Source organism: Streptomyces sp. NPDC003034 (assembly GCF_053591375.1).
Map to the genome: position 1 here is coordinate 169,622 of NZ_JBSFTS010000002.1, position 230,686 is coordinate 400,307.

184 protein-coding genes, 6 tRNA genes and 3 pseudogenes (2 of these 193 cut by a window edge) are annotated in these 230,686 nt (G+C 71.8%); 112 read left to right on the plus strand and 81 right to left on the minus strand.

Going from position 1 to position 230,686, the window contains the following annotated elements; translation table 11 throughout:
• A protein-coding gene (locus ACWDX7_RS03190) for an SDR family oxidoreductase (protein ID WP_451488509.1) crosses the window boundary here: on the plus strand, positions 1-413 show its 3' portion. It extends 148 nt beyond the left edge of the window; only the last 413 of its 561 coding nucleotides appear in the window; its start codon lies beyond the left edge, outside the window; the stop codon is at positions 411-413.
• A 22-nt stretch (positions 414-435) separates the two neighbouring features.
• Here the strand turns inward: ACWDX7_RS03190 and ACWDX7_RS03195 are convergent, their stop codons facing one another.
• The 4 genes and pseudogenes from ACWDX7_RS03195 to ACWDX7_RS03210 all read right to left on the minus strand — a co-directional run bounded on the left by ACWDX7_RS03195 (position 436) and on the right by ACWDX7_RS03210 (position 5,255).
• On the minus strand, positions 436-1,806 hold the full coding sequence (locus ACWDX7_RS03195) for a GH1 family beta-glucosidase (protein ID WP_451488508.1): 1,371 nt from the start codon (positions 1,804-1,806) through the stop codon (positions 436-438).
• Positions 1,803-2,627, minus strand: coding sequence for a carbohydrate ABC transporter permease (locus ACWDX7_RS03200; RefSeq protein ID WP_451488507.1), 825 nt, complete (start codon positions 2,625-2,627; stop codon positions 1,803-1,805). The genes ACWDX7_RS03195 and ACWDX7_RS03200 overlap by 4 nt, the downstream gene beginning before the upstream one ends.
• A gap of 269 nt (positions 2,628-2,896) precedes the next feature.
• Positions 2,897-3,910, minus strand: a pseudogene (locus ACWDX7_RS03205) (carbohydrate ABC transporter permease); the annotation flags it as partial.
• Between the two features lie 4 nt (positions 3,911-3,914).
• Positions 3,915-5,255, minus strand: coding sequence for an ABC transporter substrate-binding protein (locus ACWDX7_RS03210; protein ID WP_451488506.1), 1,341 nt, complete (start codon positions 5,253-5,255; stop codon positions 3,915-3,917).
• Between the two features lie 103 nt (positions 5,256-5,358).
• On the opposite strand from ACWDX7_RS03210, the gene ACWDX7_RS03215 reads away from it, so the two are divergent.
• Positions 5,359-6,384 (plus strand): LacI family DNA-binding transcriptional regulator, encoded by a 1,026-nt coding sequence (locus ACWDX7_RS03215; protein ID WP_451488505.1) that lies wholly within the window; start codon positions 5,359-5,361, stop codon positions 6,382-6,384.
• 109 nt (positions 6,385-6,493) lie between these two features.
• On the opposite strand, the gene ACWDX7_RS03220 is transcribed toward ACWDX7_RS03215, so the two are convergent.
• From ACWDX7_RS03220 to ACWDX7_RS03235, 4 genes are all read right to left on the minus strand, one after another.
• A tRNA-His gene (locus tag ACWDX7_RS03220) sits at positions 6,494-6,566 on the minus strand.
• Between the two features lie 118 nt (positions 6,567-6,684).
• On the minus strand, positions 6,685-7,287 hold the full coding sequence (gene orn / locus ACWDX7_RS03225; RefSeq protein ID WP_451488504.1) for an oligoribonuclease: 603 nt from the start codon (positions 7,285-7,287) through the stop codon (positions 6,685-6,687).
• A 116-nt stretch (positions 7,288-7,403) separates the two neighbouring features.
• A complete protein-coding gene (locus ACWDX7_RS03230) occupies positions 7,404-8,576 on the minus strand; it encodes a helix-turn-helix domain-containing protein (protein ID WP_451488503.1) in 1,173 nt (390 codons plus the stop codon).
• A 376-nt stretch (positions 8,577-8,952) separates the two neighbouring features.
• Positions 8,953-9,378 (minus strand): hypothetical protein, encoded by a 426-nt coding sequence (locus ACWDX7_RS03235; protein ID WP_451488502.1) that lies wholly within the window; start codon positions 9,376-9,378, stop codon positions 8,953-8,955.
• Positions 9,379-9,698: 320 nt separating this feature from the next.
• Here ACWDX7_RS03235 and ACWDX7_RS03240 point away from each other — a divergent pair, with 320 nt between their 5' ends.
• Together ACWDX7_RS03240 and ACWDX7_RS03245 are read left to right on the plus strand one after the other, a co-directional pair.
• Complete coding sequence (locus ACWDX7_RS03240) at positions 9,699-10,232, plus strand: universal stress protein (RefSeq protein WP_451488501.1); 534 nt, start codon at positions 9,699-9,701, stop codon at positions 10,230-10,232.
• Positions 10,233-10,328: 96 nt separating this feature from the next.
• The gene (locus ACWDX7_RS03245) at positions 10,329-10,898 is read left to right on the plus strand and encodes a GPR1/FUN34/YaaH family transporter (RefSeq protein WP_451488500.1); all 570 of its coding nucleotides are present in this window, start codon (positions 10,329-10,331) and stop codon (positions 10,896-10,898) included.
• A 667-nt stretch (positions 10,899-11,565) separates the two neighbouring features.
• Here ACWDX7_RS03245 and ACWDX7_RS03250 read toward each other — a convergent pair.
• Complete coding sequence (locus ACWDX7_RS03250; protein WP_451488498.1) at positions 11,566-13,770, minus strand: trypsin-like serine protease; 2,205 nt, start codon at positions 13,768-13,770, stop codon at positions 11,566-11,568.
• Positions 13,771-13,797: 27 nt separating this feature from the next.
• Positions 13,798-14,304 (minus strand): hypothetical protein, encoded by a 507-nt coding sequence (locus ACWDX7_RS03255; RefSeq protein ID WP_451488497.1) that lies wholly within the window; start codon positions 14,302-14,304, stop codon positions 13,798-13,800.
• A 429-nt stretch (positions 14,305-14,733) separates the two neighbouring features.
• Here ACWDX7_RS03255 and ACWDX7_RS03260 point away from each other — a divergent pair, with 429 nt between their 5' ends.
• Together ACWDX7_RS03260 and ACWDX7_RS03265 are read left to right on the plus strand one after the other, a co-directional pair.
• The gene (locus ACWDX7_RS03260) at positions 14,734-18,531 is read left to right on the plus strand and encodes a polymorphic toxin-type HINT domain-containing protein (protein ID WP_451749500.1); all 3,798 of its coding nucleotides are present in this window, start codon (positions 14,734-14,736) and stop codon (positions 18,529-18,531) included.
• On the plus strand, positions 18,528-19,043 hold the full coding sequence (locus tag ACWDX7_RS03265; RefSeq protein ID WP_451488495.1) for a hypothetical protein: 516 nt from the start codon (positions 18,528-18,530) through the stop codon (positions 19,041-19,043). The genes ACWDX7_RS03260 and ACWDX7_RS03265 overlap by 4 nt, the downstream gene beginning before the upstream one ends.
• 153 nt (positions 19,044-19,196) lie before the next feature.
• Here the strand turns inward: ACWDX7_RS03265 and ACWDX7_RS03270 are convergent, their stop codons facing one another.
• Positions 19,197-19,676: an ATP-binding protein gene (locus ACWDX7_RS03270; protein ID WP_451488494.1), complete on the minus strand. Its 480-nt coding sequence runs from the start codon at positions 19,674-19,676 to the stop codon at positions 19,197-19,199.
• A gap of 218 nt (positions 19,677-19,894) precedes the next feature.
• Between ACWDX7_RS03270 and ACWDX7_RS03275 the strand changes: the two genes are divergently transcribed.
• On the plus strand, positions 19,895-20,746 hold the full coding sequence (locus ACWDX7_RS03275) for a helix-turn-helix domain-containing protein (RefSeq protein WP_451488493.1): 852 nt from the start codon (positions 19,895-19,897) through the stop codon (positions 20,744-20,746).
• Between the two features lie 8 nt (positions 20,747-20,754).
• Complete coding sequence (locus ACWDX7_RS03280; RefSeq protein WP_451488492.1) at positions 20,755-20,946, plus strand: hypothetical protein; 192 nt, start codon at positions 20,755-20,757, stop codon at positions 20,944-20,946.
• Positions 20,947-21,012: 66 nt separating this feature from the next.
• Here the strand turns inward: ACWDX7_RS03280 and glmS are convergent, their stop codons facing one another.
• The 3 genes from glmS to ACWDX7_RS03295 all read right to left on the minus strand — a co-directional run bounded on the left by glmS (position 21,013) and on the right by ACWDX7_RS03295 (position 24,187).
• Positions 21,013-22,830 (minus strand): glutamine--fructose-6-phosphate transaminase (isomerizing), encoded by a 1,818-nt coding sequence (gene glmS / locus ACWDX7_RS03285; RefSeq protein ID WP_451488491.1) that lies wholly within the window; start codon positions 22,828-22,830, stop codon positions 21,013-21,015.
• 63 nt (positions 22,831-22,893) lie between these two features.
• Positions 22,894-23,169: a hypothetical protein gene (locus ACWDX7_RS03290; RefSeq protein ID WP_451488490.1), complete on the minus strand. Its 276-nt coding sequence runs from the start codon at positions 23,167-23,169 to the stop codon at positions 22,894-22,896.
• A gap of 97 nt (positions 23,170-23,266) precedes the next feature.
• Entirely contained in the window at positions 23,267-24,187 is a 921-nt protein-coding gene (locus tag ACWDX7_RS03295; protein WP_451488489.1) for a DUF4429 domain-containing protein, read from the minus strand.
• A 52-nt stretch (positions 24,188-24,239) separates the two neighbouring features.
• Between ACWDX7_RS03295 and ACWDX7_RS03300 the strand changes: the two genes are divergently transcribed.
• Both ACWDX7_RS03300 and ACWDX7_RS03305 read left to right on the plus strand, forming a co-directional pair.
• Positions 24,240-25,871, plus strand: coding sequence for a beta-N-acetylhexosaminidase (locus tag ACWDX7_RS03300; protein ID WP_451488488.1), 1,632 nt, complete (start codon positions 24,240-24,242; stop codon positions 25,869-25,871).
• Between the two features lie 105 nt (positions 25,872-25,976).
• Positions 25,977-26,228, plus strand: coding sequence for a hypothetical protein (locus tag ACWDX7_RS03305; protein ID WP_451488487.1), 252 nt, complete (start codon positions 25,977-25,979; stop codon positions 26,226-26,228).
• Between the two features lie 159 nt (positions 26,229-26,387).
• Here ACWDX7_RS03305 and ACWDX7_RS03310 read toward each other — a convergent pair whose 3' ends face one another.
• The 6 genes from ACWDX7_RS03310 to ACWDX7_RS03335 all read right to left on the minus strand — a co-directional run bounded on the left by ACWDX7_RS03310 (position 26,388) and on the right by ACWDX7_RS03335 (position 33,690).
• A complete protein-coding gene (locus ACWDX7_RS03310; protein ID WP_451488486.1) occupies positions 26,388-28,169 on the minus strand; it encodes an IucA/IucC family protein in 1,782 nt (593 codons plus the stop codon).
• Positions 28,166-28,753, minus strand: coding sequence for a GNAT family N-acetyltransferase (locus ACWDX7_RS03315; protein WP_451488485.1), 588 nt, complete (start codon positions 28,751-28,753; stop codon positions 28,166-28,168). The genes ACWDX7_RS03310 and ACWDX7_RS03315 overlap by 4 nt, the downstream gene beginning before the upstream one ends.
• A complete protein-coding gene (locus tag ACWDX7_RS03320; RefSeq protein ID WP_451488484.1) occupies positions 28,750-30,060 on the minus strand; it encodes a lysine N(6)-hydroxylase/L-ornithine N(5)-oxygenase family protein in 1,311 nt (436 codons plus the stop codon). The genes ACWDX7_RS03315 and ACWDX7_RS03320 overlap by 4 nt, the downstream gene beginning before the upstream one ends.
• Positions 30,044-31,525: a pyridoxal phosphate-dependent decarboxylase family protein gene (locus ACWDX7_RS03325; protein WP_451488483.1), complete on the minus strand. Its 1,482-nt coding sequence runs from the start codon at positions 31,523-31,525 to the stop codon at positions 30,044-30,046. The genes ACWDX7_RS03320 and ACWDX7_RS03325 overlap by 17 nt, the downstream gene beginning before the upstream one ends.
• A 178-nt stretch (positions 31,526-31,703) precedes the next feature.
• Entirely contained in the window at positions 31,704-32,603 is a 900-nt protein-coding gene (locus tag ACWDX7_RS03330) for a siderophore-interacting protein (protein ID WP_451488482.1), read from the minus strand.
• Between the two features lie 49 nt (positions 32,604-32,652).
• Positions 32,653-33,690, minus strand: coding sequence for an ABC transporter substrate-binding protein (locus tag ACWDX7_RS03335; RefSeq protein WP_451488481.1), 1,038 nt, complete (start codon positions 33,688-33,690; stop codon positions 32,653-32,655).
• Between the two features lie 151 nt (positions 33,691-33,841).
• Between ACWDX7_RS03335 and ACWDX7_RS03340 the strand changes: the two genes are divergently transcribed.
• Positions 33,842-34,045, plus strand: coding sequence for a hypothetical protein (locus ACWDX7_RS03340; protein ID WP_451488480.1), 204 nt, complete (start codon positions 33,842-33,844; stop codon positions 34,043-34,045).
• Positions 34,046-34,054: 9 nt separating this feature from the next.
• On the opposite strand, the gene ACWDX7_RS03345 is transcribed toward ACWDX7_RS03340, so the two are convergent.
• Entirely contained in the window at positions 34,055-34,192 is a 138-nt protein-coding gene (locus ACWDX7_RS03345; protein WP_451488479.1) for a hypothetical protein, read from the minus strand.
• 515 nt (positions 34,193-34,707) lie between these two features.
• Positions 34,708-34,911, minus strand: a complete 204-nt coding sequence (locus ACWDX7_RS03350) for a hypothetical protein (RefSeq protein ID WP_451488478.1) — start codon at positions 34,909-34,911, stop codon at positions 34,708-34,710.
• Between the two features lie 403 nt (positions 34,912-35,314).
• On the opposite strand from ACWDX7_RS03350, the gene ACWDX7_RS03355 reads away from it, so the two are divergent.
• The 3 genes and pseudogenes from ACWDX7_RS03355 to ACWDX7_RS03365 all read left to right on the plus strand — a co-directional run bounded on the left by ACWDX7_RS03355 (position 35,315) and on the right by ACWDX7_RS03365 (position 37,538).
• The gene (locus ACWDX7_RS03355; protein ID WP_451488477.1) at positions 35,315-35,602 is read left to right on the plus strand and encodes a chaplin; all 288 of its coding nucleotides are present in this window, start codon (positions 35,315-35,317) and stop codon (positions 35,600-35,602) included.
• Between the two features lie 178 nt (positions 35,603-35,780).
• Positions 35,781-36,398, plus strand: a pseudogene (locus ACWDX7_RS03360) (helix-turn-helix domain-containing protein); the annotation flags it as partial.
• A gap of 528 nt (positions 36,399-36,926) precedes the next feature.
• On the plus strand, positions 36,927-37,538 hold the full coding sequence (locus ACWDX7_RS03365) for a hypothetical protein (RefSeq protein ID WP_451488476.1): 612 nt from the start codon (positions 36,927-36,929) through the stop codon (positions 37,536-37,538).
• 292 nt (positions 37,539-37,830) lie between these two features.
• Here the strand turns inward: ACWDX7_RS03365 and ACWDX7_RS03370 are convergent, their stop codons facing one another.
• Genes ACWDX7_RS03370 through ACWDX7_RS03385 form a run of 4 tightly spaced genes read right to left on the minus strand, consistent with a single transcriptional unit; the run spans position 37,831 to position 43,768 of the window.
• A complete protein-coding gene (locus ACWDX7_RS03370; RefSeq protein WP_451488475.1) occupies positions 37,831-38,991 on the minus strand; it encodes an acyl-CoA dehydrogenase family protein in 1,161 nt (386 codons plus the stop codon).
• A 7-nt stretch (positions 38,992-38,998) separates the two neighbouring features.
• Positions 38,999-39,934, minus strand: coding sequence for a hydroxymethylglutaryl-CoA lyase (locus ACWDX7_RS03375; protein WP_451488474.1), 936 nt, complete (start codon positions 39,932-39,934; stop codon positions 38,999-39,001).
• Entirely contained in the window at positions 39,931-42,135 is a 2,205-nt protein-coding gene (locus tag ACWDX7_RS03380; protein WP_451488473.1) for an ATP-binding protein, read from the minus strand. The genes ACWDX7_RS03375 and ACWDX7_RS03380 overlap by 4 nt, the downstream gene beginning before the upstream one ends.
• Positions 42,136-42,151: 16 nt before the next feature.
• A complete protein-coding gene (locus tag ACWDX7_RS03385; protein ID WP_451488472.1) occupies positions 42,152-43,768 on the minus strand; it encodes a carboxyl transferase domain-containing protein in 1,617 nt (538 codons plus the stop codon).
• Positions 43,769-43,880: 112 nt separating this feature from the next.
• Here ACWDX7_RS03385 and ACWDX7_RS03390 point away from each other — a divergent pair, with 112 nt between their 5' ends.
• The gene (locus tag ACWDX7_RS03390; RefSeq protein ID WP_451488471.1) at positions 43,881-44,459 is read left to right on the plus strand and encodes an SACE_7040 family transcriptional regulator; all 579 of its coding nucleotides are present in this window, start codon (positions 43,881-43,883) and stop codon (positions 44,457-44,459) included.
• 77 nt (positions 44,460-44,536) lie between these two features.
• Positions 44,537-45,343: a phosphatase gene (locus tag ACWDX7_RS03395; RefSeq protein ID WP_451488470.1), complete on the plus strand. Its 807-nt coding sequence runs from the start codon at positions 44,537-44,539 to the stop codon at positions 45,341-45,343.
• A gap of 43 nt (positions 45,344-45,386) precedes the next feature.
• Here the strand turns inward: ACWDX7_RS03395 and tesB are convergent, their stop codons facing one another.
• From tesB to ACWDX7_RS03410, 3 genes are all read right to left on the minus strand, one after another.
• Positions 45,387-46,265 (minus strand): acyl-CoA thioesterase II, encoded by an 879-nt coding sequence (tesB, locus tag ACWDX7_RS03400; RefSeq protein ID WP_451488469.1) that lies wholly within the window; start codon positions 46,263-46,265, stop codon positions 45,387-45,389.
• A gap of 36 nt (positions 46,266-46,301) precedes the next feature.
• On the minus strand, positions 46,302-47,459 hold the full coding sequence (locus tag ACWDX7_RS03405) for an acyl-CoA dehydrogenase family protein (RefSeq protein WP_451488468.1): 1,158 nt from the start codon (positions 47,457-47,459) through the stop codon (positions 46,302-46,304).
• 100 nt (positions 47,460-47,559) lie between these two features.
• Complete coding sequence (locus tag ACWDX7_RS03410) at positions 47,560-49,047, minus strand: PucR family transcriptional regulator (protein WP_451488467.1); 1,488 nt, start codon at positions 49,045-49,047, stop codon at positions 47,560-47,562.
• Positions 49,048-49,173: 126 nt separating this feature from the next.
• On the opposite strand from ACWDX7_RS03410, the gene speB reads away from it, so the two are divergent.
• Together speB and ACWDX7_RS03420 are read left to right on the plus strand one after the other, a co-directional pair.
• Positions 49,174-50,139, plus strand: coding sequence for an agmatinase (speB, locus tag ACWDX7_RS03415; protein WP_451488466.1), 966 nt, complete (start codon positions 49,174-49,176; stop codon positions 50,137-50,139).
• A 46-nt stretch (positions 50,140-50,185) separates the two neighbouring features.
• Complete coding sequence (locus ACWDX7_RS03420) at positions 50,186-51,868, plus strand: thiamine pyrophosphate-binding protein (RefSeq protein WP_451488465.1); 1,683 nt, start codon at positions 50,186-50,188, stop codon at positions 51,866-51,868.
• Positions 51,869-51,916: 48 nt separating this feature from the next.
• Here the strand turns inward: ACWDX7_RS03420 and ACWDX7_RS03425 are convergent, their stop codons facing one another.
• Complete coding sequence (locus tag ACWDX7_RS03425; protein WP_451488464.1) at positions 51,917-52,261, minus strand: helix-turn-helix domain-containing protein; 345 nt, start codon at positions 52,259-52,261, stop codon at positions 51,917-51,919.
• Entirely contained in the window at positions 52,261-52,644 is a 384-nt protein-coding gene (locus ACWDX7_RS03430; protein ID WP_451488463.1) for a type II toxin-antitoxin system RelE/ParE family toxin, read from the minus strand. The genes ACWDX7_RS03425 and ACWDX7_RS03430 overlap by 1 nt, the downstream gene beginning before the upstream one ends.
• Before the next feature lie 76 nt (positions 52,645-52,720).
• On the opposite strand from ACWDX7_RS03430, the gene ACWDX7_RS03435 reads away from it, so the two are divergent.
• Both ACWDX7_RS03435 and ACWDX7_RS03440 read left to right on the plus strand, forming a co-directional pair.
• On the plus strand, positions 52,721-53,485 hold the full coding sequence (locus ACWDX7_RS03435) for a GntR family transcriptional regulator (protein WP_451488650.1): 765 nt from the start codon (positions 52,721-52,723) through the stop codon (positions 53,483-53,485).
• A gap of 145 nt (positions 53,486-53,630) precedes the next feature.
• A complete protein-coding gene (locus tag ACWDX7_RS03440) occupies positions 53,631-57,530 on the plus strand; it encodes an ABC transporter ATP-binding protein (protein WP_451488462.1) in 3,900 nt (1,299 codons plus the stop codon).
• A gap of 111 nt (positions 57,531-57,641) precedes the next feature.
• On the opposite strand, the gene ACWDX7_RS03445 is transcribed toward ACWDX7_RS03440, so the two are convergent.
• Complete coding sequence (locus ACWDX7_RS03445; RefSeq protein ID WP_451488461.1) at positions 57,642-58,196, minus strand: EF-hand domain-containing protein; 555 nt, start codon at positions 58,194-58,196, stop codon at positions 57,642-57,644.
• 275 nt (positions 58,197-58,471) lie between these two features.
• On the opposite strand from ACWDX7_RS03445, the gene ACWDX7_RS03450 reads away from it, so the two are divergent.
• Both ACWDX7_RS03450 and ACWDX7_RS03455 read left to right on the plus strand, forming a co-directional pair.
• A complete protein-coding gene (locus ACWDX7_RS03450) occupies positions 58,472-58,816 on the plus strand; it encodes a hypothetical protein (RefSeq protein WP_451488460.1) in 345 nt (114 codons plus the stop codon).
• An 82-nt stretch (positions 58,817-58,898) separates the two neighbouring features.
• On the plus strand, positions 58,899-60,332 hold the full coding sequence (locus ACWDX7_RS03455; protein WP_451488459.1) for an aminopeptidase: 1,434 nt from the start codon (positions 58,899-58,901) through the stop codon (positions 60,330-60,332).
• 42 nt (positions 60,333-60,374) lie between these two features.
• Here the strand turns inward: ACWDX7_RS03455 and ACWDX7_RS03460 are convergent, their stop codons facing one another.
• Complete coding sequence (locus ACWDX7_RS03460) at positions 60,375-62,213, minus strand: glycoside hydrolase family 3 protein (protein WP_451488458.1); 1,839 nt, start codon at positions 62,211-62,213, stop codon at positions 60,375-60,377.
• A gap of 418 nt (positions 62,214-62,631) precedes the next feature.
• Between ACWDX7_RS03460 and recD2 the strand changes: the two genes are divergently transcribed.
• Positions 62,632-64,881, plus strand: a complete 2,250-nt coding sequence (recD2, locus tag ACWDX7_RS03465; protein ID WP_451488457.1) for an SF1B family DNA helicase RecD2 — start codon at positions 62,632-62,634, stop codon at positions 64,879-64,881.
• A gap of 167 nt (positions 64,882-65,048) precedes the next feature.
• Positions 65,049-66,338: a citrate synthase gene (locus ACWDX7_RS03470; RefSeq protein ID WP_451488456.1), complete on the plus strand. Its 1,290-nt coding sequence runs from the start codon at positions 65,049-65,051 to the stop codon at positions 66,336-66,338.
• A gap of 325 nt (positions 66,339-66,663) precedes the next feature.
• On the opposite strand, the gene ACWDX7_RS03475 is transcribed toward ACWDX7_RS03470, so the two are convergent.
• The 5 genes from ACWDX7_RS03475 to ACWDX7_RS03495 form a co-directional block, all read right to left on the minus strand.
• Entirely contained in the window at positions 66,664-68,970 is a 2,307-nt protein-coding gene (locus ACWDX7_RS03475; protein WP_451488649.1) for a heavy metal translocating P-type ATPase, read from the minus strand.
• 160 nt (positions 68,971-69,130) lie between these two features.
• Positions 69,131-69,364 carry a heavy-metal-associated domain-containing protein gene (locus ACWDX7_RS03480; RefSeq protein WP_451488455.1) on the minus strand — a complete coding sequence of 78 codons (234 nt, stop codon included), beginning with the start codon at positions 69,362-69,364 and terminating at the stop codon, positions 69,131-69,133.
• A 204-nt stretch (positions 69,365-69,568) separates the two neighbouring features.
• Positions 69,569-69,769 carry a helix-turn-helix transcriptional regulator gene (locus tag ACWDX7_RS03485; protein ID WP_451488454.1) on the minus strand — a complete coding sequence of 67 codons (201 nt, stop codon included), beginning with the start codon at positions 69,767-69,769 and terminating at the stop codon, positions 69,569-69,571.
• Positions 69,770-70,121: 352 nt separating this feature from the next.
• Positions 70,122-71,135, minus strand: coding sequence for a Gfo/Idh/MocA family protein (locus ACWDX7_RS03490; RefSeq protein WP_451488453.1), 1,014 nt, complete (start codon positions 71,133-71,135; stop codon positions 70,122-70,124).
• Positions 71,136-71,224: 89 nt separating this feature from the next.
• A complete protein-coding gene (locus ACWDX7_RS03495) occupies positions 71,225-72,136 on the minus strand; it encodes a sugar phosphate isomerase/epimerase family protein (RefSeq protein WP_451488452.1) in 912 nt (303 codons plus the stop codon).
• Between the two features lie 128 nt (positions 72,137-72,264).
• Here ACWDX7_RS03495 and iolC point away from each other — a divergent pair, with 128 nt between their 5' ends.
• From iolC to ACWDX7_RS03515, 4 genes are read left to right on the plus strand one after another with little or no spacing between them, the layout of a single operon-like run.
• The gene (iolC, locus tag ACWDX7_RS03500) at positions 72,265-73,260 is read left to right on the plus strand and encodes a 5-dehydro-2-deoxygluconokinase (RefSeq protein ID WP_451488451.1); all 996 of its coding nucleotides are present in this window, start codon (positions 72,265-72,267) and stop codon (positions 73,258-73,260) included.
• A 7-nt stretch (positions 73,261-73,267) separates the two neighbouring features.
• A complete protein-coding gene (iolB, locus tag ACWDX7_RS03505) occupies positions 73,268-74,146 on the plus strand; it encodes a 5-deoxy-glucuronate isomerase (protein ID WP_451488648.1) in 879 nt (292 codons plus the stop codon).
• Between the two features lie 23 nt (positions 74,147-74,169).
• Positions 74,170-76,092 (plus strand): 3D-(3,5/4)-trihydroxycyclohexane-1,2-dione acylhydrolase (decyclizing), encoded by a 1,923-nt coding sequence (gene iolD, locus ACWDX7_RS03510; RefSeq protein ID WP_451488647.1) that lies wholly within the window; start codon positions 74,170-74,172, stop codon positions 76,090-76,092.
• An 11-nt stretch (positions 76,093-76,103) separates the two neighbouring features.
• Positions 76,104-77,603: a CoA-acylating methylmalonate-semialdehyde dehydrogenase gene (locus ACWDX7_RS03515; RefSeq protein WP_451488450.1), complete on the plus strand. Its 1,500-nt coding sequence runs from the start codon at positions 76,104-76,106 to the stop codon at positions 77,601-77,603.
• Positions 77,604-77,677: 74 nt separating this feature from the next.
• Here the strand turns inward: ACWDX7_RS03515 and ACWDX7_RS03520 are convergent, their stop codons facing one another.
• From ACWDX7_RS03520 to ACWDX7_RS03530, 3 genes are all read right to left on the minus strand, one after another.
• Positions 77,678-78,841: a S8 family peptidase gene (locus ACWDX7_RS03520; protein WP_451488449.1), complete on the minus strand. Its 1,164-nt coding sequence runs from the start codon at positions 78,839-78,841 to the stop codon at positions 77,678-77,680.
• Between the two features lie 146 nt (positions 78,842-78,987).
• On the minus strand, positions 78,988-79,401 hold the full coding sequence (locus ACWDX7_RS03525) for an N-acetyltransferase family protein (RefSeq protein ID WP_451488448.1): 414 nt from the start codon (positions 79,399-79,401) through the stop codon (positions 78,988-78,990).
• A 452-nt stretch (positions 79,402-79,853) separates the two neighbouring features.
• Positions 79,854-80,552: a 4'-phosphopantetheinyl transferase family protein gene (locus ACWDX7_RS03530; RefSeq protein WP_451488447.1), complete on the minus strand. Its 699-nt coding sequence runs from the start codon at positions 80,550-80,552 to the stop codon at positions 79,854-79,856.
• A gap of 72 nt (positions 80,553-80,624) precedes the next feature.
• Between ACWDX7_RS03530 and ACWDX7_RS03535 the strand changes: the two genes are divergently transcribed.
• The gene (locus ACWDX7_RS03535) at positions 80,625-81,518 is read left to right on the plus strand and encodes an alpha/beta fold hydrolase (protein WP_451488446.1); all 894 of its coding nucleotides are present in this window, start codon (positions 80,625-80,627) and stop codon (positions 81,516-81,518) included.
• Here the strand turns inward: ACWDX7_RS03535 and ACWDX7_RS03540 are convergent.
• Positions 81,437-81,952 carry a hypothetical protein gene (locus ACWDX7_RS03540; protein ID WP_451488445.1) on the minus strand — a complete coding sequence of 172 codons (516 nt, stop codon included), beginning with the start codon at positions 81,950-81,952 and terminating at the stop codon, positions 81,437-81,439. The two genes, ACWDX7_RS03535 and ACWDX7_RS03540, sit on opposite strands and share 82 nt — an antisense overlap.
• Before the next feature lie 1,001 nt (positions 81,953-82,953).
• Positions 82,954-83,029, minus strand: a tRNA-Arg gene (locus ACWDX7_RS03545).
• A gap of 332 nt (positions 83,030-83,361) precedes the next feature.
• Between ACWDX7_RS03545 and ACWDX7_RS03550 the strand changes: the two genes are divergently transcribed.
• The 9 genes from ACWDX7_RS03550 to ACWDX7_RS03590 all read left to right on the plus strand — a co-directional run bounded on the left by ACWDX7_RS03550 (position 83,362) and on the right by ACWDX7_RS03590 (position 95,217).
• Entirely contained in the window at positions 83,362-85,032 is a 1,671-nt protein-coding gene (locus tag ACWDX7_RS03550) for a dynamin family protein (RefSeq protein ID WP_451488646.1), read from the plus strand.
• A gap of 4 nt (positions 85,033-85,036) precedes the next feature.
• Complete coding sequence (locus tag ACWDX7_RS03555) at positions 85,037-86,878, plus strand: GTPase (protein WP_451488444.1); 1,842 nt, start codon at positions 85,037-85,039, stop codon at positions 86,876-86,878.
• A 98-nt stretch (positions 86,879-86,976) separates the two neighbouring features.
• Positions 86,977-87,384 (plus strand): single-stranded DNA-binding protein, encoded by a 408-nt coding sequence (locus ACWDX7_RS03560; protein WP_451488443.1) that lies wholly within the window; start codon positions 86,977-86,979, stop codon positions 87,382-87,384.
• Between the two features lie 386 nt (positions 87,385-87,770).
• Positions 87,771-88,937, plus strand: a complete 1,167-nt coding sequence (locus ACWDX7_RS03565) for a thioester domain-containing protein (protein WP_451488442.1) — start codon at positions 87,771-87,773, stop codon at positions 88,935-88,937.
• 342 nt (positions 88,938-89,279) lie between these two features.
• On the plus strand, positions 89,280-90,767 hold the full coding sequence (locus ACWDX7_RS03570; protein ID WP_451488441.1) for a phosphatase PAP2 family protein: 1,488 nt from the start codon (positions 89,280-89,282) through the stop codon (positions 90,765-90,767).
• A gap of 127 nt (positions 90,768-90,894) precedes the next feature.
• On the plus strand, positions 90,895-92,133 hold the full coding sequence (locus ACWDX7_RS03575; RefSeq protein WP_451749399.1) for an ALF repeat-containing protein: 1,239 nt from the start codon (positions 90,895-90,897) through the stop codon (positions 92,131-92,133).
• Positions 92,134-92,324: 191 nt separating this feature from the next.
• Positions 92,325-93,989 (plus strand): energy-dependent translational throttle protein EttA, encoded by a 1,665-nt coding sequence (gene ettA / locus ACWDX7_RS03580; RefSeq protein ID WP_451488439.1) that lies wholly within the window; start codon positions 92,325-92,327, stop codon positions 93,987-93,989.
• 5 nt (positions 93,990-93,994) lie between these two features.
• Entirely contained in the window at positions 93,995-94,456 is a 462-nt protein-coding gene (locus ACWDX7_RS03585) for an acyl-CoA thioesterase (RefSeq protein WP_451488438.1), read from the plus strand.
• Positions 94,453-95,217, plus strand: a complete 765-nt coding sequence (locus ACWDX7_RS03590) for a hypothetical protein (RefSeq protein WP_451488437.1) — start codon at positions 94,453-94,455, stop codon at positions 95,215-95,217. Before ACWDX7_RS03585 ends, ACWDX7_RS03590 begins: the two co-directional genes overlap by 4 nt.
• Before the next feature lie 110 nt (positions 95,218-95,327).
• On the opposite strand, the gene ACWDX7_RS03595 is transcribed toward ACWDX7_RS03590, so the two are convergent.
• Entirely contained in the window at positions 95,328-95,732 is a 405-nt protein-coding gene (locus tag ACWDX7_RS03595) for a globin (protein ID WP_451488436.1), read from the minus strand.
• Positions 95,733-95,823: 91 nt separating this feature from the next.
• Between ACWDX7_RS03595 and ACWDX7_RS03600 the strand changes: the two genes are divergently transcribed.
• Positions 95,824-96,834 carry a methyltransferase domain-containing protein gene (locus tag ACWDX7_RS03600; RefSeq protein WP_451488435.1) on the plus strand — a complete coding sequence of 337 codons (1,011 nt, stop codon included), beginning with the start codon at positions 95,824-95,826 and terminating at the stop codon, positions 96,832-96,834.
• 18 nt (positions 96,835-96,852) lie between these two features.
• Here the strand turns inward: ACWDX7_RS03600 and ACWDX7_RS03605 are convergent, their stop codons facing one another.
• From ACWDX7_RS03605 to ACWDX7_RS03620, 4 genes are all read right to left on the minus strand, one after another.
• Positions 96,853-97,887 (minus strand): FHA domain-containing protein, encoded by a 1,035-nt coding sequence (locus ACWDX7_RS03605; RefSeq protein ID WP_451488434.1) that lies wholly within the window; start codon positions 97,885-97,887, stop codon positions 96,853-96,855.
• Positions 97,888-97,940: 53 nt separating this feature from the next.
• Positions 97,941-99,302 carry a vWA domain-containing protein gene (locus ACWDX7_RS03610; RefSeq protein ID WP_451488433.1) on the minus strand — a complete coding sequence of 454 codons (1,362 nt, stop codon included), beginning with the start codon at positions 99,300-99,302 and terminating at the stop codon, positions 97,941-97,943.
• 104 nt (positions 99,303-99,406) lie between these two features.
• Positions 99,407-101,125: a protein phosphatase 2C domain-containing protein gene (locus tag ACWDX7_RS03615; RefSeq protein ID WP_451488432.1), complete on the minus strand. Its 1,719-nt coding sequence runs from the start codon at positions 101,123-101,125 to the stop codon at positions 99,407-99,409.
• Between the two features lie 3 nt (positions 101,126-101,128).
• Positions 101,129-103,894 (minus strand): tetratricopeptide repeat protein, encoded by a 2,766-nt coding sequence (locus ACWDX7_RS03620; RefSeq protein WP_451749405.1) that lies wholly within the window; start codon positions 103,892-103,894, stop codon positions 101,129-101,131.
• On the opposite strand from ACWDX7_RS03620, the gene ACWDX7_RS03625 reads away from it, so the two are divergent.
• Positions 103,830-104,030: a hypothetical protein gene (locus ACWDX7_RS03625; protein WP_451749509.1), complete on the plus strand. Its 201-nt coding sequence runs from the start codon at positions 103,830-103,832 to the stop codon at positions 104,028-104,030. The two genes, ACWDX7_RS03620 and ACWDX7_RS03625, sit on opposite strands and share 65 nt — an antisense overlap.
• Positions 104,031-104,280: 250 nt before the next feature.
• Here the strand turns inward: ACWDX7_RS03625 and ACWDX7_RS03630 are convergent, their stop codons facing one another.
• The 7 genes from ACWDX7_RS03630 to ACWDX7_RS03660 all read right to left on the minus strand — a co-directional run bounded on the left by ACWDX7_RS03630 (position 104,281) and on the right by ACWDX7_RS03660 (position 113,292).
• Positions 104,281-105,540: a hypothetical protein gene (locus tag ACWDX7_RS03630; protein WP_451488431.1), complete on the minus strand. Its 1,260-nt coding sequence runs from the start codon at positions 105,538-105,540 to the stop codon at positions 104,281-104,283.
• 188 nt (positions 105,541-105,728) lie between these two features.
• Positions 105,729-106,661, minus strand: a complete 933-nt coding sequence (locus ACWDX7_RS03635; RefSeq protein ID WP_451488644.1) for a glutamate ABC transporter substrate-binding protein — start codon at positions 106,659-106,661, stop codon at positions 105,729-105,731.
• A 164-nt stretch (positions 106,662-106,825) separates the two neighbouring features.
• On the minus strand, positions 106,826-108,223 hold the full coding sequence (locus tag ACWDX7_RS03640) for a hypothetical protein (protein ID WP_451488430.1): 1,398 nt from the start codon (positions 108,221-108,223) through the stop codon (positions 106,826-106,828).
• Positions 108,224-108,417: 194 nt separating this feature from the next.
• Positions 108,418-109,467, minus strand: a complete 1,050-nt coding sequence (locus ACWDX7_RS03645; protein WP_451488429.1) for an N-acetylglucosamine kinase — start codon at positions 109,465-109,467, stop codon at positions 108,418-108,420.
• The gene (locus ACWDX7_RS03650; protein ID WP_451488428.1) at positions 109,458-110,732 is read right to left on the minus strand and encodes a 6-phospho-beta-glucosidase; all 1,275 of its coding nucleotides are present in this window, start codon (positions 110,730-110,732) and stop codon (positions 109,458-109,460) included. The genes ACWDX7_RS03645 and ACWDX7_RS03650 overlap by 10 nt, the downstream gene beginning before the upstream one ends.
• 125 nt (positions 110,733-110,857) lie before the next feature.
• A complete protein-coding gene (locus ACWDX7_RS03655; RefSeq protein WP_451488427.1) occupies positions 110,858-112,087 on the minus strand; it encodes an ROK family transcriptional regulator in 1,230 nt (409 codons plus the stop codon).
• A gap of 116 nt (positions 112,088-112,203) precedes the next feature.
• The gene (locus tag ACWDX7_RS03660; RefSeq protein ID WP_451488426.1) at positions 112,204-113,292 is read right to left on the minus strand and encodes a mechanosensitive ion channel family protein; all 1,089 of its coding nucleotides are present in this window, start codon (positions 113,290-113,292) and stop codon (positions 112,204-112,206) included.
• 296 nt (positions 113,293-113,588) lie between these two features.
• Between ACWDX7_RS03660 and ACWDX7_RS03665 the strand changes: the two genes are divergently transcribed.
• Positions 113,589-114,125, plus strand: a complete 537-nt coding sequence (locus ACWDX7_RS03665) for an HNH endonuclease (protein WP_451488425.1) — start codon at positions 113,589-113,591, stop codon at positions 114,123-114,125.
• A 134-nt stretch (positions 114,126-114,259) separates the two neighbouring features.
• Here the strand turns inward: ACWDX7_RS03665 and ACWDX7_RS03670 are convergent, their stop codons facing one another.
• A complete protein-coding gene (locus tag ACWDX7_RS03670; protein ID WP_451488424.1) occupies positions 114,260-117,241 on the minus strand; it encodes a beta-N-acetylglucosaminidase domain-containing protein in 2,982 nt (993 codons plus the stop codon).
• A 387-nt stretch (positions 117,242-117,628) separates the two neighbouring features.
• Between ACWDX7_RS03670 and malQ the strand changes: the two genes are divergently transcribed.
• The 4 genes from malQ (at position 117,629) to ACWDX7_RS03690 (ending at position 122,156) form a co-directional block, all read left to right on the plus strand.
• The gene (malQ, locus tag ACWDX7_RS03675; protein ID WP_451488423.1) at positions 117,629-119,791 is read left to right on the plus strand and encodes a 4-alpha-glucanotransferase; all 2,163 of its coding nucleotides are present in this window, start codon (positions 117,629-117,631) and stop codon (positions 119,789-119,791) included.
• Between the two features lie 20 nt (positions 119,792-119,811).
• Positions 119,812-120,051, plus strand: a complete 240-nt coding sequence (locus ACWDX7_RS03680; protein WP_355406848.1) for a hypothetical protein — start codon at positions 119,812-119,814, stop codon at positions 120,049-120,051.
• Positions 120,052-120,320: 269 nt separating this feature from the next.
• Positions 120,321-121,250 carry a DMT family transporter gene (locus ACWDX7_RS03685; protein WP_451488422.1) on the plus strand — a complete coding sequence of 310 codons (930 nt, stop codon included), beginning with the start codon at positions 120,321-120,323 and terminating at the stop codon, positions 121,248-121,250.
• Between the two features lie 9 nt (positions 121,251-121,259).
• Entirely contained in the window at positions 121,260-122,156 is an 897-nt protein-coding gene (locus tag ACWDX7_RS03690; protein ID WP_451488421.1) for a LysR family transcriptional regulator, read from the plus strand.
• A 201-nt stretch (positions 122,157-122,357) separates the two neighbouring features.
• Here ACWDX7_RS03690 and pepN (ACWDX7_RS03695) read toward each other — a convergent pair whose 3' ends face one another.
• From pepN (ACWDX7_RS03695) to pepN (ACWDX7_RS03720), 6 genes are all read right to left on the minus strand, one after another.
• Positions 122,358-124,955, minus strand: coding sequence for an aminopeptidase N (gene pepN, locus ACWDX7_RS03695; protein WP_451488420.1), 2,598 nt, complete (start codon positions 124,953-124,955; stop codon positions 122,358-122,360).
• Positions 124,956-125,130: 175 nt separating this feature from the next.
• Entirely contained in the window at positions 125,131-126,159 is a 1,029-nt protein-coding gene (locus ACWDX7_RS03700) for an aspartate-semialdehyde dehydrogenase (protein WP_451488419.1), read from the minus strand.
• A gap of 158 nt (positions 126,160-126,317) precedes the next feature.
• Positions 126,318-129,641, minus strand: coding sequence for a S8 family serine peptidase (locus ACWDX7_RS03705; protein ID WP_451488418.1), 3,324 nt, complete (start codon positions 129,639-129,641; stop codon positions 126,318-126,320).
• Positions 129,642-129,914: 273 nt separating this feature from the next.
• Positions 129,915-130,478, minus strand: coding sequence for a CGNR zinc finger domain-containing protein (locus ACWDX7_RS03710; protein WP_451488417.1), 564 nt, complete (start codon positions 130,476-130,478; stop codon positions 129,915-129,917).
• 154 nt (positions 130,479-130,632) lie between these two features.
• Positions 130,633-131,592 (minus strand): hypothetical protein, encoded by a 960-nt coding sequence (locus ACWDX7_RS03715; RefSeq protein ID WP_451488416.1) that lies wholly within the window; start codon positions 131,590-131,592, stop codon positions 130,633-130,635.
• A gap of 257 nt (positions 131,593-131,849) precedes the next feature.
• Entirely contained in the window at positions 131,850-134,405 is a 2,556-nt protein-coding gene (gene pepN / locus ACWDX7_RS03720; protein ID WP_451488415.1) for an aminopeptidase N, read from the minus strand.
• Positions 134,406-134,532: 127 nt separating this feature from the next.
• Here pepN (ACWDX7_RS03720) and ACWDX7_RS03725 point away from each other — a divergent pair, with 127 nt between their 5' ends.
• Positions 134,533-135,180 carry a mycothiol-dependent nitroreductase Rv2466c family protein gene (locus ACWDX7_RS03725; protein WP_451488414.1) on the plus strand — a complete coding sequence of 216 codons (648 nt, stop codon included), beginning with the start codon at positions 134,533-134,535 and terminating at the stop codon, positions 135,178-135,180.
• 121 nt (positions 135,181-135,301) lie between these two features.
• Here the strand turns inward: ACWDX7_RS03725 and ACWDX7_RS03730 are convergent, their stop codons facing one another.
• The 3 genes from ACWDX7_RS03730 to ACWDX7_RS03740 all read right to left on the minus strand — a co-directional run bounded on the left by ACWDX7_RS03730 (position 135,302) and on the right by ACWDX7_RS03740 (position 139,173).
• Complete coding sequence (locus ACWDX7_RS03730; RefSeq protein ID WP_451488413.1) at positions 135,302-135,961, minus strand: superoxide dismutase; 660 nt, start codon at positions 135,959-135,961, stop codon at positions 135,302-135,304.
• A 181-nt stretch (positions 135,962-136,142) separates the two neighbouring features.
• Complete coding sequence (locus ACWDX7_RS03735) at positions 136,143-137,543, minus strand: amino acid permease (RefSeq protein ID WP_451488412.1); 1,401 nt, start codon at positions 137,541-137,543, stop codon at positions 136,143-136,145.
• Positions 137,544-137,748: 205 nt separating this feature from the next.
• Complete coding sequence (locus tag ACWDX7_RS03740) at positions 137,749-139,173, minus strand: amino acid permease (RefSeq protein WP_451488411.1); 1,425 nt, start codon at positions 139,171-139,173, stop codon at positions 137,749-137,751.
• A 306-nt stretch (positions 139,174-139,479) separates the two neighbouring features.
• Here ACWDX7_RS03740 and ACWDX7_RS03745 point away from each other — a divergent pair, with 306 nt between their 5' ends.
• Entirely contained in the window at positions 139,480-140,064 is a 585-nt protein-coding gene (locus ACWDX7_RS03745; RefSeq protein WP_451488410.1) for a biotin transporter BioY, read from the plus strand.
• Positions 140,065-140,147: 83 nt separating this feature from the next.
• Here the strand turns inward: ACWDX7_RS03745 and ACWDX7_RS03750 are convergent, their stop codons facing one another.
• Positions 140,148-141,581: an amino acid permease gene (locus ACWDX7_RS03750; protein WP_451488409.1), complete on the minus strand. Its 1,434-nt coding sequence runs from the start codon at positions 141,579-141,581 to the stop codon at positions 140,148-140,150.
• Positions 141,582-141,800: 219 nt separating this feature from the next.
• Between ACWDX7_RS03750 and ACWDX7_RS03755 the strand changes: the two genes are divergently transcribed.
• Both ACWDX7_RS03755 and ACWDX7_RS03760 read left to right on the plus strand, forming a co-directional pair.
• Positions 141,801-142,286 (plus strand): ribose-5-phosphate isomerase, encoded by a 486-nt coding sequence (locus ACWDX7_RS03755; RefSeq protein WP_451488408.1) that lies wholly within the window; start codon positions 141,801-141,803, stop codon positions 142,284-142,286.
• Between the two features lie 74 nt (positions 142,287-142,360).
• On the plus strand, positions 142,361-143,167 hold the full coding sequence (locus ACWDX7_RS03760) for an Fpg/Nei family DNA glycosylase (RefSeq protein ID WP_451489340.1): 807 nt from the start codon (positions 142,361-142,363) through the stop codon (positions 143,165-143,167).
• Positions 143,168-143,192: 25 nt separating this feature from the next.
• Here ACWDX7_RS03760 and ACWDX7_RS03765 read toward each other — a convergent pair whose 3' ends face one another.
• Positions 143,193-144,428, minus strand: a complete 1,236-nt coding sequence (locus ACWDX7_RS03765; RefSeq protein WP_451489339.1) for a GNAT family N-acetyltransferase — start codon at positions 144,426-144,428, stop codon at positions 143,193-143,195.
• Positions 144,429-144,547: 119 nt separating this feature from the next.
• Here ACWDX7_RS03765 and ACWDX7_RS03770 point away from each other — a divergent pair, with 119 nt between their 5' ends.
• Both ACWDX7_RS03770 and ACWDX7_RS03775 read left to right on the plus strand, forming a co-directional pair.
• The gene (locus ACWDX7_RS03770; RefSeq protein ID WP_451489338.1) at positions 144,548-145,690 is read left to right on the plus strand and encodes a PP2C family protein-serine/threonine phosphatase; all 1,143 of its coding nucleotides are present in this window, start codon (positions 144,548-144,550) and stop codon (positions 145,688-145,690) included.
• 153 nt (positions 145,691-145,843) lie between these two features.
• Complete coding sequence (locus tag ACWDX7_RS03775; protein WP_451489337.1) at positions 145,844-146,791, plus strand: NAD-dependent epimerase/dehydratase family protein; 948 nt, start codon at positions 145,844-145,846, stop codon at positions 146,789-146,791.
• A gap of 220 nt (positions 146,792-147,011) precedes the next feature.
• Here ACWDX7_RS03775 and ACWDX7_RS03780 read toward each other — a convergent pair whose 3' ends face one another.
• The gene (locus ACWDX7_RS03780; RefSeq protein WP_451489336.1) at positions 147,012-147,659 is read right to left on the minus strand and encodes a DUF4232 domain-containing protein; all 648 of its coding nucleotides are present in this window, start codon (positions 147,657-147,659) and stop codon (positions 147,012-147,014) included.
• Positions 147,660-147,772: 113 nt separating this feature from the next.
• Here ACWDX7_RS03780 and ACWDX7_RS03785 point away from each other — a divergent pair, with 113 nt between their 5' ends.
• The 3 genes from ACWDX7_RS03785 (at position 147,773) to ACWDX7_RS03795 (ending at position 150,009) form a co-directional block, all read left to right on the plus strand.
• Positions 147,773-149,164 (plus strand): pyridoxal phosphate-dependent decarboxylase family protein, encoded by a 1,392-nt coding sequence (locus ACWDX7_RS03785; protein ID WP_451489335.1) that lies wholly within the window; start codon positions 147,773-147,775, stop codon positions 149,162-149,164.
• Positions 149,161-149,616 carry an HD domain-containing protein gene (locus ACWDX7_RS03790; protein ID WP_451489334.1) on the plus strand — a complete coding sequence of 152 codons (456 nt, stop codon included), beginning with the start codon at positions 149,161-149,163 and terminating at the stop codon, positions 149,614-149,616. The genes ACWDX7_RS03785 and ACWDX7_RS03790 overlap by 4 nt, the downstream gene beginning before the upstream one ends.
• A gap of 198 nt (positions 149,617-149,814) precedes the next feature.
• A complete protein-coding gene (locus ACWDX7_RS03795; protein ID WP_355406793.1) occupies positions 149,815-150,009 on the plus strand; it encodes a hypothetical protein in 195 nt (64 codons plus the stop codon).
• Positions 150,010-150,124: 115 nt separating this feature from the next.
• Here the strand turns inward: ACWDX7_RS03795 and ACWDX7_RS03800 are convergent.
• Positions 150,125-150,195: transfer RNA gene (locus ACWDX7_RS03800), tRNA-Gly, on the minus strand.
• A gap of 166 nt (positions 150,196-150,361) precedes the next feature.
• Between ACWDX7_RS03800 and ACWDX7_RS03805 the strand changes: the two genes are divergently transcribed.
• From ACWDX7_RS03805 to clpX, 5 genes are all read left to right on the plus strand, one after another.
• Positions 150,362-150,438, plus strand: a tRNA-Pro gene (locus tag ACWDX7_RS03805).
• A 220-nt stretch (positions 150,439-150,658) separates the two neighbouring features.
• The gene (tig, locus tag ACWDX7_RS03810) at positions 150,659-152,074 is read left to right on the plus strand and encodes a trigger factor (protein ID WP_451489333.1); all 1,416 of its coding nucleotides are present in this window, start codon (positions 150,659-150,661) and stop codon (positions 152,072-152,074) included.
• Between the two features lie 307 nt (positions 152,075-152,381).
• On the plus strand, positions 152,382-152,999 hold the full coding sequence (locus ACWDX7_RS03815; protein ID WP_451489332.1) for an ATP-dependent Clp protease proteolytic subunit: 618 nt from the start codon (positions 152,382-152,384) through the stop codon (positions 152,997-152,999).
• 68 nt (positions 153,000-153,067) lie between these two features.
• Positions 153,068-153,739, plus strand: coding sequence for an ATP-dependent Clp protease proteolytic subunit (locus ACWDX7_RS03820; RefSeq protein ID WP_328925722.1), 672 nt, complete (start codon positions 153,068-153,070; stop codon positions 153,737-153,739).
• Positions 153,740-153,892: 153 nt separating this feature from the next.
• Positions 153,893-155,179, plus strand: coding sequence for an ATP-dependent Clp protease ATP-binding subunit ClpX (gene clpX, locus ACWDX7_RS03825; RefSeq protein WP_361310959.1), 1,287 nt, complete (start codon positions 153,893-153,895; stop codon positions 155,177-155,179).
• A gap of 84 nt (positions 155,180-155,263) precedes the next feature.
• Here clpX and ACWDX7_RS03830 read toward each other — a convergent pair whose 3' ends face one another.
• The gene (locus ACWDX7_RS03830; RefSeq protein WP_451489331.1) at positions 155,264-156,211 is read right to left on the minus strand and encodes a hypothetical protein; all 948 of its coding nucleotides are present in this window, start codon (positions 156,209-156,211) and stop codon (positions 155,264-155,266) included.
• A gap of 128 nt (positions 156,212-156,339) precedes the next feature.
• On the opposite strand from ACWDX7_RS03830, the gene ACWDX7_RS03835 reads away from it, so the two are divergent.
• The 19 genes from ACWDX7_RS03835 to galE all read left to right on the plus strand — a co-directional run bounded on the left by ACWDX7_RS03835 (position 156,340) and on the right by galE (position 183,599).
• Positions 156,340-158,961 carry a valine--tRNA ligase gene (locus ACWDX7_RS03835; protein ID WP_451489330.1) on the plus strand — a complete coding sequence of 874 codons (2,622 nt, stop codon included), beginning with the start codon at positions 156,340-156,342 and terminating at the stop codon, positions 158,959-158,961.
• Positions 158,962-159,176: 215 nt separating this feature from the next.
• Positions 159,177-160,688: a bifunctional tetrahydrofolate synthase/dihydrofolate synthase gene (gene folC, locus ACWDX7_RS03840; protein WP_451489329.1), complete on the plus strand. Its 1,512-nt coding sequence runs from the start codon at positions 159,177-159,179 to the stop codon at positions 160,686-160,688.
• A gap of 3 nt (positions 160,689-160,691) precedes the next feature.
• Positions 160,692-161,039, plus strand: coding sequence for a DUF4233 domain-containing protein (locus tag ACWDX7_RS03845; protein ID WP_451489328.1), 348 nt, complete (start codon positions 160,692-160,694; stop codon positions 161,037-161,039).
• Between the two features lie 156 nt (positions 161,040-161,195).
• The gene (ndk, locus tag ACWDX7_RS03850) at positions 161,196-161,606 is read left to right on the plus strand and encodes a nucleoside-diphosphate kinase (protein WP_451489327.1); all 411 of its coding nucleotides are present in this window, start codon (positions 161,196-161,198) and stop codon (positions 161,604-161,606) included.
• Positions 161,607-161,903: 297 nt separating this feature from the next.
• Positions 161,904-162,923, plus strand: coding sequence for a rod shape-determining protein (locus tag ACWDX7_RS03855; RefSeq protein WP_069923827.1), 1,020 nt, complete (start codon positions 161,904-161,906; stop codon positions 162,921-162,923).
• 184 nt (positions 162,924-163,107) lie between these two features.
• A complete protein-coding gene (gene mreC, locus ACWDX7_RS03860) occupies positions 163,108-164,049 on the plus strand; it encodes a rod shape-determining protein MreC (RefSeq protein ID WP_451489326.1) in 942 nt (313 codons plus the stop codon).
• 12 nt (positions 164,050-164,061) lie between these two features.
• A complete protein-coding gene (mreD, locus tag ACWDX7_RS03865) occupies positions 164,062-164,757 on the plus strand; it encodes a rod shape-determining protein MreD (RefSeq protein ID WP_451489325.1) in 696 nt (231 codons plus the stop codon).
• A 13-nt stretch (positions 164,758-164,770) separates the two neighbouring features.
• The gene (mrdA, locus tag ACWDX7_RS03870; RefSeq protein WP_451489324.1) at positions 164,771-166,942 is read left to right on the plus strand and encodes a penicillin-binding protein 2; all 2,172 of its coding nucleotides are present in this window, start codon (positions 164,771-164,773) and stop codon (positions 166,940-166,942) included.
• Positions 166,943-166,957: 15 nt separating this feature from the next.
• Complete coding sequence (gene rodA / locus ACWDX7_RS03875; protein ID WP_451489323.1) at positions 166,958-168,157, plus strand: rod shape-determining protein RodA; 1,200 nt, start codon at positions 166,958-166,960, stop codon at positions 168,155-168,157.
• Between the two features lie 49 nt (positions 168,158-168,206).
• The gene (locus ACWDX7_RS03880) at positions 168,207-169,961 is read left to right on the plus strand and encodes a CYTH and CHAD domain-containing protein (RefSeq protein ID WP_451489322.1); all 1,755 of its coding nucleotides are present in this window, start codon (positions 168,207-168,209) and stop codon (positions 169,959-169,961) included.
• Positions 169,962-170,034: 73 nt separating this feature from the next.
• Entirely contained in the window at positions 170,035-171,960 is a 1,926-nt protein-coding gene (locus ACWDX7_RS03885) for a TIGR03960 family B12-binding radical SAM protein (protein WP_451489321.1), read from the plus strand.
• 91 nt (positions 171,961-172,051) lie between these two features.
• Complete coding sequence (locus ACWDX7_RS03890) at positions 172,052-173,035, plus strand: hypothetical protein (protein WP_451489320.1); 984 nt, start codon at positions 172,052-172,054, stop codon at positions 173,033-173,035.
• Between the two features lie 110 nt (positions 173,036-173,145).
• Positions 173,146-173,925, plus strand: a complete 780-nt coding sequence (locus ACWDX7_RS03895) for a TIGR03936 family radical SAM-associated protein (protein ID WP_451489319.1) — start codon at positions 173,146-173,148, stop codon at positions 173,923-173,925.
• 237 nt (positions 173,926-174,162) lie between these two features.
• Complete coding sequence (locus tag ACWDX7_RS03900; RefSeq protein ID WP_451489318.1) at positions 174,163-178,314, plus strand: Rne/Rng family ribonuclease; 4,152 nt, start codon at positions 174,163-174,165, stop codon at positions 178,312-178,314.
• A 288-nt stretch (positions 178,315-178,602) separates the two neighbouring features.
• A complete protein-coding gene (gene rplU, locus ACWDX7_RS03905) occupies positions 178,603-178,923 on the plus strand; it encodes a 50S ribosomal protein L21 (RefSeq protein ID WP_030159347.1) in 321 nt (106 codons plus the stop codon).
• A 13-nt stretch (positions 178,924-178,936) separates the two neighbouring features.
• The gene (gene rpmA, locus ACWDX7_RS03910) at positions 178,937-179,191 is read left to right on the plus strand and encodes a 50S ribosomal protein L27 (RefSeq protein WP_069920265.1); all 255 of its coding nucleotides are present in this window, start codon (positions 178,937-178,939) and stop codon (positions 179,189-179,191) included.
• A gap of 161 nt (positions 179,192-179,352) precedes the next feature.
• A complete protein-coding gene (gene obgE / locus ACWDX7_RS03915) occupies positions 179,353-180,798 on the plus strand; it encodes a GTPase ObgE (protein ID WP_451489317.1) in 1,446 nt (481 codons plus the stop codon).
• Between the two features lie 113 nt (positions 180,799-180,911).
• Positions 180,912-182,528 carry a glycosyltransferase family 2 protein gene (locus ACWDX7_RS03920; protein ID WP_451489316.1) on the plus strand — a complete coding sequence of 539 codons (1,617 nt, stop codon included), beginning with the start codon at positions 180,912-180,914 and terminating at the stop codon, positions 182,526-182,528.
• Positions 182,529-182,618: 90 nt separating this feature from the next.
• Positions 182,619-183,599 (plus strand): UDP-glucose 4-epimerase GalE, encoded by a 981-nt coding sequence (gene galE / locus ACWDX7_RS03925; RefSeq protein WP_451489315.1) that lies wholly within the window; start codon positions 182,619-182,621, stop codon positions 183,597-183,599.
• Positions 183,600-183,711: 112 nt separating this feature from the next.
• On the opposite strand, the gene ACWDX7_RS03930 is transcribed toward galE, so the two are convergent.
• Positions 183,712-184,884 carry a glycosyltransferase gene (locus ACWDX7_RS03930; protein ID WP_451489314.1) on the minus strand — a complete coding sequence of 391 codons (1,173 nt, stop codon included), beginning with the start codon at positions 184,882-184,884 and terminating at the stop codon, positions 183,712-183,714.
• Complete coding sequence (locus ACWDX7_RS03935) at positions 184,881-187,751, minus strand: bifunctional glycosyltransferase/CDP-glycerol:glycerophosphate glycerophosphotransferase (RefSeq protein ID WP_451489313.1); 2,871 nt, start codon at positions 187,749-187,751, stop codon at positions 184,881-184,883. Before ACWDX7_RS03935 ends, ACWDX7_RS03930 begins: the two co-directional genes overlap by 4 nt.
• A 161-nt stretch (positions 187,752-187,912) precedes the next feature.
• On the opposite strand from ACWDX7_RS03935, the gene ACWDX7_RS03940 reads away from it, so the two are divergent.
• The 7 genes from ACWDX7_RS03940 (at position 187,913) to ACWDX7_RS03970 (ending at position 194,558) form a co-directional block, all read left to right on the plus strand.
• Positions 187,913-188,974: a glycosyltransferase family 2 protein gene (locus ACWDX7_RS03940; protein WP_451489312.1), complete on the plus strand. Its 1,062-nt coding sequence runs from the start codon at positions 187,913-187,915 to the stop codon at positions 188,972-188,974.
• Complete coding sequence (locus ACWDX7_RS03945) at positions 188,971-189,396, plus strand: GtrA family protein (protein WP_451489311.1); 426 nt, start codon at positions 188,971-188,973, stop codon at positions 189,394-189,396. The genes ACWDX7_RS03940 and ACWDX7_RS03945 overlap by 4 nt, the downstream gene beginning before the upstream one ends.
• 108 nt (positions 189,397-189,504) lie before the next feature.
• Positions 189,505-190,632: a glutamate 5-kinase gene (gene proB, locus ACWDX7_RS03950; RefSeq protein WP_451489310.1), complete on the plus strand. Its 1,128-nt coding sequence runs from the start codon at positions 189,505-189,507 to the stop codon at positions 190,630-190,632.
• Complete coding sequence (locus tag ACWDX7_RS03955; protein ID WP_451489346.1) at positions 190,629-191,198, plus strand: hypothetical protein; 570 nt, start codon at positions 190,629-190,631, stop codon at positions 191,196-191,198. The genes proB and ACWDX7_RS03955 overlap by 4 nt, the downstream gene beginning before the upstream one ends.
• A 190-nt stretch (positions 191,199-191,388) precedes the next feature.
• A complete protein-coding gene (locus tag ACWDX7_RS03960; RefSeq protein WP_451489309.1) occupies positions 191,389-192,678 on the plus strand; it encodes a glutamate-5-semialdehyde dehydrogenase in 1,290 nt (429 codons plus the stop codon).
• A 78-nt stretch (positions 192,679-192,756) separates the two neighbouring features.
• Positions 192,757-193,299, plus strand: coding sequence for an SCO2584 family spore wall biosynthesis protein (locus ACWDX7_RS03965; RefSeq protein WP_451489308.1), 543 nt, complete (start codon positions 192,757-192,759; stop codon positions 193,297-193,299).
• 68 nt (positions 193,300-193,367) lie between these two features.
• Positions 193,368-194,558, plus strand: a complete 1,191-nt coding sequence (locus tag ACWDX7_RS03970; RefSeq protein ID WP_451489307.1) for an SCO2583 family membrane protein — start codon at positions 193,368-193,370, stop codon at positions 194,556-194,558.
• On the opposite strand, the gene ACWDX7_RS03975 is transcribed toward ACWDX7_RS03970, so the two are convergent.
• On the minus strand, positions 194,542-195,663 hold the full coding sequence (locus ACWDX7_RS03975; protein WP_451489306.1) for a M48 family metallopeptidase: 1,122 nt from the start codon (positions 195,661-195,663) through the stop codon (positions 194,542-194,544). The two genes, ACWDX7_RS03970 and ACWDX7_RS03975, sit on opposite strands and share 17 nt — an antisense overlap.
• Before the next feature lie 140 nt (positions 195,664-195,803).
• On the opposite strand from ACWDX7_RS03975, the gene ACWDX7_RS03980 reads away from it, so the two are divergent.
• The 14 genes and pseudogenes from ACWDX7_RS03980 (at position 195,804) to ACWDX7_RS04045 (ending at position 210,483) form a co-directional block, all read left to right on the plus strand.
• Positions 195,804-195,971 (plus strand): hypothetical protein, encoded by a 168-nt coding sequence (locus ACWDX7_RS03980; protein WP_451489305.1) that lies wholly within the window; start codon positions 195,804-195,806, stop codon positions 195,969-195,971.
• Positions 195,972-196,057: 86 nt separating this feature from the next.
• Positions 196,058-196,675, plus strand: coding sequence for a nicotinate-nucleotide adenylyltransferase (gene nadD, locus ACWDX7_RS03985; RefSeq protein WP_451489304.1), 618 nt, complete (start codon positions 196,058-196,060; stop codon positions 196,673-196,675).
• Positions 196,676-196,699: 24 nt separating this feature from the next.
• Entirely contained in the window at positions 196,700-198,472 is a 1,773-nt protein-coding gene (locus ACWDX7_RS03990; protein WP_451489303.1) for a LytR C-terminal domain-containing protein, read from the plus strand.
• 217 nt (positions 198,473-198,689) lie between these two features.
• Positions 198,690-199,136, plus strand: coding sequence for a ribosome silencing factor (gene rsfS, locus ACWDX7_RS03995; RefSeq protein WP_451489302.1), 447 nt, complete (start codon positions 198,690-198,692; stop codon positions 199,134-199,136).
• The gene (locus tag ACWDX7_RS04000) at positions 199,133-199,795 is read left to right on the plus strand and encodes a histidine phosphatase family protein (RefSeq protein WP_451489345.1); all 663 of its coding nucleotides are present in this window, start codon (positions 199,133-199,135) and stop codon (positions 199,793-199,795) included. Before rsfS ends, ACWDX7_RS04000 begins: the two co-directional genes overlap by 4 nt.
• Before the next feature lie 135 nt (positions 199,796-199,930).
• Positions 199,931-200,003, plus strand: a tRNA-Ala gene (locus ACWDX7_RS04005).
• Between the two features lie 145 nt (positions 200,004-200,148).
• The gene (locus tag ACWDX7_RS04010; RefSeq protein ID WP_007264019.1) at positions 200,149-200,382 is read left to right on the plus strand and encodes a hypothetical protein; all 234 of its coding nucleotides are present in this window, start codon (positions 200,149-200,151) and stop codon (positions 200,380-200,382) included.
• A 204-nt stretch (positions 200,383-200,586) separates the two neighbouring features.
• Positions 200,587-200,659: transfer RNA gene (locus ACWDX7_RS04015), tRNA-Ala, on the plus strand.
• Positions 200,660-200,935: 276 nt separating this feature from the next.
• Complete coding sequence (gene leuS / locus ACWDX7_RS04020; protein WP_451489301.1) at positions 200,936-203,809, plus strand: leucine--tRNA ligase; 2,874 nt, start codon at positions 200,936-200,938, stop codon at positions 203,807-203,809.
• A gap of 168 nt (positions 203,810-203,977) precedes the next feature.
• Complete coding sequence (locus ACWDX7_RS04025) at positions 203,978-204,796, plus strand: hypothetical protein (RefSeq protein WP_451489300.1); 819 nt, start codon at positions 203,978-203,980, stop codon at positions 204,794-204,796.
• 204 nt (positions 204,797-205,000) lie between these two features.
• Complete coding sequence (locus tag ACWDX7_RS04030; RefSeq protein ID WP_451489299.1) at positions 205,001-205,846, plus strand: DegV family protein; 846 nt, start codon at positions 205,001-205,003, stop codon at positions 205,844-205,846.
• A gap of 581 nt (positions 205,847-206,427) precedes the next feature.
• Positions 206,428-207,093: a helix-hairpin-helix domain-containing protein gene (locus tag ACWDX7_RS04035; RefSeq protein WP_451489298.1), complete on the plus strand. Its 666-nt coding sequence runs from the start codon at positions 206,428-206,430 to the stop codon at positions 207,091-207,093.
• A 50-nt stretch (positions 207,094-207,143) separates the two neighbouring features.
• A pseudogene (locus tag ACWDX7_RS04040) lies at positions 207,144-209,465 on the plus strand (ComEC/Rec2 family competence protein); the annotation flags it as partial.
• A gap of 136 nt (positions 209,466-209,601) precedes the next feature.
• Entirely contained in the window at positions 209,602-210,483 is an 882-nt protein-coding gene (locus ACWDX7_RS04045) for a YceI family protein (RefSeq protein ID WP_451489297.1), read from the plus strand.
• An 87-nt stretch (positions 210,484-210,570) separates the two neighbouring features.
• Here ACWDX7_RS04045 and ACWDX7_RS04050 read toward each other — a convergent pair whose 3' ends face one another.
• Positions 210,571-210,813: a ubiquitin family protein gene (locus ACWDX7_RS04050; RefSeq protein ID WP_355406715.1), complete on the minus strand. Its 243-nt coding sequence runs from the start codon at positions 210,811-210,813 to the stop codon at positions 210,571-210,573.
• Between the two features lie 61 nt (positions 210,814-210,874).
• Between ACWDX7_RS04050 and holA the strand changes: the two genes are divergently transcribed.
• Positions 210,875-211,867 carry a DNA polymerase III subunit delta gene (gene holA, locus ACWDX7_RS04055; protein WP_451489296.1) on the plus strand — a complete coding sequence of 331 codons (993 nt, stop codon included), beginning with the start codon at positions 210,875-210,877 and terminating at the stop codon, positions 211,865-211,867.
• A 104-nt stretch (positions 211,868-211,971) separates the two neighbouring features.
• Here holA and ACWDX7_RS04060 read toward each other — a convergent pair whose 3' ends face one another.
• From ACWDX7_RS04060 to ACWDX7_RS04075, 4 genes are all read right to left on the minus strand, one after another.
• A complete protein-coding gene (locus tag ACWDX7_RS04060; protein ID WP_451489295.1) occupies positions 211,972-212,670 on the minus strand; it encodes a class I SAM-dependent methyltransferase in 699 nt (232 codons plus the stop codon).
• 45 nt (positions 212,671-212,715) lie between these two features.
• On the minus strand, positions 212,716-213,177 hold the full coding sequence (locus ACWDX7_RS04065) for a hypothetical protein (RefSeq protein WP_451489294.1): 462 nt from the start codon (positions 213,175-213,177) through the stop codon (positions 212,716-212,718).
• 107 nt (positions 213,178-213,284) lie between these two features.
• Complete coding sequence (locus tag ACWDX7_RS04070) at positions 213,285-213,512, minus strand: DUF7848 domain-containing protein (protein WP_451489293.1); 228 nt, start codon at positions 213,510-213,512, stop codon at positions 213,285-213,287.
• A complete protein-coding gene (locus ACWDX7_RS04075) occupies positions 213,509-213,718 on the minus strand; it encodes a hypothetical protein (protein WP_451489292.1) in 210 nt (69 codons plus the stop codon). The genes ACWDX7_RS04070 and ACWDX7_RS04075 overlap by 4 nt, the downstream gene beginning before the upstream one ends.
• A 180-nt stretch (positions 213,719-213,898) precedes the next feature.
• On the opposite strand from ACWDX7_RS04075, the gene ACWDX7_RS04080 reads away from it, so the two are divergent.
• Entirely contained in the window at positions 213,899-214,678 is a 780-nt protein-coding gene (locus ACWDX7_RS04080) for a helix-turn-helix domain-containing protein (RefSeq protein WP_451489291.1), read from the plus strand.
• Positions 214,679-214,974: 296 nt separating this feature from the next.
• Here ACWDX7_RS04080 and rpsT read toward each other — a convergent pair whose 3' ends face one another.
• Complete coding sequence (rpsT, locus tag ACWDX7_RS04085) at positions 214,975-215,241, minus strand: 30S ribosomal protein S20 (RefSeq protein ID WP_451489290.1); 267 nt, start codon at positions 215,239-215,241, stop codon at positions 214,975-214,977.
• 281 nt (positions 215,242-215,522) lie between these two features.
• Here rpsT and lepA point away from each other — a divergent pair, with 281 nt between their 5' ends.
• From lepA to hemW, 3 genes are all read left to right on the plus strand, one after another.
• On the plus strand, positions 215,523-217,388 hold the full coding sequence (gene lepA / locus ACWDX7_RS04090) for a translation elongation factor 4 (RefSeq protein ID WP_451489289.1): 1,866 nt from the start codon (positions 215,523-215,525) through the stop codon (positions 217,386-217,388).
• Positions 217,389-217,636: 248 nt separating this feature from the next.
• On the plus strand, positions 217,637-219,529 hold the full coding sequence (locus ACWDX7_RS04095) for an AMP-dependent synthetase/ligase (RefSeq protein WP_451489288.1): 1,893 nt from the start codon (positions 217,637-217,639) through the stop codon (positions 219,527-219,529).
• Positions 219,530-219,650: 121 nt separating this feature from the next.
• On the plus strand, positions 219,651-220,883 hold the full coding sequence (hemW, locus tag ACWDX7_RS04100; RefSeq protein WP_451489287.1) for a radical SAM family heme chaperone HemW: 1,233 nt from the start codon (positions 219,651-219,653) through the stop codon (positions 220,881-220,883).
• 140 nt (positions 220,884-221,023) lie between these two features.
• On the opposite strand, the gene ACWDX7_RS04105 is transcribed toward hemW, so the two are convergent.
• Entirely contained in the window at positions 221,024-221,827 is an 804-nt protein-coding gene (locus ACWDX7_RS04105; protein ID WP_451489286.1) for a DUF3097 domain-containing protein, read from the minus strand.
• A gap of 28 nt (positions 221,828-221,855) precedes the next feature.
• Complete coding sequence (locus ACWDX7_RS04110) at positions 221,856-222,581, minus strand: MBL fold metallo-hydrolase (RefSeq protein ID WP_451489285.1); 726 nt, start codon at positions 222,579-222,581, stop codon at positions 221,856-221,858.
• 159 nt (positions 222,582-222,740) lie between these two features.
• On the opposite strand from ACWDX7_RS04110, the gene hrcA reads away from it, so the two are divergent.
• From hrcA to ACWDX7_RS04150, 8 genes are all read left to right on the plus strand, one after another.
• Positions 222,741-223,757, plus strand: coding sequence for a heat-inducible transcriptional repressor HrcA (gene hrcA, locus ACWDX7_RS04115; RefSeq protein ID WP_189736873.1), 1,017 nt, complete (start codon positions 222,741-222,743; stop codon positions 223,755-223,757).
• Positions 223,758-224,900: a molecular chaperone DnaJ gene (gene dnaJ / locus ACWDX7_RS04120; protein WP_451489284.1), complete on the plus strand. Its 1,143-nt coding sequence runs from the start codon at positions 223,758-223,760 to the stop codon at positions 224,898-224,900. It begins immediately after the preceding gene.
• Between the two features lie 145 nt (positions 224,901-225,045).
• Positions 225,046-226,137, plus strand: coding sequence for a nitronate monooxygenase (locus ACWDX7_RS04125; protein WP_451489283.1), 1,092 nt, complete (start codon positions 225,046-225,048; stop codon positions 226,135-226,137).
• Positions 226,134-226,877 (plus strand): 16S rRNA (uracil(1498)-N(3))-methyltransferase, encoded by a 744-nt coding sequence (locus ACWDX7_RS04130; protein ID WP_451489282.1) that lies wholly within the window; start codon positions 226,134-226,136, stop codon positions 226,875-226,877. Before ACWDX7_RS04125 ends, ACWDX7_RS04130 begins: the two co-directional genes overlap by 4 nt.
• A 226-nt stretch (positions 226,878-227,103) precedes the next feature.
• Positions 227,104-227,463, plus strand: a complete 360-nt coding sequence (locus tag ACWDX7_RS04135; RefSeq protein ID WP_451489281.1) for a histidine triad nucleotide-binding protein — start codon at positions 227,104-227,106, stop codon at positions 227,461-227,463.
• A gap of 2 nt (positions 227,464-227,465) precedes the next feature.
• Positions 227,466-228,380 (plus strand): ribonuclease Z, encoded by a 915-nt coding sequence (locus ACWDX7_RS04140; RefSeq protein ID WP_451489280.1) that lies wholly within the window; start codon positions 227,466-227,468, stop codon positions 228,378-228,380.
• A 173-nt stretch (positions 228,381-228,553) separates the two neighbouring features.
• Positions 228,554-229,654, plus strand: a complete 1,101-nt coding sequence (locus ACWDX7_RS04145) for a PfkB family carbohydrate kinase (RefSeq protein ID WP_451489279.1) — start codon at positions 228,554-228,556, stop codon at positions 229,652-229,654.
• Positions 229,655-229,858: 204 nt separating this feature from the next.
• Positions 229,859-230,686: the 5' portion of a PhoH family protein gene (locus ACWDX7_RS04150; protein WP_451489278.1), read on the plus strand. It continues 219 nt past the right edge of the window; 828 of the gene's 1,047 nt are visible here — the first part of the coding sequence; it begins with the start codon at positions 229,859-229,861; its stop codon lies off the right edge, out of view.

The following is a 230,686-nucleotide window of genomic DNA, read 5'->3' on the forward strand; positions in this document are numbered from 1 at the left end:
TCCCGGGCGCCCTCGCCGGTGTCCGCTCCGTCTTCCTCTACGCCGGGGCCTCCGCCGTCGAAACCTTTGTCAGGGAGGCCGTCACCGCCGGCGTCGAGCACGTCGTCCTCCTGCCCTCCTCATCGGTGCTCCATCCCGACGCCGCCGGCAGTCCGCGGTCCGCTGCCCATCTCGCGGTACTCGGCGCGGCGATCGGCCGGCCCATACCCTGGGAGCCCGTCTCCCCGGAGCAGTGGAAGTCCGAGGTCGAGGGCTTCATACCCGGCCCCGAGGCCGATGCGCTGCTGCGCTACTGGGCGTCCACGGACGGGCTCCCGGTCGAGATCACGGACGCGGTGGAGCGCCTCACCGGTCACCCGGCCCGCACCTTCGAGACCTGGGCCGAGGACCACACCGACGCCTTCTGCGCCTAGGGGCCGCGCGGAGGCAGACGGGTCACAGGACTCCCGTGCGGGCCAGCCGCGCGTACCAGTGGGCACTGGAGCGCGGGGTGCGGCTCTGGGTCTCGTAGTCCACGTGGACGATGCCGAAGCGCTTGCTGTAGCCGTAGGACCACTCGAAGTTGTCCATCAGGGACCACAGGAAGTAACCCTCGACGGGTGCCCCGTCCCGTACCGCCCGGTGGACCGCGGTCAGGTGGGACTCCAAGTAGGCGATGCGCAAGGGGTCGTGCACGTCCGGGGCGTAGGCAGCACCGTTTTCGGTGATCAACAGGGGCAGACCGGGTGCCTCGCGGGTGAAGCGCATCAGGAGGTCGTAGAGGCCGGTCGGGTCGATCGACCAGTTCATGTCGGTCCGCTCGCCCGGAGGCTGGTGGAAGGCCACCGCGTCCGCCGCCGGCCAGGGGGAGTGCCCCGTGGCCCCATGACCGTCGGCGCGGGGACCGTCCCCCTCGGGAGCGGCCGAGACCACCGCCGGGGTGTAGTAGTTCACGCCCAGGAAGTCGAGCGGCTGGTGGATCAGGGTCTCGTCGCCGGGGCGTACGAAGGACCAGTCGGTCAGGGCGGCGGTGTCCGCCACCAGATCCTGCGGGTAGGCCCCGTGCAGCAGCGGCCCGGTGAAGATCCGGTTGGCCAGGGCGTCGATACGGCGCCGCGCGTCCAGGTCGGCGGGGGAGTCGGTCAGCGGGCGTACCGCGCTGGGGTTGAGGGCGATGCCGACGCGGGCCGAGAGGGGCAGGACGGAGGCGGCCAGGCCGTGGGCCAGGTTGAGGTGGTGGGCGGCGCGCAGGGAGTCGGCGGGGGAGGTGCGGCCGGGGGCGTGGACCCCGGAGGCGTAGCCGAGGAAGGCACTGCACCAGGGTTCGTTGAGGGTGGTCCAGAGCTCGACCCGGTCGGCGAGGGCTCCGGACACGGTCGCCGCGTACTCGGCGAAGGCATAGGCGGTCTCCCGCTGGGGCCAGCCTCCCGCGCCCTCCAGCGCTTGCGGCAGGTCCCAGTGGTAAAGGGTCACGCAGGGCTTGATCCCGTGCGAGAGGAGCTCGTCCACGAGCGCGTCGTAGAAGCCGATCCCGCCGGAGAGCACGCGCGGCCACGACACGGAGAACCGGTACGCCCCGAGCCCCAGCTCGGCCATCAGCCGGACGTCCTGCCGCCAGAGCCGGTGGTGGTCCACCGCCACGTCCCCCGTGTCACCGCCGTGCACCTTGCCCGGGATCCGGCAGAAGGTGTCCCAGATGGAGGGCCCGCGCTGATCGGCGGCGCCCTCGATCTGGAAGGCCGCCGTGGCCGTACCCCACAGGAAGCCCTGCGGGAACCGCAGGCCCGTACCCGTACCGGAGCCCGGGCGCATGTGCGTATCCGTCATCCTTTGACCGCTCCCTGCATAATGCCGCCCACGATCTGGCGGCCGAAGACGAGGAACACAACAAACAGCGGGAGCGTGCCGAGCAGCGCACCCGCCATGATCACGGACTGGTCGGGGATGTAGCCCCGGCCCAGGCCCGTCAGGGCCACCTGCACCGTCGGGCTGCCGTTCTGGGTCAGCGCGACGATCGGCCAGAAGAAGTCGTTCCATGCCATGACGAAGGTCAGCATGGCCAGCACCGCCATCGCCGGCCTGGCCGCCGGGAACACCACGTGCCACACGATCCGCAGCGAGCTCGCCCCGTCCGTGCGGGCGGCCTCCACCAGCTCCATCGGCAGTGCCTGCGCCAGGTACTGCCGCATGAAGAACACTCCGAAGGCGGAGACCAGGGTCGGCAGGATCACCGCCTGGAGCCGGTCGGTCCACGACAGCTGGGCGATCAGCATGTACAGCGGGACGACGCTCAGCTGCGGCGGGATCAGCATCGTCCCGACCACCAGTGCGAGCAGCAGCCGGCGTCCGCGGAAGCGGAGTTTGGCGAAGGCGAAGCCCGCCAGGGTGGAGAAGACCACCGTGCCGGCGGCGACCGTACCGGCCACGACCACGGTGTTGAGCAGGGCCGTGCCCATGTTGGCGTCGGTCCAGGCGATCTGGAGGTTGCGGCCGAGGTTCCCGCCGAACCAGAAGGGCGGCGGGGTCTGGGCCAGGCGGGTATTGGTGCGGGAGGCCGCGATCGCCGTCCACACCAGGGGGAAGAGCGATCCGGCCGTGAAGAGGGCGAGGATGACGTACGTCAGCCTGCCCGCGCGCAGTGATCTCATCGTGAAGCCTTCCCTCCCTGTGCCGTGCTCTGTTCCCGAGCTTCTCCACGGCCCCGACCCCGGCCCCCGGCCTGGCCCCGGCCCCCGGCCCGACCCCGGCCCCCGGCCTGGCCCCGGCCCCCGGCCTGGCCCCGGCCCCCGGCCCGACCCAGGCCCCCGGCCTGGCCCCGGCCCCCGGCCCGACCCAGGCCCCCGGCCTGGCCCCGGCCCCCGGCCCGACCCAGGCCCCCGGCCCGGCCCGGGCCCGCACCGCGTTCCCGGCTCTGCTCCCGGGCCCGGGCCCATGCCTGGAGGAGCCGGGCCGCGCCGGCGATCAGGAGCAGGATCAGGAACATCGCCCACGCGATGGCCGAAGCCCGCCCCAGGTGCAGATTCACCCAGCCCTGCTCGTACAGGTACAGCCCGAGCGTCTGGAACTGGTGGTCCGAACCGCCCGTCGCGCCCGCCCCGCCGTTGAAGAGCAGCGGCTCGCCGAACAGCTGCGTCGCCCCGATCGTCGACACCACACAGGTGAAGAAGATCGTCGGCCGCAGCGAGGGCACCGTCACGTGGACGAACTGCTGCAGACGCGAGGCTCCGTCCAGCTCGGCCGACTCGTACAACTCGTTCGGCACGGCCTGCATGGCCGCCAGGTAGATCAGCGCGTTGTAGCCGGTCCACCGCCAGATCACGATGGTGGAGACCGCCAACTGGGAGGCGAAGGTGTCGTTCTGCCAGTCCACGGCATCGAACCCGACAACCGAGAGGACCCAGTTGACCATCCCGTAGTCCCGGCCGAAGAGCAGTACGAAGACGAGCGTGGCGGCCGCCACGGAGGTCGCGTACGGGGTGAGCACCGCGACCCGGAAGAACGCCGAGCCACGCAGCTTGTAGTTCAGCAGGTGGGCCAGACCCAGTGCGATCGCCAGCTGCGGCACCGTGGACAGCAGCCCGATGGTGACCGTGTTGCGCAGCGCGTTCCAGAAGAACTCGTCGGCCCACAGCCGTGTGAAGTTCTTCAGCCCCACCCACGTCATGCTGTCCGGGTCGGTCAGCTCGACCTGGTGCAGCGCCGCCCACCCCGTGTACAGGAGCGGGAACAGCCCGAAGGCGGCGAAGAAGAGGAAGAAGGGCGCCACGAAGGCGTACGGGCTCCCGCGCAGGTCCCACCGGTAGCGGCGCGAGCGCCACACCTGGCGCCGGCCGGGGCCCTCGGCGCCGCCCCCGGCCCCCCTCTCCTCCTCCCCCCGCACCGGGCGGGGGGAGGAGGGGGAGAGGACGGCGGCGGTGTCGTCGGTCGTCATCGCCTCACTGGTCCAGCGCGTTGTCGATGGCCTTCACCGCGGCCTCCCAGCCCTCCTGCGGCGTCCGCCCCTTCTGGTCCACCTGGAGCATCCCGATGTCCGCCAGGTTCTGCGCGATCACCAGGTCCTTGGGGCCGAGCACCGTCACCGGCACGCCCTGCGCCGCCCGCGAGAAGATCTCGCCGATCGGTGCGCCGCCGAAGTACGGGTGCCGCGCCTGCGACACCGCCGGCAGCTCGTAGGTGGCACTGGCGCTCGGGAAGCTGCCCCGCTTCTCGAAGAGCCGGGCCTGCTGCGCCGGAGCCGTCAGCCAGGCGGCCAGCTTCGCGGCCTCCTCGGTGTGCTTGCCCGCCTTCGGCACGATCAGGAAGGAGCCGCCCCAGTTGCTCGGCTTCGGCGCCTGGGCCACGTCCCACTGGTCCTTGCCGGCCGGGCCCGCCTTGTCCTGGATGTACCCGAGCATCCACGCCGGGCAGGAGATGGTCGCGAAGGCGCCGTTGGCGAAGCCCTGGTCCCAGCCCGGGGTGAACTGCTGGAGCTTCGCGCTCAGCCCTTCGGTGGCGAAGCGCGCCGCCATGTCGAAGGCGCCGCGCACGGCGGGGTTGGTCTTGTAGACGATCTTGCCTTCGTCGTCGTAGAAGCGCTGGCCGCTGCTTCCGGTCACCGCCGCCATCACGCCCGACGCCGAGTCGACGAAGGCCTTTCCGGCGCCTGCCTTGGCCTGGTAGGCCTTGCCCGCTTCCAGGTACTTGTTCCAGTCGCCCGCCCACAGCGCGCCGACCGACCCCCGGTCGGTGGGCAGCCCGGCGGCCTGGAAGAGGTCCTTGCGGTAGCAGATGCCCTGCGGCCCGATGTCGGTGCCGAGGCCGACCGTGGCACCGCCCTTCGCCGCGCTCGCCGTGCCCTGCGCCCACTTCCAGGGCAGGTACGCCGCCTTGTCCACGCCGGGGGCCTTGGCCAGGTCCACCAGCTTGTCCGCCTGGGTGGCGGTGATCTCCGCGATGTTGTTGACCTCGACGGCCTGGATGTCGGCGAGCCCGCTGCCGGTGCCCAGGTGGGTGAGGAGTTGGGGGTAGTAGTTCTCGTTGCGTTCTATGGAGGTCTGGACGATCTTGATCCCGGGGTTCTGCGCCATGTACTCGTCGTAGAGGCCGGCCTCCTGGAGGCCGAAGGCCCCGAACACCCCCACGGTGAGGGTGGTCTTCGCCCCTCCGCCGCCTGCGGAGCCGCTCGCCCCGGGCCCGGGCGCCGCGTCCTGCGCGCATCCGGTGAGCAGCAGGGCCGCCGCGGTGACCGCGGTGCCCAGGGTGAGGAGGGTTCTTCGGGTTCGGGCCTGAGCGCGCATGTGGAGCCTCCCTGAAAGGCGAAACCTGCGGGGGTGTCGTGTGCCACAGTGTGGGAGCGCTCCCACAGTCGTCAAGAGGTAGATTCACAACCGGGAGGAAACCATGAACGGGCATGGGCGTAGCGGGGGACGGCCGACACTGGAGGAGGTCGCCGCGCGCGCGGGTGTCGGCCGCGGCACGGTCTCCCGGGTGATCAACGGTTCCGCCAAGGTCAGCGAGCACACCAGGACCGCCGTCGAGGCAGCCGTCGCCGAGCTGGGGTACGTACCCAACCGCGCCGCCCGAGCCCTCGCCGCCAACCGCACCGACGCCATCGCCCTCGTGATCCCCGAGCCCGAGGCCCGGTTCTTCGCCGAGCCGTACTTCTCGGACGTGGTGCGCGGGGTCGGCGCCACCTTGGCCGACACCGACATCCAGCTCGTCCTCACCCTCGCCGGCAGCGACCGCGAGCGCCGGCGCCTGGCCCAGTACCTCTCGGGGCACCGCGTCGACGGGGTGCTGCTGGTCTCCGTCCACGCCGGTGACCCGCTGCCGGAGCTGCTCGCCGAGCTCGGCATCCCGGCGGTGATCAGCGGCCGCCGCTCGGCCGCGGAGACGCTGCCGTACGTGGACTCGGGGAACCTGGCCGGCGCGGCCGAGGCCGTGGGCCACCTCCTGGAGCGGGGCCGCCGCTCGATCGCGACGATCACCGGCCCGCTGGACGTGTACGGGGCCCAGTGCCGGCTGGACGGCTACCGGAAGGCCCTCGCCGATGCCGGACACCGCGTGGACGAGTTGCTGATCTCGGTCGGCGACTTCACCGAGGACGGCGGCCGCCGGGCCATGCGGGAGCTGCTGGAGCGGCGTCCCGCGCTCGACGCGGTCTTCGCCGCCTCGGACGTCATGGCGGCGGGCGCCCGGCGGGAGCTGCGAGCGGCCGGGCGCCGGATTCCCCACGATGTGGCGCTGGTCGGTTTCGACGATTCGGTGCTGGCCCAGCACATGGACCCGCCGCTGACCAGCGTGCGGCAGCCGGTCGAGGAGATGGGCCGCACGATGGCGCGCATGCTGCTGGAGCGCATCTCGGGGGAGGCGGGGGAGGTCGCCGTCGTCCTGCCGAACCGGCTGGTCGTCCGGGAATCGACCTGACCGCTGCCCCGGCGGTCCCGGGCACGCCCGCGCGGGGCGCCCAGGCAAGGCCCCCGGTGCACATGCAGAAGGCCCCGTTCCGCTTTCGCGTACCGGGGCCCTCTCGCAGGGTGAGTGACGGGACTTGAACCCGCGGCCACCTGGACCACAACCAGGTGCTCTACCAACTGAGCTACACCCACCATGTCCGGTCGCAGAAACCGACCGGCCGAAGAAAAGGGTACAGGGTCCGGGAGGGTGCTCGCTCCCCCCTTTCCCCGTGCCCCCTCCGGAAAGCGAAGCCCGGACCGAGGCCCTGTCCTACGCGCCGGGCAGGACGTACTTGGCGGCGATGGTCCGGGCCGTGTCCGAGTCGGGCCCGGGCTGCGGCACGAAGACCGCCTCCCGGTAGTAGCGCAGCTCGGCGATGGACTCCTTGATGTCCGCGAGCGCCCGGTGGTTGCCGTTCTTCGTGGGGCTGTTGAAGTACGCCCTCGGGTACCAGCGCCGCGCCAGCTCCTTGATCGAGGACACGTCCACGATCCGGTAGTGCATGTACGCCTCCAGCGCGGCCATGTCACGCAGCAGGAATCCGCGGTCGGTGCCGACCGAGTTCCCGCAGAGCGGGGCCTTGCCCGCTTCCTTGACGTGTTCGCGTACGTACGCCAGGACCTGGGCCTCGGCGTCCGCGAGGGTGGTTCCGCCGGGCAGCTCGTCGAGCAGTCCGGAGGCGGTGTGCATCGCGCGCACCACGTCGGGCATGGTCTCCAGGGCGGCGTCCGGCGGGTGGATCACGATGTCCACGCCTTCGCCGAGCACGTTGAGCTCCGAGTCGGTGACCAGTGCGGCCACCTCGATAAGTGCGTCGTCCGTCAACGAGAGCCCGGTCATCTCGCAGTCGATCCACACCATGCGATCGTTCATGTGTCCCACCTTATGCGGTCCCCCGGGGAGCGGACCGCATGAGCGGAAGGTCCCCCACCGGGGATGACCGATGGGGGACCTTCTCGTTCCGTACCCGTTGTGCGGGTCAGGCGTGACTACGCGTGCTCGCGCAGGACCCGGCCCGGGGCGTAGAGCTCCGTCACGGTCGGACCCGCCGCGGCCAGGGCCGCGGCCGCCCGCTGCGGCTGCGGCGTGCGCTGGTGCGGAACGGGGCCGTCCGAGAGCTGGGCCACCTGCGCCACGTCGGCCTGCGGCCGGCGTGCCCGGTAGGCCGAGCGGTAGGCGGCCGGGGAGGACCCCAGCTGCCGCCGGAAGTGCCCGCGCAGGGCGACCGGCGAACGGAACCCGCAGCGCCCGGCGACCTCGTCCACCGAGTAGTCGGAGGTCTCCAGCAGCCGCTGCGCCTGGAGCACCCGCTGGGTGATCAGCCACTGCAGCGGCGCGCTGCCCGTCAGGGACCGGAAGCGCCGGTCGAAGGTGCGCCTGCTCATGTAAGCGCGGGCGGCCAGCGTCTCCACGTCGAACTGCTCGTGGAGGTGTTCCAGCGCCCAGGCGACGACCTCGGCCAGCGGGTCGGCGCCGATCTCCTCCGGCAGCGACCGGTCGAGATAGCGCTCCTGGCCGCCCGTGCGCCGCGGCGGCACGACGAGCCGGCGGGCCAGAGCACCGGCCGCCTCGCTGCCGTGGTCCGTGCGCACGATGTGCAGGCACAGGTCGATTCCGGCCGCCGTGCCGGCGGAGGTGAGTACGTCGCCGTCGTCGACGAACAGCTCGCGCGGATCGACATGGACGGACGGATACCGTTTGGCCAGCGTCGGCGCGTACATCCAGTGCGTCGTCGCGGGCCGGCCGTCCAGCAGACCGGCGGCGGCGAGCACGAAGGCTCCCGTGCACAGTCCGACGATCCGGGCCCCCTCCTCGTGCGCCAGACGCAGCGCGTCGAGTGCCTCGGGCGGCGGCGGTGAGGTGATGGAGCGCCAGGCGGGCACGACGACCGTCCCGGCCCGGGCGATCGCCTCCAGCCCGTAAGGCGCGGTCAGTTCGAGTCCGCCGGTGGTCCTGAGCGGACCGTCCTCACCGGCGCATACGAGTAGTCGATAGCGTGGAACTCCCGCGTCCTGCCGGTCGATGCCGAACACGGAAAGTGGAATAGAGCTCTCGAAGATCGGTCCGCCGCTGAAGAGCAGCACCGCGACGATCTCCCTGCGGCGACGCCCCGCGAGCTTCCGGCCGGCGTCCGCGACGACGGCGGTGGAATCCTGGCTCATGGCGCTAAGCCCCCCTTGGGTGTCGCGACTCCTTGGTCTGGTCGCACCTGCACGTTTCCCCTCGGCCTTGCACGTGGATCCCCCGCCGTAAATACATGATCGAATCTACTGCGTCCCGTGGTGTCGGCGTGACAAGTTCAGCACGCAGCGCTATGTCGACTTGGCAACTTGGCGAAAAGCATTCGATCAGTAAGGGTTCCGCTCCGCTACCGGAGGGGGAAGCGCGCCGTCCGGCCGTGGCCAGTACCCGTGGGGTCTGGGGGCACCCCGGGCTCGGTCGTCGCCGGTGGTGGGGGCGTTGGCCGGACATTCCGGCAAGGGGGGCATCCTGCCGGGAAGTTGGCTGAAAACGTGCGGGTGTGGGTGTGCGAACCGGTCAGTCGTGCGGGGTCGGGGCTGCCGAGCCGTGGCAGCCGCGGTGGGCTCCGCTCCCGCCCCGCGAGTGCCGGCCGCGATGGGCGGACGGAAGCCGCTCCTCCGCCAGGACGCGGGCCGCGGCGCGTTCCGTCTTCTCCGCATAGCGCAGCATCGCCCGGCAGACGGCCGTGACGGCGACCAGGCCGAGGGTCGCGACGGCGGCTCCGCCGAAGGAGGTCCCGTAGACGACGAGGACCACGGGGACGAGCAGGCAGCTGAAGGCCGCCCAGCGGACCACGTCACCCGCGGGGTCGTCATGGGGGCGTCTGCCGGGGTGCACGGACGAGTGAAGAGGGGAGGGGGTGAAATGCGGCGTGGTGTCGGTGTACCGGACGGGCTGCGTCGGCTGAGCGGGCTGGACGGGGTGAACCGGATGACCGGGCACGGCGTGCTCCCTGCGGGCTCTTCCTGGACGGTCGGACTCCTGTCCAACGCCCCACGACGCGGCTCGGTCACTGTGCGCACGGGTGGCTCGGACCTGACTCGTCACTGGCTGTAGGGGGCAGCGGCCATTGCCAAGGCGCGCTCGCTCCGGCATGCTCCCTGGGACGCTCTCCAAGGGCGGCAAGCCCTGTGCAGCAAAGGGGTGTCGCCGTACCCTGGGGGATACGGGCCGGGAAGAAGCTTCCCGGACAGAGCTCCGTCACCCAGCGTCGCCGCTTTCGCCCTGTTGCTTCCTCCAAGGACCTCCTCGCCGAGACACCCATGGCCGGTCACGAATACTCCGAACCCGCGGACCGCAAGCGCAAACGGCTCGCCGACCCCGCGTCCGCCGCCGATGTGCGCGCGGTGGAACAGGCGCGCCTTCCCTGCGATCCGGCCTTCCGGCACGGGGTCGTTGTGGGATTCGACGGCTCCACCTCCAGCGAGCGCGCCCTCGCGTACGCGATCGGTATGGCACGTCGCTCCGGCTCCGGTCTGATCATCGTCCATGTGGCCAACCGGCTGCCCACCACGGTGTGGGCCGGATGTGAGCCCCCCGTGTTCGTGGACGTGCCCGACCACCGCACCGAGGTGCTCGGTCTGGAACTGGCCTGCGCGGACTACCTGGCCGAAGTGCCGTGGATCCTGGTCGAGCGGGGCGGTGACATCTGCCACGAGCTGGAGGAGGTCGGCCGCGAGTATTCGGCCGACGCCATCGTCGTCGGTTCCACGCACGGGATGGTCGGCCGGATCTTCGGATCGGTGGCCGGCCGACTGGCCAAGCGCGCACAGCGACCGGTTGTTGTCATTCCGTAACCGGCTGTACGTCGATTGTGCGGTTGTGCACCCTGTAAAGGGTAAATAAGTGCTGCTGGGAGACAGCAAACAACTGCAGATCGAAGGGAGCCCGCCGTGGACAATGGTGGCTCTGCGGGAAGCGCAGCCTCGACTTCGACCCTCGGCAACATCGCCCTGGGTCTCACCCTTCTCGCGTTCGGTATCGGCCACACCGGCATCGTCGGCGGTGTGAGCGCGGCCGACTCCGTGGCACTCGCGATGTACGTCGGCGGTATCGCCCTGTTCGTCCTGGGAATGCTGGAATTCCGCGGCGGCAACGGCTTCAACGGCACGGCCTTCGCGGGCCTCGGCGCCTTCTGGTTCACCTGGGCTTCGGGGGCCGGGGAGAAGGTTTCGCCAGACGCGGCCGGAATGTTCCTCGTCCTCTTCGCCCTGCTCGCGCTGACCCTCACCCTGGGCGCGCCGAGCGGACTCTTCGGCCAGGGCGTCCATGCCCTGTTCACCCTCTCCCTGCTGCTCCTCGCGACCGGGGCCTTCGCCGACAGCGCCGGGCTGGGCAAGGCCGCCGGGTGGGTCGCCGCGCTCTCCGGGCTGCTGGCCTGGTACGGGGCCACCGCGGCTCTGGCGCACTGGCCCGTGGCGCTCGGCAAGGCCTCCCGCCACGACGCGGTCCCCGCGAGCTGAGCGACGGCTTTGCCGCAGCTCTGCTGATCGATACATCCAGGGGCGTCACCGAAGCCTTCGGTGACGCCCCTGGACGTTTTCATTCCGATCACTCCGCGCGGCGATCCACCGCGGTCCCCGAGCCCACCGGCCCTCTTGTGCCGCCGTGGAGCAAGCGACTGACCTGATCGCCTCTTCACGCTCCGCCGACCGATGTACGTCGAGTGGCGACGAACGCAGCGCACCGGCCTGCGCAGGCTCCAACAGGCGAACGTCCCGCTGTACCAGCGCACGCGCCTCTTCCGCGTGTACTGTCCCCGGGTCATGCCCGGCGTTCTCCAGAGCCAGGGCTACGTCCATGCGCTGCTGCCGCTCATCGCCGATCCCCGCTCGGCGCCCTTGGGCCACCGTCCGCGCCGTGCGGATCTCGAACTCCATCGCACCCTTTGAGCTGGGGGTTGCGACGACTCCTAGCTAGAACCCGAGGCTCGCTGCGGGGGCCATCGACGGTAGTGGCTGACAGCAGTCGCTCACTCGGGCCGGCGCCGCCGCGGCAGCCGTCCATGTGACCCATCGCCCTTGATCCAGGCCCTGCCCGGCCTGCCGCGACAAAGAGGAGTCCCCGACGGTCTCGTCGGACCGTCGGGGACTCCTGGATGGCGGCGGCTGTATCCGCCGTCCGGTGTGGCTACCGCGCCGCGTATCCGAAGCGGGCGCCGGCGGCCGGGAGGCCGTTTGTGCCGGGCTGGTACGTGGTCACCGCGGCGACGGTGCCGCCGTTGGTGTTGGACATGGGCAGGGCGTGCACGGCGCCGAGTCCGGGGCCGTAGGGCATGCCGACGTAGAGCTTGGTGCCGGTGTAGTGCATGTTGCGGCCCAGGTACTGGTTGGCGCCCGGGGGGCCGGGGACGCCGTCACCGTCGCCGGCCTCGATCCAGCGGTCGTTGTCTCCGGCCGCGCCGAAGAGCGAGAACGTCGAGATCGCGCCCGCCTTGGTGGCGGTACCGATGGCCTCGCCGGGCGCGCCGACCGCGAGGCGCAGCGTCGCTGTGGATCCCGTCGCACGGGGGGCGGTGTTCACGACGGTCACGGTCTCGCCGAAGCGGTCGTCGGCCTCGGAGGTGCCGCTCACGGTGTCATCAGCGGTGCCGGGCATGTACTCGCGGACGTAGGTCCAGTTGCCAGCGGCGTCGATGCGGATGAGGACGACGCGGCCCGAGTTGGCCTTGTTGACTTCGTTCACGCTCACGCCCTCGCCGGGCGAACCGATCGCGAGGAACGACTCGTTGGCGCTCATGGCACCCGAGGTGCGGAACGCGACCATGGCCAGCGCCGAGCCGAACTCGTCACCGGCCTCGGCGGAGCCGGAAACGGCGGCGTTGTCCTGGTCGATGCCCGTGATCACGGTGGGCCGGCCCTCGGCGTCCAGCTTGTGGCTGAAGACGGCCACGGTGCCGGACTTGGCGAGGGAGCCGATGGCCTCGTCGGGGGCGCCGATGGCTATGTAGTTGGCGTCGCCCGTGACGCTGTCACCGAAGGCGTCGTTCGCCTCCGCCTCTCCCGGGACGTTCGGCTTGTCCTGGTGGAGCGTGGCGCTGGTGTTGCCGTGCACGTAGAAGGCCATGCCCGCCTTCGCGAGGGAGCCGACTGCCTCACCGGGCACGCCGATCAGGATCCACGGCTTGCCCTCGGCGGTGGTGCCGGCGGCGAGGGAGTGGCCCATGCGGTCGCCCGCTTCGGAGGCCGACGCGGCGATGGAGCCGGTGCCCTGGCCCTGCTCGAGGTGCGTGTTCTTCGTGGCCCCGGTGCCAAGGCCGCCGCTCGCGCCGTAGAGCACGTCGACGAAGCCCGCGGCGGCGGTGGAGCCCAGGTCTTCGGCGGGGGTGCCGACGACCAGGTCGGTGTAGCCGTCCTCGTTGTAGTCGACGGTCGCGAGGCTCTCGCCGAACCAGTCGCCCGCCTCGGCGGCGCCGGGTATCCAGTCGAGGTCCTGGTTGATCTCGGCGGTGCCCTTGCCGCCGCCGTACACGACCCGGACCAGACCGGCACCGCCGTTACTGCCCACGGTCGCGTTCGGGTCGGCAATGGCGATGTCCTCGATCCCGTCACCGTTGAAGTCGGTGATGGGGGTGGCGCCGACCTTCGAGTTGACCCAGTCACGCAGGTCGTCGACGCGGACGGTGACACCGGCGGTGCGGGTCTCGGCCGGGTCGGTGCCGAAGCAACCGGCGCCGTAGGACTGGAGGTTGATGGCGGCGAGGGCGGGCGTGGTGCCCGTGCCGCGGACCACCGGACCACCGGCGTCACCCGCGCACGCGGCCGTGCCGCCCGTGCCGGTGACCGCGGCCGTGGTGGCGTCCGCGGAGTCCACGGTGTAGGCGCCGGAGTGCAGCTTCATCGGAGCCCACTCGGTCTTGGTGCGCCCGTACCCGGCGAACTTCAGTGCCTCGCCCGCGACGGGCGCGCTGGTCGCGAGGGCGACCGGGGTGACGTTGGTGACCGGGCGGTTCAGGCGGGCCAGGACCAGATTACGGTCGGCCCGCGGGACCAGCTCCACCACGCGGCGCTCGGCGCCCGCGGTGCCGGTCAGGTCGGCACGGCCGATCACGGCGGTGGTCTTCAGCTTCGGCGCACCGGCCGGCACGGCAGTGCCCGCCGCGGGGTCGTCGGCGAAGCAACTTGCGGCAGTGAGCAGCCACTCGGCGTCGACGAGCGTGCCTGCGCAGCTGCGGTCGTAGTCGCCGACGGCCAGGCGGGCCGTGTATGCGAAGTCCCCGCTGCTGCCGGGGGTGCCGGAGACGGCCTGGGCGGAGGGAGCGGTGAGCGCACCGGTGACGACGGCGGCCGCGAGGGCGGTCGTGGTGAGCGCTCTGCGTGAGCGTGGGTTGGACACGTTGAGGTTCCTTGTTCTTGAGGTACGTCAGCCGGTGACGCGGAGCTCGACGAGGACCGAGCGCACGCCGGTGTCGCCGGCCTCGCCGACCGCGATGTTGTCGTTGGCGGGTGCCTTGACGACGGTCTGCTTGCCGTCGGCGGTCAGCGTCGCCTGCACCGGGTGGTCCTGGGTCCAGATGCCGAAGGTGTCGGGCAGCTCAAGGGTCAGGAAGCCGGACTTGGCGTTGGTCTTGAAGCAGAAGATGCCCTTGCGGGAGTCGATCGCGATATTCGACGGATCGTCGCATTCGGCAAGGGTGGTGCCCTCGGTGAGGACGATGTGCCCGTCGCCGCGCTTGAGGGTGATCCCGCGGTCGGCGAGGAGCTTGGCGGCGCCCGGGTAGTTGAAGTCCTCGACCGCGACCGGTATGTCACCCGCGGCGAGCGGAGCGGCGGGAGCGACCTGCGGTATGGCCAGCGCGGTGGCTCCGAGGCCCACCACGAGCGCGGCCGTCAAGCCCGCTAGAAACGTCTTGCGGGCAGGGGTTATCACCACGGATTCCTCTCAAGGGGAAGGCATGTGAATCAGACGAATTCTGGAGCTGATCACGCTGATTGGCGAAAGTAAAGCACATGTAAGATCCACGCGGATGGGGCAACAACCCCCAATGTCAGTGGGTTTGGAGACTTCGCGGTCGCGACCGCTCCCCTGCAATTCATTAAAAAACGGACATAACTGTGCATGTCTGTTCCTATGGGTTGCTTTCTGTGGAATTTGACTTACTCAAAGAAGGACCGTCAGGTGAAACATTCATCGCGCTCCATACGACCGGGGCGAACGCGCAGACTTCAACGAACCAGCTCAGCGGGGAGGCTCCCCTTCAGCGCGGCGTGTGCGGCTGTGGTGTCCGCAACACTCACGGCCGGGCTGCTGGGAGTCTCACCAGCCATTGCCGAAGAGGTCGTACCACCTGACCGCGGGATGGTCGTCGGCTTCTGGCTGAGCGGCGGCAGAGGCGTCCAGGAGGCAGCCGAGCAGGCGCTCCTGGGCACCGACGAGGACGTCCGGAAGTTCCTCACCGACCGGCCCGCGCTCCAGCAGATCGACGACCGGGTCGACGTGTCCCGTGTGCTGAACTCCGGTGGTCCGGGTGTGCGGGCGGCAGCGAAGCAGGCTCTCCTGGGCACCCCGGAAGACGTAGCGGCTTTCCTGGATGGTGGCTGGAAGGCTCCGCACGAGCAGGACCAGCGGGTGGACGCCACCCGGGTCGTCAACTTCGGCGGCCCCGGGGTGCAGGACGCGGGCAATGCCGCGCTGCGGGGCACCCCGGCGGATGTCAAGCAGTTCCTCGAGGTCGGCCAGTACAAGGAGCAGGAGACCGACGAGCGGGTCGAGGCCAGCAAGCTCTACAACAGTGGTGGCCCCAACGTGAAGGCGGCCGCCCAGCTTGCGCTGCGGGGCACGTCGGCCGACATCAGCGAGTTCCTGGATGTCGGCCAGTTCGTCGCGCGCAACCGTGACCAGGAACATGCCACGATCGCGCAGCTGACCGCGCAGGCGGAGAGGGCCGGCAAGCAGGCCGAGGCCGCCACCGATGCCGCGGAGGAGGCCTCGGCCAAGGCGATCGCCTCCTCGGCGCTGGCCCAGGAGGCCGCGGAGAAGGCGGCCAGGGAGACCGAGGCCGCCAAGGACGACGCCAAGCTCGCGTCGGTGAAGTCCAAGCAGGCCGCTTCCGCGGCCCGTGCGGCGGCCCAGGCCGCGCAGACCGCGATCGGTGCTGCCAACGCTGCCAGCCGCTCGGCACGGCGGGCATCGCTGGCCGCGGCCCAGACCGCGAACGCGGCCGCGGCAGCAGCCGAGGCCGCCACCCGCGCCTCGGACGCGGCGATCGCCGCGAGCAAGGACAAGGACAAGGCCCAGGGCGCCCGCGACCGGGCGGCGGATGCCCTCGCGGCGGCGGCGCTCGCAGAGAAGTCCGCCAAGGCCGCCGAGCAGGCCGGGAAGGCCTCGCTGGCCGCCGCCGATGCGGCCGTCGCCTCCCGCAGTGCGAAGGGCAATGCCGACAGGGCGGCCGATGCCGCCGACCAGGCCGCCGCATACGCGGAGGCGGCCGGCGGATCCGCGGCCGAGGCCCGAGCTGCCGCCGCGGAGACCCGCCGCCACGCGAACGAGGCGAACCGGGCCGCCACCGCGGCCGAGTCGCTGGCCCGTAAGGCTGCGACCGCCGCCAACGAGGCACGGGATGCGGCCAATTCGGCTGCCACGCATGCCAGGAACGCCGCCAAGGCCGCCCAGGAAGCGGCCGACCACGCCGGCGAAGCGGCCAGCCAGGCGGCTGAGGCCACCAAACAGGCCAACATAGCCAAGGGCGCCGCCGATGCCGCCACGAAGGCGTCGGACACCGCGCAGAAGACCTTCAGCCTGGCCCGCGAGACCGAGGCCGAAGAGCTGGCCACCCGCACCAATGCGGCTGTCGAGGCGGCCAAGTCTCAGAAGGCCACGGCGGATACCTTCACCGTCGACCTCTCCGAGACGGTGATCGACGGCCAGGCGATCGTGGACGACACCAAAGCCCTGGCCGCCGAGGCCAACCAGGCCGGCGCCGACCAGGCCGCGATCGCTGCCAAGGGACGCCCGGTTGCCCTGCGGGCGATGAAGTACTTCGGCTCCTGGCGCAAGGACGCCGCAGTCGTGGCCCTGTCCGGCACCGACGCCGACGTCATCGCGTACCTGAGGACCGGCTGGGACCAGGCCGTCAAGGACGAGATGCGCCAGCAGGTCGCCGACATCGCGACGGCCAGCCCCTATGAGGCTGTGCGCACCGCCGCCACCCAGGCGCTGGCGGGTACGGACGAGCAGATCCGTGACTTCTACCTGACCGGTCAGCATCAGGCAGCCAACGCCGACTACCGCGTTGCGGTCACCAAGATTTCCAACGACGGCGGCCCCGGCGTCAAGGAGGCAGCCACGAAGGCCCTGGAGGACGGCAGCGCCTCGGCTCTGCTCGCGTTCCTCAACAGCGGTCAGTACGAGGCCCGGCAGAGTGATGACCGGGTGATCTCGACCCAGTTGTTCAACGACGGCGGACCCGAAGTCAAGGCCGCCGCCAAGATCGCCTTGAACGCCCCGGCCGACGAGGTGCACGGCTTCGTCCAGGTCGGCCAGTTCATGGCCGACCGCAAGGACCGGCTGGCCTACACCCACATCGCCCAGGTCGAACGTCTTCTCGCCGAGGGCCGGAAGATCGCGGCCACCGCCCGGTTCAACGCCTGGAACGCCGCCAAGGCCGCCGCCGACGCCAACGACGCGGCCGAGGACGCCGCCTTGGCCGCCGCCGAGGCCCAGAAGAGCGCCGACCAGGCCCAGGGCTACGCAGCCGACGCCGACAAGGCCGCCGACAGCGCCGAGACGAGCGCCGCACAGGCCAAGGCGTCCGCCACCACCGCACGCAGCGCTTCCAACCGCGCCCAGCAAGACGCCGACAACGCGCAAGAATCAGCCGCGGAGGCGGAATTCTCCGCGGAGTACGCACGCACCTCGGCGTATCACGCGCAGGAATCGGCAGATGCCGCGAGGACGGATGCGCTGAAGGCCGGGAAGAGCGCCGCGGAGGCCGACGGGCTCGCCAAGGCGGCTTGGACGGAGGTCGTCAAGAAGCGCGAGGCCGAGCTGGCCGAAGCGCGCCGCCTTGCCGCGGAGCAGCGGAAGAAGCAGCGGGAGGCGGAGAACCAGAAGCCGAAGTGCTACATCCCCATGAACCGGGACCACCTCCCGCCCTGCGCCTACGCCGCCATGGCCGGCGACGCTGAACTCGTATTCCCCGGTGTCGACCCCGTCATGAAGGAGGTCGTCTGGGAGGTCATGGGTCTCAATGACGCCAAGGAATGCGCCAAGAATCCCGCGCTCGGAAAATGCGCCGTCGCGGCCCTGTCGATCCTTCCTGTCGGCAAGCTCAAGCTCCTCAAGAAGGGGCTTGAAGGGGTCGAGGGCGCTATAGACAGCAGCCGGGCCGCGAGGATGGCCCAGAAGTGCACGCAGTGCTTCCTGGCGGGCACCAAGGTACTGATGGCCGACAACTCGGTGAAGAACATCGAGTCTGTCGAGGTCGGCGAATCGGTCATTGCCACTGATCCCGTAAGCGGGAAGACGGAAGCACGCGCCGTCACAGACCTCATCGTCACCGACGACGACAGGATCTTCAACGAACTCACCGTCGCCACTGCGCAGGGCACCGCGAAGCTGACCGCCACACACGAGCACCCTTTCTGGTCACCTTCCCAGGCGGCATGGGTGGAAGCTTCGGACCTGCGCGTCGGAATGACCCTCAGGGCCATCGATGGAAGCACCGTCACCGTTGCGGCTAACCGGTCCTTCGGAAAGATCGCACGAACGTACAACCTCACGGTTGCCGACCTGCACACGTACTATGTACTGGCGGGCAGCACCCCGGTGCTGGTCCACAACAGTCGGTGTCTCATCGCCGACATCGTCGGGCCCCAGGGCGAAAAGCTCTGGCTCCCCAAGGGCCGCAAGGCCGTTTCGACGGCCAACAGCCTGAAGGGCTGGGTCTATGACATCAAGGCAACCGAAGCTGCGGCTAACGGATTCCACAAGTCCGTCAGGTACGTGCGCGTCATGGACCCGGTGACCAGCGGGCCGCATCCGTATCCCAACGGCTATATCAATTATCTCAACGAGCTCGGTCAGGTCGTCCATCCGTTCACGGGGGCGGCGAACATGGCCAAGGCCGACCCCTACTGGCACATTCGGATCCCATGACCATCGTAGAGAATCTCTTCACATCCCAGGATTACCATCAGGCTCCCGAACCCATCGGCTGGGACCCGCTGAAGGAACAAGACGCCCTAGACGAAGCACAACTCTTGGATTGCCGGGTGTGTCCGACGGCGAATCGTGCGGCGCTGCTCTTCGAGATGCGCTCCGCGCTGCAGTATCGAACAGGAAATGCCGCCCTCCTTGTGGTCCGCGGACTGCAGTCGTTCCACTGGAGCGGGGCGCCGCAGCAGCATAAACTGATGGCATTCACCGTGTCGTCCAGTCGGCCTTCCCGGACCACCGATGGCGGATTCCGGATGGAGCTGGAATTCTTCCCTGACGGAAAGCAATCCGTCAGTGGAGACCGTGCGGACTTCTATCTACTGGAAGCCCACGGGATTCCTGAAGGGCCACCGAACTACCTGGGCCGCGATCTCGATCAGGTCCGGCATGAGCTGCCGTGGTGGAACTCCGACTGCACGGTGCTGCAGTCGTCCACTTCCAGCGGCACCTGAGTAGTCGGGTGACGCCGTGGGGGTGAGTGCCCGAATGCCGGGCACTCACCCCCCTTTTTTTGGGAAGAGGGGTCGTGGCTGTTACGTGCCAGGGCCCTTCGGCGGTTCCCGTTGACGCGGCGGTCCGGCCGGGCGCCGTCGGGGCTTTCGTGTCTACGCGTCCACGCGGTACGGGAGCGTGGCCCAGCTCCGGGTACCGCCGCCGGGTTCGCGGGCCTGACCGAACCCCCACTCGCCCCGCGAGTCCCGGACGACTGCGGCGAGGACCCGCAGGTTCGAGCGGCGGCGCGCCTCGCACAGCGCGGCGAGGCGGGGATGGGCGTGCGCGCCGTGGGCGTCGTACACGATCAGGCGGAGCGAGTCGTCCCGGTAACGGACGGAGAGGTAGAGGTCCGTACCCGGGCTGCTGTGCCAGCCGGCGGCCATGAGTTCGGCGGTGGCCTGGGCGGCGGCCGGTACGAGGGGGTCGAGGTGGTGCGTCCGCAGTACCGACGCGACCGTCCTTCGCGCGACCGCCGCGCTGTACGGCTCCCCGGGGAGGGTGAGGCTGTAGCTGAGGGCGTACGGAGAGGGCGGGGCGTACGAGGCGGGGGCGGGCTCCGCCGCCTGGCAGGTCGTGACGGTCAGGGACATCGCTGACTCCTTGCGGTGGGGGAGCCGTGGCCTGTCGGTCCGGCCCTGCGAATGGGCAGGGCATACCGGTGCGCTTCAACTCCCTTGGGTGAGCCTTGCGTTACACAACGTAGGGCACCGAGTGGCTGGCGCGCCACCTGTAGAGTGGTAATTGCATCACCGTGGACCGCTGGGGCTATGCACGGCAGACTGCGGGCAGCCGGAGCGGAAGGGACTTCATGCCACCGAGGACGACACCGACGTACCGCCAGACCAGACTGGGGGCCGAGCTGCGGAGGATGCGCACGGCGGCGGGCATGACGCCGGAGGAGGCTGCCGGGCTCCTGGGTGTGGACCGGGGCAAGATCTCCAACATCGAGGCCGGAGTGCGCACGATCAGCGCCGAAAGACTTCGGACCCTCGCCAGCAACTGTGGCTGCACGGACGATGTGTACGTAGAGGCACTTGTCGGGATGGCGCAGCCGAGAGAACGCGGTTGGTGGGACGAGTACCGAGGGAAACTGCCCGCAGGGCTCCTCGACATCGCGGAACTGGAGTGGCACGCGACTCGGCTGCTCACCGCCCAGACCGTGCATATCCCCGGCCTGCTGCAGACCGAGGACTACGCACGCGCGATTTTCGGCGCGGTTCTTCCCGAACTGCCCCGGCTGGAGATAGAGCTGCGCGTGGCGCACCGCAGCGGGCGCCAGCGGGTCCTTCAGGGCGAACGCCCGACTGAGTACGTCGGTTACATCCACGAGGCGGCGCTGCGCATGCAGTTCGGGGGACGCGCGGCGGCGAAGCGGCAGCTCGAGCATCTCAACGAGCAAGGCGAGCAGGAACACATCACACTCCGGGTGATCCCTGTCGAGCATGGGATCTTTCCTGGTGCGGGGCATGCCCTCCTCTACGCCGAGGGCCCCGTCAGGCTCCTCGACACGGTCCAGCTCGACTCCGCGCACGGGCCCGGCTTCATGCACGCCGAGGCTCAGTTGGCCAAGTATTGGAGCCACTTGGAGTGGATGCGCAAGGCGGCCCTGTCCCCGGAGGACACACGTGAGTTCATCCACGCGATTCGTGTCAGTCTCTGAGGAGGACCATGCGCACCATTGACTGGGAAGACGCCTTCTGCGGCGAAGGCAACAACTGCTACCGCTTCGGCATGGACGCGGACGGGAACAGTTACATCGCCGTCGCGGGGCGGGAGGGCGAGTACCTCACCGACAGCGCCGATGCCCTCCGCAATCTCATCCGGGACATCAAGGCGGGCAAGGCCGACCACCTGCTCTGAGGCCGCATACGCAACGGCCCTCGGGGGATGATCCCGAGGGCCGTTGCGTATGTGCGGGGGCGGCGACTACTCGACCGTGACGGACTTCGCCAGGTTGCGCGGCTTGTCGATGTCCCGGCCCAGCGCCAGGGCGGTGTGGTAGGCCAGCAGCTGGAGCGGGATGCCCATCAGGATCGGGTCCAGCTCGTCCTCGTTCTTGGGTACGAGGATGGTGTGGTCGGCCTTCTCCTGCGCACGGTGGGCGACGGCGAGGATCCGGCCGCTGCGGGCCTTGATCTCCTCCAGCGCCGCCCGGTTCTTCTCCAGCAGGTCGTCGTCCGGGACGATCGCGATGGTCGGCATCGCCGGCTCGATGAGCGCGAGCGGGCCGTGCTTGAGCTCGGAAGCCGGGTAGGCCTCGGCGTGGATGTAGGAGATCTCCTTCAGCTTGAGGGAGGCCTCCAGCGCCACCGGGTAGCCGCGCACACGGCCGATGAACATCATCGACTTGGCCTCGGCGTACTCGGCCGCCAGCCGCTTGATGTCCTCCTCGCCTTCGAGGATCTCCGCGATCTGCGCGGGCAGCTTGCGCAGGCCCTCGATGATCCGCTTGCCGTCGGTGACCGACAGGTCGCGGATCCGGCCCAGGTGCACGGCCAGCAGCGCGAAGGCCACGACCGTGTTGGTGAAGCACTTGGTGGAGACGACGCAGACCTCGGGACCGGCGTGCACGTAGACGCCGCCGTCCGCCTCACGGGCGATCGCGGAGCCGACCACGTTGACCACGCCGAGCACGCGGGCGCCCTTGCGCTTGAGCTCCTGCACCGCCGCCAGCACGTCGTACGTCTCACCGGACTGCGAGACCGCGATGTAGAGGGTGTCGGGGTCCACGACCGGGTTGCGGTAGCGGAACTCGGAGGCCGGTTCGGCGTCCGCGGGGATACGGGCCAGACCCTCGATGAGGCCGGCGCCGATGAGACCCGCGTGGTACGAGGTGCCGCAGCCCAGGATCTTGACCCGGCGGATGGAGCGGGCCTCGCGCGGGTCCAGGTTCAGGCCGCCCAGGTGCACGGTGGAGAAGCGGTCGTCGATCCGGCCGCGCAGCACGCGGTCGACCGCGTCGGGCTGCTCGGAGATCTCCTTGTGCATGTAGGTGTCGTGGCCGCCCATGTCGTACGAGGCGGCCTCCCACTCCACGGTCTCCGGGGTGGCGTTGGTCGTCGTACCGCTCGTCGTGTAGGTCCGGAAGTCGTCGGCCTTCAGGGTGGCCATCTCGCCGTCCCCGAGGGTGACGACCTGGCGGGTGTGGGCGACCAGCGCGGCGACGTCCGAGGCGACGAACATCTCCTTCTCGCCGATGCCCAGTACGACCGGGGAGCCGTTGCGGGCGACGACGATGCGGTCGGCGAAGTCGGCGTGCATGACGGCGATGCCGTAGGTTCCGTCGACGACCTTGAGCGCCTCGCGGACCTTCTCCTCCAGGGTGTCGGCCTGGGCGCGGGCGATCAGGTGGACGAGGACCTCGGTGTCGGTCTCGGACACGAAGACGGCGCCGTCCGCCTCCAGCTTGGCGCGCAGCTCGGAGGCGTTGTCCACGATCCCGTTGTGGACGACGGCGACCTTGTTCTCCGCGTCGAGGTGCGGGTGCGAGTTGATGTCGCTCGGGGCGCCGTGCGTGGCCCAGCGGGTGTGGGCGATGCCGGTGGTGCCGGCGAAGCGCTTGGGGACGCGGGATTCCAGCTCGCGGACCCGGCCCTTGGCCTTGACGACCTTCAGGGCGGTGGACTTGGGACTGTTGACCACGATGCCCGCGGAGTCGTATCCGCGGTATTCCAGTCGCTGCAGGCCTTCGAGCAGCAGCGGTGCCACGTCACGCTTGCCGATGTAACCGACGATTCCACACATACGGTTTTGCCCCTCCTGAAGTTCGTTTCACATGCCCGGTCGCGGCGGCGGCCGCGGCCGCTCTCAGCCGTAGACGATGCGGCGCAGCTGCCGGAGCGACAGCTCCGGAGCCGCCACGGCACGGTGCGGCAGTTCGGCCGCGATCCGCTCGAAGATCTCCGCGTTCACCGCGCCGCCGGACTGCAGCTCGCGGTGGCGGCGGCGGACGAACTCCTCCGTGGTCTCGTCGAAGTACGCGAGTACGTCCAGGACCACCCGGGCCGCCTCACCGCGCTGGAGCGCGGTGCTGCGCACCAGATGGTCGATGAGGTCGTCATGCGACGGGCGGCGGTCGAGCACCCGTAGATACTGGCGGCTCCGACCTGGGAAAGCAAAGATCCTGCCCGGAACCGGGCAGAATCTCTCAGGTCTGGACCAGCGGAATGCATCGATCCGGTCAGAATTGCCGCAAAACGGCCTGCTTGGCCGCCGCGAACTCCTCAGCCGTGAGGATGCCCGACTGGTGCAGGTCCCCGAGCTCGCGCAGGCGGCGCAGCAGGGCGTCGTGATCGGCGGCGGGGTCCCGCGGGTCCGGAGCGGTGAGCGCACCGGGTATCCCGGGTCCCGGTTCCCCGGCCAGGGCGGGGACGGCGTCGGCGGGGCCGGCCGGGCCGGCCGCCGGGTGCGGCAACCGCAGTGCCACGGCCGCCGCGACCAGCGCCATCAGCGGATCCTTCTTGAAGCCGAACAGTTCCACCGTGTGGGGGTCGTACTTGGGCGCCGGAGGCGAGGCCGTCGCGCCGGCCAGGATGAACCGGAGCCAGCCGTTCTCCAGCCCCATCGCCGGGAACCACTCCACGGAGCGCACCTCCGCGACCCGGAAGCCGCGCGGCCCGCCGGAGCTCTTGGCCTCCTCGGTCTTCCAGTTCCACTCAAGGGAGATCCGGTCCCCGTCGAAGGAGACCGTCCCGTCCCCCGCCCCGACCGTGAGGGGCACGGCGGGGCCCGGCAGCAGGTACGTATCGGACGGCCCGGTCTCCACCTGCTCCAGCAGCAGCGCGTTGCGGACCTCGTCGACGAAGTACTCCGCGACCCCGCCCCGGTCCGCCTCCACGGTGAGCCGGTACGGGTCCGAGGACTCCGGCAGCCGCCCGCCCGTCACCTGGAGCAGCGGGTCGCTGCCGTCACGCAGCCTCAGCCGCAGCCGGCCCGCCTTGCGCCCCGGTTCGAAGCTGATCCCGGCCACCGCCCGCAGGGGCACGGCCACTTCCCCGAGGGTCTGGCGCAGCAGGCCCACCCCCTTGTCCCGGCCCGGCACGATGCGCACCGTGTCGCCGTCGAACGTCCAAGTACCGTCCTTCTGGATGATTTCCGCCATCCAGGGATTCTCGCACCCCCCTCGGCGGGCGCCGGGGCCTATACCTGTGCGCATGAGAGTCCTGCGACGCACGCTCTGCACCCTCCTGGTCCTCAGCGCGGCCCCCGCCTTCCTGACCGGCTGCGCCACCGCCCGCGGCGACGACGCCAGATCCGGCGACGCCAGGCCCGGCGACGCGCGGCCCGCCGCTCTGGCGCCCTACGAACGGCTCCTGCCGGCGCCGGTCTCCGCCCGGGCCGAAGGCCCCGGCTACCTCTTCGGGGCCGGCACGGTCATCCGTACCGGCCCGGGATCGGGCGAGGAGGTCCGCCAGGTCGGCGAGCTCCTCGCGGAGCAGCTGCGCGGCCCGAGCGGGCTGCCGCTGCCCGTGGTCGACGGGGAGCAGGGGGACGGGATCCGGCTCCGGATCGACGAGGCGGCCGAGGGGGTGGGGAAGGAGGGCTACCGGCTGGAGTCCCGTCCGGACGGGATCACCCTGACCGCGCGGACACCGGCCGGGCTGTTCCACGCGGGGCAGACCCTGCGGCAGCTGGTGCCCGCCGCCGGGGCGGGGACGGTGCCGGGCGGGACCGTCACCGACGCGCCCCGATTCGCCTACCGGGGAGCGATGCTGGACATCGCGCGGCACTTCTTCACGGTGGAGCAGGTGAAGAGGTACGTCGACCAGCTAGCCCAGTACAAGATCAACACGCTGCACCTGCACCTGACCGACGACCAGGGCTGGCGCCTCGCGATCGACTCCTGGCCGCGGCTCGCGGAGTACGGGGGCGTCGGCGAGGTCGGCGGCGGACCGGGCGGGTACTGGACGAAGGACGACTACCGGGAACTCGTGGCGTACGCGGGCGAGCGGTACATGGACGTGGTCCCGGAGATCGACATGCCGGGGCACGTCAACGCCGCGCTCGCCTCGTACGCGGAGCTGAACTGCGACGGGAAGGCGCCCGAGCGCTACACCGGCACCAAGGTGGGCTTCAGCTCCCTGTGCGTCGGCAAGGAGCGGACCTACGAGTTCGTCGAGGACGTGCTCCGCGAAGTCGCGGAGCTGACACCGGGCCGCTACCTGCACATCGGCGGCGACGAGGCGCACGCGACGCCCGCGGCCGACTACGCGGCCTTCATGGACCGGGCGCAGGAGGTGGTGGGCCGGTACGGGAAGACGGTCGTGGCCTGGCACCAGCTGGCGGCGGCGCGCCCGGCGCCGGGGGCGGTGCTCCAGTACTGGGGACACGACCGGACGGCGGCCGCGGAGAAGGCGGCGGTGGCCGCCGCGGCGAAGGCGGGGCACCCGGTGATCCTGTCGCCGGCGGACCGGCTCTACCTGGACATGAAGTACGACGCCAAGACGGGGCCGGGCCTGTCGTGGGCCGGCTTCGTCCCGGTGCGCAAGGCCTACGACTGGAACCCCGGTTCCTATCTGGCCGACGTCCCCGAGTCCTCGGTCCTGGGCGTGGAGGCGCCGCTGTGGACGGAGACGATCGCGACGCGCGGCGACCTGGAGTACATGGCCTTCCCGAGGGTGCTGGGGCTGGCCGAGCTGGGCTGGTCCCCGGCGGGCGCGCTGGGCTGGGCGTCGTACCGGGAGCGGCTGGCGGCGCAGGGGCCGCGGCTGGACGCACAGGACGTCAACTTCCACCGGGCGGCGGACGTTCCCTGGGAGCAGGGGGCGCGCACGCGGAGCGGGTGAAGGCGCGGTTCACCAGAGGTGCTCGTAGAAACGCCTCCACAACGAGGGCCGGTCCCGGCAGACTTGGAGCGTCACCGGCGCAGACCGATGGATGTGGAGGCCCCCATGGCCGCGTTCGCAGCGCACATATGCGGAGAATGCGATCATCCGCGCGGTGTCCACGCCCGGTCCCTGGGGACCTGCCTCGGTGCGCCCGGCGGACTCGGAGTCTGCGGCTGCACGCGGTTCTGGTGGAAGGAAGAGCCGAAGGCGGCGCCAGGCGAGCGGTCGGGCGCGGACCCGGAGCCGGCGGACAGCGGGCGGTCCTGGTGGGAGAAGCAGCAGTCCGGGGGCGGCTGCGGCGGCTGCGGGGAGTGACCCGGGGCCTGCCATGACCGCCCCGAAGCGGCGCGGACGGGGGATGCCGGATGGCGCGGCGTGTCTGTGAAGAGGGCCGGACATGGCTTCACGGACACGCCGCCGGGGGGACGGGCGGGCCGCCGAGGGACCGTATCGACGGCCCCGCCCGCCCCCGGGTCACCGCCGGGCGAAGGGCGCGACGGGGTTCTTGAGGGTGCCGATCAGCTGGAGCGCGGCGGACGGGTCGGCGAGGTCGACCATCTGCTTGTTGTTCCGCAGCTGGAGGCGGTTGAGGCAGGAGAGCTGGAACTCCGGCGCGAACAGGTCGTACCGCTCGAAGCGGTCCGCGAGGGCCGGGACGGAGTCCTGGTAGTCGTGGGCGCAGTCCGCCACCGCCCGCCAGAAGGTCTGCTCCTCGCAGATGCCCTCCGAGACGAGGATCGAGCCCAGGAAGCGGAAGAAGCAGTCGAACACGTCCGTGAAGACGGACAGCAGCTTCATGTCCTCCGGGATGTCCGCCCGGACCCGCTCGACCGCGGGCGGCAGGACCGCGTCCGGGTCCATGACCACGATCTCCTCGGCGATGTCCTTGAAGATCGCCCGCTTCACCACGCCGCCCTCGATGACGAGGATCGTGTTCTCGCCGTGCGGCATGTACGCGAGGTCGTACTGGTAGAAGCAGTGCAGGAGGGGGACCAGGTAGGCCCGCAGGTAGTGGCGGAGCCACTCGGCGGGCGTCAGGCCCGATTCCTCGATCAGCGCGCCCACGAAGGACTTGCCGTCGGCGTCCACGTGGAGCAGCGAGGCCATGGTGGCGAGGCGCTCGTCCCCGCCCACGAAGTTCACCGGCGACTCGCGCCACAGCGCGGCGAGCATCTTGCGGTACGGGGAGTACCGGTCGGTGGCCCGCTCGTACTGGCGGTGGTGGTAGCCGATCGCCGCGCGTTCGCGGATGATCGAGAAGTCCACCGACTTCAGGACGGAGTCCGACTCGATCAGCTGGTGGAGCCAGTCGTTGATGGCCGGGGTGGCCTCCATGTACGCGGCCGACAGGCCGCGCATGAAGCCCATGTTCAGCACCGAGATCGCCGTCTTGACGTAGTGCTTCGTCGGCGTGGTGGTGTTGAAGAAGGTGCGGATCGACTGCTGCGCCAGGTACGCGTCCTCGCCCTCGCCCAGGAGCACCAGGCGACGGTTGGCGATCTCGGCGGCGAAGGTGACCGAGGTCTTGTTCCACCACTGCCAGGGGTGCACCGGCAGCAGGTGGTAGTCGGCCAGGTCCAGGCCGAGGGCGGCCAGCTTGGCGGCGAAGCCGGCCACGGCCACCTCGCCGAGCTCCTCGCGGACGAAGGAGTCGTGGTCCAGGCCCGCGCCCGCCGTGAAGGTGGAGACGTCCTTGCGCGCCGCCACCCACACCAGGTGGACCGGGCTCGCCGTCTCCGGGGCGTACGACAGGTACTCGTGCACGCCGAAGCCGAGGCGGCCGTTGTTCGCCACGAAGCAGGGGTGGCCCTCGGTCATGCCCGTCTCGATGTCCTGGAAGGAGGACTTCGCGAGGACGGCGGAGGAGACCTGCGGCTTGGTGTACTTGTAGCCCGCGCCGGCCAGGGTGGAGGAGATCTCCTCCAGGTAGACCGGCAGGACCTCCGGGCTCAGGCCCAGGGTCTCGCGCAGCTCGATGTGGAAGTCCAGGGCGTCCAGCTCCAGCTGCTCGCCGCCCCGGTGGCGGGTGACGGAGGCCTCGTCCACCGCCCAGTGGTCCAGGGCGTGCAGGGCGGCCGTGAAGCGGTACTCCACCGTGCCGTCGTCGCTGAGGACCGCGTACCGGTCATCGCCGAGCGGCTTCGGGGTGAGCAGGCGCTCGTGGGAGAACTCCGCGAGGGCCTTGCGGACCAGCGCGCGGTTGGCGCGGGCCCACAGCTGGGGGGAGAGGTGGGAGACGGCGTCGGCGAGGCTCATATGGAGACCCCCTGCGCGGCCGTGGCGGCCTCGAACTGCGCGCGGGTGCAGAAACTCAGCAGCGCTTCCTTCTCCGGCTTGCGGACCGGCCCGTCGGGCACGAAGCCGACCGCCGCGTTCAGGGCGTGCACCGCCGTGTTGCGTACGTCCGGCTCGACCACGACGCGCTCGGTCGCCGGGTCGGCGAACACGGCCGCCATGACGGTGGTGATGACCGCGCGGGTGAAGCCGTGCAGCGGCCGGTCGCTCGGCGCGACGAGGAAGTGCATCCCGACGTCCCCGGGCCGGGCGTCGTACAGACCGACCAGTTCCAGCTCGCTCGGGTCGTAGGTCTCCATGAGGAAGGCCGGGCGGCCCTCGTGGAGGCCGATGAAGGCGTCGTGGTGCTCGGCCGCGGCGATCTTCATGTACTCGCGCTCCACGTCCGGGAGCGAGGCGTCCTGCATCATCCAGAACGAGGCCTTGGGGTGGGTGACCCAGCCGTGGAGCAACCGCGCGTCGGCGAAGGGGTCCATGCGGCGGATGGAGAAGGTCCCGAGGGCCGCGTCGGTGCGCGTGTAGAGGGTCTCGGTGGTGGTGCTCATGCGTGCGTGCCTTCCGGGGCTGCGAACTGCTGGAACGCGATGGACTTCTCGACCTTGTAGTACTCGCGGCCGAGGAGCTCACCGATGATGTACGCGTTGCGGTACGCGGCCATGCCCAGGTCGGGCGAGGTGAGGGAGTGGTTGTGCGTCGTGCCGTTCTGGAGGAAGACCCCCCGGCCGGTGGTGTCGACGCTGTAGTTGCGCGCGGCGTCCAGCCGGCCGTGGCCGTCGAAGTTCAGCCGGTCGCGCACGGGGCTGAGGAACTCCGGGAAGCGGTACTTGTAGCCGGTGGCCAGGATCAGGCCCTCGGAGGTGAGGGAGAAGTCCCGCTCCTGCTCCTCCTGGCGCAGCCCCAGCGTGTAGGTGCCGGTGGTGGTGTCGTACGCCGTGCTGTTCAGCGAGGTGTTGGTCAGCAGGGTGGTGGTGACCGGGCCCGGCATGGTGATCTTCTTCTGGTAGAGCAGGTCGAAGATGGCGTTGATGAGATCGCCGTCGATGCCCTTGAAGAGGTTCTTCTGCTGGGTTTCCAGCCGGTAGCGGGTGTCCTCGGGCAGGGCGTGGAAGTAGTCCACGTACTCGGGGGAGGTCATCTCCAGCGTCAGCTTGGTGTACTCCAGCGGGAAGAACCGCGGTGAGCGGGTGACCCAGTTGAGCTGGTAGCCGTACACGTCGATCTCGGTGAGGAGGTCGTAGTAGATCTCGGCGGCGCTCTGCCCGGAGCCGACCAGGGTGATCGACTTCTTCTGCTGGAGCTCGGCCTTGTTCTGCACGTACGAGGAGTTGTGCAGGAAGTCGCCGCCCAGGTTGGCGCAGGCCTCGGGTACGAAGGGCGGGGTTCCGGTGCCCAGGACCAGGTGGCGGGCCCGGAAGGTCTCGCCCCCGGCGGTGTGGACCTCGTACAGCCCGGCCTGCTCGTCGTAGGTGACCTCGCTGACGGAGGTGGACCAGCGGACGTTGTCGAGGCGGTCGGCCGCCCAGCGGCAGTAGTCGTTGTACTCGGCCCGCAGCGGGTAGAAGTTCTCCCGGATGTAGAAGGAGTACAGCCGGCCCTGGTCCTTCAGGTAGTTCAGGAAGGAGAAGGGCGAGGTCGGGTCGGCGAGCGTGACGAGGTCCGACATGAACGGCGTCTGCAGGTGGGCGCCGTCCAGGAACATCCCGGCGTGCCACTCGAAGTGCGGCTTCGACTCGATGAAGAGGCCGTCGAGCTCGTCGATCGGCGCGGTCAGGCAGGCGAGTCCCAGGTTGAAGGGACCGAGACCGATACCGATGAAATCGAGGGGCCGGCGGGGTTCACGAGGCGTGGACAAGGGATTCTCCCAGGAACTGCTCGGCGTGAGCGGCGAGAAGGTCGAGGACGGCCGCGATGTCGGACGTCGTGGTCTGCGGGTTGAGGAGGGTGAACTTCAGGTACTGGTCGCCGTCCACCTTGGTGCCGGCGACGACGGCCTCACCGGAGGCGAACAGCGCCTTGCGGGCGTGCAGGTTGGCCTCGTCCACGAGGTCGCCCCGTACGTCGCCCTCCGGGACGTAGCGGAAGACGAGGGTGGAGATCTGCGGCTTGACGACGACCTCGAAGCGCGGATCGGCGTCGATGATCTCCCAGCCGGCGGCGGCCAGGTCCACGACCTCGTCGAAGAGGGAGCCGATGCCCTCGGCGCCCATGACGCGCAGGGTCATCCAGAGCTTGAGCGCGTCGAAGCGGCGCGTGGTCTGGATGGACTTGTCGACCTGGTTCGGGATCCGCTCCTGCGCCATGCGGCGCGGGTTGAGGTAGTCCGCGTGGTAGGTCGCGTGCTTGAGGGTGTCGCGGTCGCGGACCAGCATCGCGCTGGAACTGACCGGCTGGAAGAAGGACTTGTGGTAGTCGACCGTAACCGAGTCGGCCAGTTCGATGCCGTCGAGCAGGTGCCGGCGGGTGGGGGAGACCAGCAGTCCGCAGCCGTACGCGGCGTCAACGTGCATCCAGGCGCTGTACGCGGCGGCCAGGCCGGCGATCTCGGGGAGCGGGTCGATGGACCCGAAGTCGGTGGTGCCGGCGGTGGCCACGACGGCCATCGGGAAGAGGCCCTCGCGCTCGCAGTTCTCCAGTTCCAGGGCCAGTACGGAGGTGTCCATCCGGCGGTTGCGGTCGACGGGGACGGCGATGACGGCCTCGTAGCCCAGTCCGAGCATGGCGGCCGACTTCTTCACGCTGAAGTGGCTGGCCTCGGAGGTGAAGATGCGGAGCTTGGGGAGGACCTCGGACTTCGGCAGGGCGCGGTCGCTGTTCTTCATGACGATCCGGCAGGCCTCGTCACGCGCGAGCAGCAGCGCGTGGAAGTTGGACTGGCTGCCGCCGGAGGTGAAGATGCCGTCCGCGCCGGGGCCCAGGCCGATGCGCTGCGCGGTCCAGTCGATGAGGCGGCGCTCGATGAGCGTGCCGCCGATGGACTGGTCCCAGGTGTCCAGGGAGGAGTTGACGGCCGAGAGGATCGCCTCGCCGAGCACCGCCGGGATGACGACCGGGCAGTTGAGGTGCCCGAGGTAGCGCGGGTGGTGGAAGTACACCGCGTCGCGCAGGTAGACCTCTTCCAGCTCGTCGAGGACGGCGGCCGGGTCCTCCAGCGGCTTGTCCAGGTCGATCCCGGCGATGACCGGGGCGAGTTCGTCGACGGATATGCCGGTGTGCGGCCGTTCCGTGGTGGCGATCTTGGCGGCCACGCGTTCGACGCCCTCGGTGACGGAACGCCGGTAGAGGTCAGCGGTCGTCTCATTGAGCAGATGCGAACGCATCAACTTTCCTCCGGGCAGGGAAGAGCAGGGTGGGGAAGGGGGTGGGGAAGCAAGGTGGGCAAGCAGTGATTAGGTTAGCCTAACCTTACTAGTTGTCCAAATGCGGATGGGCCCCGGCGTGAAACCGGGGCCCATCCGTCAAAAACAGCGCTGAACAGCGCAGTTGGTGCTCCTCGGACTACAGCTCGGATGCGGGATCCTCGCTGGCGGCCTTGCCCGCGTACGCCTCGGCGAGCAGTTCCTCCTCGGTCGCACCCAGCCGCCAGTAGCCGGTGAAGCGCACCGCGCGGCGGTCGACGGAGCGCTCCTGTACGAAGTGGCGGCGCACCGCCCGGATCGTACCGGCCTCACCGGCGAGCCAGACGTACGGGGCTTCGGCGTCGACCGGCCCGGCCGTGCGCAGCGCGGTCAGCACCTGCTCCGTCCGCTCGCGGCCCGCGGTCTCGCGCACGATCCAGGTGATGTCCGCGTCGGCGGACGTCGACAGCGCGAGACGGTCGTCGGCGTGCGGGACCTCGAACCAGGCCCGGACCGGGGTGCCGGCGGGCAGCCGGTCCAGGATGGCGGCCGCGGCGGGCAGGGCGGTCTCGTCCGCGTACATCCAGATCGCGTCGGTGGCGGCCGGCGGCTGGAAGCGTACGGACTTGTTCTCCGCGACGGCCGGCCCGATCGCCAGGATCCGCCGGCCGGTGACGGCCTGCCCGGCCCAGCGCGATGCGGGGGACGCATCCCCGTGGAGGACGAAGTCGATGTCGAGCTCGTCCACGCCGCCGGCCGTACGGCGCTGCTCGCGCACGGTGTAGGAGCGCATCACCGGACGGTCCTCGTCCGGCATGGCCCGCCAGGCGCCGAACCAGGTGTCCTCGTTGGTGGAGGGGAGGAGGGTGTGCTCCTGGTGGGCGGGCGGCAGGAAGAGCGAGAGGCTCTGGTCGTAGCCGCCCGAGCGGAAGTCCGCGAGGGACTCACCGCCGAACGTGACGCGCAGGAACGAGTGCCCGAGACGGCGGGTGCGGAGCACTTCGAGCGCGAAAAAGCGGAAGTGGGCCACGGCCGGGGCGTCGGATGCGGTGACGGTCATGCGGAGAGTCCCCCCTGGGAATCGTTACGGCGCGTGCGGGCGCCGGAGTTCAGCTGACCTTCTTGGCGTTCTGGATGGCCTTCGCGAGGTCTTCCAGGATCAGCGCGCACTTGTCGTACGAGTAGATCGGCTCGGTAACGCGCGGGGTGATCTGGCCGGCCTTGACGGCGGGCAGCTCGGCCCAGGTCGGCTTCGCCTTCAGCTCCTGCGGCTGCAGGGTGCCGGTGCGGTTGTCGAGCAGGACCACATCGGCCTTGTACTTGCCGGCGTTCTCCCAGCTGAGGCTTTCGAAGAAGCCGCCCTCGTCCAGCTTCTCCGGGGTGACGAACTCGACGCCCAGGGACTCGAAGTACTTCAGGTCGGCCGAGGTCTTCGCGGTGGAGACGTAGAACAGCTCGGCGGAACCGGAGCCGACGAGCACCTTGATGCCCGGGTTGGCCTTGGTGGCCTCGCGCAGCTTCGCGGAGGCGGCCTCGAAGCGCGCCTTGGCGTCGACGGTGGTCTTGGCGTTCATGTCGGCGCCCAGGGACTTTGCGAGGTCCGCGGTGCGCGCCAGCGCCTTGTCGAGGGTGGCATCGCCGCCCACGGAGATGGCGGCGGCCGGGGCCAGCTTCAGGATCTTGTCCTTGGAGGCCTCCGGGACGTACCAGTACGTGCCGTCCCAGGTGTTGGTGACGAGCAGTTCGGGCTGGAGGGCCGCGTACTCCTCGACGTTGAACTCGTCGTAGACGTTGCCGAGGATCTTCACCTTGGAGACGTCCATCGAGCCGGCCTGGACGTCGGGCTTGCCGTCGGCGGTCGTGGTCGGGCCGAAAACGCCCTTGACCGGGATGCCGTAGTCGTACAGGGCGGCGGCCGTGCCCGTGAAGGCGACGATGTTCTTCGGGGTGGACTTGGCGGTGACGTCCTTGCCGAGGTCGTCCTTGAACGACCAGGGACCTGAGGCGGAAGCGCCCTTGTCCTTGCCCCCGTCGCCCTTCGCCGAGTCGGCGCCGCCGCAGGCGGTGAGCGCCGCCACGAGGCCGAGGGCGCCGCCGGCGGCTATCAGACCGCGGCGGGAGAGGAGGGTGGTTCGGGACTGGGGCATGGCGATGTCCGCTTTCGTGCGTGGGTGCAGGGCGGCCACGAGGCCGTTCGGAGGGAAGGTTAGCCTAACCTTGCCGAAAACGATAAGGGGCCCTAATGACGGAACGGTCACGCGCCGCCACATCGGATACCCCGGTTCGTTGGACCCGGGCATGGAGCAGCAAACCGCTTCGCCGCCCGAGCGAGCCGGATTCGCCCGGATGGCCGAGGAGTTCCGGCAGGTGTCCGACGCGCCGATCTACGACGCCGTCGAGCGCCAGTGGCTCGCCGAGGGGCGGGAGGTGCCTCGCCGTGCGGGCCTGGGGTGGGGTGGCCGGGGTCCGGTGAACACCGGGGACCTGTTCCACCGTGCCTGAACCACATCCTCACTCCTGCGCGTACAGCCGCTCGCGCAGGTACAGCAGGGCGGCGGTCTCCGCGACGGCGGCCAGCGTGGCCAGCAGCGTACGGATGCGGGCGTCGTCGCCCAGGGGGTGCGCGCAACGGATGCGGTCGACCCGCACCAATCACTCTCCGTGTGCGCATCCCGGCGCGCGCGGCAGTGCGCACTGGTGCGGCAGCGGGAGTGCACGACATCGCAGGCTCAGCCACACCTCACGCCTGGCCTTGATGCTGGCCTTGTCCACACGCACGGGGTGGCCGGGGCGTGAAAGAAAGGCCTCTTGACAGCTCGGGCGTGCGACTCGCCCGAGTGTCAGGAGGCCCTGCTGCCGCACTTTTACGGGGTTACGCCGCGGAGTTCAACTCGGGCGGCTGCTTCACCGTGTGGCTGCATCCGATCGGGTCCGCAGGGATCGGTCGGAGCAGGCCGTCGGCGCCGAGTGCAACGGACGCGGCTTCCTGTCCCGGCTCGCTCCTGGCCTGTGCGTTCCGGTCCGTGAGGGCCCTGGACCGGCTCCCGCATCGGCCGTTGGAGCCTCTTTCCACGTTGCGGCACACGGCCGCTCCCGGCGATCCCCTTGCGCGTCCTGTGGGGCGAGAGGCGGGTAGGGCCACCGGGAGCGGTCATCGCGTGCGGTCAGTGCTTGAAGTTGCCTACGGTGGTGTTGTCGTGTCCCGCGTTGAACAGGTCGTCGCCGGCGAACTGGAGCCAGTCGCCGAAGACGAAGGTGTACGAGGGGTCGCCGGTCGTGACGACCACGTCGGCGCTGGCCGCCGACGCACCGCCGAGGACGATCGCACCGGCGGCGAGGACGCAGAGCACAGAGCGCACAGAGCGCATGGTTTCACCTTTCGAGAGAACAAAGGGCACCTTGAAGCTAGAGGGAAGGCGTCCCGCTCTCACTGCGCCAAGCCGACGCCGACACAAGATCAAGCCGATTGGCGGAACCGGCCCTCATGGGCGGGGACGCGGCGCGGTACTTCCACCGTGGGCTTTCGCGGACCGGGTCACGCAACACCGCCCAGCGCGGGAGCCCATCTCGTTGCTGTGATCGCCGCATGGTCCATTCCGGGAGGCTCTGGGGGTGATCTGGTGGGAGATGCCGACCCGGGGGCTGTTCCGGCGGCAAGGGAGGCCGGGTCACCATTCGGCCTAACTTCTGTGACCGGCGGGAGGGTCGTGCTGTTGGAAGGGTGTCCATGCCGCATTCCCTGCGGCGGGTCCGGTTTTCAAGGAGATCTCGATGTCGCGTTTCGCAAAGTCGGTAGCCGTAACCCTCGCCGCTGGCGCTGTCATGGCCGGTAGCGCCGGCATGGCCGCCGCTGACGCCGTCGCCGAGGGCGCTGCCGTGGGCTCTCCCGGCGTGCTCTCCGGCAACGTCGTCCAGGTGCCCATTCACATTCCGGTCAACATCTGCGGCAACACCGTCAACATCGTCGGCGCTCTCAACCCGGCCTTCGGCAACACCTGCATCAACAACGGCGGCTTCAAGGACGGCCACCACAAGGCCGACCACAACGGCAAGTACTGACAGCAACACCGGTCGTGACGTCCTGCTGAGAGCAGGGTACCGACCGCAGATCCGCAAGCTTCAAAAACCAGCCGCAGGGCAACCGCCCTGAACAAAACGGCCTCCCCTCACCCTCCAGGGGAGGCCGTACCCATATCCGCCCGATGCCGGCACTGCACCACCGGCATCGGGCCGCAGACTGACCGATCAGGAGGGACAGCGGCTGCAGCAGATCGTGCGCCGGGGCAGCACGAGTTCGGTGCGTTATCGGCGCGCGATGATGCTGCTGACCTCGGCCGGCGGAAACCGCGTCCCGGTGATCGCCCAACTGGTCCAGGCGGACGAGGACACCGTCCGCGACGTGATCCACCGGTTCAACGAGATCGGCCTGGACTGCCTGGACCCTCAGTGGGCGGAGGCCGTCCCCGCCTGCTCAGCACTGACGACGAGGACTTCGTCATCCAGACGGCCACCACCCGCCCGGTCAAGCTCGGCCAGTCTTTCACCCGCTGGTCACTGCGCAAACTCGCCGCCTGCCTGCGCAAAGTCCACGGCCGGACCATACGCGTCGGCCGCGAGGCATTACGCCGCCTCCTCGCCCGCCGCGGTTTCACCTTCCAGCGGACCAAGACGTGGAAGGATGCTCCCGTTCCCGGCCGCGAGGCGAAAACTGGACCGGATCGAGGAGGTCCTGGACCGCTTCCCTGACCGGGCCTTCGCGTTCGACGAGTTCGGCCCCCTCGGAATCCGGCCCACCGCAGGCTCGGGCTGGGCCGGCCAGGGACACCCCAACTGGCTGCCGGCTACCTATCACAAGGAACGCGCCCGCATCCGCGGCGAGAAAGGCATCCGCTGGGGCGGACACCCTCTCAAAACCACAGCCTGACAAGCCCGGCGAACCAATGCGGTCACAGCACTAGCTCTCTCGGCCGGACGCCGAATGCATCGCAACCTTCTCCTGGCATCATCAGTTCAAGCGCCTCCGCAGGGAAGAAGCCGACGTGGCCGACTCTGCCGCGGCGCGCACCCGCCCGGGTGTCGACGCCGTCCACGGGCCCCGCTGACGCCGGCCGCCCGCCTCACATCGTTGTGACCCCCATTCAGTTGCACTGACCGGTGCAGCGGCAGCCGATTCATTCCTCGGTGCCCCGAGTGGTGAGGTGACGGAAGGCGGAGCGTCGTCGATGACGATCCCAAAATTCGACCTTACGGCCAAAGTTCGATGGTTCAGTCTATTTAAAGACATTTGATCATCTTTCAGAGTGTGCAGTGCGTCGCGCTTCCCTATGTTGAGGGTTGTCAGGCGGAGAACCTCTCCACCTGCACAAACCAAAGGACGTACATCATGCGCGCCATGCGCACCGCGCCCACTGCCCGGACCTTCCTGATCGCGGCGATCGCCGTAGTCGGCCTCACCGCCACTCCCGCCCTCGCCTCCACCCAGCCCGGCACGGGCAGCTTCCGGACTCACAACGCCGTCGGGGCCCCCGGCAGTAACGGCGCCAGCGGGGTGGGGATCCTCGGCGGTATCGGCGGCCTCGGTGGCACCGGTGGCGCCGCGGGTGCCAACGGCAACGGTGGCACCGGAGGCGGTGGTGGCAACGCCACCGGCATCGCAAGCGTCGGCGGTTCCGGGGGCGCCGGGGGCGCCGGCGGCGCCAACGGCAACGGCGGCAACGGCGGCTACGGTGGAGAGGCCAAGCTCGGCGGCACCGGCGGCAAGGGCGGCGTAGGCGGCGTCGGCGATGCCGGCGCCGGTATCGCCGGTGGCAAGGGCGGCAACGGCGGCGCCTCCATCGTGGGTGGCGGCCACACGGGCGGCAAGGGCGGCGCCGGTGGCGCGGCCAGCCCGGTATGCCCTGGCAAGCCCGGAGGCAACGGCACCGCCGCCACGATGTTCGCGGACGGTGCCACTGGCGCCACCGGCGCTGCCGGGAAGACCACGCTTCCCTGCTGAACACCTCCGGTGAGCGCGTCGCCGTGCCAGCCAGAAGCACCGACCCGGGACATCACACCATCGAGTGCGGGACCCGGGGGCAAGCGCCCGGCTGAGATATCTCCTCAGCCGGGCGCGCTCCGTCGTACGCGGCGGGACCATGACACTCACCGGCCACCAAGAGCCAGTGCCCCTGAGCTTCTCCGGCACCCTGACCCTCCCGCCTGCGGGCCACCCCCGGCCGCGCGGTGCGCCGGACCTCCCCCGGCCTCGCACACGGACCGGGGCAGGGGCGCGCCCCGCTGGAGGTGCGTCAGGCGGAGAAGCCCAGCTCGCGGGCGATGAGCATGCGCTGCACCTCGCTGGTGCCCTCGCCGATCTCCAGGATCTTGGAGTCCCGCCACATGCGCGCCACCGGGTACTCGTTCATGAATCCGTAGCCGCCGTGGATCTGGGTGGCCTCGCGGGCGTTGTCGACCGCCACCGTCGAGGAGTAGAGCTTCGCGATGGCCGCCTCCTTCTTGAACGGCTCCCCCTTCACGAGGCGGGAAGCCGCGTCACGCCAGCCGATGCGGGCCATGTGGGCGCGCATCTCCATGTCGGCCAGCTTGAACTGGATGGCCTGGTTGTCGCCGATCGGGCGGCCGAAGGCCTTGCGTTCCTTGGCGTACCTCACCGACTCGTCCACACAGCCCTGCGCCAGGCCGGTCGCCAGCGCGGAGATGGCGATGCGCCCCTCGTCCAGGATGCGCAGGAACTGCGCGTAGCCGCGGCCCTCTTCGCCGACGAGGTTCGCGAGGGGCACCCGTACGTCCTGGAAGGACAGCTCACGCGTGTCCGACGCATTCCAGCCAACCTTGGAGTACGGGGCGGCGACCGTGAAACCGGGAGTGCCGGACGGCACGATGATCGAGGAGATCTCGGGGCGTCCGTCCGCCTTGCGACCCGTCACCGCGGTCACCGTGACCAGCGCCGTGATGTCCGTACCGGAGTTGGTGATGAAGCACTTCGAGCCGTTGATCACCCACTCGTCGCCGTCCCGCACGGCGGTGGTGCGGGTGCCGCCCGCGTCACTGCCGCCGTCCGGCTCCGTCAGGCCGAAGGCGCCGAGGATCTCGCCGGAGCACATCTTCGGCAGCCACCGCCGCTTCTGCTCCTCGGTGCCGAACAGGTAGAGGGGCATGGCGCCGAGGGAGACCCCCGCCTCCAGGGTGATGGCCACCGAGGAGTCGACGCGGGCCAGCTCCTCCAGGGCGATGCCGAGGGCGAGGTAGTCGCCGCCCATGCCGCCGTACTCCTCCGGGAAGGGCAGGCCGAACAGGCCCATGCGGCCCATCTCGCGGACGATCTCGTACGGGAACTCGTGCCGCTCGTACAGGTCGCCGATCTTGGGCGCGATGACGTCGTGCGCGAACTCCTCGACGGTGCGGCGGAGTTCCTCGTGCTCGGGGGTGAGCCGGTGGTCGAGGGACATGTCTTCGTTACTCCTTGTGGGAGAGGGCGCGGACGGTACGGGAAGGGCTGGGGCGGCCCAGCTGTCCGGCCATCCACACGCTCGTGGCGGTGAGGGCGGCCAGATCGACCCCGGTCTCGATGCCGAGGCCCTGGAGCATCCACACCAGGTCCTCGGTGGCGAGATTGCCGGTGGCGCTCTTGGCGTACGGGCATCCGCCGAGGCCGCCCGCGGAGGCGTCGACCGTGCTCACGCCGTGCTGGAGCGCGGCGAGGGTGTTGGAGAGCGCCTGGCCGTAGGTGTCGTGGAAGTGCACGCCGATCCGGTCGGTCGCGACGCCCGCCCCGTTCAGGGCGGCGAGGAGGGACTGGACATGGCCGGGCGTGGCCACGCCGATGGTGTCGCCGAGGCTGAGCTCGTCGCAGCCGAGGTCCAGCAGGGCCTTCGCGACGGAGACCACCCGGTCGACGGGGACCGCGCCCTCCCAGGGGTCGCCGAAGCACATGGAGAGATAGCCGCGGACGTGAGCCCCTTGCTGCTTGGCCCGGGCCACGACGGGCTCGAACATGGCGAGGGACTCGGCGACGGTGCGGTTGAGGTTGCGGGCGGCGAAGGTCTCGGTGGCCGAGCCGAAGACGGCGATGCGGGTGGCCCCGAGGGCGAGGGCGCGCTCCAGCCCCCGCTCATTGGGCACGAGGACGGGCAGGCTGACCCCCGGCAGGTCCCGGACCTGCGGGAACAGCTGCTCGGCGTCCGCCAGTTGGGGAACCCACCGGGGGTGGACGAAGCTCGTGGCCTCGATCGTGGTCAGCCCGGCGGCGGCGAGGCGGCGGATGAACTCCGCCTTGACCTCGGTCGGGACGGCCGACTTCTCGTTCTGCAGCCCGTCGCGGGCGCCGACCTCGTGGATCCGGACGCGCGCGGGGAGCTCGGCGGCCGGTACGGTCATGGGCAGCCCGTTCATGCGCCTTCCTCCTTGGCGGGGGTGACCACGGCCAGGACCTGGTCCATGGCGACGGTGGCTCCGGGGAAGACGTCCAGCTCGGTGACGGTCCCGGCGTGGGGGGCGGAGATGACGTGCTCCATCTTCATCGCCTCCACCACGAGCAGGCTCTGACCCGCCGTCACTTCGTCCCCGACGGCCACCTTGACGACGGTGACGGTGCCCGGCATGGGGGCGGCCAGGGTGTCGGCCCCGGCGTGCGTCGAGCCCTCGGCGGCGACGGGGTCGTGGTGCTGGACGTGCCAGCTGTCGGCGTCCCGGCCGAGCCAGGCCCCCTCGGGAGAGGTGGCGTGACTGAACCGGTGGGTGACGCCGTCGAGTTCGATGGTGACGGTGTCGGTGGTGCGGGCCACGATCCGGGCTCGCGCCGGTGCGCCGGGGCTCTGCCCCAGACCCCGCGCCTCAAACGCCGGCGAGGCTGGATGTGCCGGTGCGCCGGGGCGCTGCTCCAGGCCCTGCGCCTCGGACGCCGGCGAGGCTGGATGTGCCTCGGCGGGATCGGAGACGAGCAGCTCGCAGTCCGTGCCCAGGGGGCGAGTGTGAACCTGTACCGGATCCCGGCCCGGGAGGCGGAAGTGGTGGACCGTCCAGGCCGGGGTCCCGCCGAGGCGCCAGCCGGTGGGTACACCGAAGGGGTCGACCCACCCGGCGCCGCTGGTGGAAGCACCCTCCGGGCGGCGCCCACCCGGCCCGTCCGGCGGAACCTCCGAGCCCGTCCGGCGGTTGAGGACCGGTGTCCCGGGCAGAACCCCGGGTCCCCGCGCCAGCAGGGCTGCCGCCGCGTAGACCTCGGCCGGCACCCCGTCCGGGAGCAGCGAGGGCAGGTCCCGCTCGACCAAGCCCGTGTCCAGGTCGCCGGAGACCACGTCCGGGTGGGCCAGCAAGCGACGCAGGAAACCGGCGTTGGTCTGGACACCGAGGATCACCGTGTCGGCCAGCGCACCGCGCAGCACCCGCAGGGCGGTGGCCCGGTCGGGTCCGTACGCGATCACCTTCGACAGCATCGGGTCGTACGAGGAACCCACCGGCACGCCCGCCAGCAGCCCCGAATCCGTACGCACCGCGCCGCCCGAGGGCTCCGACAGCGCGAGGACGGTCCCGCCGGACGGCAGGAACCCGCGCGCAGGGTCCTCCGCGCAGACGCGGGCCTCGATCGCGTGCCCGGTGAGCCGGACGCCGGACTGGTCGAAGCCGAGCGGTTCCCCGGCCGCCACCCGGAGCTGCTGCTCCACCAGGTCCAGGCCGGTGATGAGCTCCGTCACCGGGTGCTCCACCTGGAGCCGGGTGTTCATCTCCATGAAGTAGTAGGAGGACGGATCGCCGCCCGGGACGATGAACTCCACCGTGCCCGCGCCGACGTACCCGCACGAGCGGGCGGCCTCCACCGCAGCCGCGCCCATCGACGCCCGCAGCTCCGGCGTCAGCAGGACGCTCGGCGCCTCCTCGATCACCTTCTGGTGCCGGCGCTGGAGCGAGCACTCGCGCTCGCCGAGGTGCACCACGTTCCCGTGCGCGTCCGCCAGCACCTGGATCTCGATGTGCCGCGGCCGATCCACCCACCGCTCCACGAGCAGCGTGTCGTCCCCGAAGGAGGAGCGGGCCTCGCGCCGCGCCGCCGCGATCTCCTCGGCCAGCACGGCCGCGTCCCGCACGAGGCGCATGCCCTTGCCGCCGCCGCCCGCCGAGGGCTTCAGCAGGACCGGCATGCCGATCTTCTCGGCCGCCGAGGCCAGTTCGGCGTCCGTCAGGCCGCTGCCCGAGGAACCGGGAACGACCGGGACCCCGGCCGCCTTCACCGTCTCCTTGGCCCGGATCTTGTCGCCCATCAGGGAGATCGCGGAGGCGGGCGGCCCGATGAAGGCCAGGCCCGCCTCCGCGCACGCCGCGGCGAAGGCGGCGTTCTCCGCGAGGAACCCGTAGCCCGGGTGGACGGCCTCGGCCCCGGTGCGGCGGGCCGCGTCCAGGAGCCGTTCGACCGACAGGTAGCTCTCGGCGGCCGCCGCCGGGCCGATCCGGACGGCCGTGTCGGCCTCCCGTACATGGCGGGCGTCCGCGTCCGCGTCGCTGAAGACGGCCACGGGGCGGATGCCGAGCTGCCGCAGCGTGCGGATGACCCGTACCGCGATCTCGCCGCGGTTGGCGACCAGAACAGTGCTGAACATGGAAGAGGTCCTCACGTCACATACGGAAGATGCCGAAGCCCGAGTCGCCCAGCGGGGCGTTCGCGCACGCGGTCAGGGCCAGCCCCAGCACCTGCCGGGTCTCCAGCGGGTCGATGACCCCGTCGTCCCACAGCCGCGCCGTGGCGTAGTAGGCGTTGCCCTGTTCCTCGTACTGCGCGCGGACCGGGGCCTTGAAGGCCTCCTCGTCCTCGGCGGGCCACTCCTGGCCCGCGCCCTCGATCTGGTCCCGCTTGACCGTGGCGAGCACGGAGGCCGCCTGCTCCCCGCCCATGACGGAGATCTTGGCGTTAGGCCACATCCACAGGAACCGAGGCGAGTACGCCCGCCCGCACATCGAGTAGTTGCCCGCGCCGTACGAGCCGCCGACCACCACCGTCAGCTTGGGGACCCGGGTGCAGGCCACCGCCGTCACCATCTTGGCGCCGTGCTTGGCGATGCCGCCGGCCTCGTAGTCGCGGCCGACCATGAAGCCCGAGATGTTCTGGAGGAACAGCAGGGGGATGCCGCGCTGGTCGCACAACTCGATGAAGTGGGCGCCCTTCTGGGCGGATTCGGAGAAGAGGATGCCGTTGTTGGCGATGATCCCGACCGGGTGGCCGTGGATCCGGGCGAAGCCGGTGACCAGCGTCTGGCCGTACTCCGCCTTGAACTCCTGGAAGCGCGAGCCGTCCACCACCCGCGCGATGATCTCGCGGGAGTCGTAGGGGGTGCGGGAGTCGACGGGGACCGCGCCGTACAGCCCGTACGGGTCCACCTTGGGCTCTTCGGCGGCCTCGACCGACCAGGGCAGCGGCCCGCGTGCGGGCAGGGTCGCCACGATGTTCCGTACGATCCGCAGCGCGTGCGCGTCGTCCTCCGCGAGGTGGTCGGTCACCCCGGAGATCCGGGAGTGGACCTCGCCGCCGCCGAGCTCCTCGGCCGTGACGACCTCGCCGGTGGCCGCCTTCACCAGCGGCGGACCGCCCAGGAAGATGGTGCCCTGGCCCCGGACGATGACGGCCTCGTCGCTCATGGCCGGCACGTACGCCCCGCCCGCCGTGCAGGAGCCGAGGACCGCGGCGATCTGCGGGATGCCCGCCCCCGACATGCGCGCCTGGTTGTAGAAGATGCGGCCGAAGTGCTCGCGGTCGGGGAAGACCTCGTCCTGCATGGGCAGGAAGGCGCCGCCCGAGTCGACCAGGTAGAGGCAGGGGAGACGGTTCTCCAGGGCCACCTCCTGGGCGCGCAGGTGCTTCTTGACGGTCATCGGGTAGTACGTGCCGCCCTTGACCGTGGCGTCGTTCGCGACGATGACGCATTCGCGGCCGCTGACCCGGCCGATGCCCGCGATCACCCCGGCGGCCGGGGCCGCGCCCCCGTACATGCCCTCGGCGGCCAGCGGGGCCAGCTCCAGGAAGGGGGATCCGGGGTCGAGGAGGGTGTCCACGCGGTCGCGGGGCAGGAGCTTGCCGCGGGCGGTGTGGCGGGCGCGGGCCTTCTCGCCGCCGCCGAGCCGGGCCGCGGCGAGCCGGGCGCGCAGTCCCTCGGTCAGCTCGTGGTGGGCGGCCTCGTTGGTCCGCCAGGCCTCGGACGCCGGGTCCGCGGCGCTCGTCAGCACTGGTGCCTGCTGCATCGGTCGAGCTCCCTTGCTCGGTCCACTTGCTCGGTCCACGGTGTTAGTGGTCGTTAACGCGTGTGGGGCTTAGGTTAACGACCGCTAACGGCCCTGTCTAGAATGTATTCCCATGAGCACCAGAGCGGCCGCCCCCACCCGTCGCGAGCAGATCCTCAACGAGGCCGCTCGTCTCTTCGCCGCGCGCGGATTCCACGGCGTCGGCGTCGATGAGATAGGGGCCGCGGTGGGCATCAGCGGCCCCGGCCTGTACCGGCACTTCGCGGGCAAGGACGCCATGCTCGCCGAGCTCCTGGTCGGTATCAGTGAACGGCTGCTGAGCGGCGGCCGCCACCGGGTGGCGGAAGCGGTCGGCGACCCGGCCCGGGTCCTGTCCTCCCTCATCGACGGCCACATCGACTTCGCGCTCGACGACCGCGCGCTGATCACCCTGCACGACCGGGAGCTCGACCGCCTGCGGGACGCCGACCGCAAGCTCGTACGGCAGCTCCAGCGCCAGTACGTCGAGCTGTGGGTGGACGTCGTACGGGAACTGCACCCGGAGGTGGACGAGGCGGAGGTACGGGTGTCCGTGCACGCGGTCTTCGGGCTGCTGAACTCCACCCCCCACCTGGCGGCGCTGGGGCGGGAGGCGACGGAGTCGCTGCTGCGCAGGCTCGCGCACGGGGCGTTCGGGGCGCTGTCGGGGTGAGGTGGCCGCGGGGCAGGGGCGACCGCGAGCCGGGACGGAGCCGACGGCTCCGGCCGGGCGGCGGCACAATGGCCCCCATGCCGAAGCCGATAGAGACGCCCGTACCCTCCCGCGCCGAACTCATCGACCACCTGGTCCGCACGCGGATCGCGGGGCAGGTCGCCACACCGCGCGAGAACAACCTCGCCCACTACCGGAAGCTCGCCAACGGCGACCGCCACTACTGGCTCGGCCTGGAGCTGGGCGGCCGCTGGGCGGACGAGCAGGACGTGCTCGCCGTGATGGCGGAGCGGTGCGGGGTCGTGGACGACCCGGAGGTCCGGTACGGGCAGGACACCATCGACCCCGAACTGACCGTGGCCGGGCTGGACCGGATGGCGGCGCGGCTGCGGAAGGCGGCGCTGGACCGGCAGAGCGTGCTGCTGGCCACCGGGCATCCGGGCGGCCTGCTGGACGTCCACCGGGCCACGGCGCAGGCGCTGCGCGCGGCGGGCTGCGAGATCGTGGTGATCCCGCAGGGCCTGACGGCCGACGAGGGCTCGGTATGGCAGTTCGCGGACGTCGCCGTCCTGGAACGCGGCGCGACGCTGTGGCACACCCACTCGCCGGAGCCGATGGCCGCGATCCTGGACGGGCTCACGGCGGCCGGCCGCCCCCAGCCCGGCCTGGTCGTCGCCGACCACGGCTGGGCGGGCTGCGCGGCCCAGCGGGGACTGGACGCGGTGGGCTACGCGGACTGCAACGACCCGGCGCTCTTCCTGGGCGAGGCCGAAGGCACCCTCCAGGTGGCGGTCCCGCTCGACGACCACGTCCGCGACCCCCGGTACTACGACCCGCTGGTGGCCTACCTCCTGGACACGGCGGGCCTGCTGGACGCCGCCTAGCCCCGCGGGCGTTTGAGGTGCGGGTCCGGGCGGAGCCGCCGGGCTACGGACGCGGTACGCGGATGACGCCCTCCTGGATGACCGTCACGGCGAGGCGGCCGTCCTGGGTCCAGATGCGGGCCTGGCCCAGGCCCCGGCCGCCCGCCGCCGAGGGCGACTCCTGGTCGTACAGCAGCCACTCGTCCGCGCGGAACGGCCGGTGGAACCACATCGCGTGGTCCAGCGAGGCCCCCACCACGTCGCCCACCGCCCATCCGCCCCGCCCGTGCGCCAGCAGCACCGAGTCCAGCAGGGTCATGTCGGAGACGTAGGTGGCCAGGCAGGTGTGCAGCAGCGGATCGGCGCTGTCCAGCTTGCCCGCCGTACGGAACCACACCTGCGAGCGCGGCTCCACCGGCTCGCCGACGCTGCCCCAGGGCGGGGTCGTCGCGTACCGCAGGTCCACTGCGCCGCGCGCCTCGACCAGCCGCTCCACCGTGTCGGGGTCGCGGAAGACCTGCCGGTAGGCGGGCAGGGACTCGGCCGCGGTGGGCAGCGTCTCCGGGTCCGGGGCGGCGGGCATGGCGGCCTGGTGGTCCAGGCCCTCCTCGTACGTCTGGAACGACGCGGAGAGGTGGAAGACCGGCTGGCCGTGCTGGACGGCGACGACCCGCCGCGTGGTGAAGGAGCGTCCGTCGCGGATCCGGTCGACGCAGTACACGATGGGCGCGCCGGGGTCCCCGGCGCGCAGGAAGTACGAGTGCAGCGAGTGGGCGGTGCGGTCCTCGGGGACCGTACGCCCGGCCGCGACCAGCGCCTGCGCCGCGACCTGGCCGCCGAAGACGCGCGGTACCAGCGCCGAGCGGCTGGTACCGCGAAAGATGTTCTCCTCGATCCGCTCCAGGTCGAGCAGATCGAGGAGCGTCGTCAGTGCCTCGTTCATGGGGGAGGGAGAAGGCTTGGAGGCGCCTTGAATCCCTTACAGGCCCATGGACTTGGCGATGATGGACTTCATGACCTCGCTGGTGCCGCCGTAGATGCGGTTCACGCGGTTGTCGGCGTACAGGCGGGCGATCGGGTACTCGTTCATGTAGCCGTAGCCGCCGTGCAGCTGGAGGCACCGGTCGATGACGCGGTGGGCGACCTCGGTGCAGAACAGCTTCGCGGAGGCGGCCTCGGCGGCCGTCAGCTCCCCGGCGTCCAGGGCCTCCAGGGCGCGGTCGGCCACGGCCTCGGCGGCGTCCACCTCGGCCTGGCAGGCGGCCAGCTCGAACTTGGTGTTCTGGAAGTGGGCGACCGGCTTGCCGAAGACGGTGCGGTCCGTCACGTACTCCTGGGCGAACCGTATGGCGGCCTTGGCCTGCGCGTACGCGCCGAAGGCGATGCCCCAGCGCTCCGAGGGCAGGTTGGCGCCGAGGTAGTAGAAGCCCTTGTTCTCCTCGCCGAGCAGGTCCTCGACCGGAACCTTCACGTCGACGAACGCCAGCTCGGCGGTGTCCGAGGTGCGCAGGCCCAGCTTGTCCAGCTTGCGGCCGATGGAGTAGCCCTCGGACTTGGTGTCCACCGCGAACAGCGAGATGCCGAAGCGGCGGTCGTCCTCGCGCGGGGCGGAGGTACGGGCGCAGACGATCACCCGGTCGGCGTGCACACCGCCGGTGATGAAGGTCTTGGAGCCGTTGAGGACGTAGTGGGTGCCGTCCTCGGAGAGCTTCGCGGTGGTCTTCATGCCCGCGACGTCGGAGCCGGTGCCCGGCTCGGTCATCGCCAGGGCCCACATCTCCTCGCCGGAGACGAACTTCGGCAGGTACCGCTTCTTCTGCTCGTCGCTGCCGAGCATCTTCAGGTAGGGCAGGGCGAGCAGCACGTGCACGCCGGAGCCGCCGAAGTTCACGCCCGCGCGCGAGGTCTCCTCGTAGAGCACGGCCTCGAACTTGTGGGTGTCCAGGCCGGCGCCGCCGAACTCCTCGGGCACGTTGATGCCGAAGACGCCCAGCTCTCCGAGCTCGTGGTAGAAGTCACGGGGCGCCTGGCCGGCCTGGAACCACTCGTCGTAGACGGGGACGACCTCCGCCTCGATGAAGGCGCGAATGGTCTCGCGGAACGCCTCGTGGTCCTCGTTGAAAACGGTACGGCGCACGGCCGGTCCCCTCTGCGGCTAAACCGCGGCCCGCTCTCGCGGTCGTGGTTGCGCGCCGACGTGGTCGAAATGATGGCTGAGCTCTAAGCGCTTGCTCAGATTAAGTTACTGGCGGGTTGTCGCTCCTGTCCAGACTCCGCAGTGCGAACCACATCTCCATCCGCGTGTCCGGATCGTCCAGGTCCGCGCCCAGCAGGGCGGCCGTACGGGCGATGCGCTGGCGGACGGTGTTGCGGTGGACACTCAGGGTGGCGGCCGTGCGGTCCCAGCTGCCGTGGTGAGCCAGCCAGGCGCGCAGGGTGCTCCGCTGGACCGGGCTCAGCGGGGCGAGCACGGCTTCGGCGTGGGCGCGTGCCTCCGCCGGGTCGACGAGGGTGTCCAGGCCGCCGTCGGTGTGCCGGACCAGGGGGGTGCGGGCCGCCTCGGCGCGGTGCAGGGCCCGGGCGGCCTGCGCCGCGGCGGTCGCCAGCTCCACGGGCACCACCGGGGCGCTCACCCCGAGGCGCCATCCGGGCTGCGGGGCGGGCTCCCGGTCGGTGAGCAGGCGTACGCCGGGCCCGCGCGGGTCCATCAGTACGGTCCCCAGCGCGGCCGCGAGACTCTGCGGATCCCCGGAGCCGCGGGCGTGGACCACATGCCAGGGGCCGGATGCCAGTGCCGCCGCGGGGTCGCCGTCCAGGAGGAGCCGGGTCAGCGCGGCGGCCTCCGCCCCGGCCGGGCGGTGGGCGGTGAGCAGGCTCAGCAGCACGGCGGCCACGGAGGCGATCGTGTGGTCGCCGGGGGTCCGGGCCGGGGTGGCGAGGGCCAGTACGTGCCGGCCGCCGGCGGCGAAGGCGGCGAGGTGAGTGCCGGCCAGGGTGTCGGTGGCCGTCGCGGCGCCCCCGTGGGAGACGCGCCGCGCCAGCGCAGTGACGGCGGCCCGGACCTCCTCGGCCGGGCCGGCGGCGGGTACGGCCGAGGATTCGGCGGCGGGGGTGATGGGCGCGGCGCCGGCGGGAGTGGCCGCGGCGGCTGTGGCGGCAGGCGCCCCGGCGGCAGGTGTCCCCGCGGGCGGTGCCTCCGGGCCGCCGGGGGTCAGCAGCGCCGCCCAGCCGCCCAGGCTCGCCGCGAGGCGGGACAGCACGGCGGGGACCGGGTCGGGCCGGGCGGCCGCCGAGGCGAGGGCCTGCTGGGCCTCGGTGACCCGGCGCAGTTCGCGCGTCCGGGCCTCCGCCATCAGCCGCCAGACGGTACGGGCCACCGCGGTGAAGGGAGTGCCGGGCGGGACCTCCAGCAGCGGCAGCCCGTACCGGTCGCAGGCCTCGGCCAGGCCCGGCGGCGCCGCCTCGTGCACGGGGGCCACGCCGAAACCGAGCGCCGCCACCCCGGCCCGGGACAACCGCGCGACGTACGCCTCGGCATCGCTCAGCGCCGCCCCCGCCGTGAGCAGCAGCTCGCCGCCCAGCAGGTACGGGGACGGGTCCGCCATCTCGGAGGCGTGCACCCCGTGTACGTCGGCCTCGGCGGGCCCGGCCAGGTGGCGCAGGGCCAGCTCCCGGTCCGGGAGCAGCGCGCCGAGGGGGACCGGCGGGGTGGGCGGGGCCTCCATGGATACTCCGTACACATCAGAAGTGCTCGATGGATGAAACGTACACTTCGCGGCGCGCGGGCGCCGCCTTACGCTCGAAGGACCGCACCCGCAGGAACCAGCATGACCTTCAGAAGGGCACCCCTCATGAGCACGCAGCCGCGCGGCCCCGTCGACTCCTCCCGCATCCCGCGGTACGCGGGCCCCGCCACCTTCGCCCGGCTGCCGCGCCTCGACGAGGTCGGCTCCGCGGACGTCGCCGTCGTGGGCGTGCCCTTCGACTCCGGTGTCTCCTACCGCCCCGGCGCCCGCTTCGGCGGCAACGCCATCCGCGAGGCCTCCCGCCTGCTGCGCCCGTACAACCCGGCCCAGGACGCCTCCCCCTTCGCCCTCGCGCAGGTCGCGGACGCCGGTGACATCGCCGTCAACCCCTTCAACATCAACGAGGCCGTCGAGACGGTCGAGGCGGCCGCCGACGAGCTGCTCGGCGCCGGCTCCCGCCTGATGACCCTCGGCGGCGACCACACCATCGCCCTGCCGCTGCTGCGTTCGGTGGCGAAGAAGCACGGCCCGGTCGCCCTGCTGCACTTCGACGCGCACCTGGACACCTGGGACACCTACTTCGGCGCCGAGTACACGCACGGCACCCCCTTCCGGCGGGCGGTGGAGGAGGGCATCCTCGACACCGAGGCGCTGTCGCACGTCGGTACGCGCGGCCCGCTGTACGGCAAGCAGGACCTGGACGACGACGCCAAGATGGGCTTCGGCATCGTCACCTCCGCGGACGTCTACCGCCGCGGCGCCGACGAGGTCGCCGACCAGCTGCGCCAGCGCATCGGCGACCGGCCGCTCTACATCTCCATCGACATCGACGTCCTGGACCCCGCCCACGCCCCCGGCACCGGCACCCCGGAGGCGGGCGGCATGACCTCCCGCGAGCTGCTGGAGATCATCCGCGGGCTGTCGTCCTGCAACCTGGTTTCCGCCGACGTGGTCGAGGTCGCCCCGGCGTACGATCACGCGGAGATCACCTCGGTCGCGGCCTCGCACACCGCTTACGAGCTCACCACGATCATGAGCCGCCAGATCGCTGCCGGACGGCAGGGCCGCTAGGCACGGTACGGCGGCGCAGGCGCACCCGAAGGGCGAGTAAGCACACGTGACGCACGACCACGACCTGGTACTCCGTCCCACCGAGGCCCAGACGGCCGCCGCCCTGGCGCCGCCGCCGGGCCGCACGGGCGGGGACCTGGTCGTGGAGACGCTGCGCTCGCTCGGCGCGACCACCGCCTTCGGGCTGCCGGGGCAGCACGCGCTCGGCATCTTCGACGCGGTGGGCCGCTCGGACCTGCGGCTGATCACCCTCCGCACGGAGAGCAACGCGGGCTTCGCGGCGGACGCGTACGGCCGGATCACCGGCGAGGCGGTCCCGCTCCTCCTCTCCACGGGCCCCGGCGCCCTGATGGCCCTGCCCGCGCTCGCGGAGGCCGCGGCGGCGTCCGCTCCGGTCCTCGCCATCTCCTCCCAGGTGCCCGTCGCGGGCCTGGGCGGCGGCCGGCGAGGACACCTGCACGAACTGCGGGACCAGGCCGCCTCCTTCCGGGACGTGGTGAAGTCGGTGCACGTGGCCCGCGCCCCCTCGCAGATCCCCTCGGTGATCGCGGAGGCATGGGAGTCGGCGCTCACCGCTCCCCACGGGCCGGTCTGGGTGGAGATCCCGGAGGACGTGATCCGGGCCGAGACGCTCATCCCCCAGGTCACGGGCATGGACGCCACCCCGCACGAACTGGCCCCGCGGCCCGAACTGACCGCCGTGGCCGCGCACTGGCTGGAGAACGCCTCCCGCCCGGTGATCATCGCGGGCGGCGGAGTGGTCCGCTCCGACGCGGCGGGCAAGCTGAAGCAGCTCGCGGAGCGCTTGAACGCCCCGGTGGTCACCACCTTCGGCGGCAAGGGCGCCTTCCCGTGGACCCATCCGCTCTCGCTCCAGTCCTGGCTGGAGGACCGCCACATGACGGACTTCCTGGAGGACGCGGACGTCCTGCTGGTCGTCGGATCGGGCCTCGGCGAACTCTCCTCGAACTACCACACGTTCTTCCCCACCGGCCGGGTCGTGCAGATCGAGGCGGACCTCGGGAAGCTGGAGTCCAACCACGCCGCCCTGGGGATCCACGCGGACGCCCGCCTGGCGCTCCAGGCCCTCCTGGAAACCGTGGCCGAACGCGAGGACCCGTACGCCGCCGAGCGCGTCCGCATGGTCCTGGCGGACATCGCGGCCCGCCTCGCCGGCCAGGACCTCGGCCTGGAGCAGCAACTCCTCACCTCCATCCGCCAGGCCCTGCCGCCCCGCTCGCCCTCCTTCTGGGACATGACGATCCTCGGCTACTGGGCCTGGTCGGGCTTCGATCCGAAGCACCCCAACACCATGCACTCGGCGCAGGGCGCGGGCGGCCTCGGCTACGCCTTCCCGGCGGCCCTGGGCGCCTGCGTCGCCGAACCGGGCACCCCCGTCCTGGCGGTCTCCGGCGACGGCGGCGCGATGTACTCGATCGCGGAACTGGCCACGGCCCGCCAGCACGACCTGGACGTCACCTGGCTGATCGTGGACGACGGCGGCTACGGGATCCTGCGCGAGTACATGACCTCCTCGTTCGGAAACCCGACGGGCACGGAGCTCACCCGCCCCGACTTCGTCGCCCTGGCCGAATCCTTCGCGATCCCGGCGACCCGCACCACCCCGGCCACCCTCGCGGCGGACCTCAAGAAGGCCCTCGCCACCCCGGGGCCCTCGGTGCTCCTGCTTCCGGCCACGCTCAGGATGTTCGCGCCGACCCACGTTTAGGGGGCCCGCCCGCGGCTCGCCTGGGCCCGCCTCCGGCTTCAGGCTTGGTCAGGCGGCTTCGTGCTCGTGGGCGGTGAAGACGACGACGGAGGTCTCGCCGACGAGCTTGAGGTTGAGCTCGGACTCCATGGCCCGCGCGAGGCGCGCCAGCAACGGCACAGTTGGCACGGTCCCGCCGAGCTCCAGCTTGGACACCTGCGGCTGCGTCATCCCCGCCCGCCGCGCGAGCTCGGACTGCGAGATCCCGAGTTCGGTCCGCCGGTCGTATACGGCCTGCCCGAGTTCGAATGCGAGCCGGATCTCCTCTCGGCGCCTGGTGATCTCCGGGCTCTCGGAGAACCCCTCGGCGATCGACCTATCCCGGCTGAGCTTCCAGCGTGCGTGGCTAACCATTACGACACTCCGTCCTTCGTGTCACGGATGTAGATATCGGTTGCAGGCCCGTGCTCGGCCTTGCAGTGTTCCTTAGCGAGTGCGGCTCGGGCCACTTCGCGATCCTCACGCTGTTTCGTCTTCCGGAAGACCGTCAGCAACACGATCCGTCGGTAGGGGGCGAGCCAGTATGAGATACGTACGGCAGTGCGATCGTGGCCGACGTCGAACCGGAGCTCCCGCACCCCGTCGCCAAGGTGTCGTGAGTACGGCTCGCCAAGCGTCGTGGGGCTGTTCAGCAGCAGCCCGACCGCATGCTCTGCGACCAAGTAGTCCGCGTCGGAGAGGTTCATCAGCCAAAGCCGGACCTCCGGCTCGATCTCGATATCGAATAGCTTGTCCATGCATCGGAACGTATAGATGCTTCAGTGTATGACGGACGGGAACGGGTAAGGAATCCTTCGTGTGGGTGAGGACTGCATGCCGAGTGACGGCGCCGTATGGCAGCCCAAGTACCAGCGCATCGCTGCCGCGCTGAAGGCCGCCATAGAGTCCGGCCAGTACGGGGCGGGAAAGCGGCTCCCTGGGGAGAACGACCTGATGAGCACCTACGGGGTGGCGCGGATGACCGCGCGACAGGCGCTCGGTGTGCTTCAGTCCGAGGGGCTGGCCGAGGCGCGCAAGGGCGCCGGGGTCTTCGTACGCGAATTCCGTGTAGGCATCCGGCGGCGCGGGATCCAGCGGTTGTCCGTTGAGGTGTGGGGCGCCGGCGGGTCCATCTGGGGTGCGGACGGCAAGGGGCACGACCCCGAGGTCGATTTCCTCGGCGTCACCGAGGGGGCCGCGCCGCAGGCCGTCGCCGGCGTGCTGGGTCTCACTGACGGCGCGCCCGCCTGCGTCCGCCGTCGCAGGTTCCTGCTCGACGGGAAGCCCGTCATGCTCGCGACCTCGTACCTCGACGCCGCCCTGGTCGCAGGCACTCCCATCGTGCAGCCCGACACCGGTCCCGGCGGGATCTACGCCCGCCTCGCCGACCTCGGCCAGAGGCCCGTCCGCTTCCGCGAGGAGATCCGCTCGCGGATGCCCGGCTCAGAGGAGGCCGGCCAGCTCGGCCTGACGGCCGGGACGCCCGTCGTGCTGGTCTCCCGTACCGCCTTCACGGCGCAGGGGAAGGCCGTCGAGGTCAACCAGATGGTGCTGGACGCCTCCGCTTACGTCCTGGAGTACGAGTTCGACGCCCCCTAGAGCCCCTCGGGGCGGCCGACCCCCGGACAGGTCAGGCCGCCGCGCGCAGGACCGCGTAAGGCTGTTCGATGGTGGCGGCGGGATGAAATCCGCCGGTCGGCGCGTTGGGGGAGGCGGCAGGGCAGGACCGACGGGGAGGCATCACGTGAGCGTGGAAGAGACGGCGGCTGGGGAGAAACAGGGCTGGGCCAGGAGGCTGGCGGCCTATACCTGGCGGTACAAGCTCAATGTGCTGCTGGCGCTGGGATCCTCACTGGCCGGGATGGCCGTCATGGCGCTCGTACCGCTGGTCACCAAGGTGATCATCGACGACGTCATCGGGGACAAGTCCAAGGACATGGCTCCCTGGGCCGGCGCGCTCATAGGCGCGGCCCTCCTCGTCTACGTACTCACCTACATCCGCAGGTACTACGGCGGGCGTCTCGCCCTCGACGTGCAGCACGACCTGCGCACCGACATGTTCGACTCCATCGCCCGCCTCGACGGGCGCCGGCAGGACGAGTTGTCCACCGGGCAGGTCGTCGGCCGCGCGACCAGTGACCTCCAGCTCATCCAGGGCCTGCTCTTCATGCTCCCGATGACGATCGGGAACTTCCTCCTCTTCGGGATATCCCTCGGGATCATGCTGTGGCTGTCGCCGCTGCTGACCCTCGTCGCACTGCTGATGGCCCCCGCCCTCTGGTTCATCGCCAAGCGCAGCCGCAAGAAGCTCTTCCCGGCCACCTGGCACGCGCAGGCGCAGGCCGCCCGCGTCGCCGGCGTGGTCGACGGCGCCGTGACCGGGGTCCGCGTCGTCAAGGGGTTCGGCCAGGAGGAGCAGGAGACCGACAAGCTCCGCGAGGCCGGGCGCGGGCTGTTCGCCGCCCGGCTGCGGGCCACCCGCCTCAACTCCCGCTACACCCCCGCCCTCCAGGCCGTCCCGGCCCTCGGCCAGGTCGCCATGCTGGCCCTCGGCGGCTGGATGGCCACGCGCGGCCAGGTGACCCTCGGTACCTTCGTCGCCTTCTCCACCTACCTCGCCCAGCTCGTCGGCCCCGTGCGGATGCTGGCCATGGTGCTGACCGTCGGTCAGCAGGCCCGCGCCGGTGTGGAGCGGGTGTTCGAGCTCATCGACACCGAGCCCGTCATCCGGGAGGGCGCCCGCGAGCTGCCCGCCGACGCGCCCGCCACCGTGGAATTCGACGAGGTCGTCTTCGGCTACGACCCCGAGCGGCCCGTGCTCGACGGGTTCTCCCTCTCCATCGCGCAGGGCGAGACCGTCGCCGTCGTCGGATCCTCGGGCAGCGGCAAGTCCACCGTCTCGCTGCTCCTGCCGCGCTTCTACGACGTCGACCGCGGCGCCGTCCGCGTCGGCGGTCACGACGTCCGCGAGCTGACGTACGAGTCGCTGCGCGCGGCCATCGGGATCGTGCCCGAGGACTCGTTCCTCTTCTCCGACACCATCCGCTCCAACATCGCCTTCGGGCAGCCGGACGCCACCGACGAGCAGATCCAGGCCGCGGCCCGCGCCGCCCAGGCCGACGGGTTCATCGCGGCCCTGCCCCACGGGTACGACACCAAGGTCGGCGAGCAGGGGCTCACCCTCTCCGGCGGGCAGCGCCAGCGCATCGCCCTCGCCCGGGCCATCCTCAGCGACCCCCGGCTGCTGCTCCTGGACGACGCCACCTCTGCCGTGGACGCCCGCGTCGAGCACGAGATCCACGAGGCGCTGCGGACGGTCATGGCGGGCCGGACCACCCTGCTGATCGCCCACCGCCGGTCCACGCTCGGGCTGGCCGACCGGATCGCCGTACTCGACCGCGGGCGCCTCTCGGACATCGGGACGCACGAAGAGCTTGAGCGCCGCTCTCCCCTCTACCGCAGGCTGCTGACGGACCCCGACGCCCTCGGCGCCGGTTCGCCGCGGACCGCCGAGGCACCGGCGATGACCGAGTTCGAGCGCGATATGGAGCGTGACATCGAGGGGAACCTCGAACGCGACATCGAGCTCGAAGCCGAGATCGACTGCGAGCCGGTCAACGCCAAGCGGCGGGTGTCCGGCGGGGTCACTCCCGAACTGTGGCGGCGGCAGGAGAAGGCCGACAGTGCCTCCTCCACCTCCACCTCCACCTCCGTCTCCGGCCCGCTCCCCGTCGCCGCCGCCGCGGGCGGTGCGCCGTTGGCCGGGCCGCCCTCGGCGGCCGGCGCGGGCGCCGGTCTGCCCGCCACCCCCGAACTGCTCGCGCAGGTGGCCGCGCTGCCGCCCGCCGACGACCGGCCGGACGTGGACGAGACGCGCGCCGCGTCCGCCGAGGAGAGCTACGGCCTGCGCCGCCTGCTGCGCGGCTTCTGGGCCCCGCTCGCCGTCAGCCTCGGCCTCGTCGCCCTCGATGCCGGTTCGGGACTGCTGCTGCCCATCCTGATCCGGCACGGCATCGACCAGGGCGTCGAACAGACCGCCCTCGGCGCCGTCTGGGTGGCGGCCGCCCTCGCCCTGCTCGTCGTCGTGGCGCAGTGGGCCGCGCAGTTCGCCGAGATCCGGATGACCGGCCGGACCGGCGAGCGCGTGCTGTACGCCCTCCGCGTCAAGATCTTCGCCCAGCTCCAGCGCCTCGGCCTCGACTACTACGAGCGCGAGCTGACCGGCAAGATCATGACCCGCATGACCACCGACGTCGACTCCCTGTCCAGCTTCCTGCAGACCGGGCTCGTCACCGCCGTCGTCTCCCTCTTCACCTTCCTCGGGATCCTGATCGCCCTGCTCGTCCTCGACGTCGAGCTGGCGCTGATCGTCTTCGCCACGCTCCCCGTCCTGGTCGTCGGCACGATCGTGTTCCGCCGCAAGTCGGTCGCCGCCTACGAGCTGGCCCGTGACCGGGTCGGCCTGGTCAACGCCGACCTCCAGGAGTCGGTGTCCGGGCTGCGGATCGTCCAGGCCTTCCGCCGCGAGCGTTCCGGCGCGGCCCGCTTCGCGGAGCGCAGCGACGCGTACCGGGAGGCCCGCGTGCGCGGGCAGTGGCTGATATCCGTCTACTTCCCCTTCGTCCAGCTGCTGTCCTCGGGCGCCGCCGCCGCCGTGCTGATCGTCGGCGCCGGCCGGGTCGAGGCAGGCACGCTCACCACGGGCGCGCTGGTGGCGTACCTGCTCTACATCGACCTGTTCTTCGCCCCCGTCCAGCAGCTCTCCCAGGTCTTCGACGGCTACCAGCAGGCCACCGTCGCCCTCGGCCGCATCCAGGGGCTGCTGCGCGAGCCCACCAGCACCCCCCGGCCCCCCGCGCCCCGCGAGGTGCCGCAGCTGCGCGGCGAGATCGCCTTCGAGGACGTCCGCTTCCAGTACGGGACCGCCGAGGAGCGGGGCGAGAAGGGTGAGGCGCTGGCCGGAATCAGCCTGCGCATCCCCGCCGGGCAGACCGTCGCCTTCGTCGGTGAGACGGGAGCCGGCAAGTCCACGCTGGTCAAGATGGTGGCCCGGTTCTACGATCCGACCTCCGGCCGGATCACCGCCGACGGCGCCGATCTGCGGGAGCTCGACCTGACGGCGTACCGCCACCGGCTGGGCGTCGTCCCCCAGGAGCCCTACCTCTTCCCGGGGACCGTCCGCGACGCCATCGCCTACGGGCGCCCCGAGGCGAGCGATGCCGAGGTGGAAGCCGCCGCCCGCGCGGTCGGCGCCCACGAGATGATCGCCACCCTCGACGGCGGCTACCTGCACACCGTCGCCGAGCGCGGCCGCAACCTCTCCGCCGGCCAGCGCCAGTTGATCGCGCTGGCCCGCGCCGAGCTCGTGGACCCGGACGTGCTGCTGCTGGACGAGGCCACGGCCGCCCTCGACCTGGCCACCGAAGCCCAGGTCAACCAGGCCACCGACCGGCTCGCCGGCAAGCGCACCACGCTGGTCGTGGCGCACCGGCTGACCACGGCCGCCCGCGCGGACCGGGTCGTGGTCATGGACCGGGGCCGGGTCGTGGAGGACGGCACCCACGCCGAACTCCTCGGACGCGACGGCCGGTACGCAGAGCTGTGGCGCACCTTCGTCGGAGAGGACGAGCGGGCCGCCGCCTAAGCCCAGCCGGGCGCGGCCCGCCCGGGGCCGCGCCCGGCGCGGCCGTCTGCCTCGCGCGGGCCGCCCCCGCGAAGGGGCGGCCCGCGTTGAAGGGGCGGCCCGCGCGAGGGCTCAGAGCTCGCCGAAGAGCAGGTTGCCGGGGGCGTCCTCGTCGGTTCCCGTGTAGTACTCGCGGACGGCGACGAGGAGTTCCGCGACCGACAGGGTGCCGTCCGAGTCCTTGTCGATCCGTGTGAACAGCGCCTCGGCGTCCGCTCGGTTCAGCTCCGGGTTGAAGACCTCCTGGAACCGGTGGAACTCCTCCGGGCTGATGCGCCCGTCGCCGTCCGTGTCGACCACCGTCAGGAGGGCCTTCACCATCGGCCGGAAGGACCGGTCGTAGGCGGGCCCGCCCTGCGCGTACAGCCGCGTCATGCCGAGCTTGTACTCCTCGGGCGTGACCTTCCCGTCCCGGTCGATGTCCAGCTCGGTGAAGAGGTCCTGCCAGAAGTCGGCGACCCCCGCCATCACCAGGTCCGCCTTCGGCGAGGTGGCAGGCTCCCCGAGGGCCGACAGCAGCCGCGATCCCAGGGAGAAGATGTCGTCGGCGTCGATCACGCCGCTCCCGTCGGCGTCCAGGTGCGTGAAGGCGCGCTCCAGCTTGCGGTCGAGCAGGTCGTTCGTCATGTCTTGCCTTTCACGGCTATGGCGGGCGGTATCGGCGATCACCTAACGTAACGTCCCTGGGATCGGCGAACTCCCGCTCCGCCGCTGGGAAGTTGCGGATGCACTCGTACGAGGTAGGGGCGGCCGGTGGTGAGCACCGCCACCGCAACCTTCGGGTGGGCCCGGGCGTCGTACGTGCGTACGCGCGGGGTGCGTACGACTGATCGGGGGGCAGGGTGTCGCAGGGGTGGCGGGGGTTTGGCGGAAGAAGGGCCGGGGGCCTGGGGGTACTCGCGGTGGTGCTGTGGCTGTGCGCCGGCGGATTGTTCGCGGCGCCGCCCGTGCAGGCCGCGGGCGGGGGCTGTGCGGGCCGACTGGTCAAGACGGTGGCCTTCACGACGGGCGAGATCCGGGTGTTCAAGAGCCGCACGCGGGCCTGCGCGATGACCGTGGCGCGCGTGCCCGGCGAGCGGCGGCGGATGGAGGTGAGCATTCAGCCGCGCGGCGGCCTGCCCGTCCGCGACGCGGGGCGGTTCACCCGTTATGCGGGCCCCGTCACCGTCGGTGCGATCAGCCGCTGTGTGTATGTAAGGGGCAGCGTTGGCTCCGGGTATGCCGCCACCGGCTGGGTCCTCTGCTGAAGCCGCGCCCAACGCGGTCTGGTCAGCGGCGTGTTGACCCGGCTAGGTTCACGGCGACCAAGTGAACTCAAGGGGAGGGTGAATGCGCAAGACGCTCGGATGGCTGCTGTCACTCGTGGTGCTGATCGGCACCATGGGTGCGGCCGGCTCCACGGCTCAGGCGGCCACCGCCGCGGGGCCCGCGGCCGCGACGGACATCAAGGACCGGATCCTCGGCATCCCGGGGATGAGTCTGATCGAGGAGAAGCCGTACCCCGGCTACCGCTTCTTCGTACTGAACTACGAGCAGCCGGTCGACCACCGGCAGCCGTGGAAAGGCACCTTCAAGCAGCGCCTGACCCTTCTGCACAAGGACGTCTCCCGGCCGACGGTCTTCTTCACCTCCGGCTACAACGTCAACACCAACCCGCGCCGCAGTGAGCCGACGACCATCGTCGACGGCAACCAGGTGTCCATGGAGTATCGATTCTTCACGCCCTCCCGGCCCGACCCGGCCAACTGGGCGAACCTGGACATCTGGCAGGCCGCCAGCGACCAGCACCGCATCTTCACCGCGCTGAAGAAGACCTACACCAAGAACTGGCTGTCCACCGGCGGCAGCAAGGGCGGTATGACGGCGACGTACTACGAGCGCTTCTACCCGCAGGACATGGACGGCGTCGTCGCGTACGTCGCGCCCAACGACGTGGTCAACAAGGAGGACTCGGCCTACGACCGGTTCTTCGCCAAGGTCGGCACCAAGGAGTGCCGCGACAAGCTGAACGCGGTCCAGCGCGAGGCGCTCGTGCGCCGCGAGCCGCTGGAGGCCAAGTACGCCGCCGCCGCGGCCGAGAACGGCTGGACCTTCACCACCGTCGGCAACCTCGACAAGGCCTATGAGGCCGTCGTGCTCGACTACGTGTGGGCCTTCTGGCAGTACAGCCTGCTCGCCGACTGCGCCTCGATCCCGACGGCCGCGACCGCGAGCGACCAGGAGATCTGGGACACGATCGACGCGATCTCCGGCTTCTCGGCCTACGCCGACCAGGGCCTGCAGACGTACACGCCGTACTACTACCAGGCCGGTACGCAGCTCGGCTCGCCCGACATCAAGCAGCCGCACCTGGGCAACCTGAGCCGCTACGGCTACCAGGCGCCGCGCGAGTTCGTGCCGCGCGACATCCCCATGACCTTCCAGCCGGGAGCCATGGCGGACGTGGACAACTGGGTGCGCAACAACGCCCACCAGATGCTGTTCGTGAACGGCCAGAACGACCCGTGGGGCGCCGAGCCGTTCCGCCTCGGGTACGGGGTGAGCGACAGCTACGTCATGACCGCGCCGGGCGCCAACCACGGGGCCAACGTCTCCAAGCTCCTGGACGGCGAGAAGGCGCTGGCCACCGCGAAGATCCTGCAGTGGGCCGGGGTGGCCCCGGCCGCCGCGCTCGCCGACGCGGGCCGGGCGACGCCGCTGGCCTCGCCGGACGCGCAGCTCGACCAGCACGACCTGGAGCGCGAGGCGCAGCTGCGGCCGTAGCTCCCGGGTAGGGCCCGAGGGGCCACGGACCGGCGTGCGCGGTTATGCGTACGTCAGCCCGTGGCCCAGCGGGTAGCGGCCCGGCACCGGGACCGGGAGGCGGCCGGCCGGGCGCACGGCGCCGGTCATCACGCGGGCCGCGGCCCGCAGTTCCACATCCGTCCAGGAGTACGTCGCCACCTCCGCCGCGCAGGCGGGCAGCCGCGCCGGGTCGTACGGGTTGCGGATCGCCACCACGACCACCGGCACCCCGGTGGCCAGCAGCCGCGTGACCAGCGCGCGCTGCTCGCCGTCCCCCTCGGGGACGTTGTACGTGCACACCAGGACCGCGGCGTGACCGGGCGCCGCGGCCACCGCGCGGGCGGGCGGCAGGGCCGTCGCCGCGCAGCCCAGGGCGGCCAGCTCCCGCGCCAGTACGGCCGTAGGGGGCCCTGTGGTACCCGTGGGGGACACCGGGTCCGTCCCGGTCACCAGCAGCCGGGGACGGGCCGCCGGGTCGAAGGGCAGCAGGTTCACGGGATTGGCCAGCAGGGTCGTCGTGGTGGCGGCGATCTCGTCGGCGGCCTTCAGGTGCCCGGGACTGCCGACCGTCTCCTCCACCCGCCGCGCGGCCGGGTGGGCTGCCTCGAACAGGCCCCGGCGGGACTTGAGTTCCAGGATGCGCAGCACCGACTCCTCGATCCGCTCCTCCGTCAGCTCGCCCGCCTCCACGGCCGCCAGCACGCTGCGGTACGCGAGCCCCAGGTCCGGCGGGTTCAGCAGCTGGTCGCAGCCCGCCTTCAGGGCCAGCACCGGCACCCGGCCATCCCCGTACTTCTGGCGGACCCCGGCCATGTCCAGCGCGTCCGTGACCACCACGCCCCGGAAGCCGAGGCGTTCACGCAGCAGGCCCGTGACGATGGGCCGGGAGAGGGTCGCCGGGTCCCCCGAGGGATCGAGCGCGGGGAAGACGATGTGCGCCGTCATGACGGCGTCCGCGCCCGCCTCCACCGCGGCCCGGAAGGGCGGTTCGTCCACCTGCTCCCACTGCGCGCGGGTGTGCCGCATCACGGGGAGCCCGACGTGGCTGTCGGTCTCGGTGTCCCCGTGGCCGGGGAAGTGCTTGGCGGTGGCGGCGACCCCGGCGGCGCGGTAGCCGCAGACCTGGGCGGCGACCAGGTCCGCCACCGCGCGGGGGTCGGAGCCGAAGGACCGTACGCCGATGACCGGGTTGGCCGGATTGACGTTGACGTCGGCGACCGGCGCGTAGTTCTGCCGGATGCCCATGGCGGCCAGCTCCTCGCCCGCGATGCGCGCGGCCCGTTCGGCGCCGTCGGCGGAACCGGCCGCGCCGAGCGCCATGGCCCCGGGCATGAGGGTCGCGGGCTTGCCGATGCGGGCGACCGCGCCGTGCTCCTGGTCGGTGGAGAGCAGGAGCGGGACGCGGGCGCCGGTGGTCAGGGCTGCCCGCTGGAGGCCGTCCGACAGCTCGGCGATCTGGCGCGGGGTGCGGGTGTTGTGGGCCCAGGCGAAGTAGATGATCCCACCGAGGTGGTAGCAGGAGACCAGCTCGGCGGCGGTGCGCACTCCGAAGAGCGCCAGGTTCTTCTCGGCGTCCGCCGGGTCGGGGGCGGTCGCCGAGTGGCCGTAGGCCCGCGAGACGAAGAGCTGCCCGACCTTCTCGGCCAGGCTCATCCCCGCCACCAGGCCGCGCAGCCTGGTCCGGTCGGGGTGGCGGTCCGGCGGGCCGCCCCGCCCCGGGTCCGCGGCGGGGGAGCGCGGTCCGTCGGAGGAGCGGCGGAGGCGGTGGGCGCCCGCGGCGGAGGAGGTGGGGCAGGCAGCCGTGACGGCGGCCATGGCGGCCGCGGCGAGCAGGGTCCGGCGGGAGGCTTGATACGGCACGCGCCGGACCCTACTGCGGGGCTGCGGCCCGGGAGCCACGGACACTCGGGAGGTCCCCCGGAAGGGGGGCCACCCGGGCCCAGTGCTCCTTGAGCGTCCGGACGGCCTCGGTGATCGCCGGGCGGCGGCCCGCCCGTACGGCAGCGGCCCCTCCCCTTCCGGCCGTGCGCGTCTGATAACGGAAAGGTAAATCCCGGCCCGCGGTGCAACCGTCCGGGGCCCGACCGGAGTCGTACGGTGCGTCGGCGCTTCCGGGAGGGGATCTGGGGGGATCGGGAAGTCCGGCACGGGAGGGGTAACCGTGAGGGGGTCCGGCCGCGAGGCCGGGCCCCCTTTGGTGTCGTCGGCGGTCCGGGGGCCACCGGGCACTTCTCCACAGGGCTGCCGGGCTGTCGGCGCGGGCGGGTAGCTTCGTGCCATGGCAGCGAACGGGACGCGGGCGGTGGAACCGGCAGTGGTCGAGGGGGTGCTGGAGCGCATCACCTACGCCAACGAGGAGAGCGGGTACACGGTCGCCCGCGTCGACACCGGCCGCGGGAGCGGCGACCTGCTCACCGTCGTCGGCTCCCTGCTCGGCGCGCAGCCCGGCGAGTCGCTGCGCATGGAGGGCCGTTGGGGCTCCCACCCCCAGTACGGCAAGCAGTTCACGGTGGAGAACTACCGCACGGTGCTTCCGGCCACCATCCAGGGCATCCGGCGCTACCTCGGCTCCGGCCTGATCAAGGGCATCGGCCCGAAGATCGCGGAGCGGATCGTGGAGCACTTCGGCACCGACACCCTCGACGTCATCGAGGGCGAGCCGAAGCGGCTGATCGAGGTGCCCGGGCTCGGCCCCAAGCGGACCAAGCTGATCGGCGCCGCCTGGGAGGAGCAGAAGGCCATCAAAGAGGTCATGGTCTTCCTGCAAGGCGTCGGCGTCTCCACCTCCATCGCGGTGCGCATCTACAAGAAGTACGCCGACGCCTCCATCTCGGTGGTCAGGAACCAGCCGTACCGGCTCGCCGCCGACGTGTGGGGCATCGGCTTCCTCACCGCCGACCGGATCGCCCAGGCCGTCGGCATCCCGCACGACAGCCCCGAACGGGTCAAGGCCGGCCTGCAGTACGCCTTGTCCCAGTCCACTGACCAGGGCCACTGCTTCCTGCCCGAGGACCGCCTCATCGCCGACGGCGTCAAGCTGCTCCAGGTGGACACCGGGCTGGTGATCGACTGCCTGGCCGAGCTCGCCGCCGACCCGGAAGGCGTCGTACGGGAACCGGTGCCCGATCCGCAGGGCGGCCCCGCGCTCACCGCCGTGTACCTGGTGCCCTTCCACCGGGCCGAACTGTCGCTGGTGGGGCAGGTGCGCCGGCTGCTGCACGCGGAGAACGACCGGATGCCCGGCTTCCAGGACGTGGACTGGGACAAGGCCCTCGGCTGGCTCGCCGGGCGGACGGGTGCCGAGCTCGCCCCCGAGCAGCGCGACGCGGTGAAACTGGCGCTCACCCGCCGCGTCGCCGTCCTCACCGGCGGGCCCGGCTGCGGAAAGTCCTTCACCGTCCGCTCGATCGTGGAGCTGGCCCGCGCCAAGAAGGCCAAGGTGGTGCTGGCCGCGCCCACCGGCCGGGCGGCGAAGCGCCTGGCCGAGCTCACCGGGGCGGAGGCCTCCACGGTGCACCGGCTGCTGGAGCTGAAACCGGGCGGGGACGCGGCGTACGACCGCGAGCGGCCGCTCGACGCGGACCTGGTCGTCGTGGACGAGGCCTCGATGCTGGACCTGCTGCTGGCCAACAAGCTGGTCAAGGCCGTGGCGCCGGGAGCGCACCTGCTGTTGGTGGGCGATGTGGACCAGCTGCCGTCGGTGGGCGCCGGGGAGGTGCTGCGGGACCTGCTCGCCGAGGGCGGTCCGGTGCCCGCCGTCCGACTCACCCGGATCTTCCGGCAGGCACAGCAGTCGGGCGTGGTCACCAACGCGCACCGCATCAACACCGGCCTGCCGCCGGTCACCGACGGTCTGCCGGACTTCTTCCTCTTCGCCGAGGAGGACACCGAGGAGGCCGGGCGGCTCGCCGTCGATGTGGCCGCCCGCAGGATTCCGGCCAGATTCGGGCTGGACCCGCGCCGTGACATCCAGGTGCTCGCGCCCATGCACCGGGGCCCGGCGGGCGCCGGGAACCTCAACGGCCTGCTCCAGCAGGCCATTACGCCGGCCCGGCCCGATCTGCCCGAGAAGCGGTTCGGCGGCCGGGTCTTCCGGGTGGGCGACAAGGTGACCCAGATCCGGAACAACTACGAGAAGGGCGCCAACGGCGTCTTCAACGGCACGGTGGGGGTGGTCACCGCTCTGGACCCGGACGAACAGCGCCTGACGGTGCGGACCGAGGAGGACGAGGAGATCGGTTACGAGTTCGGGGAGCTGGACGAGCTGGCCCACGCCTACGCCGTGACCATCCACCGTTCCCAGGGGAGCGAATATCCGGCGGTGGTGATCCCGGTCACCACCGGGGCTTGGATGATGCTCCAGCGCAATCTGCTCTACACGGCGGTGACGCGGGCGAAGAAATTGGTGGTCCTCGTCGGGTCCCGCAAGGCCCTTGCCCAGGCGGTGCGTACGGTTTCCGCAGGCAGGAGGTACACGGCTGTCGCCCCTAGGCTGTCCGGCCGCATACCGACGGGAAACATCACCTAGGGTTTCCGCAATCGGCGCGGAAGAGGCAGGATGTGCAGGTTGGCGGCACTCAGTGCCGTCAAAAGGACCAAAGGCCGACCCCGAGTGCACTCTCCTGCGCCAAATGGGGGAAGGTAGAGGCAGTCAGGGCACCTCGAAGAAGAGGCACTACGTCGGTGAGGGATGACGTGAGCGACAACTCTGTAGTACTGCGGTACGCGGACGGTGAATACACCTACCCGGTGGTCGAGAGCACCGTTGGTGACCAGGGCTTCGATATCGCGAAGCTGCGCAACCAGACCGGGCTGGTCACCCTGGACAGTGGCTACGGAAACACCGCTGCCTATAAGTCCGCCATTACCTACCTCGACGGCGAGCAGGGCATCCTGCGCTACCGCGGTTACCCGATCGAGCAGCTGGCCGAACGTTCGACCTTCATCGAGGTCGCCTACCTGCTGATCAACGGTGAGCTGCCGACCGTCGACCAGCTCGCGTCGTTCCGCAACGAGATCACCCAGCACACGCTGCTGCACGAGGACGTGAAGCGCTTCTACGACGGCTTCCCGCGTGACGCGCACCCGATGGCGATGCTGTCCTCCGTGGTCAGCGCGCTGTCGACGTTCTACCAGGACAGCCACAACCCGTTCGACGAGAAGCAGCGCCACCTCTCGACGATCCGGCTGCTGGCCAAGCTGCCGACCATCGCGGCCTACGCGTACAAGAAGTCGGTCGGCCACCCGGTGGTCTACCCGCGCAACGACCTCGGCTACGTCGAGAACTTCCTGCGCATGACCTTCTCGGTGCCGGCCCAGGAGTACGACCTGGACCCGGTCGTGGTCTCGGCGCTGGACAAGCTGCTGATCCTGCACGCGGACCACGAGCAGAACTGCTCGACCTCCACCGTGCGCCTGGTCGGCTCCTCGCAGGCGAACATGTTCGCCTCGATCTCGGCCGGCATCTCCGCGCTGTGGGGTCCGCTGCACGGCGGCGCCAACCAGTCGGTGCTGGAGATGCTGGAAGGCATCAAGAACGACGGCGGCGACGTCGACGCCTTCATCCGCAAGGTGAAGAACAAGGAAGACGGTGTCCGCCTCATGGGCTTCGGGCACCGCGTCTACAAGAGCTTCGACCCCCGGGCGAAGATCATCAAGGCGGCGGCGCACGATGTCCTCTCGGCGCTCGGCAAGAGCGACGAGCTGCTCGACATCGCGCTCAAGCTGGAAGAGCACGCGCTGGCCGACGAGTACTTCGTCGAGCGCAACCTCTACCCGAACGTGGACTTCTACACCGGTCTCATCTACCGGGCCATGGGCTTCCCGACCGAGATGTTCACCGTGCTCTTCGCGATCGGCCGGCTGCCCGGCTGGATCGCCCAGTGGCACGAGATGATCAAGGAGCCGGGTTCCCGCATCGGCCGCCCGCGCCAGATCTACACCGGCGAGGTCCTGCGCGACTTCGTCCCGGTCGAGGCCCGCTGACCCGAGGCCCGCACGGCGTACGAAAAGCGCCCCGCCACCGATCCCCCCACGGGTCGACGGTCGGGGCGCTTTCCTTTTCCCCGGTACGGATTCCCCCCACGGGACCCGCGCCGGGGCGTCGGTGTGTGCCGGAACCCGCTCGGACCGGGAGCGCCGCGCACGGCTTCCCGCGGCACGCTGCCGGGCCGGCCGATGCCACGGACGTCTCCCCAGACGTTCCGGCATCGACCCATTAGACCCACGGCGACCCCGGATGGTTACGTAGCCGTCACTGTGATCTGCGTCTCCCGTGAAGGAAGTGTGTACGGATCGAGGAGATGATCCACTACCGGAAGGAGCGCAGCCGCAGGCTGTTGGTCACCACGAAGACCGAGGAGAAGGCCATCGCGGCCCCCGCGATCATCGGATTGAGCAGGCCGGCGGCCGCCAGCGGCAGGGCCGCCACGTTGTAGCCGAAGGCCCAGAACAGGTTCCCCTTGATGGTGGCCAGGGTCCGGCGCGAGAGCCGGATCGCGTCCGCGGCCACCCGCAGGTCTCCCCGTACCAGCGTCAGATCGCCTGCCTCGATGGCGGCGTCGGTGCCGGTGCCCATGGCCAGGCCCAGGTCGGCCTGGGCCAGCGCGGCCGCGTCGTTGACCCCGTCGCCGACCATGGCGACCGTACGGCCCTCGGCCTGGAGGCGGCGTACGACGCCCGCCTTGTCCTCGGGGAGGACCTCGGCGATCACCTCGTCGATGCCCACCTCGCGGGCCACCGTCTCGGCCACGGCCTTGTTGTCCCCGGTCAGCAGTACCGGGGTGAGCCCCAGGGCGCGCAGCCGGGCCACGGCCTCGGCGCTGGTCTCCTTGACCGCGTCGGCCACGGTCAGCACCCCGCGGGCCTCGCCGTCCCAGGCCACCAGGACGGCCGTGCTTCCCGCGGCCTCGGCGGCGGCCTTGGCCTGCGCCAGAGGGGCCGGCAGGGCGATCGACCAGTCGGCCAGCAGCCGCTCCCGGCCCACGAGCACCGCGTGCCCCTCGACCACTCCCTGTACGCCGAGCCCGGCCAGGTTCACGAAGCCCTCGGGGACGGGCAGGGCGCCGGCCCTTTCCGCCGCGCCGGTGGCGATGGCCCGGGCGATGGGGTGCTCGGAGGCGTGCTCCAGGGCTCCGGCGAGGCGCAGCAGCTCCAGCTCGTCGGTGCCCGCGGCGGGGAAGACGCTTGAGAGGGTCATCCGGCCGGTGGTGACGGTTCCGGTCTTGTCCAGGACGACGGTGTCCACGCGGCGGGTGGACTCCAGCACCTCCGGGCCCTTGATCAGGATCCCGAGCTGCGCGCCCCGGCCGGTGCCGACCATCAGCGCGGTCGGCGTGGCCAGACCGAGGGCGCAGGGGCAGGCGATGATCAGGACGGCCACGGCGGCCGTGAAGGCGGCGGCCGGGTTGTCGCTGATCAGCAGCCAGGTGACCCAGGTCCCGAGGGCGAGCACCAGGACGATCGGCACGAAGACCGCGGAGATCCGGTCGGCGAGCCGCTGCACCTCGGCCTTGCCGTTCTGGGCGTCCTCCACGAGCCGGGCCATCCGGGCGAGCTGCGTGTCGGCGCCGATCCGGGTGGCGCGGACGACCAGGCGGCCGGAGGCGTTCACGGTTGCGCCGGTGACGGAGTCGCCGACGGACACCTCGACCGGGACGGACTCGCCGGTCAGCATGGAGGCGTCCACGGCGGAGCTGCCCTCGACGACCGTGCCGTCGGTGGCGATCTTCTCGCCGGGGCGTACGACGAACCGGTCGCCGACCACCAGCGCGCCGACCGGGACGCGGACCTCCCGGCCGCCGCGCAGGACGGTGACGTCCTTGGCCCCCAGTTCCAGCAGCGCCTTGAGGGCGGCGCCGGCCTTCCGCTTGGAGCGGGCCTCCAGATAGCGGCCCAGCAGGATGAAGGTCACGACGCCCGCGGCCACCTCCAGGTAGATGGCGGAGGAGCCGTCCGTACGGGAGAGGCCGCCCCCCTGAACCGTGAAGAGGGTGAAGCCGTGGCGCATGCCGGGCATGCCCGCGTGGCCGAAGAACAGCGCCCACAGGGACCAGGCGAAGGCCGCCAGGGTGCCCACCGAGACCAGGGTGTCCATGGTGGCGGCGCCGTGCCGCGCGTTGGTCCAGGCGGCCCGGTGGAAGGGGAGGGCGCCCCAGACGACGACGGGCGCGGCGAGCGTCAGCGAGAGCCACTGCCAGTTGTCGAACTGGAGGACGGGGACCATCGCGAGCAGTACGACGGGCAGGGCGAGGACGGCGGAGACGAGCAGCCGGCCGCGCAGCGCGGCCAGTTCCGGGTCGGGCCCGTCCCGCTCGGCCTCGGCGGCCCCGGCCGGTGCCTGGGCCTCGGGCGCCGGTGGGGCGGGCTCCTCGGCGGTGTAGCCGGTCTTCACGACGGTGGCGATCAGGTCGGCGACGCGCACACCGCCCGCGTACGAGATCCGGGCCTTCTCGGTGGCGTAGTTCACCGTGGCGCTGACGCCGTCCATCCGGTTCAGCTTCTTCTCGATGCGGGCCGCGCAGGAGGCGCAGGTCATCCCACCGATGGCCAGCTCGACCTCGGTGGCGGGTCCGGCCACCGGGTCGGCCGCGTCCGCCGGGTCCGCCGTGTGCGCCATGTCCGCTACCGGTCCGTCGTGCGCTGCTCCGTCGTGGACCGTTCCGTCGTGCACTGTGCTGCTGCTGCTCATGTCCGGCTCCAGGGGGAGGGCCGGGCCGTACGGAACCAGTATGAGCTGGCCGGTACGGCCCGGCGGGGTACTGCCGAAAGGATGAGGTTCAGAGCTGGCCGGCGTAGGTGTAGCCGGCCTCGTCCACCGCCGCGCGGACGTCCTCGTCGGCGAGCGGAGCGGCGGAGACCACGGTGACCTCGCCGGTCGCGGCGACGGCCTTGACCGAGCTGACGCCCGGCAGGGCGGACAGCTCGGTGGTCACCGCGCCCTCGCAGTGCCCGCAGGTCATGCCGGTCACCCGGTAGACGGTGGTGGTGCCGGTGTCCGTCTCGGCGCTCATGTCGTTCTCCTCTTTCAGGGGTGCGTCCAGTCGCCGGAAGGTGCGGCGGATCGCTCCACCGTCCTCCCGACAGAAGAAGACTATACCCCCTAGGGGTACCAAGCGAGCCGGTGCAGAGTGAGTTTCCGCCAGCGGTTCCTCGGCCACCGGATGGGCACGGGGTGCCCCCGGCCGGGCGCGACGGACCACACGGCCGGCGGGCGCTCACTCCTCGCGGCGACCTCTGTTACGCGGGCGGCGGGCGACCCAGGTGCGGATGGTGTCCGCGTACCAGTAGGGCTTGCCGCCTTCCACGTGATCTGGGGCGGGAAGAAGCCCGTGCTTGCGATAGGAGCGCACGGTGTCCGGCTGCACCCGGATGTGGGCGGCGATCTCCTTGTACGACCACAGCTGTCGGTCGCTCATGCACGACACCTCCTCGTCCACGTCGCGGGGCCGGCCGGGAGGCCGGTCGGAGGAGCCGGCGCGTGGACACTGACGATCACTCGCGTTGTTCCAGGGGAACGACGCGGGACGAGGGCAGGGGAGGGGCTGTCGAACGCCTGTGACGAAAAACCCGCGTGATGCGGACATGTGTGACACAAGTGGGACGCCCGTGACAGCCGTGACACACGGGTAGCCAGGAGTACACGGGGGTGGTGGCGGCGCTGGCGGTGGAGACCCTGCGGCGGCGCTGGCGGTGGAGACCCTGCGGCGGCGCCGGTCGCCGTACGGAACCCCGCCGCCGCCCCGCCGTCCGGCGGGGGTGCGCTCCGGCTCAGCGGTACAGCGGCGGCCGCTCCACCAGCTCCACCACGGTCCGTACGCCGCTGCGCGCGGCCGCCACGCCCGCCTCCGAGACCGCGGCCGCCGCGTAGCCGTCCCACGCGTCCGGCCCCGTCACCCCGCCCCGCGCGGCCGCGGCCACCCAGCTCCGCAGCTGCCGGTCGTAGGCGTCGGCGAAACGCACCGTGAAGTCCTGCTCGATCTCGCCGCCCCACCGGCCCCCCGACTGGACCACCATCGCCTGGCGGTCGCCGATCCGGGCGCTGCCCGACTCGCCGACCGCCTCGCACTGCACCTGGTAGCCGAAACCGCAGTTGACGAAGATCTCCACGTCGACGACCGCCCCGCCGGAGGTCTCCAGCAGCACCAGCCGGGGATCGCGCAGCCCCTCCGGCGCCGCCGAGGAGGGCGTGGGCGAGAGCACGGACACGGCTGTGATCTCCTGCCCCAGCAGCCACCGGGCCGCGTCGACCTCGTGCACCACGGAGTCGCTGATCAGCATGGGACTGGTGAAGAAGGGCGGCGAGGCGGCGTTGCGGTGGCGGCAGTGCAGGAAGAGCGGCCGGCCGATGCCCCCCGCGTCCAGCAGCTCCTTGAGCCGCTCGTACTCGGCGTCGTAACGCCGCATGAACCCCACCTGTACCAGCCGCCGGCCCACCCGCTGCTCCGCCTCCATGATCCGCAGCGCCCCGGCCGGATCCGGGGTCAGCGGCTTCTCGCAGAGGACGGGCAACTCCCGCTCCAGGGCGTACCGGATCGCCTCCTCGTGGGCGGGCCCGGGGGAGGCGATCAGTACGGCCCCCACCCCCGGCGCGGCTAGCGCGGACGCCGGGTCGGTGTGCGCGCTCGCCCCGTCCAGGGCGCCCACGACCTCCTTGAGCCGGTCGGCGTCCGGATCGGCCACGGCCACGACCCGGGCCCCGCCGACGGTCCGTCCGATCCGGCGGACGTGGTCGGCGCCCATCTTCCCGGTGCCGATCACGGCGATGCCGAGCGTGCTGGACATGTCAGCTCCTCCTTCAGGCTTCAGGCTGCGGACTTCGGGCTTCGGGCTTCGGGCTGCGGACATCGGGCTTCTGGCGGCTCCTGAGGGCTTCAGGCGCCGCAGGACCGCAGGTAGGCGCGGGTGCGGCGGGCGATCGGCAGCGGCCGCTCCGGCGGGCAGGGGTACATGTCCTGCTCCACGATGGCGAAGAGGTCCACGCCGAGCCGCTGGGCCGCCGCCAGTACGGGCTCCAGCGCGGGCACGCCCGCCGGCGGCTCGCACATCACCCCCCGGCCCACGGCCGGCCCGAAGGGCACCTGCTCCGCGATGACTTCGGCGAGGATCCGCGGATCCACCTGCTTGAGGTGGAGGTAACCGATCCGCTCGGCGAAGGTCTCGATGGCCTGGACGCTGTCGCCGCCGCAGTACGCGTAGTGCCCGGTGTCCAGGCAGAGGGAGACCAGCTCCGGATCGGTGGCGTCCAGGAAGCGGGCCACGTTCTCGGGGGTGTCGATGTGGGTGTCGGCATGCGGGTGGACGACGATCCGCAGCCCGTACCGCTCCCGTACCTCCCGCCCCAAACGCTCCGTCTGCGACGTCAGTTCGCGCCATTGTCCGGCGGTGAGCTCGCGGTCCTCCCGTACCTCCCCGGTCTTGTCGTCACGCCAGAAGGAGGGGATGACGACGAGGTGGTCGGCGCCCATCGCCTGGGTGAGGGCCGCGATCCGCGACACGTGCTCCCAGGTGTCCTCCCACACGGCGGGCCCGTGATGGAGTCCGGTGAAGACGGTGCCAGCGGACACGCGCAGCCCTCGCCGGGCGGTTTCCTCGCGGAGGCGGGCGGGATCGGTGGGCAGGTAGCCGTACGGGCCCAGTTCGATCCATTCGTACCCGGCGTCGGCGACCTCGTCGAGGAAGCGCTCCCACGGGGTCTGGAGGGGGTCGTCCGGGAACCAGACACCCCAGGAGTCCGGAGCCGAACCGATGCGGATACGGGTCAACGCGGGTGGGGAGGACGTCATGACGGCCACCTTAGGGTGCGAGGCTCGACCGGAGAGGGCAGACGAGTGGGAAGACCAGTTGGAGACGGGTCGGAAGACAGGTCGGAAGATGAGCGGGGAGGCCAGTGGGAAGGCCGGCGGGAGGGCTGATGGTGACCGGTGATCCGTTCGCGTTCGACCTCATCACGATGGGGCGGATCGGGGTGGACCTCTACCCGCTGACGACCGGCGTGCCCCTGGCCGAGGCGGAGACCTTCGGCAAGTTCCTGGGCGGCTCCCCGGCCAACGTGGCCGTCGCGGCGGCCCGGCTGGGGCGGCGGTCGGCGCTGATCACCCGTACCGGGGCGGATCCCTTCGGCGCGTACCTGCGGACCGAACTGCGGAAGTTCGGGGTGGACGACCGGTGGGCGGGCGAGGTCGCCGGTCTGCCGACGCCGCTGACCTTCTGCGAGATCTTCCCGCCCGACCACTTCCCGCTGTACTTCTACCGATGGCCCAAGGCCCCCGACCTGGAGATCCACCCGGGCGAGCTGGACCTGGAGGCAATCCGCTCCGCGCGGGTGTTCTGGATGACGGGGACGGGCCTGAGCGAGGAGCCGAGCCGGGCCGCCACGCTGGCCGCGCTGGAGGCCCGTACGGAATCCGGCGGACCGCCGCAGTCCGGACCCCGGCCGTCCACGGCCACGGTCTTCGACCTGGACTGGCGGCCGATGCTGTGGCGGGAGGAACCGGGGCCGTACTACGAACGGGCGCTGGCGCACGCGACGGTGGCCGTCGGCAACGCCGAGGAGTGCGCGATCGCCACGGGCGAGTCCGAGCCGTACGCGGCGGCGCGGGCCCTGCTCGCGGCGGGGCCCGAGCTGGCGGTGGTCAAGCGGGGCCCGGCCGGAGTCCTGGCCGTCCACCGCGACGGCGCCACCGCTGAAGTGCCGCCGGTCCCGGTGGAGGTGGTCAACGGCCTGGGCGCGGGAGACGCCTTCGGGGGCGCCCTGTGCCACGGACTGCTCGCCGGATGGGAGCTGCCGAAGATGATGCGGTACGCGAACGCGGCCGGGGCGATCGTGGCCTCCCGGCTGGCGTGCTCGGCGGCGATGCCGCATCCGGACGAGGTGGAGGAGGTGCTCGGGCGTGCCGGTGGTGTCTGAGTGGCGGATGGAGTGGACGAGGCTGACCGTGCTCGACCTCGCTCAGGGTGAGACGTACGCGCACCCGTGCGGGGATTCGGAGTGGATCGTCCTGCCCTTGTCGGGCGGGTGCACGGTCCACTGCCGGGACGCCGCACCGGATCCCGGACCTCGTGCGGCCACCGCTGGGATCCTCGCCCCGCCAGCGGACCGGCCCGGCGGCGGACCGCAGGACTTCGAACTGCGCGGGAGGGCCGGGGTGTTCGCCGGGACCACCGACTTCGCCTACCTGCCCCGCGACGCGCACGCGGAGATCACCGCCGCCGCCGGCGGCCGCTTCGCGCTCGCCGGCGCGCGCTGCGAGCGGGTGCTGCCCGCACGCTACGGTCCCGCCGCGGGCGTTCCCGTCGAGCTGCGCGGCGCCGGGGCGTGCTCCCGCCAGGTCAACAACTTCGCCGCCGCCGAAGCCTTCGGCTGCGACCGGCTCATCGCCGTCGAGGTGCTCACACCCGGCGGCAACTGGTCCTCGTACCCGCCCCACAAGCACGACGAGCACCACCCCGGCGAGGAATCCCGGCTGGCGGAGATCTACTACTTCGAGATCGCCCCGCACGCGGACACGCCCGGTTTCGGCTACCAGCGCGTGAGCCCCTCCCCGGCGGGGAAGACCGACATCCTCACCGAGGTGCGGACCGGGGACGCCGTGCTCATCCCGGACGGCTGGCACGGGCCGTCCATCGCCGCGCCGGGGCACGACATGTACTACCTGAACGTGATGGCCGGGCCGGACCGGACGCGGGAGTGGCTGATCCGGGACCATCCCGACCACGGCTGGATCCGGTCCGCCTGGGCCGGTCAGGACATCGACCCGCGACTGCCCTTCCCCCGGCCGGAGGACCCCCGATGAGCCCGGAGACCCCGACCAGTCCGATGAGCCCCACGAGCCCGCCGATGCCGGGGAGCCCGACCAGCCCGCCGGGTACGCGCAGGCTCACCGTCGCGCAGGCGCTCGTACGCTTCCTCGCCCGCCAGTACACCGAGCGCGACGGCCGGCGCCGGCGGCTGATCGCCGCCACCTGGGGGATCTTCGGGCACGGGAACGTCGCCGGGATCGGGCAGGCACTGCTGGAGAGCGGCCGGGAGGAGATGCCCTTCCTCCAGGGCCGCAACGAGCAGGCGATGGTGCACGCCGCGGTCGGGTACGCCCGGCAGAGCGGGCGGCTGTCCGCGCACGCCGTCACCACCTCCATCGGACCCGGCGCCACGAACCTCGTCACCGGCGCGGCCCTGGCCACGATCAACCGGATCCCGGTCCTCCTCCTGCCCGGGGACACCTTCGCCACCCGGCCCGCCGACCCCGTGCTCCAGCAGCTCGAAGTCCCCTACGCGGGCGATGTCTCCGTCAACGACACCCTGCGGCCCGTCTCCCGCTTCTTCGACCGGATCACCCGCCCCGAGGCCCTGATCCCGGCCGCGCTCCAGGCGGTGCGGGTGCTCACCGACCCCGTGCAGACCGGTGCGGTGACCCTCGCCCTGCCGCAGGACGTGCAGGCGCAGGCCCATGACTGGCCCGAGGAGTTCTTCGCCGAGCGGGTCTGGGGCGTACGCAGGCCACGGCCCGACCGCGGTGAGCTCGCGGCGGCCGCCGAAGCCGTACGGGGCTCCGTACGCCCCCTGATCGTCGCGGGCGGCGGGATCCGGCACAGCGGGGCCCAGGCGGCTCTGGCGGCCTTCGCCGAGGCCACCGGCATCCCGGTGGCCGTCACGCAGGCGGGCAAGGGCGTCCTCCCGTACGACCACCGCGCCGACGTGGGCGGGATCGGCCACACGGGGACGGCCGCCGCCGACGGCCTGGCCCGGGAGGCCGACCTGGTCATCGCCGCCGGGACGCGGCTGACGGACTTCACCACCGCCTCCGCGACGCTGTTCCAGAACCCTTCCGTCCGGTTCATCGGCCTCAACCTCGACCCGTACGACGCCCACAAGCTCGCCGCCCTGCCGCTGGTCGCCGATGCGCGGGAGGCGCTCGACGCACTGCGGCAGGCCGTCTCCGGCCACCGCGTCGAAGCCGCCTACGAGACGGCGTACCAGGAGGCCCGCGACCGCTGGGAGGCCTGCGTCGACCGGGCCTACGCCGCCTGCGACGAGGAGGCCCAGCCCACCCAGGCCCAGGTCCTCGGACTGCTCGACGGCCTGGTGGACGGCGAGGACATCCTGATCAACGCCGCCGGTTCCCTCCCCGGCGACCTGCACAGACTGTGGCGCACGCGCTCGGCGGACCAGTACCACGTGGAGTACGGGTACTCCTGCATGGGCTACGAGATCCCGGCCGCCATCGGCGTCGCGCTCGCCGCCCCCGGCCGGCCGGTGTGGGCGCTGGTCGGGGACGGGACGTACCTGATGAACCCGACGGAGATCGTCACCGCCGTCCAGGAGCACATCCCGCTCAAGGTGGTGATCCTCGACAACCACGGCTACGCCTCCATCGGCGGCCTGTCGGGGGCGGTGGGCGGCGAGGGCTTCGGCACCGCGTACCGCTTCCGAGCGCCCGACGGCTCGTACACCGGTGACCCCCTGCCCGTGGACCTCGCGGCCAACGCGGCCTCCCTCGGGATGGCCGTCATCCGTACCCGCACCATCGGTGACCTGCGCAAAGCCCTGGAGCAGGCGCGGGCGGCGGACCGGCCCACATGTGTCTACGCACAGACCCGAACACCCGACACTCTGTCGGGCCCACCTCCGGCACAGGCGTGGTGGGATGTTCCTGTGGCCGAGACCGCGACCCGCGAGGCGGCGGCCAAGGCCCGCGAAGAGTACGACCGGCAAGCCGCGCAGCGACGTCGCCATCTGTGAAGGAGCAAGGCATGAAGACCGTCAACCACTGGATCGGTGGCAAGACCGTCGAGGGCGCGTCGGGCAACTACGGCCCGGTCACCGACCCCGCGACCGGCGAGGTCACCACGCGGGTGGCGCTCGCCTCGGCCGCCGAGGTCGACGCGGCCGTACGCGTCGCCAAGGAGGCGTTCCTCTCCTGGGGCCAGTCCTCGCTGGCCGCCCGCACCAAGGTGCTGTTCGCCTACCGCGCCCTGCTGGACGCCAACCGCGACGCCATCGCCGAGCTGATCACCGCCGAGCACGGCAAGGTCCACTCGGACGCGCTGGGCGAGGTCGCCCGCGGCCTGGAGATCGTCGAGCTGGCCTGCGGGATCACCACGCAGCTCAAGGGCGAGCTGTCGACCTCGGTGTCCAACCGCGTGGACGTCGCCTCGATCCGCCAGCCGATCGGCGTGGTCGCGGGCATCACGCCGTTCAACTTCCCGGCGATGGTCCCGATGTGGATGTTCCCGCTGGCGGTGGCCTGCGGAAACACCTTCATCCTCAAGCCGAGCGAGAAGGACCCGTCGGCCTCCAACAAGCTCGCCGAGCTGGCGAGCGAGGCCGGGCTGCCGGCGGGCGTGCTCAATGTCGTCCACGGCGACAAGGTGGCGGTCGACGCGCTCCTGGCCCACCCCGACATCGCGGCCGTCTCCTTCGTCGGCTCCACCCCCATCGCCCGTCACATCCACACCACCGCCTCCGCCAACGGCAAGCGCGTCCAGGCGCTGGGCGGCGCCAAGAACCACATGCTGGTGCTCCCGGACGCCGACCTGGACGCGGCCGCCGACGCGGCGGTCTCGGCCGCCTACGGCTCGGCCGGCGAGCGCTGCATGGCGATCTCCGCCGTCGTCGCCGTGGGCTCCATCGGCGACGACCTCGTCGAGAAGATCCGCGAGCGCGCCGAGAAGATCAAGATCGGTCCCGGCGACGACCCGGCCTCCGAGATGGGCCCGCTGATCACGGCCGCCCACCGCGACAAGGTCGCCTCGTACGTGACGGGCGCGGCCGCCCAGGGCGCCGACGTGGTCCTGGACGGCACCGGATACACGGTCGAGGGGAGGGAGAACGGCCACTGGATCGGGCTGTCCCTGCTCGACAACGTCAAGACCGACTCCGACGCGTACCGCGACGAGATCTTCGGCCCGGTGCTGTGCGTGCTGCGCGCCGAGACCTACGAGGAGGGCGTGGCGCTCATCAACGCCTCGCCGTTCGGCAACGGCACCGCGATCTTCACCCGCGACGGCGGCGCCGCGCGCCGCTTCCAACTGGAGATCGAGGCGGGCATGGTCGGCGTCAACGTGCCGATCCCGGTGCCGGTGGGTTACCACTCCTTCGGTGGCTGGAAGGACTCGCTCTTCGGCGACCACCACATCTACGGCAACGACGGCATCCACTTCTACACGCGGGGCAAGGTCGTCACGACGCGCTGGCCCGACCCGGCGGAGGCCCCGGTCGGCGTGGACCTGGGCTTCCCGCGCAACCACTGATCGCGCTGGCCGCGGCCGCTTCGGGGGCGGGGCGGGGCGGGGGCGGTGGCGCGGCCGGGGCCGCCGCCGGGTGGTCACCGCGCGGTCGGGGTGTGCAGGAGCAGATTCGGCGTGCCGACCGGCAGGTCGGTGATCCGGTCCGGCACGGCGCCGCGTACCAGTGCCTGCGAAACCTGCGCCGGGGTCGTCGCCGTACCGCCCGCCAGGATCAGCGCCGCGACGCCCGCCGCGTACGGGGCGGCCATGGAGGTGCCGGTCGCCCTGGCCGCGGCGGTTGTGGAGCCCTTCCAGGCCGAGACCACACCCACGCCGGGCGCCGCGAGGTCCACGCAGGGACCGTGGTTGGAGAACCCGGCATGACGGTCGGCGGCGTCGGTGGCGCCGACCGTGATGGCCTCGGGCACACGGGAGGGGGATCCGGCGCATGCGTCCCTGCCGTCGTTCCCGGCGGCGACCGTGAAGGTGATGCCGGAGGCGACGGCGCGTGCCACCGCCGCGTCGAGGGCGTAGCTGCGGCGACCGCTCATGCTCATGTTGGCGACGGCCCGGGTGGAGGGCGACGCGGTGGCGTCCTTCACCATCCAGTCGAGGCCCCTGATCATGGCCGACAGACGACCGCGCCCGCGGCAGTCCGCCACCTTCACGGAGACGAGCGAGGCGCCCTTCGCGACCCCGTACGTCGTCCCGCCGACGGTCGCCGCGACGTGCGTGCCGTGGCCGTTGCAGTCGCCGGAGGACTCCAGGAACACACCGTTGTAGCCGGCGCGTGCCCGGCCGCCGAAGTCCTGGTGGCCCGTGTTGATCCCGCTGTCCACGATGTAGACGGTGACGCCCTCGGCCTTGGCGGCGTACGAGTACGAGCCGTCGAGCGGGAGTTCGCGCTGGTCGATCCGGTCCAGCCCCCAGGGGGCCTGCGGCTGTGTGTCGGCGGTGCGGAACTGGGTGTCCGGCTCCACCGAGGCTACCCGGGGGTCGGCGGCCAGGACGGCGGCGCGGGCGGGGGTGGTGCGGACGGCGAAGCCGTTGAGGACGGTCTCGTAGACGGTCCCGACCCGGTCGCCGTGGTCCGCGGCCTCGGCGGCGAGGGCGCGTGCCGGGGCTCGGGAGGTGCTGTCCTTGAGGACCACGACGTAAGGGGCGGTGGAGGTGGCGGGGGCAGAGGCGGGGGCGTGCGCGGGGAGGGTGCCGGCTACCGCCAGCAGTGCGGCGGCCGGGAGGAGCGTCGTCAGTGCGGTCATGCGGCCGATGCTCGGCGAGCGCCGGGCGGGGCGCGCGGAGGGTGCGCCGAGTGGCCGCACGACACGCCGCCGCAGGGACCACGGCGGGTGTGCGCGGGCCGGTGTGGCGGGCGGGTCTCGGAAGCTGTGCGCCGTGCCAGGAGGGGTTACGGCGTGAAGCCCCAGCCGCGCATCGCGAAGACGCCCTCGTCGCGGGCGCCGGCCGAGTCGTAGGTGGCGAGGGCGGCGCCGTTGCCGGTGTCGACCCCCACCCACATGCCGTAACAGCCGCGGGCCTTCGCCTCGTCGGCGAGGGCCAGAGTCAGGGCGCGGCCGATGCCGCGGCGGCGGTACCCCTCGTCCACGGAGAGCTCGTACAGGCACATCTCCGTGCCCTTGTCCGGGTGGCTCATCTCGATGCCGGAGACCATGCCGACGGGCACGCCGTCGACGTAGGCGAGGAGCATCACGTGGCCCGGGGCGGCGAGGAAACGCTCGGACCAGTCCTCACGGGCCGGACCGTCGAAGAGGCACTCGGCGGCTACGAGTTCGGCGGTGGTCCGGGCCTGGCGGATGTCCATGTCGGCCACGATATGCGGGCCTGACGGATAGGAAGCTCCGCGAGGGCGCCACGACACGAAGGAGGCTGGTCCGGGGGGAGAGCGGCGCGGCACTGGCGGCGGACCGGCGGGCCCGGCGAACGCTCCGCGCCCGCGCCGGGGGGCCCTTCCTCCACAGCGTGGTGGCGGCGGCAACGGGCTGCCCGAGCGAGCCGAAGACCCTCACCCGCCACCCCGGTTGAACGGCAGATGGTAGCCCCACGACGGCACCCCGCCGGGTCTGCCCACGGCCGGGCGCCTGAAGAAACGGCCGCCCGGGACATGACCTGGCCTGAAGACGGCCGGGATGTGGCCGGGCGTCAGGCCATGGCGAGGGCGGGCAGACGGCGGCGGGCCGCGTCGGCGGCGATGCACAGTGCGCCGGGCCGGAGGCGCGGCGGCCGGCAAGCCCGGATCCCGGGCCCCGGGCCCGGTCAGGCTCGCAGGGCGAGGGCCGCCGCATAGCCAGCCGGAGCGGGGAGATCCGTCAGAGTCCAGCCCGGGACGCGGGCCGGGGTCGGGGCGGAGCCGACGTACGGCTCGGCCAGGCCCAGTGCCAACCCGGCGCCGGTGGCCTTGAGGCAGGCCTCCTTACGGGCCCAGACGCGGGCCAGCGCGGTCCGGCGGTCCGCCTCGGCGAGAACGGTCAGCTCGGCGCTCTCCACCGGGTGCAGCGCGGTCAGTACGTCGGCCACTGCGGCGGCGCTCGGAATCCCCTCCACGTCGACCCCGACGGGCACTCCCGCGAAGGCCAAGTAGGCCACGTCCTCGCTGTGCGAAAGCGAGAAGTGCGGCCTGGCCCCGGCCACGGCGGGACGGCCGTGCGGCTCACCGCAGCACGGGCAGTCCTCACGGAGCAGGGTGACCTTCTCCGGGGCCAGCCCCAGATAGCCGCCGAGCAGCACCCGCAGCCCGATGTGGGAGGCCAGGTACCGCTGCCGGTCGGCGGGGCGCAACAACCGACCGGCCTTTTCGCGCTCGGCCGCGTCCAGGATGGCCTCCGCCCCCTCGACCGGGTGGCCGCCGACCACGTCCAGCGTGGTGTCCAGAGTCCACACGGCCGCGACCGCGCCCTGCGGGAGGGCACCGGTCCGCGGTACGTCGCTGCCGAGTTGGTTCACGGACTCGATCACCCGACGAGCGTAGACGACGCGCCGTCCGAGGCACTGGGTACCCTCGTCCGTCGAGGACAGGGGTAATGCATCGTGCGAAGTGCCGTTGTGACGCCGGAAGGTGACCGGATCCGCTGGGTCGAGCTGCCGGGCGCCGAGCAGCAGGGGAGGGAAGGGGGAGAGGGCGCCGGACCGCCCCGGGTGTACGTGCACGGACTCGGAGCCACCTCCCCCGCCTACTTCGCCGCGACCGCCACGCACCCGTTGCTCGCGGGGCGGCGCTCCCTGCTGGTCGACCTGCTGGGCCACGGCCACAGCGACCGGCCGGAGACCTTCAGCTACACCCTCGAAGCCCATGCGGATGCGCTGGCGGCCGCCCTCACCGAGGCGGGGGCGCAAGGCGCCGAGCTGATCGCGCACAGCATGGGCGGCGCCGTGGCCATCGTGCTCGCCGACCGGCATCCCCAGCTGGTGTCCCGCCTGGTCCTGGTCGACGCCAACCTGGACCCGATCCAGCCCACCGCCGCCGCGAGCGGGAGCAGCGGGATCGCCTCCTATACCGAGGAGGAGTTCCTCGCCCACGGCTGGGCCGAGGTGCGTGACCGGGCCGGCGCGCACTGGTGGGCCACGATGCGGCTGGCCGGCCGGACCGCGCTGTACCGCAGCGCCGTTCATCTCACCGCGGGCACGACCCCCACCATGAGGCAACTGCTGCTTCGTTTGCAGATCCCGCGCAGCTACCTCCTCCCCGAGGCGGACGGGCCCCGCCCGGGAACCGCGGCGCTCCAGGCGGCCGGAGTCGCCGTGGTGGCCGTACCGCACTGCGGGCACAACATCATGCTGGACAACCCGGACGGCTTCGCCCGCACCGCGGCGGCCGCACTCGCCCGCGACCAGCCCACCGGCTACCCGTGCACGGCCAGGGCGCCCTGGCCGCCGTCCCGCACCTTCGCGCCCGGTGACGGGGTGCCGTCGGTCCAGGCGTAGACCTGCTTGCCGCGCACCGCGACCTGGTACTGGTGGGCACCCCGGCACTCGGGCAGCTCCTCGGCCCGCGTGTCGCCCGGCCACCATTTGGCGCGCACCTTCGGCCTGCTCAGCTGCTTCGGCGTACCGGCGCACTGCGGCCCGTCCAGCGGGGTCGCGCCCAGGGTGAAGCGGATCAGGCGGGCCTCGCCGGTGTCGCGCACCCGTATTCGCACGTCTGTGGCGTCCTTGGGTATCCAGGACGGCAGAACGAACGCCCGCTCACCTCGGGTGGGCGCATGGGCGGCACTGGCAAAACGCTTGCTCTTCTCCTTGAACACACGGTCGTTGACGGTCTGGGTCACGGGGTTGGGCGGGAGGTTGGGCAGCGCGAAGGCAGCGGTGGCGAGCACTCCCACAGTGGCGGCGGCGATGACGAACGGACGGCGATTCATGCCTCCAAGTCTCCCTAGGATCCCCCGCCCGCGCGTCCCTCCCCAGGACGAATCCCATGCCTACCGCAAGTCGCACATGCCTCATACCTGAGGTTCGGCGCATCCCTCCAGAGACGGAGGTGCGCTCTGGTGACGGTGGTGCGGCGACGATCCGCACGGCCCGCCGCTGTGCCCGGTGCCACTTGACCGATGTCCCGATCTCATCAACGCGCAGTAACCCGGCGGCGTCCGCAGGAGTTCGCCCGGGGCGACCTGCCCGCCCCCGCCCCGGAGGAACGCGATGCGCCGCCGTCGTCCCCTGCCCCCGCCCCCGCCCCTGCCCCTGCCCCCGTTCTCGCCTCAGCCGTCGCGGCCGCGACGGCGCTGTTCATCCTCGCGCCCCCCGCATCGGCGGCCCCGACGGACAAACCGCAGCTGCTGAGCCGGGCCGGGCGCGGGCCTGGCCTTCACACGCCTTCAAGGGGCGTGACGAGCTCAGCCCGGCGATCTATTTTTCCCGGAGATGAAGGGTGGACTGCTCGCAGGATCGGTTTTCCGGCGCGTCTGGAGCAAGGCACGCGCGGCGGTATTGGATGAGCGCGAATACGGCTTGGCTGCCGGCAAGCGCGTGTGCGACCTGCGGTACACCTGCTGGACGACCTGGCGGAACAATGCGGTCCCGTCCGCCCAGGTGGTCGCGTGGGGCGGGCAATTAGTGTCCCTGTCTTGCTCGCTACCTATGCCCGATGTGTGAGTGGTCAGCCAGCCCATCTCCGGAAGCTTTCCAAGGGCTCCAGGAGCTGCCAACCGTGGCCCCCGAGGCGGGGGTGGCCGGTGCAGAATTTCGGGAAGTGTTTTGGGAGAAACCGTCGACAAGAGTCGTCCGAAGCCGGGTCCAGCCGGACTGCCATCTCTGCCGTCGGCGTGGTCAAGGGCTTACGCCAAAGCTGTGACGTCCTGGGTGAAGTGCCGCTGACCTGCAAGAAATCCCTCCCGGAGGGAGGGCTTCGAGGGTGGAGAGATGGTGCCCCCGGCAGGACTCGAACCTGCGGCCAAGTGCTTAGAAGGCACCTGCTCTATCCACTGAGCTACGGGGGCCGGAAGGTGGCCGTGGTGGCCTGGAGCCCCGGGGTGGGGGTGGGGCTGGGGTCCGTGCCGGGTCAAGGATAGGGCTCCGGTCGCCTTGTCCCGGTTGCTTCACTCGCGTGCCACGATGTGGAGGTTCGGTGAAGCGGTCCCGATAATCGCAGGCAGGTGCGATTCTCGCACCGCTTTTGCGCCGCGGCGCCCTGGGTGTTGTGTACTCGTTATGCCTGCGTCCCACTCGTCCGCTCTGCCTGGAATGTCCCGCCGAAGTAGCGATCGGCGCGCAGAGGACGTATAAGCTTCAAAAATGGCCCTAAATTGGGCATTCTTCGCATGTGGTGACCTTGGATGTACGGCCTCAGCTGCTCGATGCCCTGTCCGCCCTGCGCGACCGGGTCGCGTCCGTGCGTCTGCCGCTGCCTCTGCCCGGCGCTCCGCGCGCCCGTCAGACCAGAGCCGAGCTGCTCGCGCAGCTCGACGACTACCTCGTACCCCGCCTGAAGGCGCCCGAGGCGCCGATGCTCGCCGTCGTCGGCGGGTCCACCGGGGCCGGTAAGTCCACCCTCGTCAATTCCCTCGTAGGCCGCCAGGTCAGCGAAGCCGGGGTGCTGCGTCCGACCACGCGCACCCCCGTGCTCGTCTGCCATCCGGATGATCATCACTGGTTCGCCGGGATGCGGGTCCTGCCCGACCTGATGCGCGTCTGGGTGCCCCACGGCGAGGACGACGCGGCGTCCGGAGCCAAGAACCGGGCCCGTGACCGGGGCAACCCAAGAGCGGGCGGGACCGGGACCGGGACCGGGAGCGGAGCCGCGAACGGGCGCGGGCACACCCACGCGACCCGGGAGATGCGGATCGAGACCGTCTCCGGCCTGCCCCGCGGCCTCGCCATCCTCGACGCCCCCGACATCGACTCGCTCGTCGTGGAGAACCGCACCCTCGCCGCCGAGCTCATCTGTGCCGCCGACGTCTGGGTCATGGTCACCACGGCCTCGCGCTACGCCGACGCCGTGCCCTGGCACCTGCTGCGCACCGCGAAGCAGTACAACGCCACCCTCGTCACCGTCCTCGACCGCGTCCCGCACCAGGTGCTGGCCGAGGTCTCCCGGCAGTACGGGGCGCTGCTCACCCGGGCCGGCCTGGGTGACGTGCCGCGCTTCACGGTGCCGGAATTGCCCGAGTCGGCCGGCGGGGGCGGGCTGCTGCCGGCCAGTGCCGTCGCGCCGCTGTACGCCTGGCTCGCCCACCACGCGCAGGATCCGGCCGCGCGGCAGTACGCCGTCGGGCGTACCGCGCTCGGCGCGCTGGATTCCCTGCGGCGCCGGATGCCCGAGCTCGCCTCGGCGGTCGCCGCCCAGTACGCCGCCGCCGTACGGCTGGCCTCGGCCGTGGAGGACGCGTACCGGCGGGAGGGCAAGCGGGTCCGCAACCGGCTCGACCAGGGCGCGGTCCTGGCTGGCGACGCGCTCACCCGGTGGCGCGGCTACCCGCTCGACACCACCGCCGACGAACTGCTGGATTCCCTCGCCGAATCCCTCACCGCCCTCCTGCAGTGCGCCGTCGCCGCCGCCGACGAGCGGATCGCCGCGGCCTGGCGGCGCGAGCCGGCCGCCGGTGCGGTTCCCCTGCCGGCGCCCGACAGGGAAGCGGGGGAACGTATCGGCATGGCCGTACGGCGCTGGCGGCGCGTGCTGGAGGAACTCGCCGAGGAGGAGGTCGAGCGGCTCGACAAGCAGCCCGCGCCCGACCCCGACGGCGTCGCGGCGCTCCTCGTCGCCGCCCTCCTCGGGGGCAAGCGGGCCCGGCCCGCGGGAGAGAAGCTCGCCGAGCGGGTCGGCGTACAGGCCGCCCTGCGGCTGCGGGACCGGGGCGGGGAGCTGGTCGGCGAGCACCTGGACCAGGTGCTGCGCGCCGAACGGGACCGCCGCCTCGCCCCACTGGAGGCCCTCGAAGTGACCCCGGAACCGCAGGCCGAACTGATCGCCGCCTTGTCCGTACTGCAGAAGGAGAGGTGACGCGGTGACTGCCCCGACCGACCGCGCCGAAGACCGCTGGGACGACGGATTCATCGCGCGTTCCCGCCACCCGGCCGCCCACCAGGGCACGGAGAACGGCGCCGACGAGGGTGACGAGGGCGACGACGCGCTCGTACGGGCCGTCTCCGGCGCCGGCGAGGACGGCGGTAAGTCCTCCGCGCCCCCGCTCAGCCCCGAGGGGCGGGCGCTGCGGGCGCGCCTCGACGCGCTGCGCCAGCTGGTCGGGCTCTCCCGGACCAGGCTCGACGGCAAGACTCTCGCCGAGGCCGGGCGGGTGCTGGACGAGGCGGCGGCGCGCCGCGGACTGTCGCCGCAGCACACGGTCGTCGCGATCGCCGGAGCCACCGGAAGCGGCAAGTCCACACTCTTCAATTCACTCGCAGGAGTGCAGATTTCCGAGACCGGTCTGCGTCGCCCGACGACGGCCGCGCCGATCGCGTGCAGCTGGTCTGACGGGGCGGCCGGACTGCTGGACCGGCTGGAGATCCCCGGGAGGCTGAGGCGCCGGCCCCGCGAGACCTCGGAGGCGGAGGCGCTGCGCGGCCTGGTCCTCGTGGACCTGCCGGACCTCGACTCGGCGGTCGGCGCGCACCGGGACCACGTGGACCGGGTGCTGGCGCTGGTCGACGCGGTGGTGTGGGTGGTGGATCCGGAGAAGTACGCGGACGCCGTGCTGCACGAGCGGTACCTGCGGCCGCTGGCCGGACACGCGGAGGTGACCTTCGTCGTGCTGAACCAGGTGGACCGGCTGCCCGGCGAGGCCGCCGACCTCGTACTGGACGACCTGCGCCGCCTCCTCGACGAGGACGGCATCGCACTCGGCGAACACGGCGAGCCCGGCGCGACCGTGCTCGGGCTCTCCGCGCTGACCGGGGAGGGCGTCGCGGAGCTGCGCGAGCTCCTCGGGCAGTTCACCCAGGAGAAGGGCGCCGCGACGCGCCGCATCTCCGCCGACGTCGACCAGGCGGCCACCCGCCTGCGGCCGCTCTACGTGGCCGACGGACACTCCGGGCCGGAGATCGGGGAGGCGGCGCGCGCCGAGTTCGAGGACCGGCTCGCCGAGGCGGTCGGGGCGTACGCGGCGGGGCTCGCCGCCGAGCGGGCCTGGCGGCGCAATGCCGGCAAGGCCTGCGGGACGCCCTGGCTGCGGCTGTGGCGGTGGTACGAGAGCCGCCGCGCCCCGCGCACACTGGCGGGGCTGGCCGCGCTGGCGGCCATCGGCGGCAGCCGGGGATCCGTCCCCGCGCAGGCGCCGGTGGAGGAGGAGGTGACCGCACGTCAGCGGGTGGAGCAGGCCGTACGGGCGGTCGCCGACGGGGCGGTCACCGGGCTGCCCGAACCCTGGGCCCAAGCGGTACGGGAGACCGCGGTGCGCGGCGCCGAGCAGCTTCCGGAGGCGCTGGACGAGCTGGCGGTGACCCTCGGGGCGGCGGTGGCGGTGCCCAAACCCCCGAGGCCCACGTGGTGGCCGGCGGCGGTGCTGGCTCAGGCGGCCATGACGCTGCTCCAGATCTACGGCGGACTGTGGCTGGCCGGGCAGATCGTCGGGGTGCTGGAGCCGAAGCTGATGCCGCCGGTGCTCCTGATGGTGGCGGGCATCGTCGGCGGGCCGCTGGTGGAGTGGGCCTGCTCGATCGCGGCCCGGGGGCCGGCCCGGCGGTACGGGCAGGACGCGGAGCAACGGCTCCGGCAGGCGGCGGCCGGATGCGGCCGGGCCCGGGTGCTGGAGCCGGTCGCGGCGGAGCTGCTGCGCTACCGGGAGGTGCGCGAGCAGTACGCGGCGGTAGCCGCAGGGGGGACGAGGTTGTCCACAACCCGCCAGTAATCCACAGGCCGAAGCGGGAATCGGGGGTCGGCCCCAGCATGGTTCGTGGCGCGTGCGGAGGGTCCGTACGGGTACGAACGTGGGGGAGGGTGGCCGGGATGAACGACACCCTGGTGACGCTGGTGGGCCATGTGGCGACGCAGATCGACTACAAGGAGACGGTCAACGGTCCGTCGGCGAGGTTCCGTTTCGCGGTGACGCCACGCTATTTCGATCGGCGCAAAGACGCCTGGACCGATGGTGTCACCAGCTTCTACACCGTGTGGGCGCGGCGGGCGCTCGCGCTGAATCTGGCCGGTTCCGTATCGGTCGGGGAGCCGCTGGTGGTGCACGGGCGGCTGCGGGTCCGGGAGGACCCGCCCGAAGGGGAGGGGAACCGCTGGTTCTCGGCGGAGATCGACGCCACCGCCATCGGGCACGACCTGAACCGCGGGACGGCCGCCTTCCGGCGGGCGGCCAAGACGGACACGCCACTGATGGCCAATCAGAAGGTGCCGGTGGTCTGAGTGTTCAGGACAGTTAGGATTCCCCGGTACTCACGGGCACCAGGGTCTTTGGCCCAAAGGGGAAGACTGTGTCGATTGCCGTTCCCGCATCCTCCGCTCCTCAATCCGCTCCACAACCCGCAGGTTCATCAGTACCCGGTGTCCCATCGGATGCCACATCGGATATCCCATCGGATGTCACGTCCGAACTCAGCCCCGGTGTCCGGTCCGTTCCCGCGGCGGGGTCTGATTCCGCTCCTCCTTTTTCCGTTCGCTCTCCTGCGGCGGCTTCCGCGCCGGTTCTCGCGGCGGCTCCTGCGTTCCCCCCGGCTGTACGGGCTTCCCCTGTACGGGCTTCCCCTGTACGGGCTTGCGCCGTACGGGCCACCGCACGGCGGCCGCTGGCGGTGGCCCTGCTGGCCGCGGCGCTCACCGCCGCGCCCGGCGCCCAGGCGGCCGCCGACTCGGGGCCGGTGGCGTCCCGGTCCCCGGAGGGCGCGAGCGCCGTGCTGGACGGACTGAAGACGTACGGGCAGGCGGTACTGCACTCCGGCGACGGGTCGATCCGGCACATCCCGGCCGGGCTCTACGAGATGCGGGTCGACGGCGGCGGCATGCTCCAGACGTACGGGGTGGGCGTCGCGGGCAACGCGCAGCCCCAGGCCCGGTATACGGAGAGCGGCTGGAACGGCAGCGCGCTCGCCCGCAACGGGGAGGCGGGCCGGATCCGCTGGGTCCTGGAGCACTCCTATCCGCAGCTGAACGACCTGGCGGGGCTCGCCGAGGCGGCCGGGGCCGGAGCACTCACAGCGGAGAGCGCGGCAGCCGGCACCCAAGTGGCGATCTGGCGGCTGGCGGACGGGGCGCGGGTGGAGGCCGCGGACCCGTCGGCGGAGAAACTGGCCGACTATCTCCAGCGGGAGGCCAAACGGCTGCCGGAGCCGCCGGCCTCCTTGGCGCTCGATCCCGGGGACGTGTCGGGGCCGGTGGGCACCCGGCTCGGCCCGGTGACCGTGCGGACCGGAGCGCAGAGCGTGTCGGTCATCCCGGACGCGGCGGCCGTGGCCATGGGGGTGCGGGTGGTGGATGCCGAGGGGCGGCCGCTGGACACCGTCGGGGACGGCAGCCGGCTGTACTTCGAGGTGCCCGCCGGCACGCCCGACGGGGTCGCATCGGTCACCGTCCACGGGGCGACCAGGGTGCCGGTCGGACGGGTCTTCACCAGCGGGGTGCCGGACCAGGCGCAGATCGTGGCCGGCTCCAGCGTGTCGGCGGCCGCCGCCACCGCGACGGCGCTCTGGCCGCAGCCACCGGCGGTTCCGGCGGGTTCGGGCGCGGGTTCGGACGCGGCGGGCAGGGTGTCGGGTACGACAGCCGGCTCGGCGGCCGTGACGCTGGGCACGCGATCCGCCTCCGCCTCGGAGGACACCCCGGAGGAGGAGCGCCTGGCATCCAGCGGCAGCTCGGCGGCCACGCCCGTCATCGCCTCGCTGGCGGTGGGGCTGGTGGTACTGGGAGGCCTGGTGGTCCTGCTGCTCCGCAAGCGCCCGCTGGACGGGGAGGGCGAGCTCTAGGCAGCCACGCCGTCACCATGCGGGCCGGGCACACGGGAATCCCGCCCCACCGGGCGGCCGGGACGCGCCGGACTCTGCCGGGTGCCGCCGAGGCTGGCTCCGCCGGGTGGTGTGGGCCGGCCGGGCTGCCGCGGGCTGGGTTCGCCGGGGCGCGCCGGGCTCCGCCGGGTGCCGCCGAGGCTGGCTCCGCCGGGTGGTGTGGGCCGGCCGGGCTGCGCTTCGCCGGGGCACGCTGGGGCCCACCCGTCCCGCCCGTCCCGCCCGCCCCGCCGGGCGGTCCGGGGCCGGGGCCGGGTGAGCGTCGGGTCGATTCTGTTTCGTTGGTTCGGGTAGGGGCAGGAAATGGCTGATCAAGAACTGACCTGGCGAGGTGCGGTCGTGCGGTGGGACCGTCAGTTGTTCGACATGGTGGCCCGCCGGCACTGGCCCGGAGCCGACCGGGTGCTGCCGCGGCTCGGGCGGGCCGCGAACCACGGGGTGCTGTGGGGCGCGACCGCCGTGACGCTGGGCGTCTTCGGATCGGCCGCGACCCGCAAGGCCGCCCTGCGCGGCATGGCCTCGCTGGCCCTGGCCTCGGCGACCATCAACACCGTGGGCAAGTGGTCCGTACGCCGGCCGCGGCCGGTACTGGAGGGCGTACCGTCGGTGCGGCAGCTGGCCACGCAGCCGCAGACGACCTCCTTCCCCTCCGGGCACTCGGCGTCGGCCTTCGCCTTCACCGCCGGGCTGGCGCTGGAGTCCCCCTTCTGGGGCGCCGTGGTGGCTCCGGTCGCCGCGTCCGTGGCCTTCTCCCGGGTGTACACCGGGGTGCACTACCCCTCCGACGTGGTGGCGGGCGCGGCGCTGGGCGTGGCCGCGGGGTTCGCCGTACGACGGCTCGCGCACGGGGCGCGGCAGGCCCGGGTCGTGCCCGGTGACGAGCGGGCCGCCGCCGGGGCGCCCGCGCTGCCCGACGGAGCCGGGCTCGTGGTGGTCGTCAACACCGGCTCGGGCAGCGCCGCGGGCGCGCAGCTCGACATGTTGCGCGAGACACTGAGCGAGCGGCTCCCCAAGGCCGAGGTGATCACGTGTGAGGGGAGCGAGCTGCCCGCCGAGCTGGCGGCGGCCGCTTCCCGGGCCACCGTGCTCGGCATCTGCGGAGGCGACGGCACCGTCAACGCGGCGGCCACGGAGGCGCTGCGGGCCGGGGTACCGCTCGCGGTGTTCCCCGGCGGCACCCTGAACCACTTCGCGCTGGACCTGGGGCTCGCCGGAGTCGAGGACACCTGTGACGCCCTGGCCAGCGGCCAGGCCGTCCACGTCGGCGTGGGCCGCTTCACCCCCGGCCCGAAGGGCGAGCCGCACTACTTCCTGAACAACTTCAGCATCGGTGCCTACCCGGAACTGCTGCGCCACCGCCTGCGGTACGGCCCGCGCATCGGCGGCGGTCCCGCGGCTCTGCTGGCGGCCTGGCGGGTGCTGCGGTCCGAGCGGCCGGTGCGGCTGCGGCTGGCCGGGCGCCCCCGGAGCGTGTGGCTGCTCTTCGCGGGCAACGGCACCTACCACGGCACCGGCCCCACTCCCCGCCGGCGCGACAACCTGGGCGAGGGACTGCTGGACGTCCGGATCGTCTACGGAGGCGGCCGCCCCGGTCCGCGCCTGCTCGCCGCCGCGCTGGCGGGGCCCCTGACGCGTTCCCCCGTCCACGCCGCGACCCGTCTGCGCAGCCTTCGGGTCGCGGACATCCCGGCGGGTACCCCGCTCGCCTACGACGGCGAGTACGCCGAGGCTCCGGCCAGTCTCGTGCTGGACGAACTCCCCGACGCGCTCACCGTCTACCGTCCGCGCTGAAAAACACCAGCGATAAACGGATGCTTTGGGTCCGCCTCAATCAAATGGATCGTGCGGCGCCCCTGCTCTAGATTGAGCCGGTCATTGTGATCATCGGCTTTAAAGAACATGGGTGCCATCTGTGAAGTTGTCCCGGATTGCTGCGGCCGTCACGGCTGCCGCCATCGCTCCGGCGGTTCTGCTCGCCTCGCCGGCCTTCGCCGCCAACGGCGACGCTGCCGCGCAGGCCACGCCGCCCGCGCCGACGGCGCCGGACCAGGCCCCGGCCGACCCGTCGGCGGACAAGCCGGCCGACAAGCCCGCCGGCCAGGATGAGCAGGCGACGGAGGACCGCATCGCGGTCCTGCGGATCATGCACGCGGCCATGCCGGGCTCCGCCGTGCGGCGCGAGGGGAGCAAGGCGCTCGACGCCGGCCCGGCGGCGATCCGGGTCTTCCTGGAGATCGGCCAGCACGTGGCGCGCGCCGAGGACGACGCGGTGGAGATCTCCCGGATCATCAACGACCCGAAGTCGGGCCGCGCGGTGCGCGAGGCGGCGAAGAAGGCCCTGAAGGGCACGCCCGCCGAACTCCGCGCGTTCCTGGAGACCGGCCAGCACACGGCCCGCGCCTCCGACGACCGGGTGGAGATCGTCCGGATCATCTCCGCTCCGGACGCCGGCCCCGAGGTCCGCGAGCAGGGGGAGAAGGCCCTCAACGGAACCCCCGCGGAGCTCCGGGCCTTCGTGGAGACGGGCCAGTACACGGCCCGCGCCTCCGACGACCGCGTGCTCCTCGCCCGCCTCGACCAGGCCGACGACGGCCCCATCCTGTCGGCGGCGATCAGCAAGCTGCTGAACGGCTACCCGACCCCGGCCGAGCTGCGCCACTTCCTTGAGGTCACCCAGCACGAGCTGCGCGACCAGGACAACCGCGTCCGTATCGCCCAGATGCTCAGCGGCGGTGGTCCCGAGCTGGTGAAGGCGGGCCTCGCCGCCCTGCACGGCACCCCGGCGGAGCGCGCCGAGTTCCTCAAGACGGGGCAGCACGAGGCACGCGCCAAGGACAAGAAGGCCGCTGAGGAAGCCGCCAAGCCCACCCCGGGTACCCCCGGAACCGCCGGCACCGGCACGGGTACCGGCACCGGCGTCCAGCAGGTCGCGCAGACCGGCACCGGCACCGGCAGCGGCACCGGCAGCGGCAGCGGCACTGGCACCACGGGCACGACCGGCAACGGCGGCGTGACCGCGAACGGCACCAGCGGCTCGCTGGCGTCCACGGGCGCCGACGCTACGGCCTGGACCGCCGCCGGCGCGGGCACCGCCATCGCCGCGGGCGCGGGCCTGGTGCTCGCCGCCCGCCGTCGCCGCCAGGGCCTCGGCGCCTGACCGACGGCACCCCACGCACCGTGCACCGGCGGGCGAGGGGGCGCGGCCCGAGAGGCGTGCCCCCTCGCCCGCCCCCGTACCCGGCCCCAGGTCAGGCCGCCGGGATGATACGGGTTTCCCCCGGGGGATGGACGTCAGGCAAGATGGGGTGTATCTGCCTGCCCACCCATCGATCTGCCGGACGGTTTCTCTTGGCTGAGTTCATCTACACCATGCGCAAGACGCGCAAGGCGCACGGCGACAAGGTGATTCTTGATGACGTCACCCTGAATTTCCTGCCCGGCGCGAAGATCGGTGTGGTCGGCCCCAACGGCGCCGGTAAGTCCACCGTTCTGAAGATCATGGCGGGCCTGGAGCAGCCGTCCAACGGCGAGGCCTACCTCTCGCCCGGCTACAGCGTCGGCATCCTCATGCAGGAGCCCAAGCTCGACGAGTCGAAGACCGTCCTGGAGAACGTCCAGGACGGCGCCGCCGAGACCATGAAGAAGCTGCACCGCTTCAACGAGGTCGCCGAGCTGATGGCGACCGAGTACTCGGACGCGCTCCTCGACGAGATGGGCAAGCTCCAGGAGGACCTGGACCACGCCAACGCCTGGGACCTCGACGCCCAGCTGGAGCAGGCCATGGACGCCCTGGGCTGCCCGCCCGGCGACTGGCCGGTCACCAACCTCTCCGGTGGCGAGAAGCGCCGCGTGGCGCTCTGCAAGCTGCTGATCGAGGCCCCGGACCTGCTCCTCCTCGACGAGCCCACCAACCACCTCGACGCCGAGTCGGTGAACTGGCTGGAGCAGCACCTCTCGAAGTACGCGGGCTGCGTCATCGCCGTGACCCACGACCGGTACTTCCTCAACAACGTCGCCGAGTGGATCCTGGAACTCGACCGCGGCCGGGCGATCGCGTACGAGGGCAACTACTCCACGTACCTGGAGAAGAAGGCCACCCGCCTCAAGGTCGAGGGCCGCAAGGACGAGAAGCGCCAGAAGCGGCTCAAGGAAGAGCTGGAGTGGGTGCGGTCCAACGCCAAGGGGCGCCAGACCAAGTCCAAGGCCCGTCTGGCCCGCTACGAGGAGATGGCGGCCGAGGCGGACAAGATGCGGAAGCTGGACTTCGAGGAGATCCAGATCCCGCCGGGCCCGCGCCTCGGTTCCATCGTCGTCGAGGTCAACAACCTCTCCAAGGCCTTCGGCGACAAGGTGCTGATCGACGACCTGTCCTTCACCCTCCCGCGCAACGGCATCGTGGGCATCATCGGCCCCAACGGCGCCGGCAAGACCACGCTCTTCAAGATGATCCAGGGCCTGGAGACGCCGGACTCCGGTGCCATCAAGGTCGGCGACACCGTCAAGATCAGCTACGTCGACCAGAGCCGCGCCAACATCGACCCCAAGAAGACCCTCTGGGCGGTCGTGTCGGACGAGCTGGACTACATCAACGTCGGCCAGGTCGAGATGCCGTCCCGCGCGTACGTCAGCGCCTTCGGCTTCAAGGGCCCGGACCAGCAGAAGCCGGCCGGCGTCCTCTCCGGTGGTGAGCGCAACCGCCTCAACCTGGCGCTGACGCTCAAGGAGGGCGGCAACCTGCTGCTCCTCGACGAGCCCACCAACGACCTCGACGTCGAGACGCTCTCCTCCCTGGAGAACGCCCTGCTCGAATTCCCCGGTGCGGCCGTGGTCATCTCCCACGACCGCTGGTTCCTCGACCGGGTCGCCACGCACATCCTCGCGTATGAGGGTGACTCCAAGTGGTACTGGTTCGAGGGCAACTTCGAGTCCTACGAGAAGAACAAGATCGAGCGTCTCGGCCCGGACGCGGCCCGTCCGCACCGCGCCACCTACAAGAAGCTCACCCGAGGCTGAGAGGTATGGCCAGACATCACTACCAGTGCCCCCTGCGCTGGTCGGACATGGATTCCTTCGGCCACGTCAACAACGTGGTGTTCCTCCGCTACCTGGAGGAAGCGAGGATCGACTTCATGTTCCGGCTCGCGCCGGGGGAGGGCAGCGAGTCCTTCACGGGCGGGTCCGTCGTGGCCCGGCACGAGATCGACTACAAGCTGCCCCTCGTGCACCGGCACGAGCCGGTGCTCATCGAGTCCTGGGTGACCCGGATCGGCGCCGCGTCCCTGACCATCGGCTACGAGGTCAAGGACGAGGCGACCGACGACGCGCCCGAGAAGATCTACGTGCGCGCCTCGACCGTCGTCGTGCCGTACAACCTCGCCGAGGGGCGGCCCCGCCGCATCACGGACGAGGAGAAGCACTTCCTGGAGAAGTACCTGGACGAGCCCGCCCTCTCGGGCTCCGGAAGGCGCCTCGCCGCATGAACGAGTGGCTGCGCTTCGCCGACTCCGGGGAGGCGGCGGACCTCGCCGCCTTCCTGGGCCGGCTGGTGCACTACGACCGCGCCGCCGCAGTCCGCCTCCAGGCGGCACCCGCCACGCCGCGGGGCGCCGGGGCGGGCGGCGGCGCGCTCGCCGTTTTCGGACGGCCGCCGTCCTTCGAGGTCCTGGCCATCCGGACGGTACGGCTCGCCGTACCCGTCGGCATGCCGCTGGACCTGACCGTCTCCGCCGGTGAGCTGCTGGAGTCCGTGGACGAGGCGGCGGCCGCGGCCGCCGTGCCCGCGGCCGTCACCGGCCCGCCGTGGGCCGGGGTGCTGCCGCCGCGGGGCGGCTGGCAGCAGGTGCCCGGGTTGCCCGGCTCCGAGCAGATGCGGGCGGCCGTCTCCGCTGCCGTCGCCGAGTTCCGGGAGCGCGACGAGGCGCTGCCCGCGCAGCACCGCACCCGGTCCGAGCGCGACCGCATCGGCCGCGAGATCTGGTCCCGCACGCTGGGCGACACCGAGCTCCCGCTGCGCGCCGTGCACGCCGCCCAGTCCCTCGGCTTCCTGCGCCCGGTACGGTCCGCCGTGCCCGCCACCGCCACCGCCCCGGCCCGCGGCATTCCGGCACCGGCCGCGCCCGACCCGGTGGCGCTGCTCGCCGCCGGGAGCTGGCTGAGGCTGCGCACCCCGTACGGGTCCATCGCCACGCGCCGCCCGGGGAACACCGGCGGCTTGGGCGTGCTGCAGGTCCGGCCCGTCTAGTCCGGCTCCCGTTCCGGTGCCGGCTTCCGGTTCCGGCGCCCGTATCGGTTCCCGTTCTGGTTCCGGCTGCCGCTACCGGTTGCGGCCGCCCGCGGACGTGCCCGTACGCCTCAGCCCGTGGTGTTGATCATCGAAGCGGCCGCGTACGTCAGGTACCGCCACAGCTGCGCCTCGTGCTCCGGCGCCAGGCCGAGCTCGTCCACCGCCACCCGCATGTGCTTCAGCCACGCGTCGTGCGCCGCCGCGTCCACCTGGAACGGGGCGTGCCGCATCCGCAGGCGCGGGTGGCCGCGGTTGTCGCTGTAGGTGGTCGGACCGCCCCAGTACTGCATCAGGAACAGCGCGAACCGCTCCTCGGCGGGTCCGAGGTCCCCCTCCGGGTACATCGGCCGCAGCAGCGGGTCCTCGGCGACGCCCTGGTAGAAGCGCCGGACGAGGCGGCGGAAGGTGTCCTCGCCGCCCACCTGCTCGTAGAAGGTCTGCTCCTGAAGCGTGCCCCGCGGAATCTCATTCACCACACCATCGTCTCAGACGCCCGGACGGAGGACCGGGGACGTAGGACCAAGCCCGTTCGCACGCCCGGGCCGCCCGCAGCACAGTGGAGGCATGGGTGCACACTCCTCACACCCCTCACACGCCGGGGCCCGCGATCTGCTGGAGACAGCGCACGCCGCCCAGGTACGGGAGCTGACCGCCGCGGGAGTACTGGAGGACCCCGCCTGGCGGGCGGCCTTCGCGGCCGTGCCCCGGCACGTCTTCGTTCCCTACTTCTGGACCGGCCGCGGCGCCGGCCACGAACGGCTCTGGGCCGAGGACCCCGATCCGGAGCGGCGGGCCCGCTGGCTGCGCGGGGTCTACGCCGACACACCGCTCGCGACCCGGCTGCGCGACGGTGAGCTGGTCTCCTCCAGCAGCCAGCCGTCGCTGATGGCGAAGATGCTGCACGCCCTGGAGGTGCGCGACGGCGACAACGTACTGGAGATCGGCGCGGGCACCGGATACAACGCCGCCCTGCTCTGCCACCGGCTCGGCGATGAGCTGGTCACCACCGTGGATCTGGACGAGGAGATCACCGAGTCCGCGCGGGCGCACCTGGCCCAGCTCGGCTACCGGCCGACCGTGGTCACCGGGGACGGGGCCCGCGGCTGCCCCTCCCGGGCGCCCTTCGACCGGATCCTGGTGACCTGCGCACTGCCGTTGATCCCGCACGCCTGGCTCGGGCAGTGCCGGCCCGGGGCGAGGATCCTGGCCCCCCTGTCGACCGGGCTGATCGCGCTCACGGTCCGGGACCCCGACTTCGCCGAGGGCCGCTTCCTGCACACCGCGGCGTACTTCGTCCCCTTGCGCGGGGCGACGGGGACGCTCCCGTCCGCCCCGGCCGAGGGCGAGCAGGGGATCCCGTACGAGCTGGTGGAGAACGAGCGCTTCCAGTTCATGCTGATGCTGACGGCGGGTGTCCTGCACCCGCGCGAGGCCCTGGATCTGTGGCGGCGCGAGGGACGGCCGGCGCGCGAGCGCTTCGGGGTCACGGTCACCGCCGAGGGCCAGTGGGCGTGGCTCGACGATCCCCAGGGACCGTACGCATGGCCCCTGGGGCAGACGCGGACCGGCGGCTAGTGCCGCGGGACCGCGGTATCAGCCGCGGCGGACGGTGATCGTGGTCCAGGCGCCGACGTGGACGCGGTCGCCGTCGCCGAGCGGGACCGGGACGTAGGGCTGGATAGGGTCCTCGCCGCCGTTGATGGTGGTGCCGTTGGTGGAGTTCTGGTCCACCACGGCCCAGCTGCGGTCGGGCTGCTGGACCAGCACCGCGTGCTGGTGGGAGACACCCGGGTCCTCCGGGGGCACCGACAGGTCGATGTCCGGCGACTCGCCCGTGGACGCGCGGCGGCGGCCGATGGTGATCTGGCTGCCGGAGAGCGGAAGGTGCTTCTCCGGGGAGTACGCGGGCAGGTTGAGGCCGGCCGCCTCGGGGCCGCTGCGCTGCATCATCGCCATGAAGTACGAGCGGTCCGGGCCGATCGTCGCGGTCCAGGAGCCGCTGCCCTGGGGCGGGAAGGAGTGCTGCTGCGGGGGCTGGTACTGCTGGTACTCCTGCGGAGGCGGCTGCTGCTGGTACTGGGGCTGCGGGGACTGCTGGTACTCGTGTTGCTGTTGCTGTTGCTGTTGCTGTTGGGGCTGGTGCGAGGGCTGGGGCTGGGGCTGGGGCTGCTCGTGCGAGGGAGGCGGCAGCAGCCAGTCGTCCTCGCGCTGAAGGGGCTCGGCCGGGCGGTTCACCCGGGACGGCCGGGAACCCTGGTACTCGAAGTGGTCCTGGGAGTAGGAGCCCGAAGGCTGCACAGGCGGCCGCGGCGGCGGGGGAGGCGTGGCGCCGGCGTCCGGGCCGGCCGCGTGGCCCACCGCTTCCGGCGCGAGCGGGGCGTACGAGGTCGCCGTACGGGTCAGGAAGTTGTACCGGCACTCCTCGCAGAACGGGGCCATGGCCTCGCGCGGGGTCCGGCACTGCGGGCAGAGCTCGGCCTGGGTCGTGGGCTCGCCGGCGCTCGGGGGGAAGCCGTAGCCGTAGGAAGGCGGCGTCGCAGGGGTGCTCTCCGGGGCGGTCATGCGGTGGCCGCAGACCTCGCACCAGTCGTCGGACGCGGACTGGTGCCCGTTCGGGCAGGTCGGCATGGCGGCGCTTCCCCCTTCTTCTCCCTGCGGCATCGCGTCAGGTCTCAGGTGTCTCAGGTCTTCTTCACTCGGACGGTCTGCGTCGAACGCGTTTCAAGAGTCATCTCGTCGGCATCGGCGACCTTCGCTTTCAGCCGCACAGTACCCGCAGCCGCGTCGACGACATCGACCACCTTCGCCAGCAGTTTGGCAGTGTCCGCGTTCCCGGAGGCACTGGCCAGCTGCACGGCGCGGCCGAGTTTCGCGGTGGCGTCGTCGATATCACCCACTTTGCGGGCTTCCAGGCCCAGCTGGATGGCTTGTGCGAGTTCCGCCTGCCCGGTGTAGTGGGCGACCTGCGGGTTGATGGCGGTGGAGGCGGCGAGGTCGTCCGTCCACACCGCGCGCACCAGGCCCTGGGCGAGAACGGTCGGCGGTTCGGCCGTCGCCTGTCCCGTGGCTGCCGGAGATCCCGCCGGACCGGTCGCCCCGGGCAGCACGAGCGAGACCCGGGCGGCGAGCATCTCCTGGCCGATGTGCGCGCTCGGGACGCGCAGGCACACGTGGTACTCGCGGGACTCGTCGCCCCACGCGCCGGTCGGGTAATCGCCGGCGCGCGGGCCCGCCTCGGTGCGGCGGGCGGTCAGGTCCTGGACCGCGGGCGAGACCTGCTTGACGTACTGGATCTCCACCCCGACCGGGGTCCACAGGCGCAGCGCCACGTCCGCGACCTCCTTGCCCATGACGTTCTCCATCATGCGCGTGAAGTCCTCGGTGAGGTGGGCGGGATCGGCCACGATGTCGGCGGAGCCGAGCAGGGCGCTCGCGATGCCGGTCACCTCCTTGACCTCCCAGTCGGTCCCCACGCCGCGGGCGTCGCAGGTGAAGCGGCCCGCGCAGGCGTCGAGGGTGGCGCGCAGGACCGCCGGGTCCTCGTGCTCGTTGCGGCCGTCGGTCAGCAGGATGCCGTGCCGCAGGGCGGCGGGAGACCGGCGCAGCAGTCCGTCGGCGAGGCGCAGCCAGGTGCCGATGGCGGTGCCGCCTCCGGCGTGGAGGCCGCGCAGGGCCGCCTTGGCCTGGGCGCGGGTGGCCGGGTCGGCGACGGCGAGGCGGCCCTGGCCCGGATAAATCTCCTTGGCCACGTGCGTACCGGCGATCACGGCGAAGGAGGTGCCGTCGCGCAGGGTGTCCACGGCCGCGGCCGTGGCCTCGCGGGCGCCGCGCATCTTGTCGGGCGGGTACTCCATGGAGCCGGAGCAGTCAACCATGATCACGACGGCTGCCGCGCCGTGGGCGGCCACGCGGGTGGCGGCGGCGCCGCCGGTGGCGGTGACCGTGACGATGGCGTGGACGTCCCGCCCGCCCTCGGGGAGGAACTCGTTCTGGTACACCTCCACGCTGAAGCGCGGGGCGCGCGGCTTGGCGAAGTTCGCCATCGGGTGACTCCTCGGGGCTCGGGCGGGCGGCTCGGGCGGGCAAGGCGGGCGGGCGGCGCGCACGCGGCTGCGGGCAGGCGGCTCCGGGCGGGCGCGCAGGCGGGTCACACCTGGGGGCGTACTTCCGCCGCGGCCGCCGGTTCCGACCGGTGTTCCGGTTCCGGTTCCGCCGGTGGCTCCGCTCGCGCCGCCGGCTCCCGGCCCGGACCGGGCCCCGGCGGTGCGGCGAACGGCACGATCGCCACCGTCACGTTGTCATGGCCGCCGCCGTCGAGGGCGTGGCCCACCAGGACCTGCGCGCTGTGCAGCGGCCGGGCGGCGGCGTCGACGGGCAGTACCCGGGCCATCTCCCGCGCGGATTCGGCGTAGTTCCACAGGCCGTCGGTGCAGACCACGACCACACCGGCGTGGTCCGGCTTGAAAGTGGCGGTGTGCGGTTCGAGGTCGTAGGCGTCGGCGCCGAGCCAGCCGGTGATGGCGTGCGCGCGGGCATCGGCGTACGCCTCGGCCTCGCCCATCAGGCCGGCGGCGACCATCTGGGCGGCCCAGGAATCGTCCTCGGTGAGGCGGCGGGGCAGGGCGGCGCGGTCGTCGGGCACCCAGTAGGCGCGGCTGTCGCCCACCCAGCCGATGGTCAGCAGGCCGCCGCTGACGACGGCTCCGACCAGGGTGCAGGCGGGGGCGTTCTGGGCGCCGGGGCTCGGCGGGGCCAGGGCGTTCACGGCGGTGGCCGCCGCCAGGATCGCCTCGTGCATCGCCTCCTGCGGGTGGGCGCCACGGGGGAGCGCTTCGAGCAGGGCCTCGTTGGCGGCGCCGGCCGCGGCGGCCGATGCCTCGTCGGGACGGCTCGCGGAGGAGACGCCGTCGCAGACGATGGCCACGGTGGCGGCGGAGCCGTCGGGCAGGGCGGTGGCCGCCACGGCGAAGGAGTCCTCGTTGCGGTGGTGGCGCAGCCCCCGGTCGCTGACGGCGGCGACGCTGCCGAGCTCCTCTTCGAGGTGGTCGCGCTCCCGGGGCTGGGCGTGCCCGCAGTGTTCGCAGTACCCGTCCGTGTCGACCCGCCCGGACCGGCAGGCGACGCAGGTCTTCGCACCCTCCGCGGGGCCCTGCGGGGCGTCGGCGTGCGGGGCTTCCTGCGCGGGTGCGTACGAGGGTTCCTGCGGAGCTTCGTACGGGGCGTCGTGCGGCGGTTCCTGTGGGGCTCCCGGTGCCGACCCCGCGCCGCCCTCCGGGGGCGCGGCCGCGCCCCACGCGGGTCCCTCGGGCGGTGTCGCGCCACCAGCCGGGCCCTGCGGGACGGCGCCGTAGGGGGCTTCGGCCGCTCCGAACGGGGCTTCGCCGGGGCCCCACCGGGTTCCCTCGGAGGGTGTCCCGGCGCCGGCGCGGAGGTCGTACCGGGCTGCGGGCTCGTCCGCCCGGCCCGGGGGGACCGTGCCGTACGGGGCTTCGCCCGGGCGCGGCTCCGCTTCCGCCGGGGCCGTCGCGGCCCAGCCGCCGGGGTCGTCGACCAGCGTGGGCGCGGCGGCGGCCACGCTGCCCCAGCCGGGGGCGGCCTCGCCGACGCCGTGGGCCATGCCGGGCGCGGGGCTTCCGTACCCGCCCCCGGAGGGGCCCGGGCCGGAACCAGGCGCGCCGCCCGCTCCGCCGCCCGCGGCCGGGGTCCCCGTGGCGGGGGGGTCCGGGGCCGGGGTGATCGGAAGGGTGGGCCGGGGGTCGGACGGCGCCGGGCCGCTGACCGCGTAACCGCAGACCCCGCAGAAACGGTCACCCTCCTCGAAGGGTTCCGCGCAGCTGGGGCAGCCCGACGGCCGATGCATCGACATCACTCACACCCACGTCCGGGGACGGAAACGGTTTGCCCGCTCCACCAGTTCGATCCTCTCATCGCCCCGCTGCGCCAGCCGTGCGAGAACGCGGTACGAGCGCTCCAGGCCGAAGCGCAGGCTCCGCTCGTCCAGTTGACTGCCGAGCAGCGAGGTCCGGCCGAGGTCGGAACCCCGGCTACCCGACAGTACCCAGTCCAGCGCCGAGCCCAGAACCTCGGTGGTGAGCCGTTCGAGCCGCTGCGGGTCCAGTCCGAGCCGCCGCAGCGCCTCCACCTGGTCGGAGGCGGCGATCAGATCGGGCAGCAGCGGCTCGTCGGGGGAGCGGTCGCGCAGACGTGCGCGCACGGCCGCCACCCGCGCGGCCGTGTAGTGGATGGAGGCTTCCGGTACGGATTCCAGCGTACGCACGGCTCCCGACCGGTCACCGGCGGTCAACTGGACCCGGGCCAGCCCGAAGGCGGCGCTCACGAATCCCGGATCGGTGGTCCACACCAGCCGGTAGTACTCGGCCGCGTTGTCCAACTGGCCCAGGACTTCCGCGCACACCCCGAGAGCCAGCTTCGGCGCGGGCTCGCCCGGGAAGGCGTCGTAGATCGCGTCGAAGGACAGGGCCGCGATCTCGTCTTCACCGGTGGCCAGCGAGGCGATCCCGCGGGCCCACACCACGCGCCAGTCGTCCGGATGCCGGGCCTCCAGCTCGGTCAGCGCGGCTCCAGCGGCGGCCAGTTCGCCCAGTTCCAGCCGGGCCCGAAGTTCCCGCAGCCGCAGCTCGGCGGAATCGGCCGGAGCCGAGCCCAGCGCGGCCAGCAGGTCGGCCGGAGCGGAGGTCAGCAGCCCGGCGAGGAAACCGGCATTGGGATCGCCCGCGTCCACCAGCGGTACGGGCAGGGCCAGGGCGGTCTCGCGGGCGTCGGGCGTGACGGCCGTCGTGGAGGGTGGCGGCGATACGGGCGCCGGTTCGGCCTCCGCACCCCGGACCGGAACCGCCGGCGCACCCGCGGACCTGAGGGAGACGGGGGACACGGGAGAAACCGGGGGCGCGGGGGAAACCGGAGGCACCGGCAGCACCGGAGGCACATGGGACACCGGCGCCGGCCGGGGCCCGGGCACCGGCGCCGGCGCACCAGCCACGTGCGTGGCCGATGTGCCGAGCCCGGGCAGCGGCGCCCCACCGGCCCCACCGGCCGCAGGGGAACTCCCCGGCCGGTTCGGTACCACCGGCACGGCCGCGCCGCCCGGCGGGGTGCCGTCCGCGGAGGTACGCGCCCATAGCCCCGGCGCGCCAGCCGAAAGCGGCGCCCCACCCCCAACCTGCGCGCCGCCGCCCGGAACCTGCGCCCCACCCCAGACCTGCGCCCCACCCCAAACTGGCGCGCCACCCGGAACTTGCGCCCCACCCGAAAGCGGCGCGCTCGCCCCTGGTGCGGTCCCGGGTGTGCCCGGGGGCCCGGCCGCGCCCCCCTGCGGGCTCGGGCCCGCCCCTCCGTCCGGGCCGGACGGTACGGCCTCGGCCCGGCCGGAGCGGCCGCGGCCGCGCGGCCCCCACCACCCGACCCGCCGGGGGGCGGCGGTCCGCACGCCGAGCCGGGACACCTCCGCATCGGCCTCGTCGGCGAACAGCCGGGTGTCCGGAACCCGCAGCTCCGGCCCGAAGAGCGTCGACGGCTGCGGTCGCGGGGTGCCCGTCTGGAGGGCCACCACCTCGCGCAGCACACCCGTCAGCTGGTCCGCCATCTCCTGCGCGGAGGCGAACCGCCGACCCGGATCCGGGTCGGTCGCCCGTACGAGCAGCCGGTAGAAGGACTCGTACCTCCCGAACACCTCGATGTGGCGCGGGTCGGGCAGCGAATCCACGAACACATTGGTGTAGCCCTGGAAGTCGAAGGTCAGGACCGCCAGGGTCCGCGCCACCGTATAGAGGTCGGAGGCGACCGAGGGACCGAGCTCCGCGACCTCCGGCGCCTGGTAGCCGACCGTGCCGTAGATGGCCGACTCTTCGTCGTCCATCCGCCGCACCGCGCCCAGGTCGATCAGCTTCAACTGGTCCTGCTGCTGGATCGCGTTGTCGACTTTGAAGTCGCAGTACAGAAGGTTCCTGCTGTGCAGGTGGCCGAGCGCCTCCAGCGCCTCGATCCCGTAGGCGCACGCCTGCTCCACCGGCAGCGGATCGCGTCTGCGGTCCGGCCGGCGGCGCTCGTTCGCGATCTCCTTCAGTGATTTGCCGCCCACGTACTCCATGACGATGTAACCGTCCAGCGAACCGGTCCGCTGGTCCAGGTGCTCCACGAAGTTGTAGATCCGCACGATGTTGGAGTGTTCGATCTCCGCGAGGAAGCGCCGCTCCGAGATCGCGGCCTCCATCGCGTCCTGGTCCCCGGTGTCCAGCAGGCCCTTGAGGACCACCCACCGGTCCGAGACCGCCCGGTCCACGGCGAGGTACACCCAGCCCAGACCGCCGTGCGCCAGGCAGCCGGCCACCTCGTACTGGCCGCGCACCACGTCACCGGCGCGCAGCTTGGGCACGAAGGAGTACGGGTGCCCGCACTTGGTGCAGAACCCCTCAGTCCGGCCCGGCCGATCACCGCGTGCCCGGCCCACCGGAGCCCCGCAGTCCGAGCGGGAGCAGTACCGCTTGTTCTCGGGAACCTCCGGGTTCCGCAGCACGGCCGCCGAAGGATCCGGACGTGGGACTTCCGGTACGTTGACCAGCCCGGCGCCCAGCCTGCTGCGCCCCGAGGGCGGCGCCGCCGAGCCCGAACTGCGCACCGAAACCGAACGGGTGGACGCGGCCGTTCCCGACTGGGAGCGCGACAGCCGTCCCGACACCGAGCGCCGGGAGGAGGACGAACGCGACGAACGCGACGAACGCGCGGAGCGCGCCGAGGCCGAGGACCGCCCGTAGCCCTGAGATCCCTGAGAGCCATGTGACCCCTGGGAGTTACGAGAGCCCTGGGAGCCGTGTGAGCCACGGGCCCCGAGGGACCGCCGGGCCGCGCTGGTCATGCCCGTCGGCGGAGACACCAGCTCCTCGGCACCCGCCGCGACGGAGCCGGCCGGCGCCAGCCCGCAGGTGCCGCAGTACAGCTCCCCACCGCCCATGTCCTCATACGCGCCCGGGCATCCCGGGCGCCCGCACGTGGTACCGGTGAGGCTCACGCGTCCCCCTCCCCCGGCCCGTCAGGCCGGGCCTGCTGCGGCACCAGAGACTCGGCCGCCGCCTGCTGGTACCGCAGCACGGCCTGTTCGGCGGCCCGCAGGTCGCAGGGCGCGCTCCACAGCATCCGCCGGGCCGTGTCGTACCGCTCGATCAGCAGCGGATCCTCCGCCATTCCGAGTCGGGCCATCTTCGCCTTGTACGCGTCGAGTCGCCCGCGCAGCTCGGCCCGTACTGCCAGGGGCGCCGTCACCGCCGTCAACGACTCACGGGCCCGCCGCAGTTCCTCCTCCGCCCGCTCCTCCAAGGACTCCAGGAGCGGAGAGAGCCGGTGCCACCGCGCGTGCCGACGGTGCTCGGCCGCCGCCGCCAGCTGTTCCTGGAGCACCGTCGGGGGACCGCTCACCGCCGGCACCTCGGACGCCGCGATCTTCGCCAGCACCTCGCCGCGCGCCGTACGCGCCTCCGCCAGGGTCCGGTCGGCCCGGGAGAGCACGTCGCGCAGACTGATCAGCCGCTGCTCGGCATCCTGGCGTACGTCGAGGACCGCCTCCACCTCCCGGCGTACGTCCTCCAGCGCGAGCGCGGCCCGGTCGTAACGCGCCGTGTCCGGACGGCCGCCACCGGGCGCCGAACTCCCCGAACCCGGCAGCCAGAACGCCAGCGGGTCCGTGATTACCTGCGCCCGCAGCTCCGCCAGCTCGGCGGTGATGGCCTCCAGGTCGTCACCCGAGGGGTGCTCGCCCGGGCGCACGCCCACCGAGTGGGCCAGCGAGCGGGTGCGGTGCAGCTCGGCGGCGAGCAGGTCGATCCGGGCGGGCAACGCCGACCACACCGCGTCGGCGGCCACCACCACGTCCAGCGAGCTCGCGTACAGCTCATTCATCCGGGCCACCAGCGCGGCGAGCGACAAGCGTTCCGCCAGCGCCGCGCCTTCCACCCCGGCCCCGGCGATCAGCACGCCGGGCCCGCGCAGCCGCTCCGTCAGCTCGGCCAGGTCCTCGCGGCTCGGCCAGCGACGCCGCGCCCGGACCTCCCGGGCGGCGGTCAGTGCCCCGCTGTAGGCGTCGAAGTACGTCCAGAGCCGGGTGATGGCCGCGTCGGCGGCCGCCCACCGCTCCTTGGTGACGCCGGTCAGCCCGGCTCCTTCCAGCAGCCGGCGCCCGGCGTGGTCCTGGAGCGCGAGCAGCGAGGTCTCGACGGCCTCGTGCTCCGCGCCGAGCCGCGCCAGCGCACGGTCGACATCGTCCCGGTCCATCACTGCCGATCCCGCTTCCACTGACTGCGCCTCCGCCTCGGCCCCCGCTTCTGCCGCCGCTTCCGTCCCCGTTCCTGCCTCCGCCCCCGATTCTGCCTCCGTCGCCGTTGCCGTTGCCGTCTCCGGCTTCTGCTCCGGCTTCCCTTCCGCCCGTGCGTTCCCGCGCGCGTGCGACTGCGCCACCGGCCTCACCCGTCCCGGTACTTGGGTGCGGGAGGCCCGGCCACACCGGGGAGCACGAGCTGGAGGTGTTCGCCGTAGGAAGCCATCCACGGGCTGGTCCCACCACCCGCCCGGTAGTCCTCAAGCACCTTGTTGACCCGGCGGACCAGGTCGGAGGCGTCCTTGTTCATCGCCACCCCGTAGAACTCCCGGGTGAACGGCTTGCCCACCAGCTCGATCGAGGGGTCCTGTGCCGCCTGGCCGGCGGCGAGCGCGTTGTCGGTGACGATGGCGTCCACCTCGCCGAGCTGCAGACGGACCAGGCAGTCCAGCTGGTTCGGCACGGTGACCGGACGCGAGCCGTACGACTGGGACCTGAGGGCCGCCTCCGCCGTGGAACTGGCCGCCGTGCAGACCCGTTTGTCCTTCAGGGAGGTGTCGTATCCGGTGATCCCCGACTGCTTCGGGGCCAGGACCTGCTGGCCCGCCTCGAAGTACGCCGTCGAGAAGGCGACGTCCTGCAGCCGTTGGCAGTTGATCGTCATGGTGCGGACGACAATGTCGACGCGCCCCTGCTGGAGCGCCGGGATGCGCTGATTGGTGGGGATGGCCCGGTAGATGACCGCCTTCTCGTCTCCCAGGATGTCCTTCGCTATGGCTTTGACCAGGTCGATGTCGAAGCCGTCGAGACTGCCGCCGGCGGCCTGGCTGCGGTAGCCCCAGCGGAAGCTGTTCTGGTCCACGCCGGCGACGAGCTTGCCCGCGGCGCGGATCCGCTCGATGGTCGGCCCGTCCAGCCCGGAGGGGCGCAGGCTGGCCTCCGGGTCCTGGCAGGTGTCGGCCGGCGCCGCCGCGATGGTGGCGGGCCCGCGCAGGGCCGCCGGAGGGCTGGTGTCCGGCGCGGCCTGGGCCAGGGGCAGCAGGACCGCCGCGGCCGTCACCGCGCAGGCGACGGCCATCGCGCTCACCCCGCCCCAGCCGCGCAGCCGGCCCGCGGGCCGGCGCGCCCGGCCCGACGGGGGCCCGTCGCCGACGTGTCCGCCGGGGGCCTGCCCGCCCGGGCCGCCCGGGCCGCCCGGGCCGGAGTCCGGGGAGATCCGCCTCGGTCGTATCCGCATCGCTCTCACCTGTACTCCGAAAGCCTGCGACCGATGCCGAGCACCGCCGCCGCCGCGCCGACGACCGCCAAGGCCGCCGCGCCCGTCATCAAACCGTCCAGCGCGCCCAACCCGCCCCGCGCCGCCCGGGTGAACTCCCGCTGCTCATGGGCCACAGCCAACCCCAGGGAGGCGTCGACCGTGTCGAACGCCGCCCCGCTGCTCTCCTTCTCCCCGATGACCTGGGGCAGTGCGAGTTCGTAGTCGCCCTTCAAATCCGTCTCCCGGGCAGCCGCGTGCCGCTGTTTCCATTCCTTGACGCCCTCCACGGCACGCGCCACGTGCTCGCGGCCGGCGGCGTCGTCGGCGAGCCTCAGGGCGGTGGCCAGCCCCGCGTCCAGCTGCTTCATGTTGGTGGTGAAGTCGACGTCGTACTTGTCGGACTTGTTGTCCTCGGTCAGTACGGCGCCCCGGGCGATCAGCGTCAGATTCTCACCGGCCCGCGCCTGGAGGGAGGCGATCCGGGCGTCGCCCAGCACCTTCAGCGACTCCTGGCCGTCCGCCCGGGCTTCGCTCAGTCCAGACCGGGCGACCGTGTGCCCCACGGCCAGCCACAGCAGTACCACCACCGAGGCGGCCGTCGCGGCCAGCAGCCCACGGTTGAAGACCCGGTGCGTGCGCCGGTAGTCGCGCCGCTGCGCCCAGCCCAGGCCGACGAGCGCGAGGACACCCGTACCGATCGCGGCGAGCGGCCAGGACCGGGCGTCGTCGTAGTCCGCGTAGAGCCGGCCGGTCTCGGCCTCGTAGAGCCGCTGGGCGGCGGGCAGCAGCTGGGTGCTCACCTGCTCGTTGGCGTACCGGAGGTAGGCGCCGCCCAGGGGCAGGCCCTGCCGGTTGGCGGCGCGGGCCTGCTCGATCAGACCGGTGTAGCGGGGCAGTTGCTCGCTCAGCAGGGTTATCTGCTCGCGGGACTCCTCGTCCGCACCGGTGTTGGCGGCCGCGCTCACCAGCAGCCGGGAGGCGTTGGCGATGTCCCTCTCGTACCGCTCGCGGACCTCCCGCGGCTCGTGGGCGCCCGCGAGGAATCCGCTGGAGGAGGCCGTGTCGGCGTCCGCGAGGGAGCGGTAGATGCTCGCGGCGTCCGCGCTGAGCGGCTGGCTGCGGCCCACCACGTCATCGGCGGCGGTGACCCGGGCGGAGATCTCCCACACGCTCGCCGAGCCGAACAGCACGATGAGACCCGCCAGTACGGCGCCGATGATCCGGAGCCGGCCGGGCTCGGTCGTCGCCGCCTCGCGCAGCCGCTCCGCACCCTCGGCCCAGGCGGTCCTGCGCCGGGGCGGCGGCGCCGACGGCGCCGGCGACCCCGCGGGCGGCACGCGGACACCGCCCCCAGGTGCGGGCGCGCGTGATGTGATCGCCACCGTGACCTCCCCCTCGGTCCTGCCTGCTCCGCAGCAGTATGGCCGTAGTGACGGTGGACCACACCACCCGATCCCCGAACGGGGCACCGCCCGTTGGCGATCGGCCCGGCGGGCGCCCTCCCCCGTCACCCCTTCACCGTCAATACGTTTCGACGACCGCCACGGTTCCAGACCCACCGCCGCCCGGGGCAGGTTCACCCGAAATGGGCACGGAGCCTTTCGTGGGGCCCGGGCGGCGACCCGAGCGCGTCCAGCCCCAGCAGTCCGGCGCCCAGCACCGGTGGCGCGGTGACCACCGACACCCGGGCGCGGGGGGCCCGTTCCGCCAGCCGTTCCCCGATCCGCCCGTTGAGCTGCGGGTGCCGGGCGGTGAGCACACCTCCGCCCAGCAGCACGGGCACTTCCTGGTCCAGCAGGCCGAGGCGGCCCAGGGCCACCACCGCCAGGGCCACCACCTCGTCGGCCTGCCGCTCCACGATCGCCGAGGCGACCGGATCGCCCGCCCCGGCCACCGCGAACAGCACCGGTACCAGCTCATGGACCCGCCGCTGTGGCAGGGCGCCCAGGTGCAGCGCCCCGATCAGTTCGTACATGGAGCCGAGCCCGAAGTGCCCCGGCAGCGCCGCCGCGAGTTCCGTCGGGCCGCCCCGGCCGTCCTCGGCCCGCGCCGCCCACCACAGCGCCTCCCCGGCCAGGCCGCTCCCACCGCCCCAGTCGCCGGAGATCCGCCCGAGCGCCGGGAAGCGGGCCGTACGCCCGTCGGGGAGCATGCCCACGCAGTTGATGCCGGCCCCGCACACCACCGCGACCCCCCGGGGCCCGGCCGGCCCGGGCAGTCCCGCGCGCAGGACCGCGAAGGTGTCGTTGCGCACCTCGGTGGCCGCGCTCCAGCCGCGGGCGCCGATGGCGTCCGCGAGCCGGCGTTCCTCCACCGGGAGGTCGGCATTGGCCAGGCAGGCCGACACCTGGTGGGCGTACGGCGATCCGGGCCGCGGCGCCGGCAGCCCGGCGGCCTCCGCCGCCTCCGCGACGGCCTGCCCGAGGACGTCCACGGCCGCCTCGACACCGGTCCGCGGCGGCTGGAAGCCCCCCGAGCGCCCGGTGCCCAGGACGGTGCCGTCCGCCGCGATCAGCGCCACGTCCGTCTTGCTGTTGCCCGCGTCGATGGCGAGTACGGCCGCACGGTGCGGCGAGGAGGACGATGAGGAAGAGGAGGAGGGGCGGGCGGGACGGCTCACGCCCATGCCAGGTGCTCCTTGTTGTGCGCGAGGAGCCGGTCCGTCAACCCCTCGGCGAGGTCGAACTGGCCGACCAGAGGATGCGCCAGCAGCGCCTTGAAGACCCGGTCGCGACCGCCGCGCACCGCCGCCTCCAGCGCGAGGTCCTCGTACGCGCTCACGTGCGAGACCAGCCCGGCGTACAGCGGGTCCAGGCGCGGCGCCGCCAGGGGGACGGGGCCGGAACCGCCGGCGCCGTGGACGCGGGCCTGCACCTCGATGACGGCGTCGTCGGGGAGGAACGGCAGCGCGCCGTTGTTGTACGTGTTGACCACCTGCACGGCGGAGCCGCCACCGCCCAGCAGCGCCGCCGCCAGGTCCACCGCCGCCTCCGAGTAGAAGGCCCCTCCCCGCTTGGCCAGCAGCGCCGGCTTCTCGTCGAGCGCGGGATCCCCGTACAGGGCGAGCAGTTCCTTCTCCATGGCGGCGACCTCGGCGGCCCGCGAGGGCTTCGTCCCCAGCTCCCGTACGACCTCGTCGTGTGCGTAGAAGTAGCGCAGGTAGTAGGACGGTACGACGCCCAGCCGGTCCAGCACCGCCGGCGGCAGGCGCAGCTCCCGGGCGATGGCGTCCCGGTGCGCGGCGAGCAGGCGGGGCAGCAGGTCCTCGCCGTCCGGTCCGCCCCTGCGGACCCCGAGCTCCCAGGTGAGGTGGTTGAGGCCCACGTGTTCCAGGTGGATGTCAGCGGGCTTGAGGTCCAGCAGCGCCGCGAACCTCCGCTGGAATCCGATGGCCACGTTGCACAGGCCGACCGCCTTGTGGCCCGCCCGCAGGAGCGCCCGGGTGACGATCCCGACCGGGTTGGTGAAGTCGATGATCCAGGCGTCCGGGGTGGCCCGGCGGATCCGGTCGGCGATGTCGAGGACGACCGGGACGGTGCGCAGGGCCTTGGCGAGCCCGCCGGCGCCGGTGGTCTCCTGCCCGACGCAACCGCACTCCAGCGGCCAGGTCTCGTCCTGGAGCCGGGCGGCCTGTCCGCCGACGCGCAGCTGGATCAGGACCGCGTCGGCGTCGGCGACGCCCGTGTCGAGGTCGGTGGTGGTGGTGATCCGGCCCGGGTGTCCCTGCCGGGCGAAGATCCGCCGGGCCAGGCCGCCGACGAGCTCCAGCCGCTCGGTGGCCGGGTCGATCAGCACGAGTTCGCCGATGGGCAGGGTCTCGCTCAGCCGTGCGAAGCCGTCGATCAGCTCGGGGGTGTAGGTGGAACCGCCGCCCACCACTGCGAGTTTCATGCTCACTAGCCTTTCACTCCGGGTGAGGGTGGCTCCCTCGACGAACGCCTTCGGGGCGAAGAAGAGGACGGTCCAGTGTTCGCCTCCTGGGAACGACTCCATGCCGGGGCCGAGGCCGGGGCCGGTCAGCGGGAGGTGTCGAACACCTCCTCGCGGGTGGTGATCAGCGCGCTCTCCAGCGCACCCCGCAGGACGGGCCGTTCCCGCACGCCGCCGATGAGCAGGCGGGGACGCGACGGCGCCAGCTCGGCGAGCTCGGCCTCCAGCAGGGCGCGCAGCGGATCGCCGCCCGCGGTGATCACGTCGCCGGACAGGACCACGAGTTCGGGGTCGAGGACGGCGACGAGCGAGGCGAGACCGGTGGCGAGCACGGTGGCGTACGAGCGGAGGAAGTCCAGGTACGGCCCCTCGGGCGTGGCGGCGGCCCGTCCGAGCAGCGCGACGGCGGCGGCGACCTCCGGGCTGTGCCAACCGTCGGCCACCGCGCCCCCTTCGGCGTCCGGTCCGGCCGGGACACCTGCCTCGGCGGCGAGCCGGGGCAGTACCTGGACCCCGGCCAGCTCCTGGTAGCCACCGGTGTTGGCCCGGGTGACCTGCCGGACCAGCGGATGGCCGGGTACGGGCAGGAAGCCGACCTCGCCCGCGCCGCCGGTCCAGCCGCGGTGCAGCCGGCCGCCGAGGACGAGGGCGGCGCCGAGGCCCTCCTCGTTCCACAGCAGGACGAAGTCCTCGTGGCCGCGGGCCGCGCCGAGGCGCTGCTCGGCGACGGCGGCGAGGTTGACGTCGTTCTCGTACTCGACCGGCAGGGGCAGGGCCGCGGCCAGGTCGTCGAGGAGGGTGGGGGAGTGCCAGCCGGGGAGGTGGCCGGCGTAGCGCAACTGGCCGGTCCGGGGGTCGAAGGCGCCCGGAGTGGCGATGACCAGCCGGTGCAGGTCGCCGAGGTGCAGCCCGGCGGCCGCGACGGCCCCGCGGAGGGCCTCCGTGACCTGCTCGACGGCGTCGGCGCCCTCGGCGTACGGAAGCTCGTGCGCGCCGATGACCTCGCCGGTGAGGTCGGCGACGGCGGCCAGGACGCGCCCGGGGGTGACGTCGAGGCCGCCGACGTACGCCGCCCGGGGGTTGAGCGCGTACAGCTGCGCGCTGGGTCCGGGGCGGCCGGCGTCGGTGCCGGTGGCCACCACGAGCCCGGCGCTCTCCAGGCGGGCCAGCAGCTGGGAGGCGGTGGGCTTGGACAGCCCCGTCAGCTGGCCGATCCGGGTCCGGGACAGCGGGCCGTGCGTCAGCAGGAGCTCCAGTGCGGCCCGGTCGTTCATGGCGCGCAGCAGACTCGGGGTACCGGGGGTGGCGGCGGGCATGGGGCGGCTCTCCCTCACCGAGGCTGACTGTTAAGTAAGTTTCCTGTCGCCGTTCCGGCCTGTCAATGCCGCTGCCCCGCAGGAATGACCTGCGGGGCAGCGGACGTGACGAGGGGCTACTTGGTGATCCGGGGAGCCCCCGCGGCGGCGGGCGGCGGGATCGGGGTGGCGGCCAGGGACTGCGGCGAGGCCGGGTTCGCCAGCGCGGAGGGCGCGGCGACGGCCGCCGACGGGTCTGCCGGGGCCTCCTCCTCGTCCGGAGCGGGCAGACCACCGATGATCGCGATGCCCGCCGCGTCGAAGGCCTCCTTGACCCGCCAGCGCAGTTCGCGCTCCACCGCGAACTGCTGGCCCGGCATCGTCTTCGCCGACACCTTCACCGTCATCGAGGCGAGGAGCACCTCCTCCAGGCCGAGCACCTCCACCGGGCCCCACAGGCGCTCGTCCCACGGGGACTCCTTCGCCATGCCGTCGGCGACCTGCTGCACCACCTCGCGGATCTTGTGCAGGCTCTCCGAAGGCTTGACCTGGACGTCGATGCCCGCGGTCGCCCAGCCCTGGCTGAGGTTGCCGATCCGCTTGATCTCGCCGTTGCGCACGTACCAGATCTCGCCGTTCTCCCCGCGCAGCTTGGTCACCCGCAGTCCGACCTCGATGACCTCACCGGAAGCCACCCCCGCGTCGATCTTGTCCCCGACGCCGTACTGGTCTTCCAGGATCATGAACACGCCGGAGAGGAAGTCCGTCACCAGGTTCCGGGCGCCGAAACCGATCGCCACACCGGCCACACCGGCGCTCGCCAGGAGCGGGCCCAGGTTGATGTCCAGTGCCCCGAGCACCATCAGCCCGGCCGTGCCGAGGATCAGGAACGAGGCCACCGAGCGCAGGACCGAACCGATCGCCTCGGAGCGCTGGCGCCGCCGCTCGGCGTTGACCAGGAGCCCGCCCAGCGCCGTGCCCTCGACGGCCTCGGCGCCCCGGTTCATCCGCGTTATCAGCTTGGTCAGCGACTTGCGGACCACCGAGCGCAGCGCCGCGGCGATCACGATGATGAGGAGGATCCGCAGGCCGAGGTACAGCCATCCGGCCCAGTTCTCCTCGATGAAGCTCGCGGCGTTGGTGACGCTCTCGTGCGTTTCCTTGAGCGTGGTGGACGCGTCCGGGTTGTCGGCTGCGAGGGGCAGCAAGGCGGCAGGCCAGGGCACGGGCGGAAACCTCCAGGTATAGCGGTCTGCCCACTGACGGGGGCCCCGGACGAGCCCGGGGGAGGTGTGCGGGCAGACCAACCACACTAACGGGGCATTCCCTTCCCCCGGCGCCGTGTGACAAGAGAGACGGCACTCACCTGCGCACGCCCCCGGCCCGCGCCCCCGGGTGTGCTCGAAAACACCTCGGACCCGTTACGGGCGCGTGGTGGCGCTTCGACCAGCGGGAAGGAGAGACTGGAGAGCAGATCGTCCCGGCGCGAGCCACGCGCCGCCGGCGTACAAGGAGGCAGTCCGTGCCGCACGTCCTGGTCCTCAACGCGTCGTACGAGCCACTCGGCGTCGTACCGCTCCGCCGCGCGCTCGTCCTCGTCCTGGAGAACAAAGCGGTCTCCTTGGAGGAATCCGGCGCCTATCTGCACAGCGCGACGAGGGTCGTCCCCGCTCCCAGCGTGGTCCGGCTCAAGCGCTTCGTGCGGGTCCCCTACCGGGGGCCCGTTCCACTCACCCGGCGCGCGCTGTTCGCACGCGACGGCGGCCGCTGCATGTACTGCGGCGGGGTCGCCACCAGCGTCGACCATGTCGTCCCGCGCAGCCGGGGCGGCCAGCACGCGTGGGACAACGTCGTCGCCGCCTGCCGCCGCTGCAACCACGTCAAGGCCGACCGGCACCTGCTGGAGCTCGGCTGGCGCCTGCGCCACCAGCCGGCCCCGCCCTCCGGGCTGGCCTGGCGCATCATCGGGACCGGACACCGGGACCCCCGGTGGATGCCCTACCTGCAGCCCTACGGGGCCGAGGACGCACTGGAGCGCATCGGGGTCGCCGCCTCCTGACCCGCGCTCCGCTCACCGCAGGTCCGCCGGGTGCCGCTCGCACCCGGCGGAGCCTGCGGGACCTGCCTCCGGCCAGCCCGCGCCGCCCACGCGGGCGGCGCCCGGAACGGCTGCCGCGACGGCAGGGGCAGGCCTCAGGGTGCGACCGCGTAGGCCTGCGCTGACCACAGGCTGCAGCCGTACCGCGTCGCACGCTTCTCGCAGGTCACACGGATGAACCTGCTCTGCGGGGCGTCCATGCGCAGCGATTCGTGGCCGCCCCGTGAAGAGGGGACCACCGCGGCCGGCCGCCAGGTCACCCCGTCCTCGGAGGTCTCCACCCGGTACGCCGAGGGGTAGGCGTCCTGCCAGTGGAGGTCCAGGCGGCCGATCCGCGCCGCGGTCGGCAGGCGCACCTGCCACCACGCCCCGTCCACCGGCGGCGACGACCAGCGGGTCGCGGGGGATCCGTCCAGGGCCGCCGAGGCCGGGAAGGCCGGGGTCTCGTCCGCCGAGGAGGACGCCCGCGCCGCACGCAGGAGGTCCGGGCCGCCGGTGCGCAGCACCGCCCGGACGGTCAGGGTGCGGGCTTGCCCGTTGAAGGCCACCGGTACCTCGTAGGTACCCGGTGCGGTCGTCGGGGGGACCACGACCTCCAGGGGAATCGAGACCTGGGTGCCGCGCGGGGCGACCGCGCTGTCCGGCAGGCGCACCTCGATGCCCGCGGGCGGCCAGGCCGTCAGCGGGCCGCGGACCTCGCCGGGGCGCAGGGCGGACAGCTCCGCCGAGACGCGCTGCGGGGCGCCGCCGATCTCGGCGTCGGTCCGGGCCCCGTCCGCCAGCTCGAAACGGGCCTCCGGGCCGTCCCCGAGCCAGGGCACCACCTGGTGCACCGCCGGGGCGGCGCCGACCCACGAGAGGCGGACGGCGTCCGCGCGCAGCCCGGCGGTGTCCACCTGGGTCCAGCCCGAGGCCTCGGCCGCCGCGACCTTGCGCCATCCCTCGCCCGGTACGTGGGCCTCCACCGCCCCCCGGACCCCCGGCGGGAGCGGGTCCGTCATCACCGTCACCGCCGACACCGGGCGGGCGGCGTCCAGCCGTACCGTCCAGGCCTGCTCGTCCCGGCTCACCGTGCCCGTCGGGCGGGCGGCGCCCGTCCAGGCGTCCGCGGCCTCGGCCGCCTTCACGAGGAAGGGGTCCAGGACCGCCGTGTCCACCCGTGCCGGGCCCGCCTCGGCCAGCTTCCGCCGGGCGTCGGCCAGCGCCCTCGACGCCCGCCAGGCCGTCGCGCCGTCGCCGCGGGCCTGGGCCGCCAGTACGTCCAGCGCCAGTTCGCCCGCCGTCCCGTAGCGCGAGAGGCGCTCCAGCCAGGGCCCCGCCTCGCCCGCCAGGGCCGGGAGCCGGGCCGGGGCCTCGCGCAGGACCGTGAACGCCCGGCGCAGCTCGGCTCCCGCCTCCGGGTCTCCGGTCGCGCGGGCCCGCCAGTACTGCTCGATCAGCGGCTTCAGGTACGCCGACTCCTCCTGCTTGAGCCCCGAGGAGACGGTGTTCCCGGCCAGCGCCGCCACCGCCTCCCGCGTCTGCGGATCCGGGCCCGCCAGCTCGCGTACCGCCGCCGCCCAGGACTCCCCGGCGCGGTAGCCGCGCGGGTTCCAGGCGTAGTCGGCAGCGGTGAAGAGCGGGATGCGGGACAGGGTGCCCTGCGGCATGGCGTTGGCCAGCAGCGCCGCCGAGCCGCCAGCCACCACCGGGTCACGGCCCGCGTAGGGACCGAGGAAGATCCGGCCCGGGTCCCAGTCGTTGACCGGGTAGTTGTCCATGGTGACCAGCGGATGGCCCAGGGCGGAGCGGGCCCCGGCCAGTTCCGCCCCGGTGATCGTGCGCGGCACCACGCCCACGCCCGTCCACGCGATCTCGATCCGCCCGTCCAGCGCACCGGCGAGGGCGCTCCGGTAGGCGGTGGCGCCCTCCTGGTAGTACTCCGTCGGCAGCAGCGACAACGGCGCCGACCCCGGGTGGTGCTCCGCGAGGTGTGCGGCCAGTCCGTCCGCGACCTCCGCGTGCGCCTTCGCGGCCGCCGCGGGGCCCTTCCCGTACCGCTCGCGGTCCGCCCGGCAGCCCCACTCCGTATAGCTGACGTCCTGGAACTGCACCTGGAAGGCCCGGAATCCGAGCTCCCACATGGTGTCCACCTTGCGGGCGAGAGCCGTCCGGTCGGCCGCCGAGGAGAGGCACATGGACTGGCCGGGTGCGACCGCCCAGCCCAGCACGACGCGGTTGGCGCGGGCCCGTTCGGCCAGCGCGCGGAACTCATCCTGCCGCTCGCGCGGGTACTCCTCGCGCCAGCCCGTCGTGCGGTACGGGTCGTCGCCGGGTGCGATCAGCAGCCGGTTCTGCTTGGTGCGGCCCATGAAGTCGAGCTGCCCGAGGCGCTGTTCACGGGTCCACGGCTGCCCGTAGAAGCCCTCGGTGATCCCGCGTACGGGCGCGGCCGGCCAGTCCCGCACCAGTACCCCGGGCGCCTTGCCCGCCTGGCCGGCCAGCAGTTGACGCGAGGTCTGCGCCGCGTGGAACAGCCCGTCCTGCCCTACCCCGGCCAGCGCGACCGTGTCCCGGCCCCCGGGCCTCCCCACGGCCAGCCGGTAGCCCCCGTCCGGCAGATCGCCGGCCTCGGCCGCGCCCAGGGCCCGCAGCGCCTCCAGGGCGTCGGGGCCCTGGAGCCGGACGACCGTGCCCCGCTCGGGCAGCGCCGCGCCGGGGGCCCGCTCGTGCAGGGTCCGTACGCCCGCCGCGCGCAGGGCGTCCCGGACGACCTGCACCGCGTACGGATCGGCCTCCGGCGGCGCCACTAGCACGGCTTCGGCGCCCAGCGGGACCTCGCGCGCCGGGTCGGCGGTCATCGACTGCGGCCGCGGCCACACGGCCGGCCCCTCGGCGGCGGTCCGCGGCACGTCGGTACGGGGGTCGAGGGGCGGCTGCGGGGCGGCGCCGCCCGCTGCCGGATCCTGGGCCGGGCCGGTCGGCGCCGACGGCGCCGCGAAGACGCGGGGCGGCCCGGAGGCCACGGCTCCGCCCAGCAGCGTCCCGATGACGGCGACGGCGACGGCCGTCGCCCGCTTCCTGCCCCTGAGCCGCACCGGGCCTCCCGTTTCCGCGTCCCCCGCTCGTACGAGTGCGCCCGAGCCCATCACTTGTGCGGCAGGAGTGTCAATGCGGGTGGCCGGCGGACGCTGCGCACCACCCTGCGCGGCGCGAGGCGCGCGATGTGACGAGGCGTCGGCGCACCTCGTACGGGTGAACGGCGGGCGCTGCGGGCACGCGGGCTTCGGCGCGGAAGTTTCTCTCGGAGAGAGCACGGATCACGTCCGCGGTCGATGGTCTGGGCCGCCGGCGGCCGCCATGGGGGCCGCCGTCGGCCCAGACCGGTCAGCACCGGCCGGCCCGGCGAGCAGCGCTATGGCTGCCGCCGTCGCGACCGTGTTCCATGGCTTTTGACTCCCACTCAGGCACGAAGGAGTGCGCACATGGACGACCTGGCCCGGCTCGCGGCCCTGCACGGCATCGCCACCGCCTACCAGCCCGCCGCGGACGTCACCGTCCCGGTACCGGAGGCCTCCGTCACCGCCGTCCTCGCACTGCTCGGTGTGGCCCCCGGCAGCTCCGAGGACGTCCGGGCGCGCCTGGCCGAGGCGGAAGCGGCCGCCGCGGCGCGGCTGCTGCCGCCCGTGCTCGTGCGGTGGGAGGGCGGGCCGCCGCCGCCCGAACTGGCGGCCCTTCCGCCGGGGACCCGCATCCGCCTGGAGCCGGAGGCCGCGGAGCCGCAGCTTCCGGAAGCGCGGCCCGCACGGGCCGGCGGGGCGCAAGGCGGCGGGGCCGAAGCCGATGGGGGCCAAGGCGCCGCTTCCCGGGCCCCGGCCACCGAGTGGGAGACCGGACCGGACGGGCCGCTGCCCGACGGGCTGCCCCTGGGGGTCCACCGGATCGGCGTCACCCTGCCCGACGGCCGTACGGCCGAGGCCGCCTTGATCCTGGCCCCCGACCGGGCCCCCGCCCCGCCCGACCGCGCGTACGGCCTGCTCGTCCAGCTCTACTCCCTGCTCTCCGAACGCTCCTGGGGCATGGGCGACCTCGGCGACCTCGCCGCGCTCGCCCGCTGGGCCGGCCGTACCCACGGCGCCGGCTTCATCCAGGTCAACCCGTTGCACGCGGCCGTGCCCGGAACGCCGACCGACCCGTCCCCGTACCGGCCGTCCTCCCGCCGCTTCCCCGACCCGGTGCACCTGCGGATCGAGGACATCCCCGAGCACGCTCGCTGCGCCGACCAGGACGGACTGGCCGACCTCGCCGCCCGCGGCGGGGAGTTGCGCCGCCAGGTCCTGGAGAAGGGCGCGCTGATCGACCGGGACGCCGTATGGGCCCTCAAGCGCGCCGCCCTCGAACTGCTCTACGCCGTCCCGCGCGAGCCCGGCCGCGCCGCCGACTTCGCCCGCTTCCGCGCCGAGGGCGGCTCCGCGCTGGCCCGGCACGCAGCCTGGTTCGCGCTGGTCGAGCGGTACGGCGCCGACCGCGCGCGCTGGCCCGAGGGCGCCGAGGCGGCGCCCGAGGCGGTGGAGTTCCACAGCTGGCTCGCCTGGCTCACCGAAGCCCAGCTCGCCGCCGCCCAGCGGGCCGCCCGGGAGGCGGGCATGAGCGTCGGGATCGTCCACGACCTGGCCGTGGGGGTGCATCCCGAGGGTGCGGACGTCTGGGCCGCGCCCTTCGTCCACGCCTCCGGGGCGACGGTGGGGGCGCCGCCCGACGCCTTCAACGCACGCGGCCAGGACTGGGGGCTGCCCCCCTGGCGGCCGGACTCGCTGGAGCGTTCGGCGTACGCGCCGTTCCGGGCCCTGCTGCGCGGGGTGTTCCGGTACGCCGGCGCCCTGCGCATCGACCACGTGATGGGCCTGTTCCGGCTGTGGTGGATCCCGCGGGGGACCCCGCCCGCGGAGGGGACGTACGTGGGATACGACGGGGAGGCGATGCTCGCGGTCCTGGTCCTGGAGGCCCACCGGGCGGGAGCCCTGGTCATCGGCGAGGACCTCGGGACGGTGGAGCCGCGGGTCCGCCGGGCGCTGGCCCGGCGCGGGGTGCTCGGCACCTCGGTGCTCTGGTTCGAACGGGACTGGGACGGCGACGGCCGTCCGCTCGGGCCGGCGGCCTGGCGGGACGACTGCCTGGCCACCGCCACCACCCACGACCTGCCGCCCACCGCCGCCAAGCTCTCCGGCGGCCACGTGGAGCTGCGCGACCGGCTCGGCCTGCTGACCCGCCCGGTGGAGGTCGAGCGCGCCGAGGACGCCGCCGACACCGCCGAGTGGCTGGAGGTGCTGGAGGACCTCGGGCTGGAGACGAAGGACGAGGAGGCCGCCGTACGCGCCCTGTACACGTTCCTCCTGCGCACCCCGGCGCGGCTGGTCGGCGTCTGGCTGCCGGACGCGGTGGGCGACCGGCGGCCGCAGAACCTCCCGGGTACCTGGGACCAGTATCCCAACTGGCGGCTGCCGGTGGCCGACGCCGAGGGGCGGCCGCTGAGCCTGGAGGAGCTGACCGCCTCTCCCCGGGCGAACGGCCTGCTGAGCGCGGTCCGGGAAGGGCTGGCAGCAGGCGCCGGAGCCCGTACGGCACCCCCGGGCGCGCGGGCCGTTTAGCTGTTCGCTACGTTGGCACCGTGGACAAGAAGAACGCTCTGCGCGCCGGCGCCGTCACGGCCGGAACGACGCTGATGATGCTGCTGATGACGTCTCCCGCCCTCGCGCTGACCCGTGACGACGGTGACGACCCCGGTCCGGGTCTGAGCATCGCCGAGACGCTCGGCCTGTACGTGGCCGCGCCGATCGTGCTGTTCCTGGTCATCACGGGCCTCGTGATGGTCGGCGACAAGTCGCGCAAGCAGCAGAAGCAGGGCTGACCCCGCCGGGTCGGACCCGTAGGACTTCCCGGGCGCCGGGGGTCCGCACGGCCGAGCACTTCGGTCCTGCGGACCCCCGGCGCCTTGGCATGCCCTTTTCCGGAGCCCGGATCTTCGGATCCCGGCCCCCCATGACCGGACGGCAGCGGCAGCAACCATTCAGTAAAAGTGAACGGCTCGATCGAAACTTTTCGATGGACCTGACGACTCGCGGGGTGCGACGGTGAGCCCACGACACACATCCACCGCACCCCGAGGGGGAAACCACCGTGGCCGTCCTGGACCGCGTCCGAACCGTCCCGCAAGGCAAGCCCGCCACCACGGGAAAGAAGGGCGCCGCCGGGATCGGCGTGCTCCTCGCCCTGCTCGCGACGGTCGTCTGGTCCGGCAGCTTCGTCGCCACCCGGGGCATGGCCGACACGGTCCCGCCCGTCCAGGCCGTCTTCTGGCGCTGGATCATCGCCCTCCTCGCCGTCGCTCCCTTCGCCGCCCGGCAGGCCTGGCAGCAGCGGGCCCTGATCCGCCAGCACCTCGGCTACCTCGCCCTCGCCTCGCTGTTCGGCGTCGCCCTCTACAACACCCTCGTGCACCAGGCCGGACTGACCACCTCCGCCTCCAACATGGGCATGATCATGGCCGCCTCGCCGGTGATCATGGCGCTCTACGCCCGCCTCGGCGGCGAACGGCTCGGAGTCCGGCGCGCCTTCGGCATGCTGCTCGCCGCCTTCGGCGTGCTGCTCCTGGTCGCAGACGGCTCCCTCGGCTTCGGCTTCGGCCCCGGTGACCTGTGGATGTTCGCCGCCGCCCTCTCCTTCGCCAGCTACAGCGCCCTGCTCAAGCGCAAGCCCGCCGAACTGGGTGGACTGACCTTCCTCATCACCAGCTTCGCGCTCGGCGCGCTGATGCTGGCTCCGGCCTACGCCGTCTCCGTCGCGGTGCAGGGCGGTTTCGAGGTCACCCCCGCGGCGGTCGGACAGCTCCTGTACGTGGGGGTGTTCTCCTCCGCCGTCGCCTTCTTCGCCTGGAACAAGGCCGTCGGGGTCATCGGAGCGGCCCGCGCGGGCATCGTGTACTACCTCCAGCCGGTGTGCGTCGCGGGCCTCGGCTTCCTGGTGCTGGCCGAGCGGACCGGGCCGGCGCAGCTGCTCTGCATGGCGCTCATCCTCGGCGGCGTGGGACTGGGCGCCGCCCGCCGGTAGGTTCGGCCCATGAGCGAGTGGGACATCAAGAAGCTGCGGATCCTGCGGACCCTCGCCGAGCGGGGGACCGTCACCGCGACGGCCGAGGCGCTGCACATGACGCCCTCGGCCGTTTCCCAGCAGCTGACCAATCTCGCACGGCAGCTGGGCGTGGTGCTGCTGGAGGCGCAGGGCCGCCGCGTGCGCCTCACCGACGCGGCGCACCTCGTGCTGCGGCACGCGGAGGCGGTGTTCGCGCAGCTGGAGCGGGCCGATGCGGAACTCGCCGGATACCTGGCCGGGGATGCCGGTGAGGTACGGATCGGAGCCTTCTCCACCGCCGTACCGGCGCTCGTGGTCCCGGCCGTGGCGGCGCTGCGGCGCACCCGCCCGGGAGTGGAGGTCCGGGTGCGGGAGACGGAGGCGGCCGAGTCCTACGAGCTGCTGTCCGCCGGGACCGTGGACCTGGCGCTGTCCCTGGCCGCCCACGCCCCGACCGCGCGCGACCCTCGTTTCACCCGGGTCACGCTGCTGGAGGACCCGCTGGACGTCGCGCTCCCGCCGGGCCATCCGCTGGCGGCCGTACGGGAGGTGCGCCTGGCCGACCTGTCCGGCGACCGGTGGATCTACGGCGGCAGCGGCCCCTGGTCGGAGATCACCCGCAGCGCCTGCGAGGCGGCGGGCTTCGTACCCGAGCAGGCGCACTCGGCCTCCGGGTGGACCGCGATCCTGGCGATGGTCGAGGCGGGGATGGGCGTGGCCCTGGTCCCCCGCATGGTGTCGAGCCGCGCCTCGGGCGTGGTGGTCCGGGTCCTCGCGCACGACCGCCCCGCCCGGCACGTGGTCGCGGCGGTGCGCCGGGGGTCGGAGGCCGCCCCGGCGGTGGCCCACGTCCTGGACGCGCTGCGGGCGGTGTCGGCGGACTGACCCCTCGCCCGGCTCCGCGGATACGGGCACGGCCGGCACGCGCAGCGGCATCGGCCCGTCCCGCGCGCCTGGGAGTACAGCCGGCCCCGGCCCTCGCCCCGGCCGACGGGCCGCCCGCAGCCGTACGAAAGAGGGCGCCCCCGGTGCCTCACGCACCGGGGGCGCCCCCTCATACGGCCGCCGCGGCGAGCGGCCGGGACGTCAGGAAGCCGCGGCGGCGTCGGCCGCCTGCGCCTTCAGGGCCCGCTCCACACCCGCGCGGGACTCCGAGACCAGGCGCCGCAGACCCGCGTTCGGCTCCGCCGATGCCAGCCAGGCGTCCGTCGCGGCCAAGGTCTCCTGCGAGACCTGGAGGGACGGGTAGAGCCCCACCGCGATCTGCTGGGCGAGCTCGTGGCTGCGCGTGTCCCAGACCTCCTTGACCACGGCGAAGTACTTCTCGGTGTACGGGGCGAGCAGCTCGCGCTGGTCGCTCTGGACGAAGCCCCCGATCACCGCCTCCTGCACCGCGTTCGGCAGCGGCTCGCCCTCCACCACCGAGGCCCAGGCCTCGGCCTTGGCCTCCGGCGTCGGGCGCGCCGCCCGGGCCGTCGCCGCGTGGCGCTCGCCGGCCGCCGTGGGGTCGCGCTCCAGCTCTGCCGCGATGGCCACCTCGTCGGCGACGCCCGTCGCCGCCAGCCGCTCCAGGAACGCCCAGCGCAGCTCCGTGTCGACGACCAGGCCCTCGATCTCGGCCGCTCCGTCCAGCAGCGCCGACAGATAGGTCAGCTGTCCCTCGGTGCGGGCCGTGGCGGCGAAGGCCCTGGCCCACGCCAGCTGGTGGTCGCTGCCCGGCTCGGCCGCGCGCAGGTGCTCCAGCGTGGCCTCGGTCCAGGTGGAAAGCCCCTCCTCACGCCACGCCGGGTCGGCGTACAGGTCGAGGGCCAGCTTGGCCTGCCGCTGGAGCGACTGGACGACGCCGATGTCGGACTCCTTGCCGATGCCCGAGAGGACCAGCGCCAGGTAGTCGCGCGTGGCGAGCTCGCCGTCGCGCGTCATGTCCCAGGCCGATGCCCAGCACAGCGCCCGCGGCAGCGACTGCGTGAAGTCGCCGAGGTGCGCGGTGACCGTGGCCAGGGACTCGGCGTCCAGGCGGACCTTCGCGTACGACAGGTCGTCGTCGTTGAGCAGCACGACGGCCGGGCGGCGGCGGCCCACGAGCTCGGGCACCGCCGTCCGCTCGCCCTCGATGTCCAGCTCGATCCGGTCCGTACGGACCAGCCGGCCGTCCTCCAGCTCGTACAGGCCGATCGCGATCCGGTGCGGGCGCAGGATCGACTCGCCCTTGGCACCGGCCGGCAGCGCGGGCGCCTCCTGGCGGACCGCGAAGGCGGTGACCAGGCCGTCCGCCCCGGTGGTGATCTCCGGGCGCAGGACGTTGATGCCGGCCGTCTCCAGCCAGGCCTTCGACCAGGCGGTCAGATCGCGGCCCGAGGTCTCCTCCAAGGCGCCCAGCAGGTCGGACAGGCGCGTGTTCCCGTACGCGTGCGCCTTGAAGTACGCCTGCACGCCCTGGAAGAAGGCGTCCATGCCGACGTAGGCCACGAGCTGCTTGAGCACCGCGGCGCCCTTGGCGTACGTGATGCCGTCGAAGTTGACCAGGACATCGTCCAGGTCACGGATGTCCGCCATGATCGGGTGCGTGGACGGCAGCTGGTCCTGCCGGTACGCCCAGGTCTTCATGGAGTTGGCGAAGGTCGTCCACGCCTGCGGCCACTTCGAGCCCTCCGCGTACGCCTGGCAGGCGATCGAGGTGTAGGTGGCGAACGACTCGTTCAGCCACAGGTCGTCCCACCACTCCATGGTGACCAGGTCGCCGAACCACATGTGCGCGAGCTCGTGCAGGATGGTCTCGGCACGCACCTCGTACGCCGCGTCCGTGACCTTCGAGCGGAAGACGTACTGGTCGCGGATGGTGACCGCGCCCGCGTTCTCCATCGCCCCCGCGTTGAACTCCGGGACGAAGAGCTGGTCGTACTTGGCGAAGGGGTAGGCGTAGGCGAACTTCTCCTGGAACCAGTCGAAGCCCTGCCGCGTCACGTCGAAGATCGCCTCCGCGTCCAGGAACTCGGCGAGCGAGGGCCGGCAGTAGATGCCGAGCGGCACGGACTGCCCGTCCGGTCCCTCGTACGAGCTGTGCACGGCGTGGTAGGGGCCGGCGATCAGCGCGGTGATGTACGTCGAGATCCGCGTGGTCGGCTCAAAGACCCACACGTCCTCCTTGACGTCCCCGTCCCGCGCCCCCGCAGGAACCTCACGCGGCGAGTTCGAGATGACCGTCCAGCCCTCCGGGGCCTTCACGGTGAACTGGAACGTCGCCTTCAAGTCGGGCTGCTCGAAGCTGGCGAAGACCCGCCGCGCGTCCGGAACCTCGAACTGGGTGTACAGGTAGGCCTGCTGGTCGACCGGGTCGACGAAGCGGTGCAGGCCCTCACCGGTGTTCGTGTACGCGCAGTCCGCGACGACGCGGAGCTCGTTGGCCCCCGCCGCCAGGTGCTTCAGCGCGATCCGCGAGTCCCGGAACACGGCGGCGACGTCCAGCGCCTTGCCGTTCAGGGCCACCTCGTGCACGGCCGGGGCGACCAGGTCGATGAAGGTCTCCGCCCCCGCCTCGGCCGACTGGAAGCGCACGGTGGTGACGGAGGGGAAGGTGCCACCGGCCTGGGCGCCGCTGAGATCGAGTTCGATCGCGTAGGAGTCGACGGTGAGCAGTTCTGCCCGCCGGCGAGCCTCTTCACGGGTGAGATTCGTGCCTGGCACGCGTTCAACTCCTTCGTTCGTGACGTTGCCCCGCCATCCTTCCACGCGCGGCCCGCCGGACCGGAGCGCGGCCGGTCCCCCGTGACCGCCTGGGGAACGCGACGGCCGGGGAAAGCGACGGGAGGGCGGGCGCCGTCGCGGCGCCCGCCCTCCCGTCGTACCGGCCACGCCGGTCTTAGCCGCGCAGCTCCTCGGCCACCAGCTCCGCGATCTGGACCGCGTTCAGGGCCGCGCCCTTGCGCAGGTTGTCGCTGGAGACGAACAGCGCGAGGCCGTTCTCCCTCGTCTCGTCGGCGCGGATGCGGCCCACGTACGAGGCGTCCTTGCCGGCCGCCTGGAGCGGGGTCGGGATCTCCGAGATCTCGACGCCCGGCGCGTCCTTCAGCAGCTCGTACGCGCGCTCGACACTGATCGGCCGGTCGAAGCTGGCGTTGACCTGGAGGGAGTGGCCGGAGAAGACCGGCACGCGGACGCAGGTGCCGGACACCTTCAGCTCGGGGATCTCCAGGATCTTGCGGGACTCGTTGCGGAGCTTCTGCTCCTCGTCGGTCTCGTGGGAGCCGTCGTCCACGAGGGAGCCGGCGAGCGGCAGGACGTTGAAGGCGATGGGACGCCGGTAGACGGCCGGCTCCGGGAACGCGACGGCCTCGCCGTCGTGGGCCAGCTCCGTGGCGCGCTCGGCGACCGCCCGGACCTGTCCGTCGAGCTCGGCGACACCGGCGACGCCGGAGCCGGAGACGGCCTGGTAGGTGGTGGCGGTCAGCGCGATCAGGCCGGCCTCGTCGTGCAGCGGGCGCAGCACCGGCATCGCGGCCATGGTGGTGCAGTTCGGGTTCGCGATGATGCCCTTGGGGCGGTTCTTGATCGCGTGCGGGTTGACCTCGGAGACGACGAGGGGCACCTCGGGGTCGCGGCGCCAGGCCGAGGAGTTGTCGATCACGACGGCGCCCTGCGAGGCGACCTTCTCGGCCAGCGCCTTGGAGGTGGCGCCGCCCGCGGAGAAGATCACGATGTCCAGGCCCGAGTAGTCGGCCGTGGACGCGTCCTCGACGGTGATCTCGCGGCCTTCCCACGGCAGGGTCGAGCCCGCGGAACGCGCCGAGGCGAACAGCCGCAGCTCGTCCACCGGGAACTTCCGCTCGGCGAGGATGCTGCGCATGACTCCGCCGACCTGTCCGGTGGCTCCGACGATTCCGACCCTCACGGTGACTCCCTCTGGTACGTACAGCTCGGTCAAGCCTGCTCCATCATGCGTGCGACCCCGGGCCGCTTGTCCAATCCGTTGTCCGCAGTGCGGACGCGAGCCGGGGAAGCCCGCAGGGGCGGCGCTCGTCAGAGCGCCGCCCCTGCGGTGTGCACGTCCTACGGGAGGACCTTGTCGATCTGTACGCTGCCGGTGCCGGCGGCGGTGCCGCGGGCGTTGAGCAGCTGGACCTGGCCGAAGAACTGCCGGCCCTCGGGGGCCGCACCGGCGACCAGGACGTTCGCCGAGACCTGCGCGGTGGCGCCGGTGGCGAGGTTCACCGCCGCGGCCTCGTCGACCTGGACGGAGCCCAGGGCGGGCGAGAAGAACACGTCGCGGTAGTCGTAGGTGGTGGAGCCGGCCGGGACCGCGTAACCGATCACCTTGACGGTGTAGGTGCCGGCGGCCGGCTTGACCAGGCTGACGGCCTCCTCGGAGTCGCCGTCGGCGGCGGAGCCCACCTTGACGCCGTCCTTGTAGACCTCCAGGTCGAGGTCGGCGGCGGTGTCGGAGACGTTGCCGATCGCGATGTCGAGGCGGGAGGTGCCCTCGGCGATCACGACCTCACTGGTGTGGGTCTCACCGTTCGCGATGGTCGGCTTGGCGGCCTTCGCGGAGCCGAGCGGGCCGCCCTGGAGCTTGCCGCCGGTGATGGCGGCGGCGTCGTTCCTGACGCTCCACTGGACGGGCGCCGGGACGCCCTGCTTCACCTCGGGCAGCACCTTGACCGCGGGGTCGAAGGCCGCGCCGAGCACCGAGACGTCCAGCTTGTACGGGTTGTCGAGCAGCGGCGACGTGCGGCGCGACTCGACCTCGATCTCCCAGACGCCCGGCTGCGGGTCGGTGTACGACCGGACGTCGGGGCGGCAGGTGTTGGCCGGGTTGTCGTAGTTCGGGTAGCAGTTCACCGTCGACGTGGGGTCGACGGGGACGCCGTACGGGTGGATCGCGACGAAGCGCGTCTGGCTGCCCGCCGCGAGGCCGCCGAGGGCGATTTCGAGGGTCTTGGCGCCCTGCGGGACGGTCACGAAGTACGACTTGTGGCTGTTGCGCTGCACGGAGGAGGCCTGCGACAGCGTGAAGGACGGCGACGCCAGCGGGGCCGCCGCGACGACGGTCGTCAGGATCTGCTTGTCGATGCCCTCGGTGGTCTCGTCGTCCAGCTGCAGGATGCCGCTGTGGACGCCGGCCGACTTGGCGTTGGCCTCGACCTTGATGGTGACGGGCTTGTTCAGCGGCAGGGTGACGTAGTCGTAGCCGCCGAGGACCTTGAAGGTGCCGTCGTCGTTGCGCCAGCTCAGGTCGTGGCGGGTGCCGTGCTTGACGCCCGTGGTGCGGGTGACGACGACGTTGTAGACCTTCTTCTGACCGGTCTTGAGGCCGCCTTCGCGGTCGTAGAGGCCGGTGCCGAAGCCGGGCGTCTTCAGGAACTGGTCGATCGCGGTGTCGACCGGCGCCTTGACGGTGAACTCGTTCGCCTTCGCGTCGCGCTGGATGGACTCCCACGCGCCGACGACGTCGATCAGACCCGCGCCCTGGGCGTGCGCCGGGACGTCCGCGATCTTCTTCGCGGTGCTGGTCAGCGCGATCCGCAGGGAGGCCGGGGTCAGCGCGATCTTCTGCTGCTTCGCGGCCGAGATCAGCAGGGCGCTGGCGCCCGCGGCCTGCGGCGAGGACATCGAGGTGCCCTGGAGCATGCCGTAACCGGCCGGCAGGCTGTAGCCGGCCTCCTTCACGGGCTGACCGGGCAGCCAGGTCTGGATGGTGTTGATGGCGGCGCCGGGAGCGGTGAGGGTCGGCGTGAAGCCGCCGTCCTCACGCGGACCGCGCGAGGAGAAGGGGAACATGTTGTACTTCGTCGCCACGCCGGAGCCGTAGTTGGCGGCCCAGGTCTCCTTGGAGACCGCCGCGCCCACGGAGATGACCTTGTCCGCGAGGGACGGGTCGCCGATGGTGTTGAGGCCCGGGCCCGAGTTGCCGGCCGAGATGACCAGCTGGACGCCGTAGGTGTCGATGAGGTTCTTGTAGAGCTCGGCGCGGGCGTTGTTGCCGTCGTTGAGGGCCGGCAGACCGCCGATGGACATGTTGACGATGTCCACGCCCCGGTTGACGACGAGGTCGATCATGCCCTCGGTCAGGGCGATGTTGGTGCAGCCGCCGGACCAGGAGCAGGCGCGCGAGGAGACCAGCTTGGCGCCGGGCGCCTCGCCGTTCATCTTGCCGCCGAAGAGGCTGTGGGCGGCGGTGATGCCGGCGACGTGCGTGCCGTGCTCGGACTCGATGATGCCGACGTTGACGAAGTCGGCCTTCTTGCCGATCCAGTCACCGCCCAGCGGGTCCATCGGAACGTCCTTGCGGATCTCGATCACGAACGGGATGCGCTCGGCGACCTCGGTCGCCGGGTTGTCCGTGCCGAAGTAGCCGATCTGGTAGCCGTCCTTGTACGGCTTCATCGGCTCGTTGTTGGTGAAGTCGCCGTCCTGGTCGGTGTCGACGCGGACGGTCCCGGAGGTGGCGTCGTAGAGCAGGCCGAACCGGTCGGTGGTGTCCCCGTCCCGGTTGACGTCGCCCTTCATGTCGCCGTTCGCGGTGATCGACTCCGTGAAGCGGCTCCACTGGAAGCTGCCCTCGGGGGCCTTCCAGCTCTGCCCGCCCGCGGTGAACGTGCCGCCGGCGGCGGTGACCGGTGTGATCTGGGCGCGCCAGGTCCCGTCGCCGTCGGTGATCGGGTCGGTCGCCGTGACCCAGTCCACGATCTTTCGCTCGCCGGTGGTGGTCTTCTGGAGGGCCGGGTGGCCGAGGTCGACGCCCGAGTCCATGATGCCGATGGTCACCCCGCGGCCGTCGGCCTGCGGGTTGCTCTCGACGAAGTCCACCGCGCCGGTCTCGAAGGACGGGTTGTACGGGTTCTTCGCCGGGGTGTTCTTGTCCGGCGCCGGGTAGGCCTCGGCCGCGGTCTTCTGGGCCTTGCCCGAGGCGTGTTCGGCGTCGGGGCGCGGGTCGGGCCGCTGGACCTCGTGCCGCAGGTCGATGCCGTGCACCGAGGACAGCTTGGCGGCCGCCTTCAGCGCGGCCTCCGCCTTGTCGGTGGGCAGGGTGGCGCGTACGTAGCCGAGCTTGTCGTACGTCTGGCCCACCGAGGCGCCGTGGACGGCGTCGAGCTGCTGGGCCACCTGTCCGGTCTGGCCGGGGGCGGTCGCGACCATGACGGTGACGGTCGCGTCACCCTTGGACTTGGCCTCCTGGAGCAGTTCGGCGTCGGCCGAACCGAGCTTGCGCTCGGCGGACTTGACGGCCGGATTGGTGCCCGGGCCGTCCGCGGCGGTCGCCGCGAAGACGGGCACGGCGCCGGTGGCCGCGAGGGCGGCGACCAGGCCTGCCGCGGCCGCGACGCGAGCGGCGCGTCTGGCCCCGGGTATGGAGCTGGGGGATTCGAGGGTCATCAGCATCCCTGGTAAGTGAAAGAAACGGTCCGGAATACGGTGCCGGATGACCGGTCAGCCTGTCGTACGTGACCGCTGTTTGGGGAGGGTTGTCATTGACCGAGACCTGACATGGCGGAGACCCGCCACGGTGGCGTATGCGCCAGCACGGTGATACCGGGTCAGATCGGGTCGAATCCACGGCTATGAAGAGTGGACTTGTAGACTTCGCAGCCCAAGGGCAAGGGCGTTACCTGTCCCCGTTCTTGCGCGGGTGTGACAGATTGGGCAGGTTCAGCGCTCGCGCGTGCGCGCGTAGTGGCGCGAGGCCTTCGCCCGGTTTCCGCAGGCGGCCATCGAGCACCAGCGCCGGGCGCCGTTGCGTGAAACGTCGTAGAAGTGCAGGGAGCAGCTCTCGGAGGCGCAGGCGCGGATCCGGTCGGGCCCGGCGGCCAGCAGTCCGAGGTAGTCGCGGGCCGCGATCCAGGCGGGGCCCCAGGCGGGGTCCGCGAACTCGGCCCGTTCGCCGGGGCCTTCGGCGGTCAGCGTGGCACGGATCCGGCCGTGTTCGAGGACGGCGTCGAGCAGGGCGCGGGCGCTCTCGTCGGCCGGGTCGGCCACCGCGCGGGCCAGCGCCTCGCGTGCGGTGAGCAGGTGTACGAGCGTGGGGGCGTCGGCGCGGAAGCGGTCGGCGAGGCCCGCGCTCTCCAGCCACACCGCGAGCCCTTCGACCCGGCTCAGCCCGGCGGCGCCCGCGAAGAGGTCCTGCGGCTCGCCGTCCGTGGTCCAGCGGGTGTTCAGCAGGTCGAGGGCGACCGGTTCCCCGATCAGAGGCCGTGGATCCGCCTGCGCCGCCATGTCCTCGCTCCTCCTCGCGCCCCGCTAACCCGTGAAGCGTACGTGACCGGTTGACGCGTGGCGCCGGCCACCGGGCGGGGGACCGGCGTCGGCGCCCCGCTGGGGCGCCCCGGGTGTACGCGCCGGGCGGTCCGGCACCGCCGCCGTCGCCACCTCACCGGGGGAGTACGGCGAGGTAGGAGGCGGGCTCGCGGTCACCGGACGCCGTCAGGGCGGTCCGGACGACCGCGGCCTGCTGCTCGGGCCAGTCGCGCAGCTTGCGCGGGGTGATGTGGATGACCGTCACCCCGAGCCGCTCCAGCGTCTCCCGCTTGCGTGCGGCCTCCGACCACTGCTCGTCCTCGCCCTGGCGGGGGGCGCGGGTGTCGATCTCGACGGCGACGGCGTGCTCGGGCCAGTAGGCGTCGACCCCGCCGAGGTGCGGGCCGCCGGGCAGCCGCAGATCCACGTTCCAGACGGGCTCGGGCAGGTCGTAGCCGCGTACGAGGTGGTACAGGCGGTCCTCGGCGATGGCCCGGCCCTCCGCGAGCAGCGACTCGACGGCATCGACGACGTGCGGCCGGTTCAGCAGCCGCACCACCGTCAGCTCCCGCACCACGGCGGCCGGTTCGCAGTGCCCGCCGCGCACGGCCTCGCTGAGCAGACGGCGTACGGTACCGGCGTCGGAGAGCTGCGCGACCGCGTCGGCGACGGCCCGGGCGACGGGCGCCACCGGCAGCCCGGTCACCTCCTGCGGCCGGGGCGGCGTGTGCGACCGTACGACCCGCACGTCCCCGGTGGACCGCAGCCGCCGGGTGCCGGGCACCAGCACGTCGATGTGCGAGAGGCCGAGCAGCGCGGGCGCGGAGGCGAACCGGTACAGCGCGAGCGCCGCCAGCCCGGTAATCATGGCCTCGCCCCTGCCGCGGCCCGCGTACAGCAGTGCGGCGTGCAGGCGCTCCTCGCTGGTCGCCGGCCCGGAGTGGAGCAGGTACACCCCCGGCAGGATCTGCTGCCAGGGCCGCCCGGCGGCGTCGGAGGCGGTGATGCCGTGCTCGCGCAGCTGGGCCAGGGTCAGCACGCGGGGGCGGCTGCCGGTGAGGTGGGCGAGGGGGAGGGGTGCGTTGTGATTCATGACGCGGAGATTCCCTCGGGCCATGGCCCTGCTAACCCCTGTTACACACCTGTCGGCAAACCGGGACAAGCCGGGGCTAAAGTGCGGGCGTTCGACTGCCGATGAGCTGCACCGTTTGAGCAGGCCGCCGCTGGTGGGGCTCCGCCCCGAGCCCGCGCCGCACACGTCGGCGAGCGCGGCTCGCCGACGTGTGCGGCCTTTGAGGACCGGGTCCGGGAGGAGCCCGGTTCGGGGAAGGGGGAGAAGGCCCCGCCGGGTCAGCCCGCCGCCGCGTCGCAGGCCTGGGCGCGCACGGCGCGGGCCAGGTCGTCGCGGGCTTCGATCACCAGGCGGCGCAGGGCCGGCGCGGCCGAGGCGTGGGAGGCGAGCCATGCGTCCGTGGCCGCCAGCGTGGCGGGCCCGTCCTGGAGCGACGGGTACAGCCCCTTCACCACGTCCATCCCGATCTGAATGGACCGCTCCGCCCAGACCCGCTCGATCACCTCGAAGTAGCGCTCCGCGTAGGCCGCCAGCAGACCGCGCTGCGAGGACTGCTGCATGCCCGCGATCGTCGCCTCCACCAGCGCGTTCGACAGGGCGTCCGACTCGACCACCGCCGCCCACGCCTGGTCCTTCACCGCCCGAGAGGGCCGCGCCGCCATGCAGCGCACGTGGTGGCGCTTGCCCGAAGCCGTGTCGTCGCGCGCCAGTTCGGCGGCCAGGACCCCCTCGTCCACCGCCCCGTGCGCGGCCAGCGGCAGCAGGAAGTCCCAGCGCAGCTCCTGGTCCACCTCCAGCCCGTCGATCCGCGCCGAGCCCTCCAGCAGCCCCAGCAGCAGCTGGAAGTCGCCCTCCGTCGCCGCGCTCGCCGCGAAGAACCGAGCCCACGTCAGCTGGTGCTCCGACCCCGGCTCGGCCAGCCGCAGTTCGTGCAGCGCCCCCGCCGCGAGCTCCCGGCCGCCCTGCTCGCGCCAGTGCGGCGCCGCGTAGTGGGTGACCGCGCCGAGCGCCTGCGCGTGCAGCATCTGCAGGACGCCGAGGTCCGTCTCGCGGCCCGCGTGGGCCAGGACCATCGAGATGAAGTCCCGCGCCGGCATCAGGCCGTCCCGCGTGAGGTTCCACAGCGCCGACCAGCTCAGCGCCCGGGCCAGCGGGTCCGTCAGGTCGGCCAGGTGCGCCCGCAGGGTGGCCATCGAGCCCTCGTCGAAGCGGATCTTGCAGTAGGTGAGGTCCTCGTCGTTGACCAGGATCAGGTCGGGCCGCGCCAGGCCGGCGAGCTCCGCGACCACGGTCCGTACGCCCGACACGTCCGCCCCGGCCCGCGCGTAGCGGATCAGGGAGCCGTCGGGCTCCAGCCGGTAGAGGCCGACCGCGACCCGGTGCGGGCGCAGCTCCTCGCCCTCCTGCACCACCGCCAGCTCGGTCAGGCGTCCGCCCGCGTCGTAGGTCACCACCGGCGTCAGCACGTTCACGCCCGCCGTCTGGAGCCAGGCCCGCGACCACTCGGCCATGTCCCGCCCGGAGACCTCCGCGAGCACCGACAGCAGGTCGTCGAGCGTGGTGTTCCCGTAGGCGTTGGCCTTGAAGTAGCGGCGTGCGCCCTCCAGGAACGCCTCCCGACCCACATAGGCGACCAGCTGCTTGAGGACGGCCGCGCCCTTGGCGTAGGTGATGCCGTCGAAGTTCAGCTTCGCGTCCTCCAGGTCACGGATGTCGGCCGTGATGGGGTGGGTGGAGGGCAGCTGGTCGGCGCGGTAGGCCCACGCCTTGCGGTTGTTGGCGAAGGTGACCCAGGCCTGGTCGAAGCGGGTGGCCTCCACCAGCCCGAAGGAGCCCATGAAGTCCGCGAAGGACTCCTTCAGCCACAGGTCGTCCCACCACTTCATGGTGACCAGGTCGCCGAACCACATGTGCGCCATCTCGTGCAGGATCACGTTCGAGCGCCGCTCGTACGAGGCCTGCGTGACCTTCCCCCGGAAGATGTACTCCTCGCGGAAGGTAACCAGCCCCGGGTTCTCCATCGCGCCCAGGTTGTACTCCGGCACGAAGGCCTGGTCGTACTTGCCGAAGGGGTACGGGTAGTCGAAGAGCTCGTGGAAGAGGTCGAAGCCCTGCTTGGTGACGAGGAAGACGTCGTCCGCGTCGAAGTACTTCGCGAGCCCCTTGCGGCACATGGCTCCCAGCGCAATGGTCAGGTCCCCGCGCGTGTAGGAGTCCGTCACGTAGTGGTAGGGGCCCGCCACCACGCAGGAGATGTACGTCGAGATCGGCGCGGTCTCGGCGAAGCGCCAGACTCCGGCCTCCCGCGATTCCTCCGCGCCGTTGCTCCACACCTGCCAGCCCTCGGGCGCGCTCACCTCGAAGCGGTACGGCGCCTTCAGGTCCGGCTGCTCGAAGTTCGCGTACACCCGCCGGGCGTCCGCCGGCTCGTACTGGGTGTAGAGGTAGACCTCGCCGTCCTCCGGGTCCACGAAGCGGTGCAGGCCCTCGCCCGTCCGGCTGTACGCGCAGTTCGCGTCCACCACCAGGACGTTCTCGGCGGCCAGTCCCTCCAGGGCGATCCGTGCGCCGTCGAAGACGGCGGCCGGGTCCAGCGGGCGCCCGTTCAGGGTGACGGCGTTGACCGAGGGGGCGATCAGATCCGCGAAGGTGGCCGCGCCGGGAGTCGCGGCCCGGAAGCGGATCGTCGTCACCGAGCGGAAGGTCCGGGGACCCTCGGCCGGCTCGGCCTCCTCCACCGCCGACCTGACGTCGAGGACCACCTCGTACCCGTCGACGGACAGCAGCTCGGCCCGCCCACGGGCCTCCTCGCGGGACAGGTTCTCTCCGGGCACGTGCACTCCTTCGTGCGTGATCGCTTCTTCTGACGAATCCTCGCACGGGGGGAATGCGTGCGGGCGCGGCCTGGTTGGCGTCGGAGAACGTGGCCCAGTGACGCTTTTTTCCTACTTGAGGAGAGACATGACCGACACCCAGGTGCGCGAGAAGACCCCTGTCGACTTCTGGTTCGACCCGCTCTGTCCCTGGGCCTGGATGACGTCCCGCTGGATGCTGGAGGTCGAGAAGGTCCGTGACGTCGAGGTCCGCTGGCACGTCATGAGCCTGGCCGTCCTCAACGAGAACAAGCTGGACGAGCTGCCCGAGGTCTACCGCGAGCTGCTCGGCCCCAAGGGGTGGGCCCCGGTGCGCGTGGTGACGGCGGCCCAGCAGAAGTACGGTACGGAGATCGTCGGCGAGCTGTACACCGCCCTCGGCACCCGCATCCACAATGAGGGCCTCGGCCCGACCCGTGAGGCCATCGCCGCCGCCCTGGCGGAGGTCGGTCTGCCGGCCGAGCTGCTCGCGTACGCCGACTCCGACGAGTACGACGAGGTGCTGCGCGCCTCCCACAACGACGGCATCGACCGGGTGGGCCAGCAGGTCGGTACCCCCGTCATCTCGGTGCCGGGTCCTGACGGCGGGGAGGTGGCCTTCTTCGGGCCGGTGGTCACCCCCGCACCGCGCGGCGAAGCGGCCGCCCGCCTGTGGGACGGCACCCTGCTGGTCGCTTCCACCCCGGGGTTCTACGAGATCAAGCGGACCCGTGACAAGGGCCCGTCCTTCGAGTAGTCCGGCTGCGGACACACAGAAGACCCCCGTGAGTCACGTCCTCACGGGGGTCTTCCGGTGAACACGCCCGCACGCGAAAGTTGAGAAGACGATCACGGGGCGGACGGGCAAGTGGTGCTGATCAGGCCTTGGTGGCCGGGATCAGCAGCGGGGTGTTCGCCTTGGCGTCGGCGTAGCGCTTGGCGACGTCCTGCCAGTTGACGACATTCCACATCGCCTCGATGAAGTCCACCTTCTGGTTCTTGTACTGCAGGTAGAAGGCGTGCTCCCAGGCGTCGAAGACCAGGATCGGCACGGACGCCTGGCCCACGTTGCCCTGGTGGTCGTAGACCTGCTCCACGATCAGGCGGCCGCTGATGGGCTCGTAGGCCAGCACACCCCAGCCGGAGCCCTGCGTCGCGGAGGCGGCGAAGGTGAGCTGCTTCTTGAAGGCGGCGAAGGAGCCGAAGGATTCGGTGATCGCGGCCGGCAGGTCGCCGAGGCCGTCCTTCTCGTCCGGGATGCCGCCGCCGTCACCGGTCTTGGGGCTGGCCATGTTGTGCCAGTAGATGCTGTGCAGGATGTGGCCGGAGAGGTGGAACGCGAGGTTCTTCTCCAGGCCGTTGAGGGCGCCCCAGTTCTCCTTGTCCCGCGCCTCCTCCAGCTGCTCCAGCGTGGTGTTGGCGCCTGCGACATAGGCCGCGTGGTGCTTGTCGTGGTGGAGCTCGATGATCTGCGGGTTGATCACCGGCTCCAGCGCCGCGTAGTCGTAAGGAAGTTCAGGAAGCGTGTAGATGGCCATGCGTGTATCCGGTCCCCTCGGCGTGCCAACTGCTTATTGCAATCAATGCGCAACTGCACGCTAGCAGCATCTATTCCGGGTCACACGTAAGGGTTGCCTCCGTCCCGGCGGCGAGGAGGGTTCATGCGAAAGGCGGACCCCGCGCCGGTGCGCGAGGTCCGCCTTGGAGGATGCGTGGGGGTCAGGCGCCGGCCGCGGCCCGGCGCCGCTGCATCAGGTACCCGGCCACCGCGAGGGCCACGGTCAGACCGCCGGTGAAGACCACCTGCACCCGGGTGTCCCCGTCCAGGGCCATCAGCACCAGGACCGCCGCCACGCCGGCGAGTGCCACCCACGTCAGGTACGGGAAGCACCACATGCGCACGACCAGCTTGCCGGGGGCCTCCCGCTCCAGCCGGCGGCGCAGCACGAGCTGCGAGACGGCGATGAAGCCCCAGACGACGAGGATGACCCCGCCGACCATGTTCAGCAGCCAGGCGAAGAGGGTGTCCGGGTACCAGTAGGACAGCAGGACGGTGACGAAACCGAAGCCGGAGGAGGCGAGCACCGCCCGTCGCGGCACCCGGCCGGTGACCTTGGCCAGCGCCTTGGGGCCCTGGCCGCGGGAGACGAGGGAATAGGCCATGCGCGAGGAGCCGTAGATGTTCGCGTTCATCGCGGACAGCAGGGCGATCAGGATGACCACGTTCATGATCTCGCCGGCGGCGGGGATGCCCAGGTGGTCCAGGGTCGCGGCGTAGGGGCCGTCGGCCGTGACGGCCGGGTCGTTCCACGGCAGCAGGGTCACGATGACCAGCATGGAGCCCACGTAGACGATCGCGATCCGCCACATGGTGGTCCGCACGGCCCTGGCCACGCCCCGGACGGGGTCGGCGGACTCGGCGGCGGCGATGGTCACCGTCTCCAGCCCGCCGTACGCGACGACCGAGGCCAGCAGTCCGACGAGCAGGCCGTCGACCCCGTTGGGCAGGAAGCCGCCGTCGTGGAGCAGGTTGGCGGTGCCGGGGGAGCCGGTGCCGGGCAGCAGACCCAGGACGGCCAGTACGCCGAGGACCAGGAAGAGCCCGATGGCGGTGATCTTGAGGGCGGAGAACCAGAACTCGAACTCGCCGAAGTGGGAGACCGCCGCCAGGTTCGACCCGCAGAACACCGCCATGAAGACCAGGACCCACATCCAGTCCGGCGTGCCCGGGAACCAGCCCGTCATGATGTGCGCGGCGCCGATGGCCTCGATGGCGACTCCGACGCACAGCAGCGTCCAGAACATCCAGCCGGCCGTGAAGCCCGCCCAGGGGCCGACCGCCCGTTCCGCGTGCACCGAGAAGGAGCCGGAGGCGGGGTTGGCGGCGGACATCTCGCCGAGCATCCGCATCACGAACATCACGAGCAGCCCGGACGCGGCGTACGCCAGCACGATCGAGGGCCCGGCGGCGGCGATGCCGGCTCCGGAGCCGACGAAGAGGCCGGCGCCGATGACGCCGCCGAGGGCGATCATCGAGAGGTGGCGCTGCTTGAGCCCGTTGCCGAGGGGGGATCCGGCTTCGGGCTTCTGCTCGGGGGGCGTGAGGGTGCTCTGACTCATGCGGGCAGTCTGCCGATCGTCCGGTTATCGGACATCGGCTGTCCGTCATCCGGACGGTCGCTTCACCTCCCGTGATCGTCCGCCCGCAGAACCGGAACGGCCCGGGACAGGTCCCGGGCCGTTCCGCGAGTGTTGGGGGGTCAGACGTCAGACGTCAGATGGCAGGTGTCGGGTGCCGGGTGTCGGGTCCCGGGTGTGACGGGTGTCAGCTTTTAGCTGTCACGCGGTCCGGCCGGGGCCGGCGCGCCCGGAGCTCCCGTACCCCGGCCACCACCAGGACCACGGCGGCCGCGCCCGTCGACCACAGCAGCTGCGACCGGGCCGCGTCGTCGAACAGCATCAGCACCAGCACCACCGCCATGCCCAGCAGCGCCACCCACGTCAGATACGGGAAGCACCACATCCGCAGCGTCAGCCTCTCCGGCATCTCCCGCTCGATGCGGCCGCGCAGCTTCAGCTGCGAGACGGCGATCAGCGCCCACACGAACAGCAGTACCGCGCCGACCGCGTTGAGCATGTAGAGGAAGACCGTGTCCGGCCACAGCAGGTTCAGCACCACCGATACGAAGCCGAAGGCGACCGAGGCGAACACCGCCCGGCGCGGCACCCCGCCCGGCGACACCGCCAGCAGCGCCTTCGGCGCCTCGCCCCGCTCGGCCAGCGAGAACACCATGCGGGAGGACCCGTACAGATTGGCGTTGAGGGCCGACAGCAGCGCCACGAAGACCACGACGTTCATGATCTGACCGGCCGCCGGGATGCCGATCGAGTCGAGGACCGCGACGTACGGGCTCATCCCTGGCTCCATCGAGTCCCACGGCAGCAGGGTCACGATGACCAGCATCGAGCCGACGTAGAAGAAGAGGATGCGCCACACGGCGCTGCGCACCGCGCGGGCCACCGACCGGGCCGGGTCGTCGGACTCGGCGGCCGCGATGGTGACTACCTCCAGGCCGCCGAAGGCGAAGACGACGGCCAGCATGCCGGCGATCACCCCGCCCACGCCGTTGGGGGCGAAGCCGCCCTGGCCGGTCAGATTGGCCATGCCGACGGGCTCGGTGTCGGGGAGGAGGCCGAAGACCGCGAGGCTGGCGAGGATGAGGAAGAGCACGATCGCGCCGACCTTGAGGGCCGCGAACCAGAACTCGAACTCACCGAAGTTCCGCACGGCCGCCAGATTGCTCACGGTGAAGACCACCATGAAGATCAGCACCCACATCCACTGGTCCACCGCGGGGACCCAGCCGTTCGCGATCTTCGCCGCGCCGGTCGCCTCCACGGCGAGCACCACGACCAGCAGGAACCAGTACAGCCAGCCGACGGAGAAGCCGGCCCAGCGCCCGAGCGCCCGCTCCGCGTGCACCGAGAAGGAGCCGGAGGCGGGCATGGCGGCCGACATCTCGCCGAGCATCCGCATCACGAGCATCGCGAGGAAACCGGCGAGCAGGTACGAGTAGACGATCGCGGGACCGGCGAGGGTGATGCCGGCGCCCGAGCCGACGAAGAGCCCGGCGCCGATCACACCGCCGAGGCCCAGCATGGTCAGGTGGCGCTGCTTGAGCCCGTGGCTCAGGGGTTCCGCGGGGAGATCGGCCGTCGTGGGTGGTGCTTCGGACAGGCGGTCGCGCATGAGGGGTGCTCGTACTCTCGTTCGGCCAAGCGGTGGTGAGGCTCCGCAGGTCGGATTGGCGGGACCCTACAGTCTCACCGAGCGGCGGGCCCGCGTGCAAAACGGTCTCGCTCTCCGATCTTGCCGTGACGCGGATCACGTCAACTCGGGTGGGGGCCGCCGTATTTGTGCGGTCTCCACCAAACCGGGGAGTACGGCTTTGTCCCGGGTGGCGGTGGGGCGGCTCCGGACCGCGGACTAACGTCACGGTGTCCCGGCCGTTTCCCGGCCCGGACCGTCCTGTCCCCACCACCTCGCGGAGCCCCGATGAGCACTGCTTCCGTCTCCTTCCGGCCCGGCATCGTCCTCGCCGACCTGCTGCCCGCGAGCCGCGTCCGCGACATCGCGCTCGTCGCCGGCGGAGCCGCACTCACCGGCCTGGCCGCGCAGATCGCCGTGCCCGTCCCCGGCTCCCCGGTCCCGGTCACCGGCCAGACCTTCGCCGCGCTGCTGGTGGGCACGGCCCTCGGCGCCCGCCGCGGCTTCCTCGCACTGGCCGTGTACGCCCTCGTGGGCGCGGCCGGAGTGCCGTGGTTCGCGAACGGCACCTCCGGAGCGGGCGGCGCCTCCTTCGGCTACGTGCTCGGCATGCTGCTCGCCGCCACCCTCGTCGGCGCCCTCGCTCGGCGGGGCGCCGACCGCTCGGTCCTGCGTACGGCGGGCACGATGGTGCTCGGCTCCGCCGTCATCTACGCGGTCGGCGTGCCCTACCTGATGGCCGCCACCGGGATGTCCCTCGGCGCCGCCGTCGCGGCCGGCCTGACCCCGTTCCTGATCGGCGACGCGCTCAAGGCCGCCCTGGCCATGGGCGCGCTGCCGGCCGCCTGGAAGCTGCTCGGCCGCCGGGGCTGACGCTCCGCTCCCGCCGTGTACAGCAGCCCCGGACCGCGAGGCGGTCCGGGGCTGCTGTGTTCTCGGTGCTGTGTTCCTTGTTCCTACGCGCGGGCCGCGGCCTTGCGACGCAGGTCGCGCACCACGCCGATGGTCAGGACCACGGCCGCCACCAGCAGCGACAGCAGCACGACCTGGCGGTTGGCGTCGTCGTAGACCATGTAGCCCAGGACGAAGACGATCATCGCCGCGGTGGCCCACGTCAGGTACGGGAAGAGCCACATCTTCACGGTCAGCTTCTCCGGCGCCTCGCGCAGCAGGATCCCGCGCATCCGCAGCTGGGTCAGGCAGATGACCAGCCACACGAAGAGCGCGACCGCGCCCGAGGAGTTCAGCAGGAAGTTGAAGACCGTGTCCTTGAAGGCGTAGTTGAAGTAGACGGCGGCGAAGCCGAAGACCACGGAGCCCAGGATGGCGGCGGTCGGCACACCCTTCTTGTTGACCTTGGCGAAGGACTTCGGCGCGTCACCGCGCTCGCCCAGCGAGAAGGCCATGCGCGACGCGGTGTACAGGCCCGAGTTCAGGCAGGACAGCACGGCCGTCAGGACGATCACGTTCATGATCTGGCCCGCGTGGGCGATGCCGATCGAGTCCAGGGCGGCGACGTACGAGCCCTTCTCGACGATCGACGCGTCATTCCACGGCAGCAGCGTGAGGACGACGAAGATGGAGCCCAGGTAGAAGACGCCGATGCGCCAGATCACCGAGTTGGTGGCCTTCGTGACGGCGCGGCGCGGGTCCTCGGACTCGCCGGCCGCCAGGGTGACGATCTCGCTGCCCATGAAGGAGAAGACGACCATCAGCACACCGGTGAGGATGGCGCCCGCGCCGTTCGGGAGGAAGCCGCCCGAGTCGGTCAGGTGCGCGAAGCCGGCGCCCGGGTTGTCGGAGCCCGGCAGCACTCCGAATACGGCCAGCAGGCCGATGACCACGAAGGCGCCGATCGCGACGACCTTGATGCCCGCGAACCAGAACTCGAACTCGCCGTAGGAGGAAACGGAGGCGAGGTTCGTGACGGTCAGCACGACCATGACGATCAGGGCCCAGGCCCACTGCGGGACGGCCGGTATCCAGCCTTCGAGGATGACGGCGCCGGCCGTGGCCTCGACGGCCAGGACGACGACCCAGAAGAACCAGTACAGCCAGCCGATGGAGAAGCCGGCCCAGCGGCCCAGCGCCCGGTCGGCGTATGCGGAGAAGGAACCGGAATTCGGGCTGGCGGCGGCCATCTCGCCCAGCATCCGCATGACGAAGACCACCATCGCGCCGACCAGCGCGTAGGAGACCAGGATGGCGGGTCCCGCCTTGGCGATGCCGCCGCTGGAGCCGACGAAGAGTCCGGCGCCGATGACACCGCCGATGGCGATCATGGACAGATGGCGGTTCTTGAGACCGGCCTTCAGACCGTCTGAGGACGGGACACCACCGGGTTCACCGGGGGAGCCGCCTGTCTTCTGAAGGGTCGTCGTGGAGCTCATGGACGGATCCTTAGGTTCTCGGGTTGCGAGCCCGGGCATTCAAACCTGAGATGAACGCAGGACGGAAGACCTCAATCCGGATCGTTGCCGGGGCGTGAACCGGGCCCGACCGCGCCTCACCGTGTCCCATCTGCCTTCTTTGGGTTTACTTGAGCTTTGGAAGTGATTTACGCGACACCCGCTGCGGGGCGGCGGCTCCGCTCGTGCCACACTCGTCCCATGCGCGTGTACCTCGGATCCGACCATGCCGGTTTTGAGCTCAAGAACCACCTCGTGGACTGGCTCAAGAACAACGGCCACGAGCCCGTCGACTGTGGGCCCCACATCTACGACGCGGTGGACGACTACCCGCCGTTCTGCCTGCGGGCCGCGGAGAAGACCGCCGCGGACGCCGACAGCCTCGGCATCGTGATCGGCGGCTCCGGCAACGGGGAGCAGATCGCCGCCAACAAGGTCAAGGGCATCCGTGCCGTTCTGGCCTGGAGCGTCGAGACCGCCCAGCTCGGCCGTGAGCACAACAACGCCAACGTGATCTCGGTCGGCGGCCGGATGCACACCCAGGACGAGGCCGTCAGCTTCGTCGAGGCCTTCCTGGCGACCCCGTACTCCGGCGAGGAGCGCCACACGCGCCGCATCGACATGCTGTCGGCGTACGAGCGGACCGGCGAGCTCCCCCCGATCCCGGCCCACCACCCGCAGGGCTGATTCCGCTTCGGCCGTGCTCCCGGGGCTCCCGGGAGCACGGCCGTTTCTCTTGTCCACCGCCGAGGAGTCCCGCCGTGCCCGAGGGGCATACGATCCACCGTCTCGCCCAGGACCACGCCGAACGCTTCGCGGGCCGGCGGGTGCGGGTGAGCAGCCCGCAGGGCCGGTTCGCCGAGAGCGCGGCCCTGCTCGACGGGCGCGAGCTGGAGGGCGCCGAGGCACACGGCAAGCACCTCTTCCTGGAGCTGGGCGACGCCTGGATCCACATCCATCTCGGGCTCTTCGGCAAGCTCGGCTTCGGGCCCGCCCCCGCGCCGCCCGCCACGGACACGGTCCGGCTGCGCCTGCGCAACGCGGAGCACTACGCCGACCTGCGCGGCCCCACCGCCTGCGCGCTGATCGGCGAGGGGGAGAAGAAGGCGATACACGAGCGGCTCGGCCCGGACCCGCTACGCCCCGCCGACGACCCGGAGCGTGCCTGGGCCCGGATCTCCCGCTCCCGCACCAGCATCGCCGCACTCCTCATGGACCAGAAGATCGTCGCGGGTGTCGGCAACGTGTACCGCGCCGAGGTCCTCTTCCGGCACGGGATCGACCCGTACCGCCCGGGCAGGGACCTCCGCCGCGCGGAGTGGGACGCCATGTGGCTGGACCTGGCCGCCCTGATGCGCGAGGGCGTACGGAACAACCGGATCGACACCGTCCGCGACGAGCACCTGCCCGAGGCGATGGGCCGCCCGCCGCGGGTGGACGACCACGGCGGCGAGGTGTACGTCTACCGCAGGGCCCACATGCCCTGCCACATCTGCGGCGGCGAGATCCGCACCGCCGGCCTCGCCGCCCGCAACCTCTTCTGGTGCCCGACCTGCCAGGCACGCTAGGGCGCTCCTGGTCCTCGGTGACGGCCTAGAAGCCGTGCGGCAGCCAGGGGGCCACATCGCCCGCGAAGGCGCGCGAAGCCTCGGCCAGTGCGCCCGGGCGCCGCTCGCGCACCCGGCCGGCCGCCGCCAGCGAGGTGAGCGTGACCCCGCCGAGGTAGGCGGATCCGAGCTCGCGGACCGACAGCTCCAGGTCCGCAGGCTCCGCGGTCCGGGTGCAGGCCGCCGCGCCCTTCGCGTCGGCGACCAGCTGCCAACGCCCCTCGTTCCACGGGCAGAAGGCGTCCTCGACTTCGAGGACGAGGTCCGCCGGAGCCCCGTACGTACGCGCCTCCAGCGCAGCCGGCAGGTCCACCAGCCGCAGGTGCAGCGAGTCCGCGTGGCGCGGCTGCGAGCGCCGCACATCGCTGACCAGGTGCAGCAGCGGGTCGTCCACCGGCCGCCGGTGCGCCCGTACGGTCCAGGTCAGGTCTATCCCGAAGAGGTAGCGCCACAGCGCCGCGTAGGCCGCCGGGTCGAGGGCGTCGAGGTCGGCGACCTCGACCTTGCCGTCCGAACCGGCCCGGTCCCAGTCGGGCTTGACCCGGTAACGGGCGTAGCCCACCACCTCGCCGTCCTCCCGCTCGGCGACCACGCACTTCAGCGCGGACCCGCCGGCGCGCATCGCGGGCGGATCCAGCAGCGGCTGCCGCTCCCAGCCCGGCTGCCGGGCCGGCATGCCGGGGCGCCCGGGGACCAGGGCGGCGTAGACCCGCTCGCACGCGGCCAGCGCCTGCTCCGGGTCGGCGAGGCGGAGCCGTACCGCGTCCGTCCCCGGCGGCACGGTGAGGCGTACGCGGGTCGTGTCGATGTCCACGGCCAGGCAGTACGTCGCGGTGCCGTAGCCGAAGCGCCCGTAGATCGCCGGTTCGGAAGCCGTCAGCACGGCGAGCGGCTCGCCACCCGCCCGGACGTCGTCCAGCTGCCGGCGCATCAGGGAGGTGAGCACCCCGCGCCGGCGGTGCGTGGGGGAGACGCCCACCATCGTGACACCGGCCGTCGGTACGAGCGCGCCGCCCGGCACCGAGAGGCGGAAGCTGAAGGCTCCGGCCGAACCGACGCAGGTCTCACCGTCCCAGACCCCGAGTGAACGTTTCGTCTCCGTCAGCGACTTGTACAGCCGCCGCTCCTGCGGCGAGTCGGGCACACCACCGAATGCCAGTTCCAGCTGGTCGTACCAGACATCCCACTCATCAGCCTGCAATACACGCGTCTCAAGGGTCATATGACCATCCCTATCAGGGCATTCCGTCGCAGTCGAAGCCGTTTCCGGACCCGAGGGCACCGCCTCGTCCGGGGGTACCCCTGCGCGCGCACAGCCAGGATGGATAAGGTCCCCAAGCAATGGCCGGAGCACGCGTGGACACCGTCATGGCCCGGATGCGCATGACGTCGCACCGGGCGCGCACCAACCTGCGCAAATCCGCCGTCGACTACTTCCGCGGCGACGCCTCCGACTGGCTCGCCTTCCTCGGACTGCTGCTGACCGTGCCGGCCATCGCCTGCGGCACGCTCGTCCTGCCCGTCTGGTTCTCGCCCTCGGCGCTCGTCCTGCCGATCGTGGCCGGAGGGCTGCTGCTGCGCCCCGCCAGTCTGCTCGCCCTGTACGCGGCCGCCGCGACCGCGCTGATCGTCGAGGCGCTGGTCCTGGGGCCGTACACCTTGGGCCCGGCCCGAGTCACCCCCGGCAACATCCTCGTGGTCGCCGCCTGCGGGTTCTTCGGGCTGGTCATCGCGCAGTTCCGCAGCCGGGTCGGCGTCCCCTGGCGGCGCGGCGGCACCATGCTCTTCGACCTGCGCGAACGGATCCGGGTCCAGAGCAAGCTGCCCGCCCTGCCGCGCGGCTGGCACCACGAGATGGCCCTGCGCCCCGCCGGCGGGCAGTCCTTCTCCGGCGACTTCGTGGTCGCGGCGCGCACCAACGGCGGCCGGACCCTGGAGATCGTCCTGACCGACGTCTCCGGCAAGGGCATGGAAGCGGGCTCCCGGGCGCTGCTGCTGTCCGGCGCCTTCGGCGGACTGCTCGGCGCGCTCCCGCCGCACGGCTTCCTGGCCGCCGCCAACGGCTACCTCCTGCGCCAGGACTGGGACGAAGGCTTCGCCACCTCCATCCACCTCGTCCTGGACCTGGAGACCGGCGCCTACGAGCTGCTCTCCGCCGGTCACCTCCCCGCCCTCCAGCTCTCCGCGGGCACTGGCCGCTGGCAGGAGAAGTCCGGCGACGGTCCGCTGCTCGGCGTCTACGACGGCGCCGAATTCCTGGCCGCCCGCGGGAAGCTTCGCCGCGGCGACGTCCTCATGCTGTTCACGGACGGCCTGGTCGAGACGGCCGACCGCGACATCAGCGAGGGCATCGACCGCCTCACGGGCGAGGCCGACCGCTACGTCGCCGCCGGCTGGGACGGCGCGGCCTGGCACCTGATCGAAAAGGTCGCCAAGGACGTCAACGACGACCGCGCCCTGCTGCTGATCCGCCGCTCCGCCTGAGCGGCGTACCCCCGACTTGGGCAACTCGGCGGCGCGGGCTCCGCCCGCGGACGACCCTGTGCTGTGGTGAACTCCGAGCTGTCACTGCGAGCTGTCACTGTGATGTGTCATTCCGTTGTGCCACGCGGATGTGCTGTCCGGAAGGGAGTGCCCGTGCCCAAAGTCGTCATCACCGGCGCCACCGGCTTCATCGGCCGCCACGTCGTTCGCGACGCGCAGCGCCGGCGCCTGCCGCTGCGGCTGGTCGCGCACCGCACCGAGCCCCCCGCCACCCCCCACGGCACCGAGATCGTCTCCGCGGACCTCCGCGACCCCGACAGCCTGCGCGGGGTGTGCGACGGCGCGGACGTCCTGCTGCACTGCGCATCACAGATCGGCGGCTCCCGCGTCCTGTGCGAGGCCGTCAACGCCCGCGGCACCCGGGCACTGGTCGACGACGCCCGCCGCAGCGGTGTCTCCCGCATCGTCTACCTCAGCACCGCCGCCGTCTACGGCCGTGGCGTCTTCCGGCAGGCCCGGCCCGAGGACCTCGCCCGCGCCCCGCTCTCCGACCCCTCGCGGACCCGGGCCGCCGCCGAGGACAGCGTCCTGGCGGCCGGGGGCATCGTCCTTCGCCCCCACCTCGTCTACGGAGTGGACGACACCCGGGTGGTCCCCGCAATGCTCCGGATGGCCGCGGCCCTGCCCGGCACCGTGGAGGGCTGGAGCGCCCGTACGTCGGCCGTCGCCGCCGAGGACCTCGCGCGGGCCATCGTCACCGCCGGCCTCGCGCCGGCCGAACGGTTCACCGCGTCCGTCTACCACGCCAACCATCCGCGGCCCGAGCCGTGGAGCGCCGTGCTGCGGGCCGTTGCCGCCACCGCGGCGGTCCCCTGGCCGCGGACCGACCTGACGTACCGGGAGGCCAGCGCCTTCCTGGAGGCCCGCGGCCGCTCCCCGCACGACCTGGACATGGTGACCACCGACCACTGGTTCGACAGCGACCCGCTGTGGAGAGACCTGGCCTGCGACCCGGGCCCCGGCTTCCCCGGCCGCTTCCCCCGCTACGCCCCGTGGTACCGGCAGCTCCTGACCGCCCGGAACCCAACCCCCGGCCCCTGAGCCCCGCCGCCCCGCCCGCGCGTACGGGACCAGGACGCCGCCAGCGGCATCCCGGCCGGGGCGCGCGTTACGGGGCGGCCGGGCGGCGGCCGAGGGTGTACGGGGCCGGGCCCGGCAGCGCCGTCAGGGCAGCCGGAGCCGCATGCGGCGGGGCCGGCAAGGTGCTCGGCGCGGCCGGAGACGCACGCCGCAGGCGTCCGTCACGCCGTCAACCACGCCGTCAGCCGGTCGTCGACCGCCACGGGCCGAGGCCCAGCTTCCCGCCGGGCCCGACGTCCACGGGCCGCGTCAGACGCAAGGTCAGCCATGGCGCGCCGGGGCGGGGCGAGACAGCCAGTACCCAACCCTCCCCGGCGCTGCCGCCGGTGACCCCCATGCGCCACACCAGCGTCAGCGACGCCGCCTCGCCCGGCGCCAGAGCCACCCGGCCCGGGGGCCCGTCCACGCTCGGCAGGGACGAGGTGATGTCCGCCGAGCCGTGCGCGACCGTCACGTCGATCCGGGCCCGCTCCCCGGTCAGCAGGCGGATCTCCGCGTAGCCGTCCACGACGTACGGCTGCGCGCCGCAGTTGACCAGGCGGACGCTCTCCACGCGCAGTCCCATCGCGGCGTCACCGCCGCCCTCGCTCAGCCGCACCCCGCCCTCGGGGCAGGCTTCCGCGGACGGCTGCTTCCTGGCCCCCGTGGCGGAGCTCTGCTCCGGCTCCGGCATCACGTCCGGCACCGCCGGCGTCACCACCGGCGCCGGGGCCGGCCCCGGCGCGGCCCTCGGCGCCGGCGGCGTGTCGCACCCCGTCAGCGCCCCCGAAAGGAGCCCCACCAGTACCCCGGCCAGTGCCCCGCCCCGCGCCCACCCCCTGACGATCATTCCCCGACCCTACGACGCCCCCGCAGCGACCGGAAACGGGCCACTGCGCGCCCCCGTTGGCCCGCCCCGCCCCGCCCCGCCCGCCCCACCACCCCGCCGTCTACCGTGCTCCCATGGACCGCACCCTGGCCGCCGACCTCGCCCGGCTCCCCGACCTCCTCGACGCCACCCGCCGCGCCGCCGCCGACGCGCTCGCGACCCTGGACGCGCGCCCCGTCGTACCGCCCGCCGCAACAGCCCCGTACGACCCCCAGCCCCTGCCCGAGACGGCAGCCGGCGCGGAACACGCCCTCGCCGCCTTCCAGGACCGCTGGGCTCCGCGGCTGTCCGCTTCCCCCGGACCCCGCTACCTCGGCTTCGTCACCGGCGGAGCCACCCCCGCCGCCCTCGCCGGCGACTGGCTCACCGCCGTCCACGACCAGAACTCCAACTCCGCTCTCGACGGCGGGGGACAAGACCTCGAACGGGAAACCGTCGGCTGGCTCCGCGAGCTCTTCGGCCTTTCCTCCGCCCACACCGGCACCTTCGTCAGCGGCGCCACCCTGTCCAACACCACCGGCCTCGCCATCGCCCGCGAATGGCTCGGCGAACGACTCGGCGTCTCACCGGCCGAGGACGGCGCGGCGGCTCTGGGCCCCGTCCGCGTCCTCTCCGGCGCCCCGCACTCCTCCATCGGCAAGGCCCTGTCCATCCTCGGCCTCGGCCGGAGCTCCCTCGTCCAAATCCCGACCCTCCCCGGCCGGGAGGCCGTCGACCCCGCCGCCCTCGACCGCGCGCTCGCCGACACGCCCGGACCCGCGGTCGTCGTCGCCAACGCCGGCACCGTCAACACGGTCGACTTCGACGACCTCCGCGCCATCGACGCCCTCAAACGGCGCCACGACTTCTGGCTGCACACCGATGCCGCGTTCGGCGCCTTCGCCGCGCTCTCCCCGGCCCACGCCCACCTCGCCGCCGGACTCGACGCCTCCGACTCACTCTGCGTCGACCTGCACAAATGGCTCAACGTTCCCTACGACAGCGCCGTCCAGTTCACCCGCCGCCGCGACCTCCAGGCCCGCGTGTTCCAGAACTCCGCCGCCTACCTGGGCCCCCTCGGCGACCACCCCGACCTCGTCCACCTCACCCCGGAGAACTCCCACCGCCTGCGCGCCCTCGCCGCCTGGTTCACGCTCCGCGCGTACGGCCGCCAGGGCCACCGGGAGATCGTGGAGCGCGACATCGCCTGCGCCCACGCCCTGGGCGAACAGCTGTCCCAAGGGCCCGAGTTCCGTCTCCTCGCCCCGGTCCGGCTCAACGTCGTCTGCTTCACCCTCGCCTGCGACCCCACCCCGGCCCGCCTGAGCGCCCTGCGCGAGGCCGCGTCCGCCGAGGTCTTCGTCACACCCACCGTCTACGCGGGAACTCCGGCCCTGCGCGCGGCGTTCTCCAACTGGCGTACCACGCAGGCGGATGTACGCCGGGCCGCCGGGGCCCTCCGTACGGCAGCGAAGGGGATCGCGTGAACGGGCAACCGCTGACTCTGCTGGAGGTGGAGGCCCTCGCCCGCGCCGCGCACGAGGGCCAGACGGACAAGGCCGGCCGGCCGTACGCGGAGCACCTCGCGGCCGTGGCCGAGGGTGTCCGCCTCCGCGGCGGCAGCCCCGAACAGCAGGCGGCGGCCTGGCTCCACGACGCGGTGGAGGACGACGCCCTCAGCCTCGCCTGGCTGGATTCGGCCGCCCTCCCGCGGTCGGTGAAGGACATGGTCCTCGCGGTCACCAAGCGCCCGGGCGAGCCGGTGGAGGAGTACGCCGCCCGCATCCTCGCCACCCCGGGCGCCCTGCTGGTCAAGGAGGCCGACCTGGCGCACAACGCCGATCCCGCACGGCTCGCCGTACTGGACGCTCCCACCCGCGAACGGCTGACCGCGAAGTACGCCCATGTCCGCTCCCTGCTGGGCCTCACCGCTCCATGACCCCCGCCGAGGCGCCCGTCCGGCGCCCGTCCCGGGTCCGAAATATGCCCAGCGCACATGGTGGTTGGCGGAAACGGAACGACGTTGATTGGTCACGGAGCGGGTAGCCGGGGCCTGTTGGTGGGAGGATGGCCTGTGGGGGTGTGCGTGGCCGTGCGCCCCGGGCCGACCAGGGGACGACCGAAGGTGTGATCAGTAGTGGCCATTTCGCTGTCAGTGGTGGTTCTGTTGGCGATCATCCTGGTGGTGCTGATCCGTGGCAACCACCTCAAGGCAGGACCCGCCATCGTCGCGGCCCTCTTCGGCTTCTTCCTGGCATCCAGCTCGATCGCGGACGACGTGAACCGATTCCTGAACTCCCTCGCGACCATGATCTCGAACATCAAGCTCTAGGCGCCGTTTCTCGGAATCTCCGCCCGGGCGGCCTCGTCGAGGCCGGGTCCCGGGAACGACTGAGGGCCAGGTCGGAGGAAACTCCTCCGACCTGGCCCTTCAGTACTTACATCAGAGCGGGCGACGGGAATCGAACCCGCGTAGCTAGTTTGGAAGACTAGGGCTCTACCATTGAGCTACGCCCGCAAGCGTGCGCCGCAGATCCTGGGGACCCCGGCACGGACAGCATCCTAGCGGGTCGTGCCCGGCCGTCGCACACCACATGCGTGCCCGCGGGGCGAGCCGTCGCAAAGACCTCGGGAACTGCGCACATCATAGGGTCTCCGGGCATGTACCCTACGTGTCGCACCGACGGGGTGTGGCGCAGCTTGGTAGCGCGTCCGCTTTGGGAGCGGAAGGTCGTCGGTTCGAATCCGGCCACCCCGACCACCAGCACTGTTTCCTTACTGGTTCCCTCCGGGCTCGTTCGAGCCCGTTCGGGCTGCTCCGGGGGTTTGCCGCAAGATCGCGTTGTGGGCTGAATGCCGCTTGCGGTTACTATGCAAGCTGCGTGCCCGTGTGTCTGATGTACCGGGCCGAAGTCCGCTGAACCGCTGAATCACAGCGTGACGGCAGAACCCCCAGCAGTCAGCCACAAGGAGACCGAACCGTGAAGAGCGCCGTGGAGACCCTGAACCCGACTCGGGTTCGGCTCACTGTTGAGGTGCCCTTCGAGGAGCTCAAGGACAGCCTCGACGCGGCCTACAAGAAGATCAACCAGCAGGTCACGGTGAAGGGCTTCCGCAAGGGCAAGATCCCGGCCCGCGTCATCGACCAGCGCTTCGGCCGCGGTGCGGTGCTGGAGGAGGCCGTCAACGACGCCCTCCCGAAGTTCTACACCGAGGCCGTCAACGAGGCGGACCTGAACCCGCTGGGTCAGCCCGAGGTCGACATCACGGAGCTGAAGGACGGCGAGCTGCTGGCCTTCACCGCCGAGGTCGACGTCCGTCCCGAGATCGAGATCCCGGACTACTCCGGCATCGAGGTCGAGGTCGACGCCATCGAGGTCTCCGACGAGGACGTCGAGAAGTCGGTCGAGCAGCTGCGCGGCCGCTTCGCGTCCACCAAGGACGTCGAGCGCGCGGCCGAGGACGGCGACGTCGTGACCATCGACCTCGAAGCCAAGGTCGAGGGCGAGGTGCTGGAGGACGGCGTCGCTTCCGACGTTTCCTACACCATCGGCTCGGGCGAGCTCCTTGAGGGCATCGACGAGGCCGTCAAGGGCCTGGAGGCCGGTGGCGAGGCCACCTTCACCTCCCAGCTGAAGGGCGGCTCCGCCGAGGGCAAGGAAGCCGAGGTCACCGTCAAGGTCACCAAGGTCTCCGCCCGCGAGCTGCCGGAGCTGGACGACGAGTTCGCGCAGATGGCGAGCGAGTTCGACACCCTGGAGGAGCTCAAGGCGGACAGCCGCAAGCGCCTCGAAAGCATGAAGCAGTACGACCAGGCCACGCAGGCCCAGGAGCGCGTCCTGGAGAAGCTGCTGGAGCTGGTCGAGGTCCCGATCCCCGAGAAGCTCCTCGCGGACGAGGTCCAGACCCGCAAGCACAACCTTGAGCACCACCAGCTCGGCCAGATGGGTCTGACCATCGAGAAGTACCTGGAGTTCCAGGGCAAGACGGTCGAGGAGTTCGAGGCCGAGACCGCCGAGCAGGCGATCAAGGGCATCAAGACCCAGTTCGTCCTCGACGCGCTGGTCAACAAGGAGAAGCTGGGCGTCAACCAGGAGGAGCTCACCGAGCACCTCATGCGCCGCGCGCAGTCCTCCGGCATGTCCCCCGACCAGTTCGCCCAGGCGGTCGTCGAGGGCGGCCAGGTCCCGATGCTCGTCGGCGAGGTCGCCCGCGGCAAGGCCCTCGCGGTCGTCGTGGAGGCCGCCAAGGTCGTCGACACCAAGGGTGAGGTCGTGGACCTCTCCGACGACGAGGACGAGGCCGAGGCGGCCGCCGATGCCGCCGAGGTCGTCGAGGCCGCCGCCGAGGGTGACACCGAGGCCGGCGCCGAGGACAAGGCCGACGAGGCCAAGTAACACCCCGGGCCGGGCCCAGCCAAGCCCGGCCAGGCCCACCGAGCAGTGCCCCGAAGGGCCCGTACGCAGCCGCGTCCGGGCCCTTCGGCATGGCGTCCGGCGGGCCGGCGGCGGACCCCGCGAGCTTGCGCTCCGAGCGAACAGTTCCGGAACCGGGATGGCGTTGTCCCACCTGCGCGTTAGGGTCCATGAATACGAGGGCACGGGAGTACCCGGACACCGGCGGACATGTCCGCACCGGACGGGCCGCGCCCCAGAACGAGACGCTGAGACGGCACATGGCCGTCGGAGACGAGCAGGTGGATACGTGACGAATCTGATGCCTTACGCCGCGGGTGAGCCGTCCATCGGTGGCGGCCTCGGCGACCATGTCTACAACCGGCTGCTCGGCGAGCGCATCATCTTCCTCGGGCAGCAGGTCGACGACGACATCGCGAACAAGATCACGGCGCAGCTCCTCCTCCTGGCCGCCGAGCCGGAGAAGGACATCTACCTGTACATCAACAGCCCCGGTGGCTCCGTGACGGCGGGTATGGCCGTTTACGACACCATGCAGTACATCAAGAACGACGTGGTCACCATCGGCATGGGCATGGCGGCCTCCATGGGCCAGTTCCTGCTCACCGGCGGTACGGCGGGCAAGCGCTTCGCGCTGCCGAACACCGACATCCTGATGCACCAGGGCTCCGCCGGTATCGGCGGTACCGCCTCGGACATCAAGATCCAGGCCCAGTACCTGCTGCGCACCAAGCAGCGCATGGCTGAGATCACCGCTCACCACTCGGGCCAGACCGTGGAGGCGATCATCCGCGACGGCGACCGCGACCGCTGGTTCACGGCGGAGGAGGCCAAGGAGTACGGCCTCATCGACGAGATCATCTCCGCCGCGTCCCTGGTCCCGGGCGGCGGCGGCACCGGGGCCTGATCCCGGCGCGCGACCTCTCGTACGCCCGCCCGTACCAGGCAAGCCCCAGCCCGCAGAACGCCACCAGGATGGTGAACACCCAGATGCACATGAACAACCTCTCCCCCGCGAGCGGCCTCTACACGGGCGCGCAGGTGGACAACCGCTACGTCATCCCGCGCTTCGTCGAGCGCACTTCGCAGGGCGTGCGCGAGTACGACCCGTACGCGAAGCTCTTCGAGGAGCGCATCATCTTCCTCGGTGTGCAGATCGACGACGCCTCCGCCAACGACGTCATGGCGCAGCTGCTGTGCCTGGAGTCGATGGACCCGGACCGCGACATCTCCATCTACATCAACAGCCCCGGCGGCTCCTTCACCGCGCTGACGGCGATCTACGACACGATGCAGTTTGTGAAGCCGGACATCTCGACGGTCTGCATGGGCCAGGCGGCCTCCGCCGCCGCGGTCCTGCTCGCCGCCGGCACCCCCGGCAAGCGCATGGCCCTGCCGAACGCCCGCGTGCTGATCCACCAGCCCTCCGGCGGCACCGGCCGGGAGCAGCTCTCCGACCTGGAGATCGCGGCCAACGAGATCCTCCGGATGCGTGACCAGCTGGAGACGATGCTGGCCAAGCACTCCACGACGCCGATCGAGAAGATCCGCGACGACATCGAGCGCGACAAGATCCTCACTGCCGAGGACGCGCTGGCGTACGGCCTGATCGACCAGGTCGTCTCCACCCGCAAGAGCTCGCACTGAACCTTGCCGCCAGTTGGCGTGGCCGCACTGCCGCATTCGGCGATGTGAACCACGTCAAGGGGGCCCCGATCGGGGCCCCCGGCAAGGTACCGTCGGATATGAGGCACCAGGAGCGCTGAACCAGGCGTCTCCCAGGCGAAGGGGAAGCACCTCGTGGCACGCATCGGTGACGGCGGCGACCTGCTCAAGTGCTCGTTCTGCGGGAAGAGCCAGAAGCAGGTGAAGAAGCTCATCGCAGGACCCGGTGTGTACATCTGCGACGAGTGCATCGACCTCTGCAACGAGATCATCGAAGAGGAACTCGCGGAGACCTCGGAGGTCCGGTGGGAGGAACTCCCCAAGCCCCGTGAGATCTACGAGTTCCTGGAGAGCTACGTCGTCGGCCAGGAGCCGGCGAAGAAGGCGCTCTCGGTAGCGGTGTACAACCACTACAAGCGGGTCCAGGCCGGTGAGAACGGCGGCGCGCAGGGCCGTGACGACGCGATCGAGCTCGCGAAGTCGAACATCCTGCTCCTGGGGCCGACCGGTTCGGGCAAGACCCTGCTGGCCCAGACCCTCGCGCGCATGCTCAACGTCCCCTTCGCCATCGCCGACGCGACGGCGCTGACGGAGGCCGGCTATGTCGGCGAGGACGTCGAGAACATCCTGCTCAAGCTGATCCAGGCCGCCGACTACGACGTCAAGAAGGCCGAGACGGGGATCATCTACATCGACGAGATCGACAAGGTGGCCCGCAAGAGCGAGAACCCGTCGATCACGCGCGACGTGAGCGGTGAGGGCGTCCAGCAGGCCCTCCTGAAGATCCTGGAAGGCACGACGGCCTCCGTCCCGCCGCAGGGCGGCCGCAAGCACCCGCACCAGGAGTTCATCCAGATCGACACGACGAACGTGCTCTTCATCGTGGGCGGCGCCTTCGCCGGCCTGGAGAAGATCATCGAGTCGCGTGCGGGCGCCAAGGGCATCGGCTTCGCGGCGACCATCCGCTCGAAGCGCGAGATCGAGGCGAGCAACCAGTTCCAGGAGGTCATGCCGGAGGACCTGGTGAAGTTCGGGATGATCCCCGAGTTCATCGGCCGGCTGCCCGTCATCACCTCCGTGCACAACCTGGACCGCGAGGCGCTGCTCCAGATCCTCATCGAGCCGCGCAACGCCCTGGTCAAGCAGTACCAGCGGCTGTTCGAACTCGACGGTGTCGAGCTGGACTTCGAGCGTGAGGCGCTGGAGGCCATCGCGGACCAGGCGATCCTGCGCCAGACGGGCGCGCGCGGGCTGCGCGCCATCATGGAGGAGGTCCTGATGTCGGTGATGTACGAGGTGCCCTCCCGCAAGGACGTCGCCCGTGTGGTCATCACCGCGGACGTGGTCCGCTCCAACGTCAACCCGACGCTGGTGCCGCGGATCGTCCCCAAGGACCAGGGCCCGCACGAGAAGTCGGCGTAGCGGCAGAGCAGCACGCACAGCGCGAAAAAGGGGGCGCCCCGGCCGACCGGCCGGGGCGCCCCCTTTTCGCGTACGTGGACGCGATCAGGCCTTGGTGCGCCCGGTGTTGTAGAGCTTCGCGGCCAGGGCGGCGACCTCTTCGAGCGTGGCGCTGGGCCCGCCGACCGCGACGGCCAGCGGATCCATGTTGTTGACGGCGGTCAGGGTGGAGTGGTCACCCCAGACGCAGGTCGGGATCAGGATGTCCTTCCCGCCCTTCGGCGAGGACTTGATGCTCGTCGCCTTCAGGACGGCGCACTTCAGTACGTTGCCCTTGAAGTCGGGCGGGGTGATGGGCTTGGGAGTGCCGACCACCTCGTACTTGAGGCCGATCGCCTCGGTTTCCTTGTTGGGCTGGCCGACGCTGGCGAAGTAGCCGTCGACCGACTTCTCCGGGTCGGCGATGTCGCCCCAGAGACCGTTGGCGTTGAGCTGCTTGCCTTTGCCGTCCTTGCCGATCTCGTACTGGACCATCGCGTTGTGCGGGTTCTGCACTCCGAGCGCGTTGGCCTTGGTCTTCTGCTCGCCGGCGGAGGGCGCGTTCGGGTCGGGTGCGCCGGGCAGGGGCGGCTTCTTCTGGTAGCTGTCCACCGTCTCCGGGAAGGCCAGCTTGTAGCCCTTCGTGTCGGCGCCACCGCCGCCGCCCGTACCACCCTGCTGCAGGAAGTACCAGCCGCCGCCCGCGATCACCGCGACCGCCACGACCACGGCGATGACGATGCCGGCCTTCGACTTCTTCGGCGGCATCCCGCCGTAGGGCGGCTGCTGCTGGTAGCCGTACTGCGGGTGCGGGGGCTGCTGCGGGTAGCCGGGCTGCTGGGGGTAGCCCTGCGGAGGGACGCCGGGCGGGCCCTGCTGCGGGTATCCGTAGCGGGGCTGCGGTGCGGGCTGGCCGTAGGGCCCCGGTGGCGGGGGCTGCTGCCCGTACGGTCCGGGCTGCTGCTGCGGCTGCTGCGGCTGCTGTCCGTACGGTCCCGGCTGGTTGTAGCTCATCCCGCGTCCCCCCATGAGGTTGCTTTATACGTTCCACACATCCTGACGGAAGCAGGCGGGGCCGGGGGCGGCGGGCCCCGCGATTACCGGTTTCATGACTGGACTGTTACGGCCCTAAACTGTCGCCCGTGACCGAGAACACGCAGACACCCAGCAGCCCCCACTCCGAACTGCCGACCCAGTACGCGCCGGCCGAGGTAGAGGGGAAGCTCTACGAGCGCTGGGTAGAGCGTGGGTACTTCACGGCGGATCCCGCGAGCGAGAAGCCCCCGTACACCATCGTCATTCCGCCGCCGAACGTCACCGGCTCCCTGCACCTGGGGCACGCCTTCCAGCACACGCTCATGGACGCGCTGACCCGCCGCAAGCGGATGCAGGGCTACGAGGCGCTGTGGCTGCCGGGCATGGACCACGCCGGTATCGCCACCCAGAACAAGGTCGAGCAGCAGCTCGCCGAGGAGGGCAAGTCCCGCCACGACCTGGGCCGTGAGGAGTTCGTCGAGCGGGTCTGGCAGTGGAAGGAAGAGTACGGCGGCAAGATCCTCGGCCAGATGAGGCGGCTGGGTGACGGCGTCGACTGGTCGCGTGAGCGCTTCACCATGGACGAGGGCCTGTCCAGGGCCGTCCAGACCATCTTCAAGAAGCTCTTCGACGACGGGCTCATCTACCGCGCCGAGCGCATCATCAACTGGTGCCCCCGCTGTCTGACGGCCATCTCCGACATCGAGGTGGAGTACCAGGAGGACGCCGGCGAGCTCGTCTCCATCAAGTACGGCGAGGGTGACGACACGCTGGTCGTCGCCACGACCCGCGCCGAGACGATGCTCGGTGACACGGCCGTCGCCGTCCACCCGGACGACGAGCGGTACGCCCACCTCGTCGGCAAGCAGATCAAGCTGCCGCTGACCGACCGGACCATCCCCGTCGTCGCGGACGCGCACGTCGACCCGCAGTTCGGGACCGGCGCCGTCAAGGTGACCCCGGCGCACGACCCGAACGACTTCGCCATCGGGCAGCGGCACGGCCTGCCCAATATGACGATCATGGACGAGCACGGTGTCATCACCGTCCACGGCCCCTTCATCGGCCTGGACCGCTACGAGGCCCGCTCCGCGGTCGTCGGCGCCCTGCGCGAGCAGGGGCGCATCGTCGCCGAGAAGCGCCCGTACCTGCACTCCGTGGGCCACTGCTCACGCTGCCGCACCACCGTCGAGCCCCGGCTGTCCCTCCAGTGGTGGGTCAAGGTCGAGACGCTGGCCAAGGCCGCCGGTGACGCCGTGCGCGACGGCCGGGTCGCGATCCACCCCGAGGACATGTCGAAGCGGTACTTCGACTGGGTCGACAACCTCAACGACTGGTGCATCTCGCGCCAGCTGTGGTGGGGCCACCGGATCCCGGTCTGGTACGGCCCGAACGGCGAGGTCGTCTGCGTCGGACCCGACGACGCGGCGCCGACGGGCGAGGGCTGGACCCAGGACACGGACGTCCTGGACACCTGGTTCTCCTCCGGCCTGTGGCCCTTCTCGACGCTGGGCTGGCCGGAGAAGACCCCGGACCTGGAGAAGTTCTACTCCACCGACGTCCTGGTGACCGGTCACGACATCATCTTCTTCTGGGTCGCCCGGATGATGATGTTCGGCCTGTACGCCATGGACGGCGAGCCGCCCTTCAAGACGATCGCGCTGACGGGCCTGGTCCGCGACGAGCGCGGCAAGAAGATGTCGAAGTCCTTCGGCAACGTCGTCGACCCGCTGGACTGGATGGACAAGTACGGCTCCGACGCCGTCCGCTTCACCCTGGCCAAGGGCGCCAACCCCGGCACCGACGTCCCGATCGGCGAGGACTGGGTCCAGGCGTCCAGCAAGTTCGCCAACAAGATCTGGAACGCCACCCGCTTCGCGCTGATGAACGGCGCCACCATCGAGGGCGAGCTGCCGGCCCCCGAGCAGCTGTCCGCGACCGACCGCTGGATCCTGTCCCGTCTCAACACGACGGTCGCGCAGGTCGACGCGTACTACGACGACTTCCAGTTCTCGAAGCTCAGCGAGGCGCTCTACCACTTCGCGTGGGACGAGGTCTTCGACTGGTACGTCGAGCTGTCGAAGACGACCTTCTTCGCGGGCGGCGAGCCGGCGAAGGCCTCCGCCCGGGTCCTCGGCGAGGTCCTCGACGTCATGCTGCGCCTGCTGCACCCGGTGGTCCCGTTCGTCACGGAGACCCTGTGGACCACGCTGACCGGCGGCGAGTCCCTCGTGGTCGCCGACTGGCCCAAGGACAGCCGCTTCCGCGACGCGGCCGCCGAGGCCGAGATCGAGGGCGTCCAGGCGCTCGTCCGGGAGGTCCGGCGGTTCCGCAAGGAACAGGGCCTCGACGACAAGCAGAAGGTCCCGGCCCGCCTGGACCTGTCCGCCACCACGCTGGCTGCCCACGAGGCCGCCATCCGCCAGGTGCTGCGCCTCCAGCCGGAGGGCGACTCCTTCAGCGCCACCGCCACCCTTCCGGTGGGCGGCGCCACGGTCGCGCTGGACCTGTCGGGCACCATCGACGTGGCCGCCGAGCGCAAGCGCCTCACCAAGGACCTCGGCGCCGCCGAGAAGGAGAAGCAGCAGGCCGAGGCGAAGCTCGGGAACGAGGCCTTCCTGGCGAAGGCCCCCGACAACGTCGTCGACAAGATCAAGGGCCGCCTGGCCAAGGCCGAGGCGGACATCGTCCGGCTCCGTGCCCAGCTGGACGGGCTGCCCTCCGCCTAGGCCCCTGTCCGCAGCGCCACGCGGCGTACGGCGCGCGCGTGAAGTCCCCCACACCGTCGGCCGGTGCGGGGGACTTCGCCGTTCCGCCGCATGGTCGTATCACGCGCGTACGGCCGTGTACGCGCCGTCGCGATGGTCCGGCCGTCGGCTGCGCCCCGGGGCTTCGAACCGCCCGGGTCGGAAGTGCTGTGGGTCCGCGTCCGTAGACTGGGTGCGTGAGTGAGCAGCAGCCCGAGAGCCACGGCCCCTTCGACGAGTTCGACCGGATCGTCGCGGAAGAGTCCGACCGCGATCCCGACCTGGCGGTGATCGAGGCCGGCAGCCGTACCCTGCGCGCCCAGGCCGGATCACCCCAGGGCGGGCCGGTACCCGCCCCGCCCACCGACCCGGAGGTCGCGAAGGCACTGCTGGAGGTGGAGCAGGAGCTCGCCGGCCGCTGGGGCGAGACCAAGCTGGAGCCGTCGGTGTCGCGCATCGCGGCGCTGATGGACGTGCTCGGCGAGCCGCAGCGCGCGTACCCCTCCATCCACATCACCGGCACCAACGGCAAGACGAGCACGGCCCGCATGATCGAGGCCCTGCTGAACGCCTTCGAGCTGCGCACCGGCCGCTACACCAGCCCGCACGTGCAGTCGATCACCGAGCGGATCAGTCTCGACGGGGCGCCGATCACCGCCGAGCGTTTCGTGGAGACGTACCACGACATCAAGCCGTACGTGGAGATGGTCGACGCCGCCGAGGAGTACCGGCTGTCGTTCTTCGAGGTCCTCACCGGGATGGCGTACGCGGCCTTCGCGGACGCCCCGGTCGACGCGGCCGTCGTCGAGGTCGGCATGGGCGGCAGCTGGGACGCGACCAACGTCATCGACGGCTCGGTCGCCGTGGTCACCCCCATCAGCCTCGACCACACCGACCGGCTCGGCTCCACGCCCGCCGCGATCGCCCAGGAGAAGGGCGGCATCATCAAGCAGGGCGCCACCGTGATCCTGGCCCAGCAGCCGGTGGACGCGGCGCAGGTCCTGCTGAAGAGGGCCGTCGAGGTCGACGCGACGGTCGCCCGCGAGGGCATGGAGTTCGGCGTCGTCTCGCGCGAGGTCGCCGTCGGCGGGCAGCAGCTGACCCTGCGCGGCGTGGGCGGGGAGTACGACGGCATCTTCCTGCCGCTGTACGGGGCGCACATGGCGAACAACGCGGCGGTGGCGCTGGCCGCGGTCGAGGCCTTCTTCGGCATCGGCCAGGAACACGCGCGGGTCCTGGACGCGGACACCGTGCGCAAGGCCTTCGCCTCGGTGACCTCGCCCGGCCGCATGGAGGTCGTGCGGCGCAGTCCGACGGTGGTCCTGGACGCGGCGCACAATCCGGCGGGTGCGGCGGCCGCCGCGGAGGCGATCACCGAGTCGTTCGGCTTCAGCCGCCTGATCGGGGTGGTGGGCGCGAGCGACGGCAAGGACGTCCGCGGCGTGTTCGAGGCGTTCGAGCCGATCTTCGCCGAGGTGGTGGTGACGGAGAACTCCAGCCACCGGGCGATGAGCGCGGACGACCTGGCGGCCATCGCGGTCGAGGTCTTCGGTACGGACCGGGTGCAGGTGGAGCCACGGCTGGACGACGCCCTGGAGGCGGCGATCACGCTGGCGGAGGAAGAAGCGGAATACGGAGGGGCCGGGGTGCTGGTGACCGGTTCCGTGATCACGGTGGGCGAGGCCCGCCTGCTGCTGAAGAGGGGCTGAGGGATGCGCACGCTGTGTGCTTCGACGCTGATCGGCGAGTTCTTCGTGATCGGCTTCGCCGGACTGGTGGCCATGAAGAACCCGGACCTGACCCAGGGTGAGGTCTGGACGGTGTGCGGTGTCGCGATGCTGCTGTCGGTGCTGCTGTGCGGGATGCTCTCGCGTCCCGGTGCGGTCCAGCTGGGCTGGGCGCTGCAGATCGGGCTGGTCCTGAGCGGCTTCGTCGTTCCGACGATGTTCTTCCTCGGCGCCGTCTTCGCCGGCCTGTGGTGGTGCTCGGTGCACTACGGCCGCAAGGTCGACACCATCAAGGCCCGCTGGGCGGCCGCGCAGGGCGAGGCCCAGGCCTGAGCCGGTGCGGCCTGCCGGGCCTGAGCCGGTGCGGCCTGCCGGGCCGGGGTGCCAGCCGCCGGCGCGCCGCGGTGGTGGTGCGGGGTCCGCGCGTCGGCTTTCCGCTGCCCCTGTAGCCTCGGGTAACCGCACCCGTATGCCGCAAGGAGTTACAACATGACCCAGCGCACGCTCGTCCTGCTCAAGCCGGACGCGGTCAGGCGTGGCCTGGTGGGCGAGATCATCGGCCGCTTCGAGCGTAAGGCCGGCTGGAGCATTCCCGCGCTGGAGCTGCGCACGCTCGACCGGAACATTCTGGAGCAGCACTACGCCGAGCACGTCGGCCGCCCGTTCTACGAGCCGCTCATGGGCTTCATGTCCAGCGGTCCCGTCGTCGCCCTGGTCGTCGAAGGGGAACGCGTCATCGAGGGTGTCCGCCAGCTGGCCGGACCCACCGACCCGATCGCCGCCGCGCCCGGCTCCATCCGGGGGGACTTCGGCACCATCACCCGGGAGAACCTGATCCACGCCTCGGATTCCGAGGAGTCCGCCGAGCGTGAACTGAAGCTCTTCTTCCCGGCTCTCTGAGCAGCTGTTTCTGACACCGCATAAGCCAAATAGCGCTCACGGCCTGGGGCGACCGAAGTAATTTCGGTCGCCCTCAGGTATGACCGGGCCACGCCGGGAACGCATCGACAGGACACGACGTCACCACTATTGGGGGCGGGTATCCGATCCGGCGGGATTGCCGGAGTCCCGTCGCGCGATGTCCGTACGTGCGGCACTACGATGGGGCCTCCACCCACACACCCACCTCGCCGACCTGACAGCAGCCGCTATCAAGTGGAAGGCCAGACGCTCCTCATGGGGAACAAGGGGAACAACATGTCGTTCATCGGCCGTGACATGGCGATCGACCTCGGGACCGCCAACACGCTGGTGTACGTGAGGGGCCGGGGGATCGTCCTGAACGAGCCGTCCGTGGTCGCCATCAACACGAACACCGGCGGCATCCTGGCGGTCGGCTCGGAGGCGAAGAAGATGATCGGGCGCACGCCCGGCAACATCGTCGCCGTACGGCCCCTCAAGGACGGCGTCATCGCCGACTTCGAGATCACCGAGCGTATGCTCCGGTACTTCATCCTCAAGATCCACAAGCGCCGCTACCTGGCCCGTCCGCGCGTTGTCGTCTGCGTGCCCTCCGGCATCACGGGAGTCGAGCGCCGCGCCGTCATCGAGGCCTCCACGCAGGCCGGTGCCCGTCAGGTGCACATCATCGAGGAGCCCATGGCCGCCGCCATCGGCGCGGGCCTGCCCGTCCACGAGGCCACCGGGAACATGGTCGTGGACATCGGCGGCGGCACCACCGAGGTCGCCGTCATCTCCCTCGGCGGAATCGTCACGGCACAGTCCATCCGGGTGGCCGGTGACGAGCTCGACAACGCGATCATCCAGCACATCAAGAAGGAGTACTCGCTCCTCCTCGGCGAGCGCACCGCCGAGCAGATCAAGATCACCATCGGGTCGGCGTACGACCTCGACAAGGACGAGCACACCGAGATCCGCGGCCGCGACCTGGTCTCCGGGCTGCCCAAGACCGTGGTCATCTCGGCCGCCGAGGTCCGCAAGGCCATCGAGGAGCCGGTCAACGCCATCGTCGACGCGGTCAAGACCACGCTCGACAAGTGCCCGCCGGAGCTCTCCGGCGACATCATGGACCGCGGCATCGTCCTGACCGGCGGCGGCGCCCTGCTGCGCGGCCTGGACGAGCGGCTGCGCCGTGAGACGGGCATGCCGATCCACATCGCCGAGGACCCGCTCGACTCCGTCGCGCTCGGATCGGGCAAGTGCGTCGAGGAGTTCGAGGCGCTCCAGCAGGTGCTGGACGCGCAGCCCCGCCGCTGAACCCGGGCGTCGACACGCCCCTCGCTGCCCGAGGGGCCAAGCGGAACACAAGGATCCGCCGTACGGGTGCTGCCGGGCCCGTGCGGCGGATCGTTGATATACAGGCAGAGTCCGGTGCGAGCCCCGGTTCCACCGGAGCGGCTTCGCCGCACGAGTATCTACGAGGAAGGCACGGCCGCCGCACGTGAGGGACACACGAGAAAGCCGGCTGCTCCTGGTGCTTCTGATCGCCACCGCGTTCGCATTGATCACGGTGGACATCAGGGCGGGCGAGGAGTCACCGGTCGACGGTGCCCGACAGGCCGCCGCAGCGGTCTTCGGCCCGGTCGAGAGGGGCGTGGCAACCGCGGTCGACCCGGTGGCCCACGCCATAGGCGCCGTACGGGATTCCGGCGAGCGTCACAACCGCATCGCCCTGCTGGAGCGCGAGAACGCGGCGCTGAAGGCCCGGCTGGGCAGCGAGGACCAGACCCGCAGCCGGATCCGCGAGCTCGACGAGATGCTCAAGCGGGCCGGCGCCGGACAGTACGGAATCAAGGGCGCCGAGGTCATCGCGATAGGAGCGGCCCAGGGCTTCTCATGGACCGTCACCATCGACGCCGGCAGCAAGGACGGCATCGAGCGCGACATGACCGTCCTCAACGGCGACGGACTCGTCGGCAGGGTCAGCACCGTGGGCCCCGACACCGCCACCGTCGTGCTCGCCAACGATCCCGACTTCACGGTCGGTACCCGCCTGGAGAAGACCGGCGAGCTCGGCTTCGCCACCGGCCAGGGCGACCGCGCGCTCTCCGTCCAGATGCTCAACGGCAAGGCCAAGATCGGCCCCGGCGACCGGCTCGTCACCTTCGGCTCGCGCGGCAACAAGCCGTTCGTGCCCGGCGTGCCGATCGGTGAGGTCGTCAAGGTCGACCCCTCGCGCGGAGACCTGACCCGCACGGTCTGGGTGCGTCCGTACGTGGGATTCTCGCGCCTGGACATCGTCGGGGTGGTCGTGATGCCGCCGCGCGAGGATCCGCGCGACGCCGTCCTGCCCCCCAAGCCCGAGGCACCCAAGCCCATCCCGACCGTCACCGTCACGGTCACCCCGTCCGCCAGTGCATCCGGCAAGCCGGCCGACGAGTAGGAGCTGACCGCCATGCCCTTCAACCGCATCCTGCTCTCGGCCACGCTGATCGTGGTCGCCCTCGTCGTCCAGGTCAGCGTGCTGGGACGGCTTCAACTGCCCGGCGCCGTCCCCGACCTGCTGCTGCTCACCGTCGTCGCCCTCGCCCTCGTGTACGGGCACCTCAGCGGGGCGCTCATCGGCTTCGCCGCCGGGCTCCTCGCCGACCTCGCCCCGCCCGCCGACCACGCCGCCGGACGGTACGCGCTCGTCCTGTGCGTCATCGGCTACGCGGCCGGGCTGGTGCGCCCCGACAGCGGAAGGTTCCGCTCCGCCTGGGGCCCGATGCTCACCGTCGTCGCCGCCGCGGTCGGCTCCACCCTGCTGTACGCGGGGGTCGGCGCCCTCGTCGGCGACACGGCCGCCCGCCATGTCGGCCTGACCGGGCTCCTGTTCACCGCCACGCTCTACGACCTGCTGCTCGCGCCCTTCACCGTGCCGTTCATCATGGCGCTGGCCCGGCGCGCCGAGGGCGATCCGATGGCCGTCGAAGCGGGCGGCGGCATGCCCCAGGGCAACGACGTCTCCTCCGGCTGGCTGGCCGGCGGCACGGGGCTGCGGATCGGCAGCCAGCGCGGCGGCCTGCGGCTGAGGGCCGCGCGCGGCCGCGCCAACCGGGCCGTCCGCATAAAGGGCGTCAAGGGTGTGAAGAGCGTCAAGAAGCTGTGAGGGAGGAGCAGACGTGACCAATATTCAGGAGACCGGCCGCACCTCCCGCGTGCAGATCCGGCTCGTCATCATCCAGGTACTCGTCCTCTCCCTCTTCTTCACCCTCGGCGGGCGCCTCTGGTACCTCCAGATCCGCAACGGCGAGGAGTACTACCACGAGGCGAAGAGCAACCACGTCCAGCGCGTGGTGCAGCCCGCCGTGCGCGGGTCCATCCTGGACGCCCGCGGTGTCCCGCTCGCCGACAACGAGACCCGCCTGGTCGTCTCCGCCAGCCGCACCAAGCTGATGAAGATGAAGGACAGGGGCAGGGCCGTCATGACCCGCCTCGCCGACGTCCTGGACATGACCCCCAAGGAGGTCATGGACAAGGTCCGGCTCTGCGACTCCCAGACCCCCAAGCCCTGCTGGAACGGCTCCCCGTACCAGCCGATCCCGGTCACCCTCGAAGCCACCACGCAGCAGGCCCTGCAGATCCGCGAACGCCCCGAGGACTTCCCCGGCATCACCGCCGAGCCCACCGCGGTGCGCCGCTATCCGGCCCCCGGCAAGGCCCGTACCGCGCAGGTTCTCGGCTACCTCTCGCCGGTCACCGACGAGGAGATCCAGAAGGCCAAGGACACCGACTCGCCGCATCTGCGCTCCGACCAGGTCGGCCGCTCCGGGCTCGAACGGACGTATGACAAGGAGCTGCGCGGCAAGGCGGCCGTCACCTCGTACGAGGTCGACAACCTCGGCCGCGTCATGGGCCAGACGGAGTCCGACCCGGGCGTGCCCGGATCCACCCTCGTCACCAGCATCGACGCCCGGGTCCAGGGCGTGGCCGAGTACGAGCTCCAGCAGGCGATGAAGACCGTCCGCCAGGAGACCGACAAGATCACCGGCCGCAAGTACGAGGCCGACTCGGGCGCCGTCGTCGTCATGGAGTCCAGGACCGGCCGCGTCGTCGCGATGGCCTCCCAGCCCGACTACGACCCCAACGCCTGGGTCGGCGGCATCTCCGGCGCCGACTACGCCAAGCTCACCAGCAAGAAGTCCAACTACCCGCTCCTCAACCGGGCCATCCAGGGCCAGGCCCCCGCGGGCTCCATCTTCAAGGTGGTGTCGGCGAGCGCGGCCGTACGGGCCGGCTACCCCTTCGACAGCCGCTACAACTGCAGCAGCTCCTACAGCCTCGGCGGCCGCAGCTTCGCGAACTTCGAATCCAAGGGCCACGGCCCCATCTCCCTCGCGGACGCGCTCAAGTTCTCCTGCAACACCGTCTTCTACGCCCTCGGACACAAGGAGTGGCAGCGCGACGGCGGCCTCAAGCCCAAGAAGGACGCCCACGACTGGTTCTACCGGACCGCCCGTGACTTCGGACTCGGCTCCGAGACGGGGATCGACCTGCCCAACGAGGTCACCGGCCGCATTCCCGACCGCCAGTGGAAGAAGAACTTCTGGGCCGCCAACAAGGTCTCCTGGTGCAAGCAGGGCAAGAAGGGCGGCACGTACGTCGAACAGATCGCCTACGAGAGCTGCCTCGAAGGCAACCAGCTGAAGGCCTTCGACAGCATCAACTTCGCCATCGGCCAGGGCGACGTACTGGTGACCCCCATTCAGATGGCCACCGCGTACGCCGCCATCAGCAACGGCGGCACCCTCCACGACCCCATGGTCGGCAAGGCCGTGATCAGCCCCGACGGCAAGCGGATCGACATGATCAAGCCCAGGCCCCACGGCAGGCTCCCCGTCGACGCCCAGACCGTCAAGGACCTCGACCGGGGACTGCGCTCCGTCGTGGAACCCGGCGGCACCGCCGCCTGGCGGTTCGGCGGCTGGCCGCAGGACAAGATCCCCATGCGGGCCAAGACCGGCACCGCCCAGGTCTACGGCAAGCAGACCACCTCGTGGCTGGCCACCTACACCGACGACTTCACGATCGTCATGACGATCTCCCAGGGCGGCACCGGCTCCGGGGCCTCCGGCCCCGCCGTCCGCAACATCTTCAACGCGATCTACGGCCTCGACATGGAAGGCAAGCAGGACCCCAAGAAGGCCCTGCTGCCCAAACCGGAGGCGAAACTGCCCAGGATCCACCCCGACGGCTCCATCGACGCCCCCGAGATCCGGCCGTACGTGCCGCCGTCCCCGGAGGAGCTGGCACCGGCCGTGCTCGCCGGGCCGCCCGCCGCATGGCACGACTGAGGACCGAAAACCGACATGCAGACCGCGAACAAATTCTCCGTCTCCCGGTACGCGCCCGATCGCGGGGTGATGGCCAAGCTCACCGCCCGCGACTCCATGGTGCGCCGGCTCGACTGGCCGATACTCCTCAGCTCGCTGGCGCTCTCCCTCATCGGCGCCCTGCTGGTGTGGTCGGCGACCCGCAACCGGACCCAGCTGAACCAGGGGGACCCGTACTACTTCCTCTACCGGCACGCCCTGAACACCGGCATCGGCCTGGTGCTGATGATCGGTACCATCTGGCTGGGCCACCGCACCCTGCGCGGCGCCGTACCGATCCTGTACGGGATCTCGCTGGTGCTCGTCATCGCCGTGCTCACCCCGCTCGGCGCCACCATCAACGGCGCCCACGCGTGGATCGTGATCGGGGGCGGCTTCTCCCTCCAGCCCTCCGAGTTCGTGAAGATCACGATCATCCTGGGCATGGCGATGCTGCTGGCCGCCCGGGTCGACGCGGGCGACATCGACCACCCCGACCACCGCACGGTCGTCAAGGCGCTCTGCCTGGCCGCCGCCCCGATGGGCATCGTCATGCTGATGCCCGACCTCGGCTCCGTCATGGTCATGGTGGTGATCGTGCTCGGGGTGCTGCTCGGCTCGGGGGCTTCCAACCGCTGGGTGCTGGGCCTGCTCGGCTCGGGCGCGGCCGGAGCCGTCCTGATATGGCAGCTGGGCGTACTGGACGAGTACCAGATCAACCGCTTCGCGGCCTTCGCCAACCCCGAGCTCGACCCGGCCGGCGTCGGCTACAACACCAACCAGGCGCGCATCGCCATCGGCTCCGGCGGACTGACCGGCTCCGGGCTCTTCAAGGGCTCGCAGACCACCGGGCAGTTCGTGCCGGAGCAGCAGACCGACTTCGTCTTCACGGTGGCGGGGGAGGAGCTCGGCTTCATCGGAGCCGGGCTGATCCTGGTGCTGCTGGGCATCGTGCTGTGGCGGGCCTGCATGATCGCCCGGGAGACGACCGAGCTGTACGGGACGATCGTGTGCGCCGGGATCATCGCCTGGTTCGCCTTCCAGTCCTTCGAGAACATCGGGATGACCCTCGGCATCATGCCGGTGGCGGGGCTGCCGCTGCCGTTCGTCTCCTACGGAGGCTCCTCGATGTTCGCCGTGTGGGTCGCCGTCGGGCTGCTCCAGTCGATCAAGGTGCAACGGCCGTTGTCGGCCTGATGGCCTGTTCACCGTGCCGCTGTGATCCGTTCAGGACTAGATTCGGTCTATGGCGGACACAACGCGTGAGATCGAGCGGAAATTCGAGTTCACCCCGGCCGACGAGGAGCACCCGAAGCACCCGAAGAAGTCGAAGGGCTCCAAGCAGGCCAAGCAGCCGAAGCATGCCGAGCAGTCGAAGCAGCCGAAGGAGTCGCAGCGGGCCCGGCAGGAGGTGCCGGACCTGACGGGCACGGCCGCGATCGCGGCCGTCTCCGACCAGGGCACCGTCGACCTCGACGCGGTCTACTACGACACGCCCGACCAGCGCCTCGCCGCCGACGGCCTCACCCTGCGGCGCAGGACCGGCGGCGCGGACGCGGGATGGCACCTCAAGCTGCCCGTCTCCCCGGGGGTCCGTGACGAGATCGCGGCGCCGCTCGGGGACGGCGAGACCGACCCTGACGGCGAGACCGACCCTGGCGGCGACGGCGGCCGCGATGGCGGCCCGGATGGCGACGGCGGCCGTGATGCTGACGGCGGCCGCGACCGGGATGCCGGCCGCGACCGGGGCCCCGAGTACGACACCGTCCCCGCCCCGCTCGCCGCCCTGGTCCGCTCCCGCATCCGGCACGCACCCCTGGAACCGCAGGTCAGGCTCCTCACCTCGCGCAAGGTCAGCCACCTCCTCGACGCCGACGGAACCCTGCTCGCGGAACTGAGCACCGACACCGTGGTGGCCCAGCGCGACGAGGCCACCGCCGCCTGGACCGAGGTCGAGGTGGAACTCGCCGCCGGGACGGACCCCGCACTGCTCGACGCGGTCGAGAAGACCTTCCGCAAGGCCGGACTCCGAGTCTCCGAGGTCCCCTCGAAGCACGCCCGCGCCCTCGCCGAGACCGGCAGCGCGCCCCCGGCCCGGCCCGGGCCCGGCGACCTCGACGGCACGGCGGGCGCCCACGTGCTCGCGTACCTCTGGAAACAGCGCGACATCCTCATCGCCCACGACCCCGCCGTCCGGCGGGACCTGCCGGACGCCGTCCACCAGATGCGGGTCGCCGGACGCAGGCTCCGCAGCGCCTTCAAGACGTACCGCAAGGTGCTGGACCGCGCCGCCACCGACCCGATCGGCCGGGAACTGCGCTGGCTCTCCGGTGAGCTCGGCGTCGACCGCGACCAGGAGGTCCTGACGGAGCGGATCCGGACCGGGCTCCATGAACTGCCGGGCAGCCTGCGGGTGGGACCCGTCGACCGCCGCCTGCGCGCGTGGGACGACACCCGCCGCTCCGCGTCGCGGCGCCGGGCCCTGGCCGTACTCGACAACCCGCGCTACCTCGCCCTCCTGGACTCCCTCGACGCCCTGCTGGCCCACCCGCCGCTGCGCAAGGCCGCCTCCGGACGCGCCGACCGCGTCCTGCCCAAGGCCGTCCTGCGCGACTACGGGCGCCTCGCCGACCGGACCGACGGCGCCCTCGACCTGCCGGAAGGCGAGGAGCGCGACCTCGCCCTGCACGGCGCCCGCAAGGCCGCGAAGCGCGCCCGGTACGCGGCCGACGCGGCCGTGCCCGCCCTCGGCAAGCCGGCCAAGCGCCTGGCCAAGGGCGTGAAGCGGATCCAGACCCTGCTCGGCGACCACCAGGACGCGGTGGTCGCCCGCGAGGCCCTGCGCGGACTCGCCGCCCAAGCGCAAGAGGCGGGGGAGTCCGCCTTCACCTGGGGCGTCCTCTACGGCCGCGAAGAGGCCCGGGCCGAGCGGTGCGAACGGGAACTTCCGGACATCTGGGCCAAGACCTCGGACCCTGCACTGCGCGCCGCCCTGCGCTGATCATGTGGACGGAGGCCGACCATGCCCCGGGGTACGCTTGAGAGTCGCCCCCTGCCCGCTTCACGAAAGTCGCGTGATGTCCGAGTCGGTCTTCCCACAGCTCGAAGCTCTGCTCCCGCATGTGCAGAAGCCCATCCAGTACGTCGGCGGGGAGCTGAACTCCACCGTCAAGGACTGGGATGCCGCAGACGTCCGCTGGGCGCTGATGTACCCGGACGCGTACGAGGTCGGGCTGCCCAACCAGGGCGTCATGATCCTCTACGAGGTGCTGAACGAGCGTGAGGGTGTGCTCGCGGAGCGCACGTACTCCGTGTGGCCGGACCTCGAAGCCCTCATGCGCGAGCACAAGGTCCCGCAGTTCACCGTGGACAGCCACCGCCCCGTCAGCGCCTTCGACGTCTTCGGGCTCTCCTTCTCCACCGAGCTCGGCTACACCAACATGCTCACCGCCCTGGACCTCGCCGGCATCCCGCTGGAGGCCAGGAACCGTACGGTCGACCACCCGATCGTCCTCGCGGGAGGCCACGCGGCCTTCAACCCCGAGCCGATCGCCGAGTTCATCGACTGCGCCGTCATCGGCGACGGCGAGCAGGCCGTCCTCGACATGACCGAGATCATCCGTACGTGGAAGGCCGAAGGCCGTCCGGGCGGGCGCGAGGAAGTCCTGCTGCGCCTGGCCAAGACCGGCAACGTGTACGTGCCGGGCTTCTACGACGTCGAGTACCTGCCGGACGGCCGCATCGGCCGCGTCGTGCCCAACCGCTCCGGCGTCCCGTGGCGCGTCTCCAAGCACACCGTCATGGACCTCGACGAGTGGCCGTACCCCAAGCAGCCGCTGGTCCCCCTCGCCGAGACCGTCCACGAGCGGATGTCGGTGGAGATCTTCCGCGGCTGCACCCGCGGGTGCCGTTTCTGCCAGGCCGGCATGATCACGCGCCCCGTGCGGGAGCGAAGCATCACCGGCATCGGCGAGATGGTCGAGCGCGGCCTCAAGGCCACCGGCTTCGAGGAGGTCGGGCTGCTGTCCCTCTCCTCCGCGGACCACAGCGAGATCGCCGACATCGCCAAGGGCCTCGCCGACCGGTACACGGACGACAAGGTGGGCCTGTCCCTGCCGTCGACCCGCGTGGACGCCTTCAACGTGGACCTGGCCAACGAGCTGACCCGCAACGGCCGCCGGTCCGGCCTGACCTTCGCCCCCGAGGGCGGCTCCGAGCGCATGCGCAAGGTCATCAACAAGATGGTCTCGGAAGAGGACCTGATCCGGACCGTCGCCACCGCGTACGGCAACGGCTGGCGCCAGGTGAAGCTGTACTTCATGTGCGGCCTGCCGACCGAGACGGACGAGGACGTCCTCCAGATCGGCGACATGGCGGTCAACGTCATCGCCAAGGGCCGCGAGGTCTCCGGCCAGAACGACATCCGCTGCACGGTGTCGATCGGCGGCTTCGTCCCCAAGCCGCACACCCCGTTCCAGTGGGCCCCGCAGCTGTCGGCCGAGGAGACGGACGCCCGCCTGGGCAAGCTCCGGGACAAGATCCGCGGTGACAAGAAGTACGGCCGCTCCATCGGTTTCCGCTACCACGACGGCAAGCCGGGCATCGTGGAGGGCCTCCTCTCGCGCGGTGACCGCCGCATCGGCGACGTCATCCGCGCGGTGTACGAGTCGGGCGGCCGGTTCGACGGCTGGCGCGAGCACTTCTCGTACGACCGCTGGATGGAGGCGGCGGCCAAGACGCTGCCCGCCTACGGCGTGGACGTGGCCTGGTACACGACCCGGGAGCGCACCTACGAGGAGGTCCTGCCCTGGGACCACCTCGACTCCGGCCTCGACAAGGACTGGCTCTGGGAGGACTGGCAGGACGCCCTGGACGAAACCGAGGTCGAGGACTGCCGCTGGACCCCGTGCTTCGACTGCGGCGTCTGCCCGCAGATGGACACGCAGATCCAGATCGGCCCGACCGGGAAGAAGCTGCTTCCGCTGACCGTCGTGAAGTGACCTCGGGCTGACGCCCGCCCTCGAACGGCCCCCACCGGGAACGGTGGGGGCCGTTCGCAACGGTGGGGGCGATTTTGGTGTCCTTAGCTGCATGGAAATTGAAAGGCCGCAGCCCGCGCAGGGTGGACGCGGTTGTCTGGTGGGGATCGTCCGGGTTCCCGTGAAGATCGTGGCGGTGCTCGTCGTCCTTCCCGTACGGGTGGTCTGGGACCTGCTCGTCGCGGGGGCGCGGGCCGTGCACCGGCATGTGCTCGGGCCGCTGTACGAGTACGTCCTCGGGCCGGTGCTCCGCGGGCTCGGGTGGGTGGTGCTCACGCTGCTGAAGCTCGTGTTCGTGTGGCCCTGGGTCGGGCTCTGGCGCTACCTGCTCGCGCCGGTCGGGCGGGGCGTGCGGTGGCTGGCCTCCGGCCTGTACGCACACGTGCTCGCCCCCGCCGGACGGGCGCTGTACCGGTACGTGCTCGACCCGCTGGCGCGCAGCGCCCTGTTCGTGCTGCGTCCCCTCGGATGGGCGCTGGCCATGGCTCTCTTCGTCTGGCCGTGGGTGGGGCTGTGGCGGTACGTACTGCGGCCCGTGGGCCTGGGCCTCGCCTGGCTTGCCGCTGTGACCTGGCGTTATCTCTTCGTGCCGGTCGGTCGGGGCTGCGCGTGGGCCGCCGCGGCCGGCTACCGGTACCTGCTGCGGCCGGTCGGGCTGGCCATCGCCTGGCTCGCCGGCGGGCTGTACCGGTACGTGCTCACCCCGGTCGGCAAGGTGATCGCCTGGGCCTGGCACGTGGCGGGCCGGATCACCGGCGCGCTGTGGCGGGGCTTCACATGGGTCGGCTGGATCCTCGTCGGATGGCCCGCCACCCGGGTGTACCGGCATGTGCTGGCGCCCGCCGGACGGTTCGCGCGCGAGGTGTGGCGGACGGTCCGCAATACGGTGCGCGAGGTGCGGGCCGACCTGCGGCGGACGCTGTTCGGTACTCCTCCCGTGGAACCGCCGAGGTCACGGGCGCGTACTCTGGGTAGTACGACAGCCGCCGACGCGGCACCTGCTGCCGAGATCTCCCTGCCCCAGCGGCGGGGGTGAGCCGGAGCGGGTCGACAGACCTCAGGGCGACGCGCCGGCCGCGGAGCCCCGTACAAGGAGAAGAACCACTGGGCAAGCGACAGCCCGAAGGCCCGCCTCCCGCACCGGTGGTGCAGCGCATCCGTTTGCGCTACACCAAGCGCGGCCGCCTCCGGTTCACCAGCCACCGCGACTTCCAGCGTGCCTTCGAGCGGGCTCTGCGCCGCGCCGAGGTGCCGATGGCGTACTCGGCCGGCTTCACCCCCCACCCCCGTGTCTCGTATGCCAACGCGGCCCCCACCGGGACCGGCAGCGAGGCCGAGTACCTGGAGATCGGGCTCGCCGACTCGCGGGACCCCGAGAAGCTCCGCGAGCTGCTCGACGAGTCCATGCCGGCCGGCCTCGACATCATCGAGGCCGTCGAGGCCCGCACCTCGGGCCTCGCCGAGCGCCTGACCGCCTCCGTGTGGGAGATGCGCCTCGAAGGCGTGGAGCCCGCCGAGGCCGAGCGGGCCGTTACGGCCTTCCTCGCCGCTGAGGCCGTGGAGGTCCAGCGCCGCACCAAGAACGGCATGCGGACCTTCGACACGCGCGGCGCCGTCGTCAGCCTTCAGGCGCTTCCCGCCCCGGCTGATAGGCCGCTGGACAGTGCCTGTGCGATACTGCGGCTGGTTGTTCGGCATCTGACACCTGCCGTGCGACCCGACGACGTCCTGTCCGGTCTCCGAGCTGTGGCCGACCTGGCGCCGCCGGTCCCCACAGCGGTGACCAGGCTGGCGCAGGGGCTCTTCGACGAGGAGTCCGGCACGGTGACCGACCCGCTCGCGCCCGACCGCGAAGCTGCCACGGCCGCCCCACCCACGGGCGCCGTAGCCGCCGACGCGAAGGCGCCGGAAGGTCCCGCCGCGTAGGGACCGTCGTCGTCGCGCAGCCCTGGCACTCGGGAGCCACCTGGGTCGGGCAGCGCAGCTACCTGAAGACTTCCGCCAGGCCGTACGGACAACGCGTACGGAACCGGCGGCCATGGACCTAGAGCTCCCGTGTGGCGAACGCGCCCCGGAGGCCGGTTCCGCGCTCATTGCGCGGAAACCGAGCCGGACCGGAAGTCAGCCGCGGCGCCCGGGAGCGTGACGGGAGAACTGCCCGCAATGCTCAGTACTGAAAACGAGAACACCAACAACTCCACCGCCGGTAGCGCCGGCAGCGGTAGCCCGAGTGACAGCCTGCCGCCGCGCAGGCGCCGTCGCGCCGCTTCCCGGCCGGCGGGACCGCCCGGCGCCGCCACGGGCGAGAGCACCCCGGTGACCGAGGCCGCCCCGGCCGCCGCTGCCGCTGCCCCCGCCGAGGAGGCTGCTCCGGCCGCCGCCCCGGCGCGTACCCGTCGCCGTGCGACCCGCGCCGTGGCAGCTCCCGTGGCCGACACCGCCGCCGCCGAAGGCGTGGTCGTGGAGACCCCGGCCGCCGCGGCTCCGGTGCCCGTCACCGAGGAGCCCGCCGCTCCTGCTGCCGAGGAGCCTGCCGTTTCGGCTCCGCGTGCTCGTCGCCGTGCGACGCGTGCGGTGACCGCTCCTGAGGCGCCTGCCGCCGAGGCCGCTGCCGCTCCGGCTCCGGTCGCCGAGGCCGCGCCGGTGGTCGAGGAGGCTCCGGCCGTTTCGGCTCCGCGTGCCCGGCGTCGTGCGACCCGCGCCGTGACCGCTCCTGAGGTGCCTGCCGCCGAGGGCGTGGTCGTGGAGACCCCGCCCGCCGCGGCCCCTGCGCCCGTCACCGAGGAGCCCGCCGCTCCTGTTGCCGAGGAGCCTGCCGTTTCGGCTCCGCGTGCCCGGCGTCGTGCGACCCGCGCCGTCACTGCTCCTGAGGCGCCTGCCGCCGAGGCCGCTGCCGCTCCGGCTCCGGTCGCCGAGGCCGCGCCCGTCACTGAGGAGCCTGCCGTTTCGGCTCCGCGTGCCCGGCGTCGTGCGACCCGCGCCGTCACTGCTCCTGAGGCGCCTGCCGCCGAGGCCGCTGCGGCTCCGGCGGTGGAGGAGGCCCCGAAGGCCGCCTCCCGTCCCATCACCGTCGCCGACGCGGTGGACTCCCCGAAGCGCGGTGGCCGCCGTCGCGCCACGCGCTCCGGCGCAGCCCCCGCCCAGCCCGCCCAGCCCGCCCAGCCCGCCGCCGAGGCCGAGGCGCCGGCCGCCCCGGGCCGTGGCCGCCGCGCCGGGCGGCCCGCCGTAGCCGTCTTCCAGGCCCCGGTCTTCGCCGAGCCGATGTTCCAGACCCCCGAGACCGCCGCCATGGCCGCCGCTGCGGCTGCCGCCGCCCCGGACGAAGAGGTCGAGGAAGAGGACGAGACGACGGCCGAGGCCGTCCAGGTCCCCGCCCCGCAGCCGTCCGGCCGCCGCCGTCGCCGCCGTGGCGCCGCCGAGCAGCCCGCGCCGGTCGCGGAGCGCGCCCCCGTGTCCCTGCCCGAGGTGCTCGCCGAGGAGGAGCCGGAGGCCGAGGCCGCCGAGCTCGATGAGGCCGTGGCCTTCGAAGAGGGCGCCGAATTCGAAGAGGGCGACGAGTCGGGCGAGCGTCCTTCCCGTCGCCGCCGTCGCGGTGGCCGTCGCCGCCGCCGTGGCGAGGCCGCCGACCTCGACGAGTCGATCGAGGAGGAGACCGAGGCCCCGGTCGCCGAGCTGGAGGCCGAAGAGGACGAGGAGGACGAGGAAGAGGGCGGCGCCCTCGGTTCCAGCTCCAGCCGCCGTCGCCGCCGCCGTCGCCGCCGCAGTGGTGACACCGGCACCGAAGCCGTCGAAGTGGCCGAGGAGGACGGCGTACGCACCGTCGTCAAGGTCCGCGAGCCGCGCCCGGCGCGCGAGCGCCTCGAAGCCGCCTCTGCCTCCACCTCCTCCGACGAGGTCCAGTCCATCAAGGGCTCGACCCGTCTGGAGGCGAAGAAGCAGCGCCGCCGCGAGGGCCGCGAGCAGGGCCGCCGCCGCGTGCCGATCATCACGGAGGCCGAGTTCCTGGCCCGCCGTGAGGCCGTCGAGCGGGTGATGGTCGTCCGCCAGGCCGGCGAGCGCACCCAGATCGGTGTCCTTGAGGACGACGTGCTGGTCGAGCACTACGTCAACAAGGAGGAAGCCACCTCCTACGTCGGCAACGTCTACCTGGGCAAGGTCCAGAACGTGCTGCCGTCGATGGAGGCCGCCTTCATCGACATCGGCAAGGGCCGCAACGCAGTCCTGTACGCCGGTGAGGTCAACTTCGAGGCGCTCGGCATGGCCAACGGGCCGCGCCGCATCGAGTCCGCCCTCAAGTCCGGCCAGTCGGTCCTCGTACAGGTCACCAAGGACCCGATCGGCCACAAGGGCGCCCGCCTGACCAGCCAGGTCTCGCTGCCCGGCCGCTACCTGGTCTACGTGCCCGAGGGCTCGATGACCGGCATCAGCCGCAAGCTGCCCGACACGGAGCGCGCGCGTCTGAAGACCATCCTCAAGAAGATCGTCCCTGAGGACGCGGGCGTCATCGTGCGCACCGCCGCCGAGGGTGCGAGCGAGGATGAGCTGCGCCGCGACGTCGAGCGCCTGCAGGCGCAGTGGGAGGACATCCAGAAGAAGGCGAAGCAGATCTCGACGTCCTCGCCGAGCCTGCTGTACGGCGAGCCGGACATGACCGTCCGCGTCGTGCGCGACATCTTCAACGAGGACTTCTCGAAGGTCATCGTCAGCGGCGACCAGGCGTGGGAGACCATCCACGGCTACGTCTCGCACGTGGCCCCGGACCTCGCCGACCGGCTGTCCCGCTGGACCTCTGAGGTCGACGTCTTCGCGACGTACCGGATCGACGAGCAGCTCGCCAAGGCGCTCGACCGCAAGGTGTGGCTGCCCTCGGGCGGCTCGCTTGTGATCGACAAGACCGAGGCGATGATCGTCATCGACGTCAACACCGGCAAGTTCACCGGTCAGGGCGGCAACCTCGAAGAGACCGTCACCAGGAACAACCTGGAGGCGGCCGAGGAGATCGTCCGTCAGCTGCGGCTGCGTGACCTCGGCGGCATCGTCGTCATCGACTTCATCGACATGGTCCTGGAGTCCAACCGCGATCTCGTCCTGCGGCGCATGCTGGAGTGCCTGGGCCGTGACCGTACGAAGCACCAGGTCGCGGAGGTGACCTCGCTGGGTCTGGTCCAGATGACCCGCAAGCGCGTGGGCCAGGGTCTGCTGGAGTCCTTCTCCGAGAGCTGCGTCCACTGCAACGGCCGCGGTGTCATCGTGCACATGGAGACGCCGACCGTGATCGGTGGCGGCGGCAACGGCAAGCGCTCCAAGCGCCGCGGTGGCCGGGGCGACTTCGACCAGCACGACCACGAGATCGAGACGGCCGACACGGAGGGCTTCGAGACCGAGGCGGAGGTGGCTGCCGAGGCCGCCGCGCCGCGGGCGCTGCCCGAGCCGGAGTTCGTCGCGGACGAGGAGCTGTACAGCAGCCCGGCCGAGGCGGAGGCGGCGGCAGGTCTGAGCGGCCGTCGCAACCGCCGCCGTGCCACCCGCAAGGCCACCGCCGCGGCGGGCGCCCCGCGCGGCGCGGCGGCCCCGGCGGCCCCCGTGTCCCCGGCTCCGGCCGAGGTGGCCCCGGTGGTCGTGGACGAGCCGGTCACCGAGCCGGCCGAGACGGTTCTGGAGCCGGCCCCCGAGGTCGTCGCCGAGGCCGTGGAGACCGCGGAGCCGGACCTGGCCGCCGAGCCGGTCGAGGCCGCGCCGAAGGGCCGTACCCGTCGCCGGGCGACCCGCAAGGCCACCGCCCCGGCGGGCGCCCCGGCCCCCGCGGCCGAGGTGGCCCCGGAGCCGGTCGTCGTGCCCGAGCCCGAGCCGGTCGTCGTGCCGGAGCCGGTCGCCCCGGTCGCGGAGGCCCCGGTCGCCGAGGCCCCCGTGGCGGAGGCCGCGCCGGCCCGTCCGCGCCGTCGTGCCACCCGTAAGGCCACCGCACCCGCCGGTTCCCCGGCAGGAGCGGCGGAGGCCGTACTCGTCGTGGAGACCCCGGTCGTGGAGACCGCGGCCCCGGAGACGGCAGCCCCGGCCGCGGAAGCTGCCCCGGTCGAGGAGGCCGCCCCCGCCGAGGAGGCCGCCCCGGCCAAGAAGGCCACCAGGAAGGCTCCGGCCAAGAAGGCGGCCACGGCGAAGAAGGCCCCGGCCAAGAAGGCGGCGGCCGCCAAGAAGACCGTGGCCAAGAAGGCGGCCACGACCACCAAGAAGACCGCGGCGAAGCGGGCGACGAAGAAGACCACGGCGGCGGAGCAGCAGTCGCTCCCGTCCGTCTCGGCTCCGACCGAAGCCTGATCCGTCCGTCCCTCACGACCGTGGGCACCGCCGCGAGGCGGGGCCCACGGCCGTGAGAGGGCCCGGTGGATCGCGAGAGGGCTCGGTTTGACCCTCCGGAACCGGGCCCGTAACCTAGACCGTCGGCATGTCTTAGGCGAATACGCCTAGCGCGCGCCGCGCTCCTGAGCACCTTCCTCCCGCTCCGCCGGGAGAGGCCGCTCGTCCAATTCCGGATCAGTGTGGGCCCCAGGCCCGCCTGAGCGGCTGGCTTCAGGAGCATCCGTCCCGAGTGAGAGAGAGATCCGCGTGTACGCCATCGTGCGCAGCGGTGGTCGCCAGCACAAGGTTGCTGTTGGTGACATCGTTGAGGTTGACAAGATTTCCACTGCCAAGGTTGGCGACACGGTCGAGCTCTCGACCCTGCTCGTTGTCGACGGCGACGCCGTGACCAGCGACCCGTGGGTGCTGGCCGGGATCAAGGTCCAGGCCGAGATCGTGGACCACCACAAGGGCGCCAAGATCGACATCCTGCGCTACAAGAACAAGACCGGCTACCGCCGTCGCCAGGGTCACCGCCAGCAGTACACGGCGATCAAGGTCACCGGTATCCCCACGGCTGCGAAGTAAGAGGGACTGAGACATGGCACACAAGAAGGGCGCATCGTCCACCCGGAACGGGCGCGACTCCAATGCCCAGCGGCTCGGCGTGAAGCGCTTCGGCGGTCAGGTCGTCTCCGCTGGTGAGATCCTCGTCCGCCAGCGCGGCACCCACTTCCACCCCGGTGCGGGTGTCGGTCGTGGTGGCGACGACACGCTGTTCGCGCTGCAGGCGGGTGCCGTCGAGTTCGGCACGCACCGTGGCCGCAAGGTCGTTAACATCGTTCCGGCCGCCTGATCTTCTTGATCTAAGGCGTTCGTAGCTTTCGAGGGCGGATCTCAGCTCTTTCCGGCGCAAGCCGGGAAGAGAGGTCCGCCCTCGGCGCGTTTACACGTACACACGTTTGATGGCAGCAAGGCCTGCCCGGGACATTCCCGTATGTATCTGGAGGAACAACCATGACCACCTTCGTGGACCGCGTCGAGCTGCACGTCGCCGCGGGTAACGGGGGCCACGGCTGCGCCTCCGTTCACCGGGAGAAGTTCAAGCCGCTCGGCGGCCCCGACGGCGGCAACGGCGGCCGTGGCGGCGATGTGATCCTGGTGGTGGAGCAGGCGATCACGACCCTGCTGGACTACCACCACAGCCCGCACCGCAAGGCCACCAACGGCAAGCCCGGCGAGGGCGGCAACCGCTCCGGCAAGGACGGCCAGGACCTGATCCTGCCCGTCCCGGACGGCACCGTCGTCCTCGACAAGGAGGGCAACGTCCTCGCCGACCTCGTCGGCCAGGGCACCACCTACGTCGCCGCGGAGGGCGGCCGTGGCGGTCTCGGCAACGCCGCGCTGGCCTCGGCCCGCCGCAAGGCGCCCGGCTTCGCGCTCCTCGGTGTCCCCGGTACCACCGGCGACATCGTCCTGGAGCTCAAGACCGTCGCCGACGTCGCGCTGGTCGGCTTCCCGAGCGCCGGCAAGTCCTCGCTGATCTCGGTGCTCTCCGCCGCCAAGCCGAAGATCGCCGACTACCCCTTCACCACCCTCGTCCCCAACCTGGGCGTCGTCACGGCCGGATCGACGGTCTACACGATCGCCGACGTCCCGGGCCTGATCCCGGGCGCCAGCCAGGGCAAGGGGCTCGGCCTGGAGTTCCTGCGCCACGTCGAGCGCTGCTCGGTCCTCGTACACGTCCTGGACACCGCCACCCTGGAGTCCGACCGCGACCCGGTGGCCGACCTCGACGTCATCGAGGAAGAGCTCAAGATCTACGGCGGCGGGCTGGAGAAGCGTCCGCGCCTCGTCGTCCTCAACAAGGTCGACATCCCGGACGGCAAGGAGCTCGCCGACATGGTCCGCCCGGACCTGGAGGCGCGCGGTTACAAGGTCTTCGAGGTCTCGGCGGTCGCCCGTACGGGTCTGAAGGAGCTCTCCTTCTTCCTCGCCGAGGTCATCGCCAAGGCGCGCGCCCGCAAGCCGAAGGAGGAGGCGACCCGCATCGTCATCCGCCCGAAGGCCGTGGACGACAGCGGCTTCACCGTCACCTACGACGAGGCCGAGGACGTCTACAACGTGCGCGGCGAGAAGCCGGAGCGCTGGGTCCGCCAGACCGACTTCAACAACGACGAGGCCGTGGGCTACCTCGCGGACCGCCTCAACCGCCTGGGCGTCGAAGACGCGCTGCGGAAGGCCGGCGCCCGTGCGGGTGACGGGGTCGCCATCGGTTCCGACGAGAACGCGGTCGTCTTCGACTGGGAGCCGACCATGATGGCCGGCGCCGAGATGCTGGGCCGCCGTGGCGAGGACCACCGTATGGAGGCCCCGCGCCCGGCCACGCAGCGCCGCAAGGAGAAGGACGTTCAGCGTGGGGACGACGCGCAGAAGGAATACGACGAGTTCCGTCCCTTCTAGCCCTTCCAGGCCCTGTCGCCGGCATGACCTGGGCTCCGCCCGGCCCCTGACCACGGGGCCGGTCACGGGCGGTCTTGAGATCACCTTTACGCAGGTCGCTTAGGATCCACCGAGTGAGCAGCAGCAAACCACCCACCGTTTCCGTCGTGGTGATCGCGTACAACGACGCCGGGCTCGTGGGCGAGGCCGTCCTCTCGGCTCTCGCCCAGGGCCCGGTGGTCGGCGAGGTCATCGCCGTGAACGATGCCTCGTCCGACGGCACCGGGCGGGTGCTGGACGAGCTCGCCGCCGCCCATCCCCGTCTGAAGGTCGTGCACCGCACGGAGAACAGCGGGGGCTGCGGGACCCCGCGCAATGACGGGATCGCGGTCGCGACCGCCCCGTACGTCCTCTTCCTCGACAGCGACGACGTCCTGCCGCCGGGAGCCGCCGACGCCCTCGTGCGCGCCGCCGAGGAGCACCGCGCGCCCGTCACCGTCGGCGCCTGCGTACGGCGTGAGCTGCCGCAGGGCCACGACGTGCCGTGGATGCCCGGGCTCCACACGCCGGGCGAGGTGATCGAGCGGCCCCTGGACCGGCCCGAGCTGGTCCGCGACACGCTGTGCGTCAACAAGCTGTACGACCGTGCCTTCCTGGCCGGGCACGACATCCGCTTCCCCGACGGCCGGTTCGTCTACGAGGACTTCGTCTTCACCGCCCGGGTGCTGGCCGCCGCCCCGCGCATCGCCGTCATCGGCGACCTCGTGTACGTCTGGCACGTGCGCCGCGCCGCCGCCCAGGTGTCGATCTCCCTGGACCGCAAGGACGTCGGCAACTGGCGTGCCCGGATCGAGGCCCACCGCACGGCCTCGCGGATCCTCGCCGCCGCCTCCCCGGAGCTGGGCCGCGCCTGCCAGGTCAAGTTCCTGGAGTACGACCTGCGGATGTACCTGCGGGAACTGGGCACGGACCCGGAGTACCAGGCCGCCTGGTGGAGCCTCACCCGCGAGTACCTCGCCACCTTCGCGGAGGCCGACATCGAGGCCGCCGTGGCGCCCGCCCGCTGGATCGTACGGGTGCTGCGCGCCACCGCGAGCCCTCCCGCCGACGTCCGGCGGCTGACCCGCTTCGCCGCCGAACCGCCGCGGCTGCTCCCGCCGTACGCGGCTACCGCCGACGGGACGCCGGTGTGGAGCGAGGGCCTGCCGGTCGAACTGGACGGCCTGGCCGCACTGGCGACATCCGACCTGCCGGTCACCGTTGACGCCGAACCGGCGGGCGGCGGCGCACTGCGGATCCACCTGCACGACCTGTACGGGCGCCTCGCCGCGGCCGGGCCGCAGACCGCCGAGCTGCGGTTCCTTCCCCGCGCGGGCGGCGAACCCGTCACGGCCGGGCCGGTGGAGCTGCTGCCCCGCGCGGGCGGCGGCTGGAGCGCGGAACTGCCCTTCCGTCTCGGCGACCTGGCCGCCAACGGGCGCCGCCAGGGGCTGCGCCGGATGCAGGCGTGGGATGTCCGGGTCAGCGTGCGGTGCGCGGACGGGAGCTCCCTGCTCACCTCCCTGCGCCCCCTCGGCGATCTGCTCCGGCGCCGGGCCCTGCCGAGCGGCAGGTACGGTGTCTTGCTGTCGCAGCCCTACTGCACGGCCGCTGATTCGCTGGCCCTGCGCCTGGCGCCCGGCGCCGAGGGCGCCCTGTACCTCGTACGCAACCGGCTCTACCGGGCCCGGGCGGGCCGCAGACGCCGCTGAAGCCCGGCAGCCGCGCAGCCGCACACAAGACACACAGGACAGACACGCACAGGTCACGCAGGTGACTCGGACAGGACTCGGGAGATACGCATGACGTTTTTGATCACCGGTGGCGCCGGCTACATCGGCGCGCACGTCGTCCGCGCGATGCTGCTCGCGGGTGAGGAGGTCGTCGTCATCGACGACCTGTCCACGGGCAACGCCGACCGGGTCCCGGAGGGCGTACCGCTGGTGGTCGGTTCCGTCCTGGACCGGCTGGTCCTGGACGAGACCATCGCCCAGCACAAGATCACCGGCGTGGTGCACCTCGCGGGCAAGAAGCAGGTCGGCGAGTCCGTCGACAAGCCGCTGTACTACTACCACGAGAACGTGCACGGCCTCACGGTGCTGCTCCAGGCCGTGGCCGCCGCGGGCGTGCGCAACTTCCTCTTCTCCTCCTCCGCCTCCGTCTACGGCATGCCCGATGTGGACCTGGTCACCGAGGACACCCCCTGCGCGCCGCTGAGCCCGTACGGCGAGACGAAGCTGGCCGGCGAGTGGCTGGTCCGCGCCGCCGGCAAGGCGCACGGGATCTCCACCGCCTGCCTGCGCTACTTCAACGTGGCGGGCGCCGCGACCCCCGAGCTCGCCGACACCGGCGTCTACAACCTGGTGCCGATGGTCTTCGAGCGCTACGACGCCGGCCAGGGCGCCCGCATCTTCGGTGACGACTACCCGACGCCGGACGGCACCTGCATCCGTGACTACATCCACGTCGAGGACCTCGCGGAGGCCCACGTGGCGGCGGCCCGCAAGCTCGCCGAGTGGGCCGCGGCAAAGGAGTACAAGGACCTCACCGTCAACATCGGCCGCGGCGAGGGCGTCTCCGTGCGCGAGATGGTGGAGCTGCTGAACGAGAACACCGGCCACAGCTACGCCCCCGAGGTCACCCCGCGGCGCCCCGGCGACCCGGCGAAGGTCGTGGCCTCGGCCGACCGGATCGCGACCGAGCTGGGCTGGAAGGCCCGGCACGACGTCCGCGAGATGGTCACCTCCGCCTGGGCCGGCTGGGAAGCCAACCGCAAGAGCTGACCGCGCCGCTGGCGCTGACCGCGCCCACCGCGCAGATACGCAACCGCCCGCTCCGGATGTCTCCGGAGCGGGCGGTCGCGTACGCGGACAAGCGGTCAGCGCGGTCAGCGGGTCAGCGGGTCAGGAAGGCGAACAGCTCTTCCCACCGGTCGGTGATCTCGGCACTGGAGTACCGCCTCACCTCGTGGAAGGCCCGGTTCCCGAGCCGGTCGCGCAGTTCACTGTCCGACATCAGCGCGTTTAGGTGCCCGGCCAGCTCCATCGTGTTGCCGAGCCTGGCCAGCAGCCCGTCCTCGCCGTGCCGGACGATCTCGCGCACGCCCGGCGCGCAGTCGAAGGCGGCCGCCGGCACGCCCGCCGCCATGGCCTCCAGCAGTGTGATCGGGAAACCCTCGGCCCGCGAGGCCTGGGCGAAGACCGAGGCTCCGCGCAGCGCGCCCAGCACGTCGCCGGTGCTGCCCATCCACTCCACGGAGTCGTCCAGTCCCAGCTCCGTGCAGTGCGCGCGCAGCGCCGGCTCCTCCACGCCCGCCCCGTAGATCCGCAGGACCCACTCCGGGTGCTGCGGGGCGACGTCCGCCCATGCGTCGAGCAGCAGGTCCACGCCCTTCTCGAAGGCGAGGCGGCCGACGCTCGCCACCACCTTCTCCGTGCGCGGAGCGGGGAACTCCGGCATGAAGGGCAGCGGGTTGGGCATGCTGGCGACGTTTTGCATACCCGCCCGGATCCACAGGTCCGCGTCCTCGGCGGTGAGCACCAGCATCCGGTCGACGTCCCGGTAGTAGCGCTTGACCCGCTCCCCGCGGGTGGACTTGTGGCTGGCCTCGAAGGACTCGTGGCTCATGCCGATGACGCTGAGCCCCTTGGTGTCGGCGAGCGCCACCCACTCCATCGCCCAGACCTGGGTGACGATGACCACGCCGCCGGGACGCGCCGCGCGGAACAGCTCGTTCAGCTTCTCCGCCTTGGCCCGCATCTTCGCCCGCCGGGCCGCCTGGCGGCGCCGTTCGGGGGCGTTCAGCCTGCCCTTGATCCCGTGCAGCCGGCGCGCGGAGGGCGGGTGGGCCTCGTACAGGGTGGTCATCTCGTACGGCAGGTCCTGCGGCAGCTCCTGCCGGATCTCCTCGGCGACCGGGGCGATGCCCACGATGTGCACCCGGTGGCCGCGCTCGGTGAACAGCCGTGCCATCTGGTGCGACCAGGTCGTCACGCCGCCGAGCTCGTCGACGTTGTTGGAGACGAGGAAGATGTCACGGCCGCCCGGGGTGGCGGTCTGCTGGCTCACTTGCCGCTCCTGGTGAAGAACTTGTCGACGATCTGGCGGGCGGCGTCCCCGTGGTCGTACTCGCCGAACTCGGTGAGGAAACGCTGCCGCGCCTCCGCGTACTTGGCGTCCGCCTCGTCGAAGGCGGCGAGGGCCTGCAGGAGTTCGTCCGCCGTGGCCACCACCGGGCCGGGGGCCTTCTCCTTCAGGTCGAAGTACGTACCGCGGATGTCGGTCGCGTACTTCTCGTAGTCGTACGCGAAGAAGACCATCGGCCGGTCCAGGACCGCGTAGTCGAACATGACGGACGAGTAGTCCGTGATCAGTCCGTCGGCGAGGGCCAGCAGCGGCGTGATGTCGTGGTGCCGCGACACGTCGATGACCCGGCCCGCGACCGACGGCGGGAGCGAGACGCTGTTGAGGTAGTGGGTCCGGACCAGCAGCGTGAAGCGGTCACCGAGCTGCTCCGCGAACTCCTCGATGTCGAAGGGGAATTCGAAGCCCTCCACCGTGCCGTCCGCACCCGCCCGGAAGGTCGGCGCGTACAGCAGCACCTTCTTGTCCGGGTCGATGCCGAGCTCGGCCGCGAGGGGGCCGCGGACCCGCTCACCGCTCTGCGCCTCCGCCCGCTGGGCCTCCACCAGGGCGTCGTTGCGGGGGTAGCCGGTGCGCAGCAGCACCTCGTCCCGCAGCCGGAAGCCCTTGGCGAGGGTGCGGGTGTCGTGCTCGGAGCGGATCAGGAAGTGGTCGAAGCGGTCGACGGCCGCCTGGAAGCGGGCCTGGCCCGCGCGGCCCTGCGCCTTGGTGCGGGGCTCGTGGAAGCCCATCCGCTTGAGCGCGGAGCCGTGCCAGGTCTGGATGTACGTCGTCCCCGGGCGCTTGGCGAGCGCCAGCGGGAAGCCCTGGTTGTCGACCCAGTACTCGGCCTGGGCCAGCGCCCGCAGGTACGGCCAGCTCCAGCGGCGCACCAGCGTGGCCTCCTTGGGGAAGCCGGTCGGCTTGCCGCCCGCGTACGACCAGATCGCCTCGAAGGGCGCGCCCTGGCGCACCATCTCCTCGTAGATGGCCTTGGGGCTGTCGCTGTACTGCTTGCCCATGTGGCTCTCGAAGACGACCGTCCCCTTCTTGATCGGCAGCTTCGAGAAGACCTCGTGGTAGAGCCGCACCTTCTGCTCGCCGGACCCCATGCTGCGGCGGGCCCGCAGAGCCTTGCGCAGGCCCCGCTTGACGACGCCGGCGGCCTTGCCCTGTATGGCGTTGTTGATCAGGGTCTGGGTGCGTACGGCGGCCGAGCCCTCGGCGGTCAGGACGTAGGAGAGGTTGCCCTTCTTGGTCACCTCCGGCTCGAAGCGGTCGGAGACCAGCCGGGTCAGCCGCGGCCGCACGCGCAGGCGGGCCGCCGACTCCAGGTCGACCCCGCCGACCGAGACGCGGGTGCTGATCCGGTCGTCGTCGGCCGTCAGCTTCAGGCGGACGTCCCAGACGGCGTCGATGATGCCGAGGGGACGGACGGTGCCGCGGATGTCGGCGGTGGCAGACCACTCGATCGTGTCACCCGCGTGGCGCACGCTTGCCACCGGGAAGCTGAAGGAACGCACCCCGATCTGCCGGCGGGCCCGGAATTCGAGTGAGGCCTTCAGCTCCGCCTCGGGCCGGATCCGGCCCAGCGGGTTCACCACGGCGCCCGACATCGTGACGGTGCCCCGCCCGTCGTCGGCGTAGGAGGTGAGGCGGTTGCCCAGCTGGAGGGAGGTGAGCGGGGTGGTGTGGAACCCCTGCTCGGTGACGTCCAGTATCCGGCGGGCCTCGGCGTCGTCGAGGTGCTCGGCGCACCAGTAGACGCGGCCGTCGCGCTCGGCGAGGGGGGAGGAGAGCCGGCCCTTGTTGGTCATGGCGTCGGCGGCGGGGAGCAGGTTGTCCCAGTCCTCCTTGCCCAGCAGGTAGGCGCAGATGGCCTGGAGGTAGGTGACGCACTCGTAGGCGGCCGGGTCGATTCCGGCGAGGTAGCCGTTGGCGAGGCGGGCGAACTGCCGGCGGTAGGTGTCGCTCAGCAGGGGCAGGTCGCGCAGGTGCAGGACCAGATCGTGCTTGAGGAACTTGGCGTCCTTCGCGGACTTGATCTCCGTGTGGCCCTTGGCGGCCAGCAGCTGGTCGACACGGCGGTGGATCTCCATCCGGTGGACGAAGTTCGCGATCTCGTGGCGGCGGTTGCTGATCGACTTCGCCGCGGCCTTCTCGACCACGTTCCAGTAGTAGACGTGGTTCGGGATGAGCGTGATGCGGCGCGCGGCCACGTAGGCCTGCGCGGAGAAGAGCAGGTCTTCGTAGTGGATGCCGACCGGGAACTCCAGGCCCTCTTCCAGCAGGAAGGCGCGGCGGTAGCACTTGTTCGTGGAGAGGGTGTCGTAGACCAGCAGGTCGGGGAACTCGGTGATCGACTCCAGCGTGCGCGTGCGCGAGTAGATCCACGGGTACCACTCGGTGGTCTTGCCCCACCGGTTGTCGAGGTGCACGCGGACGCACATGCCCGAGACCAGGTCGGAGCCGGTCCGCTCGGCGGCGGCCAGCATGTTCCGGCAGGCGTTGCGCTCCAGCACGTCGTCGCTGTCCAGGAACATGACGTACGTGCCGGTGGCCTGCTGGATGCCGTGGTTGCGCGGCGCGCCGCAGCCGCCGCTGTTCTGCGGCAGCTGGAAGGCGCGCACTCTGCCCGGATGCGCTGCTTCCAGTTCCTGGGCGACGGCGTAGGACCGGTCCTTGCTGCAGTCGTCGACGATCACGACTTCGACCCCTTGCAGGGTCTGGTCCAAAACCGACCGGACTGCTGTCGACAGACGCTCTGCGTCGTTGTAGACGATGACGACCACGGAGACGTCGGGCACGTGCACCTCGATCCCTTCGTTTCTTCGTTCCGCTTATCCCGTCAAAGCTACCGTGTGCCGCGCTCACCTCAGGCAGGCCGATTTCCGGCGTGCATACTTCTAAGGAAGAGGTGAGCGACGGGTCCGGTCGCAGACAATCACCCGTTCGGACCCAGCAGGAAGTGTTCATGACGAAGCTGTCCGTAGTTGTCCCTTGCTACAACGAAGAGGCCGTCGTCGACAGCTTCGACGTGGAGATCCGCAGGGCCCTGGACGCCCTCCCCGTCGAGTACGAGGTCTGCTACGTCGATGACGGCAGCCGCGACGGCACCCTCGAAAAGCTCCGGAAGATCGCCTCCGAGTACGGCGAGCAGACCCGGTACGTCTCCTTCAGCCGCAATTTCGGCAAGGAGGCGGCCATGCTCGCCGGGCTGCGCGAGGCCACCGGCGACGCCGTGGTGATCATGGACGCGGACCTCCAGCACCCGCCGGAGCTCATCGCGACCATGCTCGGCCACTACCGGCAGGGCCACGACCAGATCATCGCCCGGCGCACGCGCGAGGGCGACAAGAAGCTGCGCTCGGCGCTCAGCCGCCTCTACTACCGCGGCGTCAACCGGTGGGTGGACGTGGAACTCGCCGACGGCGTCGGCGACTTCCGCATGCTCTCGCGCCCGGCCGTGGACGCGCTGCTGTCGCTGCCGGAGTACAACCGCTTCTCCAAGGGGCTCTTCTCCTGGATCGGCTTCGACACCGTCCACTTCGACTACCGCAACGCGCAGCGCGAGGCCGGCGAGACCAAGTGGAAGTTCGGCTCCCTGCTGAACTACGGCATGGACGGCCTGATCTCCTTCAACAACCGGCCGCTGCGCATCGGGATCTGGCTCGGGGTGTCCCTGGTCGCGCTGACCGGCCTGTACGCGCTGTGGATCACCATCATGGCGATGACCAACGGCGTCGACTCGCCGGGCTACGTCACCCTGGTGGCGATGATCGCGGGCATCGGCGGCGTTCAGATGATCATGCTGGGGCTCATCGGCGAGTACATCGGCCGGATCTACTACGAGACCAAGCGCCGGCCGCACTTCCTGGTGAAGGAGGCCCACGGCGCGGAGCCGGTGGTACGGACGGCCGCTGCGGCGATCACGGAGCGCGGCCCGGGGCGCGGCGTCGATGGCGGTCGGGAGCGCGCGGTCGATCGCGGAGCCGAGCCCAGCTCGGGGCGCGGCTCGGGGCGGCGCGCGCGATGAGCCGGAGGGACCAGCTCGGCCAGATCTTCCGCTTCGCCCTCGTCGGCGGGGTCAACACCGGCAGCTTCTTCGGGATCTACCTGCTCCTGCACCCGTGGATGCCGTACTTCGCCGCCTACACGCTCGCCTTCCTGCTGGCGATGGTCGGCTCCTTCTTCATGAACACCTACTTCACCTACCGGACCCGGCCGACGTGGAAGAAGTTCCTGCTCTTCCCGCTGACGAACGTCACGAACTACGTGATCCAGTCCGCCGGCCTCTACGCCCTGGTGACCTGGGCCGGGATGGACACCCGCATCGCCCCGCTGGTCGCGGCCGTCGTGGCCATCCCGTTCACCTTCCTGCTGTCCCGCAAGATCCTCGTACCCGGCGCCGCCCCCGCGGCGGAACCGGAGCCCGCGCGCACCTGCGCCACCGGGTGAGTCCCACGCGCTGAAACCCCCGAGCGGCTCCTGCGGGCCACCCCGTAGATTGAGGTGGCAGGCAGTGTGGCGATTGCGGTCATTCCGGCAAGGGGCAAGGGGACAGACGTGTCAGCGGCTAGGCAGGGTGTCGTGGACGCCCGCAGGATCGTGGTCAAGGTGGGCTCCTCCTCCTTGACCACCGCGGCCGGCGGGCTCGATGCCGACCGGGTGGACGCCCTGGTCGACGTACTGGCCAAAGCCCGCAGCGGCGGCGAGAAGGAGATCGTCCTCGTCTCCAGCGGAGCCATCGCCGCCGGGCTCTCCCCCCTCGGCCTGCGCCGGCGCCCCAAGGACCTGGCCCGCCAGCAGGCGGCCGCCAGCGTCGGCCAGGGGCTGCTCGTCGCCCGCTACACCGCCTCCTTCGCCCGGTACGGCGTCCGCGTGGGCCAGGTGCTGCTCACCACGGACGACACCAGCCGTCGGGCGCACTACCGCAACGCCTACCGGACCTTGGACCAGCTGCTGCTGATGGGCGCCCTGCCCGTCGTCAACGAGAACGACACCGTCGCTACGGACGAGATCCGCTTCGGCGACAACGACCGCCTGGCCGCCCTCGTCGCCCACCTCGTCCGCGCCGATCTGCTCGTGCTGCTGTCCGATGTGGACGGCCTCTACGACGGCGACCCGTCCCTGCCCGGCACCACCCGCATCGACGAGGTCCGCGGCCCCGAGGACATCGCGCACGTCTCCATCGGCAGCGCCGGCAAGGCGGGCGTGGGCACCGGCGGCATGGTCACCAAGGTCGAGGCGGCGCGGATCGCGGCCGCGGCCGGGATCCCGGTGGTGCTCACCTCGGCGAGCCAGGCCGCGGACGCGCTGGCCGGCCGCCCCACCGGCACGCACTTCCATCCGACGGGCCGCCGCTCCGGGGACCGGCTGCTCTGGCTCCAGCACGCGTCGACACCGCAGGGGCACCTGGTGCTGGACGACGGTGCGGTACGCGCGATCACCGAGCGGGGCAGCTCGCTGCTCCCGGCGGGCATCGCCGCGGTCGAGGGCGAGTTCACGGCCGGCGACCCGGTGGAGCTGCGGGACACCTCCGGCCGCGCGTTCGCACGGGGGCTGGTCAACTTCGACGCCAAGGAACTGCCGCAGCTCCTCGGCCGGTCCACTCGCGAGCTCGCGCGGGAACTCGGACCCGCGTACGAACGAGAGGTCATCCACCGGGACGATCTGGTCCTGCTGCACGGCTGAGGTTCGGTAAAACCGCCGCGCGGTCGGCCGGGGACTGGTCAACTGTGAGGGGCGGGCACGCGCAGCGAGACAGGAGGCGGCTGGTGAGACGAGCGCTGACCAGCGTCGGTACGGGGGACGGTGACGGCGGCGACAGCGGGAACGTGAACGGCAACGGGCACGGGACCGCGCGGCGTCACGAGCACCGTCACGGGCACGGCCGGGCGCACGGAGAGGACCGGGACGCCTCCCGCCTGTGGCACGTGACCTTGAGCGTCTCCGGCAGGCCGGCGCCGTTGTCCGAGGTCCGCCGCGGGCTGGAGCAGCTGGCCCACGACCATCCTTTCCTCCTGACCAGCCGGTACGCCGACGATCACGCCGAGATCCGGTACTGGGAAGAGGCCAGGGATCTCCACGACGCGGCGGCCGTGGCCCTGCGCCTGTGGGGCGAACACCGTTCCTCGGCGCAGCTCCCGCCGTGGGAGATCGTCGGCCTGGAGGTCATCGACCGCGCCACCTACCACCAGCGCGTGGCGGAGGGCTACGGTCCGCCGCCGGCCCACCCGGTGGGGGTCCACCCGTACTGACCGTTCCTTACCGCTCCTGCCGCTGTGCCGTCGGCGCTTGCGCAACGGGCGGGCCGGGGCGCGTTCCGGGCCGGGGCCTGCCCGCGCGTCGGGGTCGGGGCGCGGGTGCGCCGGCAGCGGCAGCTCAGGAGGCCGTCTCGCGGGGTGGAAACCCGTCGGCGGGGGTGCGGCCGGGGATTACCCTGGCCGCATGACCTCGCTCGACGACGCCACCGCCACCGCCGTTTCCCCCGTCCTCGCCACGGCGCGAGCCGCCCGTACGGCCGCAGCCGTCATCGCCCCGCTCCCGCGGTCCGCCAAGGACACGGCCCTGCTGGCGATCGCCGACGCGCTGGAGTCCCGTACGGCGGAGATCATCGCGGCCAACGCCGTGGACACGGACAAGGCCCGCGCCGCCGGGACCAGCGAGACCGTCATCGACCGCCTCACCCTGACCCCGGAGCGGGTCGCGGCCATCGCCTCCGACGTACGGGACGTCGCCGCCCTCCCCGACCCCGTCGGGGAGGTCGTCCGGGGCAGCACCCTGCCCAACGGCATCGACCTGCGTCAGATCCGCGTCCCGCTCGGCGTCGTGGGCATCATCTACGAGGCCCGCCCCAACGTCACCGTCGACGCCGCCGCGCTCTGCCTCAAGTCCGGCAACGCGGTCCTGCTGCGCGGCAGTTCCTCCGCCTACTCCTCGAACACCGCACTGGTCGCCATCCTGCGTGACGCCGTGGAGAGCGCCGGCCTGCCCGCCGATGCCATCCAGCTCGTCCCCGGCGAGTCCCGCGACTCCGTCCGCGAGCTGATGCGCGCGCGGGGCCTCGTGGACGTGCTCATCCCGCGCGGTGGCGCCGCCCTCATCAAGACCGTGGTCGAGGAGTCCATCGTCCCGGTCATCGAGACCGGTACCGGCAACTGCCACGTCTACGTCGACGCCCAGGCCGACCTGGACATGGCCGTGGACATCCTCGTCAACTCCAAGGCGCAGCGGCCCTCCGTCTGCAACGCCGCCGAGACCCTCCTGGTCCACCGCGACATCGCCGAAGCCTTCCTGCCGCGCGCCCTGGCCGCCCTCGCCGACGCCGGTGTCACCGTGCACGGCGACGCCCTCGTCCTGGCCGCCGCCGAAGGCACCAAGGCCAGCGCGGTGCCCGCCACGGACGAGGACTGGGCCGCCGAGTACCTCTCGTACGACATCGCCGCCGCCGTCGTGGACTCCCTGGACGACGCCGTCACCCACATCCGCCGCTGGACCTCCGGCCACACCGAGGCGATCGTCACCACCTCGCAGGCCGCCGCGCGCCGCTTCACCCAGCTGGTGGACTCGACCACGGTCGCCGTGAACGCCTCCACCCGGTTCACGGACGGCGGCCAGTTCGGCTTCGGTGCGGAGATCGGGATCTCCACCCAGAAGCTGCACGCCCGGGGCCCCATGGGCCTTCCCGAGCTGACCTCCACCAAATACATCGTGACCGGGGACGGTCACATCCGGTAGCCGGTGTCCTGACACCGTATGGCCGGATTTCCGGCTCACACCCTGCCCAAAGCAGCCCCCCAGGTCTACGCTGGTCTTGTGCCGGACGACGTGGGGGGCAAGCCGTTCCCGGACGACGGGGAGCCCGACGAAGACCGCGGAGGCGCGGAGCACGACTTCGCCCCCGTGGTGTTTGACGAGACCTTCGTCCGGAATGCCGAGATCCACGAACCGAGTGCCGCCGAGCGCCAGCGGGCGGCCGACCGGGCACGCGCGGAGGCCGAAGCGGCCCGACGCGCCGCCGTCGCCGGCGGCTGGACGGCCGACGAGGACTTCGACGGCTACGGGTACCGCCTCGACGACCAGGGCTGGGAGTCCGCCCCCGGCCACGGCTACGCCGACGGCCCGTACGGGGCCTACGGCGGCAGCATGCGCCCCTACCGGGGCCGCTCGCCCTGGCTGCGGCCCGTCGCCTGGGTGCTGGCCTTCGTGATGGGCCTCGGCATGGTCGCGCTCGCCTTCAGCGCCGTCTACCGCAGCGCCTCGGGCGGGGCCGATCCCGCCCCGGCGCCCGCCAGTACGCCCCTGCGGGAAGTCACCGGCGCGGACGCGTTTACGTACCCCGTCGGCCGCCAACCCTGAAGGTACGACCCCGCTCGCACACACCCGAGCTGGGGGCTTCTCTGAAGCGGGGACAGCGGGGAGAAGCGATGGCCGTGCCAGGAGACCCACCCAACGGCACCCCCGACGGCATGGGCGGGGGCGACGACGAGTTCCGCCCGGACGACTTCCGGTCGGAGGAGTACCGGTCGGTGGTGTTCGACGAGGACTTCGTACGCGCTGCCCGGCTCCAGGAGTTCTCCGCACAGGAACGCGTGGAGGAACACGCCCCGGCCGTGCGCAGCCGCTCCATCTGGTCCGGCGCCGGCGGCTCCGGACCCCGCACCAGCACCCCGGGCCGGGGCGCCCGGCAGGGCATGCTGCTCGTGCTGCTCATCGCCACCGCCTTCGCCGCCGCCGTCTACATGGGGTTGCGCAATCCGTACGTCCCCGTGCCCGGCGGCCCCACCGAACCGCTGGTCAGCACGGTCGTGCCGCTCGCGCCCACCACCACCGTGCGGGGCGGACGGCCCGCGGAGCTGTACGCGAACAGCCCCGCCGCCGAGTACCGGGTCGGGGCGGCGGGGATCACCCTGCCCGCGGTGCGCCGCACCCAGCACTTCACCGACGGCCAGGTCCTCGCCGCGCTGTCCATAGCCAAGGACTACCTGGTCCAGTCCTCGCTCGACCCGGACGTCCTGGACGGCTCGGCCGCCAGGCCGGTGCGGGTCCTGCTGGACCCCGACCAGCTGGCGCAGTTCGACCGCAGCCTGAGCTCGCCCTCCGGCGACGGACGGCACGCGGCCACCGGCTGGCTGGTCCGCTTCGACCCGGGCGTCGCCGTCGTGGCGGACTCGCGGGTCCGGGTGAACGGAACCCTCACCTTCGAGGAGGTGGCCCGGGACGCCCTGGAGGTGACCGCCGACCACACCCTCGTGTACGCCGTGCGCCCGGCGACCGCAGCCGAAACCCCGGCAGCCGCGGTCGACGGCGCCTCGCTCTTCACCGTGCGGCGCGAGCTGCGGCTGCGCTTCGACCGGGAGGACCTGGTCGCCCGGCGGGCGGAGCTGGCCTCGGCCTACGTCATGGCCGGGCCGCACGCCTGCTCCGCCGACCCGGCCGGAGGCTTCCGCCCCCTCCTGGCCGGAGCCGACCCGACCACGGTGGGACCGGCCGCGAGCGACCCGTACGCCCCGGGCCCCCCGCGGCGCACCGCGGGACTGTGCGGCGTACTGGCGCCGCCCGCGACACCGGCGGCCACCCCGGGGCAGGACGGCACTCCCGTCAGCCCCGGTCCGTAGCCCCTCCCGTGCCCTCGGGGCCCGTGCCGGTGCCGGTGCTGCCGCCCGTGCCGCCGCCCGCACTTGTGCCGCCACCCGTGCCCGCCGCTCCGGTGAACTTGTCGCGGAGCTTGCCGCCCAGGTCCCCCGCGCCGCCGGCGATGTCTCCGACCAGCTTCATCAGGGGATCCTTGCTGGTGCGCACCGAGTCGGCGTAGTGCGCGGCGGACTGCCGGAAGGAGTCGGACACCGAGGTGTCCTTGTCCTCGTCCCGCCGCGGGTAGTGGCCGTCCATGATCCGCTGGAAGTCGCGGCTCTCCGACCACTGCTTCAACTCGGCCGCACGCACCGTGGTGAAGGGGTGCGTACGCGGCAGAATGTTCATGATCTTCAGGACGGAGTCGCGTAGATCGCCGCTCGACTCGTACTCCTCGGCCTGGGCCAGGAAGGCGTCCACATTCATCTCGTGCAGGTGGTTGCCGCCCGCGATCTTCATCAGCCCCCGCATCGAGGCGTGCACGTCCTGCCCGACCAGCAGCCCGGCCCGGTCCGCCGACAGCTCCGACTTGCGGAACCACTCCCGCAGTGCGGTCACGATGGCCATGATCGCCATGTTGCCCAGCGGGATCCACGCCACCTTCAGCGCGAGATTCGTCAGGAACAGCAGGATCGTGCGGTAGACGGAGTGCCCCGACAGCGCGTGGCCCACCTCGTGGCCCACGACCGCCCGCATCTCCTCCTCGTCGAGCAGCTCCACGAGGGCCGTCGTCACCACGATGATCGGCTCGTCCAGCCCGATGCACATGGCATTGGGCTTCGGGTCCTGCTGCACGTACATCTGCGGGACCTTCTCCAGGTCCAGGATGTAACAGGCGTCCCGGAGCATCGCGTGGAGATGGGGGAACTGCGTCTCGCCCACCCGCACCGAGTCCGACAGGAACAGCAGCCGCAGGCTGCGCTCCGGAAGCAGTCCGCTCAGGGCCTTGAAGACCGTGTCGAAACCGCTCAGTCTGCGCAGTGCCACGAGCGCCGAGCGGTCGGCCGGATGCTCATACGCCCGTGAGGAAATACCCGGGAACCTCCTGCGGTCCCGCGCCGGTGCCTTCTCGAATCCCGTGTCCGTCATAGCGCCTCCCCCTTGATCGACCTGCCTGGCTTCACGTCCATCCTCTCCAACGCCTGAGTCGGCGTGAGCGTGCCCGGAGCCCCCGCATACGATGTGAGGGAAGTCTCCGCCCGCTCCCCGACTCGATAGGTACCTGCCTGATGAGCCTCTCCACCACCGCCCACAACCTGGTCGTCCTCGCCTCGGAGGGGGCCGGGCAGCACGGCGGCAACCACGACAGCCTCAACCCGTACCTGACGGGCGGCGCCGCGCTGCTCATTCTGCTGCTGATGCTCTGGGTGACCACGCGCCTGAACCGCGACCGCTAGGCAATGCGCTCCCCGTCGTGCCGGTCTCGACCACACGCTCGAACGCGGGTCCGGGCCGCTCGACCGGGCCAGTAGGCTCTGCGCTCATGGGAGAGCAGGAAATGCCTACCGGCCCGGTCAAGCGGCGGCTCGGCGTGATGGGCGGGACATTCGACCCGATCCACCACGGACACCTGGTGGCCGCCAGCGAGGTCGCCGCCCTTTTCCACCTCGACGAGGTGGTGTTCGTGCCGACCGGTGAGCCGTGGCAGAAGTCGCAGCGGGCCGTGTCCCCTGCCGAGGACCGCTACCTGATGACGGTCATCGCCACGGCCTCGAACCCCCAGTTCTCGGTGAGCCGCATCGACATCGACCGCGGCGGTCCGACGTACACGATCGACACCCTGCGGGACCTCAAGGCGTTGAACGACGACGCGGACCTGTTCTTCATCACCGGTGCCGACGCCCTCGCACAGATCCTGACCTGGCGGAACGCGGAAGAGCTGTTCTCGCTCGCCCATTTCATCGGCGTCACCCGGCCGGGCCATGTGCTCACCGACGACGGACTGCCCGAGGGCGGTGTCTCCCTGGTCGAGGTGCCCGCGCTGGCCATCTCGTCAACGGACTGCCGGGCGCGGGTCGCGGAGGGCGATCCCGTCTGGTATTTGGTGCCGGACGGCGTGGTGCGCTACATCGACAAGCGTGAGCTGTACCGGGGAGCCTGAGCTTCCGGAGAGAGGGGCCCCGCGGTGAACGACCGACAGGAGCCGTACGACCCGTACGCCGGTCAGGAGCAGCAGCTCATCGGCTATGACGCGTACGGGCGGCCGGTGTACGGCCGGGCGCCCGCGCAGCCCGGCCAACCGGCCCCGTCCGCCCCGCAGGCCTCCGCGTACGAGCAGCAGCAGTACGGCTACGACCAGGCGTACGACGAGCCGCGCTACGACCAGCAGGCTTACGAGCAGCAGCAGTACTACCCGCAGCAGCAGCCCTCCCAGGACCACGGCCAGTACGGCGAGCAGGGGTACGGCGAACAGGGTTACGGCCGGCAGGACCACCCGCAGGCCCAGGCCACCTCCGGCTACGGGTACGACACCCAGCAAGCCCAGCAGGCCCAGCAGTGGATCCCCCGCCAGGCGGCCCCCGAGCCGGAGGCGCCCGTACCCGCGCCCGCCCGGGAGGCGCAGCGGGAACCGCGGGAGGCCGAGGCGCACGTCCCCGGGCCCCGCCGGGCCGGCGCCGATGCCGCGCCGGCCGCCGACTACCGCACCGAGCAGTTCGCCTTCATCGACCAGCCCGACGAGGACTCCGACGACGTCATCGACTGGCTCAAGTTCACCGAGAGCCGCACCGAGCGCCGGGAAGAGGCCCGCCGCCGCGGCCGCAGCCGCGTCGTGGCCCTGATCGTCGTCCTCGCCCTGCTCGCCGTCGGGGGCCTCGGCTACCTCTGGTACGCGGGCAAGCTGCCCTTCCTCGAAGGCCCCGGGCAGAAGGATTCCGCCGCGGCCGGTCCCACGGGGGCGCAGAAGCGCGACATGATCGTCGTCCACGTGCACAACACCAAGCGGGGCGGCACCTCGACGGCGCTGCTGGTCGACAACGTCACCGCCGGGCAGGGCGCCACCGTCCTGCTCCCGAACACCCTGAGCGTCCTGAACTCCGACGGCACCGCCACGACCCTCGGCAAGGCCGTAGAGGATGGCAGCCTCGGTACCCGTGAAGCCCTCGACTCCGTGTTCGGCACCCGCATCGGCGGCACCTGGCGCCTGGACACCCCCTTCCTGGAGAACCTGGTCGAGCTGATCGGCGGCATCCAGGTCGATACCGACACCGCCGTACCGGCCGACGACGCGGCGAAGACCCCGGCGGTGGCGCAGGGCCAGAAGCAGAGCCTCAGCGGCCCGATGGCCGTCGCCTACGCCACCCACCGCGGCCAGGGCGAGGCGGAGGCCAAGCAGCTGGAGCGGATGGGCCAGGTCCTGCACGCAGTACTGCGCAAGGTTCCGGGCGATCCGAAGTCGGCGACCATGACGGTCGAGAGCATGGGCCAGATCCTCGACCCGGCCCTGAACGCGCAGGCGCTCGGCTCCCTGCTGGCCAAGCTGGGCGAGCACGCCAAGGCGGGCGCGTACCGCACCGACGTCCTCGCGGTGAAGCCGGACGGCACCCTCACGGACGAGGCGAACAAGAAGGTCGTCAAGGAGGTCCTCGGCGGCTCCGCCACGGCGGCGCCGGCCGGTGCCATGCCGCGCGTCGGCCTCAAGGACGCCACCGGCGACCAGAAGACGCAGATCGCGGCGAAGGCGGCGCTACTCAACGGCGGCTACACCTTCGTGGACGGCGGCAAGGCCGACAAGACCGCCGCCGCCTCGCAGATCACGTACCAGGACGACGCGCAGCGGGACAGGGCCGTGGAGGTCGCCAAGACGCTGGGGCTGCCGGAGACGGTCGTGAAGAAGGCGGAGAACGCCGTCAACGCGGAGATCGTGGTGATCCTGGGCAAGGACTACAAACCGTCCTGAGCGGGCCTCGCTCCGGTCCGAGCGGGCCTGGATCCGGTCCTGAACAGGCCTGGATCAGGTGCGGAGCGGGCGTGGATCAGGTGCGGAGCGGGCCTGGATCCGGTGCGGAGCGGGCCGGGAGGGGCGGTTCCGTCCGCGCGGGACGTTCCGCGCGGGCGGTGTCGGCGGTACATGAGACCCTTGTAAGGATCTGCCCGCCAACCCGAAAGCATGGCCAGTGACCGCCACGGACCGCTCCATCGAGCTCATCACCGCCGCCGCCCAGGCCGCGGCCGACCGGCTCGCGCACGACATCATCGCGTACGACGTCAGCGACGTGCTGTCGATCACCGACGCCTTCCTGCTCGCCTCGGCGCCCAACGACCGTCAGGTCAAGTCGATCGTCGACGAGATCGAGGAGCGCCTGCTCAAGGAGCTCGGCACCAAGCCGGTGCGCCGCGAGGGCGACCGCGACGCCCGCTGGATCCTGCTCGACTACGTCGACATCGTCGTCCACGTCCAGCACAGCGAGGAGCGGGTCTTCTACGCGCTGGAGCGCCTGTGGAAGGACTGCCCCGAGATCGACCTCCCCGAGGACGCCAAGCTCACCAAGGGCAAGGCGGAGGAGCACGCCAAGCTGCGCGAGGCGGCGGGCGACGACGAGCTGGACGGTGATCTGTTCTGAGCGCGACCGACACGGGCAAGACCAAGACCCCCAGGAAGATCGTTCTCTGGCGGCACGGCCAGACCGCGTGGAATCTGGAGCGGCGCTTCCAGGGCTCCACGGACATCGAGCTGACCGAGACCGGTGTGGCGCAGGCGCGCCGCGCCGCACGGCTGCTCGCCTCGCTGAAGCCCGACGCCATCGTGGCCTCCGACCTGCGGCGGGCCTCCGCCACGGCCGCCGAGCTGGCCGCCGTCACGGGGCTGCCGGTGCGGCACGATGCGGCGCTGCGCGAGACGTACGCGGGTGAGTGGCAGGGCCTGACGCACGACGAGATCCTGGGGAAGTACGGCGAGCAGTACGCCGCGTGGAAGCGCGGCGAGGCGGTCCGCCGCGGCGGCGGTGAGCTGGAGACCGAAGTCGCCGACCGGGCCGCGCCGGTGGTGCTGGAGCACGCCGACCGCCTCCCGCAGGGCGGCACGCTCGTCGTGGTCAGCCACGGCGGCACCATCCGTACGACCATCGGCCGCCTGCTCGGCCTGGAGTCGTACTACTGGGAGGGCCTGGGCGGGCTCTCCAACTGCTGCTGGTCCGTCCTCGGCGAGGGTGCGCGCGGCTGGCGTCTGCTGGAGCACAACGCCGGCACGCTGCCGGAACCGGTGCTCGGCGACGACGACTGAGCACGCCCCTGCGGGGCCCGTGCAGCGCCCCGGCGGGGGCCGCCACCCGGATTTCACTTTCCGGCTGGTCACAGGCTAGAGTTCTTCTTGTTCGCAGCGCGCAACACCGGAAACGGGGGGAGCGCGGCGGAGAGCGGGGCTATAGCTCAGTTGGTAGAGCGCCTGCATGGCATGCAGGAGGTCAGGAGTTCAATTCTCCTTAGCTCCACAATCAGGATCCCGTCCCCAACAGGGGGCGGGATCCTTGCTTTTGTACCCTTTGTGCGCTTGCTGACCGGGCTGGTACCGGCATGGCAGAATCGGACCGCCGGAGGGGGAGTCGACGGCCCGACGCGGGAGGGAGTCGCTGACGCATGGGTGCACACCGGCGGCGGTGCGACTGGTGCAACAACGGCACGCCGATCGTGCGGGACATGGAGCCCGTCAACCCCGACTACCAGTACTGGTGCGAGGAATGCGCGCGGGCGCTGATCATAAAAGGCGACCCGATCGAGACGTACCGTGAGCTGGAGGGGGAGCCGATCTACGGACGGCTGCTCGACGAGCACTGCACGCTCAAGCGGTTCTACCAGTTCGCGAGGGCGTGACGAGCGGTTCACGAGGGCGTGGCGGGGCGGGCCGGATCACGTCCGGACCGGATCGCATCGCGCCACACCGCATCACGCCGCATCACACGGGGCATGGCCTTGCGCTCACGGAAACCGATTTTTGGAGCAGGGCCATGACCGTGTAATGTTTGGGACGTCGCCAGGGGGGACCGGAAACGGGAACCGGGGCGGCGGGCAGGACGAGGGGCTATAGCTCAGTTGGTAGAGCGCCTGCATGGCATGCAGGAGGTCAGGAGTTCAATTCTCCTTAGCTCCACAGTGAAGAAGCGGGTCACCCGGATCGGGTGGCCCGCTTCTCGTCGTGCGCTCGCCACGGGTACCGGCGGCCCGCCGGCCGGACGGCTGAGCGGCCCTGGGGGCCGCTGCGGTACCCTGACGCCATGCGTGCCGTACGCCTTCTGCTTACCGAGCCGCGCTGATCAGTGCCGACCCCGAGACGGTCGGCATCGGCGCGGCGTCCCCTCCTGTGCGAGGGGTTTTTTCGTTTGGGCAGGCAGACACGGCAGAGACGATCGATGGAGCTTCAGAAATCATGAGCGAGACGAACACCCCGGCCCCCGAGGCGGCCGAGGGGCACCGTTACACGGCCGCCATGGCCGCCGACATCGAGGCACGCTGGCAGGACGTATGGGACGCCGAGGGCACCTACGAGGCCCCGAACCCGACGGGTGACCTGGCCGGCGACCCGGCCGTGGTCGCGCGGCCCAAGAAGTTCATCATGGACATGTTCCCGTACCCGTCCGGTGCGGGCCTGCACGTCGGCCACCCGCTCGGCTACATCGCCACCGACGTCTACGCCCGTCACCAGCGGATGATCGGCCACAACGTCCTGCACACCCTGGGCTTCGACGCCTTCGGCCTGCCGGCCGAGCAGTACGCCGTGCAGACCGGCACGCACCCGCGCGTGTCGACCGAGGCGAACATCCAGAACATGAAGGTCCAGCTGCGCAGGCTGGGCCTGGGCCACGACAAGCGCCGCTCCTTCGCGACGATCGACCCCGACTACTACAAGTGGACCCAGTGGATCTTCCTGCAGATCTACAACTCCTGGTACGACGCGGACGCGCGGAAGGCCCGGCCGGTCGCCGAGCTGGTCGCCGCCTTCGAGGACGGCTCGCGCGAGGTTCCCGGAGGCCGTCCGTGGGGCGGGCTGACCGCCGGTGAGCGCGCCGACGTACTGAACGGGTTCCGGCTGGCGTACGCCTCGGACGCGCCCGTGAACTGGTGCCCGGGGCTGGGCACCGTACTGGCCAACGAAGAGGTCACCGCCGACGGCCGGTCCGAGCGCGGCAACTTCCCGGTCTTCAAGGCCAAGCTGAGCCAGTGGAACATGCGGATCACCGCATACGCCGACCGGCTGCTGGACGATCTGGACGCGCTGGACTGGCCCGAGGCCATCAAGCTGCAGCAGCGGAACTGGATCGGCCGCAGCGAGGGCGCGCGCGTCGACTTCGCGGTCGGCGACGCCGGTGCGATCACCGTCTTCACCACCCGCCCGGACACGCTGTTCGGCGCCACCTACATGGTGCTGGCCCCCGAGCACGACCTGGTCGAAGCCATCGTCCCCGCGGAATGGCCCGAGGGCACCCACGCCGTATGGACCGGCGGCCACGCCACCCCGGCCGAGGCCGTGCAGGAGTACCGCAAGCAGGCGGTTTCGAAGTCGGACGTCGAGCGGCAGGCCGAGGCCAAGGACAAGACCGGTGTCTTCACCGGCGCGTACGCGACCAACCCGGTCAGCGGCGAGCAGGTGCCGGTCTTCATCGCCGACTACGTGCTGATGGGTTACGGCACCGGCGCGATCATGGCCGTCCCCGCGCACGACAGCCGCGACTTCGAGTTCGCGCGCGCCTTCGAGCTGCCGATGCGGTGCGTCGTGGCACCCACCGACGGGCGGGGCACCGACCCGGCCGCGTGGGATGCGGCGTTCGTCGCCCACGACGCCGTCCTGGTCAACTCGACCGGGGAGGGCATCTCGCTGGACGGCCTGGACGTCGGCGAGGCCAAGGCCGCCATCACGGCGTGGCTGGAGGCACGGGGCATCGGTGAGGGGACGGTCAACTTCCGGCTGCGCGACTGGCTGTTCAGCCGTCAGCGCTACTGGGGCGAGCCCTTCCCGATCGTCTACGACGAGGACGGCGTCGCGCACCCGCTGCCCGAGTCGATGCTGCCGCTGGAGCTGCCGGAGGTCGAGGACTACTCGCCGCGCACCTTCGAGCCCGACGACGCCACGTCGAAGCCGGAGACCCCGCTCTCGCGCAACGAGGCGTGGGTCCACGTGGAGCTGGACCTGGGCGACGGCTCCGGGGTCAAGCGCTACCGCCGCGAGACGAACACCATGCCCAACTGGGCCGGTTCCTGCTGGTACGAGCTGCGCTACCTGGACCCGCACAACGCCGAGGCGCTGGTCGACCCGGCCATCGAGCAGTACTGGATGGGCCCGACCGAGAGCGCGCCGCACGGCGGTGTGGACCTGTACGTGGGCGGCGCCGAGCACGCGGTGCTGCACCTGCTGTACGCGCGCTTCTGGTCGAAGGTCCTCTTCGACCTGGGACACGTCTCCTCGGCCGAGCCGTTCCACAAGCTGTTCAACCAGGGCATGATCCAGGCGTACGCCTACACCGACGCGCGCGGTGTCTACGTACCCGCGGCCGAGGTCGAGGAGCGCGACGGCGGCTACTTCTACCAGGGCGAGCCGGTCAAGCGTGAGCACGGCAAGATGGGCAAGTCCCTGAAGAACGCGGTCACGCCGGACGAGATCTGCGAGGAGTACGGCGCGGACACGCTGCGCCTGTACGAGATGGCGATGGGGCCGCTGGACGTCTCGCGTCCGTGGGACACCCGCGCCGTGGTCGGCCAGTACCGACTGCTGCAGCGGCTGTGGCGCAACATCGTCGACGAGGAGACGGGCGCGGTGACGGTCGTCGACGCCGAGCCCGCCGAGGACACCCTGCGCGCGCTGCACAAGGCGATCGACGGGGCGGGCTCGGACCTGGCGGGGCTGCGGTTCAACACCGCCATCGCGAAGATCACCGAACTGAACAACGCCCTGACGAAGGCGGGCCGTCCGCTGGAGCGCTCGGTCGCCGAACGGCTGGTGCTGCTGGTCGCCCCGCTGGCGCCGCACATCGCGGAGGAGCTGTGGCACCGCCTGGGCCACAGCGAATCGGTGGTCCACCAGGACTTCCCGGTCGCCGACCCGGCGTACGTCGTGGACGAGAGCGTGACGTGCGTGGTGCAGCTCAAGGGCAAGGTCAAGGCGCGGCTGGAGGTGCCGCCGACGATCTCGGAGGCGGAGCTGGAGCGGCTGGCGGTGAGCGATGAGGGCGTGGTCGCGGCGCTGGGCGGTGCGCAGATCCGCAAGGTGATCGTGCGCGCGCCGAAGCTGGTCAACATCGTCATCTGACGCCACAGGGGCCGACGGCGTCCGGGGCTGTCGGCCGGGCGCGTCGTCCCCATGGGGGAGATCCCGTACGGGCAGGTTGGGGGTTCGATTGGAACCCTCAGCCTGCCCGCGGCGTTTACGGTGGGGGTAGGAACAAAAGAGCTGCTGGGGACTGGGGAAGGGACACTCATGGAGGCCGCGCTGATCGTCTTCGCGCTGATGATGCTTTTCGCCTTCCTTGGCCTGGGCGTGTTCGTGACCGTCAAGGTGGTGGGGGCGGCGAAGCGCGGGGTGGACCGTACGATCACGCAGGCCCGCCGGACGGTGGAGGACACGACCCTGCGCGCGAAGAGCTTCGGCCAGGTCGGCGTGACGGGGGCGCTGGCGCAGCTGCGGCTCGACCTGCGGATGTCGATGCGGGCCACGCAGCAGGCGCTGTACGCGGGGGTCCGGATGGACGCCTCGCTGAAGGAGTCGATCGGACTGTTCGAGCGGCTCAGCGCGCACGGGTACGAGCTGGACGACGAGCTCAAGCGGCTGGAGCAGGAGCCGGACCGCAAGCGGATCGCCGACAGCCTGCCCGACCTGCGGGAGCGGGCGGCCAAGATCACAGAGGCCGCGGATTCGCTGCGCTGGGCCGCGCGCGACCGGGCCCGCCGCTTCGCGGCCGATGACCTGTCCGCGCTGTCCTCCGAGATCGAGATGGAGTCGGGCGCTCTGCGGGACTGGTCCCGCGAGTCGGTGGACGAGCTTGCGGCGGCGGCCGCCGCCTGGGACGCGGCGCAGGCGGACACGGCGGGCAGGACGCCGGGGGCTGCTGCGGCGCCTGATGCGGGACGGGCTTCGGGCCCGGCCTCTGGAGCGGCTTCGGGAGCGGCTTCGACTCAGGGAGCGGCTTCGGCTCAGGGCGGCTGGGGCGCGCAGGCGGAGCCGGCGGCGCTGAATCCGGCTGCCCCGGCGACCCCGTACTCCTGGCAGAAGGCACGGCGGCCGGAGAGCACGACCTGAGAGCCGGATCTGAGAGCGGCGGCCTGAGCGGCGGCGGGCTGTCGGGGTGGGCTGTGGGGGCGCGGCTGCGGGGCTCGGGCGGTGGACCGCGGGGCCGGGCGGCTGCAGCGCGGCGGCGGACCGCCGGACCGCTGGGCCGGGGCGGTAGCCCCCGGGAGGGCCCCAGGCTGCAGGCGCACCTCCACTCCCGGTACCCTCCGGCTCATGTCCCGCCATGTCGCGATCGTCACTGATTCCACGGCCTACCTGCCCCCACTGGCCATGGCGCGGCACGGAATCACCTCCGTCCCGCTCACCGTGGTGCTCGGCGACGAGGCACTCGAAGAGGGCACCGAGATCTCGGCCCGCAGCCTCGCCCAGGCGTTGCAGAAGCGCCGTTCGGTCACCACCTCCCGCCCCAGCCCGGAGGAGTTCGTCCGGGCCTATCAGGCGGCCGCGGACGCCGGGGCGAGCGGCATCGTCAGCCTCCACCTGTCCGCCGAGTTCTCCGGTACCTACGACGCCGCGGTCGTCGCCTCCAGGACCGCCCCCGTCCCCGTCCGCGTCGTCGACACCGGCATGGTGGCGATGGCCCTCGGCTTCTGCGCGCTGGCCGCCGCCGAGGTCGCGGAGGCGGACGGCTCCGTGGACGAGGTCGTGGCCGCCGCCGAGAAGCGGGCGTCGGCCATGTCAGCCTACTTCTACGTCGACACCCTCGACTACCTCCGCCGGGGCGGCCGGATCGGGGCGGCCCAGGCGCTCTTCGGTTCGGCCCTGGCGGTCAAGCCGCTGCTGACGCTGGACGGGGGGCGGATCGAGATGCTGGAGAAGGTCCGCACGGCCTCCAAGGCCATCGCCCGGCTGGAAGAACTGGCCGTCGAGCGCGCCGGGTCGGCCAGCGTCGACGTGGCGGTGCACCACCTGGCGGCGCCGGAGCGGGCCGAAAAACTCGCGCAGCGGCTCCGTGCACGGATCCCCGGGCTGGTCGAGATGCACGTCAGCGAGGTCGGCGCGGTGATCGGCGCGCACACGGGACCTGGGCTGCTGGCAGCGGTCGTCTCGCCCCGCTGATCACCGGAACGAGTGACTGGATTATCCACAAGCGGCCTGTTTTCCACAGGAATTGACGGTTCCGAACGGCTTTCGGGATTCGCCCCTACGGTCGTTGCATGACTCCTCGCACGCGTACCTCGTATCCGTCCGGCGCCACGAGCGGCCCCGGCCGTCCCAGCCATTCCGACAGCCGTCTGCGGCACCGCCGCGCCAACCGGCGCCGCCATACTGACGCTCAGCCGGATCCCGACGCGGTGCGCCGTCGGGCGGAAGCGCTTCTCGGGGGCAGCGGCCCGCCGCGGGTCGTGCCGGCCGCGCCGGTGGTGTCAGTGCCGTCGGTCCTGCCGCTCGCGCCGGTTCCGCCGGTGCCACCGGTTGTGCCAGTCCTGCCGGTTCCGCCCGTTGCGCCGGTTGCTTCGGTTCCGCCGGCCTCGGGAGGCTTACGGGTCCCGGCGGTGCCGCCCGCGCCCGAGCGGGGCGATCCCGGAACCGGGTACCGGAGCCGGGCGGAGGCGGCGGTCGGGCCACCGCCCGGCGAGGGGGCGGAGGCAGCGGTCGGGCCACCGCCAGACGAGGGGGCCGAGGCGGAATCCCGGTCCATGCGGAGGCTGGCCGTGCGGGAGCGGCTGCCGGTGTGGCTCCAGGCCCGCTGCGGGATGGAGCCGCGCACGGTGGTCGCGGTGGCGGTGGTCCTGGTCGCGGCGGCCGGCTTCGCCGCGCAGCAGTACTGGTCGGCCCGCCCGCATCCGGTGACCGCGCCGGCCGTGGTCGCCCCGGGGACGGCGTCGGCGATGACCCCGGCTCCGGCAGGGGCCGCCGCCCCGTCCCTCCTGGCCGCAGGCACCGGGACGCGCATCGTCGTGGACGTCAGCGGCAAGGTCCGTGATCCCGGAGTGCGGAGGCTGCCCGCCGGCTCACGGGTGGAGGACGCGCTGGCCGCGGCGGGAGGGGTACGGCCCGGTACGGACATCACCGGGTTGAACCGGGCCCGGGTGCTGGTGGACGGAGAGCAGGTGCTGGTGGGAGCCCCGGCGCCGCCGGTGGCGCCCGGGGCAGGCTCGGGCGCGAGTCCCGGCCCGCTCAGCCTGGGCACCGCAACGGTCGCCCAGTTGGACGGTCTGCCGGGGGTGGGGCCGGTGCTGGCGCAGCACATCGTGGACTTCCGTACCGCCCGCGGCGGCTTTCGCTCCGTAGAGGAGCTCCGTCAGGTCAACGGGATCGGGGAGCGCCGCTTCGCCGATCTGCGCAAGCTGGTGCGGCCGTGACCGGGCCCGAGGGGCCGGGCCCGGTGGATCTGCGCCTCGCGGTGCCCGCCATGGCCGCGTGGGCAGCGGCGGCCGTCGCCCTGGACGTGCCGGCCGGCTGGACCGCCGCCGCGGTCGCTCTCGGGGCAGCCGCCGGGGGAGGGCTGATCTGGGCCGGGTGGGGGAGACGCCCCGAGCCGTTCTGGCAGGTCGGCGCGTGCGCGGCCGCGGCCCTGCTGTGCGCGGCGGCCGGAGCCGGGGTCGCGGGGCTCCACCGGGCCGAGGCGCGGGCCGGGCCCGTCGCGGGGCTGGCGCGGGAACACTCCCGCGTCCTCGCGGAGTTCACCGTCACCTCCGACCCGCGGGCCGCCCGGAGCGGGAAGGGGCCGCCCGTGACGGTGCTGGACGCGGTGGTGACCGGCGTGACCGCGCCCGACGGGACGCGTACCCGGGTCACCACGCCGGTACGGGTGCTGGCGGGGGATCCGGGATGGACGCGGCTGCAGCCGTCGACGCGGGTGACGGTGGTCGCCCGGCTGGCGCCGGCCCGGGACGGGGAGCGGGCCGTGGCACTGCTGCGCCCGGCCGGTGACACCCCGCCCAGGGTGACCGGCGGCCCCAGTACCGCACAGCGATTCGCCGGGCGCTTGCGGGCCGGGCTCCGCGAGGCCACCGAGGGGCTCGCGCCGGACGCGAGGGCGCTGCTGCCCGGCCTGGTGGTCGGGGACACATCCCGGGTGCCGCCCGATCTGCACGACGCGTTCCGGGCCACCGACCTGCTGCACCTGCTGGCCGTCTCCGGGTCGAATCTGACCGTGGTGCTGTTCCTGCTCATCGGGCCCCCGGCCCGAGCGCAGCAGGCCGAGCGGCGGGGCCTGGCGCCCCGCCTCGGGCTGTCGCTGCGGGCGACGGCCCTGTGCGGGGCCGCCCTGACGCTGGCCTTCGTCGTGGTGTGCCGACCGGAGCCGAGCGTGCTGCGGGCCGCGGCCTGCGGGTCGATCACCCTGCTGGCGATCGCCACCGGCCGGCGCAGGTCCCTGATCCCCGCCCTGGCCGCCGCCGTGCTGTTGCTCGTCCTCTACGACCCGTGGCTGGCCCGCAGTTACGGCTTCCTGCTGTCCGTTCTGGCCACCGGGGCGCTGCTCACCCTTGCCCCCCGGTGGAGCGAAGCCCTGCGGCGGCGCGGGATGCGGCCCCGGCTCGCCGAGGCGGTGGGGGCCGCCGCGGCGGCGCAGGCCGTGTGCGCGCCCGTGGTGGCCGTGCTCTCGGCCCGGGTCAGCCTGGTGGCGGTCCCCTGCAACCTGCTGGCCGAGCTGGCCGCGGGTCCCGCGACGGTGCTCGGCTTCGCGGCGCTCGCGGTGGCTCCGCTGTGGATGTCCGCCGCGGAACTGCTCGCCTGGTGCGCGGGTGTCCCGGCCGGGTGGATCGCCGCTGTGGCCCGGACCGGGGCGCGGCTGCCCGGAGCGGAGCTGCCCTGGCCCGGCGGGATCACCGGTGGCCTCCTGCTGGCCGCCGCCACGCTGGTGCTCGTAGGGCTCGGCGCCCGGCTGATCCGGAGGCGGTGGCTCTGCTGGGCGCTGGCCGTGCTGCTGCTCCTCGCCGTGCTGAGGCCGCCGCAGGTGACCCGTACGCTCACCGGCTGGCCTCCGCCCGGCTGGAGCTACGTCCAGTGCGCGGTGGGCCAGGGAGACGCGGCCGTACTGGCGGTCGCCCCGGGCACGGCGGTCGTGGTGGACGCCGGTCCCGACCCCGGCCCGGTGGACGCGTGTCTGCGGGCCCTGGGCGTGCGCAGGGTGCCGCTGCTCCTGCTGACGCATTTTCACGCCGACCACGTGGCGGGTCTTTCCGGCGTGCTGCGCGGCCGGTCCGTGGGTGTGATTCAGACCACGACGCTGGAAGAACCGCCCGGTCAGGCAGCCTTCGTCCGGCGGACCGCGGCGGCCGCCGGTGTCCCCGTCGTGGCGGCGGCAGCGGGGGAGCGCAGGCAAGCCGGCCCGCTGGAATGGTGGGTGCTGTGGCCACCTGCGGCGGGCCCGCCGTCGGAGGGGGCCAATGACGCGAGTGTGGCCCTGCTGGTGCACGCCGCGGGCCTGACCCTGCTCCTGCTGGGCGACCTGGAACCCCCCGCCCAGCAAGGCCTCTTGAAGGAGCATCCGGAGTTGGGTCCGGTGGATGTGCTCAAGGTCGCCCATCACGGCTCCGCACACCAGGACCCGGACCTGCACGCGAGGATCCGGCCACGGCTCGCGATCGTCCCGGTCGGCGCGGAGAACCGCTACGGACACCCCGCGCCGGGTACGCTCACGCGGCTGCGGGCCTTGGGGGCGACCGTCCTGCGCACCGACACCGACGGCTCGATCGCCGTCACGGGCAGGGGCGCGGGAGTGCGAGCATTCAAAGCCGGCCGGCGGCGAAGCCGGTCCGGGCATAGCGGGCGCACCCTTTCTGTTTGCCCGCAACCCGACAGCATGATCGAATGCGTCTTCGCCAGCACGGTCCAAGTCCACACAGCACGGGGGTGCATCAGCCATGTTCGGTCGCCGACGGGGTATGGAGTCGGCCGGAACGTCCAGCCCGCACACATCAGCGGCACTGACGTTGCCGCCTGCAGCAGGCCTGCTCAGCTGCCGGGTTCTCGACACGGTCCACCAGCCGGTGCGGCAGGCCGCGTTCGAGGTGACCGACCCGATCGGCCGCCGGATCGTCCGCGGGGAGACCGACCCGTACGGAGGGTTCACGGCCGCCGTGCCGCAGGGGGAGTACCGGCTGTCCGTCACCGCCGAGGGGTACGCGCCGTTCCACGGGGCCACGCTGGTCGGGGAGCCGGGGCAGCCCGGTACCGGGGAGATCATCCTGGACGCGGTGGAACCGCCGCTCCTGCCGCAGCCGGGCCACTGGGAGCTCGATCCGACGCATTCGTCCATCGGCTTCACGGCCAGGCACATCGGCTTCGCCCGGATCCGGGGCCGGTTCAACACGTTCGCCGGCGCGGTGCGGATAGCCGAGCGCATGGAGGACTCCTCCATGCACGTGATCATCGACGCGGCGAGCATCGACACCGGGGTGCGGCTGCGGGACGACCACCTGCGGTCCGCCGACTTCCTGGACGCGCCCCGGCACCCCACGGTGGAGTTCTACAGCGAGCGGTTCATCCACCGCAGCGGCAGCCGCTGGGCCGTGGCCGGCGCCCTCACGCTCCACGGAATCAGCCGCTCCGTCACCCTCGACACGCAGTACCTGGGGATCGGCACGGGTATGGAGGGCGAACCGCGGGCCGCCTGCCGGGCCACCGCCGAACTCAACCGCGAGGACTTCACCCTGAACTGGCAGTCGATGCTCGCGCACGGGATCGCGGCCCTCGGTTCGAGCGTGGAAGTGACGCTGGACGTCCAGATCGTCCACAAGACGTAGGCGTAGGCACCGGTCCCGGCGGTCTCGTCACACGGATGTCGCGGGCCCACCGGGCAGGTGACGGCACGGCCCTGCGGGGCCCGCGGCTCAGGGGGCTTCCAGCCAGCCTTCGTACTCGGCGGCGAGGCCGTCCAGCGTGGTGGCGTCGAGTCGCTGCCGCGGATCCTCCACGACCACCAGCCACTGGGCGTCCTCGGCGTCGTCCTCCCCGGCCAGGGCGTCACGGAACAGCTGGGGTTCCTCCGGGAGACCGAAGCGGTCAACTGCTTCGCGCGCCACCTCCTCGGCGGTGTCGCGGTCGGGCAGGACGAGTACGTGTCGCACATTCACGCGACCATTCTCGGGTATGCGGGACGGGGGCCTGTCGGTGCGGCGTGGGATGCTGGACACGATGGCCACCAGGAAGAACCCCACCGACGATCCCCTCGCCCCGCTCACCCTCGCGGTGGGGCAGGAGGACCTCCTCCTCGACCGTGCCGTGCGGGAGGTGGTGTCGGCAGCGCGCGCCGCCGACACCGACACGGACGTGCGCGACCTCTCCTGCGAGCAGCTCCAGCCCGGCACGCTGGCCGAGCTCACGAGCCCCTCGCTGTTCTCCGAGCGCAAGGTGCTGATCGTGCGCAACGCGCAGGACCTGTCCGCGGACACGGTGAAGGAGGTCAAGGCGTACGTCGACGCGCCGTTCGAGGAGATCAGCCTCGTCCTCCTGCACGCGGGCGGAGCCAAGGGCAAGGGTCTGCTGGACGCGGCGCGGAAGGCGGGTGCGCGCGAGATCGCCTGCCCGAAGATGACGAAGGCCACGGACCGGCTGGCGTTCGTACGGGGCGAGTTCCGCACGCTGGGGCGTTCTGCGACGCCCGAGGCGTGCCAGACGCTGGTCGACGCGATCGGCAGCGACCTGCGGGAGCTGGCCAGCGCGGCGGCCCAGCTGTGCGCGGACGTCGAGGGCACCATCGACGAGGCCGTGGTCGGCCGCTACTACACGGGCCGGGCCGAGGCCTCCAGCTTCACGGTCGCCGACCGGGCCGTCGAGGGACGCGCGGCGGAGGCCCTCGAAGCCCTGCGCTGGTCGCTGTCCACCGGCGTGGCCCCGGTCCTGATCACCAGCGCCCTGGCCCAGGCGGTGCGCGCGATCGGCAAACTGGCCTCCGCCCCTCGCGGGGCCCGCCCCGGTGACCTGGCCCGGGACCTGGGCATGCCGCCGTGGAAGATCGACCGGGTCCGCCAGCAGATGCGGGGCTGGTCGGCGGACGGCGTCTCGGACGCGCTGCGTGCCGTGGCCGCCGCCGACGCGGGAGTCAAGGGCGGCGGCGACGACCCGGAGTACGCGCTCGAAAAAGCGGTCGTGGCGGTAGCCCGCGCGGCCCGCCCCCAGCGCCGCTAGCCCGCACCGACCCTGCCCGGGTTCGTCCCGGCCGGCTGCCGCCGGGCCCCGTCCCGGCCGCAGCTCTTACCCTGTCCTGGCCCTGCCCTGCCCTCGGGCTACTCCTAGCCTCCTTGGACGCCCCGGACGAACAGAGTGCCCATGCGCTGGCTCCCCGCAGGCGGAGCAATCACGAACGCAGATACGTCCACGTATCCGTGTTCCTTGAGGATCAGCGCCCACACATCCGGTTCGTAGTCCCACCGCTTGACGACAGCAGGGTCTTCATCAGGACCACGCGGGATGTACGACGCCTGGCAGCCGTAGCACCCTTCGACAGGAGGGCGCTGGGACATAGCGAACACGCCTCCGGGCTTGAGATTCGCGTGAACGATCGGAAGCAACAGGCCGGGGTCCGAGAACCAGCCTGCACCGAAGACGCTGTAGATCGCATCGAAGACCTTGTAGGTCTGCCCCAGGTACGCGAGCGCGTCGCCCTGGTGCAGCTCCATCCCGTCCACGTCGGCCCACCGGTCCCGGGCCTTGGCGAGCTGCTTGGGGGAGAGGTCGATGCCCACAACCTTCATACCGAGGGTGGCGAGATGGGCCGCGTTCCCGCCGGCACCACAGCCAAGGTCGAGTGCGGTCTCGCCCGGCTTCAATGCGAGTACGTCGGCTCCGGGGCCGTGGTCGGCGTACTGAGTCCAGTTGAACCATGTGGACTCGCCACGGGCGTTCGTCGTGCGCCGCTGGGGCTTGCTCTGCGCGTACTCGTCCCAGGCAGCACTACGGGTGTCAGACACTTCGGTTCCGTTCTCGTTCACAGGCACAGCCGCCCGGCGGCGTGGCCGGGCGGCTGTCTCAGGGGGCTACTTGTTCACGGGGCTGTCGGTGCATCCAGCGTGGCACTGCGAGCAGTCCGCCGCGCCCTCGTTGGGCCAAAACTCGGGGTCGATGGTGAACCCGGCCGCGCGGATCGCGGCCTTCGTCGTGACCATGGCGGCCCGGCCGGATCCAGGGTCCGAGCCGCCCTCGTCCTCGTCGGGCACGTGGTGGATGTAGTCCACGCCGAGGGCCCGGGAGAAGTCGAGGTAGGGAACGCTCCGCTTGAGGAACTGGTGCCAGAACCAATCCACGCGGAGCGACGGCGTCAGCGGCTCGTCGCTGGTCGTGGTGGTGGCCAGGTACGCCACCATCTGGTTCACGCCCCGCTCGCCCATCTCGTCGGTGAGGTCGGGCCAATCCTTCCGCACGTCCTTGATGAGCAGCGCCCGAAGCTGGGGGCTGATGAGGTTCAGAACCTCGATGCTGTCGTGCTGTGTGATCGTCACGTCTGTGCCTTCCTGGTCAAGGGACGACCTCGGGTCGGTCCCTGCGGATGGTGCGTGATCGGTGGTTCGACCACCCTGGGACGTTCCGGGGTGGTAGTCCGTGGGGGTCAGGGACCGACGCGTTCGACCAAGGCCACGTCCTCATACCTGCGGGCGAACGTGGGATGCCCGGTCAGGCCCGTGTGGGCCATGCAGTCGACGTCTACGGAGGCCACGTCCGTTATGGGTCCTGCGGTCCAGCCGCAGGCGCCGTCAAGGCACTGCGCGGACACGGTGACCTCACCCTGGGGGTGGCTGACGATGCGGTGGGTCACGTATCGGAGAAGCGTGCTCACTCGCGCCCCTTGGAGTCGGGGTGGGGGTGGCGGCGGATCTCCACGTTGCAGTCACTGACGCCGCTTCCGTCGCGCATGAGCCGGCTGTGGGACCGCTGTTTGGCCAGCGCTGCGCAGACATCGCATCCCTCGGCGGGGACCGGTTCACGCGCCACCCGCATCGGCAGCTCTACCGGCGCCGTCTGGTAGTCGGTCGGGCTTGTCATCTGCCTTGCCGTCCTCTCGCCGTGTCGTTCCCTGTCGATGGACCGATGTTCCCGCCACGGGAGGGACGGAACGACGACGCTTCGGGCGTCGCGTGGGCGTCACTCGGAGGGGTGTCAATGACGCCTCCGAGGGCGTCAATTGGGTGTCATTGGCTGTGACTTCGGTCTAGCTTTGACGTCATGACGACGGCCGCCATCGTGCCGAATGATGTGCTGCGGGCCGTGCGTATCGGCCTGCGCTTAAGCCAAGACGACTTTGCCAAGGCCCTGCGGAGGGCCGGGCAAGAACTCAGGGAGCCGAACGAAGCGTCGAAGCGTCTGGTACAGCGCTGGGAGTCGGGTACGAGCAGGACACCCCGGGGCGTGTACGCGAGGGCGTTAGAGCGGGTCACAGGCCGTCCGGTCGAAGCGCTGGGGTTCGCCCTGCCCGTACCGACGGCGCGGGTGCACGGAGACGCGACAGGAGGGCATGACATGGACGCGGGTGCGGAAGGGGTCGCGGCTGCTGTCGTGAGCTCCCAGACGGCCAAACAGACGGCTGACGAGACGTTCTCGGGGGTGTGGCTCAGCCGGTACGAGTTCTACTCGTCCAGCCGGTCCGACAGGTACGAGGGCAAGCACTACGTAGTGATCGTTCAGCACGGGAACCGGCTGACCGCTCAGAGTCTCCCCGGAGCGTCCAGCAACCCGGACAGCCCCCTCACGCTGGACCTGACCGTTGACCGCAACGTGGTCACCGGGTCGTGGGTGGAGCAGACGGCGGCAGATGGCTACTACAACGGGGCTCGCTACCACGGGGCCATTCAGCTGTTGGTCGAGCCGACCGGCCGCCGCATGGCGGGGAAATGGGTTGGCTTCGGTAAGGACTTTGACGTGAACACGGGGCCGTGGGAGCTGCGGCTTGTGGACCGGTCCACAAGCAAGGCGGCGCTGGAGCGGTATAGCCAACCGCCGGAGTGATCATGCGGTTCTCGCCCCAGATGTAGAGCGCAGGAATAAGGGACGCCCCGTCATCCGCCCGCGCGGTTGGCGGGGCTCTCTTGCGTCCGGACGCAAAGAAGCCCCCCAGTGGGGACCAGGGGGCTTCCACGCTGGTCAGCGTGGCGTACTAGCCAGCGTGCCGTGTCTGAGAGAAGTCACGAGGTGTGCCGCACTTTGCCGCGACTTGCGAACGCAGGCCGCGTGCGGCGCGGTGTGCCGGTCAGGAGCGGAAGAGAGGGCCCGCTGGGTCCTCACCGGCGATTCACATCGAGGGCTCAGCCCTGAAGGGAGGCAACCTTGGAGGCCAGCGCCGACTTCTTGTTGGCGGCGGCGTTCTTGTGGATGACACCCTTCGAGACGGCCTTGTCGAGCGCACGGGAGGCGTCGCGAGTGGCCACGGTGGCCTTCTCGACGTCACCGGCGACGACGGCCTCACGGGCCTTGCGGATCGCGGTCTTGAGCGAGGACTTGACGGCCTTGTTGCGCAGGCGCGCCTTCTCGTTCGTCTTGTTCCGCTTGATCTGGGACTTGATGTTCGCCACGAAAGAGCCTTTGCAGGTTCAGAGTTTGATCTTCGGATTGCGTCCCTCCCCCGGACTCAGTCCGGGGAGACCCCCGACTGAGAGGGCGTACGAGACACAGCTGCCCAGGCTACCAGGCACGATCCGGACGGCCCAAACCGAGCGCACTGCCCCGTCCATGGGACCATGGGAGTCTGCGTATGGATCCACATCGCCCCGACGAAAGCGGCGCGACGCGGACTCCCGCTCAGACCGACGCTTCGCCAACGCTTCCGACTGCGACCCGAGAATCAGGACACTGCGTGCCCGCGATCCCCAGCCACGTGCCCGAGCCGAGCCGTACCGACCCGGCGCTGATCCGCAACTTCTGCATCATCGCGCACATCGACCACGGCAAGTCGACCCTTGCCGACCGGATGCTCCAGCTCACCGGTGTGGTCGACCAGCGGCAGATGCGCGCCCAGTACCTCGACCGCATGGACATCGAGCGTGAGCGCGGCATCACCATCAAGTCCCAGGCCGTCCGGCTGCCCTGGGCGCCCAGGACGGGCGAGGACCAGGGCAGCACCCACATCCTCAACATGATCGACACCCCCGGGCACGTCGACTTCACCTACGAGGTCTCCCGCTCGCTGGCCGCCTGCGAGGGCACGGTCCTCCTGGTGGACGCCGCCCAGGGCATCGAGGCGCAGACCCTCGCCAACCTGTACCTGGCGATGGAGAAAGACCTCGCGATCGTCCCGGTCCTGAACAAGATCGACCTGCCGGCCGCCCAGCCGGAGAAGTTCGCCGAGGAGCTCGCGAACCTGGTCGGCTGCCAGCCCGAGGACGTCCTGCGGGTCTCCGCGAAGACCGGTCTCGGCGTGGACGCGCTGCTCGACAAGATCGTCGCCACGGTCCCGGCCCCGGTCGGCCCCAAGGACGCCCCGGCCCGCGCGATGATCTTCGACTCGGTCTACGACTCGTACCGCGGTGTCGTGACCTACGTCCGTGTCGTCGACGGCCAGCTCAACAAGCGCGAGCGCATCCGGATGATGTCCACCGGCGCCACGCACGAGCTGCTGGAGATCGGTGTCTCCTCCCCGGAGATGACCCCGGCCGACGGCATCGGCGTCGGTGAGGTGGGCTACATCATCACCGGCGTGAAGGACGTCCGGCAGTCCAAGGTCGGTGACACCATCACCAGCCTGCACGGCGGCGCGACCGAGGCGCTCGGCGGCTACAAGGACCCGAAGCCGATGGTCTTCTCGGGCCTGTACCCGCTCGACGGCTCGGACTACCCGGACCTGCGCGAGGCCCTGGACAAGCTGCAGCTCAACGACGCCGCGCTCGTCTACGAGCCGGAGACCTCGGCGGCGCTCGGCTTCGGCTTCCGCGTCGGCTTCCTCGGCCTGCTGCACCTGGACGTGGTCCGCGAGCGCCTGGAGCGCGAGTTCGGCCTGGACCTGATCGCCACCGCCCCCAACGTGGTCTACCGCGTGGTCCTGGAGGACGGCAAGGAGGTCACGGTCACCAACCCGAGCGAGTTCCCCGAGGGCAAGATCTCGGACGTGTTCGAGCCGGTCGTGCGGGCCACCGTGCTCGCGCCGACCGAGTTCATCGGCGCGATCATGGAGCTGTGCCAGAACCGTCGCGGCACCCTCCTCGGCATGGACTACCTCTCCGAGGACCGCGTCGAGATCCGTTACACCCTGCCGCTCGCCGAGATCGTCTTCGACTTCTTCGACCAGCTGAAGTCCAAGACGCGCGGTTACGCCTCCCTCGACTACGAGCCCACCGGCGAGCAGGCCTCCAGCCTGGTCAAGGTCGACATCCTGCTGCACGGCGACAAGGTCGACGCCTTCTCCGCCGTCACGCACAAGGACGCCGCCTACGCCTACGGTGTGCGCCTCGTCGCCAAGCTGCGCGAGCTCATCCCGCGGCAGGCCTTCGAGGTGCCGATCCAGGCTGCCGTCGGCTCGCGGGTCATCGCCCGCGAGACCATCCGCGCCATCCGCAAGGACGTCCTCGCCAAGTGCTACGGCGGTGACATCTCCCGTAAGCGGAAGCTGCTGGAGAAGCAGAAGGAAGGCAAGAAGCGGATGAAGATGGTCGGCTCGGTGGAGGTCCCGCAGGAGGCCTTCATCGCCGTCCTCTCCAGCGACGAGTCCGGCGCCAAGAAGAAGTAGCCCTGTGCAGCCTTGCGGTGAGTGGCGCCTGGGCGCCGCGCGGCGCGAGGACGCGAGCAGGCCCCCGTGCACCGGCGCGGGGGCCTGTTTCGTTATGAATCGGCCGCTCGCGGACTCTTACGCACCAGGCGGAGGGCCCCTAGTCTGATCACTGCTCGATGGTTACTCGCCAGTTACAAGCCCTGAGTCAGCGCACCGGAGCATGAGCCGTCACGACAGCCCAGCCCGCGTGGTCCCGGAGGACGTCCGTGAGCGACACACAGACCTTGATCGAGAACCGCCCGCCCACCGTGGCGGCCCTCTTCCTTGAGCGCGTCGCCGCCACGCCGAACGCGGAGGCGTACCGGTTCCCGGTGCCGGCCGCCGGCGGCGAGGGCGCTCCCGACGACTGGAGGTCGCTCAGCTGGGGACAGGCGGCCGAGCGGGTCTTCGCCATCGCCGCCGGGCTGATCGACCTCGGGCTGCGAGCGGAGGAGCGCGTCGCGCTCGCCTCCAACACCCGGGTGGAGTGGATCCTCGCCGACCTCGGCGTGATGTGCGCGGGCGCCGCGACCACCACCGTCTACCCGAGCACCAATGCGGAGGAGTCGGCGTACATCCTCGCGGACTCGGCCAGCCGCGTGCTCATCGCCGAGGACGCGACGCAGCTGGCGAAGGCCCGCGCGCACCGCGCCGACCTTCCCGAGCTGGCGCACGTCGTCGTCATGAACACCGCCGACGCGGTGTCCGCCGAGGGCGACCCGGAGGGCTGGGTGCTGAGCCTCGCCGATCTGGAGAAGCGCGGTGCGGAGTACCTCGCCAAGCATCCCGAGGCGGTCAAGGAGCGGATCTCGGCCATCACCGCCGACCAGCTCGCCACCCTGATCTACACCTCCGGCACCACCGGCCGTCCCAAGGGCGTGCGGCTGCGGCACGACAGCTGGTCGTACATGGCCAAGGCGACGGTGGCGACCGGCCTGATCAACGCGGACGACGTCCAGTACCTGTGGCTGCCGCTGGCCCACGTCTTCGGCAAGGTGCTGACCTCCGGCCAGATCGAGGTCGGTCACGTCACCGCCGTCGACGGCCGCATCGACAAGATCATCGAGAACCTGCCGGTCGTCCAGCCGACGTACATGGCGGCCGTTCCGCGCATCTTCGAGAAGGTCTACAACGGGGTCGCGGCCAAGGCCCGGGCCGCGGGCGGCGCCAAGTACAAGATCTTCCTCTGGGCGGCGGGCGTCGCCCGCGAGTACGCCAAGGTCACCCAGGACAACTTCCGGCGCACCGGCCAGGCCACGGCGCCCTTCGGCCTCACCACCAAGCACAAGATCGCCGACACGCTCGTCTACTCCAAGCTCCGCGAGGCCTTCGGCGGCAAGCTGCGCGCCGCCGTCTCCGGCTCCGCCGCCCTGGCCCCCGAGATCGGCTACTTCTTCGCGGGCGCCGGCATCCACATCCTGGAGGGCTACGGCCTGACGGAGTCCAGCGCCGCATCCTTCGTCAACCCGGGCGAGGCCTACCGCACCGGCACCGTCGGCAAGCCGCTCCCCGGCACCGAGGTCCGGATCGCCGACGACGGCGAGATCCTGCTGCGCGGCCCCGGCATCATGCAGGGCTACCACAACCTGCCCGAGAAGACCGCCGAGGTCCTGGAGCCGGACGGCTGGCTGCACACCGGCGACATCGGCGAGCTCTCCCCGGACGGCTACCTGCGCATCACCGACCGCAAGAAGGACCTGATCAAGACCTCCAACGGGAAGTACGTCGCCCCGGCCGAGATCGAGGGACGGTTCAAGGCGATCTGCCCGTACGTGTCGAGCATCGTGGTGCACGGCGCGGACCGGAACTTCTGCTCGGCGCTGATCGCGCTGGACGGCCCGGCGATCCTGGGCTGGGCCGCCGAGCACGGCCTGGAGGGCAAGACGTACGCGGAGGTCGTGGCGGCGCCGGAGACCACGCGGCTCATCGAGACGTACGTGCAGACCCTGAACGAGGGCCTGCAGAAGTGGCAGACGGTGAAGAAGTTCCGGCTGCTGCCGCGGGACCTGGACGTGGAGCACGGTGACCTCACGCCGAGCCTGAAGCTGAAGCGGCCCGTGGTCGAGCGCGAGTTCAAGTACCTGATCGACGAGATGTACGAGGGATCCCTGGAGGCGTAGCGCTGGTCACGGCGGGTCGGGTGCGCGGCCTGGAGGGGCCGGGCCCGGCCCGTCCAGGCCCCCCCGCAGGTGGCGGGGCCGGCGGGGCCGGGGGAGCCGGCGGGTGCGGGACAATGGGTGCATGCCTTCCGCACTGCCCGACGGTGAACCCATGCCCGCAGACGGCTCGCTGCCGTCGCACGCCCTGGCGGGAGCCGCCGAGCGGCCGCTCGGCTTCTACCTGCACGTCCCGTACTGCGCCACGCGCTGCGGGTACTGCGACTTCAACACCTACACGGCGACCGAGCTGCGGGGCACCGGAGGCGTGCTCGCCTCGCGCGAGAACTACGCCGACACCCTGATCGACGAGGTCCGCCTGGCGCGCAAGGTCCTGGGGGACGATCCGAGGGCCGTGCGCACCGTCTTCGTGGGCGGGGGCACGCCGACGCTGCTGCCCGCGGGTGACCTCGTACGGATGCTCGCCGCGATCCGGGAGGAATTCGGCCTGGCCGACGATGCCGAGATCACGACGGAGGCCAATCCGGAGTCGGTGGATCCGCGGTACCTGGCGGAGCTGCGCGCGGGTGGCTTCAACCGCGTCTCCTTCGGCATGCAGAGCGCGAAGCAGCACGTCCTGAAGGTGCTGGACCGCACGCACACGCCGGGACGCCCGGAGGCGTGCGTCGCGGAGGCGCGGGCGGCGGGCTTCGAGCACGTCAACCTGGACCTGATCTACGGGACGCCGGGCGAGAGTGACGAGGACTGGCGGACCACGCTCTCGGCGGCGCTGGGGGCCGGTCCGGACCACATCAGCGCGTACGCCCTGATCGTGGAGGAGGGCACTCAGCTGGCCCGCCGGATCCGTCGCGGCGAGGTCCCGATGACAGACGACGACGTGCACGCCGACCGCTACCTGATCGCGGACTCGGTCATGGCGGGGGCCGGCTACTCCTGGTACGAGGTGTCGAACTGGGCCACCTCGGAGGCGGGGCGCTGCCTGCACAACGAGCTGTACTGGCGCGGGGCCGACTGGTGGGGCGCGGGGCCGGGCGCGCACTCGCACGTGGGCGGGGTGCGGTGGTGGAACGTGAAGCATCCGGGTGCGTATGCCGCCGCGCTGGCGGAGGGGCGCTCTCCCGGCGCCGGGCGGGAGCTGCTGTCGCAGGAGGACCGGCGGGTGGAGCGGATCCTGCTGGAGCTGCGGCTGGTGGACGGCGTGCCGTTGTCGCTGCTCGCGCCGGCGGGTTTCGCGGCGGCGGGGCGCGCGCTCGCGGACGGGCTGCTGGAGGCCGCGCCGTATGCCGCCGGGCGGGCCGTGCTGACGCTGCGCGGGCGGTTGCTGGCCGACGCGGTGGTCCGCGACCTGGTGGACTAGCCCCGGGCGCTGCCCGGCTGCTTGCTGGGGGCTCTGCCCCCAGACCCCCGCGCCTCAATCGCCGGCGGGGCTGGATGGCGGCGGCTCGTCGGGCGCGACCCGGGCCCCCGGGGCCCCAAACGCCGCCGGGGCGGGACTGGCTATGGGGCCGTTACGAAGTCGATCAGTTCTTCGACGCGGCCCAGGAGGGTTGGTTCCAGGGCGCGGTACGAGGTCACGTGGGACAGGATGTGCTGCCAGGCGGCTCCCGTGTTGGCCGGCCAGCCCAGGGACCGGCAGACGCCCGTCTTCCAGTCCTGGCCGGGCGGGATCACCGGCCAGGCCGCGATGCCCAGCGCCGACGGCTTCACCGCCTGCCAGACGTCCACGTACGGGTGGCCGACGATCAGGACGTTGGGCGAGGTCACCGACGCCGCGATACGGGACTCCTTCGAGCCCGGCACCAGGTGGTCCACCAGGATGCCCAGGCGGGCGTCCGGCGCCGGGGCGAACTCCGCCACGACGGCCGGGAGGTCGTCGATGCCCTCCAGGTACTCCACCACCACGCCCTCGATCCGCAGGTCCTCGCCCCAGACCCGCTCCACCAGCTCCGCGTCGTGGCGGCCCTCGACATAGATCCGGCCCGCGCGCGCCACCCGCGCCCGCGCGCCCGGTACGGCGATCGAGCCGGAGGCCGTCCGGGCCGCGGCCGCGGGGCTGCCGCGCCGCGGGCGGGTCAGCGTCACCACCGCCCCCTCCAGCAGGAAGCCCCGCGGCTCCATCGGGAACACCCGCCGCTTGCCGAAGCGGTCCTCCAGGGTCACCGTGCCCGCCTCGCAGGCCACCACCGCGCCGCAGAAATCCGTACCCGCCACCTCGATGACCAGGCCCGGTTCCGCCGCCACCTCGGGCACGGCCTTGGGGCGCTTCCACTGCGGGGTCAGGTCGGGGGAGTACTCGCGCATCCGGCCGACAGTAGGAGAGCCGGACCGCTCACGCCTCCGACACGCCGAAACGGGCCGCCAGTGTGGCGCGTTGCGCACGGACGAAGTCCGCCGGGACCACCGCTCCGTGACCCGGCACGTACAGCGCGTCGTCGCCGCCCAGGGACAGCAGCCGGTCGAGAGCGGCGGGCCACTGCCCTGGTACGGCGTCCGGCCCCGCCTGCGGTGGGCCGGACTCCTCGACCAGGTCCCCGCAGAAGACCACCTCCCGCTCACCCGGCACGAAGACGGCCAGGTCGTGCCCGGTGTGGCCCGGCCCCACATTGGCCAGGAGCACCTGCACCCCGCCCAGCTCCAGCGTCCACTCGCCCGACACCGGATGCCGGGGCAGCACGAGCATCTCCACGGCTTCGGCCGCCTCCCGCTCCGCCAGCCCGTGCCGCACGGCGGAGTCCCGCAGCGCCTCCCGGTCGGCCGCCAGCAGGGAGTCCAGGCCGACCGCCCCGTACACCTCGGCCCCGGCGAAGGCGGCAGCGCCCAGTACATGATCGAAATGTCCGTGGGTGAATGCGATATGGGTCACGCGCCGGCCGGTCAGCCGCTGCGCCTCGGCCCGGATCCCCGCCCCTTCCCGCAGGGACGAGCCGGGATCGACCAGGAGGACCGAATCGTCGCCCGCCACCAGCCCCACGGTGCAGTCCCACACCGGCAGCCGACGCCGGCCGGCGCGTCCGGTCAGCCGTTCCCAGCCCGCCTCTTCCCAACGCACGTCCATGCGACGACGCTACCTTGGCGGGCCGCCCTTGCTAGGGGCGTACCGCACGGCCGTACACTGAGCGGGGATCGCTGGCACTCGAACGCTCAGAGTGCCAACGAAGCGAAGACCGCGGAAGACCGGCGACGACAACACGCAACACAGGTGGAGGTGTGCGCGATGCTCAGCGAACGCAGACTCGAAGTGCTGCGCGCCATCGTCCAGGACTACGTCGGGACGGAGGAGCCGGTCGGCTCCAAGGCGCTCACCGAGCGGCACCGGCTCGGCGTCTCGCCCGCCACCGTGCGCAACGACATGGCCGTGCTGGAGGAGGAGGGCTACATCGCCCAGCCCCACACCAGCGCCGGCCGGATCCCCACCGACAAGGGCTACCGCCTCTTCGTCGACAAGCTGGCGGGGGTCAAACCGCTGTCCTCGCCCGAGCGCCGGGCCATCCAGAACTTCCTCGACGGCGCCGTCGACCTCGATGACGTGGTCGGCCGTACGGTGCGGTTGCTCGCCCAGCTCACCCGGCAGGTCGCGGTCGTGCAGTACCCCTCGCTGACGCGCTCCACCGTGCGCCACGTCGAGCTGCTGTCGCTGGCCCCGGCCCGGCTGATGCTCGTACTGATCACGGACACCGGACGTGTCGAGCAGCGGCTGATCGACTGCCCGAGCCCCTTCGGGGAGACCTCGCTGGCGGACCTGCGGGCCCGGCTCAACAGCCGGGTCGTCGGCCGCCGTTTCACCGATGTGCCCCCGCTCGTCCAGGACCTCCCCGAATCCTTCGAGGCGGAGGACCGCGGCACCGTCTCCACCGTGCTCGCGACGCTCCTCGAAACCCTGGTCGAGGAAGCCGAGGAACGGCTGATGATTGGCGGTACCGCCAATCTCACCCGCTTCGGACACGATTTTCCCCTGACCATCAGGCCGGTGCTCGAAGCGCTGGAGGAGCAGGTCGTGCTCCTCAAGCTGCTCGGCGAGGCCAATGAGTCGGGAATGGCCGTACGGATCGGGCATGAGAATGCCTACGAGGGACTGAACTCCACGTCGGTCGTCTCGGTCGGTTACGGTTCGGGCGGCGAAACAGTCGCCAAACTCGGCGTGGTCGGACCGACCCGCATGGACTACCCCGGAACGATGGGAGCGGTACGCGCAGTGGCACGTTACGTCGGACAGATCCTGGCGGAGTCGTAAGTGGCCACGGACTACTACGCCGTTCTCGGCGTGCGCCGCGACGCATCGCAGGACGAGATCAAGAAGGCCTTCCGCCGCCTCGCGCGTGAACTTCACCCGGATGTGAATCCGGACCCGAAGACGCAGGAGCGTTTCAAGGAGATCAACGCGGCTTACGAGGTGCTCTCGGACCCGCAGAAGAAGCAGGTCTACGACCTCGGCGGCGACCCGCTGTCCTCCTCCGGCGGCGCCGGCGGCGGAGCGGGTGGCTTCGGAGCGGGTGGCTTCGGCAACTTCTCCGACATCATGGACGCCTTCTTCGGCCAGGCCTCGCAGCGCGGCCCGCGCTCGCGGACCCGGCGCGGCCAGGACGCCATGATCCGCCTCGACCTGGAACTGGACGAGGCGGCCTTCGGGACGACCAAGGACATCCAGGTCGACACGGCCATCGTCTGCACCACCTGCTCCGGTGAGGGTGCCGCTCCCGGTACCTCGGCGCAGACGTGTGACATGTGCCGTGGCCGCGGTGAGGTCTCGCAGGTCACCCGGTCCTTCCTGGGCCAGGTCATGACCTCCCGCCCCTGCCCGCAGTGCCAGGGCTTCGGCACCGTGGTCCCGACCCCGTGCCCCGAGTGCGCGGGCGACGGGCGGGTCCGCTCCCGCCGCAGCCTGACGGTCAAGATCCCGGCCGGTGTCGAGAACGGCACCCGGATCCAGCTCGCGGGCGAGGGCGAGGTCGGCCCCGGCGGCGGCCCCGCCGGTGACCTGTACGTGGAGATCCACGAGCTGCCGCACCCGACCTTCCAGCGTCGCGGGGACGATCTGCACTGCACGGTGACCATCCCGATGACGGCGGCCGCCCTGGGCACCAAGTGCCCGCTGGAGACGCTGGACGGCATGGAGGAGATCGACATCCGGCCCGGTACCCAGTCCGGCCAGTCGATCCCGCTGCACGGGCGCGGCGTCACCCACCTGCGCGGTGGCGGGCGCGGCGACCTGATGGTCCACGTCGAGGTGACCACCCCGTCCAAGCTGGACGCCCAGCAGGAGGACCTGCTGCGCCAGCTCGCGAAGCTGCGCGGTGAGGAGCGGCCGCTGGGCCAGTTCGCGCCGGGGCAGCAGGGTCTGTTCAGCCGGCTGAAGGACGCGTTCAACGGCCGCTGACCGGCCTGGCACCATGCGTACGAGCCCGGCCCGGGGACGCCCCGGACCGGGCTCGACGCATGATCCGGCACGCGCCCGGAAGCGGACTATGCCAGGCGAATGCCATGATTCGGTCCCGTGAGCGGGACATGGCACGATGCACTCCATGTCCACCGCACCGAACGGTCTCTCCCCCTACCCGATCGTGCAGGCTCCCATGGCGGGCGGCGCCTCCTGTCCGCCGCTCGCCGCCGCGGTGTGCGAGGCGGGCGGGCTCGGCTTCCTCGCCGGGGGCTACAAGACCGCCGACGGCATGTACCAGGAGATCAAGCGGTTGCGCGCGCTCACCCGCCGCCCCTTCGGCGTGAACCTCTTCATGCCGCAGACCGGTTACGTGGATCCCGCCGCCGTCGAGGCGTACCGGGGGCAGCTGGCCGGCGAGGCGAGCTGGTACGACATCTCCCTCGCCGCCGAGGACATCATCGGCACCAGCGACGACGGCTACGACGCCAAACTCGCCATCCTCACCGAGGACCCGGTCCCGGTCGTCTCCTTCACCTTCGGCTGTCCCACGCCCCAGGCGCTCGCCCGCCTGCGCGAGGCCGGTACGTACACGGTGGTCACCGTGACCTCCGTCGACGAGGCCCGGGCGGTGCAGGACGCGGGCGCCGACGCGGTCTGCGTCCAGGGCGTGGAGGCGGGCGGCCACCAGGGCACCCACCGCGACGACCCGCAGGCCGACGGCACGGCGTCCATCGGGCTGCTCGCGCTGGTCGCCCAGGTACGCGAGGCGGTCGCCCTCCCGATCATCGCGGCGGGCGGCCTGATGCGGGGCTCCCAGATCGCCGCGCTGCTGGCGGCGGGGGCCGGGGCGGCGCAGCTCGGCACGGCCTTCCTGGCCTGCCCGGAGTCGGGGGCGGACCCGCTGCACAAGAAGGCGCTGACGGATCCGCTGTTCGTCCGTACCGAACTGACCAGGGCCTTCTCCGGGCGGCCGGCCCGAGGCCTGGTCAACCGCTTCATGCGGGAGCACGGGCCGTACGCCCCGGCCGCCTATCCGCAGGTCCACCACCTGACCTCGGGGCTGCGCAAGGCGGCCGCCGCGGCCGGGGACCCGCAGGGGATGGCGCTGTGGGCGGGCCAGGGCCACCGGCTGGCGCGGGCGCTCCCGGCGGGGGAACTGGTCGAGGTACTGGCGGCCGAACTGGGCCAGGCACAGAGAGCGTTGCGAGACATGCAGATGAGGAGCGCGTCATGACCGCCCCCGTGTTCGTGGTCGAAGAGGTCCCCTCGGGGCCGGAATTCGTCCTGGACGGCCCCGAGGGCCGGCACGCGGTCTCCGTGAAGCGGCTGAATCCGGGTGAGGCGCTGGTCCTCACGGACGGCCGGGGCGCCTGGGCGCAGGCGGTGGTGAAGTCGGCCGAGGGCAAGGACCGCCTGACCGTGTCGGTGTCCGCGACCGGGAGCGAACCGCTGCCCGCCGTCAGCATCACGGTGGTACAGGCGCTCCCCAAGGGGGACCGCGGCGAGCTGGCCGTCGAGACGATGACCGAGACGGGCGTGGACGCGATCGTGCCGTGGCAGGCCTCGCGCTGCATCACGCAATGGCGCGGCGACCGCGGCGCGAAGTCCCTGGCCAAGTGGCGGGCCACGGCCCGGGAGGCGGGCAAGCAGTCCCGCCGGGTCCGCTTCCCCGAGGTGGCCGAGGCCCTGTCCACGAAGCAGGTGGCCGCACTGCTGGCCGGCGCCGACCTGGCGATGGTCCTCCACGAGGACCGTGACACGCCCTCGCAGGCCCTGGCCACCGCCGAGCTCCCGGCCACGGGCTCGATCGTGCTGGTCGTCGGCCCGGAGGGAGGCGTCTCCCCGGAGGAGCTGGCCGCCTTCGCCGCGGTCGGAGCCCTCCCGTACCGGCTGGGGGCCTCGGTGCTGCGGACCTCCACGGCCGGTACCGCCGCGGCGGCGGTCCTGCTGGCGCGGACGGGGCGCTGGTCCTGACCGGCGCCCGCCCTGACCTGGGCGCCTGCTGGACGGCGCGGGCCCTGACCTGCGCGGCCTGCTGAACCGGCGAGCCCCCTGACCCGCGCCCTCTGACCTGCGCCCCTCACCGGCTTGGCCGTTGACCGGTTCGGCCGTTGACCGGCGCGCGGCCGGGCGGCGCCCGCCGACCGGCCCCCGGGTGGATACGATGCCCGGACCGATCACCGTCACGGGAGGCGAAGCAATGGCCGGGGAACCGCAGGCCGACTGCCTGTTCTGCAAGATCGTCACAGGGGAGGTCCCGGCGACCGTGGTCCGCGAGAGCGAGACGACCGTCGCCTTCCGCGACATCAACCCGCAGGCGCCCACGCACGTGCTCGTCATCCCCAAGGCCCACTACCCCGACGCCGCCGCGCTGGCGGCCGCCGAGCCGGCCATCGCCGCCGACGTGCTGCGCGAGGCCGGGCAGATCGCCGCGGACGAGAAGGTGGACGGCCACGGCTACCGGATCGTCTTCAACACCGGCGCCGGCGCCGGTCAGACCGTCTTCCACGCCCACGCGCACGTCCTCGGCGGCCGCGGCCTCCAGTGGCCGCCGGGATAGCCGTGTCCGTACGCGAGTTCGTGGTGCTGGGCACCGCCAGCCAGGTCCCCACCCGCCACCGCAACCACAACGGCTACCTGCTGCGCTGGGACGGCGAGGGCATCCTCTTCGACCCGGGCGAGGGCACCCAGCGCCAGATGCTGCGCGCGGGCGTGGCCGCGCACGACATCAACCGGATCTGCGTCACCCACTTCCACGGCGACCACAGCCTCGGCCTCGCCGGGGTGATCCAGCGCATCAACCTCGACCAGGTCCCGCACCCGGTCACCGCGCACTACCCGGCCTCGGGGCAGCAGTTCTTCGACCGGCTGCGGTACGCCACCGCCTACCGCGAGACCGTGCCGCTGCGCGAGGAGCCGGTGGCCGGCGACGGGACGCTGGCCACCGCTCCCGGTTCCCCGTACGTGCTGGAGGCCCGGCGCCTCTCGCACCCGGTGGAGTCCTTCGGCTACCGGCTGACCGAGCCCGACGGGCGGCGCATGCTGCCCGAACTGCTCGCCCGGCACGGGATCAAGGGCCCGGACGTGGGCCGTATCCAGCGCGAGGGGCGGCTCGGCGAGGTCACGCTGGAGCAGGTCAGCGAGCACAAGCCCGGGCAGCGGTTCGCCTTCGTCATGGACACCCGGCTCTGCCCAGGGGCGACGGCGCTGGCCGAAGGCTGCGACATGCTGGTGATCGAGTCGACCTTCCTGGACGAGGAGGAGCGGCTGGCCACCGAGCACGGTCACCTCACCGCCGGCCAGGCGGCCCGGGTGGCGCGGGACGCGGGCGTACGCCACCTGGTGCTGACGCACTTCTCGCAGCGGTACTCCGACCCCGCCGTCTTCGAACACCAGGCCCGCGCGGCGGGCTTCGAAGGCGAGCTCACGATCGCGGCGGACCTGGTCCGGGTGCCCCTGCCCAAGCGGGGCGGCTAGGCCCTGACCGCGTGGGAGCTGCCGGCCACCGAGTGGCGCGGCGGACCTTCCGCGGGTGAGGTGCGACACACTGGGTTTGCTCCTGCGCCGAACGGGCAAAGCCGGCCGTTTCCGCCCGGGGCCTGCCAGCGGAAGGCCCACCGATCCGCACACCACCCACCGGGGAGTACACCGTGACCAGTCGGGACAGCCTCACGAGCCGCTCGGCAGCAGTGGACCCGCTCGGTCCGCTGCGCGACCCGCGGGAACCGGGCTGCGACGTCTTCCTGACCGGAACGGTCTTCCTCGACATCATCTTCACGGGCCTCGACTCGGCCCCGGTACGCGGTACGGAGTCCTGGGCCCGCGGTATGGGCTCCAGCCCCGGCGGCGTCGCCAACATGGCCACCGCCCTGGCCCGGCTCGGCCTGCGCACCTCGCTGGCCGCGGCTTTCGGCGACGACCACTACGGCGAGTACTGCTGGGACGCGCTCGAACAGGGCGAGGGCATCGACCTGTCCATGTCGCGGACCGTCCCCGGGTGGCACAGCCCCGTCACCGTCTCGATGGCCTACGAGGGCGAGCGCACGATGGTCTCGCACGGCCACGAGGCGCCGCCCCCCGCCGGCCCCGGCCCCTTCCCGCAGTGCCCGCCGCTGGCCCGGGCGGCCGTGGCCTCACTGGGGCAGGGACGGCCCGGCGAGGAATGGATCGGGCAGGCCGCGCGGCGCGGGGCGCGGATCTTCGCGGACGTGGGGTGGGACGAGAGCGGGCGGTGGGACCTGGGGGCCCTGGCCGACCTGGAGCACTGCGAGGCCTTCCTGCCGAACGCGGGGGAGGCGATGCGGTACACCCGGACGGACTGCCCCCGGGCGGCGGCCCGCGCGCTGGCCGAGCGGGTGCCGATCGCGGTGGTGACGATGGGGGCGGAGGGCTCGTACGCGGTGGACGGGCGTACCGGGGAGACGGCCCACGTCCCCGGGATCGCGGTCGAGGAGCTCGACCCGACGGGGGCGGGTGACGTGTACGTGGCGGGCTTCCTCACCGGCACCCTGGCGGGGTGGCCGCTGGCGGACCGGCTGGCCTTCGCCGGCCTGACGGCCGCGCTGTCGGTCCAGGAGTTCGGGGGCTCCCTCTCGGCCCCGGGCTGGCCCGAGGTGGCCCTGTGGTGGGCCGGCGCACCGGATGAGCTGCGGGGCCGGTACGGCTTCCTGGACGCGCTGATCCCGCCGGGGTCGACTCCGGCCGCCCGCCGCAGGGCCGTCCCGACGATCGGCTTCCGTCACCCCGTGTAGCCCGCGGCCCGGGCAGGGCTCCGTACGCCGGCCCCGGCACGCCCACGGCGGCCGCCGCCGCCCGGATCACCGGCGTGCGGCGCGGGAAAGGGCGCGCAAAACCTTTCGGGGATGGCGCGGCGGCGACGTACGCTTGGTAGTCCGGAGGTCGTCGATCGGCGCGGCCCTTCAACGGGAGGTATGTGCAGGCCACAGTGCCGGCCCATGACTCAGACACCGACAGCCCACATCCCCGCGCCGGGGCAGGCGCGAGCCCACTTCACCGTCCCGGCGACGCACCCGATGGTGACCGTCCTCGGTTCGGGTGACGCCCTGTTGCGCGTGATCGAGAAGGCCTTCCCGAGGGCCGACATCCATGTTCGGGGCAATCAGGTCAGCGCGATCGGCGATGCGACGGAAGTCGCTCTGATCCAGCGCCTGTTCGACGAGATGATGCTGGTGCTCCGCACCGGGCAGCCGATGACGGAGGACGCAGTGGAACGCTCGATCGCCATGCTCAAGGCGAGCGCCGGCGGCAATGGCAACGGGCCCGACGAGACGCCGGCCGAGGTGCTCACCCAGAACATCCTCTCCAGCCGGGGCCGCACCATCCGCCCCAAGACCCTCAACCAGAAGCGGTACGTCGACGCGATCGACAAGCACACCATCGTCTTCGGCATCGGCCCCGCCGGTACCGGCAAGACGTACCTCGCGATGGCCAAGGCGGTCCAGGCCCTGCAGTCCAAGCAGGTCAGCCGGATCATCCTGACCCGGCCCGCCGTCGAGGCGGGGGAGCGGCTGGGCTTCCTGCCGGGCACGCTCTTCGACAAGATCGACCCGTATCTGCGCCCCCTCTACGACGCGCTCCACGACATGATCGACCCGGATTCGATTCCGCGGCTCATGGCGGCCGGGACGATCGAGGTGGCGCCCCTGGCGTACATGCGCGGCAGGACGCTGAACGAGGCGTTCGTCGTCCTCGACGAGGCGCAGAACACCACCTCGGAACAGATGAAGATGTTCCTGACCCGGCTCGGCTTCGACTCCAAGATC

Bases quoted from the DNA above. Each gene is read 5' to 3' on its own strand.
- leuS (WP_451489301.1), top strand. From the start codon at position 200,936: ATGAGCGAGACGAACACCCCGGCCCCCGAGGCGGCCGAGGGGCACCGT.
- glmS (WP_451488491.1), bottom strand. From the start codon at position 22,830: ATGTGTGGAATCGTCGGTTACATCGGCAAGCGTGACGTGGCACCGCTG.
- ACWDX7_RS03750 (WP_451488409.1), bottom strand. From the start codon at position 141,581: ATGAGCTCCACGACGACCCTTCAGAAGACAGGCGGCTCCCCCGGTGAA.
- ACWDX7_RS03645 (WP_451488429.1), bottom strand. From the start codon at position 109,467: ATGGGCGTGAGCCGTCCCGCCCGCCCCTCCTCCTCTTCCTCATCGTCC.
- ACWDX7_RS03455 (WP_451488459.1), top strand. From the start codon at position 58,899: ATGCGCAAGACGCTCGGATGGCTGCTGTCACTCGTGGTGCTGATCGGC.
- ACWDX7_RS03430 (WP_451488463.1), bottom strand. From the start codon at position 52,644: ATGGACAAGCTATTCGATATCGAGATCGAGCCGGAGGTCCGGCTTTGG.
- ACWDX7_RS03340 (WP_451488480.1), top strand. From the start codon at position 33,842: ATGGAGCAGCAAACCGCTTCGCCGCCCGAGCGAGCCGGATTCGCCCGG.
- holA (WP_451489296.1), top strand. From the start codon at position 210,875: ATGGCCACCAGGAAGAACCCCACCGACGATCCCCTCGCCCCGCTCACC.
- ACWDX7_RS03295 (WP_451488489.1), bottom strand. From the start codon at position 24,187: ATGGCGGAAATCATCCAGAAGGACGGTACTTGGACGTTCGACGGCGAC.
- ACWDX7_RS03305 (WP_451488487.1), top strand. From the start codon at position 25,977: ATGGCCGCGTTCGCAGCGCACATATGCGGAGAATGCGATCATCCGCGC.
- ACWDX7_RS03475 (WP_451488649.1), bottom strand. From the start codon at position 68,970: ATGGCGCACACGGCGGACCCGGCGGACGCGGCCGACCCGGTGGCCGGA.
- ACWDX7_RS03495 (WP_451488452.1), bottom strand. From the start codon at position 72,136: ATGACGTCCTCCCCACCCGCGTTGACCCGTATCCGCATCGGTTCGGCT.
- ACWDX7_RS03855 (WP_069923827.1), top strand. From the start codon at position 161,904: ATGTCGTTCATCGGCCGTGACATGGCGATCGACCTCGGGACCGCCAAC.
- ACWDX7_RS04080 (WP_451489291.1), top strand. From the start codon at position 213,899: ATGACGACGGCCGCCATCGTGCCGAATGATGTGCTGCGGGCCGTGCGT.
- ACWDX7_RS03650 (WP_451488428.1), bottom strand. From the start codon at position 110,732: ATGAAACTCGCAGTGGTGGGCGGCGGTTCCACCTACACCCCCGAGCTG.
- ACWDX7_RS03280 (WP_451488492.1), top strand. From the start codon at position 20,755: ATGCGCACCATTGACTGGGAAGACGCCTTCTGCGGCGAAGGCAACAAC.
- ACWDX7_RS04030 (WP_451489299.1), top strand. From the start codon at position 205,001: ATGTCCCGCCATGTCGCGATCGTCACTGATTCCACGGCCTACCTGCCC.
- nadD (WP_451489304.1), top strand. From the start codon at position 196,058: ATGGGAGAGCAGGAAATGCCTACCGGCCCGGTCAAGCGGCGGCTCGGC.
- ACWDX7_RS03845 (WP_451489328.1), top strand. From the start codon at position 160,692: ATGCGCACGCTGTGTGCTTCGACGCTGATCGGCGAGTTCTTCGTGATC.
- ACWDX7_RS03940 (WP_451489312.1), top strand. From the start codon at position 187,913: ATGACGAAGCTGTCCGTAGTTGTCCCTTGCTACAACGAAGAGGCCGTC.
- ACWDX7_RS03945 (WP_451489311.1), top strand. From the start codon at position 188,971: ATGAGCCGGAGGGACCAGCTCGGCCAGATCTTCCGCTTCGCCCTCGTC.
- ndk (WP_451489327.1), top strand. From the start codon at position 161,196: ATGACCCAGCGCACGCTCGTCCTGCTCAAGCCGGACGCGGTCAGGCGT.
- ACWDX7_RS03735 (WP_451488412.1), bottom strand. From the start codon at position 137,543: ATGAGTCAGAGCACCCTCACGCCCCCCGAGCAGAAGCCCGAAGCCGGA.
- ACWDX7_RS03730 (WP_451488413.1), bottom strand. From the start codon at position 135,961: ATGGCCATCTACACGCTTCCTGAACTTCCTTACGACTACGCGGCGCTG.
- ACWDX7_RS03265 (WP_451488495.1), top strand. From the start codon at position 18,528: ATGACCATCGTAGAGAATCTCTTCACATCCCAGGATTACCATCAGGCT.
- ACWDX7_RS04105 (WP_451489286.1), bottom strand. From the start codon at position 221,827: ATGCGCGAGTACTCCCCCGACCTGACCCCGCAGTGGAAGCGCCCCAAG.
- ACWDX7_RS03315 (WP_451488485.1), bottom strand. From the start codon at position 28,753: ATGAGCACCACCACCGAGACCCTCTACACGCGCACCGACGCGGCCCTC.
- ACWDX7_RS04075 (WP_451489292.1), bottom strand. From the start codon at position 213,718: ATGACAAGCCCGACCGACTACCAGACGGCGCCGGTAGAGCTGCCGATG.
- ACWDX7_RS03490 (WP_451488453.1), bottom strand. From the start codon at position 71,135: ATGTCCAGCACGCTCGGCATCGCCGTGATCGGCACCGGGAAGATGGGC.
- ACWDX7_RS03365 (WP_451488476.1), top strand. From the start codon at position 36,927: ATGCGCGCCATGCGCACCGCGCCCACTGCCCGGACCTTCCTGATCGCG.
- galE (WP_451489315.1), top strand. From the start codon at position 182,619: ATGACGTTTTTGATCACCGGTGGCGCCGGCTACATCGGCGCGCACGTC.
- ACWDX7_RS03380 (WP_451488473.1), bottom strand. From the start codon at position 42,135: ATGTTCAGCACTGTTCTGGTCGCCAACCGCGGCGAGATCGCGGTACGG.
- iolD (WP_451488647.1), top strand. From the start codon at position 74,170: ATGAGCCCCACGAGCCCGCCGATGCCGGGGAGCCCGACCAGCCCGCCG.
- ACWDX7_RS03585 (WP_451488438.1), top strand. From the start codon at position 93,995: ATGGCCAGACATCACTACCAGTGCCCCCTGCGCTGGTCGGACATGGAT.
- hrcA (WP_189736873.1), top strand. From the start codon at position 222,741: ATGCTCAGCGAACGCAGACTCGAAGTGCTGCGCGCCATCGTCCAGGAC.
- ACWDX7_RS03880 (WP_451489322.1), top strand. From the start codon at position 168,207: ATGGCGGACACAACGCGTGAGATCGAGCGGAAATTCGAGTTCACCCCG.
- ACWDX7_RS04130 (WP_451489282.1), top strand. From the start codon at position 226,134: ATGACCGCCCCCGTGTTCGTGGTCGAAGAGGTCCCCTCGGGGCCGGAA.
- ACWDX7_RS03310 (WP_451488486.1), bottom strand. From the start codon at position 28,169: ATGAGCCTCGCCGACGCCGTCTCCCACCTCTCCCCCCAGCTGTGGGCC.
- ACWDX7_RS03570 (WP_451488441.1), top strand. From the start codon at position 89,280: ATGGCTGATCAAGAACTGACCTGGCGAGGTGCGGTCGTGCGGTGGGAC.
- ACWDX7_RS03770 (WP_451489338.1), top strand. From the start codon at position 144,548: ATGGCCGGAGCACGCGTGGACACCGTCATGGCCCGGATGCGCATGACG.
- ACWDX7_RS03755 (WP_451488408.1), top strand. From the start codon at position 141,801: ATGCGCGTGTACCTCGGATCCGACCATGCCGGTTTTGAGCTCAAGAAC.
- ACWDX7_RS03900 (WP_451489318.1), top strand. From the start codon at position 174,163: ATGCTCAGTACTGAAAACGAGAACACCAACAACTCCACCGCCGGTAGC.
- ACWDX7_RS03610 (WP_451488433.1), bottom strand. From the start codon at position 99,302: ATGGCGAACTTCGCCAAGCCGCGCGCCCCGCGCTTCAGCGTGGAGGTG.
- ACWDX7_RS03980 (WP_451489305.1), top strand. From the start codon at position 195,804: ATGAGCCTCTCCACCACCGCCCACAACCTGGTCGTCCTCGCCTCGGAG.
- ACWDX7_RS04110 (WP_451489285.1), bottom strand. From the start codon at position 222,581: ATGGACGTGCGTTGGGAAGAGGCGGGCTGGGAACGGCTGACCGGACGC.
- ACWDX7_RS03325 (WP_451488483.1), bottom strand. From the start codon at position 31,525: ATGCGTTCGCATCTGCTCAATGAGACGACCGCTGACCTCTACCGGCGT.
- ACWDX7_RS04025 (WP_451489300.1), top strand. From the start codon at position 203,978: ATGGAGGCCGCGCTGATCGTCTTCGCGCTGATGATGCTTTTCGCCTTC.
- ACWDX7_RS03350 (WP_451488478.1), bottom strand. From the start codon at position 34,911: ATGCGCTCTGTGCGCTCTGTGCTCTGCGTCCTCGCCGCCGGTGCGATC.
- ACWDX7_RS03330 (WP_451488482.1), bottom strand. From the start codon at position 32,603: ATGACCGTCACCGCATCCGACGCCCCGGCCGTGGCCCACTTCCGCTTT.
- ACWDX7_RS03390 (WP_451488471.1), top strand. From the start codon at position 43,881: ATGAGCACCAGAGCGGCCGCCCCCACCCGTCGCGAGCAGATCCTCAAC.
- ACWDX7_RS03425 (WP_451488464.1), bottom strand. From the start codon at position 52,261: ATGGTTAGCCACGCACGCTGGAAGCTCAGCCGGGATAGGTCGATCGCC.
- ACWDX7_RS03785 (WP_451489335.1), top strand. From the start codon at position 147,773: ATGGACCGCACCCTGGCCGCCGACCTCGCCCGGCTCCCCGACCTCCTC.
- ACWDX7_RS03210 (WP_451488506.1), bottom strand. From the start codon at position 5,255: ATGCGCGCTCAGGCCCGAACCCGAAGAACCCTCCTCACCCTGGGCACC.
- ACWDX7_RS03485 (WP_451488454.1), bottom strand. From the start codon at position 69,769: ATGAGCGACCGACAGCTGTGGTCGTACAAGGAGATCGCCGCCCACATC.
- ACWDX7_RS04035 (WP_451489298.1), top strand. From the start codon at position 206,428: ATGCGGAGGCTGGCCGTGCGGGAGCGGCTGCCGGTGTGGCTCCAGGCC.
- tesB (WP_451488469.1), bottom strand. From the start codon at position 46,265: ATGAACGAGGCACTGACGACGCTCCTCGATCTGCTCGACCTGGAGCGG.
- ACWDX7_RS03820 (WP_328925722.1), top strand. From the start codon at position 153,068: ATGGTGAACACCCAGATGCACATGAACAACCTCTCCCCCGCGAGCGGC.
- orn (WP_451488504.1), bottom strand. From the start codon at position 7,287: ATGAACGATCGCATGGTGTGGATCGACTGCGAGATGACCGGGCTCTCG.
- ACWDX7_RS03435 (WP_451488650.1), top strand. From the start codon at position 52,721: ATGCCGAGTGACGGCGCCGTATGGCAGCCCAAGTACCAGCGCATCGCT.
- ACWDX7_RS03740 (WP_451488411.1), bottom strand. From the start codon at position 139,173: ATGCGCGACCGCCTGTCCGAAGCACCACCCACGACGGCCGATCTCCCC.
- iolC (WP_451488451.1), top strand. From the start codon at position 72,265: ATGGTGACCGGTGATCCGTTCGCGTTCGACCTCATCACGATGGGGCGG.
- ACWDX7_RS03215 (WP_451488505.1), top strand. From the start codon at position 5,359: ATGAACGGGCATGGGCGTAGCGGGGGACGGCCGACACTGGAGGAGGTC.
- rpmA (WP_069920265.1), top strand. From the start codon at position 178,937: ATGGCACACAAGAAGGGCGCATCGTCCACCCGGAACGGGCGCGACTCC.
- ACWDX7_RS04135 (WP_451489281.1), top strand. From the start codon at position 227,104: ATGGCCGGGGAACCGCAGGCCGACTGCCTGTTCTGCAAGATCGTCACA.
- ACWDX7_RS03385 (WP_451488472.1), bottom strand. From the start codon at position 43,768: ATGCAGCAGGCACCAGTGCTGACGAGCGCCGCGGACCCGGCGTCCGAG.
- ACWDX7_RS03975 (WP_451489306.1), bottom strand. From the start codon at position 195,663: ATGACGGACACGGGATTCGAGAAGGCACCGGCGCGGGACCGCAGGAGG.
- ACWDX7_RS03715 (WP_451488416.1), bottom strand. From the start codon at position 131,592: ATGAATCACAACGCACCCCTCCCCCTCGCCCACCTCACCGGCAGCCGC.
- ACWDX7_RS03540 (WP_451488445.1), bottom strand. From the start codon at position 81,952: ATGAATCGCCGTCCGTTCGTCATCGCCGCCGCCACTGTGGGAGTGCTC.
- ACWDX7_RS04010 (WP_007264019.1), top strand. From the start codon at position 200,149: ATGGGTGCACACCGGCGGCGGTGCGACTGGTGCAACAACGGCACGCCG.
- ACWDX7_RS03275 (WP_451488493.1), top strand. From the start codon at position 19,895: ATGCCACCGAGGACGACACCGACGTACCGCCAGACCAGACTGGGGGCC.
- ACWDX7_RS03655 (WP_451488427.1), bottom strand. From the start codon at position 112,087: ATGCCCGCCGCCACCCCCGGTACCCCGAGTCTGCTGCGCGCCATGAAC.
- ACWDX7_RS03710 (WP_451488417.1), bottom strand. From the start codon at position 130,478: ATGGCGGCGCAGGCGGATCCACGGCCTCTGATCGGGGAACCGGTCGCC.
- malQ (WP_451488423.1), top strand. From the start codon at position 117,629: ATGGACGACCTGGCCCGGCTCGCGGCCCTGCACGGCATCGCCACCGCC.
- ACWDX7_RS03780 (WP_451489336.1), bottom strand. From the start codon at position 147,659: ATGATCGTCAGGGGGTGGGCGCGGGGCGGGGCACTGGCCGGGGTACTG.
- ACWDX7_RS03515 (WP_451488450.1), top strand. From the start codon at position 76,104: ATGAAGACCGTCAACCACTGGATCGGTGGCAAGACCGTCGAGGGCGCG.
- ACWDX7_RS03960 (WP_451489309.1), top strand. From the start codon at position 191,389: ATGACCTCGCTCGACGACGCCACCGCCACCGCCGTTTCCCCCGTCCTC.
- rodA (WP_451489323.1), top strand. From the start codon at position 166,958: ATGCAGACCGCGAACAAATTCTCCGTCTCCCGGTACGCGCCCGATCGC.
- ACWDX7_RS03590 (WP_451488437.1), top strand. From the start codon at position 94,453: ATGAACGAGTGGCTGCGCTTCGCCGACTCCGGGGAGGCGGCGGACCTC.
- hemW (WP_451489287.1), top strand. From the start codon at position 219,651: ATGCCTTCCGCACTGCCCGACGGTGAACCCATGCCCGCAGACGGCTCG.
- ACWDX7_RS03725 (WP_451488414.1), top strand. From the start codon at position 134,533: ATGACCGACACCCAGGTGCGCGAGAAGACCCCTGTCGACTTCTGGTTC.
- ACWDX7_RS03300 (WP_451488488.1), top strand. From the start codon at position 24,240: ATGAGAGTCCTGCGACGCACGCTCTGCACCCTCCTGGTCCTCAGCGCG.
- ACWDX7_RS03560 (WP_451488443.1), top strand. From the start codon at position 86,977: ATGAACGACACCCTGGTGACGCTGGTGGGCCATGTGGCGACGCAGATC.
- ACWDX7_RS03830 (WP_451489331.1), bottom strand. From the start codon at position 156,211: ATGAGCTACAACCAGCCGGGACCGTACGGACAGCAGCCGCAGCAGCCG.
- ACWDX7_RS03635 (WP_451488644.1), bottom strand. From the start codon at position 106,661: ATGGCCGTCGCCTGCGCGGTGACGGCCGCGGCGGTCCTGCTGCCCCTG.
- ACWDX7_RS03705 (WP_451488418.1), bottom strand. From the start codon at position 129,641: ATGACCCTCGAATCCCCCAGCTCCATACCCGGGGCCAGACGCGCCGCT.
- ACWDX7_RS03395 (WP_451488470.1), top strand. From the start codon at position 44,537: ATGCCGAAGCCGATAGAGACGCCCGTACCCTCCCGCGCCGAACTCATC.
- recD2 (WP_451488457.1), top strand. From the start codon at position 62,632: ATGGCAGCGAACGGGACGCGGGCGGTGGAACCGGCAGTGGTCGAGGGG.
- ACWDX7_RS03765 (WP_451489339.1), bottom strand. From the start codon at position 144,428: ATGACCCTTGAGACGCGTGTATTGCAGGCTGATGAGTGGGATGTCTGG.
- ACWDX7_RS03970 (WP_451489307.1), top strand. From the start codon at position 193,368: ATGGCCGTGCCAGGAGACCCACCCAACGGCACCCCCGACGGCATGGGC.
- ACWDX7_RS03600 (WP_451488435.1), top strand. From the start codon at position 95,824: ATGGGTGCACACTCCTCACACCCCTCACACGCCGGGGCCCGCGATCTG.
- ACWDX7_RS03410 (WP_451488467.1), bottom strand. From the start codon at position 49,047: ATGGAGGCCCCGCCCACCCCGCCGGTCCCCCTCGGCGCGCTGCTCCCG.
- ACWDX7_RS03260 (WP_451749500.1), top strand. From the start codon at position 14,734: ATGGTCGTCGGCTTCTGGCTGAGCGGCGGCAGAGGCGTCCAGGAGGCA.
- ACWDX7_RS03230 (WP_451488503.1), bottom strand. From the start codon at position 8,576: ATGAGCCAGGATTCCACCGCCGTCGTCGCGGACGCCGGCCGGAAGCTC.
- ACWDX7_RS03605 (WP_451488434.1), bottom strand. From the start codon at position 97,887: ATGCCGACCTGCCCGAACGGGCACCAGTCCGCGTCCGACGACTGGTGC.
- ACWDX7_RS03375 (WP_451488474.1), bottom strand. From the start codon at position 39,934: ATGAACGGGCTGCCCATGACCGTACCGGCCGCCGAGCTCCCCGCGCGC.
- ACWDX7_RS03630 (WP_451488431.1), bottom strand. From the start codon at position 105,540: ATGGACCGGGACGATGTCGACCGTGCGCTGGCGCGGCTCGGCGCGGAG.
- ACWDX7_RS03335 (WP_451488481.1), bottom strand. From the start codon at position 33,690: ATGCCCCAGTCCCGAACCACCCTCCTCTCCCGCCGCGGTCTGATAGCC.
- ACWDX7_RS03480 (WP_451488455.1), bottom strand. From the start codon at position 69,364: ATGAGCGCCGAGACGGACACCGGCACCACCACCGTCTACCGGGTGACC.
- iolB (WP_451488648.1), top strand. From the start codon at position 73,268: ATGGAGTGGACGAGGCTGACCGTGCTCGACCTCGCTCAGGGTGAGACG.
- ACWDX7_RS03445 (WP_451488461.1), bottom strand. From the start codon at position 58,196: ATGACGAACGACCTGCTCGACCGCAAGCTGGAGCGCGCCTTCACGCAC.
- ACWDX7_RS03195 (WP_451488508.1), bottom strand. From the start codon at position 1,806: ATGACGGATACGCACATGCGCCCGGGCTCCGGTACGGGTACGGGCCTG.
- ACWDX7_RS03745 (WP_451488410.1), top strand. From the start codon at position 139,480: ATGAGCACTGCTTCCGTCTCCTTCCGGCCCGGCATCGTCCTCGCCGAC.
- ACWDX7_RS03270 (WP_451488494.1), bottom strand. From the start codon at position 19,676: ATGTCCCTGACCGTCACGACCTGCCAGGCGGCGGAGCCCGCCCCCGCC.
- ACWDX7_RS03520 (WP_451488449.1), bottom strand. From the start codon at position 78,841: ATGACCGCACTGACGACGCTCCTCCCGGCCGCCGCACTGCTGGCGGTA.
- ACWDX7_RS03240 (WP_451488501.1), top strand. From the start codon at position 9,699: ATGGCCGGTCACGAATACTCCGAACCCGCGGACCGCAAGCGCAAACGG.
- obgE (WP_451489317.1), top strand. From the start codon at position 179,353: ATGACCACCTTCGTGGACCGCGTCGAGCTGCACGTCGCCGCGGGTAAC.
- speB (WP_451488466.1), top strand. From the start codon at position 49,174: ATGAGCACGCAGCCGCGCGGCCCCGTCGACTCCTCCCGCATCCCGCGG.
- ACWDX7_RS03200 (WP_451488507.1), bottom strand. From the start codon at position 2,627: ATGAGATCACTGCGCGCGGGCAGGCTGACGTACGTCATCCTCGCCCTC.
- ACWDX7_RS03525 (WP_451488448.1), bottom strand. From the start codon at position 79,401: ATGGACATCCGCCAGGCCCGGACCACCGCCGAACTCGTAGCCGCCGAG.
- ACWDX7_RS04125 (WP_451489283.1), top strand. From the start codon at position 225,046: ATGTCCACCGCACCGAACGGTCTCTCCCCCTACCCGATCGTGCAGGCT.
- mreD (WP_451489325.1), top strand. From the start codon at position 164,062: ATGCCCTTCAACCGCATCCTGCTCTCGGCCACGCTGATCGTGGTCGCC.
- ACWDX7_RS03370 (WP_451488475.1), bottom strand. From the start codon at position 38,991: ATGTCCCTCGACCACCGGCTCACCCCCGAGCACGAGGAACTCCGCCGC.
- ACWDX7_RS04045 (WP_451489297.1), top strand. From the start codon at position 209,602: ATGTTCGGTCGCCGACGGGGTATGGAGTCGGCCGGAACGTCCAGCCCG.
- ACWDX7_RS03690 (WP_451488421.1), top strand. From the start codon at position 121,260: ATGAGCGAGTGGGACATCAAGAAGCTGCGGATCCTGCGGACCCTCGCC.
- ACWDX7_RS03890 (WP_451489320.1), top strand. From the start codon at position 172,052: ATGGAAATTGAAAGGCCGCAGCCCGCGCAGGGTGGACGCGGTTGTCTG.
- ACWDX7_RS03615 (WP_451488432.1), bottom strand. From the start codon at position 101,125: ATGTCGATGCATCGGCCGTCGGGCTGCCCCAGCTGCGCGGAACCCTTC.
- ACWDX7_RS03355 (WP_451488477.1), top strand. From the start codon at position 35,315: ATGTCGCGTTTCGCAAAGTCGGTAGCCGTAACCCTCGCCGCTGGCGCT.